Annotated in this window: 228 protein-coding genes, 6 pseudogenes and 1 riboswitch (2 of these 235 cut by a window edge); of the genes and pseudogenes, 102 read left to right on the forward strand and 132 right to left on the reverse strand. The window is 57.2% G+C overall.

Going from position 1 to position 224,302, the window contains the following annotated elements; all coding sequences use genetic code 11:
* The 7 genes from NKJ21_RS03220 to NKJ21_RS03250 all read right to left on the reverse strand — a co-directional run.
* Nucleotides 1-421, reverse strand: partial view of an AEC family transporter gene (locus tag NKJ21_RS03220; protein WP_008805036.1) — the 5' portion only. Its footprint begins 539 nt before the window's first position; only the first 421 of its 960 coding nucleotides appear in the window; the start codon lies at nt 419-421; the stop codon falls past the left edge of the window.
* Between the two features lie 136 nt (nt 422-557).
* The gene (gene mdcE, locus NKJ21_RS03225) at nt 558-1,358 is read right to left on the reverse strand and encodes a biotin-independent malonate decarboxylase subunit gamma (RefSeq protein ID WP_012968318.1); all 801 of its coding nucleotides are present in this window, start codon (nt 1,356-1,358) and stop codon (nt 558-560) included.
* Nucleotides 1,358-2,191, reverse strand: coding sequence for a biotin-independent malonate decarboxylase subunit beta (locus NKJ21_RS03230; protein WP_115656273.1), 834 nt, complete (start codon nt 2,189-2,191; stop codon nt 1,358-1,360). The genes mdcE and NKJ21_RS03230 overlap by 1 nt, the downstream gene beginning before the upstream one ends.
* Nucleotides 2,184-2,483, reverse strand: coding sequence for a malonate decarboxylase acyl carrier protein (mdcC, locus tag NKJ21_RS03235; RefSeq protein WP_012541865.1), 300 nt, complete (start codon nt 2,481-2,483; stop codon nt 2,184-2,186). Before mdcC ends, NKJ21_RS03230 begins: the two co-directional genes overlap by 8 nt.
* Before the next feature lie 17 nt (nt 2,484-2,500).
* Nucleotides 2,501-3,343, reverse strand: a complete 843-nt coding sequence (locus NKJ21_RS03240; RefSeq protein ID WP_032730275.1) for a triphosphoribosyl-dephospho-CoA synthase — start codon at nt 3,341-3,343, stop codon at nt 2,501-2,503.
* Nucleotides 3,343-4,998, reverse strand: coding sequence for a malonate decarboxylase subunit alpha (gene mdcA / locus NKJ21_RS03245; protein WP_117112239.1), 1,656 nt, complete (start codon nt 4,996-4,998; stop codon nt 3,343-3,345). The genes NKJ21_RS03240 and mdcA overlap by 1 nt, the downstream gene beginning before the upstream one ends.
* Before the next feature lie 225 nt (nt 4,999-5,223).
* Nucleotides 5,224-6,258 carry an AI-2E family transporter gene (locus NKJ21_RS03250; protein WP_008805030.1) on the reverse strand — a complete coding sequence of 345 codons (1,035 nt, stop codon included), beginning with the start codon at nt 6,256-6,258 and terminating at the stop codon, nt 5,224-5,226.
* Between the two features lie 441 nt (nt 6,259-6,699).
* Between NKJ21_RS03250 and kpnE the strand changes: the two genes are divergently transcribed.
* The 3 genes from kpnE to NKJ21_RS03270 all read left to right on the forward strand — a co-directional run bounded on the left by kpnE (nt 6,700) and on the right by NKJ21_RS03270 (nt 9,642).
* Nucleotides 6,700-7,062: a multidrug efflux SMR transporter subunit KpnE gene (gene kpnE / locus NKJ21_RS03255; RefSeq protein WP_008805029.1), complete on the forward strand. Its 363-nt coding sequence runs from the start codon at nt 6,700-6,702 to the stop codon at nt 7,060-7,062.
* Nucleotides 7,049-7,378: a multidrug efflux SMR transporter subunit KpnF gene (kpnF, locus tag NKJ21_RS03260; RefSeq protein ID WP_008805028.1), complete on the forward strand. Its 330-nt coding sequence runs from the start codon at nt 7,049-7,051 to the stop codon at nt 7,376-7,378. The genes kpnE and kpnF overlap by 14 nt, the downstream gene beginning before the upstream one ends.
* 107 nt (nt 7,379-7,485) lie before the next feature.
* Nucleotides 7,486-9,642 carry a bifunctional diguanylate cyclase/phosphodiesterase gene (locus tag NKJ21_RS03270; RefSeq protein WP_131002017.1) on the forward strand — a complete coding sequence of 719 codons (2,157 nt, stop codon included), beginning with the start codon at nt 7,486-7,488 and terminating at the stop codon, nt 9,640-9,642.
* Here the strand turns inward: NKJ21_RS03270 and NKJ21_RS03275 are convergent, their stop codons facing one another.
* A complete protein-coding gene (locus NKJ21_RS03275; protein WP_012968314.1) occupies nt 9,643-10,455 on the reverse strand; it encodes a serine protease in 813 nt (270 codons plus the stop codon).
* A gap of 626 nt (nt 10,456-11,081) precedes the next feature.
* On the opposite strand from NKJ21_RS03275, the gene NKJ21_RS03280 reads away from it, so the two are divergent.
* Nucleotides 11,082-11,219 (forward strand): hypothetical protein, encoded by a 138-nt coding sequence (locus NKJ21_RS03280; RefSeq protein WP_167807048.1) that lies wholly within the window; start codon nt 11,082-11,084, stop codon nt 11,217-11,219.
* 173 nt (nt 11,220-11,392) lie between these two features.
* Here NKJ21_RS03280 and asr read toward each other — a convergent pair whose 3' ends face one another.
* Both asr and NKJ21_RS03290 read right to left on the reverse strand, forming a co-directional pair.
* Entirely contained in the window at nt 11,393-11,812 is a 420-nt protein-coding gene (gene asr, locus NKJ21_RS03285) for an acid resistance repetitive basic protein Asr (RefSeq protein WP_043875352.1), read from the reverse strand.
* A 175-nt stretch (nt 11,813-11,987) separates the two neighbouring features.
* Nucleotides 11,988-13,475, reverse strand: coding sequence for a carboxypeptidase M32 (locus NKJ21_RS03290; RefSeq protein ID WP_239270381.1), 1,488 nt, complete (start codon nt 13,473-13,475; stop codon nt 11,988-11,990).
* A gap of 216 nt (nt 13,476-13,691) precedes the next feature.
* On the opposite strand from NKJ21_RS03290, the gene NKJ21_RS03295 reads away from it, so the two are divergent.
* Nucleotides 13,692-13,784 carry a hypothetical protein gene (locus tag NKJ21_RS03295; protein WP_004206050.1) on the forward strand — a complete coding sequence of 31 codons (93 nt, stop codon included), beginning with the start codon at nt 13,692-13,694 and terminating at the stop codon, nt 13,782-13,784.
* Between the two features lie 30 nt (nt 13,785-13,814).
* Here the strand turns inward: NKJ21_RS03295 and NKJ21_RS03300 are convergent, their stop codons facing one another.
* Nucleotides 13,815-15,065: an MFS transporter gene (locus NKJ21_RS03300; protein ID WP_008805023.1), complete on the reverse strand. Its 1,251-nt coding sequence runs from the start codon at nt 15,063-15,065 to the stop codon at nt 13,815-13,817.
* Nucleotides 15,066-15,195: 130 nt separating this feature from the next.
* Here NKJ21_RS03300 and NKJ21_RS03305 point away from each other — a divergent pair, with 130 nt between their 5' ends.
* The 3 genes from NKJ21_RS03305 (at nt 15,196) to bioD (ending at nt 18,266) form a co-directional block, all read left to right on the forward strand.
* Entirely contained in the window at nt 15,196-16,098 is a 903-nt protein-coding gene (locus NKJ21_RS03305; protein WP_016160960.1) for a LysR family transcriptional regulator, read from the forward strand.
* A gap of 124 nt (nt 16,099-16,222) precedes the next feature.
* The gene (gene mlc / locus NKJ21_RS03310) at nt 16,223-17,443 is read left to right on the forward strand and encodes a sugar metabolism global transcriptional regulator Mlc (RefSeq protein ID WP_032691385.1); all 1,221 of its coding nucleotides are present in this window, start codon (nt 16,223-16,225) and stop codon (nt 17,441-17,443) included.
* Between the two features lie 127 nt (nt 17,444-17,570).
* The gene (gene bioD / locus NKJ21_RS03315; RefSeq protein ID WP_012541855.1) at nt 17,571-18,266 is read left to right on the forward strand and encodes a dethiobiotin synthase; all 696 of its coding nucleotides are present in this window, start codon (nt 17,571-17,573) and stop codon (nt 18,264-18,266) included.
* Here the strand turns inward: bioD and clcB are convergent.
* The 6 genes from clcB to NKJ21_RS03345 all read right to left on the reverse strand — a co-directional run bounded on the left by clcB (nt 18,219) and on the right by NKJ21_RS03345 (nt 24,640).
* Nucleotides 18,219-19,514 carry a voltage-gated ClC-type chloride channel ClcB gene (gene clcB, locus NKJ21_RS03320; protein WP_012968309.1) on the reverse strand — a complete coding sequence of 432 codons (1,296 nt, stop codon included), beginning with the start codon at nt 19,512-19,514 and terminating at the stop codon, nt 18,219-18,221. The genes bioD and clcB overlap by 48 nt on opposite strands.
* A 133-nt stretch (nt 19,515-19,647) precedes the next feature.
* Nucleotides 19,648-20,256: a Tat proofreading chaperone DmsD gene (gene dmsD, locus NKJ21_RS03325; RefSeq protein WP_008805018.1), complete on the reverse strand. Its 609-nt coding sequence runs from the start codon at nt 20,254-20,256 to the stop codon at nt 19,648-19,650.
* Nucleotides 20,257-20,297: 41 nt separating this feature from the next.
* Nucleotides 20,298-21,155: a DmsC/YnfH family molybdoenzyme membrane anchor subunit gene (locus tag NKJ21_RS03330; RefSeq protein ID WP_044613037.1), complete on the reverse strand. Its 858-nt coding sequence runs from the start codon at nt 21,153-21,155 to the stop codon at nt 20,298-20,300.
* A gap of 1 nt (nt 21,156) precedes the next feature.
* A complete protein-coding gene (locus NKJ21_RS03335; protein ID WP_008805016.1) occupies nt 21,157-21,774 on the reverse strand; it encodes a DMSO/selenate family reductase complex B subunit in 618 nt (205 codons plus the stop codon).
* Nucleotides 21,775-21,784: 10 nt separating this feature from the next.
* Nucleotides 21,785-24,220: a selenate/tellurate reductase subunit YnfE gene (gene ynfE / locus NKJ21_RS03340; protein ID WP_254732701.1), complete on the reverse strand. Its 2,436-nt coding sequence runs from the start codon at nt 24,218-24,220 to the stop codon at nt 21,785-21,787.
* 150 nt (nt 24,221-24,370) lie between these two features.
* A complete protein-coding gene (locus NKJ21_RS03345; RefSeq protein ID WP_008805014.1) occupies nt 24,371-24,640 on the reverse strand; it encodes a DUF1161 domain-containing protein in 270 nt (89 codons plus the stop codon).
* Nucleotides 24,641-24,741: 101 nt separating this feature from the next.
* On the opposite strand from NKJ21_RS03345, the gene NKJ21_RS03350 reads away from it, so the two are divergent.
* Complete coding sequence (locus NKJ21_RS03350; protein ID WP_008805013.1) at nt 24,742-25,452, forward strand: YnfC family lipoprotein; 711 nt, start codon at nt 24,742-24,744, stop codon at nt 25,450-25,452.
* Here the strand turns inward: NKJ21_RS03350 and speG are convergent.
* The gene (gene speG / locus NKJ21_RS03355; protein WP_008805012.1) at nt 25,446-26,006 is read right to left on the reverse strand and encodes a spermidine N1-acetyltransferase; all 561 of its coding nucleotides are present in this window, start codon (nt 26,004-26,006) and stop codon (nt 25,446-25,448) included. The two genes, NKJ21_RS03350 and speG, sit on opposite strands and share 7 nt — an antisense overlap.
* Nucleotides 26,007-26,084: 78 nt before the next feature.
* A complete protein-coding gene (locus NKJ21_RS03360; protein WP_004206035.1) occupies nt 26,085-26,426 on the reverse strand; it encodes a DUF1283 family protein in 342 nt (113 codons plus the stop codon).
* 108 nt (nt 26,427-26,534) lie between these two features.
* Between NKJ21_RS03360 and NKJ21_RS03365 the strand changes: the two genes are divergently transcribed.
* The 4 genes from NKJ21_RS03365 to NKJ21_RS03380 all read left to right on the forward strand — a co-directional run bounded on the left by NKJ21_RS03365 (nt 26,535) and on the right by NKJ21_RS03380 (nt 30,746).
* On the forward strand, nt 26,535-26,897 hold the full coding sequence (locus NKJ21_RS03365; protein ID WP_239270383.1) for a YnfA family protein: 363 nt from the start codon (nt 26,535-26,537) through the stop codon (nt 26,895-26,897).
* 114 nt (nt 26,898-27,011) lie between these two features.
* A complete protein-coding gene (locus NKJ21_RS03370; protein WP_023322553.1) occupies nt 27,012-28,295 on the forward strand; it encodes an MFS transporter in 1,284 nt (427 codons plus the stop codon).
* A 290-nt stretch (nt 28,296-28,585) separates the two neighbouring features.
* On the forward strand, nt 28,586-30,049 hold the full coding sequence (locus tag NKJ21_RS03375; RefSeq protein WP_239270384.1) for a mannitol dehydrogenase family protein: 1,464 nt from the start codon (nt 28,586-28,588) through the stop codon (nt 30,047-30,049).
* Between the two features lie 265 nt (nt 30,050-30,314).
* Nucleotides 30,315-30,746, forward strand: coding sequence for a universal stress protein (locus NKJ21_RS03380; RefSeq protein ID WP_008805007.1), 432 nt, complete (start codon nt 30,315-30,317; stop codon nt 30,744-30,746).
* A 50-nt stretch (nt 30,747-30,796) separates the two neighbouring features.
* Here NKJ21_RS03380 and NKJ21_RS03385 read toward each other — a convergent pair whose 3' ends face one another.
* Entirely contained in the window at nt 30,797-31,483 is a 687-nt protein-coding gene (locus tag NKJ21_RS03385) for a GntR family transcriptional regulator (RefSeq protein ID WP_008805006.1), read from the reverse strand.
* A 91-nt stretch (nt 31,484-31,574) separates the two neighbouring features.
* Nucleotides 31,575-32,324, reverse strand: a complete 750-nt coding sequence (ydfG, locus tag NKJ21_RS03390; protein ID WP_008805005.1) for a bifunctional NADP-dependent 3-hydroxy acid dehydrogenase/3-hydroxypropionate dehydrogenase YdfG — start codon at nt 32,322-32,324, stop codon at nt 31,575-31,577.
* Nucleotides 32,325-32,454: 130 nt separating this feature from the next.
* Between ydfG and dcp the strand changes: the two genes are divergently transcribed.
* The 6 genes from dcp to NKJ21_RS03420 all read left to right on the forward strand — a co-directional run bounded on the left by dcp (nt 32,455) and on the right by NKJ21_RS03420 (nt 38,408).
* Nucleotides 32,455-34,500 carry a peptidyl-dipeptidase Dcp gene (dcp, locus tag NKJ21_RS03395; protein ID WP_168239685.1) on the forward strand — a complete coding sequence of 682 codons (2,046 nt, stop codon included), beginning with the start codon at nt 32,455-32,457 and terminating at the stop codon, nt 34,498-34,500.
* 160 nt (nt 34,501-34,660) lie between these two features.
* Nucleotides 34,661-36,223, forward strand: coding sequence for a DUF637 domain-containing protein (locus NKJ21_RS03400; RefSeq protein WP_373876602.1), 1,563 nt, complete (start codon nt 34,661-34,663; stop codon nt 36,221-36,223).
* Nucleotides 36,224-36,232: 9 nt separating this feature from the next.
* A complete protein-coding gene (locus tag NKJ21_RS03405) occupies nt 36,233-36,598 on the forward strand; it encodes a DUF596 domain-containing protein (RefSeq protein WP_022065614.1) in 366 nt (121 codons plus the stop codon).
* 357 nt (nt 36,599-36,955) lie between these two features.
* Nucleotides 36,956-37,594 (forward strand): DUF637 domain-containing protein, encoded by a 639-nt coding sequence (locus NKJ21_RS27740; protein WP_308788797.1) that lies wholly within the window; start codon nt 36,956-36,958, stop codon nt 37,592-37,594.
* A gap of 35 nt (nt 37,595-37,629) precedes the next feature.
* The gene (locus NKJ21_RS03415; RefSeq protein WP_181400809.1) at nt 37,630-38,022 is read left to right on the forward strand and encodes a hypothetical protein; all 393 of its coding nucleotides are present in this window, start codon (nt 37,630-37,632) and stop codon (nt 38,020-38,022) included.
* 50 nt (nt 38,023-38,072) lie between these two features.
* Nucleotides 38,073-38,408: a hypothetical protein gene (locus NKJ21_RS03420; protein ID WP_038422717.1), complete on the forward strand. Its 336-nt coding sequence runs from the start codon at nt 38,073-38,075 to the stop codon at nt 38,406-38,408.
* 842 nt (nt 38,409-39,250) lie between these two features.
* On the opposite strand, the gene NKJ21_RS03425 is transcribed toward NKJ21_RS03420, so the two are convergent.
* Entirely contained in the window at nt 39,251-39,922 is a 672-nt protein-coding gene (locus NKJ21_RS03425) for an SOS response-associated peptidase (RefSeq protein WP_022065611.1), read from the reverse strand.
* A 373-nt stretch (nt 39,923-40,295) separates the two neighbouring features.
* On the opposite strand from NKJ21_RS03425, the gene NKJ21_RS03430 reads away from it, so the two are divergent.
* The 3 genes and pseudogenes from NKJ21_RS03430 (at nt 40,296) to NKJ21_RS03440 (ending at nt 43,706) form a co-directional block, all read left to right on the forward strand.
* Nucleotides 40,296-40,796 (forward strand): Imm70 family immunity protein, encoded by a 501-nt coding sequence (locus NKJ21_RS03430; RefSeq protein ID WP_022065610.1) that lies wholly within the window; start codon nt 40,296-40,298, stop codon nt 40,794-40,796.
* A gap of 638 nt (nt 40,797-41,434) precedes the next feature.
* A pseudogene (locus NKJ21_RS03435) lies at nt 41,435-41,593 on the forward strand (M3 family metallopeptidase); the annotation flags it as partial.
* 418 nt (nt 41,594-42,011) lie between these two features.
* The gene (locus NKJ21_RS03440; RefSeq protein ID WP_046881510.1) at nt 42,012-43,706 is read left to right on the forward strand and encodes a thiamine pyrophosphate-binding protein; all 1,695 of its coding nucleotides are present in this window, start codon (nt 42,012-42,014) and stop codon (nt 43,704-43,706) included.
* Here the strand turns inward: NKJ21_RS03440 and NKJ21_RS03445 are convergent.
* The 4 genes and pseudogenes from NKJ21_RS03445 to NKJ21_RS03455 all read right to left on the reverse strand — a co-directional run bounded on the left by NKJ21_RS03445 (nt 43,703) and on the right by NKJ21_RS03455 (nt 46,020).
* Nucleotides 43,703-44,407 carry a LysR family substrate-binding domain-containing protein gene (locus NKJ21_RS03445; protein WP_254732703.1) on the reverse strand — a complete coding sequence of 235 codons (705 nt, stop codon included), beginning with the start codon at nt 44,405-44,407 and terminating at the stop codon, nt 43,703-43,705. The genes NKJ21_RS03440 and NKJ21_RS03445 overlap by 4 nt on opposite strands.
* A gap of 36 nt (nt 44,408-44,443) precedes the next feature.
* Nucleotides 44,444-44,518 (reverse strand): annotated as a pseudogene (locus tag NKJ21_RS27690) (LysR family transcriptional regulator); the annotation flags it as partial.
* Between the two features lie 172 nt (nt 44,519-44,690).
* The gene (locus NKJ21_RS03450) at nt 44,691-45,323 is read right to left on the reverse strand and encodes a histidine phosphatase family protein (protein WP_100781037.1); all 633 of its coding nucleotides are present in this window, start codon (nt 45,321-45,323) and stop codon (nt 44,691-44,693) included.
* Nucleotides 45,324-45,615: 292 nt separating this feature from the next.
* Nucleotides 45,616-46,020, reverse strand: a complete 405-nt coding sequence (locus NKJ21_RS03455; protein ID WP_023297568.1) for a carboxymuconolactone decarboxylase family protein — start codon at nt 46,018-46,020, stop codon at nt 45,616-45,618.
* Nucleotides 46,021-46,121: 101 nt separating this feature from the next.
* Between NKJ21_RS03455 and NKJ21_RS03460 the strand changes: the two genes are divergently transcribed.
* On the forward strand, nt 46,122-47,033 hold the full coding sequence (locus tag NKJ21_RS03460) for a LysR family transcriptional regulator (protein WP_016160975.1): 912 nt from the start codon (nt 46,122-46,124) through the stop codon (nt 47,031-47,033).
* A gap of 691 nt (nt 47,034-47,724) precedes the next feature.
* Here NKJ21_RS03460 and NKJ21_RS03465 read toward each other — a convergent pair.
* Nucleotides 47,725-47,934, reverse strand: coding sequence for a hypothetical protein (locus NKJ21_RS03465; protein ID WP_124038053.1), 210 nt, complete (start codon nt 47,932-47,934; stop codon nt 47,725-47,727).
* A gap of 158 nt (nt 47,935-48,092) precedes the next feature.
* On the opposite strand from NKJ21_RS03465, the gene NKJ21_RS03470 reads away from it, so the two are divergent.
* From NKJ21_RS03470 to NKJ21_RS03480, 3 genes are all read left to right on the forward strand, one after another.
* Complete coding sequence (locus NKJ21_RS03470; protein WP_239270420.1) at nt 48,093-48,674, forward strand: cytochrome b/b6 domain-containing protein; 582 nt, start codon at nt 48,093-48,095, stop codon at nt 48,672-48,674.
* 53 nt (nt 48,675-48,727) lie between these two features.
* Nucleotides 48,728-49,417: a VIT family protein gene (locus NKJ21_RS03475; protein ID WP_012541806.1), complete on the forward strand. Its 690-nt coding sequence runs from the start codon at nt 48,728-48,730 to the stop codon at nt 49,415-49,417.
* 144 nt (nt 49,418-49,561) lie between these two features.
* Nucleotides 49,562-50,149, forward strand: a complete 588-nt coding sequence (locus tag NKJ21_RS03480; RefSeq protein ID WP_023340097.1) for a LysE family translocator — start codon at nt 49,562-49,564, stop codon at nt 50,147-50,149.
* Between the two features lie 10 nt (nt 50,150-50,159).
* On the opposite strand, the gene NKJ21_RS03485 is transcribed toward NKJ21_RS03480, so the two are convergent.
* Nucleotides 50,160-51,053 carry a LysR family transcriptional regulator gene (locus tag NKJ21_RS03485; RefSeq protein ID WP_023340098.1) on the reverse strand — a complete coding sequence of 298 codons (894 nt, stop codon included), beginning with the start codon at nt 51,051-51,053 and terminating at the stop codon, nt 50,160-50,162.
* Nucleotides 51,054-51,272: 219 nt separating this feature from the next.
* On the opposite strand from NKJ21_RS03485, the gene NKJ21_RS03490 reads away from it, so the two are divergent.
* Both NKJ21_RS03490 and NKJ21_RS27815 read left to right on the forward strand, forming a co-directional pair.
* Nucleotides 51,273-51,818, forward strand: a complete 546-nt coding sequence (locus tag NKJ21_RS03490; RefSeq protein ID WP_012968290.1) for a GNAT family N-acetyltransferase — start codon at nt 51,273-51,275, stop codon at nt 51,816-51,818.
* A 349-nt stretch (nt 51,819-52,167) separates the two neighbouring features.
* The gene (locus NKJ21_RS27815; RefSeq protein WP_012541799.1) at nt 52,168-52,290 is read left to right on the forward strand and encodes a small membrane protein; all 123 of its coding nucleotides are present in this window, start codon (nt 52,168-52,170) and stop codon (nt 52,288-52,290) included.
* Here NKJ21_RS27815 and NKJ21_RS03495 read toward each other — a convergent pair.
* Nucleotides 52,287-52,916, reverse strand: coding sequence for a helix-turn-helix transcriptional regulator (locus NKJ21_RS03495; RefSeq protein WP_012541798.1), 630 nt, complete (start codon nt 52,914-52,916; stop codon nt 52,287-52,289). The two genes, NKJ21_RS27815 and NKJ21_RS03495, sit on opposite strands and share 4 nt — an antisense overlap.
* A gap of 428 nt (nt 52,917-53,344) precedes the next feature.
* Nucleotides 53,345-53,440: a YnaM/YnfT family protein gene (locus tag NKJ21_RS27695; protein WP_272481883.1), complete on the reverse strand. Its 96-nt coding sequence runs from the start codon at nt 53,438-53,440 to the stop codon at nt 53,345-53,347.
* Here NKJ21_RS27695 and NKJ21_RS27745 point away from each other — a divergent pair.
* The 3 genes and pseudogenes from NKJ21_RS27745 to NKJ21_RS03510 form a co-directional block, all read left to right on the forward strand.
* Nucleotides 53,400-53,492: pseudogene (locus NKJ21_RS27745) on the forward strand (hypothetical protein); the annotation flags it as partial. The gene NKJ21_RS27695 and the pseudogene NKJ21_RS27745 overlap by 41 nt on opposite strands.
* A gap of 453 nt (nt 53,493-53,945) precedes the next feature.
* The gene (locus NKJ21_RS03505) at nt 53,946-54,419 is read left to right on the forward strand and encodes an Hsp20 family protein (RefSeq protein WP_012968287.1); all 474 of its coding nucleotides are present in this window, start codon (nt 53,946-53,948) and stop codon (nt 54,417-54,419) included.
* Between the two features lie 167 nt (nt 54,420-54,586).
* Nucleotides 54,587-55,099 carry a 2-oxo-tetronate isomerase gene (locus NKJ21_RS03510; RefSeq protein ID WP_012968286.1) on the forward strand — a complete coding sequence of 171 codons (513 nt, stop codon included), beginning with the start codon at nt 54,587-54,589 and terminating at the stop codon, nt 55,097-55,099.
* 20 nt (nt 55,100-55,119) lie between these two features.
* On the opposite strand, the gene NKJ21_RS03515 is transcribed toward NKJ21_RS03510, so the two are convergent.
* The gene (locus tag NKJ21_RS03515) at nt 55,120-56,337 is read right to left on the reverse strand and encodes a diguanylate phosphodiesterase (RefSeq protein ID WP_110222754.1); all 1,218 of its coding nucleotides are present in this window, start codon (nt 56,335-56,337) and stop codon (nt 55,120-55,122) included.
* Nucleotides 56,338-56,739: 402 nt separating this feature from the next.
* On the opposite strand from NKJ21_RS03515, the gene NKJ21_RS03520 reads away from it, so the two are divergent.
* Nucleotides 56,740-56,859, forward strand: coding sequence for a small membrane protein (locus NKJ21_RS03520; protein ID WP_239270421.1), 120 nt, complete (start codon nt 56,740-56,742; stop codon nt 56,857-56,859).
* A 28-nt stretch (nt 56,860-56,887) separates the two neighbouring features.
* On the opposite strand, the gene kbvR is transcribed toward NKJ21_RS03520, so the two are convergent.
* Entirely contained in the window at nt 56,888-57,478 is a 591-nt protein-coding gene (gene kbvR / locus NKJ21_RS03525) for a LuxR family transcriptional regulator KbvR (RefSeq protein WP_254732800.1), read from the reverse strand.
* Nucleotides 57,479-57,807: 329 nt separating this feature from the next.
* Here kbvR and NKJ21_RS03530 point away from each other — a divergent pair, with 329 nt between their 5' ends.
* Nucleotides 57,808-58,707: a helix-turn-helix domain-containing protein gene (locus NKJ21_RS03530; RefSeq protein WP_239270387.1), complete on the forward strand. Its 900-nt coding sequence runs from the start codon at nt 57,808-57,810 to the stop codon at nt 58,705-58,707.
* 48 nt (nt 58,708-58,755) lie between these two features.
* Here NKJ21_RS03530 and NKJ21_RS03535 read toward each other — a convergent pair whose 3' ends face one another.
* The 5 genes from NKJ21_RS03535 to ltnD are packed head-to-tail and all read right to left on the reverse strand — an operon-like array spanning nt 58,756 to nt 63,757.
* Entirely contained in the window at nt 58,756-60,120 is a 1,365-nt protein-coding gene (locus NKJ21_RS03535) for a GntP family transporter (RefSeq protein ID WP_008804987.1), read from the reverse strand.
* 57 nt (nt 60,121-60,177) lie between these two features.
* A complete protein-coding gene (locus NKJ21_RS03540; RefSeq protein ID WP_022065599.1) occupies nt 60,178-60,960 on the reverse strand; it encodes an HPr family phosphocarrier protein in 783 nt (260 codons plus the stop codon).
* 4 nt (nt 60,961-60,964) lie between these two features.
* Nucleotides 60,965-61,585 carry an aldolase gene (locus NKJ21_RS03545; RefSeq protein ID WP_012541792.1) on the reverse strand — a complete coding sequence of 207 codons (621 nt, stop codon included), beginning with the start codon at nt 61,583-61,585 and terminating at the stop codon, nt 60,965-60,967.
* Complete coding sequence (otnK, locus tag NKJ21_RS03550; protein WP_239270388.1) at nt 61,578-62,843, reverse strand: 3-oxo-tetronate kinase; 1,266 nt, start codon at nt 62,841-62,843, stop codon at nt 61,578-61,580. The genes NKJ21_RS03545 and otnK overlap by 8 nt, the downstream gene beginning before the upstream one ends.
* Nucleotides 62,844-62,854: 11 nt before the next feature.
* Nucleotides 62,855-63,757, reverse strand: coding sequence for an L-threonate dehydrogenase (gene ltnD / locus NKJ21_RS03555; RefSeq protein WP_008804983.1), 903 nt, complete (start codon nt 63,755-63,757; stop codon nt 62,855-62,857).
* Nucleotides 63,758-64,017: 260 nt separating this feature from the next.
* On the opposite strand from ltnD, the gene NKJ21_RS03560 reads away from it, so the two are divergent.
* Nucleotides 64,018-64,779 (forward strand): DeoR/GlpR family DNA-binding transcription regulator, encoded by a 762-nt coding sequence (locus NKJ21_RS03560; RefSeq protein WP_008804982.1) that lies wholly within the window; start codon nt 64,018-64,020, stop codon nt 64,777-64,779.
* A 17-nt stretch (nt 64,780-64,796) separates the two neighbouring features.
* On the opposite strand, the gene NKJ21_RS03565 is transcribed toward NKJ21_RS03560, so the two are convergent.
* The gene (locus tag NKJ21_RS03565; RefSeq protein ID WP_039103359.1) at nt 64,797-65,657 is read right to left on the reverse strand and encodes a class A beta-lactamase LEN-17; all 861 of its coding nucleotides are present in this window, start codon (nt 65,655-65,657) and stop codon (nt 64,797-64,799) included.
* 294 nt (nt 65,658-65,951) lie between these two features.
* Here NKJ21_RS03565 and NKJ21_RS03570 point away from each other — a divergent pair, with 294 nt between their 5' ends.
* Both NKJ21_RS03570 and NKJ21_RS03575 read left to right on the forward strand, forming a co-directional pair.
* Nucleotides 65,952-66,212, forward strand: coding sequence for a hypothetical protein (locus tag NKJ21_RS03570; protein WP_012968279.1), 261 nt, complete (start codon nt 65,952-65,954; stop codon nt 66,210-66,212).
* 86 nt (nt 66,213-66,298) lie between these two features.
* Nucleotides 66,299-67,387 (forward strand): AAA family ATPase, encoded by a 1,089-nt coding sequence (locus tag NKJ21_RS03575; RefSeq protein ID WP_023297578.1) that lies wholly within the window; start codon nt 66,299-66,301, stop codon nt 67,385-67,387.
* Nucleotides 67,388-67,417: 30 nt separating this feature from the next.
* On the opposite strand, the gene NKJ21_RS03580 is transcribed toward NKJ21_RS03575, so the two are convergent.
* Nucleotides 67,418-68,683, reverse strand: a complete 1,266-nt coding sequence (locus NKJ21_RS03580; RefSeq protein WP_008804978.1) for an MFS transporter — start codon at nt 68,681-68,683, stop codon at nt 67,418-67,420.
* A 54-nt stretch (nt 68,684-68,737) separates the two neighbouring features.
* Nucleotides 68,738-71,845 (reverse strand): beta-galactosidase, encoded by a 3,108-nt coding sequence (locus tag NKJ21_RS03585; protein ID WP_254732705.1) that lies wholly within the window; start codon nt 71,843-71,845, stop codon nt 68,738-68,740.
* Nucleotides 71,846-72,042: 197 nt separating this feature from the next.
* On the opposite strand from NKJ21_RS03585, the gene NKJ21_RS03590 reads away from it, so the two are divergent.
* Entirely contained in the window at nt 72,043-73,107 is a 1,065-nt protein-coding gene (locus tag NKJ21_RS03590; RefSeq protein WP_012541786.1) for a LacI family DNA-binding transcriptional regulator, read from the forward strand.
* Between the two features lie 10 nt (nt 73,108-73,117).
* On the opposite strand, the pseudogene NKJ21_RS27750 reads toward NKJ21_RS03590, so the two are convergent.
* A pseudogene (locus tag NKJ21_RS27750) lies at nt 73,118-73,308 on the reverse strand (hypothetical protein).
* Nucleotides 73,309-73,372: 64 nt separating this feature from the next.
* Between NKJ21_RS27750 and NKJ21_RS03595 the strand changes: the two are divergent.
* The gene (locus NKJ21_RS03595) at nt 73,373-73,813 is read left to right on the forward strand and encodes a GNAT family N-acetyltransferase (protein ID WP_012968274.1); all 441 of its coding nucleotides are present in this window, start codon (nt 73,373-73,375) and stop codon (nt 73,811-73,813) included.
* 52 nt (nt 73,814-73,865) lie between these two features.
* On the opposite strand, the gene NKJ21_RS03600 is transcribed toward NKJ21_RS03595, so the two are convergent.
* The gene (locus NKJ21_RS03600) at nt 73,866-74,081 is read right to left on the reverse strand and encodes a DUF4177 domain-containing protein (RefSeq protein WP_032733468.1); all 216 of its coding nucleotides are present in this window, start codon (nt 74,079-74,081) and stop codon (nt 73,866-73,868) included.
* Nucleotides 74,050-75,147 carry a transcriptional regulator FtrA gene (gene ftrA, locus NKJ21_RS03605; protein WP_043875310.1) on the reverse strand — a complete coding sequence of 366 codons (1,098 nt, stop codon included), beginning with the start codon at nt 75,145-75,147 and terminating at the stop codon, nt 74,050-74,052. Before ftrA ends, NKJ21_RS03600 begins: the two co-directional genes overlap by 32 nt.
* A 67-nt stretch (nt 75,148-75,214) precedes the next feature.
* On the opposite strand from ftrA, the gene NKJ21_RS03610 reads away from it, so the two are divergent.
* From NKJ21_RS03610 to urtE, 7 genes are all read left to right on the forward strand, one after another.
* Nucleotides 75,215-75,613, forward strand: coding sequence for a rhodanese-like domain-containing protein (locus NKJ21_RS03610; RefSeq protein ID WP_023297584.1), 399 nt, complete (start codon nt 75,215-75,217; stop codon nt 75,611-75,613).
* Nucleotides 75,614-75,761: 148 nt separating this feature from the next.
* Complete coding sequence (locus NKJ21_RS03615; protein ID WP_012541782.1) at nt 75,762-76,865, forward strand: cobalamin-independent methionine synthase II family protein; 1,104 nt, start codon at nt 75,762-75,764, stop codon at nt 76,863-76,865.
* Between the two features lie 170 nt (nt 76,866-77,035).
* Nucleotides 77,036-78,307 carry an urea ABC transporter substrate-binding protein gene (gene urtA / locus NKJ21_RS03620; RefSeq protein WP_012968272.1) on the forward strand — a complete coding sequence of 424 codons (1,272 nt, stop codon included), beginning with the start codon at nt 77,036-77,038 and terminating at the stop codon, nt 78,305-78,307.
* Nucleotides 78,308-78,368: 61 nt separating this feature from the next.
* Nucleotides 78,369-79,943, forward strand: a complete 1,575-nt coding sequence (gene urtB / locus NKJ21_RS03625) for an urea ABC transporter permease subunit UrtB (RefSeq protein ID WP_023297586.1) — start codon at nt 78,369-78,371, stop codon at nt 79,941-79,943.
* On the forward strand, nt 79,943-81,016 hold the full coding sequence (gene urtC, locus NKJ21_RS03630; protein ID WP_008804969.1) for an urea ABC transporter permease subunit UrtC: 1,074 nt from the start codon (nt 79,943-79,945) through the stop codon (nt 81,014-81,016). The genes urtB and urtC overlap by 1 nt, the downstream gene beginning before the upstream one ends.
* Nucleotides 81,016-81,813, forward strand: coding sequence for an urea ABC transporter ATP-binding protein UrtD (urtD, locus tag NKJ21_RS03635; protein ID WP_002904321.1), 798 nt, complete (start codon nt 81,016-81,018; stop codon nt 81,811-81,813). Before urtC ends, urtD begins: the two co-directional genes overlap by 1 nt.
* 9 nt (nt 81,814-81,822) lie before the next feature.
* Nucleotides 81,823-82,521, forward strand: coding sequence for an urea ABC transporter ATP-binding subunit UrtE (urtE, locus tag NKJ21_RS03640; protein WP_008804968.1), 699 nt, complete (start codon nt 81,823-81,825; stop codon nt 82,519-82,521).
* 35 nt (nt 82,522-82,556) lie between these two features.
* Here urtE and NKJ21_RS03645 read toward each other — a convergent pair whose 3' ends face one another.
* Both NKJ21_RS03645 and ydeE read right to left on the reverse strand, forming a co-directional pair.
* Nucleotides 82,557-83,039: a helix-turn-helix domain-containing protein gene (locus NKJ21_RS03645; protein ID WP_012541779.1), complete on the reverse strand. Its 483-nt coding sequence runs from the start codon at nt 83,037-83,039 to the stop codon at nt 82,557-82,559.
* A gap of 129 nt (nt 83,040-83,168) precedes the next feature.
* Entirely contained in the window at nt 83,169-84,362 is a 1,194-nt protein-coding gene (ydeE, locus tag NKJ21_RS03650) for an efflux MFS transporter YdeE (RefSeq protein ID WP_254732707.1), read from the reverse strand.
* Between the two features lie 194 nt (nt 84,363-84,556).
* On the opposite strand from ydeE, the gene eamA reads away from it, so the two are divergent.
* Complete coding sequence (eamA, locus tag NKJ21_RS03655) at nt 84,557-85,456, forward strand: O-acetylserine/cysteine exporter (RefSeq protein ID WP_008804965.1); 900 nt, start codon at nt 84,557-84,559, stop codon at nt 85,454-85,456.
* Between the two features lie 58 nt (nt 85,457-85,514).
* On the opposite strand, the gene marB is transcribed toward eamA, so the two are convergent.
* Genes marB through marR form a run of 3 tightly spaced genes read right to left on the reverse strand, consistent with a single transcriptional unit; the run spans nt 85,515 to nt 86,590 of the window.
* Nucleotides 85,515-85,721 (reverse strand): multiple antibiotic resistance protein MarB, encoded by a 207-nt coding sequence (gene marB / locus NKJ21_RS03660; protein ID WP_239270389.1) that lies wholly within the window; start codon nt 85,719-85,721, stop codon nt 85,515-85,517.
* Between the two features lie 40 nt (nt 85,722-85,761).
* The gene (gene marA / locus NKJ21_RS03665) at nt 85,762-86,136 is read right to left on the reverse strand and encodes an MDR efflux pump AcrAB transcriptional activator MarA (protein ID WP_002904397.1); all 375 of its coding nucleotides are present in this window, start codon (nt 86,134-86,136) and stop codon (nt 85,762-85,764) included.
* Nucleotides 86,137-86,155: 19 nt separating this feature from the next.
* Complete coding sequence (marR, locus tag NKJ21_RS03670) at nt 86,156-86,590, reverse strand: multiple antibiotic resistance transcriptional regulator MarR (RefSeq protein WP_008804963.1); 435 nt, start codon at nt 86,588-86,590, stop codon at nt 86,156-86,158.
* A 261-nt stretch (nt 86,591-86,851) separates the two neighbouring features.
* Between marR and NKJ21_RS03675 the strand changes: the two genes are divergently transcribed.
* Nucleotides 86,852-87,520: a MarC family NAAT transporter gene (locus NKJ21_RS03675; RefSeq protein WP_002904403.1), complete on the forward strand. Its 669-nt coding sequence runs from the start codon at nt 86,852-86,854 to the stop codon at nt 87,518-87,520.
* A 70-nt stretch (nt 87,521-87,590) separates the two neighbouring features.
* On the opposite strand, the gene NKJ21_RS03680 is transcribed toward NKJ21_RS03675, so the two are convergent.
* Nucleotides 87,591-88,790, reverse strand: a complete 1,200-nt coding sequence (locus NKJ21_RS03680) for a sugar transporter (protein WP_008804962.1) — start codon at nt 88,788-88,790, stop codon at nt 87,591-87,593.
* Nucleotides 88,791-88,991: 201 nt separating this feature from the next.
* Between NKJ21_RS03680 and NKJ21_RS03685 the strand changes: the two genes are divergently transcribed.
* Entirely contained in the window at nt 88,992-89,786 is a 795-nt protein-coding gene (locus NKJ21_RS03685) for a PhzF family phenazine biosynthesis protein (RefSeq protein ID WP_032739884.1), read from the forward strand.
* A gap of 45 nt (nt 89,787-89,831) precedes the next feature.
* On the opposite strand, the gene NKJ21_RS03690 is transcribed toward NKJ21_RS03685, so the two are convergent.
* The 4 genes from NKJ21_RS03690 to NKJ21_RS03705 form a co-directional block, all read right to left on the reverse strand.
* Nucleotides 89,832-91,151, reverse strand: a complete 1,320-nt coding sequence (locus NKJ21_RS03690; RefSeq protein WP_032733014.1) for an MFS transporter — start codon at nt 91,149-91,151, stop codon at nt 89,832-89,834.
* 63 nt (nt 91,152-91,214) lie between these two features.
* On the reverse strand, nt 91,215-92,165 hold the full coding sequence (locus tag NKJ21_RS03695) for a phosphoglycerate dehydrogenase (RefSeq protein WP_023322585.1): 951 nt from the start codon (nt 92,163-92,165) through the stop codon (nt 91,215-91,217).
* A gap of 85 nt (nt 92,166-92,250) precedes the next feature.
* The gene (locus NKJ21_RS03700) at nt 92,251-93,135 is read right to left on the reverse strand and encodes a dihydrodipicolinate synthase family protein (RefSeq protein WP_023313144.1); all 885 of its coding nucleotides are present in this window, start codon (nt 93,133-93,135) and stop codon (nt 92,251-92,253) included.
* Nucleotides 93,136-93,148: 13 nt separating this feature from the next.
* Nucleotides 93,149-94,297, reverse strand: a complete 1,149-nt coding sequence (locus NKJ21_RS03705; protein WP_048268408.1) for an iron-containing alcohol dehydrogenase — start codon at nt 94,295-94,297, stop codon at nt 93,149-93,151.
* A 175-nt stretch (nt 94,298-94,472) separates the two neighbouring features.
* On the opposite strand from NKJ21_RS03705, the gene NKJ21_RS03710 reads away from it, so the two are divergent.
* The 3 genes from NKJ21_RS03710 to NKJ21_RS03720 are packed head-to-tail and all read left to right on the forward strand — an operon-like array spanning nt 94,473 to nt 97,450.
* Nucleotides 94,473-95,708 (forward strand): four-carbon acid sugar kinase family protein, encoded by a 1,236-nt coding sequence (locus NKJ21_RS03710; protein WP_032739888.1) that lies wholly within the window; start codon nt 94,473-94,475, stop codon nt 95,706-95,708.
* A complete protein-coding gene (locus NKJ21_RS03715; protein ID WP_012541770.1) occupies nt 95,701-96,687 on the forward strand; it encodes a D-threonate 4-phosphate dehydrogenase in 987 nt (328 codons plus the stop codon). Before NKJ21_RS03710 ends, NKJ21_RS03715 begins: the two co-directional genes overlap by 8 nt.
* Nucleotide 96,688: 1 nt before the next feature.
* On the forward strand, nt 96,689-97,450 hold the full coding sequence (locus NKJ21_RS03720) for a DeoR/GlpR family DNA-binding transcription regulator (RefSeq protein ID WP_012968265.1): 762 nt from the start codon (nt 96,689-96,691) through the stop codon (nt 97,448-97,450).
* Nucleotides 97,451-97,464: 14 nt separating this feature from the next.
* Here the strand turns inward: NKJ21_RS03720 and NKJ21_RS03725 are convergent, their stop codons facing one another.
* Complete coding sequence (locus NKJ21_RS03725) at nt 97,465-98,409, reverse strand: L-lactate dehydrogenase (protein WP_039103378.1); 945 nt, start codon at nt 98,407-98,409, stop codon at nt 97,465-97,467.
* A gap of 145 nt (nt 98,410-98,554) precedes the next feature.
* Between NKJ21_RS03725 and NKJ21_RS03730 the strand changes: the two genes are divergently transcribed.
* Complete coding sequence (locus tag NKJ21_RS03730; protein WP_008804952.1) at nt 98,555-99,037, forward strand: GNAT family N-acetyltransferase; 483 nt, start codon at nt 98,555-98,557, stop codon at nt 99,035-99,037.
* On the opposite strand, the gene NKJ21_RS03735 is transcribed toward NKJ21_RS03730, so the two are convergent.
* A complete protein-coding gene (locus NKJ21_RS03735) occupies nt 98,991-99,869 on the reverse strand; it encodes a LysR family transcriptional regulator (protein ID WP_012968263.1) in 879 nt (292 codons plus the stop codon). The two genes, NKJ21_RS03730 and NKJ21_RS03735, sit on opposite strands and share 47 nt — an antisense overlap.
* Nucleotides 99,870-99,975: 106 nt before the next feature.
* Here NKJ21_RS03735 and sad point away from each other — a divergent pair, with 106 nt between their 5' ends.
* The 7 genes from sad to NKJ21_RS03770 all read left to right on the forward strand — a co-directional run bounded on the left by sad (nt 99,976) and on the right by NKJ21_RS03770 (nt 107,150).
* Entirely contained in the window at nt 99,976-101,361 is a 1,386-nt protein-coding gene (gene sad, locus NKJ21_RS03740) for a succinate-semialdehyde dehydrogenase (protein WP_023340115.1), read from the forward strand.
* 60 nt (nt 101,362-101,421) lie between these two features.
* The gene (glsB, locus tag NKJ21_RS03745; protein WP_022065782.1) at nt 101,422-102,369 is read left to right on the forward strand and encodes a glutaminase B; all 948 of its coding nucleotides are present in this window, start codon (nt 101,422-101,424) and stop codon (nt 102,367-102,369) included.
* Nucleotides 102,369-102,737 (forward strand): DUF4186 domain-containing protein, encoded by a 369-nt coding sequence (locus NKJ21_RS03750; protein WP_016160995.1) that lies wholly within the window; start codon nt 102,369-102,371, stop codon nt 102,735-102,737. Before glsB ends, NKJ21_RS03750 begins: the two co-directional genes overlap by 1 nt.
* A gap of 114 nt (nt 102,738-102,851) precedes the next feature.
* Nucleotides 102,852-104,276 carry a GGDEF domain-containing protein gene (locus tag NKJ21_RS03755; RefSeq protein ID WP_008804947.1) on the forward strand — a complete coding sequence of 475 codons (1,425 nt, stop codon included), beginning with the start codon at nt 102,852-102,854 and terminating at the stop codon, nt 104,274-104,276.
* A gap of 77 nt (nt 104,277-104,353) precedes the next feature.
* On the forward strand, nt 104,354-104,884 hold the full coding sequence (locus tag NKJ21_RS03760; RefSeq protein WP_023322591.1) for a GNAT family N-acetyltransferase: 531 nt from the start codon (nt 104,354-104,356) through the stop codon (nt 104,882-104,884).
* A 113-nt stretch (nt 104,885-104,997) separates the two neighbouring features.
* Nucleotides 104,998-106,449 carry a tagaturonate reductase gene (locus NKJ21_RS03765; protein WP_239270391.1) on the forward strand — a complete coding sequence of 484 codons (1,452 nt, stop codon included), beginning with the start codon at nt 104,998-105,000 and terminating at the stop codon, nt 106,447-106,449.
* A gap of 254 nt (nt 106,450-106,703) precedes the next feature.
* Nucleotides 106,704-107,150, forward strand: coding sequence for a GNAT family N-acetyltransferase (locus NKJ21_RS03770; protein WP_239270392.1), 447 nt, complete (start codon nt 106,704-106,706; stop codon nt 107,148-107,150).
* Between the two features lie 210 nt (nt 107,151-107,360).
* On the opposite strand, the gene NKJ21_RS03775 is transcribed toward NKJ21_RS03770, so the two are convergent.
* The 5 genes from NKJ21_RS03775 to NKJ21_RS03795 all read right to left on the reverse strand — a co-directional run bounded on the left by NKJ21_RS03775 (nt 107,361) and on the right by NKJ21_RS03795 (nt 110,867).
* Nucleotides 107,361-107,741 (reverse strand): tautomerase family protein, encoded by a 381-nt coding sequence (locus NKJ21_RS03775; RefSeq protein WP_087653154.1) that lies wholly within the window; start codon nt 107,739-107,741, stop codon nt 107,361-107,363.
* Nucleotides 107,732-108,052: a carboxymuconolactone decarboxylase family protein gene (locus NKJ21_RS03780; RefSeq protein WP_008804942.1), complete on the reverse strand. Its 321-nt coding sequence runs from the start codon at nt 108,050-108,052 to the stop codon at nt 107,732-107,734. Before NKJ21_RS03780 ends, NKJ21_RS03775 begins: the two co-directional genes overlap by 10 nt.
* A gap of 156 nt (nt 108,053-108,208) precedes the next feature.
* A complete protein-coding gene (gene tam / locus NKJ21_RS03785; RefSeq protein WP_039103390.1) occupies nt 108,209-108,970 on the reverse strand; it encodes a trans-aconitate 2-methyltransferase in 762 nt (253 codons plus the stop codon).
* A gap of 202 nt (nt 108,971-109,172) precedes the next feature.
* Nucleotides 109,173-109,463, reverse strand: a complete 291-nt coding sequence (locus tag NKJ21_RS03790) for a hypothetical protein (protein WP_008804940.1) — start codon at nt 109,461-109,463, stop codon at nt 109,173-109,175.
* Nucleotides 109,464-109,679: 216 nt separating this feature from the next.
* Complete coding sequence (locus tag NKJ21_RS03795) at nt 109,680-110,867, reverse strand: MFS transporter (RefSeq protein WP_008804939.1); 1,188 nt, start codon at nt 110,865-110,867, stop codon at nt 109,680-109,682.
* A 229-nt stretch (nt 110,868-111,096) separates the two neighbouring features.
* Between NKJ21_RS03795 and NKJ21_RS03800 the strand changes: the two genes are divergently transcribed.
* Complete coding sequence (locus tag NKJ21_RS03800; RefSeq protein WP_110203701.1) at nt 111,097-111,543, forward strand: VOC family protein; 447 nt, start codon at nt 111,097-111,099, stop codon at nt 111,541-111,543.
* A gap of 38 nt (nt 111,544-111,581) precedes the next feature.
* Here NKJ21_RS03800 and NKJ21_RS03805 read toward each other — a convergent pair whose 3' ends face one another.
* A complete protein-coding gene (locus NKJ21_RS03805) occupies nt 111,582-112,007 on the reverse strand; it encodes a VOC family protein (RefSeq protein ID WP_016161001.1) in 426 nt (141 codons plus the stop codon).
* A gap of 208 nt (nt 112,008-112,215) precedes the next feature.
* Here NKJ21_RS03805 and NKJ21_RS03810 point away from each other — a divergent pair, with 208 nt between their 5' ends.
* Nucleotides 112,216-113,373 (forward strand): YbfB/YjiJ family MFS transporter, encoded by a 1,158-nt coding sequence (locus NKJ21_RS03810; protein WP_008804936.1) that lies wholly within the window; start codon nt 112,216-112,218, stop codon nt 113,371-113,373.
* Here the strand turns inward: NKJ21_RS03810 and NKJ21_RS03815 are convergent.
* The gene (locus NKJ21_RS03815) at nt 113,370-114,215 is read right to left on the reverse strand and encodes a LysR substrate-binding domain-containing protein (protein ID WP_239270393.1); all 846 of its coding nucleotides are present in this window, start codon (nt 114,213-114,215) and stop codon (nt 113,370-113,372) included. The two genes, NKJ21_RS03810 and NKJ21_RS03815, sit on opposite strands and share 4 nt — an antisense overlap.
* Before the next feature lie 89 nt (nt 114,216-114,304).
* On the opposite strand from NKJ21_RS03815, the gene NKJ21_RS03820 reads away from it, so the two are divergent.
* On the forward strand, nt 114,305-115,363 hold the full coding sequence (locus NKJ21_RS03820) for a nitronate monooxygenase family protein (RefSeq protein WP_222846519.1): 1,059 nt from the start codon (nt 114,305-114,307) through the stop codon (nt 115,361-115,363).
* A gap of 10 nt (nt 115,364-115,373) precedes the next feature.
* On the opposite strand, the gene NKJ21_RS03825 is transcribed toward NKJ21_RS03820, so the two are convergent.
* From NKJ21_RS03825 to NKJ21_RS03840, 4 genes are read right to left on the reverse strand one after another with little or no spacing between them, the layout of a single operon-like run.
* The gene (locus tag NKJ21_RS03825) at nt 115,374-116,033 is read right to left on the reverse strand and encodes a methionine ABC transporter permease (protein WP_004217626.1); all 660 of its coding nucleotides are present in this window, start codon (nt 116,031-116,033) and stop codon (nt 115,374-115,376) included.
* Nucleotides 116,030-116,821, reverse strand: coding sequence for a methionine ABC transporter ATP-binding protein (locus NKJ21_RS03830; protein WP_008804932.1), 792 nt, complete (start codon nt 116,819-116,821; stop codon nt 116,030-116,032). Before NKJ21_RS03830 ends, NKJ21_RS03825 begins: the two co-directional genes overlap by 4 nt.
* On the reverse strand, nt 116,818-117,624 hold the full coding sequence (locus NKJ21_RS03835; RefSeq protein WP_002904638.1) for a MetQ/NlpA family ABC transporter substrate-binding protein: 807 nt from the start codon (nt 117,622-117,624) through the stop codon (nt 116,818-116,820). Before NKJ21_RS03835 ends, NKJ21_RS03830 begins: the two co-directional genes overlap by 4 nt.
* A 23-nt stretch (nt 117,625-117,647) precedes the next feature.
* On the reverse strand, nt 117,648-118,676 hold the full coding sequence (locus NKJ21_RS03840; RefSeq protein WP_008804931.1) for an isopenicillin N synthase family oxygenase: 1,029 nt from the start codon (nt 118,674-118,676) through the stop codon (nt 117,648-117,650).
* Nucleotides 118,677-118,959: 283 nt separating this feature from the next.
* On the opposite strand from NKJ21_RS03840, the gene NKJ21_RS03845 reads away from it, so the two are divergent.
* The 3 genes from NKJ21_RS03845 to NKJ21_RS03855 all read left to right on the forward strand — a co-directional run bounded on the left by NKJ21_RS03845 (nt 118,960) and on the right by NKJ21_RS03855 (nt 120,489).
* Nucleotides 118,960-119,223 carry a VF530 family DNA-binding protein gene (locus NKJ21_RS03845; RefSeq protein WP_002904643.1) on the forward strand — a complete coding sequence of 88 codons (264 nt, stop codon included), beginning with the start codon at nt 118,960-118,962 and terminating at the stop codon, nt 119,221-119,223.
* 21 nt (nt 119,224-119,244) lie between these two features.
* Nucleotides 119,245-119,556 (forward strand): cupin, encoded by a 312-nt coding sequence (locus tag NKJ21_RS03850; protein ID WP_087498796.1) that lies wholly within the window; start codon nt 119,245-119,247, stop codon nt 119,554-119,556.
* A gap of 177 nt (nt 119,557-119,733) precedes the next feature.
* Nucleotides 119,734-120,489, forward strand: a complete 756-nt coding sequence (locus tag NKJ21_RS03855) for a VOC family protein (protein WP_023297599.1) — start codon at nt 119,734-119,736, stop codon at nt 120,487-120,489.
* A 9-nt stretch (nt 120,490-120,498) separates the two neighbouring features.
* Here the strand turns inward: NKJ21_RS03855 and NKJ21_RS03860 are convergent, their stop codons facing one another.
* Nucleotides 120,499-121,443, reverse strand: a complete 945-nt coding sequence (locus NKJ21_RS03860) for an AraC family transcriptional regulator (protein WP_022066160.1) — start codon at nt 121,441-121,443, stop codon at nt 120,499-120,501.
* A gap of 105 nt (nt 121,444-121,548) precedes the next feature.
* Here NKJ21_RS03860 and NKJ21_RS03865 point away from each other — a divergent pair, with 105 nt between their 5' ends.
* A complete protein-coding gene (locus NKJ21_RS03865; RefSeq protein ID WP_032413413.1) occupies nt 121,549-122,787 on the forward strand; it encodes an MFS transporter in 1,239 nt (412 codons plus the stop codon).
* On the opposite strand, the gene hpxE is transcribed toward NKJ21_RS03865, so the two are convergent.
* Both hpxE and hpxD read right to left on the reverse strand, forming a co-directional pair.
* Nucleotides 122,764-123,738, reverse strand: coding sequence for a molybdenum cofactor-independent xanthine hydroxylase subunit HpxE (hpxE, locus tag NKJ21_RS03870; protein WP_032700970.1), 975 nt, complete (start codon nt 123,736-123,738; stop codon nt 122,764-122,766). The genes NKJ21_RS03865 and hpxE overlap by 24 nt on opposite strands.
* Nucleotides 123,739-123,749: 11 nt before the next feature.
* Nucleotides 123,750-124,787, reverse strand: a complete 1,038-nt coding sequence (hpxD, locus tag NKJ21_RS03875) for a molybdenum cofactor-independent xanthine hydroxylase subunit HpxD (RefSeq protein WP_004148366.1) — start codon at nt 124,785-124,787, stop codon at nt 123,750-123,752.
* A gap of 125 nt (nt 124,788-124,912) precedes the next feature.
* On the opposite strand from hpxD, the gene hpxR reads away from it, so the two are divergent.
* On the forward strand, nt 124,913-125,836 hold the full coding sequence (gene hpxR / locus NKJ21_RS03880; protein ID WP_008804925.1) for a LysR family hpxDE operon transcriptional regulator HpxR: 924 nt from the start codon (nt 124,913-124,915) through the stop codon (nt 125,834-125,836).
* On the opposite strand, the gene hpxO is transcribed toward hpxR, so the two are convergent.
* Nucleotides 125,817-126,971, reverse strand: a complete 1,155-nt coding sequence (hpxO, locus tag NKJ21_RS03885) for an FAD-dependent urate hydroxylase HpxO (RefSeq protein ID WP_008804924.1) — start codon at nt 126,969-126,971, stop codon at nt 125,817-125,819. The two genes, hpxR and hpxO, sit on opposite strands and share 20 nt — an antisense overlap.
* Before the next feature lie 345 nt (nt 126,972-127,316).
* Between hpxO and NKJ21_RS03890 the strand changes: the two genes are divergently transcribed.
* From NKJ21_RS03890 to NKJ21_RS03910, 5 genes are all read left to right on the forward strand, one after another.
* Nucleotides 127,317-128,696: a nucleobase:cation symporter-2 family protein gene (locus tag NKJ21_RS03890; RefSeq protein ID WP_012968246.1), complete on the forward strand. Its 1,380-nt coding sequence runs from the start codon at nt 127,317-127,319 to the stop codon at nt 128,694-128,696.
* A complete protein-coding gene (uraD, locus tag NKJ21_RS03895; RefSeq protein WP_008804922.1) occupies nt 128,674-129,174 on the forward strand; it encodes a 2-oxo-4-hydroxy-4-carboxy-5-ureidoimidazoline decarboxylase in 501 nt (166 codons plus the stop codon). Before NKJ21_RS03890 ends, uraD begins: the two co-directional genes overlap by 23 nt.
* Nucleotides 129,171-129,497 carry a hydroxyisourate hydrolase gene (gene uraH, locus NKJ21_RS03900; RefSeq protein WP_008804921.1) on the forward strand — a complete coding sequence of 109 codons (327 nt, stop codon included), beginning with the start codon at nt 129,171-129,173 and terminating at the stop codon, nt 129,495-129,497. The genes uraD and uraH overlap by 4 nt, the downstream gene beginning before the upstream one ends.
* 265 nt (nt 129,498-129,762) lie before the next feature.
* Nucleotides 129,763-130,029, forward strand: a complete 267-nt coding sequence (gene hipB, locus NKJ21_RS03905; protein WP_008804920.1) for a type II toxin-antitoxin system antitoxin HipB — start codon at nt 129,763-129,765, stop codon at nt 130,027-130,029.
* Nucleotides 130,029-131,351 (forward strand): type II toxin-antitoxin system HipA family toxin, encoded by a 1,323-nt coding sequence (locus NKJ21_RS03910; RefSeq protein ID WP_135714288.1) that lies wholly within the window; start codon nt 130,029-130,031, stop codon nt 131,349-131,351. Before hipB ends, NKJ21_RS03910 begins: the two co-directional genes overlap by 1 nt.
* Before the next feature lie 16 nt (nt 131,352-131,367).
* On the opposite strand, the gene NKJ21_RS03915 is transcribed toward NKJ21_RS03910, so the two are convergent.
* From NKJ21_RS03915 to NKJ21_RS03935, 5 genes are all read right to left on the reverse strand, one after another.
* Nucleotides 131,368-132,660, reverse strand: coding sequence for a glycoside hydrolase family 10 protein (locus tag NKJ21_RS03915; protein WP_016161010.1), 1,293 nt, complete (start codon nt 132,658-132,660; stop codon nt 131,368-131,370).
* Nucleotides 132,661-132,792: 132 nt separating this feature from the next.
* Entirely contained in the window at nt 132,793-133,797 is a 1,005-nt protein-coding gene (locus NKJ21_RS03920) for a fimbrial protein (protein WP_254732709.1), read from the reverse strand.
* Nucleotides 133,785-136,301: a fimbria/pilus outer membrane usher protein gene (locus NKJ21_RS03925; RefSeq protein ID WP_254732711.1), complete on the reverse strand. Its 2,517-nt coding sequence runs from the start codon at nt 136,299-136,301 to the stop codon at nt 133,785-133,787. Before NKJ21_RS03925 ends, NKJ21_RS03920 begins: the two co-directional genes overlap by 13 nt.
* Nucleotides 136,302-136,316: 15 nt before the next feature.
* Complete coding sequence (locus NKJ21_RS03930) at nt 136,317-137,012, reverse strand: molecular chaperone (RefSeq protein ID WP_023297607.1); 696 nt, start codon at nt 137,010-137,012, stop codon at nt 136,317-136,319.
* Nucleotides 137,013-137,089: 77 nt separating this feature from the next.
* Nucleotides 137,090-137,653: a fimbrial protein gene (locus tag NKJ21_RS03935; RefSeq protein ID WP_012968240.1), complete on the reverse strand. Its 564-nt coding sequence runs from the start codon at nt 137,651-137,653 to the stop codon at nt 137,090-137,092.
* A 445-nt stretch (nt 137,654-138,098) separates the two neighbouring features.
* On the opposite strand from NKJ21_RS03935, the gene NKJ21_RS03940 reads away from it, so the two are divergent.
* A complete protein-coding gene (locus tag NKJ21_RS03940) occupies nt 138,099-138,386 on the forward strand; it encodes a type 1 fimbrial protein (RefSeq protein ID WP_008804913.1) in 288 nt (95 codons plus the stop codon).
* 159 nt (nt 138,387-138,545) lie between these two features.
* On the opposite strand, the gene NKJ21_RS03945 is transcribed toward NKJ21_RS03940, so the two are convergent.
* The 7 genes from NKJ21_RS03945 to NKJ21_RS03975 all read right to left on the reverse strand — a co-directional run bounded on the left by NKJ21_RS03945 (nt 138,546) and on the right by NKJ21_RS03975 (nt 142,564).
* Complete coding sequence (locus NKJ21_RS03945) at nt 138,546-138,752, reverse strand: helix-turn-helix transcriptional regulator (protein WP_004205917.1); 207 nt, start codon at nt 138,750-138,752, stop codon at nt 138,546-138,548.
* A gap of 2 nt (nt 138,753-138,754) precedes the next feature.
* Complete coding sequence (locus tag NKJ21_RS03950; protein WP_046619755.1) at nt 138,755-139,288, reverse strand: DUF2975 domain-containing protein; 534 nt, start codon at nt 139,286-139,288, stop codon at nt 138,755-138,757.
* A gap of 28 nt (nt 139,289-139,316) precedes the next feature.
* Nucleotides 139,317-139,661: a hypothetical protein gene (locus tag NKJ21_RS03955; protein ID WP_012968238.1), complete on the reverse strand. Its 345-nt coding sequence runs from the start codon at nt 139,659-139,661 to the stop codon at nt 139,317-139,319.
* Nucleotides 139,648-140,763 carry a serine hydrolase gene (locus NKJ21_RS03960; RefSeq protein ID WP_072125996.1) on the reverse strand — a complete coding sequence of 372 codons (1,116 nt, stop codon included), beginning with the start codon at nt 140,761-140,763 and terminating at the stop codon, nt 139,648-139,650. Before NKJ21_RS03960 ends, NKJ21_RS03955 begins: the two co-directional genes overlap by 14 nt.
* 260 nt (nt 140,764-141,023) lie before the next feature.
* Complete coding sequence (gene map / locus NKJ21_RS03965) at nt 141,024-141,806, reverse strand: type I methionyl aminopeptidase (RefSeq protein ID WP_008804909.1); 783 nt, start codon at nt 141,804-141,806, stop codon at nt 141,024-141,026.
* The gene (locus NKJ21_RS03970; protein ID WP_002904808.1) at nt 141,787-142,005 is read right to left on the reverse strand and encodes a ParD-like family protein; all 219 of its coding nucleotides are present in this window, start codon (nt 142,003-142,005) and stop codon (nt 141,787-141,789) included. The genes map and NKJ21_RS03970 overlap by 20 nt, the downstream gene beginning before the upstream one ends.
* 310 nt (nt 142,006-142,315) lie before the next feature.
* On the reverse strand, nt 142,316-142,564 hold the full coding sequence (locus NKJ21_RS03975) for a hypothetical protein (RefSeq protein ID WP_008804908.1): 249 nt from the start codon (nt 142,562-142,564) through the stop codon (nt 142,316-142,318).
* A gap of 296 nt (nt 142,565-142,860) precedes the next feature.
* Here NKJ21_RS03975 and NKJ21_RS03980 point away from each other — a divergent pair, with 296 nt between their 5' ends.
* Nucleotides 142,861-144,516 carry a bifunctional diguanylate cyclase/phosphodiesterase gene (locus NKJ21_RS03980; RefSeq protein ID WP_254732713.1) on the forward strand — a complete coding sequence of 552 codons (1,656 nt, stop codon included), beginning with the start codon at nt 142,861-142,863 and terminating at the stop codon, nt 144,514-144,516.
* 33 nt (nt 144,517-144,549) lie between these two features.
* Here NKJ21_RS03980 and NKJ21_RS03985 read toward each other — a convergent pair whose 3' ends face one another.
* The 7 genes from NKJ21_RS03985 to NKJ21_RS04015 form a co-directional block, all read right to left on the reverse strand.
* Nucleotides 144,550-145,476, reverse strand: a complete 927-nt coding sequence (locus NKJ21_RS03985; RefSeq protein ID WP_016161015.1) for an alpha/beta hydrolase — start codon at nt 145,474-145,476, stop codon at nt 144,550-144,552.
* Between the two features lie 191 nt (nt 145,477-145,667).
* On the reverse strand, nt 145,668-145,808 hold the full coding sequence (locus tag NKJ21_RS03990) for a hypothetical protein (protein WP_012541739.1): 141 nt from the start codon (nt 145,806-145,808) through the stop codon (nt 145,668-145,670).
* Nucleotides 145,809-145,832: 24 nt separating this feature from the next.
* Nucleotides 145,833-146,072, reverse strand: a complete 240-nt coding sequence (locus NKJ21_RS03995; RefSeq protein ID WP_008804905.1) for a hypothetical protein — start codon at nt 146,070-146,072, stop codon at nt 145,833-145,835.
* Between the two features lie 429 nt (nt 146,073-146,501).
* Nucleotides 146,502-146,945: a PTS sugar transporter subunit IIA gene (locus tag NKJ21_RS04000; RefSeq protein WP_008804904.1), complete on the reverse strand. Its 444-nt coding sequence runs from the start codon at nt 146,943-146,945 to the stop codon at nt 146,502-146,504.
* Nucleotides 146,935-148,380 carry a sugar porter family MFS transporter gene (locus tag NKJ21_RS04005; RefSeq protein WP_023322608.1) on the reverse strand — a complete coding sequence of 482 codons (1,446 nt, stop codon included), beginning with the start codon at nt 148,378-148,380 and terminating at the stop codon, nt 146,935-146,937. Before NKJ21_RS04005 ends, NKJ21_RS04000 begins: the two co-directional genes overlap by 11 nt.
* Before the next feature lie 731 nt (nt 148,381-149,111).
* On the reverse strand, nt 149,112-150,440 hold the full coding sequence (locus NKJ21_RS04010; RefSeq protein WP_008804902.1) for a 6-phospho-alpha-glucosidase: 1,329 nt from the start codon (nt 150,438-150,440) through the stop codon (nt 149,112-149,114).
* Between the two features lie 11 nt (nt 150,441-150,451).
* Nucleotides 150,452-151,990 (reverse strand): PTS transporter subunit EIIC, encoded by a 1,539-nt coding sequence (locus tag NKJ21_RS04015; protein ID WP_008804901.1) that lies wholly within the window; start codon nt 151,988-151,990, stop codon nt 150,452-150,454.
* A 255-nt stretch (nt 151,991-152,245) separates the two neighbouring features.
* Here NKJ21_RS04015 and NKJ21_RS04020 point away from each other — a divergent pair, with 255 nt between their 5' ends.
* On the forward strand, nt 152,246-152,944 hold the full coding sequence (locus NKJ21_RS04020; RefSeq protein WP_012541735.1) for a GntR family transcriptional regulator: 699 nt from the start codon (nt 152,246-152,248) through the stop codon (nt 152,942-152,944).
* Nucleotides 152,945-152,949: 5 nt separating this feature from the next.
* Here the strand turns inward: NKJ21_RS04020 and NKJ21_RS04025 are convergent, their stop codons facing one another.
* Complete coding sequence (locus tag NKJ21_RS04025; protein ID WP_208777900.1) at nt 152,950-153,693, reverse strand: sulfite exporter TauE/SafE family protein; 744 nt, start codon at nt 153,691-153,693, stop codon at nt 152,950-152,952.
* A 111-nt stretch (nt 153,694-153,804) separates the two neighbouring features.
* On the opposite strand from NKJ21_RS04025, the gene NKJ21_RS04030 reads away from it, so the two are divergent.
* Nucleotides 153,805-154,689, forward strand: coding sequence for a LysR family transcriptional regulator (locus NKJ21_RS04030; RefSeq protein WP_012541733.1), 885 nt, complete (start codon nt 153,805-153,807; stop codon nt 154,687-154,689).
* Between the two features lie 112 nt (nt 154,690-154,801).
* Nucleotides 154,802-155,677, forward strand: coding sequence for an NAD(P)-dependent oxidoreductase (locus tag NKJ21_RS04035; protein ID WP_008804897.1), 876 nt, complete (start codon nt 154,802-154,804; stop codon nt 155,675-155,677).
* 52 nt (nt 155,678-155,729) lie between these two features.
* On the opposite strand, the gene NKJ21_RS04040 is transcribed toward NKJ21_RS04035, so the two are convergent.
* The 10 genes from NKJ21_RS04040 to NKJ21_RS04085 form a co-directional block, all read right to left on the reverse strand.
* Complete coding sequence (locus NKJ21_RS04040) at nt 155,730-157,199, reverse strand: carboxylesterase (protein WP_049153459.1); 1,470 nt, start codon at nt 157,197-157,199, stop codon at nt 155,730-155,732.
* 180 nt (nt 157,200-157,379) lie between these two features.
* A complete protein-coding gene (locus tag NKJ21_RS04045; RefSeq protein WP_012968231.1) occupies nt 157,380-157,967 on the reverse strand; it encodes a histidine phosphatase family protein in 588 nt (195 codons plus the stop codon).
* 4 nt (nt 157,968-157,971) lie between these two features.
* The gene (locus tag NKJ21_RS04050) at nt 157,972-158,727 is read right to left on the reverse strand and encodes a CbtA family protein (RefSeq protein ID WP_008804894.1); all 756 of its coding nucleotides are present in this window, start codon (nt 158,725-158,727) and stop codon (nt 157,972-157,974) included.
* Nucleotides 158,728-158,737: 10 nt separating this feature from the next.
* Nucleotides 158,738-158,947 (reverse strand): CbtB-domain containing protein, encoded by a 210-nt coding sequence (locus NKJ21_RS04055; protein WP_008804893.1) that lies wholly within the window; start codon nt 158,945-158,947, stop codon nt 158,738-158,740.
* Nucleotides 158,944-159,411 carry a nitrile hydratase accessory protein gene (locus tag NKJ21_RS04060; RefSeq protein WP_012541729.1) on the reverse strand — a complete coding sequence of 156 codons (468 nt, stop codon included), beginning with the start codon at nt 159,409-159,411 and terminating at the stop codon, nt 158,944-158,946. The genes NKJ21_RS04055 and NKJ21_RS04060 overlap by 4 nt, the downstream gene beginning before the upstream one ends.
* Entirely contained in the window at nt 159,408-160,061 is a 654-nt protein-coding gene (gene nthB / locus NKJ21_RS04065) for a nitrile hydratase subunit beta (protein WP_012541728.1), read from the reverse strand. The genes NKJ21_RS04060 and nthB overlap by 4 nt, the downstream gene beginning before the upstream one ends.
* A gap of 15 nt (nt 160,062-160,076) precedes the next feature.
* On the reverse strand, nt 160,077-160,685 hold the full coding sequence (gene nthA / locus NKJ21_RS04070; protein ID WP_008804890.1) for a nitrile hydratase subunit alpha: 609 nt from the start codon (nt 160,683-160,685) through the stop codon (nt 160,077-160,079).
* A gap of 24 nt (nt 160,686-160,709) precedes the next feature.
* The gene (locus tag NKJ21_RS04075; protein WP_048268422.1) at nt 160,710-162,224 is read right to left on the reverse strand and encodes an amidase; all 1,515 of its coding nucleotides are present in this window, start codon (nt 162,222-162,224) and stop codon (nt 160,710-160,712) included.
* 136 nt (nt 162,225-162,360) lie between these two features.
* On the reverse strand, nt 162,361-162,843 hold the full coding sequence (locus NKJ21_RS04080) for a group 1 truncated hemoglobin (protein WP_008804888.1): 483 nt from the start codon (nt 162,841-162,843) through the stop codon (nt 162,361-162,363).
* A gap of 60 nt (nt 162,844-162,903) precedes the next feature.
* On the reverse strand, nt 162,904-163,797 hold the full coding sequence (locus NKJ21_RS04085; protein ID WP_012541726.1) for a transporter: 894 nt from the start codon (nt 163,795-163,797) through the stop codon (nt 162,904-162,906).
* 408 nt (nt 163,798-164,205) lie between these two features.
* Between NKJ21_RS04085 and NKJ21_RS04090 the strand changes: the two genes are divergently transcribed.
* Nucleotides 164,206-165,159, forward strand: a complete 954-nt coding sequence (locus NKJ21_RS04090; RefSeq protein ID WP_254732802.1) for a helix-turn-helix domain-containing protein — start codon at nt 164,206-164,208, stop codon at nt 165,157-165,159.
* On the opposite strand, the gene NKJ21_RS04095 is transcribed toward NKJ21_RS04090, so the two are convergent.
* From NKJ21_RS04095 to NKJ21_RS04110, 4 genes are all read right to left on the reverse strand, one after another.
* Nucleotides 165,095-168,220, reverse strand: a complete 3,126-nt coding sequence (locus tag NKJ21_RS04095) for an efflux RND transporter permease subunit (RefSeq protein ID WP_032730362.1) — start codon at nt 168,218-168,220, stop codon at nt 165,095-165,097. The genes NKJ21_RS04090 and NKJ21_RS04095 overlap by 65 nt on opposite strands.
* The gene (locus tag NKJ21_RS04100) at nt 168,217-169,365 is read right to left on the reverse strand and encodes an efflux RND transporter periplasmic adaptor subunit (RefSeq protein WP_012968228.1); all 1,149 of its coding nucleotides are present in this window, start codon (nt 169,363-169,365) and stop codon (nt 168,217-168,219) included. Before NKJ21_RS04100 ends, NKJ21_RS04095 begins: the two co-directional genes overlap by 4 nt.
* 78 nt (nt 169,366-169,443) lie before the next feature.
* Nucleotides 169,444-170,640, reverse strand: coding sequence for a cell wall metabolism sensor histidine kinase WalK (locus NKJ21_RS04105; RefSeq protein ID WP_117116091.1), 1,197 nt, complete (start codon nt 170,638-170,640; stop codon nt 169,444-169,446).
* Nucleotides 170,637-171,332, reverse strand: a complete 696-nt coding sequence (locus tag NKJ21_RS04110) for a response regulator (RefSeq protein ID WP_012968226.1) — start codon at nt 171,330-171,332, stop codon at nt 170,637-170,639. The genes NKJ21_RS04105 and NKJ21_RS04110 overlap by 4 nt, the downstream gene beginning before the upstream one ends.
* 124 nt (nt 171,333-171,456) lie before the next feature.
* Between NKJ21_RS04110 and NKJ21_RS04115 the strand changes: the two genes are divergently transcribed.
* The 8 genes and pseudogenes from NKJ21_RS04115 to NKJ21_RS04140 all read left to right on the forward strand — a co-directional run bounded on the left by NKJ21_RS04115 (nt 171,457) and on the right by NKJ21_RS04140 (nt 178,978).
* Nucleotides 171,457-172,242, forward strand: coding sequence for a MipA/OmpV family protein (locus NKJ21_RS04115; protein ID WP_131002059.1), 786 nt, complete (start codon nt 171,457-171,459; stop codon nt 172,240-172,242).
* 192 nt (nt 172,243-172,434) lie between these two features.
* Nucleotides 172,435-173,415: a GlxA family transcriptional regulator gene (locus tag NKJ21_RS04120; protein WP_012541721.1), complete on the forward strand. Its 981-nt coding sequence runs from the start codon at nt 172,435-172,437 to the stop codon at nt 173,413-173,415.
* 77 nt (nt 173,416-173,492) lie between these two features.
* Entirely contained in the window at nt 173,493-174,503 is a 1,011-nt protein-coding gene (gene gap / locus NKJ21_RS04125) for a type I glyceraldehyde-3-phosphate dehydrogenase (protein ID WP_012541720.1), read from the forward strand.
* A gap of 607 nt (nt 174,504-175,110) precedes the next feature.
* Nucleotides 175,111-175,375 (forward strand): annotated as a pseudogene (locus NKJ21_RS27820) (ISNCY family transposase); the annotation flags it as partial.
* Between the two features lie 143 nt (nt 175,376-175,518).
* Nucleotides 175,519-175,659 (forward strand): annotated as a pseudogene (locus NKJ21_RS27825) (ISNCY family transposase); the annotation flags it as partial.
* Nucleotides 175,660-175,779: 120 nt separating this feature from the next.
* Nucleotides 175,780-176,235, forward strand: coding sequence for a MarR family winged helix-turn-helix transcriptional regulator (locus NKJ21_RS04130; RefSeq protein ID WP_012541719.1), 456 nt, complete (start codon nt 175,780-175,782; stop codon nt 176,233-176,235).
* Between the two features lie 15 nt (nt 176,236-176,250).
* Nucleotides 176,251-177,429: an efflux RND transporter periplasmic adaptor subunit gene (locus NKJ21_RS04135; protein WP_012968224.1), complete on the forward strand. Its 1,179-nt coding sequence runs from the start codon at nt 176,251-176,253 to the stop codon at nt 177,427-177,429.
* Nucleotides 177,430-177,439: 10 nt separating this feature from the next.
* Entirely contained in the window at nt 177,440-178,978 is a 1,539-nt protein-coding gene (locus tag NKJ21_RS04140; RefSeq protein WP_012968223.1) for a DHA2 family efflux MFS transporter permease subunit, read from the forward strand.
* A 185-nt stretch (nt 178,979-179,163) separates the two neighbouring features.
* On the opposite strand, the gene NKJ21_RS04145 is transcribed toward NKJ21_RS04140, so the two are convergent.
* From NKJ21_RS04145 to NKJ21_RS04170, 6 genes are all read right to left on the reverse strand, one after another.
* Entirely contained in the window at nt 179,164-180,837 is a 1,674-nt protein-coding gene (locus NKJ21_RS04145; RefSeq protein ID WP_049155199.1) for an ABC transporter ATP-binding protein, read from the reverse strand.
* Complete coding sequence (locus NKJ21_RS04150) at nt 180,834-181,697, reverse strand: ABC transporter permease (protein ID WP_012968221.1); 864 nt, start codon at nt 181,695-181,697, stop codon at nt 180,834-180,836. Before NKJ21_RS04150 ends, NKJ21_RS04145 begins: the two co-directional genes overlap by 4 nt.
* Nucleotides 181,690-182,652, reverse strand: a complete 963-nt coding sequence (locus NKJ21_RS04155) for an ABC transporter permease (protein ID WP_064179702.1) — start codon at nt 182,650-182,652, stop codon at nt 181,690-181,692. Before NKJ21_RS04155 ends, NKJ21_RS04150 begins: the two co-directional genes overlap by 8 nt.
* A complete protein-coding gene (locus NKJ21_RS04160; protein WP_208777895.1) occupies nt 182,630-184,240 on the reverse strand; it encodes an ABC transporter substrate-binding protein in 1,611 nt (536 codons plus the stop codon). The genes NKJ21_RS04155 and NKJ21_RS04160 overlap by 23 nt, the downstream gene beginning before the upstream one ends.
* Before the next feature lie 377 nt (nt 184,241-184,617).
* Nucleotides 184,618-185,262 (reverse strand): TenA family protein, encoded by a 645-nt coding sequence (locus NKJ21_RS04165; RefSeq protein ID WP_208777894.1) that lies wholly within the window; start codon nt 185,260-185,262, stop codon nt 184,618-184,620.
* Complete coding sequence (locus NKJ21_RS04170; RefSeq protein ID WP_072124776.1) at nt 185,262-186,107, reverse strand: BtpA/SgcQ family protein; 846 nt, start codon at nt 186,105-186,107, stop codon at nt 185,262-185,264. The genes NKJ21_RS04165 and NKJ21_RS04170 overlap by 1 nt, the downstream gene beginning before the upstream one ends.
* Before the next feature lie 26 nt (nt 186,108-186,133).
* Between NKJ21_RS04170 and NKJ21_RS04175 the strand changes: the two genes are divergently transcribed.
* Nucleotides 186,134-187,006 (forward strand): PfkB family carbohydrate kinase, encoded by an 873-nt coding sequence (locus NKJ21_RS04175; protein ID WP_254732715.1) that lies wholly within the window; start codon nt 186,134-186,136, stop codon nt 187,004-187,006.
* Nucleotide 187,007: 1 nt separating this feature from the next.
* On the opposite strand, the gene NKJ21_RS04180 is transcribed toward NKJ21_RS04175, so the two are convergent.
* Nucleotides 187,008-187,961 (reverse strand): substrate-binding domain-containing protein, encoded by a 954-nt coding sequence (locus NKJ21_RS04180; RefSeq protein WP_049138059.1) that lies wholly within the window; start codon nt 187,959-187,961, stop codon nt 187,008-187,010.
* A gap of 344 nt (nt 187,962-188,305) precedes the next feature.
* On the opposite strand from NKJ21_RS04180, the gene NKJ21_RS04185 reads away from it, so the two are divergent.
* The 7 genes from NKJ21_RS04185 (at nt 188,306) to tolA (ending at nt 195,010) form a co-directional block, all read left to right on the forward strand.
* Nucleotides 188,306-189,328 (forward strand): LacI family DNA-binding transcriptional regulator, encoded by a 1,023-nt coding sequence (locus NKJ21_RS04185; protein WP_254732717.1) that lies wholly within the window; start codon nt 188,306-188,308, stop codon nt 189,326-189,328.
* 380 nt (nt 189,329-189,708) lie between these two features.
* A complete protein-coding gene (locus NKJ21_RS04190; protein ID WP_074186512.1) occupies nt 189,709-190,455 on the forward strand; it encodes an ATP-binding cassette domain-containing protein in 747 nt (248 codons plus the stop codon).
* Nucleotides 190,456-190,473: 18 nt separating this feature from the next.
* Entirely contained in the window at nt 190,474-191,475 is a 1,002-nt protein-coding gene (locus NKJ21_RS04195; RefSeq protein ID WP_008804867.1) for an ABC transporter permease, read from the forward strand.
* Nucleotides 191,476-191,478: 3 nt separating this feature from the next.
* Complete coding sequence (locus NKJ21_RS04200) at nt 191,479-192,558, forward strand: phosphotriesterase (protein WP_208777892.1); 1,080 nt, start codon at nt 191,479-191,481, stop codon at nt 192,556-192,558.
* 14 nt (nt 192,559-192,572) lie between these two features.
* Nucleotides 192,573-193,328, forward strand: a complete 756-nt coding sequence (locus NKJ21_RS04205; protein ID WP_008804865.1) for a glutamine amidotransferase — start codon at nt 192,573-192,575, stop codon at nt 193,326-193,328.
* Nucleotides 193,328-194,470, forward strand: a complete 1,143-nt coding sequence (locus NKJ21_RS04210) for a M20 family metallopeptidase (RefSeq protein ID WP_012968216.1) — start codon at nt 193,328-193,330, stop codon at nt 194,468-194,470. Before NKJ21_RS04205 ends, NKJ21_RS04210 begins: the two co-directional genes overlap by 1 nt.
* Before the next feature lie 111 nt (nt 194,471-194,581).
* Complete coding sequence (gene tolA, locus NKJ21_RS04215; RefSeq protein WP_008804864.1) at nt 194,582-195,010, forward strand: cell envelope integrity protein TolA; 429 nt, start codon at nt 194,582-194,584, stop codon at nt 195,008-195,010.
* 104 nt (nt 195,011-195,114) lie between these two features.
* Here the strand turns inward: tolA and attM are convergent, their stop codons facing one another.
* Entirely contained in the window at nt 195,115-195,909 is a 795-nt protein-coding gene (gene attM, locus NKJ21_RS04220) for an N-acyl homoserine lactonase AttM (protein WP_165454234.1), read from the reverse strand.
* A gap of 160 nt (nt 195,910-196,069) precedes the next feature.
* On the opposite strand from attM, the gene NKJ21_RS04225 reads away from it, so the two are divergent.
* A complete protein-coding gene (locus NKJ21_RS04225) occupies nt 196,070-196,957 on the forward strand; it encodes a LysR family transcriptional regulator (RefSeq protein ID WP_131025027.1) in 888 nt (295 codons plus the stop codon).
* Nucleotides 196,958-196,998: 41 nt separating this feature from the next.
* Here NKJ21_RS04225 and NKJ21_RS04230 read toward each other — a convergent pair whose 3' ends face one another.
* Nucleotides 196,999-197,901 (reverse strand): LysR family transcriptional regulator, encoded by a 903-nt coding sequence (locus NKJ21_RS04230; protein ID WP_004190055.1) that lies wholly within the window; start codon nt 197,899-197,901, stop codon nt 196,999-197,001.
* Nucleotides 197,902-198,004: 103 nt separating this feature from the next.
* Between NKJ21_RS04230 and NKJ21_RS04235 the strand changes: the two genes are divergently transcribed.
* Nucleotides 198,005-199,213 carry an MFS transporter gene (locus NKJ21_RS04235; RefSeq protein WP_131025025.1) on the forward strand — a complete coding sequence of 403 codons (1,209 nt, stop codon included), beginning with the start codon at nt 198,005-198,007 and terminating at the stop codon, nt 199,211-199,213.
* A 57-nt stretch (nt 199,214-199,270) separates the two neighbouring features.
* Here the strand turns inward: NKJ21_RS04235 and NKJ21_RS04240 are convergent, their stop codons facing one another.
* From NKJ21_RS04240 to NKJ21_RS04275, 8 genes are all read right to left on the reverse strand, one after another.
* The gene (locus NKJ21_RS04240; RefSeq protein WP_023322627.1) at nt 199,271-199,891 is read right to left on the reverse strand and encodes a LysE family translocator; all 621 of its coding nucleotides are present in this window, start codon (nt 199,889-199,891) and stop codon (nt 199,271-199,273) included.
* Between the two features lie 185 nt (nt 199,892-200,076).
* On the reverse strand, nt 200,077-201,183 hold the full coding sequence (locus tag NKJ21_RS04245) for a PTS fructose transporter subunit IIC (RefSeq protein ID WP_023322628.1): 1,107 nt from the start codon (nt 201,181-201,183) through the stop codon (nt 200,077-200,079).
* Nucleotides 201,184-201,225: 42 nt separating this feature from the next.
* Nucleotides 201,226-201,537, reverse strand: a complete 312-nt coding sequence (locus tag NKJ21_RS04250; protein WP_004179922.1) for a PTS fructose transporter subunit IIB — start codon at nt 201,535-201,537, stop codon at nt 201,226-201,228.
* A 56-nt stretch (nt 201,538-201,593) separates the two neighbouring features.
* The gene (locus NKJ21_RS04255; protein WP_012968206.1) at nt 201,594-202,064 is read right to left on the reverse strand and encodes a PTS sugar transporter subunit IIA; all 471 of its coding nucleotides are present in this window, start codon (nt 202,062-202,064) and stop codon (nt 201,594-201,596) included.
* A 113-nt stretch (nt 202,065-202,177) separates the two neighbouring features.
* Nucleotides 202,178-202,858, reverse strand: coding sequence for a D-allulose 6-phosphate 3-epimerase (gene alsE / locus NKJ21_RS04260; protein WP_080928609.1), 681 nt, complete (start codon nt 202,856-202,858; stop codon nt 202,178-202,180).
* 23 nt (nt 202,859-202,881) lie between these two features.
* Entirely contained in the window at nt 202,882-204,144 is a 1,263-nt protein-coding gene (locus tag NKJ21_RS04265; protein WP_012968204.1) for a PTS ascorbate transporter subunit IIC, read from the reverse strand.
* 30 nt (nt 204,145-204,174) lie between these two features.
* Entirely contained in the window at nt 204,175-204,441 is a 267-nt protein-coding gene (locus NKJ21_RS04270; protein WP_012968203.1) for a PTS sugar transporter subunit IIB, read from the reverse strand.
* A gap of 11 nt (nt 204,442-204,452) precedes the next feature.
* On the reverse strand, nt 204,453-204,890 hold the full coding sequence (locus NKJ21_RS04275) for a PTS sugar transporter subunit IIA (protein WP_049138073.1): 438 nt from the start codon (nt 204,888-204,890) through the stop codon (nt 204,453-204,455).
* A gap of 217 nt (nt 204,891-205,107) precedes the next feature.
* On the opposite strand from NKJ21_RS04275, the gene NKJ21_RS04280 reads away from it, so the two are divergent.
* Complete coding sequence (locus NKJ21_RS04280; protein ID WP_032730998.1) at nt 205,108-206,160, forward strand: LacI family DNA-binding transcriptional regulator; 1,053 nt, start codon at nt 205,108-205,110, stop codon at nt 206,158-206,160.
* A 36-nt stretch (nt 206,161-206,196) separates the two neighbouring features.
* Here NKJ21_RS04280 and NKJ21_RS04285 read toward each other — a convergent pair whose 3' ends face one another.
* A complete protein-coding gene (locus NKJ21_RS04285) occupies nt 206,197-207,117 on the reverse strand; it encodes a LysR family transcriptional regulator (protein ID WP_254732719.1) in 921 nt (306 codons plus the stop codon).
* Between the two features lie 104 nt (nt 207,118-207,221).
* On the opposite strand from NKJ21_RS04285, the gene NKJ21_RS04290 reads away from it, so the two are divergent.
* Together NKJ21_RS04290 and NKJ21_RS04295 are read left to right on the forward strand one after the other, a co-directional pair.
* Complete coding sequence (locus NKJ21_RS04290; protein ID WP_131025019.1) at nt 207,222-207,887, forward strand: SDR family oxidoreductase; 666 nt, start codon at nt 207,222-207,224, stop codon at nt 207,885-207,887.
* A 124-nt stretch (nt 207,888-208,011) separates the two neighbouring features.
* Nucleotides 208,012-208,650 carry a hypothetical protein gene (locus tag NKJ21_RS04295; RefSeq protein WP_048268442.1) on the forward strand — a complete coding sequence of 213 codons (639 nt, stop codon included), beginning with the start codon at nt 208,012-208,014 and terminating at the stop codon, nt 208,648-208,650.
* Between the two features lie 42 nt (nt 208,651-208,692).
* On the opposite strand, the gene atzF is transcribed toward NKJ21_RS04295, so the two are convergent.
* From atzF to NKJ21_RS04330, 7 genes are all read right to left on the reverse strand, one after another.
* Nucleotides 208,693-210,489, reverse strand: coding sequence for an allophanate hydrolase (gene atzF / locus NKJ21_RS04300; RefSeq protein WP_254732721.1), 1,797 nt, complete (start codon nt 210,487-210,489; stop codon nt 208,693-208,695).
* Nucleotides 210,486-214,091, reverse strand: coding sequence for an urea carboxylase (gene uca, locus NKJ21_RS04305; protein WP_131025015.1), 3,606 nt, complete (start codon nt 214,089-214,091; stop codon nt 210,486-210,488). The genes atzF and uca overlap by 4 nt, the downstream gene beginning before the upstream one ends.
* 166 nt (nt 214,092-214,257) lie before the next feature.
* The gene (locus NKJ21_RS04310; RefSeq protein ID WP_008804848.1) at nt 214,258-214,893 is read right to left on the reverse strand and encodes an urea amidolyase associated protein UAAP2; all 636 of its coding nucleotides are present in this window, start codon (nt 214,891-214,893) and stop codon (nt 214,258-214,260) included.
* Nucleotides 214,894-214,903: 10 nt separating this feature from the next.
* Nucleotides 214,904-215,632, reverse strand: coding sequence for an urea amidolyase associated protein UAAP1 (locus NKJ21_RS04315; protein WP_008804847.1), 729 nt, complete (start codon nt 215,630-215,632; stop codon nt 214,904-214,906).
* 4 nt (nt 215,633-215,636) lie between these two features.
* Nucleotides 215,637-216,413 (reverse strand): ABC transporter ATP-binding protein, encoded by a 777-nt coding sequence (locus NKJ21_RS04320; RefSeq protein WP_012541697.1) that lies wholly within the window; start codon nt 216,411-216,413, stop codon nt 215,637-215,639.
* Complete coding sequence (locus tag NKJ21_RS04325) at nt 216,410-217,225, reverse strand: ABC transporter permease (protein ID WP_008804845.1); 816 nt, start codon at nt 217,223-217,225, stop codon at nt 216,410-216,412. The genes NKJ21_RS04320 and NKJ21_RS04325 overlap by 4 nt, the downstream gene beginning before the upstream one ends.
* Before the next feature lie 24 nt (nt 217,226-217,249).
* Nucleotides 217,250-218,308 carry a putative urea ABC transporter substrate-binding protein gene (locus NKJ21_RS04330; RefSeq protein ID WP_008804844.1) on the reverse strand — a complete coding sequence of 353 codons (1,059 nt, stop codon included), beginning with the start codon at nt 218,306-218,308 and terminating at the stop codon, nt 217,250-217,252.
* Nucleotides 218,309-218,364: 56 nt separating this feature from the next.
* A riboswitch (guanidine-I (ykkC/yxkD leader) is annotated at nt 218,365-218,463 on the reverse strand.
* Nucleotides 218,464-218,909: 446 nt separating this feature from the next.
* Here NKJ21_RS04330 and oxlT point away from each other — a divergent pair.
* Nucleotides 218,910-220,208, forward strand: coding sequence for an oxalate/formate MFS antiporter (oxlT, locus tag NKJ21_RS04335; RefSeq protein WP_063105568.1), 1,299 nt, complete (start codon nt 218,910-218,912; stop codon nt 220,206-220,208).
* Between the two features lie 37 nt (nt 220,209-220,245).
* Here oxlT and NKJ21_RS04340 read toward each other — a convergent pair whose 3' ends face one another.
* The gene (locus NKJ21_RS04340; RefSeq protein WP_162494446.1) at nt 220,246-220,824 is read right to left on the reverse strand and encodes a GNAT family N-acetyltransferase; all 579 of its coding nucleotides are present in this window, start codon (nt 220,822-220,824) and stop codon (nt 220,246-220,248) included.
* A 30-nt stretch (nt 220,825-220,854) separates the two neighbouring features.
* On the reverse strand, nt 220,855-221,457 hold the full coding sequence (locus NKJ21_RS04345) for an HAD-IB family hydrolase (RefSeq protein WP_016161063.1): 603 nt from the start codon (nt 221,455-221,457) through the stop codon (nt 220,855-220,857).
* A 153-nt stretch (nt 221,458-221,610) separates the two neighbouring features.
* Between NKJ21_RS04345 and NKJ21_RS04350 the strand changes: the two genes are divergently transcribed.
* The gene (locus tag NKJ21_RS04350) at nt 221,611-222,189 is read left to right on the forward strand and encodes a TetR/AcrR family transcriptional regulator (RefSeq protein WP_032754419.1); all 579 of its coding nucleotides are present in this window, start codon (nt 221,611-221,613) and stop codon (nt 222,187-222,189) included.
* On the opposite strand, the gene NKJ21_RS04355 is transcribed toward NKJ21_RS04350, so the two are convergent.
* Entirely contained in the window at nt 222,165-223,265 is a 1,101-nt protein-coding gene (locus NKJ21_RS04355; protein WP_016161064.1) for an iron-containing redox enzyme family protein, read from the reverse strand. The two genes, NKJ21_RS04350 and NKJ21_RS04355, sit on opposite strands and share 25 nt — an antisense overlap.
* A gap of 203 nt (nt 223,266-223,468) precedes the next feature.
* On the opposite strand from NKJ21_RS04355, the gene NKJ21_RS04360 reads away from it, so the two are divergent.
* Nucleotides 223,469-224,302, forward strand: partial view of a DMT family transporter gene (locus tag NKJ21_RS04360; RefSeq protein WP_117116100.1) — the 5' portion only. The gene runs 81 nt beyond the window's last position; the window shows 834 of its 915 coding nt (coding positions 1-834); it begins with the start codon at nt 223,469-223,471; the stop codon falls past the right edge of the window.

The following is a 224,302-nucleotide window of genomic DNA, read 5'->3' on the forward strand; positions in this document are numbered from 1 at the left end:
GTACCGAGCCGCAGGCGATAGAGACCGCCACCGACAGCGAGGTTGACGCGCCTTCACCCAGCACGCTGCCGAGGATCGGCAGACCCAACGCGGCATAGTTTGGCAGGGCGACGGTGAGGGTCAGCACCGCGGCATCCTGCGGCGTGCGTTTGAACACGCTGGTGGCGAGGAAGTAGATCGCGGCATAGGTGATCCACATCGCGCCGGTCAGCACCAGCACCAGCGGCGACTGGGCGACGATACCGGCCCACGGCGTTTGTACCGTGGCGCTAAACAGCGTGGCGGGTAAGGCAAAATCCATTACAAAGATATTGAGCAGGGAGACATTTTTATTATCTACCATCCCGGCCTTACCGGCCCAGAAGCCCAGCAGCATAATGACGAAAATCGGGGCAAGAGCATGAATAATCACATAAGTCATAAATCACCTGTAAATAAAATAGAGTACTGGCGCGATTGTTATTTTTTCTAAAAGCCGCCCCTTCCCGGAGCGTGTATTCCGCGCTCCGGGGGACAGCTTCCGGCAGGTTTTCTTCTACTACTTACGTACGAACGTTTTACCAGCTGGCGCGCATGCGATCGCGAACCAGTTGTGAGCTGCGGCGGTTTTCCGCGCCCAGGCGGCACTTCAGTGAGGTATCTTTGCGCGCGTCAGCGATGGCGTCGCGCAGGGTACGGCTGACCAGCGACAGATCGCCTTCGTCTGGCGCATCCGGATTATTAATATCCAGAAGGGCGGAGAGCAGGCCGAGCGTCGCATAGTTGCTGACGTCGTAGGCCATTGGCGGGATTGTCGCCGCCAATTTCTCCAGCGCCTCCACGGTACGCAGCGTAATGCGCGCTGCCGATTCTTTACCCATCGCGTGGACCAGCACACCGCTATCGTTAAAGGCGATCAGGCGGTTGGCCTGATAGCCGTGGGCCAGAAACGCCCCGGACATCGCTTTTCCGACAATCAGGCCAATCACCGGGTGGCCGGCAAGACGGGCTTTGGCGTAGGCGCCCGCGGCTCCGGCCAGCGCCTGGTGGATGCCGAAAGCTTCTTCGCGGCGGCCATAGGCCTGGCTTGGGACATCAATTACCGCGACGATCGGCCGTTTGACAGGCTGGTCGGCGTCAGCGGCGATGGTTTCATTGACCACTTTCGCCAGCGTCCAGCCTTCCAGCAGGCCGACTTCGCCGCCGGCGGCGCGCGGGTAGTGGTTGTTGGCGTCAGGCACCACGGCGATAAAGCGGACGCTTTCACCATCAATCTGGCCATCTGCGACCTGTACCGACGGGCACAGACCACTCATCAGCGGCGCATCGGGCGCCAGTTTATTCAGCCACAGCGCGGCGCGGTTTGGGAACTGACTCATTATTTATCCTCCCGGGCAAAAAGCTGTTTAATCTGCGCGGTATCCGCCTGCTGGCGGGTATCGAACTGGCTCAAGCGACGCAGATAATTGTCATAGTTGTCGCTACGGTGCTGGGCCGGTACGCCTTTGGCGATCGCCTCATTCATTGCGGTTTTAACGGCATTAACGCCATCGTTAACCAGCGCGTCGACCAGCCCGCTGGCGGCGCGAATTTCACCCCCGGTCATGCTCCAGATAAACGGACGGTTGCGGGAGTCGTACTCTTCAATGCCGGCTTCCTGCTCGATAACCTGCGGGCCGTTGAGGCCGAGACGGGCTTCACGGGTGACGATAAGGTAGCTGCACAGCGCCGCGGCGATGGACATGCCGCCGAAGCAGCCGACGGTACCGGTGATAATGCCGACGACCGGGGTGTAGCGGCGCAGGTCGACAATCGCGGCATGAATATCGGCGATGGCGGCCAGACCGAGGTTGGCCTCCTGCAGACGTACGCCGCCGGTTTCGAGGCACAGCACCGCCTGGGTCGGGATACCGTTGCGGTTATCTTCCGCCGCCAGCTCCAGCGCGGCGGCCATTTTGGCGCCGGAGACTTCGCCCATACTGCCGCCCTGGAAGGTGCCTTCGATGGCAATCACCACCGCAGGTTGGCCGTTGATCGTGCCTTTGGCGACCACCATACCGTCGTCGGACTGCGGGACGATGCCCTGCGCGCCGAGCCACGGCGACATAATGCCTTCAAACGGATCCAGCAGTTCGCGGTAGCTGCCGTCGTCCAGCAGGGCGTGGGCGCGTTCGCGAGCGCGCAGTTCGATAAAGCTGCGATCGTTACGCATGAGCGGCCTCCTCAAAGACTTGTTCAATACGAATACGAGCGACGCCCGGCGTGGCGCCGAAGTCGTGGATAATCAACTGCCCGGCGGGCAGACCGTTGATCAGGTTCAGCCTGTCGAACAGCGCCTGCCAGCGCGCCTGGCTGTTATCCACGGAGGTAGTGATCTGTACGTTGAGCGTGGCGCTCTGTGCGGCGGTATAAAGCACTTCCATATCGCCTGAACCTACGACCCCTGCCAATGCTTTGCCGCTGAGGGCGCGGTTGGCAGGAAATGACAATGTAATCTGTTCCATAACATCCTCTGAATGCGTTAGCCGGCAACCCGGTCGAGAAACAGGGTGGCGGCAAGGAGATCGGCCGCGCCACCCGGCGAGGCGTTGTGCGCCAGCATCTGCCCATCAAGGCGCGCCAGCGCGGCGCGACCGGCGACGCTGGCGCAACCGCCCGCCGCCAGAACCTCGCGAGCGCCTTGCTGCATAGCGTGCAGGCCGTTCATGCCGGCGCGCGACAGCACACAGGTATCGCTCAGCGAGGTCATGATGGCCATCAGCGCATCAAGGCGCGCCTGCGGCTCGCTGGCGCCTCGCGCCCGGCTCTGCCGCAGTTGCGGCAGCGCCAGGGTGGTAACATGCGGAAATCCGCGCTGCGCTTCCTCGCGTGCGCCCGGCACCTGCCAGCGGCGGCTGGCGCGCAGACCCTTACTAAAGCTTTTCGGCGCGAAACCGTCCGGCAGGCGGGCAAGGGCGGCTGCGGCGGCGGCGATCGCCTGTGATTGACCCTCTCCACCCAACATCGCCACCGCGCTGACCAGCAGGCCCAGCGCCCAAATGGCGCCGCGGTGGGTGTTAACTCCACCTGTCGCCATCATCATCTGCGCTTCACCTTCGCGACCGAGGCGGCCGACGGTTTCGCGCAGGGCGATATCCGCCGGACGCTGCCAGCTTTGCTGCGCCAGCGCGTGAAAGGTCGGCTGCAGGCTGCGGGCGGAGCGTTCCATCAGGTCCAGATTGAGATCCTGATGCGCGCCGTTGCCGCGACTATCGACCAGGCCCGGTTTCGGACTCAGACGGGCTTCGTCAATCAGACACGCGCTGGCGGTATGCGCCAGCCAGCTGACGCGGCTTTCTGCGTGCAGGGGGGAGAGATTTTTCATTACCAGCTCCGGAATTTTGCCGGTGGGTTGTACAGTCCGTCGGACCACTCCACCAGGTCGGCGACGCTGCCGGCCGCCAGTAACGAGCGGGTGGCATCGCTACGGCGAATGCCGATATCTTCCGGGTACACCACTTTGCCGCTCTGGCGCAGGGCGGCGACGCGTTTGGCGTCCACCCCGAGGCCAATATCGGTGATCCCGGCCACCGCGGCGACCATCGCCCGGCGCTCTTCAAGGCTCTCCGCGCGGTACAGGTAAGCGATACCTTCTTCGGTCAGCACGTGAGTCACGTCATCGCCATAAATCATCACCGGCGCCAGCGGCATGCCGGAGGTTTTCGCCACCTCAACCGCGTCGAGGGTTTCAACGAAGGTCGGTTTCACGCCGGCCTGGAAGGTTTCGACCATCTGCACCACCAGTTTTTTCCCACGCTGCATCGGGTCTGGTTCAGTGATCATATTGAGCCAGGCCGGGGTGGCGTGGCGGCGACCGTGCGGGTCGTGGCCCATGTTCGGCGCGCCGCCGAAGCCGGATAGGCGGCCGCGGGTGACGGTGGAGGAGTTAGCCAGGCCATCAACCTGCAGGGTCGAACCGATAAACATATCTACCGCGTACTGACCTGCCAGCTGGCAGAAGGCGCGGTTAGAGCGCATTGAGCCATCCGGGCCGGTAAAGAAGATATCCGGGCGGGCGCGGATGTACTCTTCCATCCCCAGTTCGCCGCCGAAACAGTGCACGCTCTCCACCCAGCCGCTCTCGATGGCCGGGATTAAGGTCGGATGCGGATTCAGCGTCCAGTGTTTACAGATTTTGCCTTTCAGGCCGAGCTGTTCGCCGTAGGTGGGCAGCAGCAGTTCAATAGCAGCGGTATTAAAGCCGATACCGTGGTTAAGTGACTGCACCTGATGCTCCGCGTAGATGCCTTTGATCGCCATCATCGCCATCAGAATGTGTTCTTGCTTAATCAGGCGCGGGTCGCGGGTGAACAGCGGTTCAATGAAGAACGGTTTGTCGGCGACCACCACGTAATCAATCCACGAGCCGGGAATATCCACGCGCGGCAGATCGCATTCGTCGTCCACCAGTTCGTTGACCTGGGCTATCACAATGCCATCGTGGAAGGCGGCGGCTTCGACCAGCGCCGGGGTATCTTCAGTACTTGGCCCGGTGTACAGGTTGCCTTTGCGGTCGGCTTTATAGCCCGCGATCAGCGCGACGTTTGGCGACAGATCAACGTACAGGCGGGAGTAGAGTTCGATATAGGTGTGGATGGCGCCGATTTCGAGCAGGCCATCTTCCAGCAGCTGCGAAATGCGCAGGCTCTGGGTGCCGGAGAAAGAGAAATCCAGTTTACGGGCAATGCCTTTTTCAAACAGGTCCAGATGCTCGCTGCGCCCGACGCTGGGCATAATCATATGCAGGTCGTGAATTTTTTGCGGATTGACCTCGGCGAGCATGCGGGAGAGGAAATCAGCCTGTTTCTGGTTGTTGCCTTCCAGCACCACCCGATCGCCCGGGGCGAGCAGATTTTCCAGTACGCTGACCAGCTGGTCAGTGGGGATGACTTTGCCGGCGAGCTTCGCTTCGGCCAGCCGCCGCTGTTTTTCCGTCCGGCGACGGTTCCAGACCCGCGCCGTCGTTTGTTCAGCATTCATTGTTAACCTCCTGATTCGACAAATCGTTTTGTTTGTCCTGGTGGAAGTTAGTGTGCGATGCGCGGCGCTGCGCATCAATTAAGCACGGCGGCTAATTGTTAGCTTTAGAGTAACGATTGGGTCTTACCGTTTGTGATAGGGATCAATAATACGAAAGGCGTAGTGGTCTACGGGAAGAGCGCAGGTGAGGAAGCCGGCCGGCACTCGGCCGGCCGTGAGAAGGGGTTATTCTTTGCTGACATCACTTAATAAGAAAGCAATACTCTGACCGCCGCTGGTCTGCTCGAGGGCAATTTTGGCGATAATCGTCAGTGGCACCGACAGCAGCATGCCGACCGGGCCCAATAGCCAGCCCCAGAAGATCAAGGACAGAAACACTACCAGCGTGGAGAGCCCCAGGCCACGTCCCATCACCCGTGGCTCCAGAATGTTGCCGAACACCAGGTTGACGATCAAGTAGCCGGCCAGGACCACCAGCGCCTCGTACAGCCCGCCAAACACCAGTACCTGCAGGATCGGCGGGATGGCCGCCAGCACGGAGCCAATATTGGGAATATAGTTGAGCGCGAAGGCCAACAGTCCCCACATGAAGGCGAAGCGCACGTCCAGCAGCACCAGCATGCCCCAGACCACCAGGCCGGTCACCAGGCTAATCGCGGTTTTCAGCACCAGATAATGCGACACGCTGTCGATGGCCCGCTGAATGGCGCCCATCCCTTCAACCGGACGGGACATCAGCTGTTGCAGCTTGGCGGGAAGCTGGGGGACCTCCAGCAGCATAAATACCACCGTCAGCAGCAGCAGAAAAATCGAGGACATCGCGTTCGACAGCTGAGTGAGCAGGCTGGTGACCAGCGTCATCACCGCGTTAGGGTCGATGTATTTATTCAGCTCCACCACCGAGACGGTGAACCCCATGCGCTGCAGCCAGGGGGCGATGGTTTGCATCGGCTCGTAGAGATAGTTGCGATACTGCGGTAAGGTGCGCGCCAGCTCGTTAAGCGAGGTCCCCAGCGAGGCCAGCAGCACAATGGCCAGCATGACGATGAGGCCAATCAGCATCGAGATCGCCAGCACGCGCGGGACCCGGCAGCGGACCAGCAGTTGTACCAGCGGATTAATGATCACCGCCAGAAAGAGGGCGAGAATAAAGGGGACAATAATGTCCGCCGCAAAGCGAATGCCGGTAAGGATGATCACCAGCATGCCCAGCATGATGACCATCTTTAATCCGTTAAGTGTAATAATGGGTTTAGCCATAGGTCCCGACCTCAATCTTCCTTGCCTATTAACAGGTTGCGTTACATTAGCATAATGACGTTTTTTTGCAGAAAAAACGCATTGAAGCAAAACGGCGGCGTAAAGAATTGCAAATTCTTTGAATTAAATGTAGCACTATGCTACAAATTTATCTGTGTATAACTACTGAGGACAATTTTCATCCGCAACGGACGAGAAGCAACACCGCGGATAATTGTAATTTTATGGACAATCAGTTCAGGATGTATATTTTAAACCACCCCGCAGTCTCTCTCTCTTTTTCCCGTTTTGCCGGCGAGCAGCACTGGCATTCGGCGCTATAGTCACCTTCTCTCTGCCTGAGCTGGCGCCAAGCGCACAGCGAAATCTACGTCAGAAATTTTCCTGTTTACGCCTCGCGTAAACGGTAATGGATTATATTCTCAAGCAGGAGAAGGGATCATGTTTTATTGGATTTTATTAGCTTTAGCTATTGTTGCTGAAATTACCGGCACCTTGTCGATGAAATGGGCGAGCGTGAGCGGTGGTCATACCGGTTTTATTTTAATGCTGGCCATGATTGCTCTGTCATATATTTTTCTTGCCTTTGCGGTTAAAAAAATTGCCCTGGGTGTGGCCTACGCGCTATGGGAAGGGATCGGCATTTTGCTGATTACCGTGTTTAGCGTGCTGTTGTTTGATGAAAGCCTGTCGCCGCTGAAGATCGCCGGCCTGACCACCCTGGTGGTGGGGATCGTCTTAATTAAGTCCGGCACCCAGAAAAAAGCGTCGTCAAAGCAGGAGGTGGCCCATGCAGCAGTTTGAGTGGATCCACGCCGCGTGGCTGGCCGTCGCCATCGTGCTTGAAATCATTGCCAACGTCTTTTTGAAGTTTTCCGATGGCTTCCGCCGCAAAGTCTACGGCATCCTGTCCCTGGCGGCGGTGCTTGGCGCGTTCAGCGCCCTGTCGCAGGCGGTTAAAGGGATCGATCTCTCGGTCGCCTATGCGCTGTGGGGCGGCTTCGGTATCGCGGCGACCATCGCCGCCGGCTGGGTGCTGTTTGGTCAGCGCCTGAATAACAAAGGCTGGGCGGGGCTCATCCTGCTGGTGGCCGGCATGGTGTTAATTAAACTCGCCTGACGTCTCGCCGCCTGCAAAGCCAGGCGGCAAAACAGGTCCTCTGTAGTATGCTTAACTCAAGATCAGCCCCTCGCTGATAGTGTGCCTGGTGACGATGAGGACTGCGCATGTTCACTGCTTTCGGCTGGCGGAAAATTCCTTCCGCCAGGACGTTGTCAATAATGATATTCCTCGCCGGCCTTGGACTCACCGCGTCGGTCATTTCTCTGCTGTATCTCTCACAACACCTGATTGCCAGCAAATCTAATGAAATCGATCAGCAGCGTTCGGTGCTGTCGGTGGAAGGGGCGGTACAGACCTCGGTCAATCGGGTGCTGTCGCTGGTGCTGGACAATGCCATCTGGGATGACGCGGTAACGCAGACCTACGCCCCGTCACTCGATCAGAAATGGCTGTACGATTCCTGGGGATCAGGCTTCAAAATCAATAACCTGTACGATGGCACCTTTGTCCTCGATGAACATTATCGTATCCTGTGGGGCGCCTTTCAGAGCCAGGTGCTGCCCCGGACTGACCTCTCATTTCTTGGGGCTGGGCTGACCAGTCTGATCCGCTCTCATGCACAGGCATTGCGTGAGGGAAAAAACGCCTTTGCCGGTATCACGCGCACGGAGGCCGGGATCGCCTTTGTCGGCATCGGCCTGATACGCCCAACGACAGAGCGGCTTCAGGTATTTGATGCGACGCGGCGCTATCTGGTGATAACCCGGCATATCAACCCCCAACTGCTGGAGCGCCTGGGTGACACCTTTCAGATTCGTCATCTGCATCTCGCCGAGGGTCCCGGCGCCTATCGTATTCCGCTGCGAACGCAGGCGGGTGAAGTGCTGGGATACCTGGCCTGGCAGCCGCGCCTGCCTGGCGCTGAAGCGGCGCAGGCCTCGTCAGGCAGCATGGGACTGATCGCCGGGGTGGCGGCCAGCCTGATCCTGCTGTTTATCCTTTTTAGCAGTTTGGGCATGTATAAGCTGGCGCGCGGGGAGCGTCAGGCGCGGGAGATAGCCATGATTGACTGGCTGAGCCGTCTGCCTAACCGGCGAGCGCTTCTGCTGCGGTTAAGCCAGGTATGCGAGACGGGGAAACACGATATTCAGTGCGTGGTGTTTATCGATCTGGATGGTTTTAAGGACGTCAATGATAACTATGGTCATGATGTCGGCGACGCCCTGATCCGCCATATCGCCAGCGCCCTACAGACGCGGGTACCGACGGGGGCCATGCTGGCGCGGATGGGCGGGGATGAGTTCGCCATGGCGGTGAGCGGCGCAAAGGCGATTGACCGGGCGGCGGCGTTCGCCTGGGCAGCGCTGGAGCTGCTGAAAGCGCCAGTGACGCTCAGCAAACGCAAAATTTATATCGGCGCCAGCATTGGCATCGCCAGCGGCGCCCCGGCGGAATGTTCCAGTACCGAGCTGTTTCGCCGGGCGGATATCGCCATGTACCACGCCAAGAAGAGCGGGAAGGGGCGGACGGCCTGGTATGACGATGCGCTGGATGCCGTGCGGCGTCATCAACTGATGATTGAGAACGGCATCCGCCAGGGGCTGGAGCAGGATGAATTTGAGGTCTGGTATCAGCCGGTGGTCGATGCCGATACCCTGGCGATGACCGGCGTGGAGGCGCTACTGCGCTGGCCGCGACGCCCGCAGGGGGCGCTGGCGCCGGATGCGTTTATTGCCATCGCCGAGAGCAGCGGCCTGATTGATGCCCTCGGGCAGTTCGTTCTGCAACGCGCCTGCAGCGACCTGCAGCCGGTGGACGATCTCCTTTTGTCGGTGAACATCTCGCCGGCGCAATTTCGCGACCCGGCTTTTGAAAACCGGGTGATGAAGACCGTCGCGGCCTGCCGCTTTCCGCCGTCGCGCCTGCAGGTGGAGGTGACGGAGAGCTATGTGCTGGAAAATCCGGAACGTTCGCAGGCGGTGGTGGAGAATCTGAAGGCCCAGGGTATTGCCGTGGCGCTGGACGATTTTGGCACTGGCTACTCAAGTATTGGCTATTTACGCCGCTTTCGCTTTGATAGCCTGAAGATCGACAAATCTCTCGCCGGGCGGGTGGACAGCGATGAACAGGCGGCGGAGATGGTGCGCGGGACGGTGCGCATTGCCCGCGCGCTGGGGATGACGGTCGTGGCGGAGGGGGTTGAGGATCCGCAGCAGCTGACGCTGCTGCGGCGGGCCGGCTGCGACCGGCTTCAGGGGTACTATTTCAGTAAACCGATGCCGATCGCCGATCTGCTGCAGCGGCGTCAGCCGCAGGGGTGATTACTCTCCGGCCAGTGCTTCCAGCTTATCGCGAAAGCCGGTAACCGAAATGGCGCGGTTGTCAGCCCGCCAGCGATCCTGCGGACCGGGAGCGGAGCTTTGCACGGCGATCACTTGCCAGCCGTCCTCCGTTTTCAACAGCAGCGGCGACCCGCTGTCACCTGGCAGCGTATCGCACTGATGCGACAGCACGCTGTTTTGCGCCCAGCCGGTCACGATGCAATCCTGATGGCTGTACAGATTATCCAGATGATCCTCCGGATATCCCGATTGGGTCACTTTACGGTCCGCTGCCTTCAGCGCAGCGGTGAGATCGGCCTTGCTACCCGGGAAGAGTGGGATCGGCGTGATGCCCGAGGGAGCATAGCGCAGTACGATCAGGCCAAAATCTGACGGCGCCGCGGCGGAGGGCACGATCCAGCCATCGCCATCGGCCTTCAGGCGCTTACCTAAGGCCGGATCCACTCGCCCTTCAATGCCGTGAATTTCATATACCCAGCCGCCCTTGCGCGAAATAAAGCGCAGAGCAACCGCTTTGTCCGGTTTGCCGCGCGGAGGCGTCAACAGACAGTGGCCAGCGGTCAGCGCCAGGTGAGGGGAGATAAGCGTCGCTGTGCACAGATTGCCGCTGGCGGTTTCCAGTTGGCCGATCGCATCCCACGGGCTTTCCTCGGGGTGGCTCACCGCTTTTCGGTCATCATGGCCGAAAAACAGCGTCTTAATATCTTTGGCGCTCAGTCCGCTATCATCGGCATGTGCGCCCAGAGGTAACAGATAAAATGAACACAGCAATAACAGAACGTCTCTACGCATATCACTCTCTGGGGAGGCTATGATGTCTATTGACAGTAGCAGGAGATTTAAGTTTTTGAAAGTAAACAATAATTCTAATCAGACCAAACCGCTGCCATCAGGCGAGGCGGGCTGACGCTGCCGCTGGCAAAACCGTCTGATTTCAAGCGGTTAATACCAGCTGAACGCTGTTGCTATTTCCGCAGAAAGCGACGTCCGACGCAACAAAATTCGTGTATCAGAACGTACTGAATCCGGTGAATAATTCACCAATCGGACATTAAGATTATTCCTGGTTTGCCAGCGATTCGCTGAAAAATAATGCGCTTGCCCGCCATAACTTCACCAGAATTCGCACTTCTTTACGCCTCTCGTAATTATTTTCAATGCGAAACATTTTCTCACCGAAAACGTTGTTACCGTCACTCCGCCGTTGAGTAAATAGAGAGGTAATACCGGCGATGATAGCCTGAATTCTATTTCCCCGACGTTGGGAGGGTATATGTCTAAAAAAGGTATTCGCGCACTGGTTTATGTTTCCCTGGTCTCAGTTGCTATCTGGGGCGCGACCGGTTATCTGGTGATGGAAGCGGTGCGCGTACTGTGAAGCGTCTGGTCACCACGAGGTGGCCGGCGCGCGCTAGTTTATGACTACAGTGTCTGGCGTCTTCGGACGCCGGGCATTTTTTGTGCCGCAGGAATTTCAGGGTAATGAGACGGGGGAAGGTGTCGTCAGCGATCTCCGTACGGTATTTATTATTCTGCAAAGCCAGCAGAAGCAGTAAATGAGAGCGTGGCGGAAATGATTAATAGAGGAAAAAGCGGGTAGCAACCACTGCGCAAATGATTAACAGGATCAGGATGAGCTCGAAACGATAGCGCCGCAGCATAGTGCTCTCCAGAAAAAACGGCGCTGAAACAGCGCCGATTATTAAGAAGGTTAGTTCACCGGGAGGAATTATGCTGCCGGCTGTGCAGCAGGTTTAGCGGCCTGGTGTTTAGTGGTTTTGTGGTGTTTTTTTGCAGCCTGCGCTTTCTGTGCTACCGGTTTAGCCGCAGCTTTGTGGTGCTTTTTAGCCGCCTGAGCTTTCTGCGGAGCAGCGGGTTTAGCTTCTACTTTTTTGTGTTTTTTAGCGGCCTGGGCTTTCTGGGCAGCGGCTGGTTTAGCTTCTGCTTTTTTGTGTTTTTTGGCAGCCTGAGCTTTCTGCTCTGCAGCTGGTTTTGCCGCGGCTTTGTGGTGTTTTTTGTGATGGGTGGTCTTGGCAGCAGTGCTGTGGGTAGCAGCCGGTGCCTGAGTGGTGCTTACTGCGTCAGCAGCGAAAGCGGCAGAAGAGAGACCCATAGCAGCGGCAACGACCAGAGCTAATACTTTTTTCATTCTGATATCCTCGAAAAGTTTTCTTAATTTCAACCCCACTGCGGGGCCGGTGAAATCACTATATGCTTGTCTTTTCGAGCTTTCCGTGAGTGTTTGGTATCGGCGTGTAACCGAATGTACAACACGCCTGGCCGTGGGGAGTGGAAGGACGCGCCGGGCAACCCGGCGCGTACGATCACAGATAGCGGGCGGTAAGGTGTTCGCGGAAGTAGCGGCTGTTGAGATCCTCGCCGGTGGCCTGCTGGATCAGCTGCGAGGTGGAGAAGCGGCTGCCATGCTGCCAGATATTCTGCCGCAGCCAGTCGAACAGGGCGCTGAAATCGCCCTCCGCAATATCGCGGTTTAACGTCGGCAGCGCGCGCCGGGCGGCGGCCATCAGCTGGGCGGCATACATCGCACCCAGCGTATAGGAAGGGAAATAGCCGAATCCGCCGTCGGTCCAGTGAATATCCTGCATGCAGCCGTCCCGGTAGTTGCCGGTGGTCGACAGCCCCAGCCAGTGCTGCATCTTCTCGTCCCACAGCGATGGGATATCATCTACTTCAATCTCGCCGTCAATCAGCGCGCGTTCAATTTCATAACGCAGGATCACATGCGCCGGGTAGCTGACCTCATCGGCATCGACGCGAATAAAGCCCGGTTTCACCCGCTGATTCCAGGCGACAAAGTTGTCGCTGCTAAAGGCCGGTTGATCGCCAAAACGCTCGCGCACCGCCGGTAACAGGCGGTTGAGGAAAGGCTCGCTACGTCCCAGCTGCATTTCAAAAAACAGACTCTGCGACTCGTGGATAGCGGTGGAGCGAGCGAGTCCTACCGGCTGGTCGACCCACGGGCGAGGCAGATTCTGCTCATAGCGGGCGTGGCCGGTTTCGTGGATCACGCCGAACAGGGCGCTGAGCAGGTCGTTTTCGTTGTAGCGGGTGGTGATGCGCACATCCTGGGGGACGCCGCCGCAGAACGGGTGAGCGCTGATGTCGAGGCGCCCGCCGTCGAAGTCAAAGCCGAGGATGCGCATGGCCTGCAGGCCCAGCTCGCGCTGAGCGGCAATCGGGAAAGGCCCCTCCGGGGCGAGTAATGTCTGCGTCGCTTGCTTAGCGACCGCTTGCTGCAGCAGGGAAGGCAGCCAGGACTTGAGGTCGGCAAACAGGCTATCCAGCCGGGCGCTGGTCATATCTGGTTCGAAAATATCGAGCAGTGCGTCGTAGCGTGAGCCGCCTCTGGCATCGGCGCGGATCTGCGCTTCCTGACGGCTCAGCCTGACCACCTCGCGAAGATTGTCGGCAAAGCCAGCCCAGTCGTTAGCGGGACGCTGGCTGCGCCAGGCATGCTCACAGCGGCTGCCGGCAAGGGATTTTGCCTCCACCAGGCTCTCCGGCAGCAGCGCGGCCTGATCGTACTGACGCTGCATTTCACGCAGGTTGGCCTGCTCGACGTCGTTGAGGTCCTGCTGGCGGGCTTCCTGCAGCCATTGGCCCACTTTTTTATCGGTCAGGATCTGATGCTGCAGCACGCCGAGCTCCGCCAGCGCTTCGCCCCGGGCGGCGCTGCCACCCGGAGGCATCATCGCAAACATATCCCAGCCAGCGATGGCGGAGAGATGCGAAAAGCGCGACAGGCGCTGAAAGGTACGGGTAAGCTGCTGATAAGGCGTATTTTCAGTCATAGTGGCGTTCGGTCCGTGACAGGTGAATGAACAGGTTATCGGTATCCTTCTACACTATCCTGATACGCCCGGCGGGTCGAGCGTTGCGCACAGGGGAAGGGAAAGACACATGGCGGGAGAATAAGCTCACCTCTGTGATCGGTGTGACAGAAAACGGTAACATATCGGTACTAAACTGTGATCGATTACACAGGTCTGGAGGTTCGGGGGTGGTTTATGAATCCGTTCACCTGGCTGTTTATTGCACTGCTGTCCGTTGATGCCGTCAGAGAGTTGATGGGCTTGTCTTCCATTATGGGCATGTGGTGAACCGTGGCCCGCAGGCCACGTCACACGCGACTATTTCAGTCGTTGATGTAAGCAGGTGCCGGTCAACAGCGCGGCAAGGAGCAGCAGCGCGATAAACCCACCGACGCCGTTCCAGCCGTAGTGATGCCAGAATACCCCGCCTAACGTCCCGGCAAGACTTGAACCCAAATAATAGCTGAACAGATACAGCGATGACGCCTGACCGCGGGCGCGGCGGGCGCGTGGGCCAATCCAGCTGCTGGCGACGGAATGCGCGGCGAAGAAGCCAGCGGAAAACAGCAGCATGCCGATGAAAATAAGCCACAGGGAAGAAAAGAGCGTCAGCAGCAGGCCGCAGAGCATGACAGCGGTAAAGCCGAGCATCACCGGTCCGCGGCCAAAGCGTACGGTCATGGCCCCTGCCTTCGGTGAACTCCAGGTCCCGGTGAGATAAGCTACCGACAGCAGGCCTACCACCGCCTGGCTTAGCGACCATGGCGACATCATCAGCCGGTAGCCAATATAGTTAAACAGGGTGACAAAAGCGCCCATCAGCAGAAAACCTTCGACGAACAGCAGCGGCAGACCGCGGTCGCGCCAGTGCAGACGGAAGTTGATCAGCAAGTTTTTCGGTCGCAGCGAGGTCGAGCGGAAATGGCGCGACTCGGGCAGAATGCGCCAGAACATGATGGCCGCGGCCAGCGCGAAGCCACTGATCACCGCCAGCGCCACGCGCCAGCCGAAGAAATCGGTAAAGACCCCGGTCAGCAAGCGGCCGCTCATGCCGCCGATGGAGTTGCCGCTGATATATAACCCCATCGAAAAGGCGACGAAACTGGGGTGGATCTCCTCACTCAGGTAGGTCATGCCGACCGCCGCCACGCCGCTCAGCGACAGGCCGATCAGGGCACGCATAATGAGGATGCCGTGCCAGCTGGTCATCATGGTCGACAGCAGCGAGCAGCAGGCGGCCAGCAGCAGGGCGGTGACCATCACCGGCTTGCGCCCGATGGCGTCGGACAGCGGGCCGGTAAACAACAGGCCCACCGCAAGCATCGCCGTGGAAATGGAGAGTGAAATACTGCTGCTGGCCGGGGATACGCCGAACTCGTTCGACAGCACCGGCAGGATCGGTTGCACGCAGTAGAGCAGGGCAAAGGTGGCCAGACCGGCGGAGAACAGCGCGAGGGTGACGCGCATAAATTGCGGGGTGCCGCGCTTAATAAACTGATCCGGGCGGGATGCACCAGCGACGCTGACCTCGCCCGCCGGCACGGTGTCAACGGTTGTTGTACGACTCACAGAGAATTCCTTGCGTAGAAGTTGCTGCTTACCAACAGAATGTTGTGACCATTCAGCTCACATTTTTAGGGTATGAAAATGTAAATATTCTGTCTAATATATTAATAATCTCAAATAAGACGTTTTAAATATGAGTATCGAGTTGCGTCATCTGCGCTATTTTGTCGCCGTCGCGGAGGAATTACATTTTGGCCGGGCCGCAGCGCGACTGAATATTTCTCAACCGCCGTTAAGCCAGCAAATTCAGATCCTCGAGCAGCAGACCGGCGCCCGCCTGTTCGCGCGCACCAATCGCAGCGTCAGTCTGACGGCGGCCGGAAAGCAGTTTCTCGCCGATAGCCGACAAATTCTTGCCCAGGTGGATGACGCGGCCGCCCGCGCTGCGCGTCTGCATCACGGTGAAACCGGCGAACTGCGTATCGGCTTTACCTCCTCGGCCCCCTTTATCAAGGCGGTATCCGATACGTTGTCGATGTTTCGTCAGCGCTACCCGGATGTGCATATTTTGACCCGCGAGACCAACACTCGCGAACAGATTGTGCCACTGAGCGAGGGGGCTCTCGATCTGGGGCTCCTGCGCAATACCCAACTGCCGGACACCCTGGCGTGGGAGCGGGTGCTGCGCGAGCCGTTGCTGGCGATGGTCCCGGCCGACCATCCGCTGGCCCGCCAGCCCTCGGTCAGCCTGGCGGCGCTGGCGCGCGAACCCTTCGTCTTTTTCGACCCGCACGTGGGTACCGGCCTGTATGACGATATCCTCGGCTTGCTGCGTCGTTACGGTCATACGCCGGTGATTGCCCAGGAGGTGGGGGAGGCGATGACCATTATTGGTCTGGTGGCCGCCGGACTGGGGGTGTCTATCCTGCCGGCCTCCTTTCAGCGCGTACAGCTCAGTGAAATGCGCTGGCTGCCGATCGACGAACAGGATGCGGTGTCGGAGATGTGGCTGGTGTGGTCGAAACATCATGAACAGGGAGCGCTGGCAAAACGCTTTCGCGAGTCGCTGCTGGCCTGGAAAACCGAGCACAATTGAGGCGAAAAGAGGCTGGAAATGTGCGGTAAATCACAAGGCTAAGTAAAAATTTGACGTTCACCATCGAAGTGCTTCACCATAGCCGAAAGTTTATTTCGAAGCGCGAAAATAAAGGGAGTCAATGGTGGTAGCGGATAGTCAACCAGGCCATATCGATCAAATTAAGCAGACCAATGCGGGCGCCGTGTATCGCCTGATTGATCAGCTCGGCCCGGTATCGCGTATCGACCTCTCCCGATTTGCGCAACTGGCTCCCGCCAGCATCACCAAGATTGTCCGCGAGATGCTGGAAGCGCATCTGGTGCAGGAGACGGAGATCCAGGAGCCCGGCAGCCGTGGCCGCCCGGCGGTGGGGTTGATGGTAGAAACCGAGGCCTGGCACTATCTTGCGGTGCGCATCAGCCGCGGCGAAATCCACCTTTCGCTGCGTGATTTAAGCAGTCAGCTGGTGGTGGAGGATCAGCTGGAGCTGGCCCTCACCGACAGCACGCCGTTTCTGACCCGTATTATTGATCATATCGATCGGTTCTTTATTCGCCACCAGAAGAAGCTGGAACGGCTCACCTCCATCGCCATGACGATGCCGGGTATTATTGATACCGAAAATGGCATTATTCATCGCATGCCGTTTTATGAGGATGTCAAAGATGTGCCGCTGGGCGATGTGCTGGCCAACCATACCGGGGTGCCGGTCTACATTCAGCATGACATCAGCGCCTGGACTATGGCGGAATCGTTGTTCGGCGCCTCGCGCGGCGCCCGGGATGTCATTCAGGTGGTCATCGATCATAACGTCGGCGCCGGGGTTATCACCGACGGACGCCTGCTGCATGCTGGCAGCAGCAGCCTGGTGGAGATCGGCCATACTCAGGTCGATCCCTACGGCAAGCGCTGCTACTGCGGCAACCATGGCTGTCTGGAAACCATTGCCAGCGTAGAGAGCGTGCTGGAGCTGGCGCAGATGCGCATGGCCCAGTCGATGAGCTCGCTGCTGCACCAGCGTCCGCTGAGCGTGGAGTGGCTGTGCCAGGCCGCGCTGCAGGGCGATCTGCTGGCCAGAGACATTATCAGCGGCGTGGGTAACCACGTCGGGCGGATTCTGGCGATCATGGTCAATCTGTTTAACCCGCAGAAAATTCTGATTGGCTCGCCGTTTAATCTGGCGGCAGATATCCTTTTTCCGGCAATTTCCAGCTGCATTCGGCAACAATCGCTCCCGGCCTACAGCCAGCATATCGCGGTTGAAAGCACCCAGTTTTCCAATCGTGGCACGATGGCTGGCGCGGCGCTGGTCAAGGATGCGCTCTATAACGGATCCTTACTCATACGACTGTTACAGGGTTAACATTTTTTCATAGTCGCACCAAAAATTGCGCTATCTCAAGCCGACCTCTGGCGGCATCACGTAGACTTTGCCCACTGTTGATTATTTCTCTCCCGTATATTTCATCGACAAAACTGTGGGGTTAGTGATGTTTAAGCGTTTCTTTATTACAGGTACAGACACCTCTGTCGGGAAGACAGTGGTTTCCCGTGCGCTGTTGCAGGCACTTGCTGCCAGAGGCAAAAGCGTGGCCGGGTACAAGCCTGTGGCGAAGGGCAGCAAAGAGACGCCAGACGGTTTGCGTAACAAAGACGCGCTGGTGCTGCAGAGCGTCTCCACGCTGGCGTTGCCGTATGAGGCTGTCAATCCCATAGCGTTAAGTGAAGACGAAAGCAGCGTGGCGCACAGCTGCCCGATCAACTACGGTTTGCTGTCGGATGGTTTGCAGCGACTGGCCGGTCAGGTCGATCACGTGGTGGTTGAAGGCACCGGCGGCTGGCGCAGCCTGATGAACGACCTGCGACCGCTCTCCGAATGGGTGGTACAGGAGCAGCTCCCGGTGCTGATGGTGGTGGGGATCCAGGAGGGGTGTATCAACCATGCGCTGCTGACGGCCCAGGCGATCGCCAATGACGGGCTGCCGCTGATCGGCTGGGTGGCCAACCGCATCAACCCCGGTCTCGCGCACTACGCTGAAATCATCGATGTCCTCAGTAAGAAGCTGCCGGCGCCGCTGATTGGCGAGCTGCCGTACCTGCCGCGCGCCGAACAGCGTGAGCTGAGCCGCTACGTCGACTTAGACATGCTCGGCAACGTGATGGCGATAGATCGAATCCCGGCGTAACGTCCGCGACAGCACCGACGCCACCACGCAGGTGATCAGCAGGCCGGGCAGCAGCGCATACTGCCCGGTCATCTCACAAATCATCAGGGTCGACATGATTGGCGCATGGGTGGTGGCAGCCAGAAACGCCGCCATGCCGGTCAGACCGATCATCATAGCCATCTCTTCATTCCCCGGTAGCCATAGCCCGCTGACGCTGGCAAAGAGCATGCCCATCGCCAGGCCGACAAACAGCGTGGGGGTAAAGACCCCGCCCGGCGCGCCGGAGCCGCTGCTGGCCAGCACCGCCAGCAGTTTGCACAGGAAAACGCCGGCCAGCAGTACGCCGGACGGCGGCATCTGCAAATAGCTTTGCACCACGCTGTAGCCGTTGCCCCACACCGTCGGGGTGATGAGCGATAAGCCGCCGACAATCAGCCCCCCCAGCGCCAGCTGCCACGGCGGCGTCAGTTTCAGTTTGACGAACCCGCGGTGGCTGTAGTCCATCAGCCAGATAAACAGCGGGCCGCACAGCCCGGCCAGCAGGCCAGTCGCCAGCATTAAACCATAGTGCAGCGCGCTGAGGTTCTGCTGCAGGACGACGTGGTACAGCGGCGCGGCGCCGCCGTTGAGGAACTGCGTCAACAGCAGGGCGATCACCGCCGAGATAACGACCGGCCCGAGCGAGGCCAGCATCAGCGTGCCAAAGAGAATTTCAGCAATAAACAGGCTGCCGGCCAGCGGGGCATGATAGGCGCTGGCCATCCCGGCAGCGGCGCCGCAGGCGACCCACAGCTTCCATTCAGTCTGCGGCGTGAAGCGGCGGGCGAACAGCGACGCCGCCAGCGCGGCCAGCAGGATCATGGCGCCTTCCCGGCCAATCGCGCTGCCGGTGACCACGACCAGCAATGACGCCAGCGATTTCACCAGGCTTGCCGGCGTATCGAAGCAACCGTCGCCGGTCTCCAGGGCTTCCATATAATCGGTGGCGGCATGCGGGCGCGCGATGCTGCGTCGCTGCCACAGCCAGAGAAGTGCCCCTGCCGTCAGGCCGCCCAGCGCGGGGGTAATCAGTCGCCGCCACGCCGGCAGCGACTGCGCCGCGTTGACCAGGCTCCCGCTGTCATTGCCGAGAAACAGCGTTTCCAGCACCACCATCGCATGGCGAAACAGCGCCACCGCCAGGGCGGCGAGAAGGCCAATCAGGGTGGCGATCAGCAGGCGGCGAAACATCACCTGCACATCAGGATAGGGGTGAAGACGGTGCATCAGTCACGGCGAGGTTCGGAAAACATGGTCTTATTTTGATAGGGAATAACCTTAGATGCAAAAGCGATAAGTGCGGGTGAGGGGCTGGGAAGCGGCGAAATAAAACCGCGCCGGATACCGGCGCGGTGAAGGGTTAACGATAGAGCGCTTTTTCCGCCACGGCGATCGGCAGATTCTCCTGCCACTGCGCCAGCGTTGCCTGCGCCAGCTGACCCAGCGCCTGGTAGAAGGGGTGGGCGGCATGGTCGACAAAGACGCTCAGAAAGCGCCCGGACCACGGCAGCAGGTGCCAGGCCAGCAGCTGGGCAAACAACGCATCCTGCTCCGTCTCGCACAGCCATGCCGCCAGCAGCAGCAGGGTGCCGAAATGATCTTCCGGTTCGTTACGCTCGGCGTCCAGTGCGATGCCGTTCGTGCGCATCCACTCGCGCAGGGCCAGCGTGGAATCGCCAAACAGCACTGACTCTTTATCCAGCCAGACGGATCCCCATGGCGGCGCCGGCAGGGCCCACGGGCCGATAAACAGGCGTTGCCAGGCTTCTGGTAATGACTCTTCCGTCGACGCGGCAAAGGCTGACGCCAGTGGGGCGGTTACCGGGAAGGGCCACTGTTGCTGCCAGCTGCCGTCCTGGAAGGCGGCGACCAGCGGCGCAATGTGCGCGCTATTCGGCGCATAAGAGAACAGCGCGCCCAGGGTGCGGGCGCTTAACGCGACAGCGTCGCGGTTTGGGATCGGCATCATTACTTATTCCTTTCTGCGGCGCGCGCCAGCGCGCCGTCTCATTAACCGGCAACTGCCATACCGACGGTCATATGCAGACCATAAAACAGGCCGCGACCAATACATTCCGCGATCAAGACCAGCAGCAGGCCGATCAGCAGCCCCGTAGCGCGCGGCGGTTGGCGGCGGATCAGCGGACACAGCCAGCAGCCAAGACCGAGAGCCAGCAGTATCAGGCGTAACGCCTGGAGTTTGCCGTAATCTGGCAGCAGGGTGGCTGCCTGCTGGACTGAACTGTGAATGGTACTGAGTCCGGCGCTTTGCATGATGATAACGACGGCGCCGATTGCCAGCGCGGCCACGCTGAGTCCGGCAAAAAACCAGCCGTTAAAGTCGACTTTCGCCAGCCGCAGCAGCAGGGCGGCGAACAGCGGCCCGCTGAGGAGCACCGTCAGGAAGAACGCGCTGGTAGTGTAGCCATTGTACCATGTTGGCACAGTATCGATTTGGTAAACCCGGGTCATCGCCAGAACAAACAGCAGGCCTAACAGCATGGCGATCACCAGCCAGGCTTTACCCAGCGCCGCCGGCATTTTGCCCACTACCGCCAGCAGCCACCAGAATCCTCCCACGGCGAAGAACAAGGCGCCGCTGGCGATTTCATTGCTCAGCGCCGAGGCGCCGACGCGGTTCAGCGAGTTAAACGCGCGCAGCGGCGAACCGAGATGCATCACCGAAGCCAGAAAACCAATGCCCATCAGCAGCCAGATAAAAAACATGCTGCGCACCAGCCGTTGCTGCGCTTCGCGCTGGTTTGTCAGCGATAGCCAGCCCAGCCCGCTGACGAGGGTCGCGCCGACCACGCATTGCCCCAGTACCGTAAACAGCACCAGCGGCCATTCATGCCATCCGCTTCCCATCTCACACCTCCTTTGGATTTGCCAGATAACCGGTGGTATCGCCACACGGCCGGGCATTGGCGTTAGGTTTGATCACGATACTCGGCCTGGTAAAGTGCGCCGAGGGCAGCGGGGCCACTGCGGCCAGCTGGCCGTGCTTGGCGCGCAGCTCGGCAATCGGCCCGAAATCGAGCGCCCGCAGCGGGCAGGACTCGACACAGATCGGTTTTTTCCCCTCGGCGACGCGCTCGTGACAGCCGTCGCACTTGGTCATGTGGCCTTTGTCGGCGTTGTACTGCGGGGCGCCGTACGGGCAGGCCATATGGCAGTAGCGGCATCCAATGCACACCGCTTCGTTGACCACCACAAAACCATCGTCGCGCTTGTGCATCGCCCCACTTGGGCAGACCTTGGTGCAGGCCGGATCTTCGCAGTGGTTACAGGCGATGGAGAGGTAGTAGGCGAACACATTCTGCTGCCAGACGCCGTTGTCCTCCTGCCAGTCGCCGCCGGCATACTCATAGATGCGGCGGAAGCTGACCTCCGGGGTGAGATTCTTGTAGTCCTTACAGGCCAGTTCGCAGGTTTTACACCCGGTACAGCGAGCGGAATCGATAAAGAATCCATATTGCGTGCTCATGGTTTACTCCTTAAACCTTTTCGATGTCGACCAGGTTGGTATGCTGTGGATTCCCCTTCGCCAGCGGCGATGGGCGGTGGGTGGTCAGCGTATTCATGCAGGCGCCATGGTCGATCCGGTCTCCGGCCATATTCGCGTCGTGCCAGGCGCCCTGGCCCATCGCCGACACGCCCGGCATGATGCGTGGCGTCACTTTCGCCGGAAGACGGACTTCGCCGCGCTGATTAAAGACGCGCACCATATCGCCGTTTTTAATCCCGCGTTTTTCCGCGTCAAGCGGATTGAGCCACACTTCCTGGCGACAGGCCGCTTGTAATACATCGACGTTGCCGTAGCTGGAGTGGGTGCGCGCTTTATAGTGGAAACCAAACAGCTGCAGCGGATACTGGCTGCGCAGCGGATCGTCCCAGCCTTCAAATGTGGAGGCGTAGACCGGTAGCGGGCTGATAACTTCGTCTTTCTCCAGCTGCCAGTGGGCGGCAATCTCGGCGAGCCGGCTGGAGTAGATTTCAATTTTTCCGGACGGGGTTTTGAGCGGATGCGCTTCAGGATCGCGGCGGAAGTCGCGATAGGCGACGAAGTGGCCGTTCGGATCTTTACGCTTGTAGATGCCCATCTGTTTCAGGTCGTCGTAGCCAGGTAGCGCGGGGTCTTTCGCCATCATTTTGGCATACAGATGCTGCAGCCACTGCGCCTGCGTGCGCCCCTCGGTAAAACGTTGATGCACGTCGTCGCCGAGCCGTTTCGCCACTTCACTTAAGATCCAGTAAATCGGTTTGCGTTCGAACTTCGCCGAGGTAGCAGGCTGGATAAAAATGAGATAGCCCATATTGCCGGCGTAGTCGTTGGGAATAATATCTTCCTGCTCAACGGTCATCAGATCGGGCAGCAGCAGGTCGGCGTATTTCGCCGACGAGGTCATAAAGTTGTCGATAACCACAATGGTCTCGCACTTGCTTTCGTCCTGCAGGATCTCGTGGGTCTTATTGATGTCGGAGTGCTGGTTGATGATGGTGTTGCCCGCGTAGTTCCACAGGAACTTGATCGGCACATCCAGCTTCTCTTTGCCGCGCACGCCGTCGCGGGTGGCGGTCATCTCCGGGCCTCGAGCGATGGCGTCGGTCCAGGTGAAGCAGGAGATGGCGGTCTTCACCGGATTTTCCAGCACCGGCAGACGTTCGATAGTGATGGTGTAGGTTGATTCGCGGGCGCCGCTGTTGCCGCCGTTGATGCCCACGTTGCCGGTTAAGATCGGCAGCATGGCGATCGCGCGGGCGGAGAGTTCGCCGTTGGCCTGGCGCTGCGGTCCCCAGCCCTGGCAAATATAAGCCGGTTTACTCATGCCGATTTCGCGCGCCAGCTTAATGATGCGATCGGCGGGGATGCCGGTAATACGCGAGGCCCACTGCGGCGTTTTGGCGACGCCGTCGTCACCCTCGCCAAGAATATACGCTTTGTAGTGGCCGTTTGCCGGCGCCCCGACCGGCAGCGTTTTCTCATCGTAGCCAACGCAGTATTTGTCGAGGAATGGCTGGTCGACGAGATCCTCGTTTATCAGCACCCAGGCGATACCGGCGACCAGCGCGGCGTCCGTGCCGGGACGAATAGGGATCCACTCATCTTCCCGACCGGCGGCGGTATCGGTGTAGCGCGGGTCGATAACGATCATCCGCGCGTTAGAGCGCTCGCGAGCCTGCTCCAGATACCAGGTAATGCCGCCGCCGCTCATCCGGGTTTCCGCCGGGTTATTGCCGAACATCACCACCAGCTTGCTGTTTTCAATATCCGAAGTACTGTTGCCGTCGTTGCTGCCGTAGGTATAGGGCATCGCGCAGGCAATCTGTGCGGTGCTGTAGGTACCGTACTGGTTAAGCGAGCCGCCGTAGCAGTTCATCAGCCGCGCTACCGGCGACGCTGAAGGCGACGAACGGGTGATGTTGCCGCCGACGATCCCCGAAGAGTAGTTAATGTACACGGCTTCATTGCCATACTGGGCAACGGTGCTTTTCAGACGGTCAGCGAGGATATCCAGCGCCTCCTCCCAGCTGATGCGTTCAAATTTGCCTTCCCCGCGCTTGCCGATGCGCTTCATGGGATAGTTAAGGCGATCCGGATGATTGATGCGCCGACGAATAGAGCGCCCGCGCAGGCAGGCGCGGACCTGGTGGTCGCCGTAGCGGTCGTCGCCGGTATTATCCGTTTCGACGTAAACCACTTCATCATCCCGCACGTGCAGCCGCAGGGCGCAGCGGCTACCGCAGTTGACCGAACAGGCGCCCCAGACAATGCGGGTGTTGTCGCCGGTAGCCTGTTGTACTGCTGCCGCGGCGCTGCGCAGTGTAAAGGGCAGGGTAAGCCCGCCGGCGGCCAGCGCCAGAGAGCTGAGGGCTGTGGATTTGAGTAGCGCGCGTCGGGAGACGCCGCCGGGGGATTCCTGATTCGACATTGCTCACTCCATGATAGTTATGCTGTGCGGAGAAGGGCCGCCACGTCATTAACAGACGCAGGGGTGAGCGATAATACGTTATGGGTAGCCAGCAGATCTTATCCCTGGTCAATGCAGGGATAAGATCTTTCATTTGAAACCGAAGTGGGCTTACTGAGCGTCGTTTTCGGCGGGACTGTCGCTGTTACGCGTATAGGTGATTTTGAAGGTGTCATTGGCGCAATGACCGACCACCTGAACCCCGGGCTGGTCTGCCTGATCGTTTGGCACAATGGCCAGGCTGAAGGCGGTTTCCGGTACGCCATTGTTGATGATCTTCTGCTGGATGTCGCTTTTGACCCGTTCACATGAGTCGGGGGCTGCCAGCACGGTCGTGGAGCACAGCAGTAGTGCGGCGCCTGTCCAGAGGGATAGTTTCATCTTACACTCCTTATCGATGTTATCCAGAATTAAGCATAGCAGAACTGGTGTAAACAATTGTATTTGCTAATATGATCTGGTGTACACAAAAGGAATCGCCTGTGAAAAGATTGTATTGGCTGATCCCGGCAGCGCTGCTGCTGACGGCGTGCGACCGCCAAAGCGCCCCGGAAGCCTTCACCCCGGAGATGGCGAGTTTTTCCAATGAGTTTGAGTTCGATCCGCTGCGCGGGCCGGTGAAAGATTTTAGCCAGACGCTATTGGATGAACACGATGTGGTGGTCAAGAAGGTGAGCGCTCAGCTGTCAAAAGAGGGATGTTTCGATCTGCTGACCCTGGAAGATGTGGAGAACAATACCGGCGCCACGCTGCTGCTGGATGCCAACTATTACGTCGATGGGCGCACCCACGAGAAGCGACTGCGCCTGCAGGGCAAGTGTCAGCTGGCAGAGATGCCCGCCACGGGGGTGAGCTGGGAGACGGATGATAACGGTTTTATTATTCGCGCCCGCGGCAAAGAGACCACCGCCACCTACCGCTATGACAGCGATGGCTATCCGCTGGGAAAAACCACCACCGCCAAAGAAGAGCAATTTACCGTCGCCTCCACGCCGTCGAAAGATCCGCGCAAGAAAATGGACTATACCGCCATCAGCACCTTCAACGAACGCACGCTGGGCACGGTACGCCAGACCTGCGACTACGATCGCCACGACAATCCGCTGAGCTGTGAGCTGCAGGTGATTGATGAAAGCGTGCAGCCGCCGCTGACACGCCATTACACCATCAAGAACCGCATTGATTATTACTGAGCCGTCGGCTTCAGCAGGGCCGGTCCTGGGGTTTTGTGTTCGGCCAGATACTGGTGCTGGAACAGACACATGCGAATGGTGTTGCGGTACTCGCCGTTAATGAAAAACTCATGGATGAGTTCACCCTCGACGATAAAGCCAAGCTTGCGGTAAATATGGATCGCTTTTTCATTCTCTTTATCGACAATCAAATACAGCTTATACAGATTAAGAACCGTAAAACCGTAGTCCATGGCCAGCCGCGCCGCGCGAGTGGCAAGGCCTTTTCCCTGGAAGTCCGGTGAGATAATGATCTGGAACTCGGCCCGCCGATGAACATGGTTGATTTCAACCAGCTCTACCAGCCCGGCTTTATCGCCATTGCATTCGATGACAAAGCGACGCTCGCTTTGATCGTGGATATGTTTGTCGTACAGATCGGAGAGCTCAACGAAGGCCTCGTACGGCTCTTCAAACCAGTAGCGCATGACGCTGGCGTTGTTATCGAGCTGGTGGACAAAGCGCAAATCTTCCCGTTCTAGGGGGCGGAGTTTGACGTGTAGCGCGTCGGTCATGGGTAATCCTGTGGTTAAAGCTGAACAGCGCGTTATGAAAGGCGGCGCCCGCAGGCGCCAGCGTTGACAGGAAGCGGATCAGGGATTGATTGCCCGGCCGGTGCGGCGGTCAAGGCAGCGCAGGGTGTTCGGCTCCCAGTAGGCATTGACGTTGGCGCTCTTCTGGCAGTTATCCTGCGCGTCGAAGGCGACATCGGTTTTGTCCCACTCTTTTTCCGCCCGCTTATTGACCTTCTGGCGCAGGCTGCGGGTGTCGTTCCATTGCTCTTTTTCCATCGACGCCTGCTGACGGCTTTGCGCGCTGTCGCCAGATTCAATCACCAGCCGGTCGGTGGCGGCGAAGGAGCTGGAGGTATAGACCACGGCGCTCAACGCCAGAATGGCGGTCAGGCACCAGCGTTTGTTCAGTGTCATGTTCATCACGATTTCCTTTAAGTGATGGGTTAACCCTCAGGTTAAGTTTACTACAGCTCTTTTGCCGGGCATAGCCGACAAAACAGCGTGGGGCTGAAGCCATTATCGCGTAGAATGGTTCAACGCTTTGTCTCATTTACGAATCTTTTAATGCTCAAAACAACGCTCCTGTTCTTTGCCACCGCCCTGTGCGAAATCATCGGCTGCTATCTGCCGTGGCTATGGTTAAAGCGCGGGGCCACGCCGCTGCTGTTGATCCCCACCGGCCTGGCGCTGGCGCTGTTCGTCTGGCTCCTGACGCTCCATCCTGCCGCCAGCGGGCGGGTCTATGCCGCCTACGGTGGGGTGTACGTCTGTACCGCCTTGCTCTGGCTGCGGGTCGTGGATGGCGTCAAGCTCAGCCATTACGACTGGGGCGGGGCGATCATCGCCCTGTGCGGCATGCTGATCATCGTAGCGGGCTGGGGGCGGGCCTGAGCTCGCCTTGTGTGATCGCTGCCACTTTTTTAAACCTTAATTCTTGTATGGTAGTCGACCTGTTGCCTTACTTATCAGACATTCTCTTTTGTTATGACTCTGTAAGGAACAACGATGGCTATCGAGACACTTGCCGCCCGGACGGGGGCGACGCCGCTGCGTATCCGTCGGGTGCAGAAGATCACCCTGACGCTGCTGTTTATCGCCGGTATCGTCAACTTTCTTGACCGCTCTTCGCTGAGCGTCGCCGGGGAGGCGATACGCGCCGACCTGGGACTCAGCGCCACCGAGTTTGGGGTGCTGCTCTCCGCCTTTTCGCTCTCCTACGGCTTCGCACAATTGCCGTCGGGAATATTGCTGGATCGCGTTGGACCGCGCATTGTGCTCGGCGCCGGACTGATTTTCTGGTCCGCAATGCAGGCCCTGACCGGGATGGTCAATTCGTTCTCGCATTTTATTCTGCTGCGCATTGGCCTCGGGATTGGTGAAGCGCCATTTATGCCCGCCGGTGTGAAATCAATCAATGACTGGTATGCGCAAAGAGAGCGCGGTACGGCGGTGGGGATATTTAACTCCTCGACGGTGCTGGGGCAGGCCATTGCGCCACCGGCTCTGGTTATTATGCAACTGGCCTGGGGCTGGCGAACGATGTTTGTGGTGATTGGCTTAGCCGGTATCGTGGTCGGTCTGTGCTGGTATGTGGGCTACCGAAATCGCCGGCACTTCACCCTGCAGGAAGAGGAGCAGCAGTATCTGGCCAGCGAGGAGGTGGCCCGCCCGGCGCTGAAATTTAGCGAATGGCTGGCTCTGTTTAAACGGCGCACCACCTGGGGGATGATTCTGGGCTTTTCCGGTGTGAACTACACCGGCTGGCTGTATATCGCCTGGTTGCCCGGCTATTTGCAGGCACAGCAGGGGTTAAGCCTGGCCCGTACCGGCTGGGTGGCGGCGATCCCGTTCCTTGCGGCGGCGGTGGGGATGTGGGTCAATGGCCTGGTGGTCGATGCCCTGGCGCGCAGAGGTTACGATCTGGCGAAAACCCGCAAAACGGCGATCGTGATCGGTCTGGTGCTGTCGGCCCTGGGCACCCTGCTGGTGGTGCAATCCTCCACGCCGACCCAGGCGGTGGCTTTTATCTCCATGGCGTTGTTTTGCGTCCATTTTGCCGGGACGTCGGCCTGGGGGCTGGTGCAGGTATTGGTGGCAGAGCATAAAGTGGCTTCGGTGGCAGCGATCCAGAACTTTGGCAGCTTTGTATTTGCCTCCTTTGCGCCGATCGTCACCGGGTGGGTGGTGGATACCACTCATTCTTTTAATCTGGCGCTGGTGATCGCCGCCGGCGTGACCTTCACCGGGGCGTTGTGCTACTTCTTTATCGTTAAAACCCGTATCGACTAACCAACCGCCAGACCGGACTCCCGGTTAAGCGACAGGCCCGCAGGGACGCGTGGCCGGTGTGTCATTCGTCGACTTCTTTTATTTCCTCGCGGCGACTGTTTCCCATTCCATCAGCGATGATTTTGTGACGGTTCACTCCCGACAGCGAACCGGCCATATCTTCTTGTATGGTAGTTGACAGAAATCAAAGATGTTATACCAATTGCGTGCGATGGTTGAGACACAAAGGCATTCTCCTCGAGAGTTCTCCCCGAGAATGGTTGATGAGACACATAACAACGAGAGTCATCATGGAAAACACCCTTTTAACCGCCAACGCCATGCTGCCAGGCTACGATCGCAGCGCGCTGATCCCCCGTATCGTGCACCTTGGTTTTGGCGCATTCCACCGCGCCCATCAGGCGGTATATGCCGATATTCTTGCCAGTGAACATGGCAGCGACTGGGGCTATACCGAAGTCAATCTCATCGGCGGCGAGCAGCAGATCGCCGACCTCCGCCAGCAGGATCGGCTGTACACTGTGGCCGAAATGTCCGCCGACGCCTGGACCGCACGCGTGGTTGGGGTGGTGAAGCAGGCGCTGCACGCCCAGGTTGATGGCCTCGAAGCGGTGCTGGCGGCGATGTGTGAGCCTCAGGTAGCCATTGTCTCCCTGACCATTACCGAGAAAGGTTATTGTCATTCGCCGGCCAGCGGCGAGCTGCAGCTCGATCACCCGCTGATCGTCGCCGATCTGCACAACCCGCGCCAGCCAAAATCGGCGCCGGGCGTGGTGGTGGAGGCTCTGGCTCGCCGTCGGGCGGCAGGCTTGCCGGCTTTTACCGTGATGTCCTGCGACAACATGCCGGAAAACGGTCACGTGATGCGCAATGTCGTCTGCGCCTACGCCCGGGCGCTGGACGCGGAGCTGGCGGCCTGGATTGAACAGAACGTCACCTTCCCATCGACCATGGTGGACCGCATTGTCCCGGCCGTTACCGCGGAAACCCTCGATAAAATTGAACAACTGACCGGCGTGCGCGACCCGGCCGGGGTGGCCTGCGAACCTTTCCGGCAGTGGGTGATTGAGGATAACTTTGTTGCCGGACGTCCGCAGTGGGAAAAAGCGGGAGCGGAACTGGTCGCCGATGTGGTGCCTTTTGAAGAGATGAAGCTGAGGATGCTCAACGGTAGCCACTCGTTCCTGGCGTACCTGGGCTATCTGGCCGGTTATCAGCACATCAACGACTGTATGCAGGATGATAACTACCGCCGCGCGGCGCTGGCGCTGATGCTGGACGAACAGGCGCCGACGCTGAAAGTGCAGGGGGTGGATCTTCCGCGCTATGCCAGTCTGCTAATTGACCGCTACTGCAATCCAGCGCTGAAGCACCGTACCTGGCAGATAGCCATGGACGGCAGCCAGAAGTTGCCGCAGCGCATGCTGGACTCCGTACGCTGGCATCTGGCGCACCAGCAAGATTTCACGCTGCTGGCGCTCGGTGTGGCGGGCTGGATGCGCTATGTCGGTGGCGTTGACGATGCCGGCCAGCCGATTGAGATTTGCGATCCGCTGTTGCCGGTTATCCAACAGGCGGTGGCGGCCAGCGCCGAGGGTGAAGCGCGAGTGAAAGCGCTGCTGGGTATTGAGGCGATCTTCGGCCTGGCGTTGCCGCAGGAGCCCCGTTTCGTCTCGGCGGTTACCCGCGCCTATCTGGCGCTGCAGCGGCTGGGGGCCAAAGCCACTGTCGCCGCGTGGGCTACCGAGCAATAATCCGCTTCCGGTGTCGGCCTCGTCGTCGACACCGGCTATTTTGTTATCTCTGCCACCTTCCGCTGATATTTCTTTTTTTGCTGTCGATCGGTTTTAGCGCGCTGAAAAGATGATCGAACGCAATGTCTATACATAACTCTATATTTCCCTGATTTACTAAAGATAATTAGCTGTTATTTTTCCGAATAATGGCTGGTAATTTACTGCCATAATGGCATAGTTAAGTCATTGAAAAAGAACTTTCTCTGGAAAAGGAGTACGGGCCATGTATAAAAAAATTTTATTGCCTGTTGATGTCTTTGAAATGGATTTAAGCGATAAAGCTGTGCGTCACGCGGAATTCCTCGCCACTGCAGAAAACGGTGAAATCACATTGCTCAACGTTCTGCCGAACAGCAGTCGTTCACTATTACGCGGCTTTACGGCGGATATTCGTAAATTTGAAGCCTATATGAAAGAAGAGTCGGAGAAAAAGATGCGCGAGGTGGCGCGACTGTTCGACATTCCGATGTCGCGGATCCATACCCGGGTGGTCTTTGGTAACGTGCGCGACGAAATTCTGGCTATCAGTAATAACGAAGAGTTCGATGTGATAGTGGTTGGCTCCCGCAAACCGGGCATCTCCACCCATCTGCTGGGCTCCAACGCCGAGTCGATTCTGCGCTACGCCAAAACGCCGGTGCTGGTCGTCCGTTAATCCCCTCATGACGACGGCTGCGTCAGCCACGCTGGGCAGCCGTCTGACCATTAATCTTCGCTAAACCAGTCGCGGTTCTCCTGGCGGATCAGTAACACGGACTCGCTGATTTCATGCAGATGGACATTCATTGCCTGCTCTACTGCCTCCGCGTCGCGTTTTTCCAGCGCGGTGAAAATCTCATGGTGCTGACGCAGGAGCATCTCCGGTGAGGTGATATGGTCCAGGCTCATGTAGCGCACGCGGTCGATGGCGGCTTTAATATTTTCCACCGTATCCCACGCCAACTGACAATCGGCAATGATCGACAGCTTCTGGTGAAACTCATCATCAAGCAGGAAAAAGTCGTTTGATTGTTGTCTGTCGACGGCAATACGCTGCTGATGGAGATTCTGCTCCAGCTGATAAACCTGCTCATCGTTAATCATGCCGGCGGCGCGGCGGACCACCGCGCACTCAATCGCCTGGCGGACAAAGCAACCATTGCGCACCTGCGACAAGGAAATTTTATTGACGTAGCTGCCGCGCTGGGGACGTATCTGGATAAGCCCATTTTCCGCCAGCTTGATGAAGGCCTCGCGCACCGGCTGACGCGACACATCGAAACGCACGGAGACTTCTTTCTCGGACAGCGGTGTGCCCGGCGGGATCAGGCAGTGAACGATATCCCGGCGGAGGATGCGATAAATTTGCTGATTGACGGGTTGCGTCGGATTCAGTTGCGATTCTGCGGCCATTGATGGTTACTTTTTAAGGGATTATGCGCACTATTTTACGCGTTTTTTGCGGTTCCGCCCATACCCGGCCCGCAGGCCGGGTGGCAGACGGTTAGCCCTGGCGGTGAACGCTGAGTCCGGCAAAACTCTGGCTCACCGGCATCATCTCCAGGGTGTTGATGTTGACGTGCTTCGGCAGGGTGGCCACCCACCAGACCGCCTCGGTCACATCTTCCGGCGTCAGGGCTTCGGTGTTCTCATAAGTTTTCCCGGCCTTGGCGTCATCACCTTTAAAGCGGACGTTGGAGAACTCGGTGCCACCCACCAGACCCGGCTCGATGTCGGTGACGCGCACCGCGGTGCCATGCAGGTCGGTGCGTAGATTCAGACTGAACTGACGGACGAAGGCTTTGGTCGCCCCATAGACGTTGCCCCCGGCATAAGGCCAACTGCCTGCCGTGGAGCCGATGTTAATGATATGCCCGCGATTGCGCTCCACCATACCCGGCAGGACCGCGCGGGTCATGTACACCAGCCCTTTATTATTGGTGTCGATCATATCTTCCCAGTCTTCCACGCTGGCGCGGTGCGCCGGCTCCAGACCCAGCGCCAGACCGGCGTTATTCACCAGGACGTCAATCGCCTGCCACTCGGCGGGCAGATCGGCAATCAGCGTCTCAATGGCGGCGCGGTTGCGGACGTCAAGCTGGGCGATATAAAGGTTGTCACCGAGGTCGTCTTTCAGCGTCTTCAGGCGCTCTTCACGACGTCCGGTGGCAATCACTTTATGGCCGTTAGCGACGAAACGGCGAGTAATACTTTCACCAAAACCGGCGGTGGCACCGGTAACCATGATAATCATCTTACTGTTCCTCAACGCTTTTTGTGTTTTCATACCATAGCACGCACAGACGGCGACCGGTAACGGAAATCATTGCGACCCCTTAAGGAGAAGCCTAATCTTACAGGATTAGCCTGTGCAGGAGAGAAAGATGTCTGAACAAAATCCCTTTTTTAGCGTCAGTTTGCTGCCTTACCAGGCACCCCCGTTTGATCTCATCCAGGACTACCACTATCGCCCGGCGTTTGATGAGGGTGTCCGGCAGCAGCGCGCGGAGATCCGCGCGATAATCGACAACCCGGAGCCGGCGAATTTTGCCAACACTCTTGAGGCCCTTGAACAGAGCGGACAGCTGCTGGCGCGAGTGACGCGGGTCTTTTTCGCCATGGCTGGCGCCCACACCAACCCGTTCATCCAGTCTCTGGATGAAGAATTTTCCGCTGAGCTCGCCGAGCTGGGGAATGACATCTGGCTTAACGAGGCCTTATTTCAGCGAGTGAACAGCGTCTATGAGCAGCGTGACGCGCTGGCATTAGACAGCGAATCTCATCGTCTCCTGACCCTCACCTGGCAACGTTTTGTCCATGCCGGGGCGACGCTGGCGCCAGCGCAGAAGGCGGTGCTACGCACGCTGAACACCGAAGCGGCGACCCTGCAAAGTCAGTTCCAGCAGCGGCTGCTGGGGGCGGCCAAAAACGGTGGACTGGTGGTTGATTACCGACATCAACTGGATGGCCTGGCGGATGAGGAGATAGCGGCGGCCGCCGACGCGGCGCGGGAAAAAGGGCTCAGTGACCGCTGGCTGCTGACGCTGACCAATACCACCCAGCAGCCGCCGCTGCTCTCTTTGCGCGACCGACAGACGCGGGAGAATCTCTTTGCCGCCGGCTGGACGCGCAATCAGCAGGGCGATGAGCATGATACACGTCGCCTGGTGCTGCGACTGGCGGCGATCCGCGCGCAGCAGGCGGAACTGCTGGGCGCGGCCGATTACGCCAGCTGGGCGCTGACCGATCAAATGGCCGCCTCTCCGGCGGAGGCATTAACTTTTATGCGCCGGATCGCGCCGGCAGCGCGGGCGCGGGCGGAACGAGAGCTGGCTGACATCCAGCAGGTGATTGACAACGAGGGCGGGACGTTTCGCGCCGCAGCATGGGACTGGCTCTATTACAGCGAACAGGTGCGGCGAGCTGCCTTTGCCATTGATGATGCGCAGCTTAAACCCTATTTTGCTCTCGAGCGCGTGCTGCAGGATGGCGTCTTCTGGACGGCCACGCAGCTCTTTGGCCTCCGCTTTGTCGAGCGCTTCGATATCCCCGTCTATCACCCGGATGTTCGGGTCTGGGAGATCTTCGATCACAACGGAGAAGGGATGGCGCTGTTTTACGGTGACTACTACGCACGCGACTCAAAAAGCGGCGGCGCCTGGATGGATGTGTTTGTCGAACAGTCTACCCTGCGGGAGCAGCGACCGGTTATCTACAATGTCTGCAACTACGCCCGGCCGCAGGCAGGGCAGAGCGCGCTGTTGTCGTGGGATGAGGTGATCACTCTGTTCCATGAGTTTGGCCATACCCTGCATGGGCTGTTCGCCAGCCAGCGTTACGCCAGTCTCTCCGGAACCAATACCCCGCGCGATTTTGTCGAATTTCCTTCGCAGATCTTCGAACACTGGGCCAGCCAGCCGCAGGTGTTTGCCCACTACGCGAAGCACTACCAGTCCGGGGAGCCGATGCCGGAGGCGCTACGCGACAATATGTTGCGTGCGGCAACCTTCAATAAAGGGTACGACATGAGCGAGCTGTTGGCTGCTGCGTTACTCGATATGCGCTGGCATAGCCTGTCGACCTCGGCAATACCGGAGGACGTGGATGGGTTTGAGCAGAAGATATTGCAGGAAGAACACCTGGATCTGGCGGCCGTTCCGCCGCGCTATCGCAGCAGCTATTTCTCCCATATCTTTGGCGGCGGCTATGCGGCAGGCTATTACGCCTATCTGTGGACCCAGATGCTGGCCGACGACGGCTATCAGTGGTTCGTGGAGCAGGGCGGTTTGACCCGTGAGAACGGTCAGTGCTTCCGGGAAGCGATTCTGTCGCGCGGCAATAGCACTGATTTAGCTGAACTTTATCGCCAGTGGCGCGGGCACGATCCACAGATTGAGCCGATGCTGGAAAACCGTGGGCTAAGTGCGTAGGGTCATTTCGGGCTGACACGATAACCGGGCGCGATGCCCGGTTTTTTTACGATTTTTTCGGCAAAACCGCTGCAAAATCTTTCTAAAAATGAATCCTTAAACCAGGGAAAATTTGCAGGAAGATAGAGTCCCATTTTTTCACGTAGCTCAAATTTATAGTGTGATGGACACCCTGTCGGCACTGGGAAGCAGCAGTTCGGTCAAATCGCTGGCCACCTCCATGGCTTTAGGCGGGACGCTGGCCGGATTCGATGAGGTGATGAACGTCAGTGTGTCGCCGGACAAGGCGCGTCTGCCGGCTCTGACAAAGGATGAGGGGTGGAGTAAGGTTGTCCAGCGTGTGGCCGGGCAGTCGGTTATCAGCTCCAGCCTGAACACCGGCATCAATGGCGGCAGCTTTAAGGACAATCTGGTCAATGCGCTGTTATCAAATATTGGTAATCAGGTTCAGGCCGAAGGCGCAGGGCTGATTGGGGACAACGGTGAAGTGTTAGGCGTGGCCGGAAAATCGGTCAGCCATGCGGTCCTTGCTGGCATCAGCGCGGAAATCGGACGAGGTGATGGTAAAGGCGCGGCCGCCGGCGCACTGGCAGCGGAACTGGCCGGGGTCATCATGCAAAGCTCGTTGTTCGAACCCGCAAATCTAAATGAACAAGAGCGCCAGTTGCGGCGTCTGCAGGAAGCGCTAAACGGTAATGAGGCAAAAGAGCAGACGGCCCGTGTTATTGGCGCGCTGACCGGGGCGCTGACCACACATACTCCCGAAAGTGCGTATAGCGGAGCAGACAGCGCGCAAAATGTTGACCGTTACAATATGACGGAGCATATGCTACAACAATATGCTCTGGATAATCAGCGGGATATTCTTGCGGCAGATAAAGGGGACAAGGAAGCAGCCAAACGCGTTCAGGCCCGGCGGGAAGCGGCGATTATCGTGGCTGCTGCCAGCGGTGGAGGTATGGCGCTGACCGCAGGTGGCATGACTCTGGTTGGTGCGGCACCCGAGCTGGTTCTGGCAGCAAGACTGGTTATCGCCGGTTGTAAAACAAATCCTGCGCTCTGCCTGAATCAGGCGGGTATTTGTGCGGCAGATATTGTGGCACCAGAGGCCATCATTGGTACAGGCGCTGTAACGACCGGCAGCACATTGATTCTGGGTAAAACCGAAGACAACTTGAAGAAGCTTTCACAGCAGTTGGTGAAGGCCTACGATGAACTGAATATAACAAAAACACTAAATATTCAGCCTGTTGCTGGTTTTATTAAAGGCGAAACAGCAGCCGGAGCTAATCTGTCGACGAAAACGGCAGATTATGTCCGCGATATTCAGAAAACCAATACTGACCAGTTAGTTAAAGTGTTTGATCCAAAACAGAGTAGCGATAAGCTCAATGTGTTCGGGAAGGAGTTTGCGCAGGTGTTGGGTGACGGGGGAGGTAATAAGTACGGAACGACCAAGGTCTTTGCGACAGAGAAACTCTCCGACCGAGATATCATTGATTATGCGCAATCTTTGACGGGGGGAGAGCCATTTAAAGAAGTCACGACTCCTTTAGGTACAGTTTATTTTTCAAAAAAAGATGGTGTAACAATAAGCTTGCGTGACTATTCCGCCAGCGAAGAAAAAACGAATGCTCGCTGGACAATAGAAATTTTAGGTAATAAAGACTTACAAGCCTTACAGGGCAAGGTTCAGAAAAAAGTTGAGATCAAGTTTCGGTGAGGTGTTTATATGTTGTATAGCGATGATGAATATAAGATGTTTGCTGAGGAACTGGAAGGATCATCCATAGGTACCGTATGGTCTGCCATGAGGGCGGATAATTTTGGGAAAGAAGAGTTATCATATAAAGAAAAATGTGACTATTTTTTTGAACTTATGGAACGCCTTCTTCGGGAAGGAAAAATAAAATTAGCAAGTCGAGGAAAATATCTGGAAGGAAGTATCGACGAACAAATTTCTTTGTATCGTGAAAACTTTCCCCTAAACCAGGAGGAAATGGAAGAGGATGCTTTTGATAGTTTCTGGTTTCTGACGGAAAAATGCCCTGGCGGCATTGTCTGGATCCATGACAATGGCTATGAAGACTGGACTTGATGCACCGCTAGTCATAACGGCTCTTCGGAGCCGTTATCCTTGATGGTTAGGAATTTGGAAAAACGTTGTAAAAACTCACTGACCATGAACACAGGATCCCGAAACGCAGTGATGGTAAGGTATCGGGGAGTTATGGCGATAAGATGCTGTTTTTGCTGTGTTTTTAACCAGAGGCTCATTTTTCGGCCGCACTTATCCTGCAGCCTGTGTCAGAAGCCATCGTTGTCTGGCGATCCCGTGGGGCCTTTCCGCCACTAATTCCGTGGCATGCCTGCCGGCCTTTGCGCTGACAAAGCGCAGCCGGTTGCCACATAGGATAACCTCACTAACGCCCTGCTAGCAAATATCGGCAATCAGATAAACGCCGAGGGTGCAGGTCTGATTGGCGACAACGGTGAGATTCTGGGACTGCCTGGCACACCGCTGAGCCATGCAGTGGTCTCGGGTATCAGTGCAGAAATTAGTCGAGGGGATGGAAAAGAGGCTGCTGCCGGAGCTCTGGCGGCGGAGTTGGCAGCGATCACTCTCGGAGAAATATTCGTTGAACCAGCTACGCGGGATCATCAGATCCAGTCTGCAGGGAGGATTATTGGAGCGATCTCTGGGGCTGCAGTAACAAACTCATCCGATGGTGCAAATAGTGGCGCTAATGCTGCAGAAAACGTGCTTCGATATAATTTTCTGATGCATGATGAGCCCGCCAGGATGGCGAAAAAATTAGCTGACTGTAAAGGAAACGGCGGTTGTGAAGCTGACGTACGCAAGGAAATAACATTATTGTCAGCCAAAAATGAGAAACAGTTTGAAAGCTGCAGGATTACCGGTAATGATGACTGTATTAATGAAATGCTGGCTGGAATATCTGGTGCAAGTGGTTATAGAGAGCTAGGAATTCAGATTGGATTTGACATCGCCGGACAGTATCAACAAATGGGGGAAATGCCTTTGACAGATTTGATACCTGTGGATGGGCAGCTGGTACGGGGTGCGGATTAAAGTTATGGGGTAAGGAGGCGCTGACTGATGCTGCAATGTGGGTCGCAGGTTGGGGCGCTGGTAAAGTTGTTGCCCCTGCTATCGGGAAATATCTTACTGAAATAGGTATTCTTTCACAAAAAGGTGTTCCATCGTATATAAGAAGTGCGCAGGTTGGTTTAGGTAAACCGGGGGAAGTCGATGTTTATAAGAACCAGATGCGAAACAACACATTTCCGCTTGAACCAAAAAATGGGATTATTGCGGGTTATACTGATAAGAAAGGGGTATACTATGTATCTGATGGAAATCATCGCATGGTTGTAGCAGTTGAATACTATAATGAAACGGGTGACCCTAAGTTTATAAATTTATTGATTAAAAATGGGTCGTGGACATATGATGCGAATTACATGGATACTTCTAAACCACTCCCAATAAGAAAATAAAAAATCCCCCTTGAGGCATTCCTCAAGGGGGATTGCAAAAGGATTATTTTATGAAAAAGAAAGATATATACTTAGACATCCTGCAGGGGAGTTTATTACAAATAAGAAGTGTATCAACTCATGGTGCTTTCTTTAAAGCAAGAGATAGGTCTGTATATTATGAGTCTCAGCTTATACATCAGTTTTATTTACTATTGAAGTATGACGACTTTAATGATGCGGACATTCGTTTTTTAAATACACATGCTCGTTGGTACTATGAGGACTGTAGTAAAAAGAAAAGCTTCTTATACGAACATCAACTAAAGAGAATTTCAATGTTATTCTCTTTGGTTCCTGAAAGTATGAGGGGGAAGCTTGAATGGCTCGGGCCTATGATAATTTAAAATAAATTCCTCGCTGCTGTTTAATAGGGGAGGGGGTATACATATGTTTTGGTAACAACCTCTCCCCAAGCGACCGACAAAAAATTGACCACGCGGGAAATAAAATATTCCATGCTAATTCTTTTTATGTAAACTAGCGGTGCTATTTCGCTAACCGTAAATTCTTTTATTAGGTAAGTGTTCTCATTTCATGCGGTTATCAATAATGCGATTGAGGTATTAACTAACCGTGCACAGGTTATTATACCGGAGTAATAATCATCTCGGAATGACTAAATGTAAATTCATTTCTGACATTATAAACTCGGACTTCATCAACATCACGGACATGATGATAGTTTCTTATTATTCGCAGTAATTTAAATTCTGAGTGCTGTGAAATATTTCTATCAAACTGCTCATGGAATCTGTCCTGTAAAGAATGTAAATTATTTAGGAAACTGAATAATGTATTAATATCACTCTCCGGTTTTCCAGAATCTGTTAGTTCCAGACTGCTGTGGCAAAACCGATAAATAAAAAGGTGTGCTCTATCATCGTATACCCTAGTTGAGTTCTGTGATCCATTTTAAAGCATTACTAAAAAGTGTTCTTTCTAAGAAGCAATCCAATACTATCAGTGTACGCCCTGCGATTCGATCCTGCCACCCAAAAATGAAAGCGAGCATATCAGTCTGTTCTCAGTTATTAATACTGAGAACAGACTGCTAAGGCCGGACCTTCAAACTGATTCTAATTCGGGCTGGAAGGCGAGTTGTGCCTGAGTGATGAATAAAGCTATGTTTGTAATGTCAACTTTAGGCACAGGAAAACACTCATCGTGAACGATGTAACATATTTGTTTAGGTGAGGTTTTGTATCAATTCCGGCCCCTGATTCTTAACATTGCTCACCGCGCGGGAAACCGGGTGCCATTTGAAATGGTCTGCTGGTACCGTACCATCTGCAATTAACTCCTCTGCCTCTTTCCCTCCGATATCCTGCCTCATCCATTCACGAGCTGCTTCCGGCGTCAGAACCAGCGGCCGGCGGTCGTGAATATCGACCAGCCCCTGATCGGCCGCAGCGGTCACAATCAAAAATCCCTCTACATCATCCCCACGCTCGAAAGGAACGCTGCCGATCGCAGCCATGAATATTGGTTGGCCTTCAGCACGATGAATGAAATAGGGCTGCTTCTTGTCGCCCTCACGCTTCCATTCAAACCACCCATCTGAAAAGCAGATCGCCCGGCCATGTTGCCAGAGAGGTTTGAACATTCTGCTGGAGGCCGCCGTTTCGACGCGTGCGTTAATCAGAGGCGGTTTATCCCACCACCCGGGTGCGTAACCCCAGTGAACCGGATCGAGGTGCAGCTGTTCGTCTCGTTCGCTCAGAAGCAAAACTTTAGTCCCTGGCGCCACGTTGTAACGCCCAATCGGCTCAGGGTCGTATGCAATGTCGCGCTCGGCTTCATCCGCCAAGTATGCCAGGTATTCTTCACGGGTTTGGGCTTGTGCAAAACGTCCACACATAGAAACCTCCAGTCAGTAAGACTAAAAGTATAGACGTCGCGTGTGAGTGCTCAATGAATGGGTGATCTTAGTGAATGCCGTTATCATGAAAGTTAGCGGACCACCAGTACCGATCATTCGGCGTGGCGGACCACCGCGGCGACGTTGGAGCCCAGCGGATCGGTGGTAATATCCCGCTTAGTGGTTTGATTATCGAGGTTTTGGAACAAGCTGTAGCACGCCTAGTGCACTTGCCCCAGGGAATGGTACACGAGCTGGTCATTGATGTCAGAGGGCAGCTCTTAACTGATGAAATTCGACGAAAAATCCTTAAAGACATCAGCAGTAAAGCAAATGGAATAATTAAAGCTTCGAATATAAGGTTTATCGAAAAATGAATAAAATTGGTCTCTTAGGTGCTTCAACTATATATGAACTCGGGTCCCCTGATGATGTTGAACTGTTTTTTAACACAGTGTCTGAAACTCTCGAACAGGGGAGTTGGGGTGCAAACTATCCTGTGGTAATGTTAAAACTATATAAAAAAGCTTTGAGTTTTGATGAGATAAAAACAGCAAAGCTAGAAATGGACGAGATACAAGCGCGCCTTGCAAGGCTTCCCCTGCATAACGAGTTCTATTCAATGTTCGGAGTCGATAAGAATAAAACGTCATGGGACACGCAGGCTGCTGATTTGGGATCGTTTTTCAGTACAATTTTCAAAGCATTTAATATCGCCTATGATATGACTCTTTTCCTTCATGATGACTTTGGCGAATTTGTTCCCATGCTACTTGGGAGAACTGAGATACCCTATGCAATAGAAGACAGTAAAAGACCCGTTGAGGAGTTTGAGCGTCTGGCTGACGATGACCTTCCTTTCTGGAAGAGATGATTGATTAGTGTAACCTTTTCCCGCAGTTCGTTGCGGGGAAAGGTTATTTTGTATCATCCTAAAGAATATTTTGATTCTGCTCATGTATGAAATTACGCGAAGACTTCACGCCGGGGGAAACTCCGAAATACATCGTTAACCGAAGTGTCGGCGTTCGAGTGCTAGTTCAGTAATACGTACAGAACACAGCGCGTATGTAACCTGTCGCACTGTACACCACTGTCTCAGCTTCAGACGCGAGTGGAAGCTTCATTGTCAGAGCGTTCCTTCAATATCCAGCCTCATCCATATGCTCCGCTTCTTCTGCAAGATAAGCCAGGTATTCTTCACGGGTTTGAGATTGAGCAAAGCGCCCGCACATGGTTACCTCCAGTCAGATGCCAGACTTAAAATTATAAGTCAGAAGAATAGAGTCGTTACCTCATCCTTACAGGACACTATTTGATAGTTATCAGTATGAAAAATGAACTGATAAAGGTGCTAATTAGGCATTGTTGAGAGAATGTCTTCCCCAAAACGATATGCAACTGACTGAATTGTATGAGATTGTATTTAAGCTTAAATCAACGGAATTTTCATGGTAAATAGAAGTTAACTTTATGATTTTTATTGGTAAATGCACACATTGAAAAGGATGCTTCTCCCATATCTTCGGCGGCGGCTATGCGGCAGGTTATTACGCCTATCTGTGGACCCAGATGCTGGCCGACGACGGCTATCAGTGGTTCGTGGAGCAGGGCGGTTTGACCTGTGAGAACGGTCAGCGCTTCCGGGAAGCGATTCTGTCGCGCGGCAATATTTGCAAGAGGATAGAGCCTCATTTTTCACAGAGCGACTCCTTCACCCCGTCGAACCGCGATCGTTGTGATATTGCGCTGTCATCTTGTCTGATGCCCGCCAGAAGGGGTTCCAGCACCAGGTGAGCCAGAGTAGATGGCTAAAGAAAATCCGACATTATGCTCGCACTGCGGCGGCGAGATTCAGCGAATAGCAAACATCAGAGAGGGTTTCGATAATGTGGCTGGCTTTGATTGAGTGTCAGTGTCTCAGTCCGTCATAGCTTTCCATCTCCTGGCGGACAGCGCATGACTTCCCATACCTAAAAGGGTATGACTGGGCATCAATATAGTATTGGAAAGGGTGTTATACCTGTTATTAAGATTGAATCACCCGCCAGACAGGGCGAAGGAATACGCAGACAGAGGTGATCAGTCTATGAGTAATGCAATAACTAAAGTCCAGAATGCCAATGCACGCCGCGGCGGTGATGTATTGTTAGAAGTTCTGGAAAGTGAAGGGGTGGAATATGTGTTTGGTAATCCAGGTACCACCGAACTGCCGTTTATGGATGCGCTGTTAAGAAAACCGTCAATTCAGTACGTGTTAGCTCTGCAGGAAGCGAGTGCAGTCGCCATGGCGGACGGTTATGCGCAGGCAGCAAAAAAACCAGGCTTTCTGAATCTGCATACTGCCGGTGGTTTAGGCCACGGCATGGGAAACCTGTTGAATGCAAAATGCTCACAGACACCGCTGGTGGTGACGGCGGGGCAGCAGGATTCACGCCACACGACAACCGACCCATTATTGTTGGGTGATCTGGTCGGTATGGGTAAAACGTTCGCGAAATGGTCGCAGGAGGTTACCCACGTTGATCAGCTACCGGTATTAGTTCGTCGGGCCTTCCACGATTCTGACGCTGCACCGAAAGGCTCCGTTTTCCTGTCGCTTCCGATGGATGTGATGGAGGCGATGAGTGCTATTGGCATTGGCGCGCCTTCTACTATCGACCGCAATGCAGTCGCAGGTTCATTACCTTTGCTGGCGAGTAAGCTAGCGGCATTTACTCCGGGTAACGTCGCACTGATTGCCGGCGACGAAATCTATCAAAGTGAAGCGGCCAATGAGGTTGTTGCTCTTGCTGAGATGCTTGCCGCTGACGTGTACGGTTCAACATGGCCGAACCGGATCCCCTACCCAACAGCACACCCTCTCTGGCGGGGCAATCTGTCCACGAAAGCGACGGAAATTAACCGAGCATTAAGCCAGTACGATGCTATTTTTGCCCTTGGCGGTAAGTCGCTTATCACTATTCTTTATACCGAAGGTCAGGCAGTGCCGGAGCAGTGCAAAGTGTTCCAGTTATCAGCCGATGCGGGCGACCTGGGACGCACCTACAGTAGTGAACTCTCAGTGGTTGGCGATATTAAATCATCGTTAAAGGTGCTACTTCCTGAACTGGAGAAAGCCACGGCAAACCATCGCCGTGATTATCAACGCCGTTTTGAAAAGGCGGTTTATGAGTTTAAATTGAGCAAAGAAAGTCTGCTCGGGCAGGTTCAGGAACAACAATCTGCTACGGTAATTACGCCGCTGGTGGCGGCGTTTGAGGCAGCAAGGGCGATCGGACCAGATGTGGCCATTGTTGACGAGGCGATTGCCACCAGCGGTTCGCTTCGCAAATCTCTCAACAGTCACCGCGCGGATCAATATGCCTTTTTACGCGGCGGTGGCCTGGGATGGGGAATGCCCGCGGCTGTCGGCTATTCACTCGGTTTGGGAAAAGCGCCTGTGGTGTGCTTTGTGGGAGACGGCGCGGCGATGTACTCCCCTCAGGCTCTCTGGACGGCCGCACATGAAAAACTGCCAGTCACCTTTATTGTCATGAATAATACGGAATATAACGTATTGAAAAACTTCATGCGTTCTCAGGCGGATTATACGTCGGCCCAAACAGATCGCTTCATCGCAATGGATTTGGTTAATCCGGCAGTGGATTATCAGGCACTGGGTGCATCGATGGGGCTGGAGACCCGAAAAGTTATCCGTGCCGGCGATATCGCCCCGGCCGTTGAGGCCGCACTGGCGAGTGGCAAGCCTAACGTGATCGAAATCATCATCAGTAAAAGTTAATCGTTAATCCGTCCGGCCTGTGCCGCATCCAGTTTATCCCTGATACTGCGGCACAGGTTCACAAAACCCGGTAAAGCCGGATTAGTGTTCTTTGCCGACCACATCAGCATATTCTCCACCATATTCGGATTTTCCAGCTTCCGGTAAACCACACCGCGTAATTGAGCATTCTCCATACTGGCGGGAATAAGCGCGACACCAACACCATGGGCCACAAAATTCATCACAGTCTGCTGCACGGAGGCTTCCAGACCTATTTGCGGACTAAATCCAGCTTTGAGGCACTGATGAAGGATGGAATCATAGAGCATCGGCGCGCTCTCGCGCGGAACCGTGATGAACGGGTCATCACAGAGTGATTCAAGCCTGAAATGCTCGTGTTGAACCTGGGGGTGGTTGGCAGGAAGGGCGGCAATGAGCGGCTCACGCAAGAGCACCAGTGAATGAATCCCCGGCGTGGCCGTCTCGGAGAAGCTGATTGCCGCGTCCAATCTGCCATCTTGTAATGCGGCGTGTAAATCAGAGGGGACCCTCTCCTGAAAATGCAATTCCACGTCGGAACAGGTATTCCTGTGCTGCATCGCAACATGCGGCACAACGCTATAGCTGGCATACATTGTTGCGCCTAATTTCAGAACCCCTTTCTGCCCTGATTCTATTGCCCGTACGTTATTACAGGCCTGCTCCAGCATTGCCAGCATCGCGCGGCAGTCCAGCAGAAATTGCTCCCCGGCAAGGGTTAAACTGACCCCTTTTGCGGCCCGGTTAAATAGCTTTGCACCGAGGATAGTTTCCAGCTGGGCTATTTGCCGGCTTAAGGGAGGCTACGAAATATTAAGTTTACTGGCGGCTTTGCCAATGTTTCCGATTTCAGCAACAGTGCAAAAGTTAATCAACTGATTAAGGGTTGGTTTCATAAGCATTCCTGAAGCGGGTTCATATCTTCCAGGGTATCACTTGTTTGCCGCAGAGGGGCATATGAAATTAAGCGTTCTGGCGTTCGAGTTGAAGCAGGTGTGTGGCAATTCCCCATCTGATTGCCAGGCATTTCCCATCCCGGAAATCGAACACCGAGTAACTTGCATTAGGGTGAGCGTACCGCGAAAAATTATCAATAGTCCCTTCTTTAAGCACCGCCAGCACGCCCTGGCTGACTTGCCCGTGCGTGACAACACAGACGCGCTGATGTTCTGTGGTTTCTTGTAGGTTGTGTATGAAACCTGTTACTCGTCGGGTTGCTTGTGCTAATGACTCCCCCTCTGGTGGGCAATACTCAGCATCAAGTGTGAATAACGCATGCGCATCGTGGGGACGTTGTTGCATGAGCTGTGACGTTAACATACCTTCGAACTGGCCAAAGGCCTGTTCTTTGAGGGCCGGCTCAGCTATCAATGGGCAACGAAAACGGTCAGCCAGGTGCTGTCCCATTTGCCAGGCACGACCAAGCGGAGACGTGTAAACGCAGTCTACCCGGTAATCACTCGCTGCAAACGCGGCAAGTAAAGCTGATGTTTGGCGCTCCCCGCGGGGGGTTAACGCACTGTCACTCTGTCCCTGAATTATTCCTTTTATATTCCACTCTGTTTCCGCGTGTCGAACAAGTATCACTTGCATCATTAAATGGCCATGTATGTTGTTGATTTAAATTCTACCGTTTAGACAAATCCCTTTAATAGCGTGGGATTTTTAGCACTGGACGAAGACAGGTTCTGCCTCCCCGCTTTCCTTGTATCTGACAGCATGTAGTGATGAGATACCGTCTCTGAAATCGAGTTAGCCATCCCATTCCCTTAATCAGTGACGCCTGGTTAGGAATGTGCTGCAGACAATCCAAAAAACGCGCCAGGCAATGACCCGAGCCAGCACGCTTGTCAAATGGGATGGCTAGAATGGCAAACAGCGATTGTCTTCAGGACATTTTCGCTTCGACGTTTAACTCAGCATTTATAATATCGCGTATATTGACGAGTGCATTGCGCACCGCGGCGCCTCCTGCATAAAACAGTAATTGCAGGACAACCTCGATGATTTCTTCTCTGGTTGCCCCTGCATTTAGCGCTGCCTGAGCGTGTGCCCTCAATTGTGGAACCGTATGACCCAGAGTGACACAGGAAGCAATGACAACCAGCTCCCGCGTTTTAGCGTCCAGCCCCGGGCGTGCAAGGATGCCTCCCATAGCCCATTCGATCGAGATATCAGTAAAATCAGGGCACAAATCGGCCATGTCCTTTCGTAGTTCTTCTCCTGCGCCATTTCCATACAGCTCATTAAACAATCTCATTCCTCGCTCACGGAGCTCTGTATTGGTCATCATTTTTAACCCTCCTGCACTAAGTGAAAACAGATTAAAACCCGCTGGTGAAATTTGATAAACAGCGTTATGTTTTTATCTTTAACAAGCCAGGCTTGATAATAGTGAATAAACTGGAAAGTATGGCGGTGTTTGTCCGCGTCGTGGACAGGGGCAGCTTTAGCGCTGTTGCTGAAGAGATGCGAATCAGCGGAACCATGGTTGGGCTGCATATCAAAGCGTTAGAGGAACATCTCGGCGTTCGCTTACTTAATCGCACAACGCGTCGGCAAAGTCTGACCGATTTTGGTCAGGGTTATTATCAGAGTTGCCGCCGGATATTAGCTGATATTGAAGATAGCGAGTCACAGGCATTTGCTCTTCACCAGAAGCCACGTGGAAAACTGAGAGTAGGTTGCCCAGTCTCCTTTGGTGTCCATGCGCTTTCGCCTGTTACTGCTCAGTTTCTTATTGAATGGACTGATATGGCAGTAGACCTGGTGCTGAGCGATAAATCGATGGATATGGCAGATGAAGGTTTAGATGTCATGATTAAGATTGGTGAGCTCCTGCATGTTAATACACTTGTTGCCCGTCCGATAGCGCCATATCGCTCAGTCATGTGTGCATCTCCGGCCTATATAAAACGGGCAGGGGAACCCATAACACCTGAAGAGTTATGCCATCATCGATGTCTTGGGTTTGCCCATCCCATTGCAGCGAATGAATGGACACTTCAGAGGGAAGGCAAACCTGTCAGAGCTCCGGTAAACATCACGATGACCTGTAACAATGGGGAAGCATTGCGAAGGGCAGCATTGAATGGATTGGGAATTATTATGCAACCCGAGATCCTGTTGGCTGAAGATTTGCAACATGGCCGACTGCTGCCTCTGATGTCTGAATTTCAACCATTAGCTAAGCCAGTGCATATATTGACCTTTGCAAACCGTCAACAGTTACCAAAAATCCGTTTATACGTTGATTTTTTATTGAAAAATTTCAGTGCATCACTCTACGCATTGAACCTTGAATAAATAATGAATTGTACGCGGCTACGGTTGACCGAATGCCGCGTCGGTGGCAGAGAGGCACCATCTGACGTTGATAATACGTAATAATTCGCCTTTGTTCCTGAACACTCCCGAACGTGCGTCCCTTTTTAATCTTGACTTTGCATAAGATTGCTCGGTATGTTTCTCATCGTAGTGTATTATGCCAGATGAAATAAAGCCGTCTATAGCGTGGGTTATATCGTTAAAATGATATATTCGCGCTAATGATTTTTATCCAGGGAAGCAATGAATAAGGAAGTGCGCGAGTGTCTGATTGGAATATTATTGTGCTGTCTCTATTTTCAGCGACGTACCTGCCTTTGTTCTGGTTCGTAGGCATGCGGATAGCCTCTGAGGACATTCTCAGAAAGAGTAAATTTTACGAAGCGGATCCAAATGTGTTAGTCCCTGGATGGGCGAAGACATGCACGACGGTATTCTGTGTTTTGCACTACTGCCTATTCCTCATACCTTTGACTATGATTGACTGGTTACATGGCTTGGCTGCATTTGGCGCAGGGATTCTGTTGCTTGTGTTTCTCCCTTTATTCAGGAAAAGCTATATGCCTGTTTTTAAAGCACACGCTGTGCGCGTTCACAGGAGGGACCCTTCAACAGGACGATTATTAATTCGTGTGTTGAAGGCTAAGTCTTTTGGTTGAAAATGGTCTGTTTAGCCTTTATTCATATTACGTAAGTCTTCTGGCAAACCAGGTCCTTCTGGTAACCAACCCAGATGAGTCTGGGTAGCTTTGCCTGAAGCACCAGGATCAACATGAGCCAGTGCCAAACGAACCACGATAATGTTTACCCATTGAGGCAGCGTCTTCTTCTGTCGCTCCACGAGGAAATAAGGCGGAGGAGACAGGCGCATCAGTTTCACGAGTAAGTCCATGGATGCTATTAGCTGCTGAGATAGCCGGTATGGTTTGCCTTTTATTCATACATCATTCAGTGCACTTCAACATCAAGGCGTTAAGGTTGCGTTAACAAACAGACGCAATACTGATGTGGCCGATCCCCTTATAAAATGGCCAAATGATGAACGAACAACTTCGCAATGCGCTTCCGCACAAAGACACCCCTTTTTTCCGCATGCTGCATATTATTGTCGCCACCCTGATTCTGCTGCAGATCATTAGTTCTAATCTCACCGAAAGTGAGGCGCTTCGCGACGTAACTCTGACCGGAGTCGTGACATGGTTCCATGTTATCTCTGGATTCGCGCTGATGGTTCTTGGTGTAGTGATGCTGGTATGGATGCTTAAACAACGTGGGTTTCGTTACTATTTTGCCTGGTCGTCCCTTGATTTTCGCGGTGTAGTTGAAGACATTAAAATGCTAATGACATTTCGTCTTCCTGAAGCACATGCCGGTGGCATAGCGGCGATGATCCAGGGACTTGGCGTACTTGCTTTGTTGGCGGTCGCACTCTGTGGAGGGCTCTGGTTTGTACTGGACACCGCGCCAGGGACGTCAACGGCGCTGGCAGAAACGGTCCTGCATTTGCATAAATTTCTGACGGTGTTCATTGAAACCTATTTCTGGGCGCATGGTGCGATGGGGTTGCTGCATATCTTCCTCACCTTTCGCAGTCAAAAGAAACATCCCGTTGTTGGATAAGGTTGTGCTCTCTCGCTAATCCCGATGAGGATGCGTATTAAAAGGTAAAAGGCATGCATCTTGAACGACACAGCATTGAAAGCGTCGGTTGGTTAAGGGCGGCGGTCCTGGGGGCGAATGACGGGATTGTCTCTACCGCCAGCCTGGTGCTCGGCGTGGCGTCTGCAAATACCAGCCCTTCGGGCGTGTTGCTGGCCGGTGTCGCCGGGCTGGTTGCGGGAGCCATGTCGATGGCAACAGGGGAATATGTTTCGGTATCATCCCAGGCGGATACGGAAACCGCCGCGCTTGCCGAGGAAAAAAGTGAGCTGGACGCAGATTATCAGGGAGAGGTTCGGGAGCTGACGTCTCTTTATATCCAACGCGGAGTGGAGCCTGCGCTTGCCCGCCAGGTTGCAGAGCAACTGATGGCTAAAGATGCCCTCGAGGCCCATGCCCGCGAAGAGTTGGGATTAACGGATACTCATTCTGCGCGACCTTTGCAGGCGGCCATTTTTTCGGCCGTGAGTTTTTCAGCCGGGGCGGGGTTACCCTTGATCGTTGCAGTGCTATCGCCAGCAAAACTGACTGTTATCGCGATTTTCCTATCCACTCTCTGTTCACTGGCTGCTCTTGGCTATTTCTCTTCCGTGGTGAGTAACGCACCGCCTGTCAGAGCTATCAGCAGAATTACGTTCTGGAGCACGCTGGCCATGCTTTTTTCGATGGGGATTGGGCGCATAGCCGGGCAGGTACTGCTGTAAAATCGCTAAATTATCAAACACACCTTTAGAGAAAGAGCTATTTAATCTAACGTCCATATCGGGGTAGTCTTTAAATATAGCGAAATAACTTGTTATATAAATCTCGCTACAACGATATCTTTCATTGGCAACGTGGACGAAAAAATGGTTTTGATGGCTACTATGTTTCTGTATTCTCTGGCTCTGTCGTTTTCGCCCGGGCCAGTCAATATGGTCATTATCTCTTCAGGTGTTATGCATGGCTTTAGAAAAACATTCGCCTTCGTATCCGGTGCGACTCTGGGTTTCACCCTGTTGCTTATCTTTGTTAGTTTTGGGGTATACACAGTCATTGCCTCGCACCCATCATTTTTCAAATACCTGAATGTTCTCGGCTCGATTTTTATACTGTATCAGGGCTATAAAATTGCCACATCACAACCTGATTGGTCATTAAAAAAGGGAAATGCACCCGGATTTGTTCAGGGAGTGTTAATGCAATGGTTCAACCCAAAAGCCTGGGCTGCCTGTACCACTGGAACTACCTTGTTTTCTGAGCCATCAACCAGTCTGCCCCTAATACAGTTCATTATTATTTACTTTTTTATCTGTTATATCTCATTATCAATTTGGGCAATATTCGGTGATAAAATGTCAACATTTCTTCAGGGAAGGGCACAAATGCGTATCTTTAATTTATTGATGGGTGGGGTTTTATGCGTTATCGCATGTTATATGATTTACCCACAATGATTTTAACTGTTCAAAGCTTATGTTGTTCCATAGCGTTATAAATGTAATTAATTAGTTTATAGGCGGCGCTGCTGGTTGATATATTAGCGGGCCAAATGGCATAAACTTTTAGCGGCTCTAATGACCAGTCAGGAAGTACTTCATGCATCTCCCCGAGTTTAACATCATTTTCGCAGAGGAAACGGGGAGGTACGGCAAGCCCTATGTTCTGTTTGGCAAGGACATAGGCAGCTTCAATGTTATCAACGCATACCATAGGAGCATATTTAATGACCGCCAGTTCGCCATTTTTATGCCTGAACTCTCGAATGTTCTCTCTCATTGTTAACCCAATCCACGGCAGGGATCCCAGCTCAACGGGATGCTTAATGGGTAGGTGCTGCATGAGCAAATCCTTAGACGCCACCAGTTGTCGTGGTAGAACAAATAGATGTCTTGCTTTGAGTGAACTGTCCGGGAGTTCGCCAATACGGAAGGCGACATCAATGCTATCGGCGATGATGTCCTCGCGCAGATCACTATAAGAAATACTCAGGGAAATATCCGGGTTTTCTTTGATAAAATTCGCCAGATGGCGGGTGAATGGACCGTTTAAAAAAACAGCAGGGAGGGAAATGCGCAGCTTGCCGACGGTAGAGATAGAGCGTTGTTTAAATTCAATGACGCCCTTTTCATACAGCTCCAGCATCGATCTGGCGGTCTCCAGCAAACTGATGCCATCCTGGGTTAGAGAAATTTTCCGCGTATTTCTGTACAGCAAGGCGCTATTGAGGTTTTTCTCAAGTCTGGATAAATGTGTGCTTGCTGTTGCGGTCGTCAGGCCTAACGCTGCGGCGCCACCTGAGATAGAACCTCGTTCTACAATTTTGGCAAATACTATCAGGTAGCGGATGTCATCGATCATTTACAGTCCTGTGTTCACTCAGTAATGCTGGGCGTGGAGCCAGCAAAAGCGTTAATCCATCATAGAATTAACATATCCTATTTTCATCATCGGCAGCATAATTTTTCAAATGCTTCTCAACGCTGGCTAACCGGTTCCCCGGTATGGAGATTTGTGCTTCAATGGGCAGGCAGAAATCCTCGAAGCATCATCGGTAATATTCCCCGTCAGGAGGTAAGTTTGCACATTGATACCCATCGTTTGCATCTTCGCCCGGTCATGGCTTCCGATGTCGACGATCTGTACCGAATTTATGGCGATCCCGCGACCAATACCTTCAACCCCGCAGGACCGTACCCGAATATAGACTATGCGGAAGTTGTCCTGCGGCGCTGGCTCGCGCACTGGCAAACGCACGGATTCGGAAACTGGGCAATATCAATGCGCAATACCCCTGAACACATCATTGGCTTTGGTGGCGTCAGTCTACGCAGTTATAACGATGTCACCATTAACAATCTTGGATATCGGTTTTCTACTGAGGCATGGGGAAAAGGCCTGGCCACCGAGTTTGCGATTGGCGCGATGAGATATGGCTTCGAGGTGCTTAAACTTGCGGAGATGTCAGCGGTTGTCCGGGCTAACCATCTGGCTTCGCAGAAAGTTCTTGAGAAAGCCGGGATGAGGTACATTAACGATATTGCTGATGTAAAAGATGCGCCGCCGAGCCTGCTTTATTCATTGACGTTAAACGAGTGGTTAAGCCAGATCAGTGGCTGTACATAACGTTTAGGTTAACCCTGGTGACGGGTAATGACGCGGTCGCCTTGGGCGATCTTTCCGGCAAAACCTGCTGGCATGCCCACGAAGATACTCTTAGACATCCGCCCCCAATTTTATGCTGGTATTATGGGAGTAACCGCTGCGCGTCACGCCCGGTTCACCCCGTGCAGCGATGTGCTTTTTATTAGCTAAATGCGCGCGTAATAATAAAAATAATTTCTTCAGCTTTATTCATTTTCAGAATTATCGCACAAGGTCTTACCTTAATCTGAAATGGCTGAGGGATAGTTGTTTTTGAAAACTTATACCCCGTATTATTTGATAATCATCTTTATCTCTGAAAAGGTCGTGTATGAGTAATTTTCTGCTATTAGCCCTGGCGGTGGTGTTATTGTTAACATCATTATTTTGTGGTCTGTCATATGTTAAAGACAGAAGGAAGCTTAAGATGCGTTTTAACAAAACCCGGCGTTAATGGGTTGCTATTGAGGATAGCGCAAGAGCGATGGCCGAGAATCGCGCCAGCTCTTGCTTAGTATCAATCTGGAATTTTTTCATGATGTTTATTTTGTGTGAAAAAACCGTCTTATGGCTGATGCCCAGCTCTTGCGCTATCTGTTGATTGTTCATTCCCGTTTTTATCGCATCGATAATATAAAGCTGCGATTTGGTCAATGTTAGTCGCGGGCATTTAAGGCAGCGTCTGCTGTCTTTTTCCGCCCCCCCAGCGACGGGTTTACTTAATGCCGTCAGACGGTTTGCAATTTGCTTTTTAATGCTGCGGAGATCGGCGTTGATACTGATAAAACAGGCATCACGCAGACAAAGCGGCAAACGGTCAACCCGGGCACAGCTGTCGCTGGGGACAAAAACAAAGACAGGCGTCTGTTGCGGTATCTTCTTGAAGTACGGGTGACACAGGTAATGTTCACCGGTTTCCATTTCCGTAAAAAGCACATCAGTCTGGCTAATGATGTCAGATGAATATTCGTGAAGGGAAAAGGGCGTACAGATATTTTCTTCGATTGCGATCTCGATCAGTAGCTCGCAAATTCCCCGTTTCAGATAAATATTTTCAGTGTTAATTAAAAAATCAGGCATAGTGATGATGAACGCGAAATGGATTAAGGTTGATAAAATTCTTTGAAGCAAATTTGTTTTGCGAATATGGTCTTAGGATATTTCTAATAACAAACAAAAGCAATAAGTCCAAAATTGGACTTATTGCTGTGTGGATGATATAAGATTTTTAAAATCAGTGAGTTACGTATATGAGTCGCATAGAAGTTGTCGGCAATTTGGCACAAACTGCTTAAATTGCTTATATTGCATGCGTTAATTCTGGTCTCAAATATATTAATCAAAGTAATTTATTCACTGTGTGAATTGCTATTTCAAAAATACGTTGTGCAGGCGCGGATCCTCGATGAGATCGCGCCTGAGCGAAGCCAGGAGTTGTCTTTGACAAAAAGGGAGCGAGGTATTGTCCCGCCGCTGCGGAGGGTGAACAGCAACGGCGTACAAAAGAATCAGTTATCGGGGTTGTTGGAAATGCCTTTCCAGACCATCCCCAGGCCGAGCAACATCGACGCGAAGAGGGCGAACAGGGTGGTGGAGATAAAAATACCGGTCATGGTGGTGCCTCAGAAAGTGCGTATGCAGGTTATTAGGCACGGGACGGAGAGAAAGGTTCCTTGCAGGGCTGACTATTTTTCCGTCAGGGTTTGCCGGCTGATGCCAGCAAGGTAATGGCTTGTCAGCGCGCCTCGGGCGGCGGAGCGAGCCGCTGGTGAGGAACGCGCTTATCTCTGCAGTCGTAAAGGGCAAAACGGACGGTGGGGATGGTGGCGCGGTCCGGGCGTTGACATCCCTTTGAACAAGTTATATATACATGTCGCTTCTGTTTATTGAATGTTAAACAGCATCAGTTATGGGACTCAGAAGCGCCACTGCCCCCGCCGTCGGGCGGGGGCCACTCTGCCACCCGGCCTGGTTATTTTTTCCTGTGGCGAGTGATAAAAAATTTTATTTTCGCTCTTGAAAAATGCACTGCAGATATTATTTTATATAGCGGACAAGCAATGCTTGCCTTTATGTTGAGCTTTTGAATGGATATTCAGGAGGTTAATTATGGCACTCAAAACCTTGTCAGCACTCCCTGTTTTCGCTGATTCGCTTTTTGCCGATCGTTTCAACCGCATTGACCGTCTTTTCAGCCAGTTAACTGGCGATACGCCGGTGGGCGCCTTGCCGGCCTATGATTTGCAGAAAATAGATGACAGTAATTTCCTGCTCAGCGTCAGCGTGCCCGGCTGGAAAGATGAGGAACTGGAAATAGAGACCGTCGGCGGTAATCTGCATATTACCGGCAAACGTGCAGAAACTGATTCCGGGACCGACGGTAGCCAGCGCTGGATATATAAAGGCATCCGCCGCGCTGATTTCCAGCTGAGTTTCTCGCTTCCTGAACATGCACAGATTAATCAGGCACAGCTGGATAGTGGGATCTTAAAGGTGACTATCCATCAGGAGATCCCGGAAAGCGAAAAACCGCGCAAAATTGCCATTGAGAGTCACGGCCGGGTGATTGAACACAAGGTCTGATTCGGCGACAGTTCAGACGAGTATTCGCTAAGGCCCGCGCAGCGGGCCTTTATTTTTCCACCCGAACTGACGCGATCGGTCTACTGCCGACGAGAGAAATCGATATGCTATTCTTTTAACTGGCGCGATGCTGCTGTTATTCCTTTGATATTTTGCGAGGGGTCTGAATGACAGACGAGATGAGTTACGATGCAAAACCGACCTCAGCGCTGACGGCGGAAGTGGCTCAGATGCTGGTTGCGCGGGGCTGGCGGCTAACCACGGCAGAGTCCTGCACCGGGGGCAATCTGGCGGCGGCGCTCTGTGCTCAGGCGGATACCGCGGCGTTTTATGATACCGGCGTCGTCACTTTCAGCGATGAAGCCAAACGAAACGTGCTGCAGGTTCGTGCGGAAACCCTGGCGGTACACAGCGCCGTCAGCGAAGCGTGCGTCCAGGAGATGTCGACCGGTATTCTGGCAATGGCTGACGCCGATATCGCCATCGCCATCAGCGGCTACGCGGGACCGGAGGGCGGGGAAGATGGTACCCCCGCCGGCACGGTATGGTTTGCCTGGAATTTTCGCGGCCAGACTGAAACCAAACGGATGTGCTTTGCCGGCGACTGTGAGACCGTGGTGGCGAAAGCGGTACGATATGCCCTGGCGGCACTGAGCGAAAAGCTTGCCCACTGGCAATGACGATGCCCGGGTGCGCGTCCTTACAGGTCCGTTGCCTGGCGCGCTACCGGCCAGCAGATCTCCCCGATGCCGTTAAGGCAGGGGCGGGAAAAGAGAAATCCCTGAAACAGGCGAATGCCTACCGACTGCAGCCAGCACCACTCCTCAATGGTTTCGACGCCCTCGGCGACCACGGTGATGCCGAGATCTTCACAGCAGCGCACGACCGAGGCGACAATCGCCTGTTTGGTGCCGCTAATATGAATATCGCGCACCAGCTCCGCATCCACTTTGATTTTATCAGGCTGAAAGCGGGTCAGGAGCGACAGACCGGAGTAACCGGCGCCAAAATCGTCGATGGCCAGCTTCATGCCGGCCACGCGCAGCGCTTTGAGAACTTTGCGGAACTGGTCGAAACAGGAGATAACCTCCGTTTCAGTCACCTCGATCAAGACCTGTTCTGGCCTGAGACCTGCCGCCAGCAGGTTGTCCATCAGCCAGCCTACGGCGTCAGGATGGTTATACAGCGAGCCTGGCAGCAGGTTGACCGCCAGCTGCTGTTTGCCGAGCGGAAGGCGGGCGGCGAGAGAGAAGGCAAACGCTTTGCTCTCAAGGTCGAAACGGTAGCGATCTTCCGCCGCAATGGCGGCAAACATTTCCACGGGTGAGCCGCCGGTTGGGCTGCGGATCAGGGCTTCAAAGGAAGAGACCCGCCTTTTGGCCGGCTCGACGATGGCCTGCAGGGCGAACTGGCAGGGCTGATCCGTCAGGTTGCGCGGCGAGGCATTGCCCACTGCGGGAGTCATCGACCAGCGAGAAGGCTGCAGAGACTCGGGCAGGCAATAGCGCCCGCCGTCGGCGATAAAGGCGCTAATCAGTCTGAACATGCGGTCATTGATCGGCTCAGTTTCACCAAAGGTGCTGAAGCGCAGGATCTCTTCTACCGCAGCATCATTCTCATGATAGCGGAGATCCAACATCCGCATACCGACGTCCCGAAAACGGCGATAGGCCGAGTAGTCGCGCATCAGCTCCACCACATCGCGATGTCGTGGGTCGAATTGTATTTTGCTGAATAACGACTCGAGGATCTCCTCATTTCCTTCCAGTACCTGGAAAAACTGCTGGCCATTAAACAGCAGAATGCCGGTTATCCCGAGGGGCATATTTTTCCCGCTGGCGCGATGAATAAGGGCGTCAAGATCGATCAGTGGCCAGGCAGGATCAACCTGGCTGCGGTAAATCAAGGTGGTTAGCATAGTCATTCCGTTCGCTGTAGCAGAGCCCGATGGCCTGTACAGAGCGAAAATAGGGAGGTAGGGCCATACCCTCAAGGAGGAGGCCAGCATTTTCTGACATTCAACCAACCGTGATGTCCGCTACGCGGAACGGGAGATTCACATGGTGATTCCCTCCACTCTACAGGGAATCGGATGTTTAGCTATCTTTTTCTCACTATCGTTGCTAAAAGACAATAACAGGCCATACATTTCTTCTAAAACTCGGGGGCGGAGACTGAACTTAGCGATTAAATAATGGCTGTCAGGAATTATCCTACCACGCTATGACGTGTTCTGGAAAAAAAGAAATGAGCTTGCATGGATAATATGAGGTCAATATTATCTATGCCAATCAAATTCTTTTTATTTTTCGAGGTTGTCATGGGTGATTTGCTTATTGTTTTATGCTTGATTTTTTGCCCCATTATTTCTTTGTGGAGCGGTATTTCCTATATTAAAGAGAGGCGTAAAAGACGTTATTTCTTCCGTTCCAGAAGATAATGAGTTAGCATAATAATATTTTACGAGGTTAACGTCTGGCGAGTATCTGGACAAGATTGTTGAATTGCTGACGACTCTTTAAATGGAACTTATTCATAATGTTCTTTTTATGCGAATGGATCGTTTTGTGACTAATTTTTAGTACAGTGGCAACTTCATGCGGACTCAGGCCAATGCTGAACGCGTAGATGACTTTGGTTTGCGCGTCGCTCAATGACTTACAGGGACAATTTATGCAGCGACGCAGACGATTAAAGGGAGAGCCATGCTGTTCCGTTAAGGGGCGTTGAATTGCATGACCTATCACCTCCTTAAGAAGATGAACGGCGGTGTGCGGGTGTATAAATACCGCATGCTTAAAACAGTTGGGTAAGTGATCGATGACGGTAACCTCTTCATCATTCAGGAAAATAAAAAGTTGATAATTCTCTGTAGCGTGCTGTAAAAGTTCATGGCATAAGTACCATTCTCCCGCCACCATTTCCGTGAATATGACATCGGCTTGTGCAATCGACGCCGGCTTCCATTGCTGAGAAAACTGATAATGCGATCGCTCGCACGCCTGCATCGTTTCATTGACCAGTTCGGCAATCGCGACCCGCAGATAGTGATTTTTTATATTGAAAAAAAATTCGTCATATAACTTCCCTGTTGGGTATTAAAATGATATCAGGATAAATTAAAACATATAATGGTAATGCGCCGAATATTTTTAGACGAGATAATCTAAGGGATGTTTTACACTAATGCAATATTCGCTGGAGAAAGTGGGATAACGGCAGGTGAGCATACGAAAGCTCCTAATAAACAAAACGTTAAACATATGTCTGTTAGGTTTTTCACTGATAATTATTTTTTTATTTTTGCCGTGCATAAAAAGCTTAGTGCTGTCCGCCGCCTGTTGTTAAAATTAGAGGAGGATAAGACTACAGGAAGTATGCGGTATCTATGAAGCAGATGCTCTATTTAAAAATGCTGGCGTGGCTGGAAGATAATATCTACTGTAACCCGTCTATCGATGACCTGGCGCAGTATATGGGGTATTCGCGGCGGTTTGTCTATGAGGTGTTTTATCAGTATGGTCAGTTACCCATCGGGCAGTATATCCGGCTGCGGCGGTTGACCATCGCTGCGGTGAGTCTGCGATTAACACGGCAACCGATCGCCGCCATTGCCTGGCAGTTAAGCTATGACTCGCCGCAGACCTTTTCCCGGGAGTTTAAGAAGCGCTTCTCGCTCTCGCCACGGGAATACCGTTGCGCCGTGCACTGGGACACGGCTTTGCTGTTAAAGAAATTCGACCCGGAGGGTGAGAGCCTGCCTCAGGCCCGTTTCTGTTCACTGCCCGAGAGGGTCTATCGTGGCTCTCAAATGAAGTATGAGCTGCGCCTGTCGGATATGGTATTGCAAAGCACGTCGAAGACGGCTGTCAGACAAAAGGTTGACCGTTTTTTTACCGCCGGCGGTGGCCGTCTCTCTGTGTTATCCGATTATTATGCGGCGAGAAACAATGAGCTTAACGTCGAGGTTAACGCTTTTGTCGGTTGTCATCGGGAGCGAGGGGCGCTGCCCGCGCTGACGACGAACAGCACGTTGACGACAAGGCCTGGGCTGTATGTTGGCGTTGAATTCTATGGCAGTTGGGCGCGTTACGCCCGTTTATCCAGCGATCTGTATATGGAGTTGCTGCCAGCGCTGGGAGCAAGCCGCCGGGAGGGAGTCGACATTGAATGCTTTCTCGAGCGTCATACGGAAGGTGGGCCAGCGGCGGAAAGGCGCTATCGCGTACGCTATTTTATTCCGGTGACGCTGTCTGGTGAGGTGACAGCGCGGCCAGCGCCCGGCTAACTGACAAATGACAAATAAAGGTGGCCCGGTGGCCACCTTTCACGAATATCACAACACAAACCACAGCAGCCAGGTGATCAGAAAGCCCGTCACCCCCATGATGGTCGTCAATACGGTCCAGGTTTTTAACCCGTCCGGCACTGAGAGCCCGAGATAGCGCGTGACGACCCAGAACCCGGCATCGTTGACGTGCGATAACCCGAGCGAGCCGAAGCAAGTCGCCAGCGTTACCAGCACCAGCTGAATCGGATCCAGCCCGATGACCGCCTGAGACAGCAGACCGGAGGTGGTGAGGATCGCCACGGTGGCCGAGCCCTGCGAGGCCCGGAGTACCAGCGAGAGCAGGAAGGCGGCGGGCATCAGCGGCAGATGAATTGTCTCCAGCGCCTCGGCTAAGGCATTGCCGATGCCGGAGGCGACCAGTACGCCGCCAAAGGCGCCGCCGGCGCCGGCGACGAGGATCACATCCGCCGACGAGGGGATCGCGCTGCCGGTGACTTCGCCCAGCTTTTTCAGGCTCATCCGCCGACGGATGCCCAGCGTCCAGCTGGCCAGGCCCAGGGAGATCAACAGGGCGACCGGTGGGGTACCAATGACGGTCATCAGCTGGCGAACCGCGTTTTCCGGCAGCAGCAGTGCCTGACACAGCGTCCCGGAAACAATCAGCATAATGGGCACCACGATCAGTCCACCGATAACCAGCGCATTTGGCGGCGGCAGACGGGTCTGCTGCGCGTTAACGGAGAGGTCTGGCACTTCAGCTGTTTGCTGCTGTTCCAGCACGTTAATCGACAGATGATAATGGCGCCGATTGATAAACCGGGCGACAAAATAACCCACGATACCAACGACTATCGATACTCCAATCCCCGCCAGCATCAGCCAGCCCACATCGCTATGCAGAATGCCTGCCGCGGCCGCTGCGCCAGGATGGGTGGGCAGCGCGACGTGCACGGTTAACATCACTCCTGCCATCGGCAGGCCAAACTTCAGCGGCGACACGTGGGCGACTTTGCTGAAGCCGTAAATTAACGGAATGATGATGATAAAGCCGACTTCAAAAAAGACCGGCGTGCCGAGAATAAAAGCCACGATGGTTAAGGCGGCAATGGTCCGTTTTGCGCCCAGTACGCCGGTCAACGTTTTCGCCAGCGATTCGGCGCCGCCGGACATTTCAATCAGCACCCCCAGCATTGAGCCCAGAATAATAATGCTGGCGATGTGACCAAGCAGGCCGCCCATGCCTTTTTCAATGGTGGTAATAATTTTATCTGCCGGAATACCGGTGGCGAATGCCACCAGCAGGCTGACGATCAGGAGCGCCACAAAAGGATGCGCTTTCGCTTTGATCACCAACAGGAGCAACAGCACTACGCTGGCTAACGCAATAAGTAACAGCGCCGATGTCGACATAGGTTTGCCTCGGGTATTAACAGGTGTACAGAGAGTTATTTTTTTAGAAAACGGTGTTTATTTTTTCCGGTAGGGCGAGAACCACCCCAGCCCGGAAAGCGTGTCTGCTCGGGGGATATATTCGCAGCCGATCCAGCCGTCATAACCGGTTTTATCCAGTAGCGCATAGAGCCACGGATAGTTTATTTCGCCCTCATCCGGTTCATGACGGTCGGGCAGGGAGGCAATCTGAATATGGCGATACTGGCCGGCATATTCGGTAATGAGATGGCTTAAATTGCCGTCCACCTTCTGCGCGTGAAACAGATCTAACTGCACCGCGACGTTCGGCCTGTCGACCCGTTTCACCATCTCCAGCGTTTGATATTGGCTGTGGTAGAGATAGCCCGGTTTGGTCTGGGGATTCAGCGCTTCGATGAGTATCCGCTTGTCGTGGCGGGCAAAGCACTCCGCCGCGTAGCGCAGATTATCGATAAGCACGGCCTCGCAGGCTGCGCGATCCATCCCCGGCTGTACCACGCCGGCCATGATATGCACCTGCGGGCAATCCAGCTGGCAGGCGTACTCCAGCGCCAGCTGGATCTGCTGGCGGGCCTCGGCGCTTCTGCCTGGCACCGCGGCGAGCCCCCATTCTCCGGCGTTGACGTCGCCGGGTGGGGTATTGAACAGCACCAGCTGCAGCTGGTTCTCCTGCAGGCGCTGTTTAATTTCTCCGGCCTCATACTCATAGGGAAACAGAAACTCCACGGCTTCAAAACCCGCGCGGGCAGCGGCGGCGAACCGGTCCAGGAACGGCAGTTCGGTAAACAGCATGGTTAAATTAGCAGCAAATTTTGGCATGGTTTTATCTCAGTTCATCCACTTCGTCAGTGGTCAGGTAGCGGATCTCACGGTTGCCGAGGGTAAATATCAGCCGCGCGGTCTCTTCCAGCTCTTCGGTATTGTTGGTGGCTTCCCGCAGCGATGAGCCGGTGACCACCGGACCGTGGTTGGCCAGTAAAAAGGCGTTATAGCGGGGCGCCAGACCGGCCAGCGCCTGGGCAATACGGTCATCGCCCGGCCGGTAGTAGGGAACCACCGGGACGTCGCCGACACGCATCACCACATAGGGGGTAAAGGGACGAATACAGTTGTGCGGATCGAGCCCCTGCAGGCAGGAGAGCGCGGTCAGATAGTGGCTGTGCAAGTGGACGATCGCCTTGCAGGCCGGGTTGTGCAAATAGACCGCCCGGTGAAAAGTGACCTCTTTCGACGGTTTGTCGCCGGAGATCCATTCACCTTGCAGCGTCACCACCGACAACCGCTGCGCCTGCAGTTCGCCCAGGCAGGAGCCGGTCGGCGTCGCCAGCAGATTGCCGTCCGGCAGCAGCAGCGACAGATTGCCGGCGGAGCCGGTGGCATAGCCGCGGCTAAACAACGAGGCGCCAATCTGCACCATTTCATCTCGCAGCTGTTGCTCAGTCATGACGAAACTCCTGCTGGGCACGGGCAAAGAAGTGGATATCGCCGAAGTTACCTGACTTCAGCGCCAGGGAGAGCGGCTGGCGGGTGTCACGCACCCAGGGCACGCCGGGGGAGATGGTCGGCCCAATATGGAACGCCTCGACCCCCAGCGTCTGCGCCACAATGCTCGATGTTTCCCCTCCGGCCACAATAAACCGGGTAAATCCTTTCGCCTTCAGGGCGGCGGCAAGGGCGGCAAACAGCTGTTCCACCCGTTCGCTACTGGCCTTATCGCCATACTGCGCCTGGATCCGCTGCAGCGTTTGCGGCTCGGTGGTGGCATAGATCATCGGCGCCAGCGGCGCATCGCGCTGCGCGTCCACCCAGTCAGTCAGCGTCCTGACGTAGCTCTCCAGATCGGTAAAGCAGGCGCTTAAGTCGACGGCGCGGGCGGGGGCCTGTTCACGATAGGCCGCCACCTGGCTGTTGGTCATCACCGAGCAGGAGCCCGAGAGCACCACCGCCGGGCCGGTCAGCGGCATGCCTGCCTGAGCGCTTTCACCCCTGGCGCCATGACGCTGTGCCCAGTCGCGGGCGAGGCCGATGGCGAGACCTGAACCGCCGGAGACCAGCTTCATCTCTCGCAGCGCCACGCCCTGGGTGAGCAAATCCTGTTCACTGAGGGCGTCGAGCACCACATAGCGCACCGCCAGATCGCTGATTGTCGCCAGCGCGGTGGCGACCGCCTCCGGCCCCCGGGCGACAATCGGCCAGGCAATCAGCGCGGCTTTTCCGCGCCCCTGGCGCTCAATTAAGCGGCCCAGGTGCGCATCCTCCATCGGCGTCACCGGATGGTGGCGCATCCCGGACTCATTCAGCAGTTGCTCGCCGACAAACAGATACCCCTGATAGACCGTGCGGCCGTTCACCGGCAGCGCCGGGGAAATCACCGTCCGCGTCTCACCCAGCTCGGCCAGCAGGGCGTCCAGCACCGGGCCAATGTTGCCCTGCGCGGTGCTGTCGAACGTGGAACAGTACTTGAAGTAGAATTGCTGACAGCCCTGGGCCTGCAGCCAGCGCAGGGCGGCCAGCGACTGGCTGACGGCCATTTCCACCGCGCAGGAGCGGGTTTTCAGGCTGATGACCACCGCCTCGCTGGTCAGCGGAAGATCGCGGGTCGGCACGCCATTCAATTGCACCGTCGGCATGCCGTTGCGCACGAGGAAGCTGGCGATATCCGTGGCGCCGGTGAAGTCATCGGCAATGACACCAAGCTGCATGTTATCTCTCCTCACTGTTTGTGGCCCGGCAGAGTGATGCCGTTGAAAATCTTGATCACCGCGCTGTCATCTTCCCGGCCGAATCCGGCATTGCTGGCGGAGGTGAACATATTTAGCGCGGTGGTGGCGAGCGGCAGCGGGAAGGTCAGCGCCCGGGCGGTGTCATTCACCAGACCGAGATCTTTGACAAAAATATCGACGGCGGATTTTGGCGAGTAATCGCCATCCAGGACGTGCTGCATGCGATTCTCAAACATCCAGGAATTACCCGCCGCGTGCGTCACCACGTCATACATCGTCTCCAGCGGGATCCCTGCGCGGGCGGCAAGCGCCATCGCTTCGGCGGCAACAGCGATATGCACCCCGGCCAGCAGCTGATGAATAATCTTTACCGTCGAGCCAAGGCCGATGTCGCTGCCGATGCGGTAGACTTTGCCGGCCACGGCGTCCAGTACCGGCGCGAGGCGGGCAAAGGCGGCATCGCTTCCGGAGGCCATCACCGTCATGTCGCCAGCGGCCGCTTTCACTGCGCCGCCCGATACCGGCGCGTCAAGCATCAATAGCTGGTATTCCGCCAGCGCCACGGCTATCGCCTGGGCATCGGCGGAGGCGATGGTGGACGACACCATCACGACGGTGCCGGGCTTCAGATGGGCGGCGAGGCCGGTTTCGCCGAACAGGATCCCCCGCACCTGGGCGGCATTGACCACCAGCAAGACGACCGCATCCAGGTCAGCGGCGAAAGGCACCGCGCTGGGGCCCGCGCCTTTGGCGCCCGCCGCCAGCAGTGCGCGACAGTTGTCGGGGTTGATGTCAACGCCCCAGGTGTTCAGGCCCGCCTGCAGGCAGGCGCGGGCGGCGCCCATGCCCATTGAACCCAGTCCAATCACGCAGACGTTAGTGTGTGCAGCCATGATGGTCTCCTTGTGAATATTCGTTAATTAATGTGATTTAATGATAGAATAAAGCGTTATCATGTGAATTTATATGAGAGCTATCACGAATAATCTACATGAATATAAAAAATTCACAGGCGGAAAGAGGCTGCACAACGGCGATTCTTGCCCTAAAATAGCGTAAAAACAGCGGCAAAGCGCGATAACAACACAGGGTGTCGCCAGGTCCGCAGCCCGAGTGGTGACGCCTGGTGTGAAAAAATGGTAAGGGGAGAGCGGTGATTCCAATAGAACGACATCAGCGTATTTTAGCCCTGGTGGAGCAGCGTGGGGCGGTAAGCATCAATGAGCTGACGGAGATCCTCGGCGTGTCCCATATGACCATCCGTCGGGACGTCAGTAAACTGGAGGAACAGGGGCTGCTGGTCAGCGTCTCAGGCGGCGTGCGCGCCGTCAGCCGGCTGGCCACGGAACCCAGTCATCTGGTGAAAAGCACGCTGCAGAGCGAGGAGAAACAGGCGATTGGCGCGCTGGCGGCGAGTCACATCGCCAAAAACAGCTGTATCTATCTCGATGCCGGGACCACTACCCTGGCGCTGGCGCGGGCGATCCTCGACCGGGATGATCTGCAGGTGGTGACCAATGATTTTGAGATAACCCAACTGCTGATCGATGCCAGCCAGTGCGGCGTGATCCACACCGGCGGCACGCTGTGCCGGGAGAATCGCTCCTGCGTGGGCGAATCGGCGGCGCGAACGTTACGCCACCTGGCTATCGATACGGCCTTTATCTCCGCCAGCGGCTGGGACAGCCGCGGTATTTTCACCCCTGATGAGAACAAGGTTACCGTCAAGGAGACCGTCAGCCAGGTCAGCGCGAGAAGCATCCTGCTGTGCGACAGTTCGAAATACAATCAGGTGGCCACGTTTATGGCGTTACCCTTGACCCGGTTCACCACTATTATTACCGATCGGCATCTGTCCGATGCCGCCGCCAGTCATATCGCCCGGCACGCCTGCGAGGTGCTGCGGGCCGGCTAACGCACGGTACCGCCGGGTTAGCGTTGCCAGTGCTCGATCAGCGCTGCGCCGATCCCGGCGATATGTTGATTACGCTCGGCCATACTCGCCGGGGTATCCCGCAGATAGATCACCACAATGCGCTCCGGTTTGCCGTCCGGGCCGAGCAGGGCGACAATGCCGCGCGCACCCCGTTCGCCAGCCCCGGTTTTGTCGGCGATAAACCAGCCCGGCGGCAGCACGGCGCGGATCAGCGGGCCGGCAACCCGATCGTCCACCATCCACTGCAGGAGTTGCTGTTGCGAACGGGCGCTCAGATGCTGCGCGGTCAGTAGTTTGCGCAGCGTGGCGGCCATGCTGGCCGGGGTGGTGGTGTCGCGCGCGTCGCCGGGAAGCGCCTCATTCAGCGCCGTTTCCCAGCGGTCAAGACGGGTGACGTTGTCACCGATCTGGCGCAGAAAGGCAGTTAATCCCGCGGGGCCGCCGACGGTGGCCAGCAGCAGATTGCCAGCGCTGTTATCGCTCAGGGTGATGGCGGCGGCGCAGAGTTCGCCGACCGTCATCCCGTCGGTAAGGTGTTTTTCGCTGACCGGGGAGTAGTCCACCAGATCCTGCTGGCGGTAGTGGATCCGCCGATCCAGTTGTTCGACCCCTGCATCCACCCGCGCCAGCACCGCGCCGCACAGCAGCACTTTAAAGGTGCTCACCATGGGAAAGCGTTCATCGGCGCGCCAGGCCGCCAGCGTGCGGCCGCTGGCCAGATCCATTTCCACCATCCCCACGCGGCCCGACAGCTGGCTTTCGCTTTGTTTAATCTGCTCAAGCGGCTGTGGACCGGCGTCTACCGCCAGTGGCAGGGTGGCTAACAGGGAGATAACACACAGGCGAACATAACGCATAACCGCAATACTTCCTTGAGTGAGGGCCGATAAAGGCGAGCAAAGGAGCGACAAATAAGAATAACCCGGCGTTTTGCTGATTCACAATTCCTCTTTTTTCCTTCATCATTTGTCATCTTTTATTTCGAATAATCAATATTTAGCCCAGCCTCAGCACGCTATTTTTTGACTCAAGGCCGCGATGAACTATAAGAAAGTACGTAATGCTGCACTCAGGCTGGCGCCGTTTGTTGACGACAATGCCCGCCGGACTCCGCGGTTCGCCAATGATATACGCCATCCCGGGAGGAACTGGTGCACCCGATAATTAAGGTCATGCTGGTGGGAGGTAAGGCCGACGGGCTGTTGGTCAGCGTCGCCGATGACGCGACCGAGGTCTCGGTGACGCCTGCGCAGTACGGTGCGCTATCCGGGCAACCGCTGAGCTATCGTATTGTCAGTCAAACCATTGACGATGAACGCTATTATTTTGGCGTCTTCAGTGAAGCCCATCAGGATAGCGACAAGCTGACGCGGGTCGCCCTGACCCGTGGAATGAAAAAAATGTTCTGTTAAACCCTGCCCGAATGAGGGCGTGAGAGGGTATCCCTGGCGCCGCTCTGCTACTGTGGCAGCCTTCTATTTCCAGGGCAGGACCCATGATGATTCAGTACATCCGTATTCAAAACTTTCGCTCGGTCAGGGATATCGCGCTGGAGCTCGGGCCGCTGAACATTGTCTTCGGCCCCAACGGCTGCGGCAAATCCAATATTTATAACGCTATCCACCTGCTGACCGCCGCCGCTGACGGCAAGCTGTCGGGGTTTATCAGCGAAGAGGGCGGTCTGGAGAATATGATGTGGTCCGGGGAGCGTTCGCCCGTTGATCGTCATCCCCGGCGGTTGCAGATCGCCTGCCGGACCGACAGCTTCGATTATGAGCTGCAGATAGGTTTCCCGGAAAAATTGCCCTATCCGACGCAGTTCATGCTCGATCCCATCGTTAAAGAAGAGAATATCTGGCTGGCTGGCTACTCCCGCCGGCCTTCCTCCCGCATACTGCAGCGTAAGAATCAGGCGGCGTTTCTCGTCGATGTGACGGGGGAGAAAAGTACGTTCACTGAGAGCATCTATGAAAACGAGTCGGTGTTCGGTCAGCTCGGCGAACCGCATCGTTTTCCCGAGGTGTCGCGGGTGCGGGAGACCCTGCGCCGCTGGCGGTTTTACCATGAGTTCGCCATCGGCCGCCATTCGCCGCTGCGTCAGCCGGCCGTGGGATACCGTTCGCCAGTGCTCGACAGCGATGGCCATAATCTGGCGGCCGCCTTTCAGACCATTGTCGAAATTGGCGCGGAAGAGATTTTGCACGAGATCCTCGCCGACGCCTTTCCTGGCTGCCAGTTTTACTGTGAAAACGAGCAGTCACGTTTCGCCCTGAAAATGCGTCGCGAGGGGATCCGCCGCCCGCTGCTGGCGGCGGAGATGTCTGACGGTACGCTGCGCTTTCTGTGCCTCGCTGTTGCGCTGCTCAGCCCGCGCCCGCCGGCCTTTCTGGCGATCAATGAACCGGAGAACAGCCTGCATCGCGACATGTTGCCCGCGCTGGCCCGGCTGATTATCGAGGCCTCGCGCTACAGCCAGATCTGGCTGACCAGCCACTCGGCAGAGCTGGCGGAGCTGATTGCCGCCGGGGCGCCTTGTCAGCGCTATGCCCTGGAGAATCGCGGCGGGGAGACGCGGATTGTCGAGTGAATCCCGTCGTCCCTGACGGGGGCGCCGGAGTCAGGCGGGGGTCTGCGTCCCCGCTGCTGGCAGCAGATTTTTCCCGCCCCGTAAGGTAAAGAACGAGAGCAGGGTGAAGCTCAGGGTGATACACCCGAGGATCAAATAAGCCTGATGGAAGCCGACGGTGTCGTACATCCGGCCGACCCAGGCGGAAAGCACCACCCCGGAAAGCTGTTTCGACAGGTTAAAGCCGATCAGAAACAGGGTGGCCGAGAGCCGCGGGTTAAAGGCGGAGGAGATATATTTAAAGGTCCCGACCAGCAGGAAGGGGATCTCAAACATATGCAGCATCTTGAGGATCACCACCTCCACCGCCGATGAGGCAAAAGACGACCCGAGAATACGCACCGACATGATCATCCCCGCGGTCAGCAGGGCGTTTTTGGCGCCGATGCGGTTAACGATGGCCGGGGCGCAGAACATAATTAGCGCGTTGAGCAGCTCGCCGCCAGTGGTAACAAAGCCAAACACTTCGGTACCACGCTGCGGGCTGGCGAAAAAGCTTTTGAAAAAGTTGGCAAACTGCTGGTCAAACACGTCATAGACGCTGGCGACGCCGATCACATAGACGATAAAGCCCCAGAAGCGCGGCATACGCAGCAGCTCTGCCGCCGTGCGCAGCGAAAAGGCCTGGCGATTGGCGCCCAGCGCTTCGATAACCTCGGCGCTGTTGCTGCTTTCCGGTCGCGACAACCAGAGCAGCAGACCGAGCACCAGCGCAAAACCGGAGGCGATCCAGAAGGTGATGTTGGGATCGATGCCGAACAGCACGCCGGTTATCGAGGCGCACAGCGCCCAGCCGACGCAGCCTGCGACCCGCACTTTGCCATATTCAAAGCGGTTGGCCCGGCTGACGCGTTCGATATAGGCTTCCACCGCCCCGGAGCCGCTGGAGAAAACAATCCCCAGATAGATCCCGCCCGCCAGCGCCCCGGCGATAATATTCATTTGCAGCAGCGGTGAAAAAACGAAAATAAAGAACGGTGCGAACAGAATTAACAGCACCGTAATAGTCCACAGCAGATGTTTGCGCAGGCCGAGCTTATCCGACATCAGGCCAAACACCGGCTGAAAAATAATGGCGAATAACGAAATAGACGAGAAAACGATCCCGGTTTCCGTCTTGGTTAAATGGTTAACGTCCGCCAGCCACACCGGAAAAAACGGAAAGTAGGCCGACATAATGAAATAGTAAAAGAAAAAGAACAGCAGGAAATAGACAAAATTATGCCGTTCTCGTGGCGCCAGTTCAGAGAATTTCATCACCATGATCCCTTGTTATTCTGTTTGTAGGGTGGGGGCTGTCGCCCCCACGGATTAAAGGCAACGCAATGAGACCTCGTACTGCCAGCGCGTTTGACTCAGGAGCCACTGCGGTAGCACGCTGGGGGTCCAGGAGTCATCGCCGCCCACCCCCATATGCAGGCCGTCAAGGGTGATCCACACGCCGTCTTCGGCCTGCATCTTGTGCCAGTGGTCGGTCTCCATCAGCTGACGGGTACTCCACGGCTGAACGGAGAAGTGGAAATGCCCGCTGACGTGCCAGCGTCCCCAGTCCAGCGCCTGGGTATCGCAGCGCAGGCCGTTTTCCGTCGGGAAGATGTAGGGCGTCGTCATCGCCGCCAGCGGCTGCTCCCAGCGGGCGAAGCAGGCGCTGCTCCGCCGGTCGGGGTAGTTCTCATGCGGCCCCAGCCCCAGCCAGCTCACCGGCGCCTGCTGATCCGCCACCTGGAAGTGCAGCCCGACCCGCGGCAGCGGCGGCAGGGTTTCTGCCCGTTCGCCGTCCACCGCCAGCCGCAGCGTACCGTCCGCGGTGAAGTGCATGCGCCAGTGGCTGACAATCACTACCTCTTCGCCGCGCAGATAGTGCCAGCGACAGTCGACGAGGGTTTCATTTGCCAGGCGCTGCGCATCGCACTGGACGCAGTGCGCCTCAAGATCGTACAGGCCGGCGCTTTTCCAGCGCTCCACCCAGGCGTTGGGGTCGATACGCTCTACTTCGCTGACCCCGATGTCGTTGTCGAGCGGCGCGCGAATAAACTGGTCACGCAGGGGGGTCAACAGCTGCTCCTGACCGCCAACCGACCAGCGGCTCAGCAGACCCGTCCGGCGATCGATGGTCCAGCATTGCGAACCGGCGCGGATCTGCCAGACCTCGTCGCTGACGATAAGATCCGGAGCGCCGGCAGGCACGGTGGGCGCCGGCAGCGCCAGCGGGGCGGGCAGGGGAAACTGTTGCCAGGCGACGCGGTGTTGCGCTTCTGACCAGGCGGTCGCCCGGGGCTGGGTCACCTCCAGCGTCAGCCACACCGCGCGGGCGCCTTCAGGCAGGATCAGGCTGTCGAGCAGCGTTATCTCGTCGCTGCCCTCAGGGGGCAGCGCAAGGGGCAGGTTGCCGTGATACAGGGTTTCACCGGCCGACTGCACCTGCCAGCGCACCACTTCGTTATCGGTTGGACGGAACAGGTATTCGCTGGTGATGCGCACCCGCAGCGGCGAGGTCGACAGCAGCGTGAACTGAAAATACTGCTGGGCGTGCTTCGCCTCCACCAGCGACGGATGCGGCGTGCGATCGGGAAACACCAGACCGTTCATACAGAACTGGCGATCGTTAGGCTTATCGCCAAAGTCGCCGCCATAGGCCCAGCCGACGCTGCCGTCGTCAAAGATTTTGCGGATCGCCTGATCGGCCCAGTCCCAGATAAACCCGCCCTGCAACCGCGGATACTCGCGGAAGGCCTGCCAGTAATCGGCGAAGTTGCCGAGGCTGTTGCCCATCGCGTGGGCATATTCGCAAAGGATCAGCGGCCGCTGCTCGCCGGGCAGGCTGATCCATTTTTTGATCCCCCATTTGGGTACCGCCGGGATCGGCTGGTCGCGTTCGACGCGGGCGTACATCGGACAGATAATATCGGTGGCGGTGGTATCCGCGCCGCCGCCCTCGTACTGCACCGGACGGCTCGGGTCGTTGCGTTTCAGCCAGTGGTACAGCGCTTCGTGGTTGCCGCCGCCGCCGGACTCGTTGCCCAGCGACCAGATGATAATGCACGGATGGTTGCGGTTGCTCTGTACCATCCGGGTGACGCGGGCGCTGAAGGCTGGCAGCCACGCCGGATCGTCGGACAGCCGATTCATCGGCACCATCCCGTGGGTTTCAATATTAGCTTCATCGACCACGTACAGACCGTAGCGGTTGCAGAGTTCATACCAGCGCGGCGCGTTGGGGTAGTGCGAGCAGCGCACGGCGTTAAAGTTGTTCTGCTTCATCAACAGAATGTCCTGCACCATATCCGCCTCGGTGACCACCTGACCGCGCAAATGATGATGCTCATGGCGGTTAACGCCGCGGATCAGCAGCGGTTTGCCATTGAGACGCAGCAGGCCATCGGCAATCTCGATACGGCGAAAACCGATGTCCCATGCTTCGGCCTCCAGCAGTTCGTCGCCGCGCCACAGGGTGACCACGGCGCGATAACAGTTTGGAGTTTCCGCGCTCCAGTGCGCCGGCGCCGTCACCGCCAGAGCAAAATCGACCCGTTCCGCGTAGTGGCCGCGTTCATCCACCGCCGGGGTGCCTAATGGCTGCCGCCCGGCGGCGACCTGCTCCTCGCCACGCCACAGGCTAACCCCGACGCTGAGCCCGGCAAGGGCCGCCTCTGTCGCTTCGACGGTCGCCTGGACCTGCAGAGTGCCATCGCGGTAGAGGGCGTCGAGGGCTGGCGTCAACTGCACGTCGCATAGCCGTTGCTGCGGCTTATTCAGCAGCCACACCGAGCGGAAAATGCCGCTCATCCGCCACATATCCTGGTCTTCCAGCCAGCTGCCGGCGCTCCAGCGCATGACCATCACGCACAGGCGGTTGTCGCCCGGGCGCAGGAAGGGGCTGAGATCGAACGCTGCCGGCAGGCGACTGTCCTGCGAATAGCCGACCCAGACGCCATTGCACCACAGATGAAACGCCGAGTTGACGCCATCGAAAATAATCTGCGTTTGCCCGTTCTCGCGCCATGTGTCCTCAACCGTAAAGTGCAGGGAATAACAGCCGGTCGGGTTATCCTCCGGCACCCGCGGTGGCGTGGTATCGATGGGATAGCGGACGTTGGTGTAGATCGGCGCGTCATAGCCCTCCATCTGCCAGTTGGAAGGCACTGGCGTGCCGCGGCTGTCCGGCAGATCCTGCGTCAGCCACTGCGCATCAACGGCAAACGGGCTGCGGGCATAAACGAACTGCCACTCGCCGTCCAGCTGACGACGGCGTGTGGAGAGATGGTTATCCCGGGCGGCAAGCTCATCGCGCCAGCTGGCGAAAGCGGGATGCGCCGGCAGGCGGTTAAGGTGGGTAATGGTCTGGTTCTGCCAGTCTTCACGGGCGAGGACGGCGTCAAAGTTGGGCATGTTGCTGTGGCCGGTATCGCTAATTTGCATTTTAATCCCCGGTAAGTCAGAAAATGTCGTTCGCTAAACATGATGATTAACGTTATCGGGTAATTTGTTTTTTACAGCAATCACGCTGGAAATGAAATGAACAGACGATCACGAAAGCGAGGGCAAAACGCTGTTTTTTGTCGCGCGTTAAACATAAAATGTTAGCGCACGACATTGTTATCGCTGAGGAGAAAAATATGCCGCGTCGTACCGCAACCCTTGAGGATGTCGCCCGCGCGGCGGGGGTCTCCCAACAGACCGTCTCCCGGGTGCTGAACCGTCCTGAGGTGGTGTCAGCCCGCACCCGGGAGCAGGTGATCCGCGCGATGCAGACGCTGCACTACGTGCCTAACCGCTCGGCGCAACTGCTTGCCGGCAAGGCGGCGCCCTCCATCGGGTTAATTACCGCCTCGCTGACGCTGCATGCCCCCTCGCAGATCGCCGCCGCGATAAAAAGCCATGCCAGCCTGCATCAGCTGGAAGTGGCGATAGCGATGCCGGCGCAGGCCGATTTTGTCGCGCTGCAGGCGCGGCTGGATGAGCTGCGCGCCCAGCATATTCGCGGGGTGATCGTCAGTCTGCCCCTGGAGAGCGCCACCGCCGAGCGGCTGGTGCAAGAGAACCCGGATATGGCCTGCCTGTTTCTTGATGTCTCTCCGGAGGCCGATGTCTGCTGCGTGCGCTTCGACCACCGCGACGGCTGCGGAGCCTGCGTACGCCACCTGTGGGAGCTGGGGCATCGCGAATTCGGCCTGCTGGCGGGGCCGGAAAGTTCGGTTTCCGCCCGTCTGCGCCTCGCCAGCTGGCGCGAGGCGCTGCACAGTCTGAATATCGCTCGCTCAACAACGGTGTTCGGCGACTGGAGCGCCGCCAGCGGCTGGCAAAAAACGTTTGAGCTGCTGCATCTGCAGCCGCGGATCAGCGCGATTGTGGTGGCGAACGATCAAATGGCGCTCGGCGTGCTCAGCGCGCTCGCCCAGCTTAATCGCAGCGGTAGCCGGGCGGTATCGGTGACCGGCTATGACGACACCGCCGACAGTCTCTACTTCCAGCCGCCGCTCACCACGGTGGCGCAGGACTTCGATCTGCTGGGCAAGCGGGCGGTGGAGCGGCTGATCGCCCTGATGGCGGCCCCGCAGCTGCGGATCCGCGAGCTGCTGCCGACCCGGCTTATCGTGCGCCAGTCGGCCTGGCCTGCCGCCGTCGCGGAGGACCAGCAGCAGACCCTCGCGCAACTGAAAGCGCTGGTGGAAAAACTTTAGCGCAGGCCGTTTAGGCTTTATTGAGGTTGACTCTGTTAACCTCGTCATCAAACGTAGAGAGGTCAGGATTATCTGTCTGCGAAAAATGCAAAACACAATCTATCCATGCAAGCATTGATTTACCGCCAGTCATATGGCGGTTTTTTTTTGCCGTCGCCCGCCTCTACCGTTTTCTTCCGTTCGCCTTTCCGCCTGGCATATCCTGCCGCGGCATGCTAGATCTTGCTTCCGGGGCTCCATCCGGGAGACGACGGGAGGCAAGGGTATGATGGTGATAGAGGGTAAAGAGGCGATCGCGCGGGTGGACTGGCAGCGGGTGCGAACCATTATCGCCGAGGCCGGATTGAATGAGCGCGATGTTCAGCAACTGGAGCAGGCGTTCCGCCAGAGCACCTTCTGCTGGTTTGGCTATGAGAACGGCCAGCTGATTGCCGTGGCGCGAGCCATCAGCGACTGTACCTGGAGCAGCTATCTGGCGGATGTGGCGATCGTCCCCGAACGTCAGGGGCAGGGTTACGGACAACAGTTGATGCTGGCCATCCGGGAGCAGTTGCTTCCCTTTGGCAAAATTTTTATCTATGCGGTCGCCGATAAAATTACGTTTTATCAGCGCTTTGGTTTTGCCATGCTGACCACTGGCATGGTCTGCGCCAGCGAGGAGGGCATGCACAACATGCAGGAGCAGGGCTATATCCGTCGGCCCTGAAAGCAGGCGCTCAGGAACGCCTGGCTTAAACGTGTAAACCAGGCGCAGGCTGTCAGAGGGGGCGTTCGAGCACGAAAAGATACGCTTCCCGCGACCAGAACAGGGCGGCGCGGCGGCGCTCCACCGACATGGTTTTCACTTCCCATCCCTCACGGGTATAGCTGCTGAGAAACTGGCTCATTTTGTCAGGGTCAGCCTTGGCTTCGCCAAAAAACAGGCTGCCCAGCAGCCCCTCTTTATAGATCACTACCCGACACTCTTTCTTCATCATCGACCCTCCTGGCGACCCGTTTACTGTGGCCGTCTATTGTCCGTTGCCGCGACGATTTTGCAATCGGAGAAGTAGCAAACTGTTTCCGGTACTGCAGCGGACTGAGCGCGAAGTGCTGGCGAAAATGGTGACGCAGGGTGCCGGCGCTGGCAAACCCGCAGCGCTCAGCGATCTGATCGATGGACATCGTGCTCTCCGTCAGGTGCTGGCGGGCGCGCAGCAGCCGCTCGTCCAGCAGCCAGCGGGCGGGTGTTTTACCGGTGGCCTCCTCAAAGCGGCGCAAGAAAGTGCGTGGTCCCATGCCGGCGCGCTGGGCGAGGGAAGCGACGGTATGGCTGGCGGCAAGATGCTGGTGCAGATAGTCAAACAGCTGCCCAAGGCGCTGGCTCTCCCGGCTGCGGGCTACCGGGCGCAGGACCTGCTGCGCCTGACCGCCGTCGCGATGGGGAGAGACTACCAGGCGGCGGGCGACGACGTTGGCGGCTTCGCTGCCGAAATCCTCGCGCACCAGATGCAGACAAAGGTCGATCCCCGCCGCGCTGCCGGCGGAAGTCATCAGCGAAGCATCGCCCACGTAAAGGACGTCCTCCACCACCTGGATCTGCGGGAAACGCGACTGCAGCGCCGCGGTGTAGCGCCAGTGGGTCGTTGCCTGGCGGTCATTGAGCAGCCCGGCGGCGGCGAGAACGAACACCCCGGAACAGATGGAAATAATCCGGCATCCGCGGGCGTGGGCGGCAACGAGGGCGGCGCACAGCGCCTCGGGGACCGGGGCGTCGACACCGCGCCAGCCGGGGACCACAATCGTATCCGCCTGGGCGAGAAGTTCAGGCCCGCCGTCAGTCATCAGGCGGATGCCGCCGGTAGCGCACAGCGGCCCTTCATCGACGGCGGCGACGGCAAAGTGGTACCAGTTGTCGCCCATTTCCGGGCGCGGCAGGCCGAAGATCTCCACGGCTACGCCAAACTCAAAGGTGCACAGGCCATCGTAGGCGAGGGCGACCACCTGATGACGTGACGGTGTCACAGAAGGGGTTGTCAGGATGTTAGCGTTTTCTGTCATGGTTGTCGGCAGATCAGGGTGATGGGCGTCAGTAAAGTAGTGTTATCACAGACAAGGAGAAGACGCCATGAGTGTAGTAACCCAATTCCCCCCTGCCACCTCCGCTGAGGCTATCCGCTGGTTCCGCCATAAGCTGCATCTTGAGACCGACTGCGCCGATGTGCACAGCGCCCAGCGTGCCGGCGAGGTCGACTTTGTCCTGCTGCACGTGGTCGGCAGCGAGGAAGCCTTCGCCAGACGTCACTTGCCAGGCGCGCAGCATCTCCCGCACAGCCAGATCACCGCCGAGCGAATGGCCGCCTGGCCGGCGGAGACCCTCTTTGTGGTCTACTGCGCCGGGCCGCACTGCAACGGTGCTGACGTTGCCGCGCTGAAGCTGGCTGAGCTCGGGCGGCCGGTGAAAATGATGCTCGGCGGACTCACCGGCTGGGAAGATGAGGGCTATGCGTTTGTTTCCGGTAAATGAAAATATTTCATGCACCATGAAATATTCTCGTTTGCGACCCACCACTCTGCATGCCAGTATCTGGACATATAGCCATCCAGAAGTCTAAAAATTCAAATAATGAACTATCACGGTGGGCAACTAACGCGCCCACCGCTAAGGAGACAGCATGCAACGTCAACAGGCCCCGTTCCGCGCAGACATCGTCGGCAGTTTTTTGCGCCCGGACAGCATTAAACAGGCGCGTCAGCAGCTGGCTGAGGGGATTATCGACGCCGGTCAGCTACGCGAAATTGAGAATAACGCGATCCGTCATCTGGTTCAGCAGCAATGCGACTGCGGCCTGCATGTGGTCACCGACGGTGAGTTTCGGCGCGCATGGTGGCATTTCGATTTCTTCGATGGCCTGCAGGGCGTTGAACGTTACGATGCCGAGCAGGGGATCCAGTTTAACGGCGTGCAGACCAAAGCGCACGGCGTTCGCGTCACCGGCAAGCTGGCGTTTGGCGACCACCCGATGCTGGAGGACTTCCGCTATCTGAAAAGCATCAGCGGCGACGCGCAGCCGAAGATGACCATTCCCAGCCCGAGCGTGCTGCACTTCCGCGGCGGGCGGAAAGATATTGATGCCACCGTTTACCCGGATCTTAGCGACTACTTCGACGATCTGGCCACCACCTGGCGCGACGCGATCCGCGCGTTTTATGACGCCGGCTGCCGCTATCTGCAGCTGGACGATACCGTGTGGGCCTACCTGTGCTCCGATGCCCAGCGTCAGCAGGTACGCGAGCGCGGCGACGATCCGGATGCGCTGGCGCGCATTTATGCCCGGGTGCTGAACCAGGCGCTGGAAGGTAAGCCGGCCGATCTGACGGTGGGCCTGCACGTCTGTCGGGGTAACTTCCGTTCAACCTGGATCTCGGAAGGCGGTTACGAGCCGGTGGCCGAGGTGCTGTTTGGCGGCGTCAATGTCGATGCCTTCTTCCTTGAGTACGACAACGACCGCTCCGGGGATTTCGCGCCGCTGCGCTTTATTCGTCCTGGCCATCAGCAGGTGGTTCTCGGACTGATCACCACCAAAAATGGCGAGCTGGAGAATCCGCAGGGGGTGAAAGCGCGTCTCGCTGAGGCCGCGCAGTATGTGCCGCTCGAGCAGATTTGCCTGAGCCCGCAGTGCGGTTTCGCCTCTACGGAAGAGGGCAATGCCCTCAGCGAAGACCAGCAGTGGCAAAAAGTCCGACTGGTGACGTCGATCGCCGCCGACGTCTGGTAATAACTTTCTTAGCGCAGCGTTGCACCGTGATGAGGCAACGCTGCCGTCCCCACCGTCTCCGCCGCCCACCTGTCCCGCATCCTGCTGTTTTCACAACCTGGCACCGTTTTTGCCTTATCACCTCTGGTTAGCTGTTAATTCTTTATTTTTGCGCTACTCAGGAGTGAATCATGCAACGTAGAACGTTATTAAAAGCTTTTGCACTCTCCGCCTCTGTAATGGCTATGGGTCTTTCATTCCAGGCCTATGCCGCCGACACCATCAAAGTCGGGATCATGCATTCGCTCTCGGGAACGATGGCGATTTCCGAAACGCCGCTGAAGGACGTCGCGCTGATGGCCATCGACGACATCAACGCCAAAGGCGGGGTACTGGGCAAGAAGCTGGAGCCGGTGGTGGTCGACCCGGCCTCCAACTGGCCGCTGTTTGCCGAGAAGGCACGCCAGCTGCTGGCCCAGGATAAAGTGGCGGTGGTGTTTGGCTGCTGGACATCGGTCTCACGTAAATCGGTGCTGCCGGTGTTTGAGGAGCTGAACGGCCTGCTGTTCTACCCGGTGCAGTATGAAGGGGAAGAGATGTCCCCCAACGTCTTCTATACCGGCGCGGCGCCTAACCAGCAGGCTATCCCGGCGGTGGAATACCTGCTAAGTGAGGATGGCGGCGGCGCCAAACGTTTCTTCCTGCTGGGGACGGACTACGTCTATCCGCGCACCACCAACAAGATCCTCCGCGCCTTCCTGCATGCCAAAGGGATCCAGGACAAAGATATCGAGGAGGTCTACACCCCGTTCGGCTACAGCGATTACCAGACCATCGTCGCCAATATCAAAAAATTCTCCGCCGGTGGCAAAACGGCAGTGGTCTCCACCATCAATGGCGATTCCAACGTGCCGTTCTACAAAGAGCTGGCTAACCAGGGTCTGAAAGCGACCGATGTGCCGGTGGTGGCCTTCTCGGTGGGGGAAGAGGAGCTGCGCGGCATCGATACCAAACCGCTGGTCGGCAACCTCGCGGCATGGAACTACTTTGAGTCCGTCGATAATCCGACCAACAAAGCCTTCGTCGCCGACTATCGCGCGTACGCCAAAGCGCACAAGCTGCCGAATGCCGATACGGTGGTGACCAACGATCCGATGGAAGCGACCTGGGTGGGTCTGCATATGTGGGCGCAGGCGGTGACCAAAGCGGGCACCACCGATGTCGATAAAGTGCGCGAGGCGATGGCCGGGCAGACCTTCAACGCGCCATCCGGTTTTACCCTGACCATGGATGCCACTAACCATCATCTGCATAAGCCGGTGATGATCGGTGAAATTGAAGGCAACGGCCAGTTCAACGTGGTCTGGCAGACCGATAAACCCGTTCGCGCGCAGCCGTGGAGTCCGTGGATCCCCGGTAACGATAAGAAACCTGACCATCCGGTGAAAACCGTCAGCCAGTAAGCGCCAGGGCCGGCGGGGCTGGAGCATAGCGCCCGTCGGCCGCTGACCAGAGGAGAACGACATGAACGCATTGCGTCTCATGAATGTGTTGGCGCTACTGCTGATCCTGCTGCCATGGCGGGCGCAGGCCGCGGAGGCGGACGACTTCGTTGCCGCCAGTCGCAGCCAGCAGGCGCAGCTGTTGACCCAGTGGGCGGCAGCGCCGCAGGCGGATCGTCTGCCGCTGCTGCGGGCGTTGACCACCGAGAGCCTGGTGATGGACGACGGAAAACATGCTTTCCGCACCCGACAGGGCGGATTACAGCCATTGGGCGCTGCCGCCGCGCCGCAGGGCGAAACCCGACCGGTCCGTCTGACCAACCGGCTACGCAATCTGGCTGCTGGCGCGCTGGCCAGCCACCTTATTTTAAGTGACAACGTCACGGAGAGAGCTTCCGCCGCACGAACGCTACAGCGGGAAGCGACCCCGGCCATGGCCGCGCTGCTGCAACAGCGGCTGCAGGCAGAAACCGATGAAAATGTGCGGGGCCTGCTGGAGGTGGCGCTGGCGCGCCTGCAGCTCACTCAGCCTGAGGCCAGCGCGCGGCTGGCCGCCGTGACGCTGCTTGGCCATTCCGCGGACCCGGAAACCCAGGCGCTGCTGATCCCCTTTACCGATGCCCAGCATGAGCCGGATGCGGCGGTGCGCGAGGCGGCCAGCGACAGCCTGCAAAAGATCAAACATCGTCTGCTGCTCGGCGATCTGCTGGGCCAGGCCTTTATGGGGCTGTCGCTGGGATCGGTGCTGTTGCTGGCCGCGCTGGGGCTGGCGATCACCTATGGCCTGCTGGGGGTGATTAACATGGCCCACGGTGAGATGTTAATGATCGGCGCCTACAGCTGCTGGCTGGTACAGCAGGCGCTGGCGCAGCTCGCGCCGCAATGGCTGGCCTTTTATCCGCTGGTCGCGCTGCCGGTGGCGTTTCTGGTGACCGCCGGGATCGGCATGGCGCTGGAGCGCACCATTATTCGTCATCTGTATGGTCGGCCGCTGGAAACGCTGCTCGCCACCTGGGGGATCAGCCTGATGCTTATCCAGCTGGTGAGGATGCTGTTTGGCGCGCAGAACGTGGAGGTGGCAAACCCGGCCTGGCTCTCCGGCGGCGTGCAGGTCCTGCCGAACCTGATCCTGCCGTGGAACCGGCTGGCGGTGCTGGCGTTCGTCCTGCTGGTGCTGTGTTTTACCTGGCTCATCCTGAACCGTACCCGTCTGGGGATGAACGTCCGCGCCGTGACGCAGAACCGGGCGATGGCCGCCTGCTGCGGCGTGCCTACCGGGCGGGTGGATATGCTGGCCTTTGGCCTCGGCTCCGGTATTGCCGGGCTGGGCGGCGTGGCGCTGTCGCAGCTTGGCAACGTCGGGCCTGAACTGGGTCAGGGATACATCATCGACTCGTTTCTGGTGGTGGTGCTGGGCGGCGTCGGCCAGCTGGCCGGCAGCGTGGCGGCGGCCTTTGGGCTGGGCATTTTCAACAAAATTCTCGAACCCCAAATGGGCGCGGTGCTGGGCAAAATCCTGATCCTGGTGATGATTATTTTGTTTATTCAGAAACGCCCGCAGGGCCTGTTCGCGCTGAAAGGGAGGGTTATTGACTGATGAGCCAACCAATCACCTTAACGCTGGCGCAGCGCGCGCCGCGGCCTCTGCGCTGGCTGGGGATCCTGCTGGTGCTGGGGCTGCTGAGTATGCCATTCCTGGCGCTGCTGCCGGCCTCGCATCCGCTGGCGGTGCCGAGCTGGCTGCTGACGCTGAGCGGCAAAATCCTCTGCTACGCCATTGTGGCGGTGGCGCTGGATCTGGTCTGGGGCTATGCGGGCATGCTGTCGCTGGGGCACGGGATCTTCTTTGCCCTCGGCGGGTACGCCATGGGGATGTACCTGATGCGCCAGGCGGCGGGCGACGGTCTGCCGGCGTTTATGTCTTTTCTCTCCTGGAGCGAGCTGCCCTGGTTCTGGTGGGGCACGCAGCATTTCGCCTGGGCGATGGCGCTGGTGGTGCTGGTTCCCGGTCTGCTGGCCCTGGTTTTCGGCTGGTTTGCCTTTCGCTCGAAGATCAAAGGGGTCTATTTCTCGATCATGACCCAGGCCCTGACCTATGCCGGTATGCTGCTGTTCTTTCGCAACGAGACCGGGTTTGGCGGCAACAACGGTTTCACCGGTTTTACCACGCTGCTGGGTTTTCCGGTCACCGCCACCGGCACCCGCGCCACCCTGTTTATGGCCACGGTTTTGCTGCTGTTGCTGACCCTGTGGCTGGGCTCGGCGCTGGCGCAGAGTAAGTTTGGCCGGATCCTCACCGCGGTGCGTGATGCCGAAAACCGGCTGATGTTCTGCGGGTACGACCCGCGCGGCTTCAAGCTGCTGGTATGGACGCTGTCGGCGGTGCTCTGCGGTCTGGCGGGGGCGTTATATGTCCCGCAGGTCGGGATCATCAACCCCAGCGAAATGTCGCCGACCAACTCCATCGAGGCCGCCATCTGGGTCGCGCTCGGCGGGCGCGGCACCCTGATCGGCCCGGTGCTTGGCGCCGGGCTGGTCAACGGCGCGAAAAGCATTTTCACCGTGGCGATGCCAGAGTACTGGCAGCTGTTTCTGGGCCTCATCTTCATCATCGTGACCCTGTTTTTACCCCGCGGGGTGATGGGCCTGCTGCGTCGAGGAGACCGCTAATGCAACCGGATGAAGGACTGTTTACCCGTCAGCTGCCCGGCGATCGCTTTCGCGAACAAACCGATCCGGTGCTGCAGCTGGAGAATATCAACGTCAGCTTTGACGGTTTCCGGGCGCTGACGGATCTGTCGCTGGCGATAGGCGTCGGCGAACTGCGCTGTGTGATCGGCCCCAACGGGGCGGGCAAGACTACCCTGATGGATGTGATCACCGGCAAGACCCGACCGCAGAGCGGCAAAGCGCTCTATGACCAGTCGGTGGATCTGACCACTCTTGACCCGGTGGCCATCGCCCGCCAGGGCATCGGGCGCAAGTTTCAGAAGCCGACGGTCTTCGAAGCGCTGACGGTGGCGGAAAATCTCGCCCTGGCGATGAAGGGAGATAAATCGGTGTGGGCCAGCCTGCGCGCCCGGCTGAGCAGCGAACAGGACGATCGGCTGAATGAGGTGCTGCGCCTGCTGCGTCTCGACGGCGAGCGCTACCGCCAGGCCGGTCTGCTGTCCCATGGCCAGAAACAGTTCCTTGAGATCGGCATGCTGCTGGTGCAGGAGCCGCATCTGCTGCTGCTTGATGAGCCGGCGGCCGGCATGACCGATGCGGAAACGGAGTATACGGCGGAGCTGTTTCGTACCCTGGCTGGACAGCACTCCCTGATGGTGGTGGAGCACGACATGGGATTTGTCGAGACCATCGCCGACCGGGTGACGGTCCTGCATCAGGGCCAGGTGCTGGCGGAGGGATCGCTGCGGGAGGTGCAGGCCAATGAGCAGGTCATTGAAGTTTATCTGGGACGTTAAGGAGCGCCAATGTTACAGGTGAGTCAGCTACATCAATACTACGGCGGCAGCCATATTTTGCGTGGGGTGGATTTTTCCGCCCGTCAGGGCGAAGTCACCTGCCTGCTGGGGCGCAATGGCGTCGGTAAGACCACGCTGCTGAAATGCCTGATGGGGCTGATCCCGGCGCGCAGCGGTGAGGTACGCTGGCAGGATCAGAACATCACCCATCGCAAACCGCACCAGCGGGTGCAGGCCGGGGTCGCCTACGTCCCCCAAGGGCGCGAGATATTTCCGCGCCTGACGGTGGAAGAAAACCTGCTGATGGGGCTGTCGCGCTTTCCCGCCCGCGAAGCGCAGCAGGTGCCGGAGGAGATCTACCAGCTTTTCCCGGTGCTCAAGACCATGAAGCAGCGGCGGGGCGGTGACTTATCCGGCGGTCAACAGCAACAGCTGGCGATTGGCCGCGCGCTGGCCAGCCGTCCGCAGCTGCTGATCCTCGATGAACCCACCGAGGGGATCCAGCCTTCGGTTATCAAAGAGATTGGCGAGGTGATCCGCCAGCTGGCGAGCCGCGGGGATATGGCGATCCTGCTGGTGGAGCAGTTCTATGACTTTGCCGCCGGGCTGGCGGACCACTACCTGGTGATGTCGCGCGGCGCCATCGTCCAGCAGGGCAAGGGCGGTGATATGGAGAGCGACGGCGTGCGTGCCATGGTGACCATCTGACCAGGCCGGCGGCGTGCGCGCCGCCGGTTTGCGGGCTATTTGCGCAACAGCCGCTGCAGGCGCGCCTGGCGCCAGTTTTTGATCCATTCGCCGAACACGAACAGGCGTAATCCTCTCACCACCAGCAGGGCGCCCCAGATCAGGGCGACCCAGCCGGACCAGTAGTACTGCGGATTAGTGAAGCGGTTAAGCACCGCCAGCAGCACGCAAACCACCAGCGCCACCGACAGCGAACGGAAAAAGCGGCTCTCCTGATGCACCCGCGCTTTGGCTTCCTCTATGCGCAGATCCAGCGAGGCTTCCGGGCCCGGCGCACCCTCCCGCGAGGCTTCGCCGCCGATCTCGGCCACCGTGACCTCAAAGACCGCGGCGAGGGCGCTGAGGGTCTCCAGCCCCGGGCGTTCGCCATTCTCAATACGCTGGATCGTGCGGACGCTGAGACCCGCCATTTCGGCCAGCTGCTCCTGGGACCAGGCGCGCTGTAGCCGTAATTGTTTGACCTGATTGTTGCTGTTCATATTCGTATGCTCCATGACGTTCTGCGGATGTAAACCTGTGATGGAGTATGGTGAACCGGGCCGCCAGCCACCACGACAGCGACCCGACAGCGGCCCGACATCAACCCGACAGCCGCATGCCAGCTGGCGTCAGGCGTTGGCCAGCGGACAATCCGGCTGCCAGGGACGGGCATTCATCCCGCGGAAAATCATCAGCCAGGCGGCGACAATCGCCACGATAAGAATGACAAAAAGCGACCAGTGCGGCAGATGGGTGAGGATCATCCCGGTGAACATCGGGTTGAATGCCGCGCCCAGCCACCCCAGCGACTGGGCGGAGAAGTAGCTGGCCTTCATCCCCGGCGGGGCAATATGGTCAATCAGCATATACTCCCCGGGGGCATAAATCACTTCCCCGAGGGTGAAGATCGCCGCCGAGATCCCCCACGCCCACAGGCTGGCGCCAGAGAACATAAAGCCCACGAGGCCGATAACAAAGCAGACGGTGCCGAAGGTCATCAGCGGGCGAATATTTCTGGCGCTCAGCCGCCGGCCAACCGCGTACTGCAGAGCAACCACCACCGCGGCGTTAACCGGCAGCACCACGGCCACCACTTTCTCGGCGAAGTCACTGCTGGCGACCACCAGCACATACTGCGAGAGACAGGAGGCGAAAGCGCCGCTGACGAAGGAGGCCAGCAGCCCGGAACAGGTAAACCACAGCAGCGCCCGGTCATGCAGCAACACCGAGGGAGACCAGGCGACAGCGCCCGGCTGGGCCACGGCCTCCTCCCGCTGGAGAAACAGCTGAATAAACACCAATGGAAAGGCGGCGCAGGCGGCCGCCAGCCAGAACGGCAAATTGATACTGTGCATCACCAGCAGCGTGCCGATGGGCGGCCCGACGGTCCAGCCGATATTGAGGATGGTATAGTTCAGCGAGAAGATACGCGCTTTTTTCTCCGGCGTCAGTCGGTCGGCGAACCAGGCTTTTAGCACGGTGGAAAACACCGAGTAGGCGCAGTTGATCAACGCAAAGAAGATCACCACCAGGATAGCGTTATTGACCAGCGGTATCGCGCTAAATCCCAGAATAAACACCAGCACTGACCACACCATATAGCGCTTTTTGTCGAACTTATCCGCGAGGATGCCAAAGCCCATGCTGAACAGCACGCCGACCACCAGCGCCAGCGACAACGCGTAGCCAATCACATCGACATCCAGCTGATAACGTCGGGTGAGGTAGATAGTCATAAACGGCAGTGTGGCCCCGCGGCCAATAGTTAGCAGTAACGACGATGCCAGCAGCGCGATGGTGGAGCGCCTGAGAGTGGTGATCATGATTTCCTTGCCTGTCATGTTGTTATAATTTTACGTCTTCGATCACAAATAACACGCTCATTACGCCTTGTACAGGTCAGCCCGGTCGCCGGTCGCACTTCCTGGCCTGCCAAAAATAATGATCTATCCTGGCGGCCGCTTTTTGGTTACTTTGATTTTGTTCACAAAAATTCTAATAACGACAGAGGCAGGGTATGACGAGGAAAGATGGACTGCTGGCGCTGCTGGTAGTGGTGGTGTGGGGGCTTAACTTTGTGGTGATTAAGCTGGGATTACACAATATGCCGCCGCTGATGCTGGCGGGGCTGCGCTTTATGTTGGTCGCCTTCCCGGCGCTGCTGTTTGTATCCCGCCCGGCCATCCCGCTGCGCCTGCTGCTGGGTTATGGCCTGACCATTAGCTTTGGTCAGTTTGCCTTTCTGTTCTGCGCTATTGGCCTGGGTATGCCTGCCGGGCTGGCATCGCTGGTGCTGCAGGCGCAAGCCTTCTTCACCATCATTCTCGGCGCCTTCGTCTTTGGCGAACGTCTGCAGGGCAAGCAACTGGCGGGGATCGCCCTGGCGATCTTTGGCGTGCTGGTGCTGGTGGAGGGCAGCCTTGGCGGGGAGCATGTGCCGCTGGTGGGCTTTATGCTGACCCTGGCGGCGGCGCTCAGCTGGGCCTGCGGTAATATCTTCAACAAGAAAATCATGTCGCATGCCGCCCGGCCGCCCATTATGTCGCTGGTGGTGTGGAGCGCGTTGATCCCGGTGCTGCCGTTTATGCTGGCCTCATGGCTGATTGATGGCCCGCAGACCATGCTGGCGAGCCTGCAACACATCGATCTGCTGACGATACTGTCGCTGCTCTATCTGGCATTTATCGCCACTATCGTCGGCTATGGTATCTGGGGATCGCTGCTGGGGCGCTATGAGACCTGGCGGGTGGCGCCGCTGTCGCTGCTGGTGCCGGTGGTGGGGATGGCCAGCGCTGCGCTGTTGCTGGGGGAGACGCTGAGCGGACTGCAGCTCACCGGGGCGGTACTGATTATGGCCGGGCTCTATATTAACGTCTTCGGCTTACGTCTGGTGCGGCCGGGTATGGCGCGCGGATAAAAAAAAGCCCCGAAGAAGGGGCTACACAATTATGCGTGTAATGGCATCACAGGTCGTGCTACTGGTAGTACGGCACGCCCAGTTCGTCGGATTTATCACTGCCAGCCGCCATATGATTGAAATCAAATGGCGAATCGTTATGTTCCGAAGGGATAATCATTGTATCACGCTGGTTTTGACGCACCGGCGTGGTGTTTTGCTCCGCATAGCTGAGGCTGGAGACCAGCGACAGGAGTACGATAGCTGCGGTAGCGAATAATTTCATGATTTCCTCAATACGTCTTTGATAATACAGGCGATTAACATCAGTTATTTAGCGGATGCAGATAGCGGGATTCGCCAGGTACATTCGTTATGCGATACTTGTGGGGCGGAACATCGAAATAGTTCTTGAACGTTCGCGTCAGGGTCTGCTGCGACTCGAAACCGTAGCGTTCCGCCAGGTACAAAATGGGCTCATTGCTCTGCTTGAGCTTTTGCGCAATCTCCGTCAGCTTGCGGCTGCGGATGTACTGGCCGAGGGAATGGCCGGTCTCTTTCTTAAACATACGTTGCAGGTGCCACTTGGAGTAACCTGAACGCTCAGACACTTTTTCCAGCGACAGGGGCGATTCCAGGTTATCCTCGATCCACGACAAAATACTATGGATAGTGATGGCGTCATTATTACGTCTGGACATCATCTTACCTCTTCTTATTTTACGGCAGGACCTTCTTGAGTAGTTGCTCAAGCGCGACGACTTCGTCCGCCGACAGATTTTTTGTTAACTCCTGGTGTAACTTCTGACCCACAACCTGATGACACTGCTCGCAGAGGGCTGCGCCGTCCGGTGTCAACTGCACCAGCACGCCGCGCTTGTCAGCGGGGTTGGGTAACCGTTCAATCCAGCCTTTGCACGCCAGGCGGTCGAGCATACGCGTCATCGCGCCCGGGTCGACGGAAAGCACGGTTTTCAGCTCAACGGGGGTAATACATACCTCGCAACGAATGGAACAGAGCACGCGAAACTGGGTCGCGGTAATATCCATGGGTGAGAGGTAGTCGTTGAGCAGGCGATCTTTTTTCTGGTTAACCATCTGGATCAAGCGGCCCAACGGGATCATTTCATTAAACAGGTCGCTGGTACTTTTCATGATGGTTGCCCAGGCAAGTAATTAGTTGCGGGTGATACTATTGCCCAGGCAATCATAAGTCAACATTATGAATTGGCCGATGCCACGATTTGCTAAAATAAAAAAATCTGACGTGGGTCACTGTTTGTGGTTTTGCTAACGCTTGTTAATTTTTAGCGGAAGTGGTTTATCAGCAGGCTGGCGGCGAAAGTGTCGAAGCCGGTATACTCACGGAACGAAACAATACTTAAAAAATGAATATTAACGGGACTTTAATTAACTATGTTCGATTTGTTTAAAGCAATAGGGCTTGGCCTGGCGGTGCTTTTACCGCTGGCAAACCCACTCACAACCGTGGCGCTGTTCCTCGGCCTGGCGGGCAATATGAACAACGCCGAGCGGAACAAGCAGGCGTTGATGGCATCGGTGTATGTGTTCGCCATTCTGATGGTGTCGTGGTATGCCGGTCAGGTGGTGATGAATACATTCGGCATATCAATACCTGGGCTGCGTATCGCCGGGGGATTGATTGTGGCCTTTATCGGTTTCCGCATGCTGTTCCCCCAGCAAAAAGCCCACGATTCGATGGAAGCGAAGATAAAATCGGAAGAACTGCAGGATGAACCGACCGCCAATATCGCCTTTGTGCCGCTGGCGATGCCAAGCACCGCCGGTCCGGGAACCATCGCGATGATTATTAGCTCCGCCTCGACCGTTAAGCACGGCGTGGACTTCCCGGAGTGGGTGGTACTGGCGGCGCCGCCGATCATCTTTTTGCTGTTAGGGGTGATTCTGTGGGCTTGTCTGCGCAGTTCCGGCGCGATTATGCGTCTGGTAGGCAAAGGCGGCATCGAGGCCATTTCGCGGCTGATGGGCTTCCTGCTGGTCTGTATGGGCGTGCAGTTTATTATTAATGGCGTGCTGGAGATCATTTCGACCTGGCACCCCTGATCGCCCCGGATGGGATGAGAGACAACAGCCTGCCGGTAGCCATGCCGGCAGGCTTTTTTATCGCGGTAACTCAGGAGTGGTGCGGTTGATGGTCTTCCAGCGATACCGGCCAGCGGCGGAAGATCATCAGAGACCATACCAGCGCGGCCAGCGCCGGGATGGCACCGATGTAGCCGATGGAAGCCATCGACAAATGCAGACTCACCTGGCTGCCCACCAGCGCGCCAGCGCCAATACCAATATTAAAGATGCCCGAGAACAGGGACATGGCGACGTCGGTGGCATCCGGCGCGGAAGCCAGCACTTTTACCTGCATACCGAGGCCGATAATCATGATCGCCACGCCCCAGAAGATACTGAGCAGCATCAGATGATGTGCATTGTCCGAGGCAGGCAGGAGCAACAGCAGGCAGGCCAGCAGCAGGCCGATAGCGATGCTAATCAGCCCGGAAGCGTGCTGGTTGCCGAGCTTACCGAACAGAATGCTGCCGATAATACCGGCCCCGCCGAGGATCAACAGCAGCACGGTAGCAAAGTTGCCGCTCAGGCCCGCCACCGTCTGGACAAAGGGCTCGATATAGCTGTAGGCGGTATAGTGGGCGGTCACCACCACCACGGTCAGAATATAAACGCTGACCAGCGCCGGGCGGCGGAACAGCACCGGCAGGCTTTTCAGCGAGCCAGAATGTTCGCTCGGTAGCGTCGGCAGTAGTTTTACCAGACAGGCAAGGGTGGCTAACGCACCCAGACCAATCGCCAGGAAGGTCATTCGCCAGCCAAAATACTGGCCGATGATGCGGCCAATCGGAATACCGAACACCATCGCCAGGGCTGTACCGGTGGCGATCAGGCTCAGCGCCTGCGCCCGTTTGCCAGGCGGCGCCATACGGATGGCCAGCGCTGAGGTAATCGACCAGAAAACCGCATGCGCAAAAGCGATGCCAATGCGGCTAATCACCAGGACGTCAAAACTCCACGCAAAAAACGACAGAACGTGGCTGGCAATAAACAGAATAAACAGGCCGATGAGCAGCCGCCGGCGCTCCATTTTGCTGGTCAGCAGCATAAACGGCAGCGACATCAGCGCCACCACCCACGCATAAATGGTGAGCATCATGCCCACCTGGGCGGTTTCCATGCCGAAGCTGCCGGCAATATCGGACAGCAGACCGACAGGGGCGAATTCTGTGGTGTTAAAAATAAACGCGGCGATGGCCAACGTCACGACACGTAGCCACGCTACCTTGCGTGAGACCGTATTCGTAGTCATAAGCTCTGGACGGGTGATTCAAGGGAAGATGTGACGGTGATCTTAAAACGATTACTGGCGAAAAGACAATCATTTTGTGATCTGCATCTCATTTCGCTGCAAGTGGCTGGCCGCGGTTAAGCAATTAATTTTGCTATGGATAGTGTCAGGGGAGCGCTTTTATGTCATGTTGAAGGAAAGTAAAAAAAGTAAGGACAGTGTATGCAGGAAATTCAATTTTATCTGGTCGATGCCTTCAGCGATAAAAACTTTGGCGGTAATGCCGCGGCCGTTTGCCCGCTCAGCGAGTGGTTAGCGGACGATGTATTGCTGAAAATGGCCCAACAGCATAACCAGTCCGAAACGGCGTTTTTCGTCCACACCGACGAAGGCTATGAGCTGCGCTGGTTTACCACGCTGGGCGAGATCAACCTCTGCGGCCACGCCACCCTGGCGACGGCGCATGTTATTTTCGAGTATCTTGACCATCCCTCGGCGACGATTACCTTCAGCACCCGTTTTGTCGGTGAACTGCGGGTGACCCGCAGCGGCGACTGGCTGACGCTCGACTTCCCGGCGTGGTCGACCACCCCGGTGGACAACCCGCCGGCGGACCTGCTGGCCGGACTGGGGCTTGAGTCTGCCGTCGAGGTGCGGGAAGGGCGTGATTATCTGGTCGTGCTGGCGGATCGCCAGCAGGTTGAAGCGGTGCAGACCGATATGGCACGTCTGCAGAAGCTCGGCAAAATGATCTGCGTCAGCGCGCCGGATGAGGAGTATGACTTTGTCAGCCGCTTCTTCTGCCCGGGAGAAGGGGTGCCAGAGGATCCGGTGACCGGCTCCGCCCACAGCATGCTGATCCCCTGGTGGGGCGAAAAGCTGGGGAAAACCACCATGATGGCGCGCCAGGTCTCCGCCCGCGGCGGCGACCTGCGCTGCCAGTGGCAGGGCGACAGGGTGCTGATTAGCGGCCAGGCCACCACCTATCTGCGCGGAACGGTTTACCTGCGAGGGTAACATTGTGTTTACGCCCGGTGGCATCCTCTACCGGGCGGATGGTTTTTAATGTTGTTCTGCGGTACTCAGGACGGAGGCTTTTTCTCCTTTGTCATTGATAGGTTCGATTTTACCCATCAGGAACAGGTAGTTGATTATCCCGATAACCACCAGAATGGCCGAGAAAATCAGTGCCCAGTTGAATGATCCTGTCGCAGCAACGATCGCCCCGGTAATGATAGGTCCTACCGCTCCTCCCATATTCGAAACTGTATTTTGCAGCCCAGCGACAATTGAGACGCTGTTTTTAGGGGCGACATCACCCGGTAAGGCCCAAACCTGTGATGCGGCTACCGTAGTGCCTGATTTGGCAACACACAAGAGAAAAACGGTCATGAAAACCGAGTCGGTAAATGGTGCAAAACCGATGCAAAGTGCCATGAGTAAGCCGATGGTCAAAAACAGTTTACGGGTCGCTGTTAGAGACAGTATTTTCTTATGTACCAGGCGATCTGAGGCCCAGCCAGCAAAAACTTCAATCACCATTCCACATAATAAAGGCAGAGCGGCTACCATCCCCATTTTAATAAAATCCATACCTTTCTCTTTTACCAGGTAAGTGGGAAGCCAGGTAATGAAAAAATAGGACGTATAATTGATGGTGAAAAAGCCGATGCACATTGCCCAAATGTTACGATAACGCAAGAGCTTATACCATTTCATTGGCAATACGGTTTTGTCGCCGTGATGTTGTTTTTGGCCATCGCGAATAATCCGCACTTCCGAAGGACTGATGCGTTTATGTTCTTCTGGGTTTTCAGCATAGATAAAATACCAGGCGATAACCCATAAAATGCCCACACTGCCGATGATCAGAAAGGTCAGTCGCCAGTCAAAGGTGTAGATCATCCAGACGATAAGCGGCATGGCAACGGCACCGCCAAATTTAGACGCGCTGTCGAACAGGCCGGATACCGTCGCGCGCTCTTTGTCCGGAAACCAGCGTGCGGCGATCCCTGCGTTGCTGGGGTAGGCGGCGGCCTCGCCAACACCTAAAGCCAGACGCAAGGCGAGAAGTGATTTAAATCCCGTGGCAACCCCCATCATCGAGGTGGCGATTGACCACCAGGCAACGGCTAGACCAAGACCTTTTTTCTGTCCAAAACGATCGGCGAACCACCCCGCGGGGATCTGTAATAACGAATATGACCAAAAAAAAGCAGCCATGATAAACCCCATCATTTCGGGGTCGAGCTTCAGTTCATCAATTAAATGAGGGGCGGCGGCAGATAATACTGTCCGGTCGATATAGTTAATGGCAATAGCCAACCACATTAATCCGGCTATCCACCAGCGAATACGAGTAGTGTTAGCTGTCGTGTTCATATATTCGGCTCTGAGTAGATGTTCGATATATTGGTGGGAATGACGTGCTTCCCACCTCGTTATTTACAGCGAATTCATAATGTTTTCAGGTCGTTCACCGCGACAGACGCAGGTAATAATATTGTTGACGCAGCGCGCGCTGATATTGCTTATTGCACCATCCGTATATCCAGCAATGTGAGATGTTGGCGCAAAATTTGCCAGGGTAAACAAAGGGTGCTTAGCGCACGGCTCCTCGAGAAAAACGTCAGCTGCGGCTCCGGAGAGGTGTCCTGATTTCAGTGCTTCATACAACGCTTGTTCATCAACGATACCGCCTCTGGAAACATTAATGAGGATTGCCCCTGATTTCATCTGCTGTAGCCGGGCGGCATTAAACATATTTTCAGTTTCCGGGGTTAACGGCGTATGCAGACTAATAAAATCACTTTGCGCCGTCAGGGTATCCAGTGAAACATATTCAACCTGATGCTCCTGAGCAAATTCTCTGTCCGGCCAGGCGTCGGTGGCCAGCACTCGCATATTGAATCCGCGCGCACGTCGCGCCACTTCCTTGCCGATATGGCCTAAACCGACGATCCCCAGGGTTTTGCCATAAACATCAGTGGCAAAAATACGAGGCCAGTTGCCTGCTTTCGTTTCACTGATTGCCTGAGAAATCTGGCGGGCAGTATTGAGAATTAAACCAAAAGCAAAATCGGCCACCGCATGCTTATTGGCATCCGGAACGTTAGTGACAAAAATATTGCGCTGACGTGTCGCGTTAAGATCGATGTTATCCACACCAACGCCGTGTTTGCAGACAATTTTAAGCCTGGGAGCTTTTTCCAGCAGAGATTCATTGATGTCGGTAAAGGCGACAATCATCGCTATGGTATCAGGCAGATGCTGAGCCAGCATCTCTATAGAGGCATCGGCAGGCAGCATGACCAGTTCCAGATCGGCCTCTTTCAGTGCCGAAATGGGCGCGTCGTCGTATTTGGCGAATGAGGGCGAGGTGCAAATTACTTTCATAACCGTTTCCTGTTTACTGGCGACAATGAGCGTCGCAAATACAAGACCTTGCCCCAGCCAGTGATGGCCGGGGCGGATACGTAAATTAGTGAAGGTAGGTATTAATGATATTTTTAATCTGCTGCAGCTGTTGGTCACTGAACTGCACCGCGTAGCGGCTGTCGCCCACCTCATGACCCATCAGTTGCAGGGCTTTTTTCACTGCCGCGGGTGAGAACGCCACCTTATACAGATCGGTGCGCAGGCCCGTCACGCGCTCCTGCGCCTGGCGCGATCCGGCGATATCTCCGGCGTGAAACAGCGACCAGATCGCGTTGATTTCAGCGGGGGCGACGTTGGCAAGCCCTGAGATGCAGGCCGAACAGCCGTCGACATACCCCTGATGGATAAGGGAGTCCGGCCCGTTCAGAACGTCGAAACCGTCAATGTCGCGTACCGCGTCAAGAAAGCCTTTCAGGCTGTCGTAGCTGCCGGCGCTGTCCTTAATGCCGACGATATTCTCGTGTCGGGCCAGCTGGCGTGCCGTCTCCGGAGCAATGGTGTTCCCGGTGCGGGCGGGAATGTTATAAAGAAAAAGCGGGACGCTCAGCGCGTCGGCGATCGCCGTATAGTGGTTAATCAGCTCTTCCTGCTTCAAGGGTACGAACCACGGGGTAATGGCCGATACCGCGTCAACCCCGAGGCGGGCGATCTGCTGGCCCAGCCGGCGAGTCTCACGGGTGGAAATCTCCCCGATATGCGCTACCACCGGCGCGCGTCCGGCGGCTTCTTCCACGCAGGTTCTGGCGACGGCGATCTTCTCCTCCTCATTGAGGACAAAAAACTCGCCATTGGTGCCGCCGCAGAAAATCCCGTTGCCTGCGGCGAGCTGGCGCTGCACCTGCTGGCGTAGCGCTGGCAGGTTAAGGGCTCCCTCGGCGGTAAAGGGGGTGACGATGGCGGTGAGTACGCCGCTAATGGCTCTCCTCATTTTCTTTCTCCTGTTAGGCATGTTCTGGAAACAGCGTTTGATAGATAGCCGCAATCTCTTCGCGGCTGACGCTGCAGGGGGCGTTGTTCATCAGGCGCTTGACGTTTTGCGCCGCTGCGCTGAGAGCAGGGATGCTCTCCCTGGGCACGCCGAGCGCGGCCAGGTTGTCCGGCAGGGGCAGTCGTTTCACCAGCGCCGCCAGCCACGCGACCAGCGCATGGGATTTCTCTTCCTCACTGAGCGTGCGATCTGCGTCGGGGATCAGATCCCAGACCTGAGCGAATTTTGCCACCGCGTAGGGGCGGACCACCCGCATGCAGGGCGCCAGCAGAATGGCGTTAGCCACCCCGTGCGGCAGGTGCCAGGTACCGCCAAGCGGATAGGAGAGCGCATGTACCAGATGGGTGCCGGCATGGTTGATCGCCGCGCCGCCGTACCACGAGGCCCAGAGCATCTCCAGCTTCGCCGTCAGATCCTGCGGCTGATCCACCGAGCGTTCGATATGCCGCACCAGCTTGTGTAAACCGATTAACGCCGCGTTGTCGCTCACCGGATTGGCGACGGTGGAGGTAAAGCACTCCAGCAGATGACACAGGGCATCGATACCGGTCGACGCCGCGATGCTGGCTGGCATGCTGGTGGTCAGCTCCGGCAGCAGGGCGACATAGTCCGGCAGCAGCACCGGGGAGATGATCCCCACTTTGGTCTGCTGCTCGGGGATCGCCAGAATGGCGTTCGGCGTCGCTTCGGAGCCGGTGCCGGCGGTGGCCGGGATCAACAATGAGCTAATCCGTCGTTGCGGCAACTCGCCTGCCAGCAGGGCCGTCAGAGAAGGCGCCTCAGGATGCAGGAGCACCGAGAGCAGTTTCGCCACATCCAGCACGCTCCCCCCGCCGATGCCCACGATCATCTGGGGCTGACTGGCGCCCAGTTGGCTGACAATCTGCGCCACATCGTGATGGCTGGGCTCTGCCGGTACTGTGTCAATGACCTCAACCTGACGCCCTTCGGCCGCCAGCAGGCGATGGATCGCCCGGGTCGCTTCCAGCGCGCCAACGTTCTGGTCGGTCACCAGCAGGATGCGGGTTTTACCTGACAACAGCGGGAGCAGGGCCGTTGAGGCGCCCGCCCCGCTGATGATTGTGCTGTGTATCGTCGCCACGCGTTTCTCCTTGGTAGTAATTGATTGAATTCAATCATTCATGAATCGTGTCACTCGTCTGGTGGGGAAAAGTTATAATTTATACGGCAGTTTAATAACTTGAGCTTGCTCACATTTAATCAAATATGATTGAATATAATCAGTTTCAGATTTTCATCGACCACAAGGCAGAACAATGAACGATGGTAATAACCAGGTGCTGGTGCTGGCAGATGACTTTACGGGAGCCAATGACGCCGGTGTCAGCCTCGCTGAGGCGGGCATGTCGGTGGAAGTGGCCTTCAGCGCCGGGCAACCATCAACCGCCCGGGCGTTAATTCTCAACAGCGACAGCCGGGCAATGAGCGCCGCCGCCGCGGCGGACAAGGTCACCGGTCTGCTGCGCGGCGCGGCAAGATTTGTCCCGCACTGGCAGGTAAAGAAGATCGACTCCACGCTGCGCGGCAACCTTGGCGGCGAACTGGAGGCAATGATGGCGGCGCACGGCTGCCGGCTGGCGGTGGTGGCCCCGGCGTATCCGGCGGCCGGGCGGCATACCCGGGACGGGCGCTGCTATGTGCATGGGGTGGCCCTCGATCAGACCGAATTTGCCAGCGATCCGAAAACGCCCGTGAGCCGGGCGGAGATTAGCGAAATTATCGCCATGCAGAGCCGTCTTCCCTGTCTGACGTTGAACGCTGCCCGGCTTCCGGCGGCATTAGCGACCGCGGGCGAGGAGAAGCGAGTGTTGATTGTCGACGCCTGGGAAGACAGCCATCTGGACCAGGTGATCGACGCCGTTGCGCCCCATGCGCGGGAGACCCTGCTGGTCGGCTCGGCGGGACTTTGCGAGGCGCTGGCGCGCCGCCTGCGCCGCTGCGAGCAGGGGCCGCTGCTGGCGCTGGTTGGTTCGATGAGCGAGATGGCGCAGCGCCAGGTCGCTGCGCTGCAGGCTCATTCCCGAGTGAGAAAGATCGAAATAGATGTCGAACAGGCCTTTAGCAGATCGCCGAAGGAGGAAGCCTCGCGGATCGCCGAAGTGCTGCGTGAGGGTCATCACTGCGTGGTGACCACCCGCCCGAATAACGCCGCCCGGCACGGGATAGAAGCCCAGTGCCGCGAACATGGCCTCACCCGCGCGGCCTACGGGGAGCACATCTGCGCCTGGCTTGCCGACGTCACGGCGCAGGCGGTGGCGCTGTGCCCACCGGGCGCCCTGTACCTCTCTGGCGGCGATGTGGCCATCGCCGTCGCGCACGCGCTCGGCGCCACCGGATTTCAGATCCGTGGGCGGGTGGCGCAGTGTGTGCCTTACGGGCACTTTCTCGGCGGTCGCTGGTCGCGGCCAGTGATGACCAAAGCAGGGGGATTCGGCACCGACACTACGCTGTTAAATGTTGTGAATTTTATTGAGGAGAAACTGAGTGTCTAACATGATTGCAGTGACAATGGGCGACCCGGCAGGGATTGGTCCGGAGATTATTATCAAATCCCTCGCCGAAGGGGCGCTGAGCGGCGCGCCGGTGGTGGTGGTGGGCTGCGCGCAGACGCTGCGGCGGATCCTGGCGCTGAATATTACGCCGCGGGCGGAGCTGCGCATCATTGACCATCCCGCCGAGGCGAGTTTTTCCCCAGCGACCATCAACGTTATTGATGAACCGCTCAGCGACCCGCAGGGGCTGCGCCCTGGCGAAGTTCAGGCCCAGGCAGGGGACCTCGCGTTTCGCTGCATCAGGCGGGCGACCGCGCTGGCGCTGGACGGCGCGGTCGCGGCCATCGCTACCGCGCCGCTAAATAAAGAGGCGCTGCATCTCGCCGGGCACGCTTTCCCCGGCCATACCGAACTGCTGGCCCACCTGACGCAGACCACCGATTACGCCATGGTGCTCTATACCGAGAAGCTCAAGGTTATCCATATCACCACCCATATCGCCCTGCGCCAGTTCCTCGATACCCTCAACCAGCCGCGAATCGAGACGGTGATTGGCGTAGCGGATCGGTTTTTGCGCCGGGTCGGCTATCAGCGTCCGCGCATTGCGGTTGCCGGCGTTAACCCGCACGCCGGGGAGAACGGCCTGTTTGGCGATGAAGAGATCCGCATCGTCGCCCCGGCGGTCGCCGCCATGCAGGCGCAGGGGATAGAGGTCACCGGCCCCTGTCCACCGGACACGGTGTTTATGCAGTGTCACGAAGGTATGTACGACATGGTGGTGGCGATGTACCACGATCAGGGGCATATCCCGCTGAAGCTGCTCGGGTTCTATGATGGGGTGAATATCACCGCCGGGCTGCCGTTTATCCGTACCTCAGCGGATCATGGCACCGCGTTTGATATTGCCTGGACAGGTAAAGCGAAGTCTGAGAGCATGGCAACCTCCATTGAGCTCGCCATGCACATCGCGCAGGAATAACATGAAGGGATATAACCGGTTAGAGCAGATTATGGACTTCCTGAAAAGCCATAATCTGGTGACAGTCGACCAGCTGGTGGCGGCGACCAACGCTTCGCCGGCCACCATTCGTCGCGACCTGATCAAACTCGATCAGGAAGGGGTGATCAGCCGTACACATGGCGGGGTGACGCTGAACCGGTTTATTCCTTCCCAGCCGACGACGCTGGAGAAAGCCCAGCGCAGTCCGCTGGAAAAGCAGGCTATCGCCAGCGCGGCGGCCGCGCTGGTGAAGGCCGGCGACGCGATTGTGCTTGACGCCGGCACCACCATGATTGAGCTGGCGCGGCAGATCACCCATCTGCCGCTGCGGGTGATCACCAGCGATTTACATATCGCGCTGTTTTTGTCAGAATTTAAGCAGATAGAAGTGACGATTATCGGTGGGCGCATCGATGACAGCAGCCAGTCGTGCATCGGCGATCACGGCCGCCGCCTGCTGCAGACCATCTGGCCGGACCTTGCCTTCGTCAGTTGCAACGGCTGGGACCTCGAGAAGGGGATCACCGCCCCGACGGAGGAGAAGGCTGCCCTGAAACGTGATCTGATGGCTAATGCCCGGCGGCGCATCCTGCTGGCGGACAGCTCCAAATACGGCGCCTGGTCACTGTTCAATATTGCCCCGCTGGAGTCGTTGACCGATATCGTCACCGACGCCCATCTGCCGGAGGCGACCCGCGAGGCGCTGGTGACCCTTTCCCCACAGCTGATCATTGCTGACTGACTTGCAGGCTGCCGTCAGGGCAGACGGGCGATATTGGCCTTGATCACCGCTATCGACTGACTGAACTTCGCCTGCTCCTCGGCGGCCAGCTGCAGTTCAATAATCTGCTCCACGCCACCCTGGGCCAGCACCGCCGGCACCCCAGCCGCCGCGCCGCTGACCCCGTATTCACCGTCAAGAATGCAGGAGACCGCCAGCGCGCGGTGGCTGCCGGTGAAGATATTGCGGCAGATCTCGGCGATGGTGCCTGCCACGCCATATTCGGTGCAGCCTTTACCCGCGTAGATCTCAAACCCCAGTTTTCGTACTTTTTCGGCCATTGCCTCGCGGTCGAGCGGCCGGCCGGTACGTTGCTGATAGAGGTCGGCGATCGGCGAGCCATACACCGAGGAGTGTGACCATACCGGAAACTGGGTATCGCCATGCTCGCCGAGGATAAAGGCGTCGATGCTCTGGGCGCCAATATCCAGCTCCTGCGCCAGCAGGCGACGCAGGCGGGTGGTATCCAGCCAGACCCCGGTGCCCAGCACCTGACTGCGCGGCAGGCCAGAGAGCTGCCATACCTGCCAGGTGATGATGTCGCAGGGGTTGGTGGCCACCAGAAAGATGCCGTTAAACCCGTTGGCCATCATCGTCGGCACAATACTTTTCACAATCTTCGCCGTCGTGGTCAGTTCATCCAGCCGACTCTGACCGGGGCGCAGCGCACCGCCGGAAACGGTGATCACCGCGATATCGACATCAGCGCAGTCGCTGGCTTCCCGGGTGGAGATGGTCATCATCCCCGGCAGATAGGCCGCGGCATCGCTGAGATCCTGAGCATGGGCCTCGGCGCGCTGTTGGTTAAGGTCGACGAGGATCAGCTCCTCGCAAATGCTCTGGTTGAGCAGGGCGTAGGCCGCCGACGCGCCGACATTGCCGGCGCCAATAATCATCACTTTACGGGCTTTGGTGTGCATATTCAGATCTCAAGTACGAACGGCAGGGGATAAAATTACTGTGTTTCAGCGAGTTAGCGCAAGAGGTGGGCAGCAATATAAGTTAATGCTATGGCGGAAACGGGCCGAGGGCGCGCTACAGTGGCGTAAAAAAAGGAGTTCACCTATGTATACCGTTACCGACATCGCCCCCACCGACGCTGAATTTACCGCCCTGATTGCCGCTCTCGATGCCTGGCAGGAGACACTCTATCCGGCAGAGAGCAACCATTTGCTGGACCTCAGCCAGCTGCCGCCGCAGACGGTGATCGCCCTGGTCATCCGCAGCGCGCAGGGCGAGGCCGTTGGCTGCGGGGCTATCGTGCTCAGTGAGGAAGGTTTTGGCGAGATGAAGCGGGTCTATATCGATCCGCAGCACCGCGGACAGCAGCTGGGAGAAAAGCTGCTGGCGGCCCTGGAAGCGAAAGCGCGTCAGCGTGACTGTCATACGCTGCGGCTTGAAACCGGTATCCATCAGCATGCGGCCATCACCCTCTACACGCGCAACGGCTACCAGACCCGCTGCGCGTTTGCGCCGTATCAGCCCGATCCGCTCAGCGTGTTTATGGAGAAACCGCTGTTTGCCGATCTTCGTTCAGCAGCGCTATAAACGCCTCCAGCTGGCGGGTTTTGGCGCCCCGGCGCCACACCAGCCAGGTGGTTAACCAGCGCCACTCTTCGGCCAGCGGCCAAGCGGAAACCTGCTGATGACCGGGCATACTCTCCAGCATACTGCGCGGGATCAACGCCAAGCCCGCGCCGGCGATCACGCAGGCCAGCATCCCATGGTAAGACTCCATCTCGTGGATCCTGCCCGGGGTTGCTCTGTCGGCATGGAACCAGCTCTCAAAATGCCGGCGGTAGGAGCAGTTGGCGCGAAAGGCGTAAACGTTGGCCCCGTTCACTTCGCTGGCGCGGGCGATGGGCGCGTGGCCGTACGGGGCGACGATCATCATCTCTTCCGGGAACACCGGCAGCCCCTCCAGACCCGGATGCACCAGCGGGCCGTCAACGAACGCGGCGCTCAGGGCGCCCTCCAGCACGCCGTCGATCATCGTCCCGGAAGGGCCGGTGGAGAGCGCCAGGTGAATTTTCGGGTAGCGCTGATTAAAGTGGGCCAGGGTGGTGGGGATCCGTACCGCCGCGGTGCTCTCCAGCGAACCAAGAGAAAACAGCCCCTGGGGTTCGTCGCCCGCCACCACCATCCGCGCCTCGTCCACCAGGGCGAGGATCTGCTGGCTGTAGCGCAAAAAGCTGTGTCCCGCAGGCGAGAGGCGCAGGCGCTGGTTCTCGCGGATAAACAGCTCAACGCCGAGGTCTGCCTCCAGCTGGCGGATGCGGGTGGTGAGGTTGGACGGCACGCGATGCACTTTCTGGGCCGCCTGGGTAATACTGCCGGTGGTGGCGACAGCGTTAAACATCTCTAGCTGAGTCAGGTCCATACTATTCTTCTTTTGTGAATGCGTTGCTTAATATTATTCATTTTCAATGAATGGAAAGGTAAGCCAGAATACGGTTACTTCGCAAGCAACGAGAGAGAGAATAACGATGAATTTATCTGCAACGCACGCGGTTTCCGTCAACCCGACTACCGGTGAGGTGGTCTCCTCGCTGCCCTGGGCCAGCGAACGCGAGGTCGATGCGGCTATCGCTCTCGCCGCGGCAGGCTATCGCCAGTGGCGTCAGACGCCGCTCGCCGAGCGCGCTGATGCGCTGCGCCGCATCGGGGCCGCGCTGCGCGCCCGCGGGGAAGAGGTGGCCCAGATGATCACCCTCGAGATGGGCAAGCCGATCGCTCAGGCGCGCGGCGAGGTGGCGAAATCCGCCAACCTCTGCGACTGGTACGCCGAGCACGGCCCGGCGATGCTGGCGACGGAAGCCACCCAGGTGGAAAATAACCAGGCGGTGATTGAGTATCGTCCGCTGGGCGCCATTCTGGCGGTCATGCCGTGGAACTTCCCGGTCTGGCAGGTGCTGCGCGGCGCGGTGCCGATCCTGCTGGCCGGCAACAGCTACCTGCTGAAGCATGCCCCGAACGTGATGGGCAGCGCCCGCCTGCTGGGCGAGATTTTTGCCGCCGCCGGCCTGCCGGATGGCGTGTTCGGTTGGGTGAACGCCACCAATGACGGCGTTTCGCAGATCATCAATGATGACCGCATCGCGGCGGTGACCGTCACCGGCAGCGTCCGCGCCGGCAAGGCGATTGGCGCCCAGGCGGGGGCGGCGCTGAAGAAATGCGTGCTTGAGCTGGGTGGCTCCGATCCCTTTATCGTGCTCAACGATGCCGACCTGGATGAGGCGGTAAAGGCCGCCGTCACCGGCCGCTATCAGAACAGCGGCCAGGTGTGCGCCGCGTCGAAACGCTTCATCCTCGAAGCCGGTATTGCCGAGGCCTTCACCCGCAAATTCGTCGACGCCGTGGCGGCGCTGAAGATGGGCGACCCGCGCGATGAGCAAAACTACGTCGGACCGATGGCGCGTTTCGACCTGCGCGATGAACTGCACCAGCAGGTGACCGCGACCCTTGATGAAGGGGCAACTCTGCTGCTGGGCGCGGAAAAAATCGAAGGGGCGGGCAACTACTATGCGCCAACGGTGCTGGGCAATGTCACCGCCGGGATGACCGGTTTTCGTCAGGAGCTGTTTGGTCCGGTAGCAACCCTGACCACCGCTCGCGACGCTGACCATGCGCTGGCCCTCGCCAACGACAGCGAGTTTGGTTTGTCTGCAACGGTCTATACCACCGACGAGGCGCAGGCCCAGCGCTTCGCCCGCGAGCTGGAGTGCGGCGGCGTCTTCCTCAACGGCTACTGCGCCAGCGACGCCCGCGTGGCCTTCGGCGGCGTGAAGAAGAGTGGTTTTGGTCGCGAGCTGTCACATTTTGGTCTGCACGAGTTCTGTAATGCGCAGACCGTCTGGAAAGACCGTCGCTAATCAACGTTAGCCCCCTGACGACCGTCGTCCACGTCTGCTATACTCGCCCACCAAATTTCGATGGTGGGCAAGGAGCTGCATGTGGCGGCGGTGATCAATAACGCAATGCTGGAAGCCATTCTGGCAGAAATCAGGCCGCTGATTGGCCGCGGTAAAGTGGCGGATTACATTCCGGCGCTGGCCAGCGTCAGCGGCGATAAGCTTGGCATTGCGATCAGTACGGTAGACGGGCAGCACTTCGCCGCCGGCGATGCGCATGAACGTTTTTCCATCCAATCTATCTCCAAGGTATTGAGCCTGGTGGTGGCCATGAACCACTATCAGGAAGAGGAGATCTGGCAGCGGGTGGGCAAAGATCCCTCCGGCCAGCCCTTTAACTCCCTTTTGCAGCTGGAGATCGAGCAGGGCAAACCGCGAAACCCGTTTATCAACGCCGGGGCGCTGGTGGTCTGCGACATGCTGCAGAGCCGGCTCAGCGCCCCGCGTCAGCGGATGCTGGAGATTGTCCGCCGCCTGAGCGGCGTGGCCGATATCGCCTACGATCCGGTGGTGGCCCGCTCTGAGTTCGAGCATTCGGCGCGCAACGCCGCCATCGCCTGGCTGATGAAATCCTTCGGTAACTTCCATAACGACGTCGCCACCGTGCTGCAGAACTATTTCCACTACTGTTCGCTGGAGATGAGCTGCGTTGAGCTGGCGCGAACCTTCCTGTTCCTCGCCGATCGCGGTATCGCCCCGCACCTGGAGGCACCGGTTATCGCGCCCATTCAGTCCCGTCAGGTGAATGCCCTGATGATGACCAGCGGCATGTACCAGAACGCCGGCGAATTCGCCTGGCGCGTTGGCCTGCCGGCGAAATCGGGCGTCGGCGGCGGAATTGTGGCGATTGTGCCGCAGGAGATGGCGATCGCCGTGTGGAGCCCGGAGCTTGATGACGCCGGGAACTCGCTGGCCGGCGTGGCGCTGCTGGAAAAACTGACTCAGCGGATGGGGAGGTCGGTGTTCTGATGGTTGAGCAGGATCGGTTGTTTGCCCGTCTGGCGCGCTCGACGTTTCGTTCACGCTTTCGACTCGGGGTCAAAGAGCGGCAATACTGTCTTGATAAGGGGCCGGAGATCATCGACCAGCACGCTGGGGATTTTATCCGCCAGCGGCTGGCGCCCGCCGAACCGATGAACGACGGTAAGCAGACGCCGATGCGCGGCCATCCGGTATTTATCGCCCAGCATGCGACCGCCACCTGCTGCCGCGGCTGTCTGGAAAAATGGCACGCCATTCCCCACGGCCGCGCGCTGAGCGAGCAGGAGCAGCGCTATGTGGTGCAGGTGATCCATCACTGGCTGGTGCTGCAGATGAACGGCCCGTCTGTGCGGTAATCTGCATTTGATCGGCGCCGGAGTATGCCTGATAAATATTCTCATGTTATGATAATCCGCTAACTAATTATTAACATAATAATTGCCTGAAACAATTAGACGGATAATTACTGAATGTCTTCACTGTCGATTCGGTCATTTACGCTGTTTCGTGAAGAGCAGCCCGTGCGCGACGCACTGGTATTATTCACGTTAACGCTACTACTGCATTTTCTGGGGGCTATGCTGCGCCTGGTGCAGGAGCTCTCATTCTTCTGGCCGCTCAATGCCGTGATGGCCGGGATCTTTGCGCGCTATGTCTGGCTTAATCGCAGCTATTTTTATGCCGTCTGTTTTGCGGCAATGCTGGTTTATGACGGACTCACTTCGCGCTGGGGGATGGGCTTTGCCTCATTGCTGATTAATTTCTCCAATATTGTCTTTATTGTGGTGCTGGCGCAGCTGGTGCTGTGGGATAAGCGACGCGCCGACTCCATGCCCGGCCCGATTAATGCGCTTAATTTATTCTGTTTTTGCCTGTTTGCCGCCTTATTGTGCGCCGCCGTCGGCGCCCTGGGGTCGGTGGATGTTGAACGCGCCACCTTTATTCCCCAACTGGCAGACTGGTTTAGCGAACAGTTCTCGACAGCGGTGCTGATCCTGCCGTTTATTCTGACCCTGACGTTGCCTTCGGCATTAAGCGGTTTTCGTTTTCGCCAACTGCTGCCCGCGCTGGCGCTGGTGCTGTCGATAGCCCTCGGCGTGGCGGTGGGCGGCGCCGGCAGCATTACCTTCCCGTTGCCGGCCCTGATCTGGTGCGCCGTTCGTTATCCGCTGCCGCTGACCTGCCTGTTAACCTTTCTCACCGGCATCAGCGAGATATTGCTGGTCGCCAACTCGTTAATTCACTTTTCGCCGGATGCGCGAATGCAGCCGTGGCAGCTGTTCTCCACCCGCCTCGGCATTGCCGCTATGCTTATTAGCCCGGTCATTGTCGCTTCCAGTGTCGAAGCGATTAACACGCTGGTGAAACAGCTGGCCCTGCGCGCCGATTTTGATTTTCAGACCCGGGTGTATTCCCGTTCCGGACTGAGCGAGGCGCTGAAGCGTCAGGCGTTGCCCGCCGATAAGCTGCTGACGGTGATGGTGCTGGATATCGATGGCTTCAAACGGGTGAATGATGCTCTGGGCCATGAAGGCGGCGATTGCGTATTGACTCAGTTTGCCCAACAGGTTCGGCAGCTGGTGGACGAGCAGGGGATGGTTGCCCGCATTGGCGGTGAAGAGTTTGCGGTGGCGGCGGTCGTCGACAGTACCCAGCAGGGCTATTTACTGGCGGAAAAAATCCGCCATGGGGTGGAGTCGCAACCCTTCGGCCTGGGGCAGAATCCAATCCACCTGACCATCAGCATGGGGCTGGAGACGCGCGAGGTGGGGCACGCTCGCATCACGGAGCTGTTTAACCAATTGCTGATGGCGGCTGACGAGGAGATGGTCAAAGCCAAACAGACCGGTCGCAATCGCATCTGTATGCCAGCGCTAACCGAAAGCGCACCATAAGAAAATCCTATACGGAATCCGCTTGTGTTAATTTTTGGTTAAAAACATAGTGATGTGGTCAATTACAGGGAGCTTCCATGACCACATCCTTTTCACTGCGCACGCTGTCGCGTGACGATATTCTGCATCACCTCCCGGCATTAAGCGATATCCTGGCAAGCTGCGTCAACGGCGGCGCCTCGGTAAGTTTTATGCTGCCCTTTAGCGCGCACACGGCCACCACTTTCTGGCAACAGACCGCCGACAGCGTGGCGGCCGGCGAGCGCATCGTGCTGGCGGCCCTCGACGCGGATGAAAGGCCCGTCGGTACCGTGCAACTTATTACCCGCCAACCGGAAAACCAGCCCCATCGTGCGGATGTCGCCAAACTTTTGGTTCACCAAAATGCCCGTCGCCAGGGGATTGCCAACGCGCTGATGAGCGAGCTAGAGCATGTTGCCCGACAGGAAGGGAAGACGGTGTTGGTGCTGGACACGGCAGCCGGTAGCGGGGCGGAGCAGTTCTATGTCCGCTGTGGCTGGGAAAAAGTGGGGGAAATCCCGCGCTATGCGCTGATGCCTGACGGAGAGATGACCGCCACCTCACTGTTCTATAAGTTTTTGCCCTGACGGTCGCTATTGCAGAATGCTTTGATCAAAACGGGGTTTCACTGGTAGAAAAACCTGATAACTTATTGGACCAATTACTCAGGTTGTATGACTACTATTAGAGGGAACCCATTGTGAAAACATTAAACCGTCGTGATTTCCCCGGCGCGCAGTACCCTGACCGTATCATCCAGTTTGGTGAAGGCAATTTCCTGCGCGCATTCGTTGACTGGCAGATAGATCTCCTCAACGAGCATACCGACCTGAATGCGGGCATCGTGGTCGTCCGTCCTATTGCGACGGATTTCCCGCCTTCACTGAGCACCCAGGACGGCCTTTACACCACCATTATTCGCGGTCTGAACGAGCAGGGTGAGGCGGTGAGCGACGCGCGCCTGATCCGCTCGGTCAACCGGGAGATCAGCGCTTACGCTGACTTCGACGCTTTTTTACGTCTGGCGCATAACCCGGAGATGCGGTTTGTCTTCTCCAATACCACTGAGGCGGGCATCAGCTACCATGCCGGGGATCGTTTTGACGACGCGCCGCCGGTCAGCTATCCGGCGAAACTGACGCGTCTGCTGTTTGAACGCTACCAGCATTTCGCCGGTGCGGCCGACAAGGGATGGGTGATTATTCCCTGCGAACTGATCGATTATAACGGCGAGGCGCTGCAGGCGCTGGTGCTGCGCTATGCTGCTGAGTGGCAGCTGCCGCAGGCCTTTATCCGCTGGCTGACCTCAGCGAACACCTTCTGTTCAACGCTGGTGGATCGCATCGTAACCGGCTATCCGCGTGATGAAGTGGCGGCCCTTGAGGCACAGACTGGCTATAAAGATGCCTTCCTTGATACCGCCGAGCATTTCTACCTGTTTGTGATCCAGGGGCCTGCCTCGCTGGCGGCCGAGCTGCGTCTCGATAAACTGCCGCTGAATGTGCGCATTGTGGACGATATCAAGCCGTATAAAGAGCGCAAAGTGGCGATCCTCAACGGGGCGCATACCGCGCTGGTGCCGGTGGCCTTCCTGGCCGGGATCGACACCGTGGGTGAGGCGATGAACGATGCGGAGATTTGCGCGTTTGTCGAAAAAGCGATTTATGACGAGATTATTCCGGTGCTGGATCTGCCGCGCGATGAGCTTGAGTCATTTGCCAGCGCCGTGACCGGGCGCTTCCGTAACCCGTATATTAAACATCAGCTGCTCTCGATTGCGCTCAACGGCATGACCAAATACCGCACTCGCATTCTGCCGCAACTGCTGGCAGGGCAGCAAAAGAGTGGGCAACTGCCGCCGCGGCTGACTTTTGCCCTGGCAGCACTGATCGCCTTTTACCGGGGAGAGCGGGAGGGTGAACGCTATCCGGTACAGGATGACGCCGAATGGTTGACGCGATATCAGACGCTGTGGGTCCGGCATCGGGATCGCCAGATGAGCACCCGCGAGCTGGTGACTGCGGTACTCAGCGTAGAGGCTCATTGGGAACAGGACTTGAGCCAGATCCCGGGTCTGGTGGAGCAGGTGACTGCCGACCTCGATGCTATCCTGTCCCGCGGTATGCGCGATGCTGTACAGCCTTTGTGCTGATAGCGGACGTCATTCACCCGGCTGCGGCCGGGTTTTAAAGCTACCTCGTTAGTTACAACATACTTTTTATCATAGTTAACAAGCCGGTCTGTTACTCCGCTGCGAAAAAAACCTTTTAGTGCCAAATCGCCCCTTCAGGGAGAGAATTGCCGCTAAGCCGCTTGAACATATGCCTGTGCAGGAAAATAATGGTTCGAACCCATTTTCCCTGCCAATGTTCGCAGGCTAATTCATTCATCTGTAAGGAAACTCGCATGGTCATCGATATCCGGGAAATACGGCCGCACGACAAAGCCGAATGGCTTAATTTCTGGGAAGGCTATACCCGCTTCTACGGCAGCCCGCAGCCGGAAGAGGTGACCGAATGCACCTGGCAGCGAATGCTGGACATGAACTCCCCGGTGCTGGGCAGGGTGGCTGTGGTCGATGATACGGTGGTGGGGTTCGCCATCTGCATTCTTCACGAGGGAACCTGGGTCACCACGCCAATCTGCTATCTGGAGGATCTGTTTGTCGATCCTGCCTTCCGTGGACAAGGCATTGCCAGAACAATCATTAAGTCGCTGCAAACCGAAGGGGCAGACAAAGGCTGGTCACGGTTGTACTGGCATACGCGCCGTGATAATCCCGCCCGTCATCTGTATGATGAGTTTACCCCGGCTGACGATTATGTGCGCTACAGGATCACGCTTGGGTCCTGAAGCGGTAAGAGGTTGTTAAGCTTTTCCCGCTATAACAGGGGAAACCGGCTCAGGAGAAGCAACGATGGAAAAACGTCTCGACACAGTGGTCAATCTGATTATGTTTCTTTCACTATTGGCTACGGCCTGGGATCTCTCACTGGTGCATCATCTCGCCTGGTAGCAAAGATATCGTGCTGAAACGCGGCGCCTCATGCGGCGCCGCCGGCGTTATTCATCCACCATCTTCCCTGCGCTAAAACTCCAGTCCTCCCGCTGGTTAAACTGGATAACCACCATCACGTCCTGCGGGCTGACCGCCATCTCATCGTCTAACCGCGCGCAGAGCCGACGATAAAGCCCCTGTTTCTGCGCCCGGCTGCGCGGTTTACCGGCGAAAATATGAAACAGCACGAAGCGGGCGCTGCGTCCGTCGCTGAGGTAGTTCGGGTCGTAAATGCGCTGCTCGTCGGCGGCCTGCTCGATAAACTGAAATTTATCTGCTGACGGCACGTCGAACTCTGCCACCAGACACTCATGAAAGAGCGCCGACAATTGAGCAAACTCCGTGGGACGCCAGGCCGTGCCAAGCGATATGCGGGTCAGGGGCATGGTGTCTCCTGCTCATTCAGACAGGTCAGGGCGCTGGCCGCCGCTGGCCAGCCGGCATAGAACGCCAGGTGGGTGAACAGCTCGACGATTTCGGCCTGGCTCAGGCCATTTTGATAGCCGAGAGCGATATGCCACGGCAGCTGCTGGGTTTTACCCAGCGCCGTCAGGGCTGAAAGGGTGATCAGGCTCCGTTCGCGGGGCGACAGATCGCGGCGAGCCCAGATATCACCAAACAGTACCGTTTCGGTCAGTTCGGCCAGTTTTGGCGCAATGGCGGCCAGGGTGTTGCGATTAACAGCGCTATTTTCCACAGTGACTCCCGTTATTGGGTGTTGAGATGGCAATCACTGTCGCATGCCGGGAAAGAGGTTGAATATCGCAATGTTCAGGATGTTTCATCCTGATAAGCAGGACGATTTTTCGCCCTGTTTTCCATACCCATTACCACGCTTACGAGCTCATTCCGGTTAGACGTCGATTTTTCGCGCCACGATAAACAACCTGGGGAATCGCAGGAGCACCTTTCCGTTACACTGTAACGGATAGTGTTCGGCCAGTAGTTCGACATAGCGTGTCAGAAATGCGTTTCTGGACTGCTCGTCCAGGCCGGCCAGATAGGGACGCAATCCGGTCCCCTGCAACCAGTCGCTTATCGCCTGATGGGAAGCGAGGGGATGAAAATAGGTGGTGCGCCAGATATCAACTTCACAACCCTGACGGGTCAGCATGTCATACCAGGCGTCCGGCGGGAGTAAGGGCTGGCGCCCGCGGTCCGGTAATCCCTGCTCGTCGGCGACCTGGCGCATCAGAGTATGCGAAGGTTCCTGCCAGTTATCCGGCATTTGCGCGGCCAGCGTCCCGTTGACTGCCAGCTGCGCCACCAGATGTGGAAACAGCGTCTCATGATCCGCCAGCCACTGCAGAGAGGCGTTCGCATAGATCACGTCTACCGGTTGCGCAGGCCGCCAGCGGGCAATATCGGCGTCCATGAACTCACAGTCGGGTAAGGCCTGTGCCGCCTGAGCCAGCATGGCCGGGGAGTTATCGATACCGGTGATTGCCGCCAGCGGCCAGGCGGCGCGCAGCAGGCGGGTGCTGTTTCCCGGCCCGCAGCCAAGGTCGACAACGTGCTCAACCTGCAGATGGGCAATACGCGAGAGCAGGTCGGCCGCGGGGCGGGTACGTTCAGCGTCAAATTGCAGATACAAAGAAGGGTTCCAGTCAGCCATAGCGCGGTCCTGTGTGAGGGAAGACTGGGCAAAGCATAGAACGCTACTGGCAGCCTGTCAGCCGCCGAATGTTACCAGCGGTAACCCACTTCGTGACAGTGTCACAAAAAGAATAAACATCAGTGGGGTTTTCGCGTCTGGTCGGTACGCTCAGGGAGGCGGTGGGATGGACAGTCACTGCGCCCGTTGCGGGCGCAGTGACTTATTCGGCGTTCTTGAGCGCTTCAGCGCGGCTGGCGGTGGCGTAAACAAAATCCAGCATCGGTTCGAGATCGGTGTCGTAACCGGCCTGAATGATTTTACCTCGCAGCCATTCAATTTCGCTGGTGATATCGGGCGGGAAGATGTTGTTATCCTGCGCCCGGCGCAGCCATTTCAGCAGAAAGTTATTCTTTCCTCTGATACCGCCCGATTTTTTCGACTTTCCGTGCATCTTCAGCGCGACCAGGACGCAGTAATAGAAATGAACGCGCTGATTAAAACTTTGGTGCATGTCTGTGTTTCCCGCCAGAATCAGGAATTCACCGTGTGGGTCAGTGATTCGGATTGGACTACGGCGCCGGGCTGGATCGTTGTGCGATCTCTGTTGTTCTCCGCTACCGTCCTTGCATCTGTTGTCAGACGCTGAGGAGGATGTTGGCATGGAAGCCGAATCGTCGTCAATTGCCGATTCGTTTTTTGCCCGCGGCGATCCGCGGGCCAGGGCTGACTACGTTCCTGAGACGGCTCGCTGTTGTCGCTGGACGCGTAAAATGAGCAGGAAAGCGAACACCACGACAATCGCCGCCAACAGATATAGCGTGGCGAGGTCGTAGAAGCCGGCGACCCATCCGGCCAGCGGCCCGGTGAGTCCCAGCGCCAGGTCAAGAAACGCCGAGTAGGTGCCGAGGGCGGTCCCCTGGTTTTGCTCTTCCACCTGTTTGACTGCCTCGACCCCTAGCGCCGGGAAGACCAGGGAAAAACCCGAGCCGGTGAGAAAGGCGCCGACGCCAGCCACCCAGGCTGACGGCGCCAGCCAGATCAGCAGCAGGCCGAGACACTCGATCACAAAGCAGACCAGCGAGACCGGGACCCCGCCATAGCGGGTAATGGTATTTCCCAGCACCAGGCGGACGCAGATAAAGCCGACGCTGAACAGGGAGAGAGTAAACGCCGCGCCCTGCCAGCTGTGCGCCGCAAAATAGAGGGTGATGAAGGTGGCGATAACGCCGAAGCCAACGGTACCAAAGGCCAGCCCCAGGCCATAAGGCCAAATTTTTCGTACCACTGCGTGAAAGGGCGCTCTGACACCGGCAGTCACGCTGACATCCTGGCGGGTGCGGGCGAACAGCAGGCCGATGGCGGCCACCACCACCACCACCGTGGCAAATCCGCTAATGCCGAAATAGTGGTTAAGAGTGACCCCCAGCGGCGCCCCGATCGCCATGGCGACATAGGTCGCCACGCCATTCCAGGAGATCACCCGCGAGGTATGGATCGCGCCGACGGTTTTGATCCCCCAGAGCGTGGCGCCGGTCGCGGTAAAGCTCTCGCCGACACCAAGAAACACCCGGCCCGCCAGCAGCGCGGCGATGGCCAGCATCGGCGTCGCCTGCAAAAGCACCGCCAGCAGGGTGAATGCACCGCTCAGCAAACAGCAGATGATCCCGAGACTGACCACTTTTTTCGGGCCCCAGATATCGGTATAGCGCCCGGCGTGCGGTCGACTGATCAGCGTTGAGATGTATTGCAGGCTGATCACAATCCCGGCGACAAAGGTGCTGTAGCCCAGCTGATAGTGAATGTATCCCGGCAGTACGGCCAGCGGCAGGCCGATGGAGAGATAGCAGATACAGGTGAAGACAACGATCGAAATGATGCGCAAATTGAGTTGCGTGGTGCTGACGGAAGTGCTCATAGGGATAAGTGATTAATACAAGGGATGTTTAGCATAGCGCGCCGCGAGGACGCTGGCGAGTCGCGAGGGCGTTTTATCTGTCACCGATGAAGTCGCCGTCTGTACGAAGGGGCGCAACGGTCTGTACCGTCGATGATGTTGTGAATGCGCCCGCCATTAATCGGGTTTGCCGCTGGCGCCTGCGTACGGGCATGATGGCGTTAGCTTACCGCCGCGTTCAGGAGAGAACATGTCCCACGATTTCGCTGATATTGACGTTTTGTTCATTGCGGGCTTCGGTCCCATCACCCGCAGCACGTCGCAAAGCCGTGACTTCTATTGTCAGGCGTTGGGTTTGCCGCTAAAGCCGATGCCGGGTAACGAGGCGTATCTCCTCAGCGAGCAGGATGCCATCGGCGGGGTGAAACATTTCGCGCTGTGGCCGCTGGCGCAGGCGGCGCAGTCCTGCTTTGGTCAGGACCAGTGGCCGGAGACGGAGCCGGTGCCGCAGGCATGGATTGAGTTTGAGGTCCGCGACCTTACTGCGGCGACGGCGCGGCTGCAGCAGCGGGGATACCGCCTGCTCGTCGCGGCGTGCGACGAACCGTGGGGACAGACGGTCACCCGATTGCTCAGTCCGGAAGGGCTGCTGGCCGGGCTCACGGTGACGCCGTGGCTGCGGGCGGAAGAGCCATAGCGCCCGCGCCGGACGCGGTGCAGGACACACAGGAGAGGTTATTGATTCTCCTCGTGATCGGAAGCGCTTCGTACTTCTCCCCAGGCGCGGTTTTGCAACACGGTGCGATAGCCGTCGCGGTCGACGAAAGTGACGCCATTGACTTCCCAGTAAGGGTTAAACGCCGTGACCCGCAGAAAGCCGGCGGCGTCCATGGCGGCGCACTGTGCTTGCCATTCCGCCTGCTGTGGGTAATACAGCACCAGCAAATCTTCATCTCCTGGCGAGGGAGTGACGGGATGGTGGCGACAGTGGGTGAATTCCAGATGCCAGCCCGCGTCGGGCGCGCCGAGCATAATCCCGCTGAATCCTTCATGATCGGTAAAGCTGCCGAGTTGCTGAAGCCCCAGCCCGGCGCAATACATGCTGGCGGTGGCGTCCAGTTCACTGACCGGTCTGGCAATACGCATATGGCTGAACAACATAATGGCTCCCGTAAGCAAAAGCTCAAGTTGATACTGTACCGGTAAATCGGCCCGGCGTGTGTTAAGACGTGCCCGGGCGCCATTTTCTCTCTGTCAATACCATAGCGGATTAACGTCCGCCTTGCGCCGACATTCTCTCTTAATCATAATAAAAAAAGAATTATAAAATACTATTGTTCTTAATATGAGAATCATTGTGAGGTGGTGGATGAATAACAGATCGCGCCAGGCCATATGGCTGGCACTGGCTGGGTCGATAGTACTGATGATCGGCATGGGCTACGGGCGCTTTGCCTTCACCGGCGTGCTGCCGCTGATGCTTAATGAAGGTCTGTTGACCCTGCACCAGGGCAATCTCGCCGCGTCGGCCAATTACGCTGGTTATCTGGTCGGCGCGTTGCTGCTGGCGCGGGTGCAGCCTGGGGCCGCCAGCCGACTGAGCATTATCTCCGCCGGGTTGACCATCGCCAGCCTGGCGCTGCTGGCCTGGGTGAGCTCGCCGTGGACCATTATTGCGCTGCGCGCCGTCGCCGGCGCGCTGAGCGCGATAACGCTGATTGCCGGTTCGCTGTGGCTGCTGGAACATATGGGCCATCATCACGGGGCGCCGTTGCTGTATGCCGGGGTGGGGCTGGGGATATTTATCTCTGCGGAGGGGATCGCCCTTGGACATGCCCTGAGCCTCACCAGCCAGCAGATCTGGCTGCTCTGCGCATTATGCGCCGGTCTGCTGCTGGCGCTGGCGATCCGTTGGCTGCTGACTCCGCCGGCTGCACTGGTGAGGGTTTCCCATGTTGAGACCTCCTTGCCTGAGGCCGGGAGCGATACGCGTCGCGCGGCGTGGCGACTATTGATGGTTTACGGCCTGGCGGGCTTCGGCTATATCATCACCGCCACTTATCTGCCGTTGTTTCTGTCCGGTTCACTGCAGAGCGTTGACCCGGTCCATCTGTGGGCGCTGTTTGGTCTGGCGGCCGCGCCGTCCTGCCTTATCTGGCATAAGCTGGTGCTAAAGTGGGGGTACCGGCAGGCGCTGACCCGCAACCTGATCGTCCAGGCGCTTGGCGTGATCCTTCCAGCCTGCAGCGCTTCACTGCTGTTTTGCGTGCTAAGCGCGCTATTGGTGGGCTTTACCTTTATGGGCACCGTCACCATTGCGCTACCGAAGGCGAAAAGTCTCAGCCATCAGGTGAGCTTCAATATGATTGCCGCGATGACTGCACTGTACGGCGTGGGACAGATTGCCGGGCCGCTTATCGCCGGCGCGCTGTATCAGATCGCGGCTTCATTTAACCCGGCGCTCTATGCTGCGGCGCTGGCGCTGCTGATTGCCGCAGGGCTGGTCTTTACCGAACGCCGGGCTTAGCCAATCGCCACGCTTTGCAGCAGCTTGCGCCACTCGCTCAGAGCGGGGGCGTTCAAGCCGCTGCGCCAGATAAGCTGGGTGGTCGCCTCGCACAGCGGTTCGCTAAGGCAGTTTTCGGGAAGCGTCATCTGCGACAGCACGCTCTGCGGCAGCAGGCAGGTGTAGCGTCCGGAAGCCACGCAGGCGAGCATGCTGTGATAGGAGTTGACCTCATGCACCTCGACGGCCGCCTGCTGCTCCGCCAGCCAGCGTTCGCCCAGCGCGCGGTAGCTGCAGCCGCTGGCGAATGCCGCGAACCGCAGCGGGCCCGGGGTCTGCGGACGGACCAGCATCAGCGTTTCATAAAACACCGGGGTGCATGCCAGCTCGGCGGGACAGGCCGGTTGACCATCGGCCCCAGGCGGCAGGCAGACCAGCGCGGCATCGAGGGCGGCGGTTAACACTCCCTCGGTTAACTGGCGGGTCGGTTGGGTGATAAGGGTGATATCCACCTGCGGGCACCGTTGTTGAAAGCGGGTAAGCAGCGGCGGCAGCCGGCTGGCGGCGGTCGCCTCCATCGCGCCCAGACGCAGACTGCCGCCTGGGGTTGTCGGATGCAGAGCCTGCTTTGCCTCTTCCGCCAGGCTCAGGATCCGCCGGGCATAGCTGAGAAACTGCACGCCTGCCGGGGACAACACCATTTTTTTGTTGCCGCGAACGAAGAGCTCAACGGCAAGCTCCTCTTCCAGCTGCTGAATGCGGGTCGTGATATTGGACTGTGCGCGGCCCAGCCGTTTTGCTGCCTGGGTGACGCTCTGCGTTTCTGCCACCTGAATGAAGATCTCTAGTGTGCTGTGGTTCATATTTTTCTTCTCAATACGATAATGATGTTGATCTTACCATCTTTAAAGGAGATGGTAAGCCTCCGGCACCGCTAATGCATGAGGAAACCATGAGCAACCCGCTGCTTTCGCTTATTGATATTGATTATCCCCTGATTCAGGCCCCGATGGCGGGCGTCTCCACCCCCGCGCTGGCTGCCGCGGTAAGTCATGCCGGCGCGCTGGGCTCGCTGGGGCTGGGTGCTTCAACCGTTACCCAGGCGGAAGCGATGATAGTCGCCACCCGCCAGCTGACGGACCGTCCGTTCAATGTCAATCTGTTCTGCCATGCGCCGCCCCGGCGCGACGCCCGGCGGGAAGCCGACTGGGCAACAACTTTACGACCCCATTTTGCCCGCTATGGCAGTACGCCACCGGATTCGTTAAGCGAGATCTACCAGACATTTATCGGTCATGCGCCGATGCTGGAGCTGCTTCTCGACCTGTCGCCGGCGGTGGTGAGTTTTCATTTTGGTCTTCCTGAACGTGAGACGATCCAGCGTCTGCGACAGCAGCGGATTGTCACCCTGGCGACGGCAACCTCGCTCCAGGAGGCGCTGCTGATTGAACAGCAGGGGATCGACGTAGTGGTCGCTCAGGGCTATGAGGCGGGCGGACACCGGGGGATCTTTGCTCCGCAGGAGCCTGATGCCCAACTGAGCACGTTCACCCTGGTGCAACTTCTGCGGCGTCGGCTAACCATCCCGGTGGTAGCCGCCGGGGGCATCATGGACGGGGCGGGGATCACCAGCGTAATGCAGTTGGGGGCGCAAGGCGTTCAGCTCGGTACGGCGTTTTTACTGTGTCCGGAGTCCGCCGCCGACGCCGGTTATCGCGCGGCGATCAACAACAGCATTGACGGACGTACGGTGCTGACCTCCGCGATATCCGGGCGTCCGGCACGCTGTCTGGCGAATGCCTTCTGTGCGCTGGGGGAAGCCTGTCCGGCGAGCGCCGTGCCGGATTATCCGCTGGCGTATGATATCGGCAAAGCGCTGGCCGCCGCCGCGAAAGCCCAGGGCGTTCATGAGTATGGCGCCCACTGGGCCGGGCAGGGTGTGGGGTTGATCCGCGAGTGTGACGCCGCCAGTCTGGTTCGTCAGCTGGCGGCAGAGTGCGGCTGGAACTAGTGTCTGACGGTTAGCGACGGTGGGCCAGGCTGCGCACCAGCCGATCGCCGGCCATTTGCACACCCTGGACCATCGCCACCAGGATCAGCACCGTGCCAAACATGACTTCATTATTAAACCGCTGATAGCCGTAGCGGATGGCGAGGTCGCCGAGTCCACCGCCGCCGATCACACCGGCCATGGAGGAGAAACCAATCAGCATCACGATGGTCAGCGTGATCCCGGCCAGCAGCGTTGGCAGGGCTTCCGGCAGCAGGGATTTAAAAATCACGTGCCAGACGTTACCGCCCATCGACAGAATGGCTTCGATTCTCCCGTAGTCCACCTCGTCGAGCGCGTTTTCCGTCAGACGGGCAAAGAACGGAAAGGCGCCGATGGTCACCGGCACGATGGCGGCGGTGCTGCCCAGCGTGGTGCCGACGATCAGGCGGGTAAAGGGGATCAGGGCGATCAGCAGCACGATAAACGGCAGCGACCTGCCGATGTTGATCACCGCGCCTAACAGCGCGTTCAGTTTCGGCATCGGCGCCAGCCCGTTGGCGCGGGAAATAAATAACAGCACGCCGGTGGGCAGCCCGATCAGCACGGTAAACAGGGCCGCCAGGCCCACCATATAAAGCGTATCCAGCGTGCCGTCGAGTAATAACGGCCACAAATCTTCCCAGCTCATGCTACTCCGCATAATGGCCTCCCCTGAACGCCGTGACGGGTAAGAAAATCTTGTTCAGCCTGCGGGTCGTGCAGCAACGACTGGCGCAGCCGCGACCATGGGGTCACCAGCAGGTCGGCGAGTTTACCGCTCTCGACAATCTCGCCCTGTTCCAGCAGCGCCGCGTGGTCACAAATGGTTTTCACCACCTCCAGCTGGTGCGTAATCAACACGATGGTCAGATTGAGGCGCTGGTTAATATCCGCCAGCAGGGCCAGCACCGAGGCGGTGGTCTCGGGATCCAGCGCACTGGTCGCCTCATCGCACAGCAACACTTCCGGCCGGGCGGCCAGCGCCCGGGCGATGCCGACGCGCTGTTTTTGCCCACCGGAAAGCTGCGACGGGAAGGCGGCGGCCTTTTCGCTGAGATCCACCAGCTCCAGCAGTTCGCGCACCCTGGCCTCGCGAGCGGCCCTCGGCACTCCGGCAATCTCCAGCGGCACCGCGATGTTGTCAGCGACGGTGCGGGCATGCAGCAGATTGAAGTGCTGGAAAATCATCCCGGTGCGCAGGCGATAATCCCGCAGCGCCGCCTTGTTCAACTGGGTAATATCCTGTCCGTTCACCAGAATGCGGCCCGAGGTGGGCCGCTCCAGTAAATTGAGACAGCGGATGAGCGTACTTTTGCCGGCGCCACTGCGCCCGAGAATGCCGTATATTGCCCCTTTCGGTATCTGCAACGCGATATCGTTCAGCGCCGGTCGGCCGGTTCCGGCGTAGGTTTTGCTCAGCCCTTCGATGGTTATCATGACTGAGGGGCCACCGGGATCACCGAGCCGTTGTAGGTTTTACGGATAAACTCCGCCACCTGCGGTGACGTCAGATCTTTCGCCAGCGCCTTAATGCGCGGGTCATTCGCCAGGGCTGGGGTGGTCACCAGAATATTGGCGTACGGATTATGCTCGGCGCTTTCCAGCCCCAGGGCATCTTTCGCTGGCACCAGGCCGGCTTCCAGCGCGTAGTTACCGTTAATCACCGCCAGGTCGACATCGTCGAGGGAACGCGGGATCTGCGGTGATTCAATCTCCAGAATCTTCAGGTGTTTCGGGTTCTCGACAATATCCTTCGGCGTCGCCAGGGTGGTGGCCGGGTCGGTAAATTTGGGATCCAGCTTAATAAGCTTCTGCGCCTGCAGCAGGAACAGCGCCCGGCTCAGGTTGGTGGTGTTATTCGGCACCGCCACGGTGGCGTTTTCCGGCAGTGATGAGAAATCTTTATGCTTATGCGAGTAAATTCCCAGCGGCTCAATATGCACGGTGGCCGCGACGGCAAAGGTTTTACCCAGCGCTTTTTCCTGATCCTTCAGATAGGGAACATGCTGGAAGTAGTTGGCATCCACATCGCCACTGGCCAGCAGTTCATTGGCGTTGACCCCGCTGGTCAGCTCCACCACCTTCAGATCGAGGCTGGGATCGATTTTTTTGATGTAGTTGAGGATCTCCGCGTGGGGAACCGGGTCCGCGGCGACGCGCAGCGCGGCAGCCTGGGCAGACGTCCATGCCAGAGAAAGAGACAGTGCGACCCCTGCCAGTTTAAAAGCGGCATATTTCATGGTGTGTTCCTTTTTAGTTATGGTTAAACGATCAATTGCTCGGCGCGTTCGCGAAACACGTCCTGATAGTAGCGTTCCGCCACGTCCGGATGGGAACGCAGACGGCCCTTGAGATAATTCCAGCCGACATCGCGTAGCAGCGGATTGTGCGGGTCGCTGTCCGGACCTCGCGCTTCACGCGCCAGTTCGGGCGGCAGGGTGTAAACCGGCACCACCGCGTCAAGCTGGGCGCCGAGGAAGAAAGCGATGGAGAGGCGCTGCTGCTGCGCCGGCGGCGACACCACGCGATGGACGGTGGCGCGCAAATACCCGTTGGTCGCCAGCTCCAGCAGTTCGCCAATATTGACCACAAAGCTGCCGGCCAGCGGCACGGCGTCGATCCATTGTCCAGGCGCGACCTCTACCTGCAGTCCTTTCTGTTCGTCCTGCAGCAGGAAGCTGAGGAAACCGGAATCTTTATGGGCGCCGACGCCCTGGCTGCTTTGGGTCTCCTGCTGGCCGGGATAGCGGATCAGTTTGATATGCTCGTTGGGTTTCTCGCCGTAGAGCCGGTCAAAGGCATTCTCCGGGAGCTGCAGGGCTTCGGCAAAAGCGCGCAGCAGGCGGATGCCCACCTGGGTCATCTGCTGTTGCCAGTGAAGTAACACCGGTTTAAGCGACGGCAGGGCGGCAGGCCACAGATTCGGACCCTGCAGGCGCTGCCAGCGCGGGGCGTCGTCGCTGAGGGTCAGCGCCGGACGTTCGGCGCCGATATCAAACTGCTCTCGCCAGTCAGGCTGGCCGCGCGTCAGCTCTGAGGCCGCGCGGTTATAGCCGCGAAAATGAGGGGAGTGGATCATCGCCACCTGCTGTTTCTGCGCCTCATCGAGAGCAAAAAAGCGTTGAGACTGGCGCTGAACTTCATACTGAAGCGCGTCGTCCACACCGTGGTTGATCAAATAGAAGAAGCCGATGTCGCGGGCGGCGTGACGCAGGTCGGCCAGGAAGGCCGCTTTATCCGCGGGGTCCGCGTAGCGGGCCAGGTCGAGAATCGGCAGGGTGGTCGCGTTCATTGTGTTCTCCGAAAACGGGGTAATAAGTTATGGGTTGATTCAGGTTCAGGGTTCGGGCACAACAGCAGCGCATGGTGATTTCCTCTGTCCGGGGCTGAACACAGCTTGCCTCAAGGCCAAATAAGCAACCAATAACGTTATTTTCTAATTTATGACCGCGCGGGGTTCAGTGCTTTTGCGTTAAATAGATATAGGCGCAAAGCGCGTAATGAAGCCGGTTGCGCCCGTCGGTCAGAGCCAGTAAGGTAGGCGCACTTTTTTAATGCGGAACGGACGTATCGTAATGCACAGCTCGAAAGATCCCCTGCACGGCGTGACGCTGGAAGCGCTGCTCAATGCCCTGGTGGCGCGCTATGGCTGGGCGGAAATGGCCCGCCAGGTCAACATTAACTGCTTTAAAAGCGATCCCAGCATTAAGTCCAGCCTCAAATTTCTCCGCCGGACGCCGTGGGCGCGCAAAGAGGTAGAGGCCATGTATCTCGCCTCCCTTGATGATGACGCGCCGGTGGAGAAAGCGGATCCCTGGGCAAACTGGCAGAAAAAATAACCCTTACCACAGGACACCATCATGCAGAGCTGGAGCAGTAAAGATTTCACCGCCGACCGCGCGTGGGGCGCGCTGGATATCGCCAATTTTTCCGGGACCACCGTGCGTCTGCACTGGACCGACCAACCCTATATCTGGCACATCAACGATGGTCAGGAGGTGTTTGCCGTGATGGATGGTCAGGTGGCGATGCATGTGAAAGTCGACGGCGAGGTGCAGGTCATCATGCTGAACGCCGGCGATATCTTCTACGCCGAAGTGGGATGCGAGCATGTCGCCCATCCGCAGGGGGCGGCGCGTATTCTGGTGATCGAGAAAGAAGGGTCGGTCTGATCCCTCCGGCGGGCGGTTCTTAGCCCGCCGTTTCATCACCGGTTAGACTCAACATACCGCGTTGATATAAATCACTTATCCAGCTTTCGATATATTTAATTCTTGTTTGCCATTCCCTTCACCCCAGCACTATCTTTTGCCGCAGGCGCCTGAACAGGCACAATCGCGGGAGAGATCATGGCAACCTTGCAGTGGGACCACGCAGTACAGTTTGTGAATCAGCCGGAAGCGGCCATTCAGACCTTTGCCGACCAGCAGCTGCGGGCGGTGGCCGGAGGGCGACATCCGGGGTGGGGAACCCGCAATGCGCTGAGCTATTTTGGCCTGACCTATATCGAATTCCTCGCCATTTCCGACCCGGACGAACTGCGCGCCGCGACGGACAGGTTCCTGCTTTCGCGGGATGCCGAGCGGTTGCTGCCGGAGAACGAAGCGCTGTTTCGGGTGGCGCTGCGCAGCGACGACATCGAGGCCACTCATGACCAGTTGCGTCGCAAGGGGTTGGCGGTATCACCGATTGTCGATGGTCAGCGCAACGATCCGCAGGGCAATATCATCCGCTGGCGGATCTTCACCATCGATGGCGACACTGACGGGCTGGTCTATCCATTTGTGCTGCAGTGGGGAGAAGACGATACCACCCGGCTGGCGCGGCTGCGCGCTCAGGAACTGGACGTGCCGCACCCGCTGGGCGACATTGCGCTTGAGCAGGCGGTGTTCGAGGTGGTCAATCCGCAGGCGGTACGCGATCGCTGGCAGGCGCTGCTGGGCTTCCCGCCACAGGGGGAGCAGGGACTGGACGTGGGCGGCCAGTGGTTTACTTTCCGCGAAGGACCCGCTAACCAGCTGACCGAACTGGTGTTTCGCGTCGCCAACCCGGCGCTTAAGGGGCAGCGCTTTCGCGTCGGCAACGGCGTGTATCGCTTTACATAAAAGCTGAATCTAGCGTGCTGTGGCGCGCAGGGCCCCCGGCGGCTGGCCGGTGATGCGTTTGAAGGCCCGGCTGAAGGCCGCCAGCGATTGATACCCGAGGCTGAAGGCGACCGTTTCCAGCGACTGGCCTTCGTGGGTGATGTACTGCACCGCCAGCCGCATACGCAGCTCGGTCAGATAGCGAGCGGGGGTGGTGTCTGTCGCGGCGAGAAAACGTTCCGCGAACAGCGAGCGTGAAAGCCCCGCCTCCCGCGCCAGATCTTCCACTTTCCAGTTGACCCCCGGGCGCTGATGCATGGCATAGATCGCTTTTGCCAGCCGGGGATCGCGCAGGACCTGTACCCAACCGGTGGCGTTGCCACATCCGCACTCTACCCAGCCGCGGACAATCAGCGCGGCCACCACGTCCGCCAGCCGGGCGAGGATCCCGGCATAGCCTACCTGGCGGGTGAGGGATTCCCGCTCCATCGCTACCAACAGCGGCTGGATCTCCGGCCAGGTGTTTAGCAGGCTGCTGACCCGCATCACCTCGGGCATGGCCTTCACCAGCGGCTGCATGCCGCCGAGCTCAAAATCCATACAACCGCTGAAAATGACGGCGCGCTCCGGGCAGTCCGGGCGGCCGCCGGCGTTGATACAGCTTACCGTGCTGCACACCGTTTCGCTGGGCAGCTGGGCCACATTGACCACCGTGGCCTGCGGATCAGAAAGCAGGGCGTGCCCGTCGCCGTTGGGAATAAACAGTGCATCGCCGCTCTCGAGGGTGAACTGTTCTCCGCTGGCCATGCGCAGCAGCACCGGCCCGCGGCTGATGAAATGGAACTGGGCTTTACCCGCCACGGCGCTAAAGCCGACGCCGAACGGGCGTGCGGTTTCGATGCGCCGGTAGTTAACGCCGGAGAGGCGCATCCCGCGCAACAGTTCGCTGGTCAGGTCGATGCCAGGCTGGCTCATGGTAATTCCGGACGAATAATCAATAACTGAAGAGTATGCATCATATATCGTCCAAAGGTAAGTCCCTAAGATGACCAGGATGTTAATAAAACTGGAGAGATGTATATGAGTTCCTGCATAGCTGCTGACGCGAGCCTGTCACCCGCCAAACCTGCCTGGCGCGCCGTCTATGCCCTGGCCCTCGGGGTGTTCGGCCTGATCGTGGCCGAGTTTCTGCCCGCCAGCCTGTTAACGCCGATGGCCAGCAGCCTCGGGGTCAGTGAAGGGATGGCCGGACAGGCGGTCACCGCGACGGCGCTGGTGGCGTTAGTCACCGGCCTGCTGATCGCCACCGCCACCCGCAATATCGATCGCCGGTGGGTGCTGATGTTCTTTTCCGTGCTGCAGATAGTCTCCAGCCTGATGGTCGCTTTTGCCGATTCGCTGGCGTTTCTCCTGCTGGGCCGTCTGCTGCTGGGGGTCGCCATCGGCGGCTTCTGGGCGATGTCCACTGCCACGGCGATGCGTCTGGTGCCGGCGGCCCATGTGCCGAAGGCGCTGGCGATCATCTTTTCCGCGGTGTCTGTCGCTACGGTGGTGGCCGCGCCGCTCGGCAGCTATCTTGGCGAGCTGATCGGCTGGCGCAACGTATTTATTCTCTGTGCGATACCCAGCCTGCTGGCGCTGCTCTGGCAACTGTGGGTGCTGCCCTCCATGCGCCCGGAGAGCGTCGGGACCTTCTCCACGCTGTTCAGGGTGCTGCGCCGTCCCGGTATGCTGGGCGGCATGCTGGCGACAATCCTGATTTTTAGCGGCCATTTCGCCTTCTTTACCTACCTGCGGCCGTTCCTTGAGACCGTGGCGCAGGCCAGTGTCGAAGGGGTCTCGCTGATATTGCTCGGCTTCGGTATCGCTAACTTTATCGGCACCTCGGTGGCGAGCTATCTGCTGAGCCGTAGCCTGCGCCTGACCCTGGCGCTGGTGCCGTTGATGATGAGCGTTCTGGCGCTGCTGATGGTGACGTTTGGCCATTTGACCGTGCTGGACGGGCTGCTGGTCGCCCTGTGGGGATTTGCCTTCGGTCTGGTGCCGGTGGCCTGGTCCACCTGGCTTGCCACCACCGTGCCGGATGAAGCAGAAAGCGCGGGCGGTCTGCTGGTCGCCTCTATTCAGCTGGCCATCAGCGCCGGGGCCGCCGGCGGCGGGGCGGTGTTTGATTTGCACGGCGCCAGCGGCGTCTTCACCGGCAGCGGTCTGCTGCTGTTGAGCGCGATGGTGATTGTTTTCGCCGCCGTGCGGGTGAAACCGGTCGCCAGCGCTGACCAGCCGGAGACGGGCCGCTTATCCCGCGAGATCGATAACTAAATTGGCCGACAGGCTGCGGGAGCAGCACAGCGCAATATGCTGCTCTGCGGCCTGTTTTTCCGCCTCCGACTGCACGGTATCCCGGTGGTCGACGGTTCCCTCCCGCACCGGCGTCAGGCAGGCGCCGCAGATCCCCATCTCGCAGGAGAGCGGCACCGCGACGCCATGCTCCTGTAGCACCTGGGCGATGGTTTTGTTCCCCGGGACCGGCCAGCGTTCCCCGGTGGAGGCGAGGGTGATGGTGAAGGTTCCGTCCGCCGCCGACGCTGCCGTCGGGGCGGGCGGCTGGAACGCTTCGCTGTGCAATTGCGCCTCCTCCCATCCGGCCGCCCGCGCGGTATCGCGAACCCGGGCCATAAATCCGGGCGGACCGCAGAAGTAGACCCGGGTGTCGGCGTGCGGAGCCCCCAGATCCTGCGCCAGCCGCTGGCGCGGACTCTGCCCCTCGTCTGAGCAGTGGATCTGGCAGATTCCACCGGTTAGCTGGCGGGCGATCTCGGTGGCGAAGGCGGCCTCCTGCGCACGGCTAACGTAATAGTGCAGCGTAAAGCTGGCGCCGGACGCCGCCCGGGCGTGGGCCATCGCCAGCAGTGGCGTAATGCCGATCCCGGCGGCGAGAAGCACCACATGGCCGCCCTCGTGCAGCGGAAAGTGGTTGCGCGGGGCAGAGATCATCAGCGGTTGTCCCGGGCGCAGGGTGTCGTGGACATAGCCTGAGCCACCGCGGGACTGCGCCTCGCGGGCGATGCAGAGCAGATAGTGATCCCGTTCGGCCGGGCTGCCGGTCAGGGAGTACTGGCGGATCAGCCCGCAGGGAAGATGGAGATCGATATGGGCGCCGGGTGTCCACGCCGGCAGCGGTTGCCCCTCGGCGCTCACCAGACGAACGGCCAGATTTTTCGCGCCCTGACGCCACAGGCCATCGACCACCACGGGGAATATGTCGCGCATATGACCTCCACTCATACCAGAAAGAAATCGCCAAAACCCATCTTCTTCAGCCCGCGCCGGTAGGCGATGGAGCTACGGTCTGCCGGAATATGCGCCTCAAGGGTCAGATCCAGCGGCAGCCGCTCCGGACGCTGGGTTTCTACCATCAGGCGGTCCTCTTCGAACACTCGCAGGTTGAACGCATGTACGTCTTCCACCGGCACGTGCAGGTCGAAATTGCGGGCAATAGGGGCAAACATCCGCGTCACCCGTGACGACACCGGCGAGGCGGCGTTCATGATCACCAGCCTGGCGTCGGCGGGAAAATGGATGGTCAGCGTAGCGGTGAACGGCAGATGCATTTCAAAGTGACGCAGCCACTGGAACCCTTCCGGCGCGCGGAAATCGGAGCTGGCCGGGTAATTGCCCACCGAGCTCCAGTAGTCGGCAACAAAGCCGAACGGCGTCTCCTGCGGGGTGTAGTCCGGCACCTGCTGGTTGTCCGGATCGGCGAAGGTGTCGGTGTGGATCCACGCGAAGTGGGCGACATCGAGAAAGCCTTCGACCTGGCGGCCGGCAAATCCCTTCACCTCGAAGGCCGGGCAGTTGATTTGCTGAAATCCCGCGTCGTCCCAGTGCGGCATGGTCGGTAACGGCGGCGGATTGTCCGGATCGCAGGCCAGGCAGGTCCAGATCAGCCCGTAGCGCTCCTCCACGGCGAAGCTGGTGAGATGCAATTTGGCCGGAATGGGTTGCCCCGGACTGGAGGGGATACGGTTGCAGCGGCCATCCTCGCCAAAGCGCAGGCCATGATAGGGGCAGACGATACCTTCCTCTTCATGAAACCCCAGGGTCAGCGGCACCCCGCGGTGCGGGCAGACGTCGCGGGCGACCACCACCTGGCCTTTAATACGGTAGATAACCAGCTGTTCGTCCAGCAGGGTGGCTTTCACCGGGGCGCCGGTAATATCGCAGGCGCGGGCCACCGGGTGCCAGCAGCGGGCCAGCCGCAGCCAGTCCTCTGGATCAAAGGTGCAATGGGCGGGGGGCGTGGGGGTGATTGTCTTCATGATTTCTCTTCCTGCTCACATCGGTGATTGTTTTATTGTTGTGAGATTATTGTTGTCATATTAGGGTGTTCACATCCATCACCATTAATTCACTCTGCTGTTGCAAAAAAGAGTACAGGGGTGCCATGAGTCCTTTTTCCCGTTTCGCCCACTATTTTATCGCCGTGGCCCGCTGCGGCAGCTTGCGCCGGGCCGCCGAGCAGCTGCATATCTCCGCCTCGGCAATTAACCGCCAGATCCTGCAGGCCGAGGAGGCCTTCGGCACCCCGCTGTTCGAGCGCCTGCCGGAGGGACTGCGGATGACCACCGCCGGTGAACTGCTGTATGACAATCTGCTGCGCTGGCAAAAGGAGTTTCGCCAGACCCGGCAGAAATTTGATGAGCTGCAGGGGATGAAGCGCGGGAGCGTCAGCGTTGGGATGGTGCAGGCGCTGGCGGAAGGGGGCTTCGCCGCCGCGCTGGCGGAGATCATCGCCAGCTGGCCGTGGCTGGAGCTGGATCTGCAGGTGGCGGACAGCCACACCGTCAGCCAGAAAGTGCGTCAGGCGGACCTGGACGTCGGCCTGATCCTCGATCCGCAGGGGCAGGCCGGACTCAGCGTGCTGGCCTTTGCCGAACTGGAGGTGGGGATTGTGATGCGCCCGGACCACCCCCTGGCGGGGGCGAAAGCGCTGTCATTGGGCGAGCTCAGCCTGGAGCGGCATATCGTGCCCGGCGCGCCGCTGATCGTCCATGAGCGGGTGGCGCTCCTCTATCGCCACCATGACTTTGCGCCGGAGAATACCATCAGCTGCAATGATATCCGGCTCATCAAGTCGCTGGTGCTACGCGGCAGCGGCGTGACGCTCCTCAGCCTGCTCGACGTGCTGGACGAAGTCCAGCGCGGACAGCTGGCCTTTATCCCGCTGCGCAGTACGCTGCTGCGACCGCTGACCCTGGCGCTGTGTACCGCGCCCTCGCGTCAGCTTTCGCGGCCCGCGCAAATGGCCATTCAGACGCTGAGTGCGGTGATTGAATCCATGGCGACGGTCAGCCCAGCGGCCCGCTGAGGATGGTGTCGCACATGCCGTTGATAATGCGCTCCCCGGTCTCCTCGCGCAGCTCCTGGTACCAGGCTTCGGTGAGCTGCATATCCTTCCCGTGGGTAATATCGCAGCGCTTGCGCGCCTTCAGCACCAGGTCACGAACCCGGTCGCAGCGCTGGGCCTCGTACTCGCGCAGCGCGGCCGCAATATCGTGGGTCTGGCGGAAAACGGCGCCCAGCACCACCGCATCTTCCATCGCCGCGCAGCCTCCCTGGCCAATATCCGGGGTGGTGCTGTGTCCGGCGTCGCCGAGCAGCGCGACGCGGCCGCGCACCAGGCGGCTGAACGGCTCGATATCATGGATTTCAATACGGTTGGTGGTCTGCGGGTCGAGGGTGGCGATAAGCTGCTGCACCGGCGGCGCCCAGCCGGCAAAATAGCGGCTGAGGTCGGCGCGCAGAGTGTCGCGATCCTCCGCCAGACCCGCCGGCAGCGGCACATCAAAGAAAAAATAGAACCGGCCGGCGGAGACCGGCATCAGCGAGACGCGCTTGCCTTCGCCGACAAAGGTGGTCCACTGGTCGCCGGGCGCCAGCGCTTCATCTATTTCCACCAGACCGTTCCAGTTGACGTAGCCGGCGTAGCGGCGCTGCGGGGTAAAGCCCAGCACCCACGGACGCAGTGCGGAATGGCTGCCGTCGGCGGCAATCAGCAGATCGCCGCTGGCGCTGCTGCCATCGGTAAACCACACCGTCACGCCGTCGGCATCTTCCTCACAGCGGGTGACGCGTTTGCCGAACTGCACGCTTTCCCGTCCCCAGAAATCCAGCATTTCCCGCTGCAACTCTGCCCGGGAGACCGGGCAGGGGCGGCTGCCGGTGCGTTCGATCAGCGGGGCGAGACTGAACTGGGTCATGTTCTCGCCGCTGCGGAAATCACGATACGCCATCCGGCGCAGCGGCCCGCCGAAAGTCTCCATGATGTCACCCATGCCGAGGTGGGCCATGCACTTCACGCCGTTGGGCCACACGGAAATCGCCGCGCCGACCGGTTTGATCTCTTTCACCGCTTCATAGACGTCGCAGTCGATTCCCGACTGTTTGAGCGCCACTGCCGCACTTAAGCCGCCGATGCCGGCCCCAATCACGATTGCTTTCATTTTTTTCTCCTTCTCCCGATGTTGTGACTGACTACAGCAATTTGCGTACCAGTTCACCGGAGGGAGGAAAACCGCCTGCCAGAGGCACAGAGATAGGTCATGACGCACCGCATCGGTGCAATGTGAGGTATTGATTGCCTTTTTATGAATCAAAAGTTTCTCAATGTCGCATTGAGAATCTATCGTTTCATCACTCTGGTTCAGCATCGGTGGGGAGGTATAGGTAAATAGAGTAATTTAAGTTAATGATTTTGCAGCATTAATGAAATTTTCTGGTCGCTTTTGTCGTCTCTGGCCTGCTTTGTGCACTAGCCCATGCACTTCTCTTTGCTATGGGATTACACCATGTCTGACGAACATCACAGTGGCTTGCTTTACGGCCTTGAACAGCGGATCCCACCGCTTCCGGCCTTTTTCAGCGCTCTCCAGCATGTGCTGGCGGGCCTGGTGGGGATCATCACGCCGCCGCTGATTATCGGCGCTACCCTCGGGCTTGGCGACTGGCTGCCGTATCTCATCAGTATGTCGCTGCTGGCCTCGGGCATTGGCACCTTTCTGCAGTCCAATCGGGTATGGGGCGTTGGCGCCGGGATGATCTGCATGCAGGGCACCAGCTTCGCCTTCCTCGGCGTGACGGTGGCCGGAGGGATGTGGGTAAAAGCGCAGGGCGGCGGGCCGCAGGATATGATGGCGATGCTGTTTGGCGTTAACTTTGTCGCCGCTCTGGTGCCGGTGATTGTCAGCCGTTTTATTGAGCCGCTGAAAAAAATCTTTACCCCCATTATCACCGGCAGCGTGATTGCGCTGATCGGCATCAGTCTGATCAAAGTCAGCGTCATCAACTGGTGCGGTGGGGAAAAGGCCGAGGATTTCGCCAGCATGAGCAACATCGCGCTCGGGGCGGGCACCCTCGGGGTTATCGTCCTGCTGAGCTGCGCCAAAAACCGCTGGCTGCGTCTCTCCTCGGTGGTGGTGGGCATTGCCGTGGGCTGCGTCGCGGCAGGGCTGAGCGGTCAGTTCCATCTTCACAGCCTGGGCGACACTCTGTTTCGCCTGCCGACGCTGTTTCCGTTCGGCTTTCAGTTTAACAGCGCGATATTTCTGCCGGTCGCCCTGGTGTCGCTGGTTTGTATTCTGGAGGCGGTGGGCGATCTGACGGCCAACTCGCTGATTTCGCAACAGTCTATTGATGATCACGCTTTTCGTAACCGGCTGAAGGGCGGTATCCTGGCGGACGGTGTCAGCTGTATGGTGGCCGCCATGCTCTGTGCTTTTCCGAACACCACCTTCGCGCAGAACAACGGCGTGATCCAGATGACCGGGGTGGCCAGCCGCTATGTCGGACGCTACATTGGCGTGATTCTGATCCTGCTTGGACTGTTTCCCCCGGTGGGCGAACTGCTGCGGCAGATCCCGGCGCCGGTGCTGGGGGGCGCCACGATGGTGATGTTTGGCTGTGTAGTGGCGGCCGGGATCCGGATTATTACCCAGACCCCGCTGAGCCGTCGCGATGTGCTGATTGTGGGGCTGGCGTTTGGTGCTGGCCTTGGCGTGGAGTCAGTGCCGGCGTTTCTCAGCCATTTTCCGCCGATGGTCGGCGATCTGTTCGGTTCGGCGGCCACCAGCGGTGGGCTGGTAGCGATAGCGCTGAACCTTATTCTGCCGCAGGAGCAGGCGGCGACGAAAACGATAAGGAGTCAGGATGATCGCGCTGAGTCAGTTTAACGGCCTGAGTAAAGATGAGGCAGTGGGGCTGCTGGCCCCCTGCGTGGCGATCCCGGCCTGGGGCGAGACGCTGGTGAACTTGCGACCTTTTGCCAGCCGTCATGCGCTACTGCAGACCGCCCGTGAGGCGATGGATTACTGGGGAGAGGACGAGCTGAACGCGGCGCTCAGCGCCCATCCGCGGATCGGTGAAAAGCCGACCGGCGGCCAGGCGCACGCGGCGCTGTCGCGCCAGGAGCAGTCGGCGGTGGACAGCGAGAATGAGCGGCTCGCGCAGGCCCTGCAGGAGGGCAATGCCCGCTACGAGGCCCGTTTTGGCCGGGTGTTTTTAATCCGCGCCAAAGGGCGCAGCGGCGAAGCGATTTTACAGGCGCTGACGCGCCGACTGCAGCATACCGCCGACGAAGAAGTGACTGAGGCGCTTGCCCAGCTGCGAGAGATTACGATGTTAAGACTGGAAGGAGTGATTGGCGAATGAGTACCCTGAGCACCCATATTCTGGATATTTCCACCGGCAGGCCGGCGGAAGGCGTGACGGTCAGCCTGAGTCGGGAGGGCGAGACGCTGGTGACCCTGGTGACCAACGCCCAGGGGCGTATCGCCACCTTTAGCGCCGCACCGCTGCCGGCGGGGAGCTATTGCTTAACGGCGGAAACCGGGGCGTGGTTTGCCCGCGCCGGGCGGGAGAGCGTCTTTACCCGGGCGCAGATTGATTTTGTTATCGGCGAGGCGGCAGATGACCATTTCCATCTGCCGTTTCTCATCGCCCCGGGCGGGTGGTCGACCTACCGCGGCAGCTAAACCCGGCTGCCCGATGCCGGGCGGCGCTGCGTTTGCCCGGCCTGGATCGTTACGGCGCGGGCAGAGACAGCTCGTAGGCCCGGTAAGGCGCAGCCGCCACCGGGCATGTAAAGGTGTCTCCGGCCACCATCCTTCCTGTTTTATCCCCACTCAAGGATAATCACCCACCTATCCCCACCAGGGGATAATCTTGACATTATCCCCTGCGGGGTATAAAACCAAATTTATCCCGATAGGGGGATAAATGATGGTGAGGAACAAGGCGATGAATTCCCCGCAGATATACAGTCCCGTGCAGCTGGCCAATTATCTGAAGCTGCTGCGCCAGCAGAACCACTGGACCCAGGATGCGCTGGCCAGGCGGATCGGCATTAAGCAGGCCACACTGTCCAATTTTGAAAATCACCCCGACAAAACCACCTTAACCACGCTGTTTAAGATCCTCCAGTCGCTAGGGGTGGTGATGACGCTGAACGCCAAAGCCACAGAGACGGCGCCGGCTCCCGATAACAACACGGACCTTGACTGGTAATGGCGACGCTTACCACCTGGATGAACAATGTGCGCGTGGGCACCTTAACCCGCCAGGCTAACGGGGCGCACAGTTTTCGCTATGACGAAGAGTGGCTGCGCAGCCCGCGCGCCAGACCGCTCTCCCTCTCGCTGCCGCTGCAGTATGGCAATATCACCGCCGACGCGGTGTATCACTATTTTGATAACCTGCTACCCGACAGCCCGCAGGTCCGCGATCGGATCGTCAGGCGCTATCAGGCGCGCTCGAAGCAGCCGTTCGATCTGCTGGCCGAAGTGGGACGGGATAGCGTAGGGGCGGTGACTCTGCTACCGCCGGGGGAAGAGGCGCACCTCGAGGGGTTGCGCTGGCAGACGCTGGACGAGGCGCAGCTCACCGCTTTGCTGACCGCCTACCAGTCGGATATCCCTCTCGGGATGATTACCGGCCAGGATGATTTCCGTATCTCGGTGGCCGGCGCCCAGGAGAAAACGGCGCTGCTGCGGATGGGCGGGCACTGGTGTATTCCGCAGGGCACCACGCCGACCACGCATATCATTAAACTGCCCATCGGCGAGATAAAGCAGCCTAATGCGACGCTGGATCTGCGTGAAAGCGTGGATAACGAGTTTCTGTGCCTGGCGCTGGCCAGGGAACTGGGCCTGGCGGTGCCGGAGGCAGAGATTATCACCACGCCGCGGATCCGCGCGCTGGCGGTGACCCGCTTTGACCGGCGCTGGGCGCAGGAGGGACGGGTGCTGCTGCGTCTGCCGCAGGAGGATCTGTGTCAGGCCTTTGGCATCCCGTCGTCGATGAAATATGAATCTGACGGCGGGCCGGGTATTGCGGCAATCATGGCCTTTCTGCTGGGCTCCAGTGAAGCCCTGAAAGATCGCGCAGACTTTATGAAATTCATGGTTTTTCAGTGGCTGGTTGGGGCAACGGACGGGCATGCGAAGAACTTCTCGCTCTTTTTGCTGCCCGGTGGCAGCTACCGTCTAACGCCGTTCTACGACATCATTTCGGCGTTTCCGGTGCTGGGAGGCACGGGACTGCATCTGCGCGACCTGAAGCTGTCGATGGGGCTCAATGCCACAAAAGGGCGGAAAACAGAGATTAACGCCATCTATCCGCGTCATTTTCTGGCAACCGCCAAAGCGGTGAACTTTCCTGGGGAGCAGATGCTGGCGATCCTCCAGGAGTTTGCCGGGCATGTGCCGCAGGCAATCGAAAGCGCTCGCCGGACGCTGCCGGCGGACTTTTCCAACCACGTCTGGCGGGCCATTACGGAAAATATGCTGAAGCTGCACGCCCGCCTGCAGCAAGGGCTGCAGGCGTTATAGCGAAGCCGGCTGGCGGTTAGCTCTGCGGTTGCCCCCAGCGGCTGCGCAGATAGTTGACCGCCTGCCGGGTTTGCGGCTGATTGAGATTGTTTTCGCGGAACAGGATCGTGCCCTGGATCTGCGGCAGAGTTTCATTGAGGTCGAGCTGCTTTTTCAGCTCCGGCACGCCGCCATCCACCGTCCAGTCAGGCTCATTTTTGGACGGCTCACCCACTTTGTACAGCGCCACGCCGATATACAGCCGGGTATGCGTCGGCTTAACCACCTCGGCCCACCAGTTGGCCAGCACATCATAGCGCGCGGCATCGCGGGCAAACGGCCAGTAGATCTGCGGGGCGATGTAGTCGAGCAGTCCCTGCTGCACCCAGCTGCGGGTATCGGCATAGGACTCATCATACGCGGCCGCGCCACGGGTATCGGACCCCGCCGGATCGTGCGAGCGGTTGCGCCACACCCCGGCCGGGCTCACGCCAAACTCGACGTTCGGATTGAGCTTTTTGATAGTAGTGGAAACCTGGGCTATGAGCTGCTGGGTGTTATGCCGGCGCCAGTCGCCCTTCGAGGCGTAACCCTGTCCGTAACGGCGGAAGGTTTCATTGTCGTTAAGCGGGGAAGAGGCGGTTTCGGTGTAGAAATAGTCGTCGAACTGCACGCCGTCAATCGGGTAGTTCTGCACCACTTCAGCGACGATGCTGGTGATCCAGTCCCGTGCTTCGGGAATGCCCGGATCGAGGACAAAGCGATCGCTGGCGGTGCGGATCCAGTTACGGTGCAGGACGAACACGCTGGCCGGCACCTGCGTGAGGGTGTTATTCAGCTCGGCAACGGTCGACGGTTTGGTGTTGACCGAGACACGATAGGGGTTAAACCATGCGTGAACCTTCATACCGCGCTTGTGTGCTTCATCCAGCATAAACTGCAGCGGATCGTAGCCGGGGTATTCGCCGATTTTGCCGGTCAGCATATCGGACCACGGCAGAATGTCCGACCGCCAGAGCGCCGTGCCGTCGGGTTTCACCTGGAAAAAGACGGTGTTGATACCCAGACGCTGCAGGTTATCGAGTTTGGCGATCAGCGCCAGCTTCTGCTGCGTGATGCGGCTTTCCGGCGTGCTGGCGATAATCGACCCGACCGGCGGCCAGTCAAGGCGCGACACGGTGGTGAGCCACACGCCGCGTACCGGCTCCCGGTGCGTCTGGCTGGCTTTGACGGCGGTAGTGTTCGGTGCCGTGACAAGGGATTTAGGGGCCTTACTGGTGCAGCTGAACAGCATGCCCACGGCAATGACGGCCGCACCGGCCAGCGCCACTTTGCTGGCTAAGGGGAATCGACGAGAATGGCTGATGATGAACTCCCGTGTAATCAGATCGTCGCGTGTAGCGGCTATTCTCTTACGATTCGTGGGTCAGAGCAATTCCTTCATCCGTCGGTTCGCCATCGCTTAGTCATAATGTAAGGTATAGGTCGCAACGGCCGACACCTGACCGGCGGTGACCCGGGGGCGGGTCTGGTAGTAGCGGGCAGTGAGCGGCAGCGTAAACCGTCCCGGGCTGGCGCTGCCCAGCGTCATCTCATGATTCAGGGCGACCGGCTGACGATGGTAAAGCAGTTGCACCCCGATACCCTGCGCCCGATCGTCCGTGGCGTCATTGCGCAGAACGCCATGCCCCCGGGCGGTGAGGGGCTCTGCGCCGTCAACACGCAGGGAAACCGTGACCGCGCTGTTGCAATCCAGCTGCAGCGCGAAAGGGGTATCGCCGGTGGTTTTGCCGACGCCGCCGAAGTGGTCAAGCATCGCGGCGGGCAGCTTAATCAGCGCTGGCGTGGCGTCATTCACGGAACATCCCGCGGTGTTGACCCTGCCGGTTAAGTCTAACGCGGCCAGCGGGGTATGCTCTGCCATTAAAAAGTGCTCGCTGTGATACTCAAGCTCGCCCGGTGTCGCCGCGGGACCGGTTTTAATAAGCTCAATCGTCAGGCGGAAATAGCCCAGTTTCCACACCGCATCAGGCAATATGGCCGGATTGTTCACCCGTTCGCTAAACGGCGAGGGCGTCGGCCGGTCAGGAAAGCCGCCATAGCCGCCGATAGCGCGCAGCGATACGCGAACGCCAATGCCGGCGAGGTTGGTTTGATAAACCGTCGGTCGCGTCGCCCCGCCGGACAGCAGACTGTCCAGCAGCAGCGGCGACAGTCCGTGCGGGTCGTCCGCGCAGCGGATCCACTGTTCGCCGCCGTCGCTAAGGCGATTCCAGGCAAAACTTTTGTGATACAGCGGGGTGCCCGGTCTGGCGTCAGCCGGCACGGTGAGTTGCCCTACGTTCAGCCGAAGGGTGCTGGCCTGGCCGCGGACAAACACTGGCGTACAGGCCCATCCGCTGACGGCCGGTAACAGGGCAAGTAACAGCGTCAGAACGGCCCGACGCAGGAGAGTTAAAAAGGACATGTTAACGTCTGCTGTAAAATGAGTGGATGGGGTGTCTGCGCCAGCGTCGGGGTGAGATCGTAGCGGGCAGTACAGTGCTGCTGAGGGCCTGGCCCCCATTGTGCATACAGGGTGCCTTTCGGCGCCAGGCCGGCGAGGTACACCTGACCCTCGCTGGCAACGATGCTGCTGGTATCTTTGGCGCGCACTTCGCTGCCAAAGGGCAGCGGTTGTCCCTGCGACTGCAGCGTAAACAGCGCTTTATAACCAACGTGGGTGTGAAAACGCGCCAGCACCACCGCGTCTTTGGTGGGCACCAGCGTCACGGTGCTGTTGGCCAGATCCACATTCTCCGGCAGCGAGTGGCTGTCGAGGGAGACGTCGTTGCGGTGATAGGCGGTGGCAAAGGGCAACACCGCGTACCCGTCACGATTGGTGGCAATGGTTTTCTGGTTGGCGAGGGTCACACCGCTGGCGCCACCGGCGTCAATCAGTACAACAGAACCATTCATTTCCGGCGTAAAGACCACCCCGTGGCGGTGAATCAGGATACCTCCGCTGGCACCGTAGTTCAGGCGAGTGGCCTGCGAATCGCGGCTGTAGCCGATATTCAGATCGCCTCTTCCACTGCTGTAGCCGGCCGTCAGGCTGCCGCTGTGCCCGTTTTGCTGATCGAGGGTTTGGCTGACGGCGTAGCTGAGCGCGTGATTATCCAGCATGGTGCCATTGAGACTGACCATCTGACTGTCGGCGCTGTGGCGGGAGGAGGTCAGGGTATAGCCGACATAGCTCCCCGGTAGCAGGTGGCTCAGCGCTACTGAAAGTGACAATGTCACCACTTTATCGGAGTGCGGCTCGTCATTCTCCTCGTCACCGTCGCTACTGTGCGCATCGCTGTAGCTGAGCGACCACGCGATACCGTGAACCTGGCTGCTGATCCCCATATTGGCGGTACGCTGTGTGGCGCCCCCTGACCAGTAGCTGTCCTGGTCGAGACTCAGATAGAGGGTGATATCGTACGGCAGGCTCTGGCTGGCGGTGATTTGCAGGGTCGTTTTTTTGTTGTCGTTATCCCGCGAGTCGGCGTCGGGATCCGGGCTGGAATACGCCTCGCTCAGCGTGGCATAGCGCTGATGCGAATAACGCCAGCCGGTGAAGGTGAACTGCGTGCCAAGACGATCAAAACCTTTGCTGTACTGGAGCTGCCAGGCCCGGCCATCGATCGGATCCTGCTGGTGCCGGTCGCGGGCGTTTAACAGCTGCAGCGAGAGCGCCCCGGCATCACCCAGCCCCTGTCCCGCGCCGAGCGAGAGGTTGTGGTATTGCGCCGCGCTCTGCAGTCCGCCAAACAGTGTCAGGTTGTGGGCGAACCCGCGCATCAGCGACAACTGCATCATCAACGGCCGCTGGCTGGCATCGTCGCTATGATAGCGCCCGGCGACCAGGTTGTATTTCAGGCTGCCTTCGCGTTGCATGCTGGTGACCGATGCATACGGCTGGGTGAAGCGGCGGATTTCGCCATCCGACTCTTTGACGGCAACCTCAAGATTGCCGCTACTGGCGGTGGGATAAAGATCGTCAATCACGAACGCGCCAGGGGTGACGTAGGTTTGATACAGCACGTAGCCATTTTGCCGAACCGTGACCTGGGCGTTGGTTCTGGCTATCCCACGGATGGTCGGGGCAAAACCTTTCTGCGAGTCCGGGAGCATCGCATCACTGGAGGCGAGGGCAATTCCCTGAAACTGTACCGCGTCGAACACATCGCCCGACGTGAAGGTATCCCCGAGCGTCAGTTCACTCCGCCAGCGCGTCAGATCGCGCTCAAGCCAGGCGCCGCTGGTGGTCCAGTGGGGCTTATCGTCGCTGTTGGCGGTCAGGCTGTTGGCGGTCAGGCTGTTGCTGGCGCGCAGGCGCCAGGCGCCGGCGTTCACGCCACTTTTCAACATCAGATAATTATCGCGCTCAGTGTTGCCCTCGCGGGTACGCTGGCTGGCGCCTGAATAGCGGTAATTGCTCTGAAAGGCGCTGATACCTTCATCCCACAGCGCAGAAGGAACATTATCCCTCGCCTGGCGCGTCATCAGCGCCTGGGGAAGGGTCATTGCCAGCCGCTGATGGGCAAAATCGAAATTGACCGTACTGCCCGGCAACAGCGTGGCGAGTTCGGGACATGAGCGGGAGGTTGCGCCGGACGCCTGGGATAGCACGGCCGGATTAACACCGGCCTGCAGCAGATCTTCCGGCTTAAGGCAGGGCGTCAGCTGCCCGCGGTCATTCTGGCGAAACGTGATGATCTTACGGGCATCCAGGGTGACGCCGTTGACCTGCCAGCTGACCGGATAGTCGCCAGGCGGCTGGCTCGTTTGCTGATTGAAGCGCTGCAGATCCACCGCCGGCAAATGGTCGTTTTTTTCCAGCAGATCCATATTAAAGGTCGCCTGGGCGTGCAAGGGCGCGCTCTGTCCGCCCAGCAGGATGGAGAGGCTGACGACGGTAACGGTATGAGCCGGGCCGTGGCGCATCGCGACATCAGGCTTTTAGTGCGCCGAAACGGGAGCGCTAAACGTCTGCACAGCGCCAAAATCATCCAAAATGCGCCAGCTCACCTGGCGGGTGCAGGCCTCGCCGGGCAGGGCGTACTCTTCACGGCTGTGAGGGGCAATCACGCTGTGCTCAAGCGGTGTTTTCTGGTTCTGGCCCGCGCAGGTGAGCGTGGTGATAGTCACATAATAGGGGGAGGCATTCTCCGCCTGCAGGTGGTTGCCACTGACGTGCCAGCGCAGGTGCTGCGCCGCGTCGAGCGCCGAGCCGGGGAGTCCTGCCGGGCGATAAATGAGCTTAAGTTGATTCTTAATAGCAAATTGCAGAATGTTCTCGCCAGCCGGCGCGGTATTGGCAGGAATCACTTTGATATTCAGGGTGAACAAACTTTCCCGATCGTTTGGCAGTTGCGCCGAGGTTAATAATACGCGCAGATCGTTGCTGTCTCCGGCGTCCAGACGGAACAATGGCGGGGTGACGATAAACGGTGATTTATTATTACCAGCCAGATCGTCTACCCAGCTCTGAATAAGTACCGGATCGTGAGGATTGGTGTTTTTTACCGTGATGTCGGCCTCATGACTTTGTTCATTATAAATGACACGCGTGCCGGCAATGGCAACCCCGGCAGCAGACGCCAGGAGCGGACAAAAGAGAAGGCTCAGGAAAAAAGCCATTTTATAACACTGCATAATTGAGGATCCGGTCACGAGGAATGAAAATAAGGGCAGGGGATGCTGCCCTCGGTAAAAGCGGCAATCAGCACATTCTATTCATATACAATATCAATATTGGCCGTGGCATTAATATTGCCGGCGGTGACATCCAGGGAGGAATCGCTCTTCAGATCGGCAATAAAATTAAAGGCAATATCACCGTTTTCGTCGGCTTGCGAAACCGCCGTTTTGCTCTGTTTGTCAAAGGTCAACTGAGTGCCTTCCGTTGAGCCGTCAGGGGAAGAGAAGACTTCAATGCCCACCCCTTTGGCGGTATCCGCGGCATCGGAGAGCGCCAGCACGGCGGCGCTGGTGCCGTTAGCATTGGTGTCCGGGGTACCCTCCAGGCTAATGCTGATATTCTGCGCCAGCGGGCAGCCGGTCAGGTTGATGGTAAACGGTGTTTCTGCGGTTTTCGCTTCATGTGATTTCAGCGCCGACATATCGACGTTGCCAAAATCGACATTCACATCGCCACCGTTGTTGGCGATCTGGCACGACTCGTTAATAATTTTACCGGTGAAATTCAGTGTGCCCGCCGCGCGGGCGGGGGTCACAGTAGCCAGACTGAAGGCCAGCAGTGAACCCACAACCAGCAGGGTGCCTTTTTCTTTCATACTCAAACCTTATTAAATAATCACAAGTTAATTAAATCGTTTAACATTTTTAATGCATGTTTTTTATTTCTGTTCACAAAAAACGGTAAGCATCACTAATGTATACTGCCGTCGGGGGCGGGATTATACGGAGAACGTCGTAAAGGCCCATGGATAAGGTGTGTTAAGCTGTAACAATCTTTATTTTTTGGTGTAAGTATAATCTCATTTAATATTGTAATTGGGTTCTATATACAGAATGTATTATTTCCCGGGGACGCCTGTTTTGGCAAAGTTCTGGCAAAAAGTTGCTGTTATTCCCGGCAGTTGACCGGAGAGGGCAGAATAATCGTTTACGCTGCCGCTATTTTGCCGTAGCGTGAAGATCGCGGCAGGAAGCCGCAGGTTGGATGGCACAGAACGATTCTGTGCCGCGCAGTGTCACTCGCTATCAAGGAAGATTGCTATGTCTCCGCTCCGTCTCGCTCTAATATGTCTGTGTCTGGCACCGCTGGCGTCGTCTGCTGCGCTCTCCGGTCAGGTTCATTTTTCGGGCCGTGTCATCAATCCGGCCTGTCTTATCGCGCCGCAGCGCAATCGTATCGATGTTTCGTGCCAGCACCGTTCACCGGAACAGGTCGCCTTGACAGACAACCCCCCTCGCTATGCCATGCCGGATGATCGCGGTGAGGTCAGTCTCCACTGGCGAAATGCACAGCACAGTGAAGCGGATGTCATTATTCGCTATCGCTAAGGTAAGAAAAACGCGGTGAAGGGTAAGCGGATGCAGGACGTAAAGGGTAACGCGGTGGGCGGTTTCAGCGCGCGTCAGCAGTGACTACTGGGGTGACGCGCACGTAGAGTACATTTCATGAAAACAATCCTTGCCGTCGTCCGACAGCAGAGTATCGCCTCAGTCGGGTTCCCAGGCGAGGATATCACCGGGCTGACATTCCAGCGCCTCGCAGATGCGGGACAGGGTATCAAAACGGATGCCTTTGACTTTTCCCGACTTGAGCAGCGACAGGTTCTGTTCGGTAATGCCTACAAAGGCCGCCAGCGCCCTGGACGTCATCTTTTTTTCCACCAGCAGTTTGTCCAGATTCACCACCACAGCCATCGTTAAATAAACTCCTTATTCTCTTCTTCAGCACGGATCCCGTGGAGCATGGCGTGAAATGTCACAAACAGCAAGCTTCCTGTCAGAAGCAGCCCCCCGTCGCTGAGCAGAAACACCACCTGATAATAAGGCTGCGGCCACCAGGCGAGCAGCGGGATCAGAAAGCGGCACACCGGCAACAGGATCCCCATGCCCACCATGGCCAGAGCGATGTAACGAACGCTGTGCGCCAGGGAGAGGCTGAGCACGCTGCGCTGGCGGACGCTACGGGTTACCTTCATGCCCTGCCAGATAGCGAACGCGAACAGCCCGGCCGGGAGATACAGCAGGGCCAGCAGCAGCAAACGTCTCGCCATCCCCGGCGCCTGGGCCGGGTTGTCGGTTAACGGCACTTCAGCAAAGTGCAGCAGGGTGGAAAGAAAATATCGTTCGCCGGTAAAGAAAATCCACAGCGGCACGATCAGGGCGAGCATAAAAAAGAGGGGCAGTATGCCGCTAATAATAGCCAGACTCAGCCGGGTTCTGGATTGCTTCACAATTTACCTTCCTGATTGATGAGAATAATTAAAGCACCAGCCGCGCCAAGCATGACATAAGGGCCACGGCGAAGACAACGCTCATCGCCCGGACGCCGCGACGACGGCTGGCAAACCACGGACGGGTCCAGACGCGGTAGAGGCTGAGGGTGATGAACGACGCCTGGATGGTCCAGGTCAGCATCCGAAACAGGTAGCCCATTTTGCCGAGATTCTGCAGGGTCTGGAAAACCTCGGCGAGATAAATAACCCCGGTCGCCAGCAAAACATAATTGAGCAGGCGTATTTTTCGCTGCGCCAGCCAGTCGCCGGAAATAAACAGGATCACCGACAACAGCGTTAACAGCGCCCAGAGGATGTCAATTCCGTTCATTACGCGCCTCCTGTTCATCAGGGGTGGCAGCCAGTAAGAGCTTGATGGCAGGTCCGATCACCGGCCAGGCGGTATCGGAGAGGATCACTACCGCGGTCTGTCGCTGTCGGTCGAAGGCCATCATTGCCGCAAAGCCGCCACTCTGCCCGTCATGCCAGACGATCTCCCGTCCGCGGACGCGGGTAGTGAACCAGGCATAACCCACCCGGGAATCGGGATCATCGGTGGCGAACAGGGAGTGCATACCTTCACTGCCCGCCAGGTTTGCTGCCAGCAGCGCCTGGGCATATTTCGCCATATCGACAATCGTGGCGCGGACGCCGCCGGCGGGGGCGAAGGCGTCCATCACCCATGGCTGCTGAGGGAAACCAGGGGCTGACCAGCCCATGGTAAACGTCGGCGAGGCTGGAGTATTGTGCCGGGCCACTTCCGCGCCCTGCATTCCGGCGGGGGCAAAGACCCGTTGCGCCATCAGTGTGGCAAAATCGCGATGGGACGCCCGCTCCAGCGCCAGTCCGAGCAGGGCAAACCCGGCGTTGGAATAATCAAACCATTTCGTCGGCTGCAGGGTGGCCTGGTTCATCATCGCGATCAGCGCGGGTCGATCGTAGCGCCAGGGATTCTGCCGCCGGGCAATATCGCTCAGAATAGCCAGCCGCTGCCCAACCGACGCGGTGAGCGGTGGCAGTCCTGAACGGTGAGAAACCAGTTGCTCCAGGGTAACATCCCGCACCGGGCTGACAATCTCCGGGACCAGCGCCGACACCGGCGTCTGCGCGGTGACTTCGCCGCGGCGAATAGCCTCCAGCAGCAGGCTGGCGGTCATGGTTTTGCTCAGGCTGGCGATCTCATACTGTGTCGTATACTCGCTCCCCCACAGACCGTAGCGCACCCCCTGAGGCGTAATCAGCGCTGCGGCGACCTGTCCGCGGGCGCCATTAAGCAGGGGCGTTAATATCGAGACCAGCTGTTTATCCCCCGTCGTCCGGGAGCTGGGGGGATGAAAGCCGGGCTGCAGGGCGATCCCCGCCGCCACGATGACGGTAAAAACCAGCACGGCGGCAATGATCTGTCTGTCCCGGCGATAGCGGTTCCAGCGCATGTTTTCTCCTTAACGCGGTACGACATCCAGGTGAGGGAATACCGCTTCTCCCTGGTGTTAAAGTGAGCGCAGGTTAGCCTGGTGTTTATCGTTTTACAATAAATTTTTATCGTTTTATGATTAACTTTATGAGGAGTAAAGCAGACACTCCCGGCGCGGTGTGGAGAACGCGGGGGGCAATAGAGGCCAGGGAATAAAGTGCGCTGACGAAGAGAGGTACTCGCCAGCGAGAAATGTCGGCTATGCCGGGAGAAGAAAACTTAGCGGATCCGCGACTGCTCGTCGTCGCGTAGCGTCAGCACCTCAAATCCGTTGGCGGTGACGGCCACGGTGTGCTCCCATTGCGCGGAGAGTTTTTTATCGCGGGTGACGACAGTCCAGCCATCTTTTTTGGTTTTGATGCGGCTGTCGCCCTGGTTCACCATCGGCTCAATGGTGAACACCATTCCTTCGCGCAACACGGCGCCTTCCCCGGGGCGGCCGTAATGCAGCACCTGCGGTTCCTCATGCATTTCCTGGCCGACGCCGTGACCGCAATATTCTCTGACCACGCTGTAGCCATGGTCCTCGACCCAGCGCTGAATAGCGTGACCAATATCGCCCAGCGTCGCGCCAGGTTTCACCACCTCAATGCCTTTCCACATCGCTTCATAGGTGGTCTTTACCAGCCGGCGGGCCAGCGGGGAGACATCGCCTATCAGGTACATCTTGCTGGAGTCGGCAATCATGCCCGCTTTCTCCAGGGTGATATCGACGTTAACAATCATCCCGGCGCGCAGATGTTCGGTCGCTTTGGGGATCCCGTGGCACACCACATCGTTAATGGAGGTGTTCAACACATAGGGAAAATCGTATTGCCCCTTGCTGGCCGGGCGGGCATGCAGTTGGTTGACGATAAAATCTTCCACTCGATCGTTAATCGCCATCGTCGTTACGCCGGGAACGATAAAGGTATCCAGCATATCAAACACCGACGCCAGCAGCTGGCCGGCATGGCGCTGACGTGCGAGTTCATCGGCGGTTTTAATGATTATTGATGGCATTGATTACCTCCAGCAGACGGTCAGAGCCGGATTTCAGCATCAGCAGTTTGATCTGCTGGTGGTTAAGCTCGGGGTAGAGCTCGCTCATCATGCCCAGACGGATCCAGTATTCCGCCTGGGCATTGACGGAGCGGGACATAGCTTTGCTGGCATCACGAATATCATCGTGCAATAGATCGGAGATTTTGACGATTCCCATAGAGACAGTCCATATATGATTCGTATATGCATCGCATACAGACCGGCACGGGATGTCATGGGCATTTTGTGTCGTGACCGGGGGGGAGGCGAGAGGCCCACGCAAAAAAGCCCGACCAGCGGGCTTATTTTCAGCATTTTTTTCGGGTTAATCATTCGCGCCATTCACCATGGCGAAATTACCCATTAGATTATCGGTATGCAGAATGAAAATAACATGACGGCGGCGAAGCGCGGCGCATCAATATATTTAATGCAGGTGTTAATTTTGCGTATGAATATTCTCCCGTCAGGCCGGGAATCCGGGGGAGTTACAGCGCGTCAGTGAGTTTATCCACCACCACTTTACCCGCATTATCGAACTGCGTAATGCGAAAGCTGTCGCTCCAGGAGCGGCGGGTGGTGAAACGGTCGAACAGGGATACCCGACCTTTACGCTGACCATCTTTACTCAAAATAACCCATTCAGTCACCGCAGAATAATGCTGGCTATTGTCATGACGGCTCTGTTGTTCAACAAGCTGGTCTTCTTTTTCCACTTTTAAATAATCACGCAACATATTTAACCTCCATAGAAAGTATTATTAACATTACTCCTTTTATTTATTCTTTCAATCAAACTTTTTAATCAATAAAAGTAACTATTAGTGGGCGACCTAAGTGCAAAAATCGTCAGATTGTCATTACCCGGCGCAGTGGATTCCACTACGCTTAACAGAGCTGTCTGGCGCGCTATCTGCGGTTGCCAGGGCCAGAAAGGCGGCAACAAAACGTCTTAACCTTGTATTCATCATGGGCGTTGTTCTGCTATATCTAGTGCGTTTTGCCACGACCGAGCCACAGAGAGCGCTGTACCATGAGTAACGATCACCTGACGGATATCGCCTATCGTCACTTTATTGAAAGTGTTAAAGATTATGCCATATACATGCTGAGCACTGACGGTATGGTCATCAGCTGGAACGAAGGTGCCCGCCGGGCAAAAGGGTACCTGAGCGACGAGATCATCGGTTGCTACTTCGGTCTCTTCTATAGCGAAGCTGAGCAACTCTCCGGTGTACCCGCGAAAAACCTGGAAATCGCCCTGCGTAGCGGGCAGTTCGAAGGGGAAGGCTGGCGTTACCGCAAAGACGGCTCCCGATTCTGGGCGCATGTCATGATCGATACCATCCGCGATGAGCAGAACACCCTGCTGGGTTTTGCCAAAATCACCCGCGATATCAGTGAACAAAAAGCGATTAATGACCGCATCGCATGGATGGCGCGCTACGATGCGCTGACTGGTTTACCTAACCGGGTGGAGTTCTTTGAGCGGGTGGAAAAGCTGATCACCGGTAATGATGCCCGCCGCTTTGCCATTTTCACCATCGATTTAGACAAGTTTAAAGAGATTAATGACCTGCAGGGCCATCTGATTGGTGACCAGCTGCTGCAGCGTGTGGCAGGCGCCGTGCTGAAAACGCTGCAGAAGGAGGAGATGGTCGCGCGCTTTGGCGGCGATGAGTTTGTGGCCGTTAAACCTTTTGCCGATGAGGGTGAAGTGGATGCCTTTGCTGCGCGCCTCTGGCACTGCTTCAGCGGTAAGCAGACGTTTGCCGCGACGGAAGTGGTTCTCTCCGCCAGCATTGGCATCTCGGTCTACCCGGAGGACGGTACGGATATTAACACGGTACTGAGCAATTCCGATCTGGCCATGTATCGGGCAAAGAGCAGTCTCGACCACAAGATTTGCTGGTACGAACGTGAAATGGATGACAAGACGCGGCAGCGCAATATGATGGCCGCCGACATCCGGCGCGGTATTCACGCTGGAGAATTTTCGCTCCACTATCAGGCTATCCGCAACATCAAAGATCGCCGGATCACCGGTTACGAGGCGCTGCTGCGCTGGCAGCATCCGCAGCTGGGGCCGATCCCGCCTGACGTGTTTATTCCCATCGCCGAAGAGATTGGCGCCATCGTGCCCTTAGGTTACTGGGTGCTCGAGCAGGTGTGTAACGAATCGCTGGAAAAGGGTCTCAACAGAAAAGTTTCGGTCAATATCTCGCCGGTGCAGTTGCGTCACCGCAGCTTTATCGAAAAAGTCCGCGAGATCCTGATGCGTACCGCCTATCCGGTCAGCCTGCTTGAGTTTGAAGTGACGGAGACGGCGTTCATCATCAATAAGCAGCTGGCCTTTAGCGTCCTGCATCATCTGCAAAAAATGGGGATCAGCATCGCGCTCGATGACTTCGGTACCGGCTACTCCTCCCTGAGCATGCTGCGCGATTTCCATTTCGACGTGATTAAACTCGACCGCAGCTTTATGCTTGATGTGGAGAGTAATCCCCAGGTCCGCTCATTCGTGCGGGCCATCATTTCGCTGGGAAATTCAATTAATACGCCGCTTATCGCCGAGGGTGTGGAAACCGCCGGGCAACTGCAGATCCTCGAAGAGGAAGGGTGTGACGAGATGCAAGGCTTTCTGTTCGGCGAGCCGGTGGATATTAAACACCTGCCTCCGTCGTCCTGATACGCCCACCGGCTGCGGGTGGGCGTAGCGTCATTACTGATGCGCCAGCGGAGCCTGCCCGGAAAGATGCAGCAGAGCCGACTGCAGCGAGACGTCAAACATCTGACCGTGCGTCATACCAGGGTAGCGCCAGAAAGCCACCGTCAGGCCTTTGTCGGCCAGCTGCTGCTGGGTTTGTCGCAACACACTTAGGGAAGCCACGTGGCCGGTGGGTTCCCGGGCAGCTTTGCCATCACCTTCCAGCAGATACAGCGATTTCCCGGAGAAGGCGGTAGCGCTTAAGGCTTCGCTGCCCTTCAGCGGAGATTCCTGCGCCTGGCCCAGCGACGGGCTGGCCGAATAATAGAGATGAAACAGCGAGGTCTTCCGCCACGCGTCGAGCACAAACAGCCCGCCGTAGGAGTGGCCCCAGATCGCGCGCTGGTGGGGATCTATTTTCAGGTGAGCTTCCGTTTGCGGCACCATTGTTTCGGTCAGCAACTGACGAAACAGGTCATTACCTCCGGTTTTTCGCGGCGGCAGCGCGGGTTTCCCGACTTGCGGTTTGAAGGCCTTTAGCGGAGGAGTGTAATCCCAGGCCCGGGCGGCGGTATCGAAGGGCAGCGTTGTCTGGTAACCGATAGCGACGATCACCGGCGGGGAGCCGGCGGAGAGCTGCTGCAGAAGGGCGTCGTTAAGCTTATCCATCACCGCGTTACCATCCAGCATATACAGCACAGGATAGCCGGCGGCGGGCGGGGCTTTGTCCGGCACGGCAGTCCACACCCGGTAGTGGCGTTCGCCATCGGCGGAGTCATACTGACGTTGCGTAAAATGATAGTACGCTGACCCTTTATCGGCGATGTTTGGCCCCAGCGGCTGAAGATCCGGTCGGGCGGTGCTACCGCTACTGTAGAAGAGCACGCCAACCGCCAGCGTCAGCAGCCCGCGCGCCCGGATGCTCCCTGAATTCCGCTTCACCTTGTCTAACCCCCTGTATTCTTTGAGCTGTCATTTTGTTGGGCTGACACGGTAACACAGCTTGTTTGATAATGGTTCTCATTTCTTTTGTGCGCTTTGGATCTGCGTGGGATACCGGACGGGGCTGGTGGGGGGGGGCGAAGCGAAAACGCAGGATACATGGCCGCCTGTCGGCGGCCATCAGGACAGGGTCAGGGATCGCCGTTGATGCTACGCAACAGCCTTTTTACCAGCGGGATGAGCGCAATAAGCACCAGCGCAATGACCACGATCAGTAACAGCGTCAGCCCTTTATGATGACTGATAAGCACCCACAGCATCGCCAGCGTCATGAGATGATCCTTGCATTAACAGCGTTAACCACCGCCAAGGTGAATGAAATTTAACAGAATGGTGATGACCACCCAGGCCAGCAGCAGAAAGCGTCGTTTATCGCGTCGAGCTTCCAGCGCAGCGAAATAATTAGCGCTGTACCAGGTTGATATAATAATAGCCAGCGTGATGATGACCTGCCAGACCACTTCGCTAAAGCCCGTCACGATGCTTATCGCGCGAAAGCAAAGCACAATCGCGATGCCGTTAAGCGCGTTACACATCAACCATCCCCACAGGCTTGAGGGACGGCTAAAGAAATATCCAAGTCGTAAAACCAATGTCGTATACACCTTGCCAAAATAATCGCGCTGTAAAATGCAGTTTAATGCCCGACGAGGTATTGATATAAATCAAAATTAATGGAATAGCGCAGTAATCACTGGCATGCAGCGATCGCTGCATGGCAATGGAAAGGCGTAGAGAACGGTGGGTAAAAAACGAAATCACTTGTTTTTATTGGTTTTTTTAAAATTGATTGTGGCAGTGAAATATTCTCCATGGCCCATTTAACAATATGACGGTAATTTCCATTGTTATTATTTTATGTGGCTCTATCACCAGCTAAATTAAAACCTATTTACTATTCACCGCTGGCCGCTTGCGGGAGTGGTCTGAAACAGCCGGAGCCAAGGCTCCGGCTGGCGTCATACCTAATGAGGCAAGGCATTATGTTGCAGAATTTTCAGGAAGTCATTTTTGTCTGAAATTAATGACAGCGCGTTAGCGATCAGTTCATCGCTAAATATCGAGGCAATTTCTTTGAGCACATCAATATGCTCTTTTTCTTTCGCGATGACGCCGATGGCAATAAACATCACGTTGCTGCGATCCCAGATAACGCCATCAGGGAACTGAAAGATCTCAATGCCGGTTTTGAGAATGATATCCGTCGCGGATTTCGGCAAATGTGGCAAGGTGATGCCATTCCCCAAAAAAGTGGAAACCTGATGTTCACGCTCCAGCAGAAAGTGAACGCACTCCTGATTCACATATCCTTTGGCTTTACACTCCGCGCCAATCATAGCGATCACTTCCGCTTTATTACTGGCCTTGCAGCCGATATGCAGATTATCCAGCGTGATGTTATCGATCATAGCCAACCTCCCTGGTGAGACGCGTAGATTTTTTACCCTCGTGATTCGATGACAGCTCTTCTTCTAACTGCTCGAGCGATTTATTGGAGGTCTCCGGTAGGGCGAAGACCACGAACAGAATCGCTAAGTAGTTGATGGCTGCGAAGATGAAGAAGACCGGCCCAAGGCCCAGTTTCGCCTGCAGCAGCGGGAACAGGTAGCTGACCACCGCGTTCATGATCCACATGAAAAATACCGAGATCCCCATCGACAGCCCGCGGAATTTCAACGGGAACAGCTCAGCTAATACCACCCAGGTAATAAAGCCCATGGAACCCTGCATCACACCGACGAACAGCGCGCCCAGCAGCCAGATGGCGGTGGCTTTCAGATCGCCCACCAGGGTGTAATCGACAGCGGCGATAATCAGGTGCAGCGTGGCCATAATGGCAAAGCCGTAGATAATGATCGTCTTACGTTTGAAACGGTCGACAAGGAACAGCACGCCAATCAGCATACCGCCGACGGAGAAGACACCGTTCAGCACGTTACAGATCAGCGAGGTACGCTCTGAGAAGCCGGCAGCATTCAGAATTTCCGTGCCGTAGTACATAATGACGTTAACCCCAGTAGTTTGCTGCAACGCGGCCCAGGTAATACCGACCAGCAAAATTTTGAGGATCCATGGCGTTTTGAGGATAGTCGTGAAGGTGCCCTGAGCGCTGTACTTATTGCCGGCTTCAATTTTGATCAGGGTGGAGATGTCGTCATACTCCTTCTGCGCGCGTTCCGCCGGGCGGATCTGTTTGAGAATATGCAGCGCTTCCTCGTGGCGATTTTTGCTGATCAGCCAGCGCGGGCTTTCCGGCGCGCGCCACATGCCAACAAAGAGGCAGACAGCGGGAATGGCCTGTACCAGCAGCATATAGCGCCAGACGTCCGGCAGATGGCCCCAGATGATGCCAATGATCGCGTTGATGGCAAACGCCGCCAACTGGCCAATGACGATGGCGACTTCATTCAGGCCGGTCAGCTTACCGCGCATCTCGGTAGGCGCCACTTCCGAAATAAAAGTGGGGGCAGTGACCGACGCGCCGCCGACGGCGTAGCCCAGCAGGGCGCGGGCAATCAGCAGGGTGGTGATATCGGGAGCTGCGGCGGAAAGCAGGGCGCCGATAAGAAAAATAAAGGAGAGGAAGAGTAAATATTTGCGCCGGCCGAAGAAGTCGGCAAACTTGCCGCCAAACACGCTGCCCAGCGCGGCGCCGATCAGCAGGACGCTCATCACCAGCCCTTCGGTAGTCGGGGTCAGCGCCATGTACTGCTTCAGTGAGGAAAAGGCGCCGTTGATAACGCCGGTGTCGTAACCGAAAAGCAGGCCGCCGAAGGTGGCCACTAAGGTGATCTGATGAAGTCGTTTTCTCTGTTGCTGGTTCAGGTTTGTTATAAATGACATGGTAGTCCCTTTATTTTATTGAACGACACAAGATAAAAATACATCTCCCCAGTCAGGATTTATTACGCCTGTGTTGTCGTATCTAACTGAACTAAATGATTTTTCTTCTTTGTGTAATTGCTCAGCACATGGCAGGGTACGCTCAGCAATGGCGGTCAAAGAGGTTTACGGCTTGGTGTTGACATGGATGTAGTCGATATCCGTTCTCCTTTTCGGGTTAGCGGTCTTCAGTGCGTCGGCAGCGCCGACGTCTGCCGGTGGACAGCGCCCTGGTGTGGCACGTTGCTGTCGTTGCGGCGATTTATCGTGATAAGAATATGGCACAAAGAAATGGAATGAGAATGCTACAAGATCACATTATGAAAATTTAATTTCAAATTGGTGTTGCAGAATGGTAAATGCATGAAGCCAATCACAAAGGATGGAGGGAGCATATCCCCATGAAAACCAGGTTAAATTTACAGGCCGGTAATAATGATGTTGTTTTCAGTAGGTTAATGTAAATCAAAGAATACAACGCAGATCACATTTTTACGCCATAATATCCTGGAATAGAATTTATATTTCATTACTTTGATCAGGGTAAAACGAGGATGGCGGCCTTCTGGCAACGGTCTGGAGGGGAAGAAAGCCCGTGGGGGAGGTTATAGGATGAATGTGTGGCCGGCGGGAACGCTGGGTAAAAATGCAGAGAAGGGGGATCCTCTGCATTTTACCCATCACGAAAAAGATCAGTGCAGTGCGGGCCAGTAGCCTTCGTTGGCGACGATCAGTTCATCGAGGATGGCTTTCGCCACCGCGGCGCTGGGCACCGTTTTCGATAGCGTAATGGCCTGCCACAGTTTCTGGTAACTACCCTCAACCCAGGCGTCAACCACCAGCTTTTCGACCGCCACCTGCTGCTCCATCAACCCTTTCTGGAACGACGGGATTTTCCCCATCGCCAGCGGCTCCGGGCCATTGACGCCCACCAGGCAGGGGACTTCCACCATCGCCGTCTCATCAAAGTTGGCGATCGCCCCGTTGTTCTCAACGATCAACAGCATCCGCTCCTGGGTGTTAAAAGCGATGGCGCAGGCGAGGTCGACGATAAAGGTGGCATGGGCCCCGGCATGAAAATGCGCGCCTTCCGCCGTGCCCCGACGGGTAATCTCCCGGGCCATATCGAAGACCTCTTTTTCACGTCCGGCCATCACCTCGTTCGCCCGCGTAAAGTCTGGATCGGCGTGCGCCACCTCATAGTCAGGATAGAGGTAGTATTTCAGATAGGTGTTAGGCAGTGTCGACGGATCGAGGGCAAACACATCCTTCACCTTTTTAAAGGTTTCGATCCAGCTTGGCGCTTTATGCTGAAAATCTTCTTTTGGACTGCTGTATCCCTGTTCCGCCACGTGACGCTTCAGCGCCGGCATCAGATCGTTACCGGCTTTATCGGTGATACGGGTCCACCAGCCGAAATGGTTCAGGCCATAGTAGCGGACGTTCAGCGCCTTGCGCGACGGCAGGCCGAGGATGTCGGCAAACAGCCCCTCGATAGCCACCGGCATATCGCAGATGTTGATGATGCGCGCGTCGGGTCGCAGGCGACGGGTGGCTTCCGCGACGATGGCCGCCGGATTGGAATAGTTGAGCATCCAGGCGTTCGGAGCGTATTGCTGCATATAATCGACCAGCTCCAGCACCCCGGCAATGGAGCGCATGCCGTAGGCAATCCCACCCGGACCGCAGGTCTCCTGTCCCGGCACGCCATATTTTAACGGGATCTTTTCATCCTTTTCCCGCATTTCATACAGACCGACGCGAATATGCGCCATCACAAAATCGACGTCAGTGAAGGCCGCCTGCGGATCGGTGGTATAGCTGAACTTCACCTGCGGGAAGCGTTCTGCCACCAAAATAGCGCAGGCGTCGCCGATCGTTTTCTGACGCTGGTGATGGTTGTCGTACAGACGGATCTCCCGCAGGGGAAAGCGCGACATATTTTCCAGCAACATCATCACAATCCCAGGGGTATAAGTACTGCCGCCGCCGGCAATCGTGACCACAAAGTTATCTTTCATTTACCACCTCGTTATTCAGTAACACCCAGACTGGCGTTGACCGCCGTTCGAATTTTGTTAACCCCCAGGCCATAGATCACCTGGACATGGTTGCCTTTAATCAGCACGCTGCTCCCGCCGCTCTCTTTCAACAGCGACTGCTGGATGAGGGCGGGGTCGCGCACATCGACCCGCAGACGGGTAAAACAGTTTTCCACTACGCAGACATTCTCTTTTCCGCCCAGTCCCGCAATCACCAGCGTACCTTTATCGGCAATCTCGCTTGCCTGGCCCGTCTGCTCGGAAGGCTCCGCATCGGCAGCCGCTTCACGGCCCGGGGTGAGCATCCGCAGACGGGTAATACAGAAGGTGCCGACCAGGTACATGGTGGCGGTCTCCAGCAGGCCGAGGGCGACAAATACCGGCCAGCGCGTCACGCTGGCGCCGGCAGGGAGGTTATAGACGACAAAATCGATAAGACCGTTGGTGGCGCAGACCCGCACGTGAAGCAGCCAGGCCAGCATCTGGAAAAAACCGTCCAGCAGGGAGTAGATAAGCCACAGCAGCGGGGCGGTGAAGATAAAGAGAAACTCAAAAGGTTCGGTGATCCCCACCAGAACGGAGGTCACAATTAAGGGGATCAGCGTGACTTTAAGCCGCTGCTTATTCTCCGGTTTCGCCGTACGGTAGAAGGCGAGCGCCATGCCGGCGGTGCCGAAGATCTTCACCATCCCGTAGGTTAAAAACCGGGCGGAATCACTCAGCGCCCCGATGGGATGACGGGCGATTTCGGCAAGGAAAATAGGCTTGGCGCCAATAACCGTTTGACCATCAATCAGCAGCTGTCCGCCGATGGAGGTAAAGACAAACGGCGACCAGATAAGATGATGCAACCCGGTCGGGATCAGGAACCGGTTGAGAAAACCGTACAGGAAGACCCCGATGGCGCCAAAGGATTTCATAAAGCCGGTCAGCGCCGAAATGCCCAGCTCAACCACCGGCCAGAGATAGACGGTGGCGATAGCAAACAGGCCAACCAGCGGTAGCATCACGATCAGCACCAGCTTACTGTTGCCGTAGATCGACAGCGCGCCGCGAAACTCAATGCCGACCACGCGGTTGTGGACAAAGGCGACGGCGCAGCCAAGGATAATCCCAAGGAACACGCCCATATCAATGACCTGAAAGCCAAAGATAAAGGTTTGTCCACTGCCGTACAGTTGCGCGTTGGTGGCACCGGACGCCAGGCGATGGGTCAGGGTCAGCCAGCTATTGTTCGCCGCCAGATACACCAGCCAGGTCATCGCCGCCACGAAGGCCGCTTCGGCTTTGCGGGTTTTCGCCAGGCCGCTGGCCAGCCCAAGGCAGAACAGAAACCCGAGATGGTTCATCAGCGCCCAGAGCATACTGGAGACGAATTTCCCCAACAGGTAGAGCGCGCTGCTTTCATCCACCCACAGCCGGTTGGTGGTCATGCTGAACAGGGCGATCAACAGGCCGATAGCCGGCAGATATAGCACCGGCCCGATCATTGCTTTGGAAAAGTCCTGAAGCTTTTTCACGCCAATCATGGTTGTCCTCTCGTCTTCGCAGACCTGATGAATAGGCTTATCAGACTAGGAGCAGACCACCGGGATCCCGAGCAGGAAAAGGGCCATCTGTGATGAAAGTCATACATATTGTTGCTGGACAGATATATAAATATGGCGAGATTTATAGATGAGTTAGTGTTGAAATTTTCGCTGCAATGTAAAAATAATCTTTTATTTACATTAAATTATTCGCTTAGCTGTTTGACGAGCGCCACCTTAGCGAGACATCTAAAAGTGATTTATAAAAAGATTGCCACTGAACTGAAGGCCCGCATCAACAGCGACGACTATGCCGTCGGCGATATGCTGCCCAGCGAAAAAGCGCTCGCTGCGGAGCTGCAGGTCTCGGTGATGACGCTGCGCAAAGCGTTGGCGCTACTGGAGGAGGAAAAGCTGATCGCGCGGCGGCACGGCAGCGGAACCTGCATTGTGCGTAAAAGTAACTATCACGGGGGAGAACTGGAGGGCTTTAACTACCAGATGCAGGTGGTAGGCGTCACCAACTACCGTAACAAAGTCATTGAATTCACGCTGCTTGATGCTCCTCCGGCCATCGCCCAGCAGTTAAAGATCCAGCCGGGGGAAAAAGTTTACTACGTCAGGCGGCTGCGGCTAATTGATGAGGTCCCGATCCTCGTGGAAAACAGCTATATTCCATTCGCCACCTTTCCCTGGCTCAGCGTGGGTAACCTCGAGCAGTCTAAATTCAACTATTTCAAAAAAGAGTGTCATATCACCATCATCGAGAGCCACCGCAGCTATACGCCGGTGCTGGCGACCCGCGAGCAGGCCGAGCTGCTGCAGGTGGCGCCAAACAGCCTCCTGCTGCGGGTGCAGTCGGTGAGTTATGCGCAAAACCGGGCGATCGTCGATTTCTCAGAGATCTACCAGAACACCAGTAAGTACAACGTGAAGCACATTACTCGCCGCTAGCGGATTCAGATCAGCCATCCCCTGGCGATCAGCTCCATTCCCAGCGCCAGCAGGAACAGCAGAAAGCCCTGACGAAAGCGTCGCGGGCTGAGACGCGAGCGGATCCACTGTCCCAGCCACATGCCGAGTAGCGCGGGCAACAGCGCCAGCCCCGACAGCAGCAGCGAATCAGCATGCCAGCCATCGTGCAGGGAGAGGCCGGCCGCCATCGCCAGGGTGGAGAGGGTGAACGACAACCCCAGAGCCTGCACCAGTTCGTCTCGACGAAAGCCCAGCGTCTGCAGCCAGGGAACGGCCGGAATAACAAATACCCCGGTCGCCCCGGTGATAACGCCGGTCAGACCGCCCATGAGCGGCGACAGCCACTTCTCCACGCGGGCGGAAACCTGCAACGCCGGGCCACAGAGCGCATACCCGGCATAGGCTATCAACACGGTGCCAAGCGCCAGCGCTGAGCACCGAGGATTGAGGCTGATCAGCAGTGACGACCCCGCCAGCGTTCCCATAATAATCCCGGTCATCATAAGCCAGAGGCGGCGCACAATCTGCGCCAGCGCGGGGCCAGCCAGCAACTGGCAGAGATTGGTTAACAGCGAGGGAAGTACCAGCAGCGCCGCTGCGGCCTGCGGCGGCATCAGCAGACCAAGCAGGCCCATCGCCACGGTGGGTAATCCCATGCCGGTCACCCCTTTGACCAGTCCGGCGGCGATAAAGATCAGCAGTAAATAAAAGATGTGGAGATCGAACATCACGGCTCACTTTTCAGGATAGAAAGGGACATTGAAACCACTGGTCGCTAAAGCCACAATGCGGTATGTTGCCCTAAGACTACGGGAAAACCGAAGGGTGGGGAGGGTGTGATGCGGATGGATCTGGCCGATCTGCGACTGTTTATCGCCATCGTGGATAGCGGCAGTATTACCGGTGGGGCCGCCATGGCCCATCTCGCCCTGGCCTCCGCCAGCGAAAGAGTGCGCAAGCTGGAGGCAGAGGTCGGTGTTCCCCTGTTGCAGCGTCATGCTCGCGGCGTGACGCTGACTGAGGCCGGGGAGGTACTGGCGCGCCATGCACGCCCGCTTCTTGCGCAGCAGCAGCGTCTGCGCCAGGCGATGAGCGCCTTCGCCCGCGGTCAGCAGGGGACGCTGCGGCTGTTCGCCAACACCTCGGCGATGTCGGCTTTTCTGCCGGGCAAGCTCGCCGCCTGGATGGCAGCGCATCCGGCGGTGCAGATCGACACCGAAGAGCGCACCAGCGCGGATATCGTCAGCAGCATTCTGGCGGGTGTGGCGCAGGCTGGAGTGGTGTCCGATGCGGTCGACCCCGGGCCGCTGCATCTGGATCCTGTCGCCGATGATCCCCTGGTGCTGATTGTGCCGCCGACTCACCCTCTGGCCGGCGCGAATGAAGTGGCGTTTGCGGCGGTCATCAACGAGCCGCTGGTCGCCCTCTACCAGACCAGCGCACTGCAGCAGCATATTGAACAACATGCCGCCGGGCTCGGCCAGGCGCTAAACGTCCGGGTCCGGATGAGCCATTTTGAAGGGCTTTGCGAGATGGTGGCTCACGGCGCCGGCGGGGCGATCCTGCCCCGCGTCATTGCCGAACGCTACCAGCAGCGCTACCGGTTTGCCGTCATCGCGCTGCAGGATCGCTGGGCACAGCGCCGCCTGTGTCTGTGTTATCAGGATGATGCCCGGCTGACGCCAGCGATGCGCCGTTTGCTGGCGTGGCTCCGACAGCCGTGAGACCATGAGTGACAGCGTCACTTTTTATGGCGGTTATTGCTACTGACATCCGTGTCAGAGATGCGATAGTAGACGTCCGACATTTATTAACACGCGAATCAGGACAGACAAGATGAGTACATTACCAAAGGTCGCGGTGCTGGGACTCGGCGCCATGGGACATGCTTTTGCCAGCAATCTGCTGAAGAAAGGCTTTACCGTCGCAGGCTGGAACCGTTCGCCAGCACGCGGCGAAGATTTACAGGCGCAGGGATTATCCCTGCATACCACGCCGCAGCAGGCGGTCGCTGATGCCGAGGTGATCATCAGTATGCTCGCCGACGGTCAGGCTACCCTCGAGGTACTGGCGCAAATAGCGCCTGCCTGTCAGCCGCAGGCGATCTATTGTCAGATGGGCACCATTGGCCTGCCGGAGACGCAGGAGGCTATCGCCTTGCTGCGGGCGCTTCAGCCGGCGATGACCTTCGTCGATGCCCCGGTTTCAGGGACCAAAGCCCCGGCGGAGAAGGCGCAGATCCTGGTGCTCGCCAGCGGAGATCGTGAAAAGTGTGCCGCTGCCGAACAGGTGTTTGCGGCTATCTCCCGCGGGACGCAGTGGTTTGGCGAGGCCGGCAACAGCCAGAAAATGAAGCTGGTCCTCAATGCCTGGCTGATTTCGATGATGCAGGGCATCGCGGAAAGCGCCCAGCTGGCGAAGACGCTGGGCTTTACCCCCGACCAGCTCTGGAGCGCTCTGGAAGGCGGCCCGCTGGCCGCACCGTATGTCAAAGTGAAACTGGATGCCATCGCCAGCGAGCAATTCGCGCCGCAGATGCAACTGGCGCATGCGCTGAAAGATGCCCGGCTGGCGCTATCCCTGGCCGAGCCGCACACCATGCCGGGGCTGGATAACATTGCCGAACTGTGGCAGCAGGCGGCGGACGCGGGATATGCCGGACAGGATTTGTCAGCGGTATATCAGTGGCTGTCGACGTCGGCGAAAGCGTAGTACCGCATCCTCAGGAAAAAGTGGCCGTGGTGGCCACTTATCCAGAGAAGAGTTATTTCCCGGAGAGAGCCGGGCGAGTGTCGATCCCTTCGTCAATGCGCTTGATCATATAGGGAAAGAACGGATTGGAAGACTGACGCATCAGCGAGTCCAGACCCACAACCAGCACCGAACGCTCGCCGCGAGCAGCAAACGTGCCGAGGCTGATCCCATATTGATTCAGCGGATGGGGATAGCGCCCGTACAGCGAATCGCTTAACGGGAAGGGGAGCGCGACATGAGAAAGGGAGTATACGTCCGGCAGGTAGCGCATTCCCTGCAGCTTTTCCACTGTGGTGTCTGTTTTCCCGGCAGGTGTTGTGCGGATTTCCATATCGGTACTGGCTGAATTCGCGTTAGTGATGATCGTGGTCTGATAAGCGCGTGGCGGCGCGGTCAGCAATCGCGCCAGCGCGGTGTAAGACGTCCGGCGTAATAATGAATTAAACCTGACGGCATGATTCAAATCGAAGAGGACAATTTCACTGCCATTTTCCGGCAAACGGTTATACAGCGCCGTCACGATCGCCCGCGTACTGACCGTTGAATCCACAACGGACTGAAAGGTCAATACCGGCGGTAAGCTGTTAAGTCTGTGATTTCTCGAGTCAGTCACTATCTGCTTTTGCAGCGCTTTGGTCAGCAGGAAGGACTGCCGGGCGGCGTTCGTCGGGAAGGAGTTATATTTGAACGGATTAAACTCGGGCATGATGTTTAACCATGCGGCTTTCGAGAAGGCGGGAAGAAACGCGGGCCAGCCAGCGAGGCCGGAAAAACGCGCGAAGCTGGTAATACCGATCATCGGAGAAATCAGGATCACCCGCTGGGGTTTTGCCAGTTCGGCATTATCCAGCGCGTCCAGCGAATATTTCATTGCCAGCGCGCCGCCGTTGGAAAATCCGACGATATGCAGGGGCACATCATTACCCGTCAGTCGTTTCGCTTCTCTCACCGCAAGGCGCGTGGCGGCAAGCCAGTCCTGCCAGTCCACATCGGTCAGCCCGGCGGGAACCGTCCCATGGCCCGGTAATCTGATACCGATGGCGACATACCCCTGTTGCCGGTAATTTTCAGCGATATGCCGCAGGCTGTAGGGGGTATCTGTCAGACCATGCAGCAACACCACGGCGCCTTTCGGTTTGCCATCCGGCATCATGATATATGACCGATTCCAGTTGGTTGGAAACGAGTCCGGATAGATGGGGCTGTGACTATAGTAACGATTCAGTTCGGTTTGCTGCTCAGCGTCCAGCTTATCGGTAACCTGGCGTTTTACCTCACTGAAGAGCGCATTCTCTTTGTTGATGTAATCGTTCCAGTCAGCATTGTCGATTTCATCCGCGCCCATCTCATGCGGAACCCAGGTATGCCAGAGCTGCAGCTCGGGTCCGCGCTGAATGTCATAAAGGCGTAGTCCCAGAGCGCCAACGATCAACAGCAGCAGGGACAACACGATACGTTTTAACCAGGTTACCCATTTCAACGCGTAGCTTCCTTTCTTAATGACATGTTTTCTGAGTATAAATAAACATGGTCAGGGAGATTTACTTTTTTACGCAGGACGGGGCGTGAAGCGCGCTGAGCGGTTCTATGGCATTGGGTTTAGCGATGCAAGACCAGTGGACGGATCCATCAATGGCCAAGCGCTTACTGGCTGACGGCTTCAGCGGGACAGCGTCGAACATTCGCCCTTTATGTCATCTCTTAATAAACAAAAATTCCAGCGCCGTCCGTCACTGCGCAACTCGGTGATGCTGAGCGGGTGAACGTCGATACGTGCAAATGAGTGAAGTGGGGCGCCGAGAACGTTGAGGAGCATGGCACGGATAGTGGAGGCCGACGCAATTACACCGTGTCGGCCTGGAATATCGACGTGTTTTGCCAGCCAACGGCCACAGCGCGCCAGCAACTGAGCACGTGACTCTCCGCCCGGCGGCGGATCGCCCTCCAGCCAGGCCAGGAAAGCGTCGGCGTCTTGCGTCATCACCTCACGTACTGGCCGACCGGCCCAGATGCCGTAGTCGGGTTCCGCCAGCTCCATCACCGGGGTACCCTGTAAAGAGAGCGCTGCGGCAGTTTGTCGGGCGGCGGTCTCCGGGGAGATCCAGACGCGGTGACAACGGGCGACACGGCTTTGTAACTGACGCGCCCGCTGCCATTCCCGCGCCTCCAGAGGGTCATCACAGGGGAAATGTGAACCTCGGGACGCTGCCGTTTCTCCCTGACAAATCAACGTTAGCGACGCTCTCATGATGTTAACCGCGGCGGAAGGCTGGGCGCTGCACACCTGTCGCCGGCGTGCGTTCGGCTAAGGCACCGAACGCCACACCGATGACGCTCCAGAGCACCAGGTGCGTGCCGAAGGAGCTGATACGGAAACGCCATAGCAGGTCCGCCGGGAAGTGTTCGGGCACTTCGTTCACTGTCGGCATCAGGGCACAAACCACGAGCATCAGCGCCACCGCGAACAGCGTTGCCCACATCATCGCATTCCCTCTACCGAGGCGCGGTATTAGCTGATGTGATAACCACGCGGCCGCGATGACGATGCCGATGGAAAGCAACATCATGACGAAGTACAGTTCGGTACGATAGCCGATGGTCTCCGGGTTACCGACCGCGGGCGGATTGGGTGGGTATTTCAGACCAGGCATCAGGCTCATGACCAGAAAGCCGACCAGCGCCAGGCCTAACGCTAACAGACGCGGGTTCGATGGTCCGAAGCGCTGATAGCTAAAGGCCCAACTCAGCGCCAGACCGCCGCCCAGCGCTGCGCCGAACAGCACCATGCCGGCCATTAGCCCGATCCCGGACTGGGTTTGACGGCTAAACACCTCTTCTTCACCGCCGTCAGCCGACGCGCTGTGTTGGTGTGAATGAGTGGCCAGACTTTCTTCAATCCCGATAGCGCGATCGACCTGCGGCTCGCCGAAATGGTGTGCAAAAGCAAATGCCACCAGTCCAGCCAGAATGCCTGCTATCATCCCCTTGAATAATAGTTTCCCAATCATGTCCGCCTCCTTAGTGGCAGGGAAAACCCAGCAGATGTCGTGCGTCGTGGAAGAATTCATGCACCTGGGTGCCGGAAAACATCGACGTCGCACCTTGTTCCGCACCGACGAAATAGATCGCTAACAGTGCCAGCAGGGTGGTAAACAGTGCCCAGGGCAACAGCGCCGCGACCGGTATCGGAGTGGCCGGGGTGTTGGTGGTAAGGGTAATATCGCTCATGATGTAACTCCGTTGTTAATTTGGCTGATGGAAGATTGTGCCGGGCTCACCGTGACCGGAACGCCGAGTGGAAGCGAGTGGTGGTTATGCGCCGGCGGACAGCTGGCATTGGCCAGGACGATCGGCTGACCATGCGGCGTGTTGATATACGCCAGTCGCCATTCCTGGGTCCGTCGGCCAATGTCATCCGGTGCGGTCAGGTGGAGGGCGGTGATCATGTTCTCCATTGCTGTCGCCCACTGGCGATAGTAGGCATCGTTCACACTTTCGCCGGGTTGCGCCGGAGCCTCCTTGATCGCTTCGCTGAACGTCCGTACCCATTCTGCCCACGGGAACAGCCCCGCCCGGTGCAGATGGACGATCAGGGAGAATGCTTTCGCCTGCCAGGGCTTATCAAAAACCGGCCCCTCCTCGTCGCGGGGTAACCCGACGGCGGCGTAATCATGCTGTGTCGCAATGCTCATGCTTCCTCCAGATAGTCGTCCCACAGATCGATGTACACGTTGTCCGGGCGCGGCGTGCCCCACAGTTCCAGCGCGGTGAAGCTGACGCTGTAGACGTGCTGAGGATGTTCGCCCAGACCGTGCGCCGCGGTGTCCGGCGTGATGAACACGCCATGATCGGTCTCAATACGGCCGATTTTCCCGCGCACGTAACGCGGCAGGCGGGTGTGGGTGGTTGGGTTGATGTTTTTTGCCCGAACCCGGTCTCCGGCCTTAAAGCGGGGAGCAATATCGTGACTGACGCGCGCGGAGGCGCCGGTACTGACAACCATCGCCACGATGTCCTGCGTCAGCACCGGCGTGCCCGGAGCGCAGGGGGCAGGGGTCGAGCCACCCCAGAGTTCATCGGCGGTGATCACCCCTTTTTCCAGCAGCAGCGTTTCAAATGCGTGCAACCAGTGCTCGTAGTAGCTCGCCTCCAGGTAGTGGGCTGGATCCATGCGTTCAATGGCGTGGCGGAATTCATCCACATTGAAATGTCCGCCGACGAACAGCGAGGCGAACAGCGGAAATACCCGGCGCTCCCATTCATGATGGAAATACGGCTCATTTTCCTCGTTGAGGATCGGCCCGAGGCCGTGCATACCGCCCAGATCATGTATCCCGTTCATGGTTTTCTCCTCTTATTATGGCGCGGCGACCAGGCCGGTGCCGATCATGGAATCGCGGGTGACCAGTTCGATCAGCTGCGCTTCGCTCCAGCCGTCGGTACCCGCCGGACGTTCTGGCAGGACCAGATAGCGCAGTTCCGCACTGCTGTCCCAGACGCGCACCTCTTTACTTTCTGGAATGTTTACCCCGAATTCGGCCAGAACGCCGCGCGGGTCGATAACGATACGCGAACGATAGGGGGCCGATTTGTACCACACCGGTGGCAGACCCAGCACCGGCCAGGGGTAGCAGGAACATAATGTACAGACGGTCACGTTGTGCACGTCCGGCGTGTTCTCCACTACCTGCATGTCTTCACCCTGCACGCCGGAGAAACCCAGCTCGGCGATGGCGGCTGTGGCGTCCGCCAGCAGCCGACGTTTATACTCCGGATCACTCCACGCTTTAGCGACCACCTGCGCGCCGTTACGGGGGCCGACCTTGTGCTCATAAGTGTCAATCAGTTCATCCAGTGCCGCCGGGTCAATCAGTCCTTTCTCCTGTAGCAGGGATTCCAGCGCCCGGACGCGTAGCTCGATGTCCGCCGGCGGTTCAGTATGGTCGTGGTCGTGTTGATGGCTCATTTTATGGTTCCCGATGGTTAAGGGTTAAAACATCCGCCAGTCGCCGGAAGCTTCAAATGCGGCGGCGGCCTGATAAAGGGTGCTTTCGGCGAAGTGGCGTCCTACCAACATCATTCCTACCGGTAAGCCGTCGACCAGCCCACAAGGGAGAGTCATTGCCGGATGGCCGGTAATATCCTGCGGCGCGGTATTGCCGATCATTTCAAATGCGCGGGAGATGTATTCGGTAATGGAGCAGTCAGGTTCCGGTAATGGCTGAGCGACAAGCGGTACAGTGGGCATCACCAGCAGGTCGAAGTCCGCCAGCGCCCGGTCATAGCCCGCACGCGCGCGACGCGCGATATTCTGCGCCTTGGCATAGTAGCGGCCATGGTAGCGTTCCAGCCCGTACTGGCCGACGAACATGCATATCTTCAGCGATGGGGAAAGCGCATCGGCGTTGTCACGCCACTGGGCGTGCTTGTCCAGCAGCGCTACGTCATATTGTCCTTTCCAGTTAAAGCCCATGCCGTTGCCATGCATCATCTGCGCGGTCAGCCCCTCGCAGCCGATAGGGGACCAGAGCGCCCCCGCCAGGCTATGCTCCGGTACCGAAATCTCGCCGACCGTCGCGCCCAATTCCTGCAGACGGGCGACGGCAGCGCGAACTTTCTCCGCGACTCGCGCATCCAGGTTCGGCAACTGAAAACCTTCGGCCATAATGCCGATCTTTAAGCCACGGACTCCCTTACCGAGCGCCTCGGTATAGGCTTCCACTTTGGGAGCATACTGACGTGGGTCCAATCCGTCCGCGCCGGCAATGACCTCAAGGACTAAGGCATTGTCTTTTACGCTGCGGGTCATCGGCCCGGTATGGTCGAAAGTGGCTTCGATCGGCATGATGCCGGTATAAGGCACCAGACCGTGGGTCGGTTTCAGGCCATAGAGGCCACACCATGCGGCGGGAATACGCGCCGAGCCCCCTTGATCGCCCCCCATGGCCAAATCGACTTCCCCGGAAGCGACCAAAGCGGCGCTGCCAGAAGATGAGCCACCGGCCGAGTAGCCGCGGCGCAACGGGTTATGCACTGGCGCCGGATCGGAGGTATGGCTGCCTCCCGACAAGCAGAAGTGCTCGCAGGTGGCTTTGCCGAGAATAGTCGCGCCGGCATCCAGCAGTCGGGTGGCAACGGTGGCGTCGTAGAGGGGGACGAAGCCTTCCAGCGTCGAGGCGCCGTTCATCATTGGTACGCCAGCCAGCGCGATGTTGTCCTTGAGCACCACGGTGCGGCCGGCCAGTTTACCGGTTGCTGCACCTGTCACCTCGGTCTTGTAATACCAGGCATTAAGCTGGTTTTCGTCGCCTTCAGGACGATAGCCGGCGGCGCGTGGGTAGTGCACCGCGGGGATCTCGTCGGGCAGGGCGTCAATGAGATCATAGGCGTCGAAATTGGCCTGCATCAGCGCCAGATATTCTTCGGCTTGTGCAGGCGTCAATCGTATGTTTAGCCGACTGGCGAGCGCTTGCAGCTGTTCAATGGTAGGACGTTCAATAGCCATGGAGTTCCCTTTATATGGTGTTTGCCAATGCAACCTGCCTTCAACATAAGCCCGAAATGTCATCACTACATGGTTGTGCAGGTCAGTCATTTGGCTGAGACGGACACCCGCCTGTTGCGCGGATGTCCGTCCTCGGTTAAGACGGTTTATCTGTTTTCGGCCAGTGAATGCCGACGCTTTTCATCCCTTTGGTGACGTCCATGTCAGGATGCGCGAGTACCACATCCCGGTATGAAGGGCTGCCGATGACGGCGGGTTTGAACTGGGTCAGGAATGCGGTAACCTCTTCACGGATATCCTGCGGAACGTTGAAGTTCTCGTAGCATTCATCAATTGCCTCGAATACGGCTTTCCAGTGCACTTCGGTCAGACCCATTCCGCGGTGCGCGGTTACCATATCTCGTCCCCGGTAGACCGTGTTGCCGCCCCAGTGCTTGCACAGAAAATCGACAAAGTTGATATGCTCTTTCTGGAACGACGATTCGGATACGTGCGCCCAGATATGGCCGATATCGGGATGCTTCATACAGGTCTTCAACACTTCTCCTGCGAAAGCGTAAACGGCGTCATAACCACCGAGACGTTCATAAAGTGTGGGTTTTTGCTGCTGATCGGTCATGATGGATTTCTCCGTTGCGGGTGAGTAGTGAGTCTGGGGATGTCTCTGTGCCGATTCGCATCAGAACAGTTTCATCACGCGCAGGGTGGTATGTAGATCTTCCTTAAAACCGCCATCGACGTTGAGGTCGCGCTGGAGCAGACCCTGTACCTGCACCGTGGGGGTGACGAATTTCGATAATTCCAGCCTGACCTGATCGACGCGCGTCGCCTGTCCGTTCTCGATACCGTCAAGCTGCTGTTTGCCGCCCCAGTATTGGGAATAACCGGCGGCCAGGGTCCAGCTCTTATCGGCGGGCGGCGTCCAGGTCACCCAGCCCTGAAACTGATAGGTGTTGTCCTGCTTGAGTCGACCGGTGCCGATGCCCGAGGCGTCGTCGTTGACGCCATACCACATCACGTCCGTGGAAAGTTGGGTGGCGAAACCGTTACCCAGCTGCTGCACGCCGCCGAGCTGAAGGTCGAACTTCCAGCGATTTTCACCGACGTTTAGCGTGCGTCCGGCGTCGTAGGAGCCCGCGGGGAGGTACAGGTAAGGCACAATGGCAAAGGTTGTGCTGGGGTTGTTGACCAGCCAGACCGGCGCGGCAAGGATGGGATCGCCCAGGCCGCTGGCTGAATCAAGTCGAACGCCGTTTAGTGAGCCATTGTAAAGGCGTCCGTAAGGCAGCAGCACTTGCGGCGCAACCGTAAAGCCACCGACGTCCATGTAGTGAACGTAACGAAAGATGCTGACGAAGGAGTCGAGCCCGGTCTCTTGCTTAAGTTCACCGCCCCCGGTGGGGGTGAAGCTATCTCTCGTCGCGTAGGTGAAATATCCCAGAACGGCATCGGTGCCGGCGGGGGCGGGAATGAGGTCCTGCGAATTGAGATCGACCGCATGGGCCGGGCCGGTTGCCAGCCACAGTGTGCAGGCGGCCAGGCTGGTGCGAAACGTAGCGTTACTGAAAGTCATGACGTTCCCCCTCTTGTCTGATGTCGTGTTATGTCCGGAGCACGGTGTGGCCGGAAGACCTTACGCTTACTGATACTAGGGAGAAATTTGCGGCGTACTTGCTTCAGCAGGACAGTCGTTTGGCTGGAAGGGACATTCGGTTGCGGGCCTGCCCCTCGTCGTGTGATGGTCCGCCATAGTGCAGACGCCGCACGTTTAGGGTGCGGTTCCACGTTTTGTCGTTCCGCTATTCGACGCCCTATATGCCAGCAGAAAAGGGGGGGCGCGGATTTTCAGTGATAGTTCCCGGTAACTTAGCGCCGATCGGCGTAACTGAAAGAGGGTGTATTAGCTCGTTGGCATGATAGTTGCTGTCTGCGGAAACGTTTCTGTCGTTTTGGCGGAATTCCCGGCGCGAGGTGAATGATGATGAATAGCATGCAGTCTGCGGGCAGTCTCCACTATTCAACCGTTGGCGTTACCGAGTCGCGCCGCTTCGAGTACTGGAACGACGTAGTGTTACGCCACTGTATTCCAGCCGCCAGCGCCCCTCTGGCTGGGGTCGACTTTGATGCACAGCTGACGGTACGTGGAGTGGGTCTGGTGGATGTGTGTTCACTGTCCGCGCCGCTACACAGTTGGGATCGCACGGCCCGTTATTTGCGCCAGGGCCCCGACGACGATCTGTGGTTGGGGTATATGCAGGATGGATACGGTCAGCTTGAACAGGGGGGACGCAAGGCGACGCTGGCAGCGGACAGTCTGGTGCTCTACGATGCCGCCCAGACATTCCGCTTCAGTCTTGGCGGGCGCGATAATCATTTGGTGCGGATCCCCCGCCATTTGCTGAGCTGTCATTTACCGGGGGTCGAACACCTCACCGCGATGGTGCTCGACGACCGCCGCCCGGGCGTGATCCCATTGCGCGAAATGCTGCGTCAGGCGGCAGCGATGCCCGCCTGTCTGAACACAGCGGATATCTCCGGCCGCTTCTCCCAGACGTTGCTGGATCTACTGGTACTGAGCCTGGAGCTACAGGACCTGAACAACGTTGGTGTTGAGCGCGATCTGTATTCCCGGATGATGAACTACATCCGGCGGCAACTTGTCGATCCCGATTTGAACATCGAAAGCCTGGCACGGGCGCACCACGTTTCCGTTCGCACCGTCACGCGTGCTTTCGCCCGCCATAAAAAAACGCCGATGGCAGTGATTTGGCAGGAGAGGCTGCAGGCGAGCCGAGAGGCTATCGAATGCGGACGAGTCAGTAGCGTGTCCCAGGCGGCGCTGGATTTCGGCTTCTCTGATTTCTCTCATTTCAGCCATGCCTTCCGCAAAGCCTTCGGCATTTCTCCTCGCTCTCTGCTGCCGAAGAAGCAGTAAACTCGCCTGAGGACGTCATTCTCAGGTGTAACAACAGGCTAAACGATGCCGGTAATACGGTCAGTGTAACCAGCGTGGCAACCAGTAGTCCCCCGATAATCGCATAGGCCATCGGTCCCCAGAATACCTGATGAGAGATGGGGATCATTCCCAGAATGGCGGCACAGGCAGTCAGGCAGATGGGGCGCGCACGATGCTCTGCGGCCGCAATAATGGCGGCATCGCTTGCCATCCCCTGAGCAAGGTTGCTGTCAACCTCGCTAATCAGTATGACGGCGTTACGAATGATCATGCCAGCGAGCGCAATCACGCCAAGAAGAGCGACAAATCCCATTGGTGTTCCGCCAGGCAACATAGCCAGCACGATACCCGGTAAACCAAACGGGGCCATCAGTATAGCCAACGCCATACGGGAATAGTTGCGCAACTGGAGCATCAACAGCAAGAGCATGATGACCAGTGTCACCGGCAGAATCGCATAGACCGAACTATTACCTTTTTCAGACTCAGCAACCGCGCCCCCTTCTTCAATGCTGTAGCCTTCAGGCAGTTCCGCGCGCAACCTGTCTACCGCAGGTCGCAACGCTGCGGATACTGCTTCGGCGCGAAGTCCCGGGGCGAGGTCAGTTTGCACGGTGATGAAAGGCAAACGCTGTCGACGCCAGATAACCGGATCATCCACGCCCCAGACTGGCGTGGCAAAGGCGCTGAGGGGAATTTGTTTACCGTCATTCCCCTGAATAGTCAGCGAAGAGAAGGTGGCAAGGTTAAGACGCTCATTGTCCCTGGCCCGGAGCACCACATCGACAAGGCGGTCATTATCGCGAACCGACGTGACTATACTGCCGGACCAGACGGTATTGAGCATCCGGGCCAGACTTTCTGACGACACGCCCGCAGCCCGGGCTGCGGTCTGATTGACCTTGAGGGTAATGACTCTCTCCGGTTCGCCTGCCGTCTGATTAACCTCGCGAGAGGAGGGGGACCGGCCAATGACATCGCTCAGGCGGTTCGCGATCGACCTGACCTTCAGATAATCTGGCCCACTCACCCGGTATTTGACTGGCCAGCCGACGGGAGGCCCAAGTTCCAGGGGCGATACGCGCGTGATGATGTCGCTAAAGCGCGTAGCCAGTATCCTGTTTAACTGCCGATGAAGACGATCCCGCGCTTTAAGATCTTTAGCCACCACCACCATCTGGGCGATATTTTCATTTGCCAGAAGCACATCCATAGGCAGGTAAAAACGGATCGCTCCCGACCCAACGTATGTCGAAAAGCGCTCAACGTTGCGGTTGCCTGCCAGGGCCTTCTCCAGCTTTTCAGCCGTATTTTGCGTTTCCGACTGCGAGGCATTTGCCGGTAGCGTCAGGCTTACCAGCAATTCTGGCCTGTCGGAGGCGGGGAAAAACTCCCCCTGCATAAAGGTTGTTCCGTAAACGGACAGACCAAGCGCAATGAGAGCAAGACACACGGTGGCGAAGCGGTGACGCAACGCCTTGCGCAGTAGCCACTGGTATCCGCGGGCCATCCGTCCAGGACCTTTCGCCTTCTGTCTGATGTTGTCAGATAACAGCCACGTCCCGGTTAACGGTGAAAACAGGATCGCGACAACCCATGAGCACAGCAGGGCGATGAGCACCACGGCAAACAGGGAAAAGCAATATTCACCGGCGCTGGACGCAGCAAATCCCACGGGAATAAACCCGGCAATCATCACAAGGGTGCCCGTCAGCATCGGAAATGCGGTCGTTTTAAAAGCCCGGGTCGCCGCCTGCCGGCGGGAATCCCCGGCTTCCAGACCAGAGACCATGGTTTCCACGGTGATCATGGCGTCATCGACCAGCAGACCCAGCGCGATAATCAATGCGCCGAGAGAAATACGCTGCAGACCTATTCCTGCCAGCATCATTCCCGTAAAGGTCATGGCCAGAACCAGTGGGATGGCCGCAGCCACTACCAGTCCGGCTCGTAAACCCAGAGAGACAAACGAAACGGCCAGGACGATCGCCACGGCTTCGATAAGCACCCGGATAAACCCGCTTACGGCGTCGCTGACCACCGCTGATTGATCGGCAACCTTGACCATCTCAATACCGTGCGGCAGCGTGACGCTGATGGCCTGCATTTTTGCATTCAGCGCGGCGCCGAAACGCAGCATATTACCGGTCGGCGCCATCGAGATAGCCAGCCCGATGGCGGGTTTGCCGTTGACCCGGTAAACCGGCTGGGGAGGCTCGGCGTTTTCCCGACTAACGGTGGCAATATCCGTCAGAGGAAGGTAACGATCGTTAATATGCAGCGTGACGGCACGTAAGCTCGCTTCAGAAGTCAGTTCCCCGCTGACCTTTATCGCCATATTTTCCTGTCCGGTGCGGATCATACCTGCCGGGACAACCGCATTTTGTGCTCTGAGGGCATCCGCTACCTGCTGGATGTTCAACCCCATACCTGCCAGACGCGCTGGAGAAAAAGAGAGAACTATCTGTTCCTGCTGCTCACCCAGCAGGCTGGTTTTTCCGATATCCGGTAACGACATGAGTTCCCGGCGGATTGTCTCAACACGGTCCCGGACCTCCCGCAGGGTATAGCCCTCAGGTATAAAGCCATAGATCGTACCGTACGTGTCATCAAACTCGTCGTCGACGGCGGGGCCCTGAACGCCTTCTGGCAAAGAGGGGGCAATATCCTGCATTTTCTTACGTACCTGATACCAGATATCCGGCACCTTTTGCGGCGGGGTATCGTCACGAAGATTGACATGAATAACGGAGCTCCCGGCGCGGGTCTCACTTTCGAGATAATCAAGCCAGGGGGTTTCCTGCAGCTTTTTTTCCAGCGTATCGGTCAGCAGTCGGGTGGTATCCGTTACGGATGCCCCGGGCCATTGCGCAGAAACAACGGCCGTTTTAATCGTAAACGCCGGATCTTCGTTACGTGGCAGGTTCTCATAACAGAACGCGCCCATAGCAATGATCAGCAGCATGAAGAAACTGACCATCTGCTGATGATTTAGCGCCCAGGAGGACAGGTTAAATTTCTCATTCAATACGGGTTTCATGATTCGCACTCCCCGGCAATCACCGGCTCGCCGGAGCGTAATTTACTCACGCCGGCGGTAATCACCCGGTCGCCTGGTTCAAGGCCGCCGGAGATAATGACCGAGGTGGCGGTATAGTATGCTGGTACCACCACGCGAAGCTGCGCCTGCGACTGTGGGTTAATCACATAAACCGCCGGTTTGTCGTCGACGCGGCTCAGCGCTGAAGCGGGAAGGGCGTATCCATGCGGACCCGTTGCGGGTAACGTGACGGTGACGCTGGCGCCCAGCGCCATTGCCAGCGGTGGGTTTTGCAGGGTAGCCCTGACGCGCCATGTGCGGGTCTGAGGATCGGCCTGCGGGCTAATATCTCTTACCGCGGCGGACGCTTGCACCGACGGGTCGCTGAGGAGGGAAACTCGCAAGCCAGCCTGTTCCTGTGGCGGGATCGCCTCGGGTTTAGCGATATCAAACACCACATCGCGGGCTTCACCGGTCGCCAGCGTCAATACCGACTGACCACCATTGACCACCTGACCCGCAGAGGCGCTTACTTCGGTGATCACGCCGCTTCGCGGCGCAATCAGACGCGTCCAGCCAAGGCTTTCCCGGGCATTACGCAACGCGGACTCGCTGTTTTTTAAACGCGCGCGGGCGACAAGCCAGTCTGCGCGGGCGGTATCGAGCTGCGTGCGGGCAATCGCGCCTGTTGGCATAAGCTTTTGCATTCGGTTGACGTTAAGTGCAGCAACCTGAGCAGAGGCTTTGGCTCCTTCATAATCAGCCTGTGCGCCATCGAGCTGATTCTGACTGGTTGTATTTTCAAGCGTGGCCAGCAGTTGCCCTGCATTGACTCGATCGCCAATATCGACGCTACGCGTCACTATCCGGCCGCCGGTACGAAAGCTCAGAATCGTTTCATCGTGCGCATGGATCTCTCCGGTTCTTTCCAGCGCGGGAAGGGTTTGCGCTGAGCCAACAACAACGTAGCGCACCGTTCGCACAGGATCAGTCGTATTACCCTGGTTGTCCCCGCATCCGGGCAGCAGAAAAATCACTACCGAAAGAATGGTCAGGGGGAGAAAGTGCAGCCAGGAAAGGGTGCGCGCCACGTCGTACAAATGGTGCAGACTGTGGCGGAGGGAGAGTAAAAATTCATCTGACATAACGCCGCTCCATAAAGGTGATGGCGTTATTAAATGCGCGCTTAGTCGAGAAAGATTCGACGTTTCGTCAAGGTATTATCAAGAGCGGCTATTTTCCATCTCAGACGACGTCCAGGGTAACAAAAGGGTGACTGCGAGTCCGCCGGTTTCAGGTAACGACGCGCTGATACTGCCACCATGGGCCTGACAAATCGCGCGAGCAATCGACAAACCGAGACCGCTGCCGCCGGAGTGGCGGGCACGAGACTGCTCCTCCCGGCTAAAACGGTTGAACATTTCCGGCAGGAACTGGGAGGATACCCCCGGGCCGTCATCGCGAAATTCGAGGCAATATTGCCCGCTGGCGTAGTGCAGCGTGACATCAAGATGGCCGCCATCACGCCCGTAACGGAGGGCATTTTCCATAAGAATGGTGAAAACCTGGCCCATACGGAACGTATCGCCTTTGAAGGGACACGCCTGAGAATGATGAAGCCTGATTGTAAAACGATGTGCATCAGCCTGGGGCATGATCCATGTCGCCCGTTCTTTAAGCAGCTCATCCAGACGAAAGGGTTCGTTTTCCAGCACCAAATTCCCGGCATCAGACAGCGAGAGCAGATGAAGTTCATCGGTCAGGCGATTCAGGTGCTGAAGCTGTTTCATTACCATTGCCAGTTGTTCCGGGCTGGCATCAAACACGCCATCCAGCATGCCCTGCATACGTCCGATAGCGGCAGTCAGGGGGGAGCGAAGTTCATGCGCCATGGCCACATGAGAGGTACGTAACTCTTTTTCATAGCGGGCCAGTTTCCCCGTCATGGCATTAAAGTCACTGGCAAAGCTGACCATTTCAGCCGGCGCATTCCTGATGAGCTCAGCCTGGCGGCCAAATTGCCCTTCGGCGACGTCCTTTGCCGCATCACGCAGTCGGCTGAACTGCAGCGCCAGTGGCCTGGCGTATCTCAATCCCATCACCACAATAAAAGGGATCATGACCAGGACCAGTAACGCCACGGTGACCCAGTCCGCCGAGGCGATGGATGGGGTTGAATAACTCAACCCCCACCAGGTATCGACGATTTGATGGAAGCGCGCCGGGTTCGCCTGCGGGTTCTGGCTGAGCGCGAGAAACTCTTGTCGGACCGATGCCGGCATTCTGCCTATGTTCCAGTAATTCTGCACCGCATAACGTAGCCACATACAGGTCGCAATGACAATTACGCTTCCGATGGCCAGCGCTAATATACGTGCGCAAATCCAGCGCCACAGGGAGGAGTAGCGGGTTTTTGTCATGGTTGTCTGAACCTGTAGCCTACGCCGCGAACGTTAACCAGCACGCCGGAAATACCCGCCGCCTCGAGTTTTTTACGCAGGTTATAAATATGGGTATCCACCACGCGCTCCAGGGCTTCACTTTCCGGCAAACAGTGCTCAAGTAAATGCTGGCGGGAAAAAGGACGTGAAGGAGAGCGCATAAGCGTGGTCAGTAGTGAAAATTCGGTTGGGGTCAGATCCAACGTACGCGGTGTGGTGTCCCCGTCGACAATGCTCGCCACGATGGCCGTAACATTCACTTCAAGCGATTGCCAGCGAAGGATCTCTTCCTTTGTTTCTGTTTGATTGCTGCGGCGCAGTACCGCCTGCACCCGAGCCACAACTTCTCCCGGATGGTAAGGCTTAACAACATAATCATCAGCGCCATAGCGCAAGGCGCCAATACGATCGGGTGTATCTCCCATGGCGGTGACCATGATCACCGGAACATCATTTTTACGGCGCAGGCCAGCCAGGACTTCGGTGCCGTTAAGCCCCGGAAGCATCACATCCAGCAGGATCAGATCGGGTTTCCACCGGTGCGCCATATCCAGCCCGGAAAGACCGTCTCCGGTAATGACGACATCGTAATTTTCACGGCGTAAGTAGGCTTCGAGCACGCCAGCCGCATCGGCGTCATCTTCAATAATCAGCACTCTTCTGGACAACATCCATTCACCTTGACCGTTTCTTAACACTATCCCGACGATTCATTGATTTTGCCAAATCATACTGCGCCAACATTTTGTGGCGGCTCCTGCCTCAGGAGAAGCCGGCGTCTGTGAGGAGAACAGTATGATAGCGATAAAAAAAGCCCTGTATATGACCGTACCGCTTTTGACGGCCATGACATCCTGCGTACAAGCAAATGATGACACTTCCTCCGGCACCTTCACCATTGGGCTGGGAGGCCACTACACTCCGCGATATTCAGGTTCAGACAAGCAGGTATGGCAGGTGGTTCCTGTACTTCAGGGGCGTAACGGCGCATTTTTTATTGATACGCAGAAAGGGGTGGGATATGACCTGCAGAACGCCAGCGGCTGGTACTTCGAACATACGCTGGGATACGATCTGGGAAGGGCGGATAAAAACGCCAGCTGGCGGGCAGGGGCAAATAATCTGAAAGGGATGGGAGACATTGACGTCTCCCTGAACACGGCCCTTGCCGTCGGCTGGCAGGCGCTTTCGTGGCTCAGTGTTGAAGGTAAAGCGACGCTGCCTTTAACGGACAGCCAGGGGGTAAGCTACCAGGCATCCTTGACGTTGCTCCCTGTACAAACTGACCATGACACGGTCGCCTTTCAGACGGCGGCCCTGTTTGGCGACAACCGTTACCTGAATACCTGGTATGGGGTGGATCCGCAGCAGAGCCAGCGCTCAGGTTATAGCCGCTATTCAGCACCGGGGGGATTTTATGGCATAGACAACAGTCTGACCTGGAGTCACCAGTTTGATGCCCACTGGGGCACGCTCCTGAGCGCTGACTATACCTGGCTTGGGGAGCATGCAAATGAGAGCCCGATCGTGTTACGACGTAACGAGGCGGCACTGACAGCAGCTGTCATCTGGACATTTTAGGGCGGAGAAAGCGCGGCGTGCGGTTTGTCGGGTTAGCATTGAGTGGGTCGCCATTGTTTGGCAGAAACGGAACCCACTCTTTCCGAGCCTTCAGATTTTTACATCCATCGGAATCCAGTGCTCTCGACAGTAAAATTTATTCTTTGAGTTTGTCGTGTTGACTTATTCTGTAAAAAGATTACTTTTCATGACATGAAAAAGATACTTATTATTGTACCCGATGGCGGCATGCTGTTTGAATCCGCCGGTATTGCTGACATTTTGATGCAGGCCAACCGCCTGCACCCGGAAGGTGCCCGGGAAATCTGCTACCAGGTCAAGCTAGCGACAACTCAACCGCATCAGGTTATCCATGGTCAGTCCGGTTTAAATCTTCTGGCCGATCATCGCCTGCATGAGATTGACCCGCGTGAACCCCGCGATACCATCATGATTACCGGCAGAGGTCAAAACCCGCAGGAAGGGATGGCGGTGGTTGACTGGCTGCGCCTTGCCGCTCCCCATGCCCGCCGCATAGCCTCCATTTGCGGCGGTGCGATGCTGCTGGCGCAAACCGGACTGCTGGACGGCAGACGGGCCACTACCCACTGGAAACTGCTGGAAACCATGCAGGCGGAATTCCCGCAGGTCCGCGTCGAGGGCGGGCCGCTCTATATTCAGGACGAACATATCTGGACCTCTGGCGGGGTCAGTTCCGGCTTTGATCTTACGCTGGCGCTGGTTGAAGAAGATTACGGCTTCAGCCTGGCGCGCGATATTGCCCAGGACTTCGTCATGTATCTGCGTCGCCCCGGAGGCCAGCTACAGTTTAGCCGCTATAACCTGCAGCAGACCACCTCACAGGGCCCGATTAACGATCTGCTGGCGTGGTTGCTCGAAAACCTCACCGCCGACCTCAGCGTAGATAAGCTGGCGGAAAAAGTCGCCATGAGTCCGCGAAATTTCACCCGCGTCTTTACCCGGGAAACCGGCGCTTCCCCGGCGCGCTACGTCGCGGAAGCCCGCCTGGCCGCCGCACGGCAGCGTTTGGAGCAGACTAACGAGACGCTGGATCGTATCGCCGAGCAAACGGGATTTGGCAGCAGCATTAACCTGCGACGATTGTTTGAAAAACAGCTTAACCTCACTCCAGGTGAATATCGTCAACGATTTCACTGCCGTAAAATGGCGTAAAGTGATCCTTTTTTGTCATTTACGCCACAACCTATCCGTCCTAATTTGACTCCAGAGATATAGATAAGGAGTCAATTATGGTAAAGGTCGGTATTAACGGTTTTGGCCGTATCGGACGCAATGTACTGCGCGCAGCACTGGATAATCCGGATATTCAAATTGTGGCAATCAACGATTTGACGGACAGCAAAACGCTGGCGCATCTGCTGAAATATGACTCGCTGCTCGGTAAGCTGGATGCAGAGGTCACCGCTGGTGAAGGGGGGCTTGTTGTTGATGGTAAACCCATTACCGTATTCAGTGAACGCAACCCGGCGAGTATTCCGTGGCGTCAGCGTGAAGTCGACATTGTTATTGAGGCTACAGGATTATTCACTGACCGTGAAAAGGCGGCTGTACATATCCACAGCGGTGGTGCGAAGCGCGTGATTATCTCTGCCCCTGGTAAAAACGATGATTTAACCATTGTGATGGGCGTTAATGAGAGTCTCTACTCCCCGGATAAACACTACGTGATAAGCAACGGAAGCTGCACCACCAATGGTCTTGCACCTGCTGCGCAGGTCCTGCACCAGCATTTCGGTATTAAACATGGTCTGATGAACACCACCCATGCCTACACCAACAGCCAGGCGCTGCACGATCAGCCGGAAAAAGATCTGCGCGGGGCTCGCGCCGCAGCATTGTCGATTGTTCCTTACTCCAGCGGCGCAGCGAAGGCTCTGGGTAAAGTTATTCCTGAGCTGGATGGCCGTTTAACGGGCTACTCGCTACGCGTCCCTGTGCCGGTGGTGTCCATTGTTGACCTGACCGTCACGCTTGAGCGAGAAGTGACGGTCGAAGAGGTGAACAATGCTTTTCGCGAAGCCGCCGCAACGGGACCTTTGAAAGGGATCCTGGGTTATAGCGATGAACCGCTCGTCTCCAGCGATTACCAGGGAGACCCACGCTCGTCGATTATCGACGGCCTATCAACGCTGGTGATTGGCGGTAATATGGTCAAAATTCTGGCGTGGTACGACAATGAATGGGGATTCTCTAATCGTCTCGTTGACCTGGCATTGATGATGGCAAAGCGTGAAAGCTAACCCACTGTGCGTTTTATTCATCTGTAAAAGTATACGCAATTCAGCTGGATGAATAGTGGCCACAAAGGATAACGAGTATCATTCATAGATTAAACATAACAAATCTATTTGACCGCGATATAAAAGCATAAATGCCCGAGAGAGCATTTATGCTTTCGGTGAAGAACGGAGTTGCGATATGTTGTGGCCAGGTGCTCCCTGGTGGTAGCTAATCAACGCAAACTATTAGATACAAGGGAAAGGGCAGTTGCGATAGAACCTGTCAACATGGAAGCCGGCTGCGTTGGGCGAAGGTGCTATTTATCTTCAGTACACCATTCAACTTCAGCTGGCGCTTCTGTTTATGGACACGATTGGAACTCGCCATTCGAGTGCGTAAACGATGCTGGCGCCTTTTTGAGAATCACGTCTGTGGCTGATAAAGGCCTGGTTGATACACAGGAGAAGAGGCTGTAGTGGGCGAAGTGATTGTTAAAAGCCATACGACGTTATTGAGTAAGACAATGCATTTAACATAATATACATTATGCGCACTCATATTGTGGTGGCTAAGTTGTTAGGTTTTCTCCTGGATAAGTACTCGTAGATTCAGCATCGATAGATTCTGATGACGGCTCATGCGGCGGAGTTTTTTGCTTTGGATAAAGTTAACCGACTCAAAGTTATTAGGACGTTATCGTTCGACGTCTGACTACACTTGATGGCCACACAGCGCCTGAGCATATCTGACAGCCTGTGCCGATGCCTTCTGTCGCGTTACCGTGAATCTGGCCCGCTGGGTATGGCTAGCCGTCGTCGTTGAAAACCCAGCAATAACCAACGACCTGATGGTCTTGCCCGGTACGTACTCAATATTATCCGCTTGAGATATCTGACAGACACTGCCGACGGTTGTTGGAGCGCTATCGTGAACATGGGCCGCTTTCACTTGTTAACCGTCGTCGTAGCCAGCCTGGCAACCGGCAACTGAGAACGTGTACTGCGTACTATCCGCGAACATTACGCTGATTTTGGTCCGACAGTACGCCAGCTGATGACACAGACTGCTTTATGGAACCCTGGCAAGTTACGGCCGCGCGTACATCAATCACGCCTGCGTCGGGCCTGTACCACAGAGCGCATCCAGATTGATGTCTGCGGACATCACGGGTTCGAGTGATCGTAATACGCTCATCGCCCTCCTCCATTTGTCAATATGTGTGCTTTCTGTTGACCTAATTTGACAATTGGTGACCAGGCAGTAATTATCATGTTAATTACTGACCAGGCAGCTATCATGAATACCCCAATCGACTCTTCCCATAAAAACCTGCATCTGGGTTTGCTGTTCCATCTGGCAAACCAGTTTAAGGACCTGCTTATCGGCCATTACTTTGCCGACAGCGGCATTACCGCACCGCAATTTAAGGTATTGATTAATATATTTAAAGGTAACACCAGCCCGGCAGAAATCTGCAAGAGCCTGCAGATGGATACCGGGGCAATGAGCCGTATGGTTGCACGTATGGTGAAGAACGACCTGATCGAGCGCCGCCCGAATCCGCACGACAAGCGCCAGGTGATCCTGGCCCTGACGGCAAAAGGTCAGACGCTGTGCAATACGTTTCAGAATGAAGCACTGAATACCATCCTCGCGGACTTAACGGCGCGTCTGACGCCCGAAGAATCCCGGCAGCTCGCAGATATTCTTATCAAAATGCTGCCCGATGAATTCACGGCCCCCCATCGCTAATTAAGGTCACCGGTTATGTCTATGGAAAATAACGCGCCTCCCTCTGACAAGCGCCCAGGCAAGCGTACAAGAAACTTCGCCATTTTATTACTGATCCTGATCCTCGCGGCAGGAGGCTGTCTGGCCTGGTATCTGCTTTACGCCCGCTATTACGAGAGCACCGACGATGCTTACGTCAACGGAAATCAGGTCACCCTGACACCGCAAATCACCGGTACCGTGACTCAGGTGACCGTGGATGAAGGCGATTATGTCGAAAAAGGCCAGCCCCTGGTTCTGCTGGACCCAAGCGATACCGCCATCGCCCTGCAGCAGGCTGAAGCCAATCTCGCCAGCACAGTGCGTCAGGTGCGTGGCCTCTACAGCACCGCCGACAACTACCGTGCACAAGTTGCTGCCAAAAAAGTAGCCCTGCAAACAGCGAAAAGTGACTACTTGCGCCGGGAAAAAATTGTCAGTTCCGGCGCCATTGCGGTGGAAGATCTGGCGCACTACCGTGATGCCGTGACCAGCGCGCAAAGCGATTTACTGGCTGCAGAGCAAGCGCTCAAAACCAATCAGGCGATGGTTGATGACACCGTGGTGGATAACCATCCTGAAGTCAAAACCGCCGTTGCGACGCTGCGCCAACGCTATCTCGATAACTCCCGCAGCACCATTGTTGCGCCCGTCAGTGGTTACGTCGCTAAACGTGCTGTGCAGCTCGGGATGCGTGTCACCTCCGGCACCACGCTGCTTGCCATCGTGCCGCTGAATGAAGTGTGGGTGGATGCCAACTTTAAAGAGAGCCAAATGCAGAACATGCGCATTGGGCAAAAAGTAGAGCTTAATGCGGATCTCTATGGCGATAACGTGAAATATCACGGCACCATCGAAAGTCTCGGCATTGGTACCGGTAGCGCATTCTCACTGTTGCCAGCCCAGAACGCCAGCGGCAACTGGATCAAAATCGTCCAACGCCTGCCGGTACGCATCACGCTTGACCCACATGACATGCAGAAGCATCCGCTGCGTGTGGGTCTGTCGATGAACGCTGAGGTGGATATCCGCAATCAGGGTGGTCACCTTCTGCCACAAAAAACCGTCGAACAGCCGCGATTCCGTACCGATGTGTATGAAACGCCAATGGAAGCAGCCGATAAACTGGTGGCGAAAATCCTTCATGACAACACCAGCGCTGTAGCCCAGCGCTAAGAGAGAAGCTATGTCAGAGCCGAAGGCAGCCTTTACGCCCCCCAGCCTGTTCCTGGCGACGCTTGCCCTGTCGCTGGCGACCTTTATGCAGGTGCTGGACTCCACCATCGCCAACGTGGCGCTGCCGACTATCTCCGGCAACCTGGGCGTTAGCGCCGATCAGGGGACATGGGTTATCACCTCTTTTGCGGTGTGTAACGCTATTGCTCTACCGTTGACAGGCTGGTTTACCCGCCGATTCGGGCAGTTGCGGTTGTTTATCGCCTCGGTGATGTTCTTTACCCTGACGTCATTTCTGTGCGGCTTCGCCCACAGCATGACGGAGCTCATCATCTTCCGTGCGCTGCAGGGCTTTTTCGCCGGGCCGATGTTCCCGATGTGTCAGACGCTGTTGCTGGTTATCTTCCCGCCGATGAAACGCAGCATGGCGCTGGCGCTGCTGTCGATGGTGACCGTGGTGGCGCCTATCGTGGGGCCTATCACCGGCGGCTGGCTTACCGATAACTACTCCTGGCCGTGGATCTTCTACATCAACGTGCCGATTGGGATTTTCGCCTCCATCGTGGTCTGGTCGCAGCTGCGCATGCGTGAAGAAACAACGCAGTCATCGCCTGTCGACTATATTGGCATCGCGCTGTTGGTGCTTGGCGTGGGCCTGCTGCAGGTGGTGCTGGATAAGGGCAACGACGAAGACTGGTTCTCTTCTACGCCCATTATCGTGATGTCTATTGTCTCGGCGATCAGCCTGATTTGCTTTGTGATATGGGAGCTGGACGAACGTCACCCGATTGTGAACCTGCGGCTGTTCAAAGACCGCAACTTCGCCATCGGCACGTTGGCGCTGATGCTGGGCTATGCCGCGTTCTTTGCCATCAACATTATTCTGCCGCAGTGGTTGCAGACCCAGATGGGCTACACGGCTATCTGGGCCGGTCTCGCCGCTGCGCCGATGGGCTTCTTACCACTGGTGCTGACGCCAGTCATCGGACGTTACGCCACCAAAGTGGATTTGCGAATTTTATGCTCAGTGTCATTCCTGACAATGGGGGCATCCTGTCTGATGCGCGCGCAGTTCAATACTGACGTGGATTTCCGCACCATCGCCAGCGTGCAGATGTTTATGGGGATTGGCGTGGCCTTCTTCTTCATGCCGCTGACCACCATTGTGCTGTCGAATCTGCACGGTAACGAAGTGGCGGAAGGCTCAGGACTGGCCACGTTCTTTCGCGTACTCGGCGGCTCCTTTGCCTCATCGTTAACCACATGGATCTGGCAGCGACGTGAAGTTTTCCACCACGCGAATCTGACCGAGAGCGTGACACAGTACAACCCAGCGGCTATGGATTACGTAAATAAGATGGGTGGCCCGACGCAGCAGCATCTTGCGATGATTGACCAGGTGGTTACCCAGCAGGCCTACATGATGTCGACAATCGACTATTTCTGGGTGCTCGGCTGGGGTTTTATGGCGCTGATTATCATCATCTGGTTCACCCGCCCGCCGTTCGTGAAATCGGGTATGCCAGGCGCCCCCGCAGCAGGTCACTAAACTGAAATTCACACAGGCAAACTTCGCTGAACGAGCACTGTGTACGGATGGCTCTATCGAGCGCCGGGCCAGTGGCTCTTCCCTGCCCTATATCACGCAAGACCGCCTGGAATGGGCTCTGGAGATGATAAGAGCGTTGAATAACATTGACCCCATTTCTGATAACGGTGTTTAACGTTTACTGCTCAGTTATATCGCAACGGCGTCTGCCCAACAGCTGATAACAATTGTCGAGTCCACGGGTGGCGTGGCGCCAGAAAAATTTGATCCACACTGCCGCTTTCGACGACCTCGCCGTCTTTCATCACCGCAATACGATGACTCATATGCTGCACCACGCCCAGATCATGAGAGATAAACAGCATTGACAGATGCAAACGGCGTTGCAGCGCTACCAGCAAATCCAACACTTGCGCCTGGGTGGTGACATCCAGCGCCGACACCGGCTCGTCGCAAATCAGAATATCCGGCTCGCAGGCCAGGGCCTGGGCGATGGCGATACGTTGCCGCTGCCCACCGGAAAGCGTGGCCGGACGTCGCGTCAGCAGATCAGGACTTAAACCAACCAGCGCCAGCAACGCCTGCGCACGTGACAACCGGTCCGCGGCTGTGAGCGTCGTATGCAGGCGCAGAGGCTGTTGAAGCAATTGCGCCACGTTATATTGCGGATTAAATGAACCCAGCGGATCCTGCACAATCGTCTGGATACGCGACCGCAACGGCTGCCGCTGACGTTCTGTCAGCCTGCTCCATGGTTGCCCAGCGAGAAGGATCTCGCCCTGTTGCGGTGCCTGCAGCGCCAGCGCCAGTTTGCCTAGCGTGGTCTTCCCGCTACCGGATTCGCCCACAATGCCCAGCGTTTCGCCCTGCGCGACCTCTAACGTCACCTGATTGACGGCCTGCAAGCGACGGCCATCCGGCAGAACATACGCCAGTGATACGTTATCGGCAGCCAGCACGGGTGTGGTGCTGTCAGTACTGATGTTCTCCCGCACTACCGTTTGACCCAGCGGATCGTTTCCTGTTAACCACGTCCCACGCGTACCAGCAGAGGGAATGGCCGCCAGCAGACGGCGGGTATAAGGGTGTTGCGGCGCATGCAGCACCTGTCGCACCTTGCCGCTCTCCACTGCTTTGCCCTGCCGCATCACCACCACACGGTCGGCAATATCCGCCACCACCGATAAATCATGGGTGATCAGCAGCACGCCATGCCCGGCATCCGCCAGGGCCCTGAATACATTCAAAACTTGTTTTTGTACGGTGGCGTCCAGCGCGGTAGTAGGTTCATCGGCAATGAGTAATCGCGGCCCCGCCGCCAGCGCCGACGCGATGAGCGCTCGTTGGCGCAAGCCACCGGAGAGTTCATGTGCGTACTGCGCCATCCGGTTATGCGGATCGGGGATGCCGGTTTGCGTTAACAGCTCCGCCACGCGTTCGCGAACTGCCGCCCCCCGTTCCAGGCGGTGCGTCAACAACGGCTCCGCGACTTCCTGACCAATCCGGCGCAGCGGGTCAAGCGAGGTCAGTGCATCCTGCAAAACAAAACCAATTTCGCGCCCGCGTAGTTGCTGCCAACGGCGGGCATCGCACGCCAGTAAATTCTGCGACAGGCCATCGTGCCCATGCAATATCAGGGACTCGGCGCGAACAGCCGCCCCTGCCCCCGCCAGCCCGACTAGCGTCCGGGCCGTGACGGATTTACCCGAACCGGACTCGCCTACCAAAGCCAGGACTTCACCGGCATGCACGTCAAACGATAAGGCGTTAACCGCCTCAATCAGCCCCTGCGGCGAGGGGAAGCTGACGCTCAGTTGCGCCACCTGTAACAGCGGTTGCTGGAAGGTCTCTGAAGTCATGCGATCCCGCCTTTGGCAATAAGGGTTTGAACACGTCGGCCCAGCAGCGTAATGGCAATCACCGACAGCGCGACAACGCTGGCGGGCAGCAGGCTGACCCATGGGGCGCTATCGAGAAAATTACGTCCCTCAGAGAGCAATGCGCCCCACTCCGCCGTCGGCGGAGTCACCCCAAGTCCAAGGAAACTGAGGGCCGAGGCGGATAATATGGAATAGCCTATCCCCACCGTTGCCAGTACCAGCAGCGGGCGCAGCGTATTGGGCACAATATGGCGCAAAATAATCACCATTGGCGGCTCACCCAGCGCCACCGCATGCTGCACATACCCCGATAACCTGACCTGCAACACTTGCGCGCGCACCAGCCTGGCATAGCCAGCAATGCCGGCCAGTCCGACCGCCAGCAGGGTATTCTCTGGCCCACGCCCCAACACCGTGATAGCCAGCAACGCCAACAGCAAATCGGGGAACGCCAGCATAATGTCCAGTAGCCGTACGAGTAACTGCCGTACCGCCCTGGGCGCAAGACCTGCCAGTGTCCCCAGCACAATACCGCCCGCGCTGGCAATCAGGGTCGCGCCGACCCCAATGCTCAGCGACAGCGAGGTGCCATACACCACGCGGGTAAACACATCACGCCCCAACTGGTCAGTACCGAACCAGTGTCTGAGGTCCGGCGGCTGCAAAATCGCGCTGAAATCCATCTGTTCGGGGGTGTACGGCGTGAATAGCGATGGAAAAAACACCGCCACCACGAGCAGTAGCACCAGTAACAACGGAATGCTGGTACCCGGCGCCAGCCACGGGTTACGATAGCGCCCCCCGTCGCGGCGGGCCACCCGCAGTAAAAGATCACTCATCAGCATGCCCTCGCAGACGTAGACGGGGATCGATCAGTAAATAAAGGGTATCAATCAGCAGGTTAATCACCACAAACGACAGCGCAGAGAACATCACCACCCCCAGCACCAGGGGCATGTCGCGGTTCTCAATCGCACCGAGAGTGATTTGTCCCAGTCCCGCCCGGCCAAACACCGTTTCGGTCAGAATTGAGCCGCCTAATACGCTGGCCAGCAGCGTCCCCGTCAGCGTCGACACCGCCAGCGAGGCATGGCGCAACGCATGCCGTAAGCGCAGCGCAGTTTCACTCACCCCTCGCGTACGCACGGTCATGGCGAACGGCTGCGAAAGCGCCTCCTCCAGCCCATCACGCAGCACCTGGCTGAGTGTCGCAGCCAGCGGCAGGCTGAGCGTCACCACCGGCAGCACAAGGGCGATCCAGCCATCGTTACCGGTCACCGGAAACCATTGCAGTTTGAAACTGAAGATGCTCAACAACACGATGCCGATCCAGTACACCGGTGTGCTAAGCAGCATCAGCTCCAACCCGGCAAGCAGAGACCGCAGACGCGGATGACGTCCGGCTGTCAGTAATGCGTTAAATACCGCCAGTACCAGCGCCAGCGCCAGGGCGCTGACGGCCAGCGGCACCGTCTCTTTCAACGCTGCGCTAATCACCTGCACAACAGGCTGGCGATACTGATAACTCACGCCAAGGTTGCCCGTCAGCGCCTCGCCACAGTAGCGCAAATATTGCCACCACAGTGGCTTATCCAGGCCGAACTGGCGGGTCAGTGTCTCGCGAAAACTATCATCCACAACGCTGTTGGCGCTGCCTATCAGTATCGCCACAGGATCGCCGGGGATCAGTTTTACCGCAACAAAGGTCAGCGTTGCCGCGCCCCACAGCACGGCGAAAATGGTCAGCAGGCGCTTGCCTGCTGCCAGCAGCTTAGCGTTGGATCCAGACATCATAGAAATTCGGCTTCGCGTTCGTGGCCCAGCTAATGCCCTGCACCTGTTTGGCTTTCCCTAACTGATATGCCGGGATGTAAATTGGCACCGCCCAGGCCTGATCGATTATCTGGTGCTGGATGGCATAGTAGATGCGTTTACGCTCGGCTTCGCTGGCACCGACAGCGGTTTCCAGTTGGCTATCCAGCGCTTTAACGCGGCTGAAGTTGTTCCCCTTCGGCGGAATATAATTGGAGTGGAAAACGGTACGCAGGATGTCCGGCTCCGGGCGAACAAAATAGTTCGAGATAATGTCGTACTGGTTAGCCGCCGTGCGGCTGCTGAGAATGCCTGAATCCACCGGATCGAGTTTCAGTTCAAAACCGGCTTGTTTTACCTGGTATTGAATTGCCTGGAACAGCGTCACGTCAGCGGCTTCGACATCGTTTGAAGAATAGGTAAATTGCACAGTAAGGCGTTTACCCTCCTTGACCCGGTAGCCTTCGCTATCGGTTTGCTGCCAGCCGGCTTCATCCAGAAGACGGCGGGCTTTTTGCAGATCAAACCCCCACTGGCTGGCAATGGCCGGATCGTAATCCAGCGTAGCGGGTCCAAGAATATTGTCGGCAGGTTTCAGGATGCCAAAGAACGCGGCTTTAACGGCAGTAGTGCGATCGATGGCGCTCTGGAAGGCCTGCCGCACTTTCAGGTCGCTGAAGATCCCTGTGTCGCTATTCAAATAAAGGACGCGCGGAACGCCGGGGTTTTCCCTGGTGATCACATCCAGCTTCGGGTTATTTTTTACCTGCGCATAATTCACCGGCGGAATGGCATCGATCACCTGTACCTGCCCGCTATTCAGCGCGCCAAGCCGCACCGCTGACTCCGGCAGGTACTTAAATTCGATCTTATCCAGCCATGCCGGGCCTTTATGGGTGGCATAGCCCGGGCCCCAGTTGTAATCGGCGCGCTTGCTGAGTTTACTCCCGCTGCCTTTGACAAACGATTCGAGGATAAAGGGACCAGAACCGACCACGGTATTGCTGGTATTCGCCGTTTTCTGCAGATAAGCCGGTGACTGAATACCGAGATACGGCAAGCTCAGCCCCTGCAGCAGCGGTGCGAAAGGCGTTTTATAGCGGATCACCACGGTGTACTCATCTGGCGTAGTGATCGCGTCAATCGGCCCCAACAACGATTTGGAGTAACTGGAGGTGGTTTTCGGATCGAGTATGCGTTCAAAGTTATATTTTACCGCCGCAGCATCCAGTTTCGTGCCATCACTAAAAGTCACATCCTTGCGAAGATGGAAGGTGTATTCGCGGTTATTGTTTTTAATTTCCCAGCGTTCCGCCAGCCATGGTGTAAAGCTGTTATCTTCCGCCTGTCCGACCAAAGAATCCACCACGTTACGCGTAACCAGAGCGGTGACGGAATAAGCGGTAATAGAGGGGTCAATAATCGGGGTATCGCTGCCCAGAGCGACCGTCAGAACACCACCCGCGGCAGGTTTATCCTGTGCGTGAGTGGTGAAGCTGGCAGTAAGCGTTAGCGCGGAAAGCAGACTGATGCGCAATAAACTGTTCTGTGAATAAATGCTTCGTTTCATCCCTTTTCCTTGGCCTGGTTTTTGTTAAATATCTGGCAATTAAAGTCCATTGTAGGGGGAGAGCCGCCGTCGAGTAACGATGGATAATTTATATCTATTTCTGAAAATAGCTTTTTCTTCAGGTGGGAAGAAAAGAAAAAAGAGAGCCCCGAGCTACAGGCCCGAATAAAATAACATAAATGCTCGCCCTCTATAATTTCTCTCAAAAGAGTCAGAAGGCAGCTAAATTAACCCTCCGACTTTATTAAGATAAAAATGTGAAATAAGAATCGGCATTAACGGTAATGCTAAGTTTCGCCAACAAGACGCAGAACGTCGAGATATAACCCGTATTCAGGAGACGCCGCGTCCGGCGCCCCCTGTGATCCACCTCGCGGCTACTCCTCGTACGCCGCGTGATGGAAATCAATTTCCCACTGCAGCACCTCGCCGTAAAGCGCCGATAACGCCTGCTTTTCGTCTTCACTCAGCGCCATGGCGCAGCGGTCGAGTTCGTTTTTTAGCCAGAGAGCCTGCTGATAAAATTCGTCCTCCGCGTGCATTTCCACCCAGCGTCGTAAATCAGCATCGCTCTGATAATGTTCGCTCGCCCGTCGGCACCAGAAATAGTACATCCATTCCGCACCGAACATCAGGGTCACAATCTGCTCATAGCTGCCCTCGTGGGCGGTCTGCAGCATACCGTCGCGAAAGCGCCGTACCCCGGGCAAATCATCCGGGTACTCAGCGGGATCGATCTGCCGCGCTGACAACACCTGTTCAAACCACGCGATCTGTATATCAACCAGGGCATTCAGCACGCCAATCAGCCAGCGCTGCTGTTGAATACCCGGCGCTTTGCTGACCCCGAGGGCAAAAATCGCGATCGCCGTCGCGACAAAGTTGCCCTCAAACACCAGATAGCGGTTGAAGACGACTGTCGGCAGACGATCCTGTTCGATATCAGTCACAAACGGGTGCTGCTGCATCGCCTGCCACGCCGGTTGATGTTCGCGCAGCAGGCGTTCGCTAAACGCTTCCATTAAGCTTCCTCCAGCGCGGCCTGCGCGACCGACATAAAATGTTTCACCCGGGCCAGCTCAACATCGTTCCACCAGACGCCATCGACCTTCATTGTACTGGCCACAATGACCCCCTGAGTCCGCCCGAGGATCTGCATCACGTTAGCCGGTGTCACCCCGGAGCCCACCAGGAGCGGTAGTTCCGTCGCCGCGCGGATCTCGTCAATTTCCGCCATCGTGGCGCTATCGCCCGTACGCTGGCCGGTGGCGATCACCGCGTCAGCCTCGAAGAAATCGACATCGCGCGTCAGTTCCTGAATCGAACGATCGGCGACAATGGCATGGCTACCGTGCTTAACGTGGCTATCGGCAAAAACGCGAATATGTTCAGCGCGCAGCATACTGCGGTAGCGCAGCGCCTTAGCGGCCGCCCCTTCTATAAATCCTTCGTTGGCGATATAGGCGTTGGCCCACTGGTTTACGCGGACGAAATCGGCGCCTCCCGCCAGGGCGATCGCCATTGCCGGGATCGCCGCGTTAGCCAGAACGTTAATGCCCAGCGGCACAGCAAAACGTTCACGAACTTTCTCGGTAATGACCGCCATCAGCGCTGAGGTTTCATGGCCGATATCCTCAGGTTTAGAGAAAGGAATATCGCCATGGTTTTCAATAATCAGACCATGAACACCGCCTGAAATATAATTTTCAGCATCGCGAAGCGCACGTTCAACAATATCCGAGACTGATTTTCCTCGATATTTTGGCGAGCCAGGAAATGGGTCGCAATGAATAACACCAATAACAGCCTTGCTTCGTAAAAAAATAGCTTGTATTGCATTCGTTTTTTCTGCTGAGATAGCAACCATCTTATCCATCCTGTTAAGGGAACACTATGCGTGTTTACGTTACTGGTAATATTACCGTAGATGAAACCTGGTCCATTCCGGATATACCGAAAAAAGGGGCTTCCATTCACGGCGTTAAAGTGTCGCAGGATATCGGCGGTAAAGGCGCGAACCAGGCGATTATATTATCCCGCTGCGGAATAGAGACGCGTTTAATTGCCGCCACGGGAAATGACAGCAACGGCGCGTGGATCCGCCAGCAGATAAAAAATGAACCACTGACGCTACTACCCGACGGCCATTTCAATCAACATAGCGATACCTCGATTATTTTAAATAGCGCTGATGGCGACAACGCCATCATTACCACTACGGCGGCGGCCGATACATTCAGCCTGGATGAAATTATTCCGCATATGGCGGATGCCGTCGCTGGCGATATTCTGCTACAGCAGGGCAATTTCTCCCTCGATAAAACGCGGGCGCTGTTCCAGTACGCCAGAAGCCGCGGCATGACGACGGTATTCAACCCCTCACCTGTCAATCCTGACTTTTGCCATCTGTGGCCGCTCATCGACATCGCGGTGGTCAATGAATCCGAGGCCGAGCTGCTCCAGCCATACGGGGTGAAAACCTTAGTGATTACCCAGGGCGCCGCAGGCGCCTGGCTGGTCCAGGAGGGCCAGCGTCAGTTTTGTCCCGCCGTGCCCGCCGAGGCGCTTGATACTACCGGCGCGGGCGACACGTTCCTCGCCGTCATGTTGGCCTCCGCCCTGCTGCGCGGCGTCGTGCCGGATGCACTGGCGCTGGCGCACGCCAGTCGCGCTGCCGCCATTACCGTTAGCCGCCGGGGGACGCTCAGCGCGTTTCCCGGCAGCAGTGAGCTCGCCGCCCTGTTAACCACGGACAGCGCGCGCTGACCTACTTAAACAGCGGACGGTATGAATCGACGTTCGCTTTGGTCACCACCGTCGCCGGAACCAGAATGGTTTTCGGCACGGTTTTACCCGACGTGATGCTGTTCAGCGCATTCAGGGCTTCTGCGCCCATCTTTTCCGGGTCCTGCTGCAGTACGGCGGTGACGTAGCCGCCGTCAATACCGGAAATCGCCTTCGCCGTCAGATCCCAGCCAAAGACTTTAATATCCTTCTGCCGCCCCTGGTTTTCCACGGCGGCGATAGCGCCGAGCAGCGCGGGTTCGCCGGTGGCATAAATCGCTGTCAGATCCGGATTACCGGTGATCAGGTTTTCCGCCGCGGTCATCGCTTTATCCTGCACATTCTGCCCGTCGACCACGTTAGCGATAGTAATCTTCGGATTGCTTTTCAGCGTATCTTCGAACCCTTTCTGCCGCTGGTTCTGAATGGCCGAATTCAGCGCACCGACAATACCCAGTCGCGCCTGGCCGCCCATCTCTTTCTGCACGTAGTCTACGAAGTATTGACCAATAATTCTGCCGCCTTCAATATTATCAACGCCGACCTGAGCTGCCTGTGGCCCGGCCGGTAATACGGCATCAATCGCAATCACCGGAATGTTTGCGGCGGCGGCTTCTTTAACCGCTGGCATGATTCCGTTAACGTCGATAGCAGCAACCAGAATGCCTTTAACGCCTTGCTGAATATAGTTTTCTATCGCGTCGTTTTGCGCCACGGGATTATCGTTAGAGTTAAAAATAACTAAATCCTTGCCACTGGCTTTGGCCGCATCCTGTGCGCCTTTATTCATCAGATTAAAGAACAGCGCCTGTTGGTTGATTTGTACCAGCGCATAAGTCGGACCGGCAGCGCTGGCGGCAGAAATAAAACTCATTGATGCCAGCATGGTCGTGGCGACAGCAAGGAAACGCAGTTTTCCGGTGTGAAATAACATCATCAGTATCCTCGTCGGGAATAGTTGATAGCCAGCAGAGTTCCGCGCCGCATGCGAACGCAGAAGGATTATTTTTTGGCGGGCAAATATCGTCTATATCGCCAGAACAATCATTGAACGTTCGGCGGATACCTGCTTAATGTCATCCCGGCAACCGGTCCGTGTCGGTGCGCGACTGGAATAACTTAAACGGGGTTGGGAATGACTTCCCGGATGATGCGGTAAACTGCCTATACAATTCTCTGCTGATTAAAATTTGTCAAGCATTTATTTTTGGTGATTGTTCGCAGAGAAATTGCTGTATCCACCGCGCTTAACTATGTTACAGATAGCCGATTCTGGCAGAAATGGCGCAGGAAATGAGTATAAAACGCGTATTGTTATCCGATGTGGCAAAGCTGGCCGGGCTGTCGAAGGCGACCCTGTCGCGCTATATGAACAACAGTATTGTGCTGCCGCAGAACACCATCGACCGCATCGAAACCGCCATTCGCGAACTGGACTATCGCGGCAATAGCCTGGCACGCCGTCTTAGCAAAGGCGGCAGCGAAACGCTTGGCCTGGTGCTTCCCGATATTACCAACCCCTTCTTTGCCGAACTGGCCGACGCTGCCGAAGAGGCCGCTTCTGCAAGCGGCTACAGCCTGGTGCTGTGTATCACCCGCAACAACCCGGAAAAAGAGTGCCAGTTCATTCGCTGGCTGGATACCTGCCAGGTCGACGGTCTGCTGTTCACCACCAACCGCCCCGATAACGGCCTGCTGCGCAAGGAGGTCCAGCGTCACGAACGCATTGTCCTGCTGGATGAAGATATTCCCGGCAGTAAGGTACCGAAAGTGTTTGCCGATAACGTCCAGGGCGGGCGGATCGCCACCGAAAAACTGATCGCCGCCGGGCATCGCCATATCGCTTTCGTCGGTGGCCCGGACAAGCTGATGAGCGTCCGCGAGCGCTATCAGGGCTTTTGCACCGCGATGGAGCAAGCGGGCCTGAGCTGGCCGCCCGAATGGGTGATGTATGGCGACTACCAGCGCGAGTTTGGCCAGCAGGCGCTGCGGTACCTGTTCAGCCAACCGGTTCGCCCCACCGCCGTCTTCGCGGCCAGCGACTATCTGGTGCTCGGCCTGCTCGATGGCTTGCGCGCCAGCGGGCTCCAGGCGCCGGAGGCGCTTTCGTTAGTCGGCTTCGATGACGCCAACTACGCCGATTTTACCCAGCCGCGGATCTCCACTATCCGTCAGCCCGCCCGCGAACTGGGCCGTACCGCGGTGAACATCATGATGCGCCTGCTAAACGACGATCCGGACATCCCTGCGGAAACCCGCCTGCCGGTTGAATGGATTGGCCGCGACTCGATCAAGATCTGTTAAGCCCGTCCCAAAATGGCGCAAAAGCGCCCGCTTTTGGCGCAAAAAACGATCAATTAACAATTTATTCACTATAATCAGTAAACCGGTTTACTGGATTTTATTCAATTAAGTGTATTGAATACATAAGGTTAAGTTACAGGGCTGCTGTGTGGTTCCTGCCCTGGCACGGATGCTGCAACGTTCTTACTGGCGAACAAATATCTTACATAGCGTTTGTCCTGACTGCCCTGGCGAGTGCTCTATCCCGCAGGTAAACCGGTTTACTAGATTGTAAACCGTGTCGGATAGAGTCCCTCCCGCAGGATGGCGAACATTTTCCCGGCCACAGCGATGGGAGTTATCAGATGCAGCAGCCACAAACTACCCCGCCAAGGGTAGAGATGATCAATATCACCAAGACCTACGGGTCGATACGCTCATTGCGCGGAGTCAACCTTGAGCTGGCCCCGGGCGAAGTGCTGGGCTTAGTGGGCGATAACGGTGCGGGGAAATCCACCCTGACCAAAGTGCTCTCTGGCGCGGTGATCCCCTCCAGCGGCACGATTCGTATCGACGGTGAACAGCAACAGTTTACGAATCCGGCCGATTCGCGCCGTTGCCATATCGAGATGGTCTACCAGGATCTGTCGCTCTGCGACACGGTCGACGTCGCGGGCAATCTGTTTATGGGCCGTGAGCCGATGAAATCGGTCCTCGGCATCCCCTTTCTCGACGAGGCCAAAATGCACGCCGATGCCAGAGAGATGCTTAAAGGGCTCGGGATCTCCATTCCGGATACTCACCTGCTGGTGCGAAATCTCTCCGGCGGCCAGCGCCAGGCTATAGCCATCGCCCGCGCCGCGGCCTTTGACCCGAAAGTGCTGATTATGGATGAACCCACCGCCGCGCTGGCCGTCGCGGAAGTTGAAGCGGTTCTGGAGCTCATTCGCCGCGTTTCCGCTCGCGGGGTGAGCGTGATTCTGATTACCCACCGCCTGCAGGACCTGTTCCTGGTCTGCGACCGGATCATGGTGATGTATGAGGGTACTAACGTCGCCGACAGACGGGTGTCCGACACCAGCCTGAGCGATATCGTTAACCTGATTGTGGGCGAAAAATTCACCGCCCGCTCTGCGGCAGCACATTGAGGTAACAGGATGAGTATCATGAACTTAAGCAGCTCCCGCATGATCCAGCATTCGCTGCCGCGCCGCCTGCTGCATAACCACTCAGGCGTGGTCAGCATCGCGCTCTTTTTCGTCTTCTGCTGCGTGGTGTTTTCGCTGATCACCAGCAACTTTCTCACCGGCACCAACTGGCTCAACATTATCCGTCAGAGCGCCCCGCTGCTGATCGTCGCGACGGCAATGACTCTGGTCATTACCACCGGCGGTATCGATCTGTCGGTAGGCTCCACCCTGGCGCTGGTCGGCGCACTCTCCGCTATCGCCCTGAATAGCTGGGGTCTGCCGTGGCCGGTGGTACTCCTCGGCGGCCTGCTGCTCGGCGGATTCGTTGGCGCCATCAACGGCTTCTTTATTGCCTATGAAGGCATTCCGGCGTTCATCGTCACGCTCGCCACCCTGGCCGTAGTTCGCGGTATCGCGCTGCTGGTCACCCAGGGCTACTCGATTCCGGTGCCGGCTGACAGCCTGTTTACCTTTATCGGACGCGCGTGGGTAGTTGGTATCCCCATGCCCGCGCTGATCGGCATGATGATACTGGTGATCGGGCATATCGTTCTCAACCATATGCGCTTTGGCCGCTACGTGACCGCTATCGGCGCCAACGCCGAAGGCGCGCGGCGCAGCGGCATTAACACCAAAGCGGTCACCATGAAGGTCTATATCATCAGCGGAATGGCCGCCGCGCTGGCGGGGATGATCATTACCGCACGCCTCGGCAGCGGCTCTTCCAACCAGGGCGAAGGCTTTGAACTGCAGGTCATTGCTGCCGTTGTGCTAGGCAGCACCAGTCTGTTTGGCGGCTTCGGGACTATTATTGGCACGCTGCTGGGCGCGCTGTCGATTGCGGTCATTCAGAACGGGCTGATCCTGTCGCATATTTCGCCGTTTTACACCCAGATAGCCACCGGCACCATTATCCTGCTGGCTATCTGGCTGAACACCCGCATTCTCAACCCGACGCGCTCCGCGGCAAAAGGATAGCTGATGAAAGGATCAATTTTTCGCCATCCCTCCCCGCTGCCGGTCGGCGTCAGCAGCGGTTACGTGATGACTGTGCTTGGCCCACTGCCGATTAACGAAATGGGCGTTACTCTGATGCATGAGCATATTCTGCTGGATGCCTCCGGCAAATGGGTGCCGCCCTGCTGCTGCAGCGATCGCCATCTTGCCGAAATGCCGGTGAAAATGGAAAACCTTGGCGAACTGTCGCTCAACCCGCTGATGAGCCGCGATAACTGTCAGCTGTTTGATGTCGACCTTGCGATTGACGAGCTGACTAAATTTCGCGCCCTTGGCGGAGAAACGGTGGTCGACCCAACCAATATCGGCATTGGCCGCGATCCGAAAGCGCTGGCGCGCATCGCGCGTCTGACCGGTCTGAACATCATTATGGGTACCGGGCTCTATCTGGAACCTTCGCACCCTGAGTGGGTAAAAATCAGCAGCGTCGAACAGCTGACCGAACGGCTGATTTACGATCTTGGCGGCGCGGAGGAGAAACCGGAGGTGCTCGCCGGGCTCATCGGCGAAATCGGTATCTCCAGCCGCTTTACGCCGGATGAGGAGAAATCCCTGCGCGCTGCGGGTCGGGCCAGCGCCGCGACCGGCGTGCCGATCGAGGTCCATCTGCCCGGCTGGGAGCGGCTGGGCCATCGGGTGCTGGATATTCTCGAGCAGGAAGGCGCCGATTTACGCCATACCGTGCTGTGCCATATGAATCCCAGCTTTGCCGATAAGCGCTACCAGCGCGAACTGGCGCAGCGCGGGGCGTTTCTCGAATACGACATGATTGGCATGAGCTATTACTACGCCGACGAGTCGGCGCAGTCGCCCTCCGACGAGGAGAACGCCCGCGCGATCCGCGAGCTGATTGACGACGGCTACATCCAGCAAATTCTGCTGTCGCAGGACGTCTTCCTGAAAACCATGCTCACCCGCTACGGCGGCCACGGTTATGGCTACATACTCAAGCATTTTGTTCCCCGTCTGCGGCGCCACGGCGTCAGCGGCGAACAACTTGAAACCTTAATGATTGGAAACCCCCAGCGGGTCTTTGGCGGATAAAAGGAAACGTCATCATGCAGAAAAAAATCTTACTGGTCGGTGAGTCCTGGACCAGCACGTCAACGCACGTTAAAGGCTTCGACCAGTTTGCCACCGCCACCTGGCACACCGGCGCAACGGACTTTCTGGCCGCGCTCGCCGACAGTCCCTATGCCATTACCTATATGCCCGCCCACGCGGCGGCGACCGACTTTCCGCTGACGCTGGAAGCGCTGCAGGAGTGGGATGCGATTATTCTCTCGGACATTGGCGCCAATACGCTGCTGCTGCATCCGGACACCTGGCTGAAGAGCCGCCGAACCGCCAACCGTTTAACGCTCCTGCATGATTACGTGGCCGGCGGGGGGGCGCTGATGATGATCGGCGGCTATTACAGCTTCCAGGGAATCAACGGCGGCGCGCGCTACCGCCATACCGCGGTGGAGAAAGTGCTGCCGGTACGCTGCCTGGCCTGGGACGATCGCATTGAAACCCCGGAAGGCTGCTATGCCGAAGTGACGGAGTCTCACCCCCTGTTTAACGATATTCCGGGCGAATGGCCGTGGCTGCTGGGCTATAACGAAGTTGAAATGCACCCGGAAGGCAAACTGCTGGCGACCGTGGCCGGTACCGGTCATCCGCTACTGGCTGTTCGCGAATATCAGCAGGGTCGTTCGCTGGTGTGGACCAGCGACATGTCGGCGCACTGGCTGCCGGAAGAGTTTGCCAAATGGCCCGGCTATCGCCAGCTATGGATTAACTGCCTCGACTGGCTGACGGAACGCCGCTGATGACCACGACCCTTGAGCTCGCCCGGCAGCTGCTGGGCTTTAACACCATCAACCCGCCAGGCAGCGAAGCCGACTGCATGCGGTTCTTCGCCGACTGGCTTGACGAGAGCGGTTTTGAGGTTTCGCTGTCGTCGTTCGGCGAGGGACGCTGCAATCTTATTGCCAGCCTGCCCGGGGCGAAGAGCGGTAAACCGCTGGCCTTTACCGGACATCTGGATACCGTCCCGCTGGGAAATGCCCGCTGGCAGTACGATCCTTTTGGCTCGCAGATGGAAGACGGGCGTCTTTATGGCCGCGGATCCAGCGATATGAAAGCGGCGATAGCGGCGTTTGCCGTCGCCTGCGTTCATCAGCGGGAAGCGATCCTCGCCGGACGCGGCGCGGTATTGCTGATAACCGGCGGAGAAGAGACCGGCTGCGACGGCGCGCGGGCGCTGATCGCCTCCGCAACGTTGCCGGAGGTGGGCGCGCTGATCGTCGGTGAACCCACCGCCAACTATCCGGTTATCGGCCATAAAGGCGCGCTCTGGCTACGCTGCGAAACGCGGGGGAAAACCGCCCACGGCGCGATGCCGGAGCTGGGGATCAATGCTATCTATCTTGCGGCGGATGCGTTGGGTAAGATTCAGCATTTTTCGCCAGGCGCGCCGCATCCGCTAATGAAGCAACCCACCCTCAACGTCGGACGCATAGAAGGCGGACTCAATATTAATTCCGTACCGGACCGCACGCGTTTTGATGTCGATATCCGCAGCGCGCCCAATTTACAGCACGCCACTATCCGGGAGCGCTTGACGACGCTGCTTGGCGAAAGCGTCACCGTCTCCACGCTGGTCGACCTGCCCGCCGTCCTCAGCCGGGAGGATCACGCGTGGATTAAGCAGGTTTACCAACGCTGTCAGCCGCTGCACGCTGAGCCGATTGCGCCGCGCGTGGTGCCCTACTTTACCGACGCCTCGCTGCTGCTGCCTGCATTGGGCGATCCGCCCTGTATTATTCTCGGCCCCGGCGAGCCGTCGATGGCGCATCAAACCGACGAGTACTGCCTGCTCAGCCGACTGGCGGAGGCAGAACAGCTATACGGTGACATTATTCGCGACTGGATGGCATCACCGCCCGCGACGAAAGTAAAAAATGAGTGACACTGTCACTGAAAGCGCGTGCCATGCATTCAGCGTTTGAATAATTTCGCGGAATAACAGAGGATAACCGCCTCTTACACGACGGTATCCCCACCAGCAAGGAGGCTTAGCATGTCCGTGAAAACCAACGCTGTGCTCGTTTGCACCCTCTCTTTACTTCTTTCCGCCTGCTCGGGTGGTGCTTCTGCGCCGGACAGCGCCGAAGACGCTAAAATATCGGCTGAAGTGGATAAGATACTTCGCGATTATCAAACGGGTTCCGATACTTCACCCCAGGCCAATGCCTCACGCTATCTGGCGCGGATCCAGGCGGCTATCTTCGCTAACATAGACCAGCCGGCCTCCTGGCAAGGGCAAAAATGCTCGGTGCGCTTTACGCTACAGCGTGACGGGACAGTGCAGGATCCGACGGTCGAGAGCGGCGATCGGCCATTCTGCGCGCAGGTGATGTCCGCGCTGAAAAAAGCCAACATCCCGCCCGCGCCGGACGAAAAAACCTATCAAACATTCAGTCATGTCGTGCTGGACGTGAAGCCCTGAGCTTGCCCGCAGAAATGGCCCCGGCCATCACCAGCGCCATTTCGAACAAGATAAGCTGACAGCCCTGCTTAACAGACGCTTTTTGGCGATCAGCGAGGAATGATTCAATAGTAACAGGCTGGCGCAAGCCTGTTTTTTTTCCATTCTTCAGGATCGTGGCCGGGTATGAATACCGCATGATATCGCTCGGTAAGCTGACGCAGCTTTCGCACTGACTGAGCGACATCAGTAGCAGACGTCATTAGCCCCGGGAGCGCCTTCTCATGGTAATGATCTAAGGTATAAGCCGCATCAATCGCTAGCGTAAAATTTGTACCACCCGGTAAGCGGATAAGAAAAGATTGATGGCCCGGTGAATGCCCTGGGGTGAAAATACATTGTAACGTGCCATCATCGTAAAGGTCATAGTGATCATCGGACAACCCGTTCAGAAATAGCCAGTTAAGTTGGGGACGATCGAAATCGCGTCGGCAATAGGCTCCCGAAGTAAACCAGTCAGGGGCAAAGGCATATTCATACTCTTGCCTCTGGACAACATGCGTAGCATGGGGGAAGCGACCAATTGCTCCCGTATGATCAGAGTGCAAATGGGACAGGACCACATAGCGGATATCCTCAGGAGCAATGCCAATCCTCTTAAGTTGTTCCACACAGCCCTGTTCTTCTGACATCACCGGTTTAAACTGCTCTACAGCACTTCCCCAATAACCACTGGGATCTTTCAATCCTTCGACAGCCAGACCGCCGTCAATCAGCGTAAACCCATCCGGATGGGTCAGCAGAAACCAGGGAACAGGGATCTCATAATGCTCTCCCACGCCCTGATTCATCCGGATATGCTGATATCGACAATGCTGTGTTCCTGACTGGAACATGAAAAGCTTTATCTCTGGCATCATTATTTTGCACCAATAAATCAATTAAATAGATTGAAATTTAGCCTGACTCAGGCCTTGAGTCTGGATTTTTCATCATTTCGCAGGAAAGCAGTAGATGCCTGTCCCCACTTACATTTATCGGTAAAGCCAATATAATTGGTGAATGGATCTCTTCTCAGCAATGCGCATATTTATCAGGGTGGTTGAACGGGGCAGCATGTCGGCTGCAGCCCGCGATCTCGGCATTGGCCAGCCCGCCGTGAGTGAAAGAATAGAAAAACTGGAAGCACATCTTGGGACACGTTTGCTTAGGCGCAACACGCGTAATATGTCTCTAACGCACAGCGGTAACGTGTTTTATGAGCGAAGCAAAACGGCCATTCAGGCGGCAGAGCATGCTCTTTCTATGAATGAGGAAAATCAGGGGCTGCAAGGCAAAATCCGTATTGCCGCGCCCTATTCCGCCGGAGAAAGCCTGCTGATGCCTGCATTGTTGCAGCTTCAGAACGAGCATCCGGAGCTGCAGGTCGATGTCATTTTTAACGACCGCGTCATCGATCCCGTCACCGAGGGGGTCGATTTATCACTGAGGTTAGGTGATGTCTCCGAAGGCTTTTTTGTCGCACGTCCGCTTGGCGCCGTGCGCAGAGTGCTAGTGGCCTCTCCGGCTTTGCTGGCGAAAATGGGTCATCCTGACACGCCGGATGCGCTGACAGATTATCCATTTGCTGCTGTTTCCGGTGTATTCGCCAGTAATCGCATTCAATTGATCGCTTCCGAAGATCAACTCATTAATGTTCCCGTCAATATTCAATTTCAGTCCACGCACTGGCGGAGTGTCCTCTCCTGGTTATTAGCGGGACATGCCATTGGTGTTTTGCAAAGTCCGGTTTGCAGAAAAGAAATGGCAGACGGCGCGCTTATCCCCCTCTTAAGCCACTATCCGATCCCGCCATTTAGTACCTGGTTGCTCCATCCACCAGCTGGGATGATGTCGTATGAAACGCGAATTTGTGCCTCCCTGCTGGAGGGCTATCTCAGAGATTTGTTGCTTGAGCCGGCCGGCTGAATAAAACAGCGCCGCCCTGGCGCGCTGAAGATGGCCTCTTGTTAATGACTCAATCTCTGATGCATGAAATCAATAAGCGCTCTTGTTTTTGCCGGCAAGTAACGCCGATCTGAATACAGAGCGAACAATTGCAAGGGGGCTGCCGATTGTTCAAATTCAATCTCGATTAACCGCCCATCATCAATATAGGGTTGGCAGGCTTGTTTCGACAGGATGGCAAAACCGACACCTGAGATGGCCGCCCGCCCTGCCATCTCTCCGCTGTTGACCCGATAACGACCGTTAACCTTGATCGTCTCGAATCCGCCCTTTTTATTCACAAACTGCCAGGGAGCGCCTTTAAGCGCATTCACCGTTGTAATACAGGGTAACTCTTCAAATTGCTGTATTCGAGAAGGCGTGCCATAACGCTGGATGACGGAGGGGGCCGCAACGATGGTGCAAGGGATCGTCACCAGATGACGGGCGATGTAGTCACTGTCATCCATCTGACCACGGCTAACAATGACAGCTAAATCCAGATCATCTCGCAGGGATTCATAACCCGACAAATTTGTGACGCAACTTATCTCCAGATCCGGATGCTGACAGGCGAAATCAGCAACAACAGAGCCCAGCAATACAGGACCGATTTCATTGGGAATACAGATACGTAATGGCCCCTTGAATTGCATTTGTCGCAACGTTAATTCGGTTTCAGTTTGCTCAAGTGCTTCCAGTAATGGCTTCGCCCGGGTATAGAGTAGATGCCCCGCCTGTGTGAGTTTCATATGTCGGGTACTGCGCTCAATGAGCTGAAGGTTCAGTTTGTCTTCTAACTGAGAAATGCAACGGCTCACATTTGATGTCGGCATTTCCAGGGCTTTCGATGCCCCGACAAAACTGTCTCGTTCCACCACAGCAATGAAGATTTTCAGCGCATTAAAGTCAAGAACTGGCCGCATCAACTATCCCACATATGATAATAATGAGTGCCATTTTTACCACCTAATCGACAAGTTTGATAGCAGTTAAGCTAGGATATCTTTCATCCACAGGTCGCTTGCTATGCCACTGGTCACCACAACATTTAATCAAAAGACGCTCATTCGGATTGCTTTGGTAATCGCTTTTGTCCAGTTTACTAATGCGCTGGAATATATGATGTTCAGTCCTGTTTTTACATTTATGGCTGCAGATTTCGCTGTTCCCGTCACCTTCTCAGGCTATGTATCCGGTATGTACACATCTGGAGCCGTCCTGTCGGGAATTATCGCCTTTTACTGGGTTGACCGTTGCAATAAGAAACGTTTTTTAATTGCCAATATGGTACTGCTAGCCATGGCGACACTGTTGACGACATTGACCACCCGTTTTCCTCTTCTTCTTACATTGCGCTTTTTCGCAGGACTGGTTGGCGGTACGACAATGGGGGTGGGGATCACTATTTTGATAAACCACACGCCGGCTGATTTGCGCGGAAAAATGTTGGCGACGGTGATTGCGTCATTTTCGATGGTCAGCATCGTGGGGATGCCCGCTGTACTATTTTTGTGTACTCATTACGGTTGGCATGTCGCGTTGTGGTTAATCTGCACACTGTGTTGGTTGGCATTGCCGCTGATCGTCTCCATCATCCCTCAGGATCCCGTCACTTTCGACACGTCCCACGCGCTGCCCCTCGATGTAGATACTTTACTGTTTGCTTCCGGTAATGCGCTGGTACAGTTTAGTCCAATGCTGATCATTCCTGTTCTGGCGCCATTAATGACGCAGCTGTTGGGGGCTTCTCAAGGTCTGCTGCCCTGGTTGTTCTTCGGCGGGGGTCTGGCGGGGTATCTGTCTACCAGAATGACAGGCGCATTAACCTCTCGTTTTTCTGCTTTGAGTTTGGCGACCGGGTCGACCCTCGTTTTTATCCTGAGCTTGCTGATACCCCTCCTGGGCTATCCGCATCCGGCGCTATTTATTACGTTGTTTCTCGGCGCAGCTTACAGTCGTCTGGTGTCATCGTCGGCGGTGACGATTCAGTTTCCTGATAACAAGCAACGAGCGGGATTCTCTTCATTACAGACATCCATGATGTATCTGATGACAACTGCCGCATTTTTCCTGTCTGCTTTTTTGTTACCCAACCATCGCATGGCGCTACAAAATATGGACATGCTGTTGGCGGTATGTGCAATTACCGCATCAGGAACCCCAATTATTGTCATCGTTTTGCAAAAGAAACTGGCTAAACGTACGTTCGAGCCCGATCGTTACAGCACTGAGTAGTACTCCACGGGTTGCTCATTTTTTAAGACAAAAACAGGGGCATACGCCCCTGCGTGACTACCGCCGACTCATGGCCAGCTTCGCGGCAAACAACAGAAACAGGCAGCCGGTTGTCCGATCCATCCATTTCACCACGGCTGGTTTTTTCAGGATGCCGGCGGCATAGCGAGTGGCGGTAATCAGCGTTAACGACCACAGCGTCCCTATCAATACATGGATGGTGACCAGGAGAAAGGTCCAGTTGATCGGTGAATGCCCGGCAGGGATAAACTGGGGCAAAAACGAAACGTAGAAGACGCCCATTTTGGGGTTAAGCACATTCCCCAGCATCCCACGCAGGAACCAGTTACTCGTGGAATCTGATTCGGTCGGGTTGGGGTTAAATTGCTGGCGTGGGCGCAGGAGCAACTGGATGCCCAGCCAGCAAAGGTATCCTGCTCCGCACCATTTCAATAAGGTATAAGCCAACTCAGAAACCGCCAGTAGCGCACCTAAACCAAAGGCCACCAGCGCGCCCCAGATAAAGCATCCAAGATCAATGCCTAACGCGGCATGCAAGGCTTTGCGTCCCCCTTCAGCGGTCGCCGTGCGGAGAATAAGAGCAGTATCAAGACCTGGCGTCAGGGTAAGCAGTGTGGCTGCGAGGGTGTAAGCAAGAAGTGAATCAGTGACGAGCATTTCCTGTCTCCGAAAGAGACAAGGCTACTGAAGCATTCACATTTTTGCAACAACAATGTTCACCCTGCTCCACTTTTACCCAGCCGTCTACCTGACGCAACTCAGCCCATAACTAAGGACCCCTCGGTTATGGGCTGATTTGCAGGACTAGCTCAACGCCATTGATAAAATAATACAGGGGTAAGTTAGCTCACTTTAATATCATCAAGGTCGATATCCTCTTCTTCGTGATCATGAGTAACCAGCACATCACGCGGAATATCTTTTTTGATGACAGCATAAACCGTGGCGGTAACAACAATATTCACCAGCAGGGCCATAATGCCAGCCATCGGGTGTGACATGGTGGGGATCATCAGTACCCCACCAAAAGGCACCGTGGCATCCGCACCATACACCATGGTGACTGCGCCACCGCACGCGCCACCGATGGCCGCGGCGGCGATACCGCGGACGATATCGTTCATGACGATCGGGATAGAGCCTTCAACGATATTAACAATCCCCATTGGAACCGCCGATTTTAAGGTTTCCACTTCTTCACTGTTATAGATGTTCTTACGCAGAAGCTTAGCAATGAAGAAAGCCAGGCCGAAACCAATAGGCGTTGCGGTGTTAACTAACTGAAGCGCGGTAATCGGCTCATTTATTCCCTGCGCCTGCAGCGTGAGAACGAAGGCAAAGCATGTCTTATTAAGCGGGCCGCCAAAGTCAACAATACACAGAGCGCCTATCACTGCGCCCAACACAAGATTCGATGACGTGCCCATACTTCTCAGGAAAGATGTCAGCGCTTCCGTAAAGATACCTATAGGCGTACCAATGATATAGACCATAATCAGGCAGCTGATAATGGAGGCAAAAAAGGGCACGATCAACGTTGGCATCAAACCGCGAGCCCAGTCAGGCACCTTGACGTTTTTGATGATCGCCAGCGCGATATAGCCGGCAATGTAGCCACCGATCATCCCGCCGATAAAGCCTGCGCTGATGGTGTTCGCCGCCAGCCCGACAACAAATCCTGGTGCGATGCCCGGCTTGCCAGCAATCGAGCCGGAAATCCCCACCGCAATGACTACCGGCAACAGCCCAAGCGCCTTAGCGCCCAGAGTGGCCATCGCCTGCCATAAATCAAATTGCCCCGGCGTTAACGTGTCCTGCACCGTTCCACCAAGCCCCATACCGATGGCAATAATAAATCCAGCACCACAGACAATGGGGATCAGAAATGAGATAGCGGTCAGCAGATGTCCTTTAGGATTTGCTGCTTGCCATATTTGTTTTAGAGACATAAATTACGCCCTTAAGTATAGAGTCAGCAGGCCGAAATAAAATTATGAATTGACTATTTCACTGAGTTTTTCAATTAGCTTATTAGGGGATTTCACTGCCGTTTCCGTGGCGACTTTGACCACTTTCTTACCCGCAAACCGTTCTTCTCCCGTCACTTTAACATCCGCGGCAAGCAGAACAATATCTGCCATGGCAATCTCATCAGCGGTTAACTGATTCTCAATGCCGATGGTCCCTTGGGTCTCGATTTTAACGTTATGACCGGCTTTTTTGGCGGCTGTTTCAATTTTCTTTTGAGCAATATAGGTGTGTGCAATCCCCACCGTACAGGCGGTAACTCCGACAATATTCATCACGATTCTCCGTTAATTCATTTAATAAGATATAAAAGAATGTTAACAACTACATATTACGCTTCGGTGCTTTCAGTTTCTGAATTGAAAAGCGCAATGATTTTATATGGATCAGATTCAACCAGTAATTTAGCGATAATGTCTTCGTCGGCCAGTGACCCGGACACTTGCGCTAACAGGCGAATATGAGTGGCATTTTGATCCACCAGGCAAACCGCAAATAAAATAATACAGCGAACATCGCTGCCATCCATGGTCTCCCAGGGAATGGTATGTTGCGTGCGTCCGATGGCTAATGCGGTACGGGAAACACCGGAAGATTTGCCATGCGGGATCGCAATATGATTTTCAAAACCGGTAGAGCCTTGCTCCTCACGTAACCAGACATCACGAATAAAGTCCTCCTTATTAGTCACCGCACCATCCTGTACTAGTAAATCGGTGAGTTCTTCTATCACCTCTTCTTTCGTTCTGGCGGTCATATTTAACTTGATGTTTTTAACATTAAGCACTGTCGAAATATCCATAATTCACCCGCATTCATATAGAGTGGTCGTTGAATAACAGAGCAGGCATCGCTGGCGTGATGCAGGTCTTTTAATTTTTTTTAAATATATGCTGTGGTTCGTAAAAAAATTAATTAGGCAGCGACGGTTTCACGCTGGAAAATCTCGATCATTCTGTCCCATGCCTGGCTGACATCCTCATGGAGAGAAAACAGACCCGATGTCCCTACGATAAAGACATCCACACCGGATTCGGCAATCTGGCCAAACGTTTTTGCATTGCAGGAGCCATCAATTTCAGTCAGATAGTGATAGCCATTATTTTTGCGCATACTGATGAGCCTTCTTATCTTGTTCAGCGATTCAGGAATAAACTTTTGTCCGGCATAGCCCGGATCAACTGACATGACCGTCACTTTATCCAACAGGTGCGCATATTCAGTAATACTTTCAGCCGGTGTCGCCGGGTTCAACACCACCCCGCATTGCTTGCCTGCATCCTTGATCTGATTCAGCAGGCGGAAAATTTTGTTATTCGCCGTCTCGGGATGAAAGCTAATGATATCGGCGCCGGCCTCGAGACACATGGGAATAATATCTTCCGGATGGTTCACCATCAGATGGACATCGATGGGAACGGTAGTGATTTTTTTCAGGTTCTCAATAAAAAAGGGAGACAGTGTGATATTGCGGACGTAATTACCATCCATTATATCAACGTGATAAAAATCCGCTTTTTTATTCATTGCCGTGATCTGTTCTTTGAACTGCGTTAAATCCATGCACATCAGTGAGGGTGAAAATTTCGCGCTCATAAACCATCTCCGATAATAAACAGTTAGTTAAACATTGCGATAATATGCCCCAGAACGATGCCGACAACGCCAAAGTCTGCATCGCCAAAGGTTGTAGAACCCAGGCCCATGTCTCCCATCATTGGCAAAAGGATGGCCGGCAGGAACGAAATGAGCAGGCCGTGGGCAAATGCCCCCACCACTGCCCCGCGACGTCCGCCAGTGATATTGCCGTAAACGCCAGCCGTTGCCCCGCAGAAGAAATGAGGAACCAGCCCTGGAACGATGACGCTCAAACCGAACAGCGGGCAGAGAAACATGCTGACCAGGCCCGCGACAAAGCTTGCGAGAAACCCGACGATGACGGCATTGGGAGCAAAGGGAAACACCGTCGGGCAGTCGAGCGCCGGCTTCGCATCTTTCACTAATTTGTCTGCAATACCTTTAAACGCTGGCACAATTTCGGCAATCACCATACGCACACCGGCGAGGATGATATAAACCCCCGCAGCAAAAGTGAGGGACTGAATAATGGCGAAGATAATAAAATTCTGACCGGCACTCAGTGTCTCCTCGACAAAGGTTTTGCCCGCGACGACCACCAACACCAGGAACAGAATCATCATAGTGAGAGAGATGGCCACCGACGAGTCGCGAAGAAAATTGAGTGACTTAGGCACTTTAATTTCTTCAATCGAGGGGCTACCTTTCCCGACGACTTTGCCCACCAGCGCGGAAAGCAGATAACCAATAGAGCCAAAATGGCCGAGAGCCAGATCGTCGGTATTGGTAATTTTACGGGTAAACGGCTGCAAGATCGCCGGAGAGATCACCATCATCGCGCCGAGAATCACCGCCCCGATGGCCACCACCCACCCCCCCGACAATCCCCCGACTGACAAGATCACCGCCAGCATCGCTGCCATATAGAGCGTGTGGTGGCCCGTTAAAAAGATGTACTTTAATGGCGTCAGACGCGCCAGGGCGATATTGATCAACATGCCCAACACCATGATTGTGGCGGTTTCCGTGCCATAATTCTTCTGCGCCAGCGCGGCCATCGCGTCGGTGTTAGGGACCACCCCCTGAATATGAAATGAATGTTCAAACAGCTGGCTAAAAATGGTTAATGTATAGGCAATGATACCGGCGCCTGCCGTTAAAATAACAAAGCCCATGATGGTTTTCAGTGTTCCTGAAATAACATCTGAAATTCCTTTTTTTTGCAACAGCAGACCGATCAGAGAAAACAATCCAACCAGAATTGCCGGTGTCCCTAACACATCATAAATAAGGAAATGAAGCATATTAAACTCCACGGTTCAGAAAGCCGTTGCTTAAATGTGTTCTGCTAAAATCTCTTTGATTTTATTGTTGTCGAGTAAATTACTTAATCCAACAACCTTTGCGGAATGACCAACTAAATGTTCGGCAATATCGTTGGCGCTCAGAATAAGGTCCGCCGTTTCGCTTTTCGCTGACGTCAGGTCGGTATGCGCGACTTCAGCCTCTTTATTCATTTCGGCAAGAATTTTTTTGACATTCATTTCAACGATAAAGCTGCTGCCTAAACCATTGCCGCAGACGATGAGTACTTTTTTCATTCTCTTTTCCTTCAGTCAATAACAGCCTGAATTGCCTTAATATCATCGGCTTTTAACAATCGTTCTAGCTTTTGCTGATCGCTAAAGAGTTCTGCCAGTTCACCGATCATCGTGATATGTTCATTCCCGGAACGAGCGCATAGCATAATAATCACGTATACCGGGTCGTTCTCCGTTGAGCCAAATGATATGCCCTCTTTAATATGAAGGAGCGATAATCCATTCCTCAATGCACCTTGTTCAGGGCGGGCATGGGGCATCGCTAATCCCGGGGCTAATAGATAATAAGGCCCCAGTTCTTCATGGCTTTTCAAAATCGCCTCAATATAGTGCTCGGCCATATACCCCTGCTCCAGCAAAGGTTCTGCTGAGAGTCGAACGGCATTTTTCCAGTTATCTATTGAGTTAATGACATTAATTTTATCCGGGGTTAACCAGTCTCTAATCATATGCACTCCCGAGGGGTCCCATGTGCTGAACTATAAACAGCTAAATAAAATGCAACTGTGATACACCTCCCAAAGTTAGCGCTAACAAGCAAAAATGTTAAAAAATGAGTTACCGCTAACACTGGTTATAATGTGCTTTCCCCCTCGCTGTGGTAAGTTATAATGTGTATCAACGATTTACTTTTGTTACTTTTTATTTTTCAAACGGTTGGTGATCCTGGTGAAGAGTCTAGACGCAGACAATAGCCCGAAAGAAAAACGTCGTAAGGGAACTGGGAAGATAACCCTGACCGAAGTGGCTGAGTTTGTCGGCGTGAGCGCCATGACCGTCTCGCGTGCGCTGAGAATGCCTGAAAAAGTCAACCCTGACCTTCGCGACCGTATTGATGCGGCAGTAAGCCAACTCGGCTATGTCCCCAATCTCCAGGCGCGTAATCTGGCGTCGGTCCATTCCGATCTCATTCTGGCCGTCGTCCCCACCTTCTCTTCGCCAGGTTTTTTGCCGGTGTCGGAGGCGTTACAAAAGATCCTGACTGAACGCGGCTATACCATGATGTTTATGGAATCCGGTCATGACGGCCAAAGCGAACAAAAAACGTTTGAAAAAATGCTCGCCTATAACCCGGCAGCGATTATTCAGTTTAATATCGACACCATTGAGAGCTGTACCCAGCTGCTGGCCAACGTAGATGTGCCTATCCTGGAAATTGGCGCGTTAAATACGCAGTCTGTTGGCATGTGCATCGGTGTGGATTACGGTAAGGCTGTGAAACAGATCGTGACCCACCTGGCGGACGCCTCATTAAAAAATATCGCGTTACTGTGTACCCCGGCCAACAATACAATGTTTCGCCAGCTCCTGAGCGGCTGGAATACGGCGATGCTGGCCCTTAACCGTTCTCCGCATCGGGTAGTGACCACTCATTTGCCTTCCACCATTGCCACAGGGGTGAATATTTTCAAGGATATGATGATCACCTGGGGCGATCTGGATGCGCTAATTTGCACATCGGATGAAATGGCGTGTGGATGCATGATGGCCTGCCACAGCGCCGGGATCAAAGTGCCCAATACCGTAGCCATTGCGAGTTTAGGCGGCGGGGTATTATCGACAGTCTGTTCCCCTGCCCTGACAACCGTTGAATTTCCCTGGCATGACATTGGGGTGAAGGCCGGGAAAGCGCTTCTCGACCTGCTCAACGATAAACCTTGTGAAAAGTTTATTGAAATTCCGTCAGTACTCAAAGTCCGGGCCAGTACCGCGGTATAACCGCCATCCGTGGCTTGCTCTATCGGCACCCCCCGTTTATCGCTTCAACTCGTCCTGCCACAGCGGGGATGACGCCAGCTGCTGGCATACCGCGTCGATAAATACCCGGGTCTTGGCGGGAACCAGCGTGCCGGGCGGCATCAGGGCATAAACGCTAACCCGCGCCGCGCTGCGCCAGTCGGGCAGCACGCGGACCAGTTCCCCGCGCTGCACCGCCTGATTAACCATCCATCCCGGCAGCAGTGCGATCCCGGTTGCGCGAATGACCGCCGTCAGCAGCGCTTCACTGATATTGGTGGTGAGGGGGCCAGCTGGCGTCACCTGGATATGCTCCCGACCATTCTCGAGGATCCAGTAGGGCCAGTCCGGATGGTGGGTAAAGCCGAGGCACCGATGGGCTGCCAGTTGCTCAGGATGAGTCGGTTCACCGTAGCGTTGCAGATAGGCCGGCGAAGCAATCAACTGGCTGCGAAATGCCCCCAGCTCGCGCCCGGTTAAGGTACTGTCCCGCAGGTTTCCCAGGTGGATCACCGCATCAAACCCCTCCGCGACAATATCGACTCGTCGATCGAGAAAATGGGCATCAAGGCGAATATCCGGATACGCCTGCAGGAAATCAGGAAACATCGGGGCAATCAGCTCCCGGCCAAAGGTCACCGGCAGTGAGACCCGCAACGTTCCCTGTGGGGTGGCAGCAAAGTCGCCTACTTCCCGGCTGGCGGCGCTGAGCTCATCCAGCGCCGTGCGGGCGCGCTGCAAAAACCAGGTCCCGGCTTCAGTCAGCGTTACGCTACGGGTGGTACGCACCAGCAACCGGACACCCAGTTTTTTCTCAAGGTGGCTGACCCGGCGGGAAATTACCGATGCATCCCGCTCCAGCCTGAGGCTGGCCCCGATAAAACTCCCTGCCTCAGCCACACAGACAAACGCCATCAGTTCATCAAAATCATCGAACATGATTCCTGCACCCTGCACATTAATCATTTGCAAATAAGGCTAATTATCAGCGATCTGTTGGTCTATTAACATAGCGGCTCTTCAACCTACAGTGAGAGCAGACTATGAAAACGTTTTTGAGTATTGGGTCCGGTCCTGGGATGGGAATGGCGACGGCCTCACGGTTTGCCGGTGAGGGATTCCGGGTGGTGCTGTCCTCTCGCAATAAAAACAATGTGGCGGCACAGGCCGACCAGCTGAGAGCGTCAGGATTTGCCGCGGAAGGCCGCGTGGCGGACGCCAGCGATATCACCAGTATCGCGGAACTCATTCGTGAGGTAGAGGTGGAAACCGGCGGTGTGGATGTGCTGCATTTCAACGCCGCGGCCATGCATGACGGTAATCTTGAGACCCAGTCGGTGGCAGGCTTCATTCAGGATCTCAGCACCAATATTGGCGCGGTATATGCCGCCATCAAAGCGGTCTCTCCGCGGATGGCCGCGCGTGGAGAAGGCGCGATCCTGCTGACTGGCGGGATGTTTGCCACTCAGCCCCACCCGGAGTGTCTGACGTTGAGCGTCGGCAAAGCCGGGCTGCTTAACCTGACGCATGGCCTTTTTCCGGTCTTAAAAGCGCAAAATATTCATCTTTCCATCGTGACGGTGGGGGCCTACGTCACGCCGGGTTCCGCCGAAGCCCGGGAGATTGCCGATCTGTTCTGGCAGCAATACCGCCAGCCATCAGCGCAATGGACAGCGGAAGCGTTTTATCCCGCCCCACACCATCAGTAACCTTCCCCGGCCGTCGACTGGCGTCCGGGAGCCATCGCCCGGACGTGTGGAAAAGACATCATCCATCGCTTGCTTTCCCTGTCACCTCGGATCAGGATACGACGATATTCATGGAGGCTATGTGATGAAATATTTTATCGGTATGGCGGTGACGTTATTGTTGAGCACGCCGGTGCTGGCGGCGGGCGAGCTTGAGATTAACCAGTCTCCCCTGACGCTGGTGCTGAGCGATCAGAATCAGGCACGGGTCTCTTCCTGTGCCGATTTCATTGCGCTGCGTAAAGCGGGAGAGACCGTCGATGCGCTGCCCGGACTTTCCGACCCGGATGGCCGCGCGGCGGAAGCGGCGTTATTCTCCTGCTGGCTACAGGCCTACACCATCGATCACACGTTATTCCCCACTGCCGCGCCGAAACCAACCCTGGCTGACGTGGTTCAGCACTTTCCTGCCAGCGCGGCGTTTATCGTCAGCGATGACGAAAAGCAGGACGTCGCCAAAAACTTTGTGGGGAAAACCATCGCCGACTATACCCCGGACCTGAAAGCCAGGGACGATCGTCTGGAATCAGCGGCCAGCGCCAGCGGCTATGTGCTGGATGAATATTATGCGTTTACCGATAAGCAAGGGCATCAGCTCAACATTGTCGCTCTGGTGGGCTACGCCATCGGCGGTACGGCGAGCGTAAAAAGCTACTATCGCATCGATGACACGCACGCCCGCGTCTGGAGCGTCACCCTGCTCGATGAGAACAGCCCGCTATAAGCAAGGGTTCCCTCTGCGGCGATCCCGCAGAGGGTGTTCCGTTTACCTGGCCAGCCACTGACGCCAGCCGCCCCAGGCGGTGATCTCCGTGGCATCCCCCAGCCCGGCGGCTTCGCAGATAAAACCCGTCACCCAGCGGCCGTCGGCCAGCTCAACCTGTCCCAGCCCCAGCGGCGCGGGAATAGCGGCCAGCAGTGACCCCACCTCGGCGCTGGGTATCTCCCACACTTCCACCGCTATCGCGGCCCCGTCGCGCTCGTCACGCACCATCGCCGGACGTTTGCCATCCGCGAGGGCGTACAAACGATAGCGTGGCGCGCTGTGGGTCGCCTGCAGCAACCGACCGCCCCGCGCCAGCAATTGACCGTTTAAGGGCAGACCGGCCAGATGCGCACCGCATACCGCCAGTGCCATCCGGTCATGGCCTGCGGAATGCGCAGGCGGCGGGCTCTCCAGCCGCGCGCCGCCTGCCAGCGGCAGCCGCTCCGCGCGCTGGAAGGCGTCGGCCAGGCTCAGCAAATACTGATCGGTAAACGCCCGACCAAACAGCGTGACGCCGGAGGGCAATCCGTCAGGCATAAACCCGCACGGCACACTCACCGCCGCATAGTCCAGCAGGTTCATAAAGTTGGTGTAGTAGCCCAGATCGGCGTTGCGGGCGATCGGCTCCGCCGCCAGCTCGTCGAGCGTTACCGGGCGCGGAAAGGTTGGCGTCAGCACGCAGTCCAGCGTATCAAGGATGGCATCGCACTGCGCTTTATACCCCTGCAACTGATACATCGCCTTAAAGGTCGCCGTCGCGTCGATATCAGGCGCTTTCGCCAGCACGTCGCGAATCACCGACAGCACGGCATCCGGCTGCTGCTCAATCAGCGGCCCGGCCACCGCATAGCGTTCAGCAACCCACGGTCCGTCATACAGCAGGCGGGCGGCGGCCAGAAATGGCGCGAAATCGATCGCTACCGGCACGCCGCCGAGCGCCGTCAGCCGCTGCACGGCCTGGGCGAACAGCGCTTCGCTGGCGCGGCAACCGAGGAAGTTCAGCGCCTGCGGGACGCCAAAGCGAAACCCGGCGGACGGCCTGCCAAAGGCCTGCCGGCTGTTCCACTGAGGATTGCGGCGGCTGTAGCTATCCTGCGGATCGGTCCGGGCAACCAGCGCCAGCAGCTGGCTGGCCTCGTCGGCGGTCGCGCTGAAAAAGGTCACACAGTCCAGCGTGCGACAGGCAGGGACGACCCCGGCGGTGGAGATCACCCCTTTCGTTGCTTTCAGCCCCACCAGGTTATTCAGCCCGGCCGGAACGCGACCGCTGCCGGCGGTGTCGGTCCCCAGCGCGAAGCTGGCGACACCCAGGGCTACCGCCAGCGCGGAGCCGGCGCTGGAGCCACCGGAGGGGTAAGCCGGGTGGTACGCGTTGCGGCAACGTCCGTACGGCGAACGGGTTCCGTTCAGGCCGGTGGCAAACTGGTCGAGATTGGTTTTGCCCACCGGCACGGCTCCCAGCGCAATCAGCTGCGCGACAATGGTCGCGCTTTGCGTCGGCCGGTATGCAAACGCCGGGCAGGCAGCGGTCGTGACGATCTCCGCAAGGTCAATATTGTCTTTGATCGCGAACGGCACACCGTACAGCGGAAGCGTCTCTGGCGAATGGCCTTCCAGCGCCGCGAGAAACGGCGCCTGCTCCGCTTCGCTCAGGAGATGGATAAACAGATTAAATTCGGGATTCAGCGTTTCCGCCCGCTGGCGGAGCGCTGCCAACAGCGCCCGGGGGGTGGTGTTGCCGTTACGATAGTTCGCCGCCAGGGTCGCCAGGCGTAAATCAAACGTCTGCTGCATCATGCCTTCTCCTCAATAATCACTGCCACCCGTTGCCCGGCACGCACCGCGCTGCCTGGCTGCACATTGACCTGCTGAACCCTGCCATCGCACGGCGCCAGCAGCGGGATCTCCATTTTCATCGACTCAAGCACCACCAGCACATCGCCGGCGCGCACCAGACGACCGGCCGCGGTCTGTACCTGCCACAGATTACCGGATACCGGGCTTTCCACCCCCTGCTCGCCCGGCTGCAGCGGCGCATCGCCCGCTTCTTCTGCCGCGCCCTCCTGACTGTCGAAATGGGCCTGGCCGCTGGCGATCCAGCGATCGCGTTCGGCGTTAAACGCCCGCTGCTGATGGTCGCGAAATGCGTCAATGCTCTGCGCCTCGCGAGCGAGAAACTGCTGGTACTCCGCCAGCCGCAGCGTGCTGTGTTCGATGCGCAGCGGATAGCGACCGAGCGGGAAATCGCGGCGAATCTCCAGCAGTTCATCGGCCGAAACCGGATAGAAACGCAGCTGATCGAAAAAGCGCAGCAGCCACGGCTTGCCGGCAAAATCGGCCACCTCGTGATAGCGATTCCACATCTGCAGAGTGCGGCCGACAAACTGATAGCCGCCCGGGCCTTCCATGCCGTAGACGCACAGATACGCCCCGCCGATGCCCACCGAGTTTTCCGCCGTCCAGGTTCGCGCCGGGTTGTACTTGGTGGTGACCAGCCGATGGCGCGGATCAAGGGGCGTGGCCACCGGCGCGCCGAGATAGACATCGCCGAGGCCCATCACCAGATAGCTGGCGTCAAACACCGTGTTCCATACGGCCTGCTCATCCGGCAGATCGTTTATCCGGCGAATAAACTCGAGGTTGCTTGGGCACCACGGGGCGTCCGGGCGGACGGTGGTCATATATTTGTCGATCGCCTTGCGGCAGGCCGGATCGTCCCAGGAGAGCGGGAGATGCACGACCCGCGTTGGAACCTGCAGATCATCGCTCATGCAGACCGTGGCCCACTCCCCGCTGACCCACGCCAGCAGGGTCTCCAGCGCCAGCGTTTCCGGCTGGAAATGCAGCTGCAGCGAGCGGATCCCCGGCGTGATATCGATGATCCCTTCCCGGGCTTGCCCTTCAAGGGCCTGCATCAGGGCATGGATGCGAAAGCGCAGCACCAGATCCAGCTCCGCCTCACCGGCCTCCAGCAGCAGATGGGTATCACCGGAGAGGCGCGCCACCAGGCGTTTGTCGGCGTCACCGCAGGTCATCACCACCGGCGAGGTGAGCGGCACAGGCTGCCAGGCAACGTCCTGCGCCTGCAGGGTCGCCAGCTCCGCGCGACGACCTGCCGCCAGCCGCCGGGCGGTGGGGACGTCCACCGCCACAAAGCGCACTTTATCCCCCGCCTTAAGCTGGCCCAGTTGCCAGAGATCGGCTTCGATAACCGTGACCGGGCAGACGAAGCCTCCGAGGCTTGGGCCGTCCGGCCCGAGGATCACCGGCATATCGCCGGTAAAATCCACGGCCCCCACGGCATAGGGGTTGTCATGAATATTCGACGGATGCAGCCCGGCTTCGCCGCCGCTGTCACGGGTCCAGACCGGCTTAGGCCCGATCAGGCGCACGCCGGTGCGGCTGGAGTTAAAATGCACTTCCCAGTCGGTGGCAAAAAAGGTCGCCATATACGCCGGGGCAAAGAACTCCGGCGCGCCGTGGGGACCATAAATCACCCGCAGCGTACGGACGTCCGTCAGCGCGGTGCGCAGCCCTGCGGGAAGCGCCGCGCCTTCCCCTGTCTCAACCAAAGGCGCAAGATGCAGCACGTCGCCAGCGCGTAGAGCCCGTCCGCCGTGGCCGCCAAACTGGCCGAGGGTAAAGGTGCTTTTACTGCCCAAATAATCCGGTACCTGAATACCGCCGCGCAGGCAGAGATAGCTTCTGACGCCTGGTCCGTTTATTGCCCCCAGCCTGAGGGTCGCCCCCGCCGGAATAGTGAATACGCAGTTCATGTCCTGCCCGGCGCCATCGAGCGTGACGGTGAGCGGCGCGCCGCAGATCACCGCCTGTACGGCGGTATTGAATTTCAGGGTGGGTCCGCTAAGGGTGATCTCCAGCGCGGCGTCGCCCTCGGCATTGCCCAGCAGACGGTTGCCCAGGCGCAGCGCCCGGTCATCCATTGGGCCCGAGGGCGGGACGCCCACCGCCCAGTACCCCAGACGTCCCGGATAGTCCTGGACGCTGGTCTGGGTGCCGGCGCTCAGAACCTCCACGGTATCGGCCCGGTAGCGCAATTGCTCCAGGCAGCGGGTCCAGGGTTCTCCGGCGGTAAACGGTGCAAAGCCGAGGATCTGCTGCAGGTATAAGCAGTTGGTTTCGACGCCATACAGGCGGGTCTCCGCCAGGGCCTGCGCCAGGCCGGCGATTGCCTCATCGCGGCTGGGGCGCCAGATGATAGCTTTCGCCAGCAAGGGGTCGAAAAACGGCGGCACTTCACATCCGGCTTCCACCCAGCGGTCGATGCGCAGCGTGGCGCCGTCCGCCGGCGGAAACCAGACGTCGGTTAACAGTCCAGGCGAAGGCTGAAACTGGCGGCCAGGATCTTCGGCGTAAATTCGCGCCTGAATGGCATGGCCCCGGGGCTGTAGCCCGGCGGCCAGCTCGCTCAGCGGCGGTAAATCCCCTGCGGCCAGGGCGATCATCCAGCGTACCAGATCCACGCCCCACACCTGCTCCGTCACGCCGTGCTCCACCTGCAGGCGGGTATTGACCTCAAGGAAATAGAAGCGCTGCGCCGCGCTGTCGTAGACAAACTCCACCGTCCCGGCGCTTCGGTAGTTCACCGCTTTCCCGAGAGCAATGGCCGCGCTACACAGCGCCTGCGCCATCCCTTCCGGCAGATTCGGCGCCGGGGTCTCTTCAATCACTTTCTGGTTACGCCGCTGCAGCGAGCAGTCGCGCACGCCGAGGGCGATAACCTCCCCCTCACCGTCGCCGAAGATCTGCACCTCCAGGTGACGGGCGCGTTCGATATATTTTTCGAGAAACACCCCGGCGTCGCTGAAGTTGTTTTGCCCCAGTCGCTGCACCGTGGCAAACGCCTCGCTCAGTTCGCGGGCGTCGCGGCAGACGCGCATGCCAATTCCCCCGCCGCCCGCCGTACTCTTGAGCATCACCGGGTAGCCCACCGCCTCGGCCGCCCGGCAGGCTTCCTCGCTGTCGGCCAGCAGTTCACTGCCTTCCAGCAGCGGCACGCCCTCCGCTTTCGCCAGCGCGCGAGCGGTATGTTTCAGGCCAAAGGTACGCAGCTGTTGCGGGGTCGGGCCAACAAACGCCAGTCCCGCCGCCTCACAGGCTTCGGCGAAGGCGGCGTTTTCCGACAGAAAGCCGTAGCCGGGATGGATAGCGCGGGCGCCGCTCTGCAGCGCGGCGGCAATGATCTTCTCTACCACCAGATAAGTTTGCGCTGCCGGGCCCTCGCCAAGGCTGAGCGCTTCATCCGCTTCGCGGACGTGCAGACTGCTCAGGTCGGCTTCGGCGTAAACGGCAACCCCCTTCACCTGCATGGCGCGCAGGGTACGTAAAATGCGGCAGGCTATCGCCCCGCGGTTGGCAATCAGTAAGGTATCAAACATAAGCGGAACTCACAGCGTAGCGGGTCGTCCCGCAACAATTCGTCTTTCCCTGAGGTCGTCCCCGGGGGAACCGGCGCTTAAACGTGGCGCGTCGGCGTGTGATTCAGGCGGTCGGCGCGAACGGCGAACAGCCGAAAGGCCAGCAAACGCCAGCGCTGCCAGCGGGTCAGTTCCATACCAGCACCTCGGCGGGGGTCGGGTTCCAGCCATTGCAGGGATTGTTGAGCTGCGGACAGTTGGAGATCAGCACCATGGCGTTACACTCCGCGCGCAGTTCAACGTATTTTCCTGCCGCCGAGATGCCGTCCGCAAAGGTCAGACCGCCCTCCGGCGTCACCGGCACGTTCATAAAGAAGTTAATGTTGGCGCCGATATCGCGCTTATGCAGGCGGCCATCGTGCAGACAGGCGCAGAGAAAATTGTCCCGGCAGCTGTGCATATAGCGCTTGTCGAGGGCGTAGCGCACGGTGTTGCTCTCCTGGGCGCAAGCGCCGCCGAGGGTATCGTGCCGCCCGCAGGTATCGGCCACGATGGTCATCAGCGGATGGCCGAGGTTGGAATAGAGCACGCTGCCGGCGGTCAGGTAGGCGTTCCCCTGGCGACGCAGCGTGCGCTGCGCATCGTAGCGCTCGCGCGGGTTGTCGGCGTTGTAAAACAGGGTATCAATCGCCTGATTGCCTTCGAGATCAAGCAGGCGCAAGGTTTGCCCTTTTTTAACCTCAAACAGCCAGGGTTCCCCGGCCGGGATCACATGGCGATAGACGGCCTCTTCCGGGCGTCGGTTACTGGTGATAACGGTCATGAACGCCTCCTTACAGGGCAAAAAGTTGGGTATTACGGAACGCGCGCTGATTCTCATCGCGAGTCAGGAGCGCCTGGATGGCCGCGTCCTCATCGTCGGCCTGATACCAGCTCAACTGCACCGGACGGGGGGCATATTCTGTGGCCGGATCCTGGGGATGCGGCAGCGCGGTGAGCACCAGCAGGACGTCCATCGGGGCAAACAGCTCAACGTAATCCCCGGCGCGACTGTTGCCGGCAACAAACTGGAAACGGCCCTCGTCATCGACGGTGACTTTGCTGAAGAAGTTGACCACCATCAGCAGATCTTCCAGGCCGAGATCCCATTTACCCATCTCCACCAGCAGGTTATCGACGCCGTTGCGGTAGAAGCCATTACGTAATTCCTGGTAGCGTCCGGCGCCATATTTGTCGTGTGTCTCTTCGGCGTTAAGGACCCCGCCGAACGGATCGTGCCAGCCGCAGCTGTCGGCGACGATCCCGGCCAGCACCCGGCCCATATCGGAGTAGAAACAGTGTCCGGCGGTCAGGCGCGCGGTATGCTGGCCCTTGAGGGTATCCGGCAGGTTCAGGCGCTCACTTTTCTCATGGGGGTTGAGCATCATCATGCTGACGTTCGCCCCGCCGTCGATATCAGTCAGGCGCAGGATCTGCCCTTTGCGCAAAATCAGCGAGGTATGCGCCCCGCCGGGAAGCCGCTCTTCGCGCAGGCTGGGAGTGGCGTGAAAAAGTACGGTCATCAATTTATCTCCTTAATGCGTAAACGTTGGTGTCGCTACCGGTGGCCAGCTGCGCCATCCGCGCCTCATTGAGCGGGATATCGTAGGTAATGCGCGCTCCCCAGGCGTTAGGCGCCTGCGGATCGATGCGCACTTTGTCGAACACCAGCAGCCGGGTGCCCAGGTTGAAGCCTTCGGCCAGATCGTGGGTGACCATAAACACCGTCATGCGCGTTTCGCTCCACAGCTGGAGCAGCAGCGCATGCATATCTTTGCGAATGCCGGGATCCAGCGCGCCGAAGGGCTCATCGAGCAGCAGCACCCGCGGCTGCATCACGAACGCCTGGGCGATGGCCAGCCGCTGTTGCATCCCCCCGGACAACTGCGCCGGATATTTATCCAGAGCGTGCCCCAGCCCCACTTTCTCCAGCATGTGCTGGGCCTGTTGCCGGGCCTCGCGTTTTCTGCCGCCAAACAGGCGCCCCAGCAACGGGGACGCCGGCAGCTCCAGGCCGATGGCGACGTTATCCAGCACGTTGAGATGCGGAAACACCGAATAGCGCTGGAAGACCACGCCGCGGCTGCGATCCGGCTCCGCCGCCAGCGGCTGGCCATCTAGCAGGATGTCGCCACGGGTCGGTTTTTCCTGACCGAGCAGCAGGCGTAAAAAGGTCGATTTACCACAACCGGACGCGCCGACCATCGAGCAAAACTCGCCCTCTTTCACCTGCAGATTGATGCGCTCCAGCACCACGTGATCGCCGTACTCCTGCCAGATGTTTTTGATGTCGATAAAACTCATCCCCGGCCTCCTTCCGCCCACGGGAAACAGGCTTTGTGCAGCTGGCGCAGCGCCAGATCCATCAGCCATGCCAGCAAGGTGATCCAGATGACATAGGGAATAATCACGTCCATCGCCATATAGCGCCGCACCAGGAAAATGCGGTACCCCAGTCCGGCGGTAGCGGAGATGGCCTCGGCGGAGATCAAGAACAGCCATGCTGAGCCCAGCAGCAGGCGCAGAGAGGTGATCAGCCGCGACAGCAGCTGGGGAAGCACCACCCGCAGCACCAGGGTCCAGCTATTGGCGCCGAGGGTCTGCGCCTTAATAAATAGCTCCGCTGGGATCTCCTTCGCCCGCTGCTCCAGGTCGCGCGCCAGCATTGGCGTAATGCCGATGACGATCAGCATCACTTTCGACAGCTCATCGAGGCCGAAGACGATAAACAGCACCGGCAGGATCGCCAGCGGCGGGATCATTGACACCACCGTCATCAGCGGCGACAGCGCCGCGCGGTACATTGGGAAGACGCCGGCGGCGATGCCGATACCGAGGCCGATCAGCGACGAGACGGCCAGGCCCGTCAACAGACGGCTCAGGCTGATCAGCGTATCGGCCCACAGCAGATACTCACCGCTGCGTTTGTCCGGGGTGAACGCCATCCGGTCAATGGCTGCCACCATCTGCGACAGGCCTGGCAGCAACTTGTCCTGCGGATTGGCTTCCAGCCGCACCGCCGATCCAATAAACCAGGCGGCGATCAGCACGACAAAAGGCAGCAGCATCAGCGTCAGGCGCATCCCCTTTTGGGGATAACGGTTAATGTGGCGCATGGCGTGGTCTCCCGGCGATAATCATTACAGCTGGCCCGCGGCGGCCAGCTTCAGGTAGCTGTCGTCAAAGCGCAGTTTGCGGTTGGCGGCATCGCCGAGGGTGACATTTCCCGGGAAGGTCATACCGATAAAGTCCGCGCTCTGCGCCCCTTCACCCAGCAGGCCTTTATCGAACGAGAACTGCGCCACTCGCTGCATCGTTTTCGCCAGATCCGGCGAGGAGATAAACGCCAGGGTGTCGGCAGGCGTCCAGAACAGATGGGTTGTTTTCAGCTGTGCCTGGTAGCCGGCAAGATCGGTGCCGGAGTCGGCGGCCATGGCGCTCAACGCCTGGCTATCCCCGGCCTTCATTTTGGCCATCATTTCAAACCAGGCGCCGGTCAGGGCTTTGCCCAGCGCGGGGTTATCTTTCAGGGTCTGGGTATTCACCACCATCATGTCGATAAGCTCGCCCGGCACCTGCGAGGAGCTAAACACTTCGCTGGTTTGTGGGGTCTTTTTGATAACCGACAGCTGTGGATTCCAGGCCACCGCCGCCCGCACGCCGCTGGTGCCGAAGGCCGAGACGATATCGGCATCGGAGGTATTCACCACCTTGACGTCTTTTTCCTGCAGCCCGGCTTTTTCCAGGCCGCGCACCAGCAGATAGTGGGATACCGACAGCTCCGGGAGATACACCGACATCCCTTTCAGGTCGCTGAGCTTTTTATCCGCCCCTTTCAGGACCACCCCGTCGTTACCGTCGGAGTAGCTGCCGGTGATCAGCGCTGTGCTGTCGACACCGCCCGCCGCCGGGATCGTCAACGCGTCCATGTTGGTCATCGTGCAGCCGTCAAACTGCCCGGCGGTGTACTGGTTGATGGATTCGATGTAATCGTTGAGCTGGACGATATTGATCTTGATGCCGTATTTGCTGGCCCATTTATCAATGATCTTTTCGTTACTGATGGTTCCCCAGGGCATCCAGCCGGCGTAGATGGTCCAGCAGACGTTGAACTCTTTTTTGACGGCGGCAAACGACGGGACGCTGGTCAGCAGCGTCAGCGACAGGACAAGTGAGCGGAGGAGCGGCGATGTTTTCATGGTGGACCTCTGGTTAGCACGAGAAACGGAGCAGCGCGACACCCAACGGTGCTGCTGTCTCCCGGGCTTTTATCCCGCCGTGTAACCTCGCCGAGGTCGCCAGCTCTCGGACCAGACGTTCACCGCAGTGAACCGGAACCCTAGCCAGCTATTGTGTGATCTGAATTGTCTGTTGCGCTGCTTTCTGCCGATGTTCTTGCAAGCGCCATGCCAGGAGCCAGAGGCCGCTCACCGCCGCGTTTCGCCGCTAGCGGACGCATCGATTCCCAAAAATGGGGAGTGATGTTGGGGCATTGCATGGCTTTGGTGCAGGAAAACGCAGAGCGCATGCGCCGACATTCTGTGGATTTGCCACGAACGTTTCCCACGCACCGCGATGACCCATTTGCACCGCCTCAGTGCCGCTCCTTCACCATGTCGCATCCCGTTAGTCACCACCTGATTACATTAACCTGCTGAATATAAATGATTATTTTATATGGCACGTTTAATGCTGTGCGCTTGTATACCGCGATGTGGACAAGATCGTATGCCGTATGGCCACAACACGTCGTCACTCTGCGGTCGCCACCTTCCCCTTTCCGTGAGGCATCCAGGGTGGATGCGTTTCACGGAAGCCTGCTTACTGAAAACGGAGAACAACATGACGACACTCAGCGAACCGTTGGTTACCCCGAAATATGGCAAATGGCGCCAGCTGGTGCTGGGCTTGATCTGTATGGCCGCCATTTCCAGTCCGCAATATGTCTGGACGCTGCTGACAAAACCTCTGGCCGCCAAACTGGGCGTGGGTTTGCCAGAATTGCAGGTCACCTTCTCGCTGCTGATCATCCTGCAGACCTTCTTTTCCCCTTTTCAGGGGCGGTTAGTGGAAAAGTTTGGCCCACGGCGGCTGATCGCTATTGGCACGGTGATGGCGGGAATGAGCTGGGTGCTTTCCGCGCAGGTGAATGGCCTGGCAACGCTCTGGCTGGTTTATGGCTGCATGGGCGGCCTCGGGACCGGGATCGTCTACATCGGCGTTGTCGGCCTGATGGTCAAATGGTTCCCACAGCAGCGGGGATTTGCCGCCGGCTCGGTGGCGGCGGGCTACGGGATGGGGGCCATCATAACCACCTTCCCCATCTCCCTGTCGCTGACCACTAACGGCCTTGAACACACGATGACGACTTTCGGGATCCTTTTCGCCCTCGTCGGCTTCCTCGCCAGTCAGGGGCTGAAGCTGCCGCCGCCCGCTGTCTCCCAGCCCGTCAGTCAGACGGTGGCGCAGAGCAGCAGATCGTTTACTTCCCGGGAAATGCTGCGCCAGCCGCTGTTCTGGCTGATGTTCGCCATGATGGCGATGATGTCGACTTCCGGGCTGATGGTCACGTCGCAGATGGCGGTGTTCGCCGAGGATTTCGGCATTAGCCAGGCGGTGGTGTTTGGCATGGCGGCGCTGCCGCTGGCGTTAACGATAGACCGCTTCACCAACGGCTTAACCCGGCCGCTGTTTGGCTTTATTTCCGACCGCTTCGGCCGCGAGCAAACCATGTTTATCGCCTTTGCGCTGGAAGGCGTGGCGATGATGCTCTGGCTGGCGTGCCGGGAAGATCCGCTGCTGTTTGTCCTGCTCTCCGGGGTGGTCTTCTTTGGCTGGGGGGAGATCTTCTCCCTCTTCCCGTCGACACTCACCGATACGTTCGGCAGCGAGCATGCCGCCACCAACTATGGCTGGTTGTATATTTCTCAGGGCATCGGGTCAATTTTTGGCGGTCCGCTGGCGGCACTGCTCTATCAGTACACCCACGGCTGGCATGTGGTCTTCAGCTGCGCTATTAGTCTTGATTTTGTCACCGCCGCCCTCGCGCTGTGGGTGCTAAAACCGTGGCGCGCGCGCTTTATCCGCCAGCACAGCTAACTGCAGCGCTGACAGAAGTGACGGCTCGCCCGTCACTTCACGGATATTCGCTGCGCAGCAGTGCGTACAGGTACTCATCGCCCCACTCGCCTTTAAAAAAGATATTCTGCCGGTAATGCGCCTCGCGACGAAAGCCCAGCCCTTCAAGGAGTTTGATCGCGCCGGAATTGCGGGTATCAACCACCGCCATCAGCCGGTGATGGGCTAACTGTTCAAAGAGTAAGGCCATCACCGCCCGCATGGCTTCCCGGGCATACCCCTGATGCTGATACACCGGGGAAAAGGTCATCCCCAGCTCGGCCTGTCTGCCCTGATCGAAAAAGTGGATCCCCACATCTCCCGCCAGCGCACCGTTGGCCTGGATCTCTACGGCAAGCTGGAACCAGCTCTCATCCTCAGCAAAGGCCAGCGAACGCTGTTGTTCATAGAAGGCTGTCGCCTCTGTCATGCCGTAGTGGGTCCAGCTCTGAAAGCGGGCCACCTCCGGCAGATTGCGATAATGGCTGAAAGACGGCAGATCTTCCGTTCTGAACCGGCGCAGCAGCAGCCGGGGCGTGGTCAGGGGTAACATCATCTCTTCTCTTCTTCTCAATGAGACGGGCAATGGCGGGGCCATCTTAACCTGCGCAGCCTGACGCTGCTAGCCTCATGGCGGAGCCTCATCCCAGCGATAGATTTTAGTGGTGGCCAGCGCCAGCATGGCGAAATCTTCCGGCGTATCGCCGTAGGCGAAGATCTCCTCGTAATCGGCCAGGGGGTAGCTCGCCAGGATACGCGCCTTTTTCGCCAGGCCGCTGCAGTCTCCGCCTTGATACTTTCCGGTCGCTGCCCCGTTTTGAAATTCAACTTCGCTGCACAGCAGTTCGAGATGGTGCTGCTGGCACCATGGACGAAGATAGACATCCAGCGAGGCTGAGACCACCACCACGGTGTCTCCTCGCGCCTGATGCCAGGCTATACGCTGCATCGCGTTCTCCCGCAGCGTGCGGGGAATAAACACTTGGCTATGATCGTTGCCACGCTGCAGGATCTCAGGCTGAGATTTTCCAGCAAAAGCATAATGAAAGACTTTTTGCCGGATAGCAGAGGCTGAGAGCCAGCCCATTTTCCAGGCGAGAATATGCGGTAACAGACGCAGCCTGCCCCGACGAATGGCTTTCGCATCGAGGGACTGATAAATGAAAGGGGTAAAAGTATCTTCGTGGGTTATCGTGCCATCGAAGTCAAAAAAGGCAATGTTCTTCTTCATCCTTGTAACCTTATTCAAAAACACCGACGCCGCATAAACCGCGGCTGATTTACTTTTTGCCCGTCTGGCGGCAAGATCCGGCATAATGCACCGCTGTCGCAGGACGGCCGTGTCACCGGCAGTCGTGACAGCGAATATTCGACAGGAAAACGCATGAAGCCAAAACAAGCGGACATTCTCCGCCACGCCAGCGCGCTGTTTAATCGCGAAGGATATCAGTCGCCCAGCATCGAGCGGATTGCTGAACATGCCGGCATCTCCAAAATGACCTTCTACCGCTATTACGCCGATAAAGAGGCGCTCATTCTGGCTATCCTCAAGCAGAAAGAGAGCGAATTTATGCAGGATTTGGCGCAGATCACGGCGGATAAAGCCAGCGCGCGGGAAAAGCTGTTTGCCGTGTTCGACTACTACCATCGCTGGTTTATCTGCGACACATTCCACGGCTGCATGTTTACCCGCGCACTGTTTGAATATGGCGCGTCATCGCCGGCGATCCGGGAGCAGTGCTCCCGGTTCAAGTCGCTCCTCTGGCAGTTCTTCCGCGATATCCTCCTGCAGGTGTTAAAACCGGAACCTGCCGAGCGGGTCGCCATGATGATGGTGATGCTCATCGATGGCGCTATCGCCGCTCAGCAGGCCGAGTCCGTCGAATGCCGGGAGATCCCACCGGGGATCACCGCCTGGAGCGCAGCCAAAGCGCTTATTTACTCAGAAGGCGGAACGCTGTGAGATAATGCGCTGCCGTCCAGCGACTGCAGGGCCGCCAGCAGGCAATCATAGTAATCGTTGCAGGTTTGCAGGCGCAGCGCGGCGCCAAAGTAGACCTCCTCCATCGCCGCCGGATGTTTTTTGCCAATCGGCACAATCACATTGTTCAGCCAGCCATCCGCATGACCGATATCGACGGTGATATGTTCGGCATAGTAATGCACGTCGCGATCGGAAAGCCCAATCCGCCGACAGCCCGCCACCAGTTTTTCATACTGCGGTGGGTCGAGCAGCTCGGTCATCGCCATGACCCCCAGCGATTTGTAATAATGCTGACGGTTTACGCCGCCCAGCATAAAGGCGTTATACCCGGCCAGACCCTGCCACTCGTACAAATGGGCAAAATGATTGTCCGGCAACGCGATATTCCGCCGCTTCAGTAAATCCTTATACAGATTGACGTGGGTGATCTCAGTGCTGCCCTGACCTATCTCATCCCACAGATTTTGCGCAATCTCGGCGCGGGTTTCCGGCAGCGAACCGACCAGCCCCATCGCCACAAGATCGAAGAACAGCAGATTCAGCGCGCTGTCGCTTTTGAAGAAATAGTCGATCTGCGCCGCGGAGGCCTCGCTGGCAAGGAAATCGAACAGCGGATGATGAGACGCCGGGTGCTGCTGGCATAAGGCGCGCAGTTCGTCGACGATATTGCCGGCGTTAAGCACCGGTCTCTGGCGGTGGAAACGTTTGCTTTCCGCCCGCAGCCACTCAGACTCAATGTAGTTTCTGATCCCGGAGAGTAGCGGATGAAACTGATTGGCTGCCGCTGGCGAGAGCGGGTCGGCAAGCCAGGACTGATAGAGGATGAACAGCGCATGGTGAGCCCGCTTTTTGGCCTGTGGATCGTCAGCGGAGAAGGCGCGGATGCAGGTATTCTCAGTCAGATGCCAGGCTCTGTCGGCCACCAGCGGGTTGGCCGTCAGCTTCAGCGACAGCGCGTTGCTGTGCAGAAGCTGGTCAATTAACTCATCCAGTGCCAGCCTGGCCATCACCGCGGTCTGGTCACTACCAATGACCCCATTTTCTGTGTTACGCATGGATTTGTCCCTGTTAAATGCATGGCAAATATACGGTATAGTACCGTTCGCAACGCGGCAACGAAAATTTAGGAATAACAAATATCATATTGTAAAATAACTACTTTTAATAAATAAAACAAAAGACCACTATAAAAATATTGATATTATAAAATTATTAAAGTTACCATCTGGTACAGTGATAAGCGACGCAAGGAATCAGCATGCCCTATCTGTTACTGACGCTGGCCGCCCTGTTCTGGGGGGGAAATTACGTGGTCGGTCACGTGCTGGTTCAGGGCGTGGATCCGATCCTGATGACCGAAGCGCGATGGGCGTTGACGGCGCTGCTGCTGGGCCTGCTCTACCGCCGGCAGATCGCCGCCAGCCGCCACCTGCTGCGGGAAAACGCGCCGGCGGTGCTGGTGCTAACGCTCTGTGGCCAGGTCAGCTTCCCGCTCACGCTCTATATTGGCCTGCAAACCACCTCCGCCCTCAACGCCGCCATCTATATGTCCGCCACGCCAAGTATGGTGCTGCTGATTAACCGGCTGATTTTTCGTGACCCGGTTTCGGCCCGCAACTGGCTGGGGGTCATCTTCAGCACCCTTGGCGTGATGATCCTGTTATTCCAGGGAAACCCACTGCATGCCAACTCGCTGCATCGCTTTTCCGTCGGCGATCTGTGGGCCATGGGGTCGGCGCTGAGCTGGGCGCTCTACTGCTCGCTATTACGTCTGAAGGACCGCCGGATCCCGGCGAATGGCTTTGTCGCCGTCAGCTCGCTGCTCGGCGCGCTGATCCTGCTGCCCATCGTCATCTTCTGGCTGATGCGCCACCCGGCGCAGGACTGGGCCGCCTGGCGCGAGCCGTTTTTCCTCAGCGGCCTGGCGTATCTGGTGATTTTCCCGTCGTGGCTGGCCTATCTGTTCTGGAACAAAGGTATCGCCGCGATTGGCGCCACCCGGGGAGAAATTTACACCCATATCATCCCGCTCTCCGGCGGGGTGTTGAGCATCCTCTTCCTGCATACCCAGCCGCATGCCTGGCATCTGTTC

It is taken from the genome of Klebsiella sp. SWET4, assembly GCF_024296565.1.
Taxonomy (GTDB): Bacteria; Pseudomonadota; Gammaproteobacteria; order Enterobacterales; family Enterobacteriaceae; genus Klebsiella; species Klebsiella variicola.

Coding starts and splice junctions, on each gene's coding strand:
- mdcE (WP_012968318.1), bottom strand. CDS start 1,358: ATGAGTCAGTTCCCAAACCGCGCCGCGCTGTGGCTGAATAAACTGGCG.
- NKJ21_RS03230 (WP_115656273.1), bottom strand. CDS start 2,191: ATGCGTAACGATCGCAGCTTTATCGAACTGCGCGCTCGCGAACGCGCC.
- mdcC (WP_012541865.1), bottom strand. CDS start 2,483: ATGGAACAGATTACATTGTCATTTCCTGCCAACCGCGCCCTCAGCGGC.
- NKJ21_RS03240 (WP_032730275.1), bottom strand. CDS start 3,343: ATGAAAAATCTCTCCCCCCTGCACGCAGAAAGCCGCGTCAGCTGGCTG.
- mdcA (WP_117112239.1), bottom strand. CDS start 4,998: ATGAATGCTGAACAAACGACGGCGCGGGTCTGGAACCGTCGCCGGACG.
- NKJ21_RS03250 (WP_008805030.1), bottom strand. CDS start 6,258: ATGGCTAAACCCATTATTACACTTAACGGATTAAAGATGGTCATCATG.
- kpnE (WP_008805029.1), top strand. CDS start 6,700: ATGTTTTATTGGATTTTATTAGCTTTAGCTATTGTTGCTGAAATTACC.
- kpnF (WP_008805028.1), top strand. CDS start 7,049: ATGCAGCAGTTTGAGTGGATCCACGCCGCGTGGCTGGCCGTCGCCATC.
- NKJ21_RS03270 (WP_131002017.1), top strand. CDS start 7,486: ATGTTCACTGCTTTCGGCTGGCGGAAAATTCCTTCCGCCAGGACGTTG.
- NKJ21_RS03275 (WP_012968314.1), bottom strand. CDS start 10,455: ATGCGTAGAGACGTTCTGTTATTGCTGTGTTCATTTTATCTGTTACCT.
- NKJ21_RS03280 (WP_167807048.1), top strand. CDS start 11,082: ATGACTACAGTGTCTGGCGTCTTCGGACGCCGGGCATTTTTTGTGCCG.
- asr (WP_043875352.1), bottom strand. CDS start 11,812: ATGAAAAAAGTATTAGCTCTGGTCGTTGCCGCTGCTATGGGTCTCTCT.
- NKJ21_RS03290 (WP_239270381.1), bottom strand. CDS start 13,475: ATGACTGAAAATACGCCTTATCAGCAGCTTACCCGTACCTTTCAGCGC.
- NKJ21_RS03295 (WP_004206050.1), top strand. CDS start 13,692: ATGAATCCGTTCACCTGGCTGTTTATTGCACTGCTGTCCGTTGATGCC.
- NKJ21_RS03305 (WP_016160960.1), top strand. CDS start 15,196: ATGAGTATCGAGTTGCGTCATCTGCGCTATTTTGTCGCCGTCGCGGAG.
- bioD (WP_012541855.1), top strand. CDS start 17,571: ATGTTTAAGCGTTTCTTTATTACAGGTACAGACACCTCTGTCGGGAAG.
- clcB (WP_012968309.1), bottom strand. CDS start 19,514: ATGCACCGTCTTCACCCCTATCCTGATGTGCAGGTGATGTTTCGCCGC.
- dmsD (WP_008805018.1), bottom strand. CDS start 20,256: ATGATGCCGATCCCAAACCGCGACGCTGTCGCGTTAAGCGCCCGCACC.
- NKJ21_RS03330 (WP_044613037.1), bottom strand. CDS start 21,155: ATGGGAAGCGGATGGCATGAATGGCCGCTGGTGCTGTTTACGGTACTG.
- NKJ21_RS03335 (WP_008805016.1), bottom strand. CDS start 21,774: ATGAGCACGCAATATGGATTCTTTATCGATTCCGCTCGCTGTACCGGG.
- ynfE (WP_254732701.1), bottom strand. CDS start 24,220: ATGTCGAATCAGGAATCCCCCGGCGGCGTCTCCCGACGCGCGCTACTC.
- NKJ21_RS03345 (WP_008805014.1), bottom strand. CDS start 24,640: ATGAAACTATCCCTCTGGACAGGCGCCGCACTACTGCTGTGCTCCACG.
- speG (WP_008805012.1), bottom strand. CDS start 26,006: ATGACCGACGCGCTACACGTCAAACTCCGCCCCCTAGAACGGGAAGAT.
- NKJ21_RS03360 (WP_004206035.1), bottom strand. CDS start 26,426: ATGAACATGACACTGAACAAACGCTGGTGCCTGACCGCCATTCTGGCG.
- NKJ21_RS03365 (WP_239270383.1), top strand. CDS start 26,535: ATGGTTCAACGCTTTGTCTCATTTACGAATCTTTTAATGCTCAAAACA.
- NKJ21_RS03370 (WP_023322553.1), top strand. CDS start 27,012: ATGGCTATCGAGACACTTGCCGCCCGGACGGGGGCGACGCCGCTGCGT.
- NKJ21_RS03375 (WP_239270384.1), top strand. CDS start 28,586: ATGGAAAACACCCTTTTAACCGCCAACGCCATGCTGCCAGGCTACGAT.
- NKJ21_RS03380 (WP_008805007.1), top strand. CDS start 30,315: ATGTATAAAAAAATTTTATTGCCTGTTGATGTCTTTGAAATGGATTTA.
- NKJ21_RS03385 (WP_008805006.1), bottom strand. CDS start 31,483: ATGGCCGCAGAATCGCAACTGAATCCGACGCAACCCGTCAATCAGCAA.
- ydfG (WP_008805005.1), bottom strand. CDS start 32,324: ATGATTATCATGGTTACCGGTGCCACCGCCGGTTTTGGTGAAAGTATT.
- dcp (WP_168239685.1), top strand. CDS start 32,455: ATGTCTGAACAAAATCCCTTTTTTAGCGTCAGTTTGCTGCCTTACCAG.
- NKJ21_RS03405 (WP_022065614.1), top strand. CDS start 36,233: ATGTTGTATAGCGATGATGAATATAAGATGTTTGCTGAGGAACTGGAA.
- NKJ21_RS03415 (WP_181400809.1), top strand. CDS start 37,630: ATGTGGGTCGCAGGTTGGGGCGCTGGTAAAGTTGTTGCCCCTGCTATC.
- NKJ21_RS03420 (WP_038422717.1), top strand. CDS start 38,073: ATGAAAAAGAAAGATATATACTTAGACATCCTGCAGGGGAGTTTATTA.
- NKJ21_RS03425 (WP_022065611.1), bottom strand. CDS start 39,922: ATGTGTGGACGTTTTGCACAAGCCCAAACCCGTGAAGAATACCTGGCA.
- NKJ21_RS03430 (WP_022065610.1), top strand. CDS start 40,296: ATGAATAAAATTGGTCTCTTAGGTGCTTCAACTATATATGAACTCGGG.
- NKJ21_RS03440 (WP_046881510.1), top strand. CDS start 42,012: ATGAGTAATGCAATAACTAAAGTCCAGAATGCCAATGCACGCCGCGGC.
- NKJ21_RS03445 (WP_254732703.1), bottom strand. CDS start 44,407: ATGCTGGCAATGCTGGAGCAGGCCTGTAATAACGTACGGGCAATAGAA.
- NKJ21_RS03450 (WP_100781037.1), bottom strand. CDS start 45,323: ATGATGCAAGTGATACTTGTTCGACACGCGGAAACAGAGTGGAATATA.
- NKJ21_RS03455 (WP_023297568.1), bottom strand. CDS start 46,020: ATGATGACCAATACAGAGCTCCGTGAGCGAGGAATGAGATTGTTTAAT.
- NKJ21_RS03470 (WP_239270420.1), top strand. CDS start 48,093: ATGAACGAACAACTTCGCAATGCGCTTCCGCACAAAGACACCCCTTTT.
- NKJ21_RS03475 (WP_012541806.1), top strand. CDS start 48,728: ATGCATCTTGAACGACACAGCATTGAAAGCGTCGGTTGGTTAAGGGCG.
- NKJ21_RS03480 (WP_023340097.1), top strand. CDS start 49,562: ATGGTTTTGATGGCTACTATGTTTCTGTATTCTCTGGCTCTGTCGTTT.
- NKJ21_RS03485 (WP_023340098.1), bottom strand. CDS start 51,053: ATGATCGATGACATCCGCTACCTGATAGTATTTGCCAAAATTGTAGAA.
- NKJ21_RS27815 (WP_012541799.1), top strand. CDS start 52,168: ATGAGTAATTTTCTGCTATTAGCCCTGGCGGTGGTGTTATTGTTAACA.
- NKJ21_RS03495 (WP_012541798.1), bottom strand. CDS start 52,916: ATGCCTGATTTTTTAATTAACACTGAAAATATTTATCTGAAACGGGGA.
- NKJ21_RS03505 (WP_012968287.1), top strand. CDS start 53,946: ATGGCACTCAAAACCTTGTCAGCACTCCCTGTTTTCGCTGATTCGCTT.
- NKJ21_RS03510 (WP_012968286.1), top strand. CDS start 54,587: ATGACAGACGAGATGAGTTACGATGCAAAACCGACCTCAGCGCTGACG.
- NKJ21_RS03515 (WP_110222754.1), bottom strand. CDS start 56,337: ATGCTAACCACCTTGATTTACCGCAGCCAGGTTGATCCTGCCTGGCCA.
- NKJ21_RS03520 (WP_239270421.1), top strand. CDS start 56,740: ATGGGTGATTTGCTTATTGTTTTATGCTTGATTTTTTGCCCCATTATT.
- NKJ21_RS03530 (WP_239270387.1), top strand. CDS start 57,808: ATGAAGCAGATGCTCTATTTAAAAATGCTGGCGTGGCTGGAAGATAAT.
- NKJ21_RS03535 (WP_008804987.1), bottom strand. CDS start 60,120: ATGTCGACATCGGCGCTGTTACTTATTGCGTTAGCCAGCGTAGTGCTG.
- NKJ21_RS03540 (WP_022065599.1), bottom strand. CDS start 60,960: ATGCCAAAATTTGCTGCTAATTTAACCATGCTGTTTACCGAACTGCCG.
- NKJ21_RS03545 (WP_012541792.1), bottom strand. CDS start 61,585: ATGACTGAGCAACAGCTGCGAGATGAAATGGTGCAGATTGGCGCCTCG.
- otnK (WP_239270388.1), bottom strand. CDS start 62,843: ATGCAGCTTGGTGTCATTGCCGATGACTTCACCGGCGCCACGGATATC.
- ltnD (WP_008804983.1), bottom strand. CDS start 63,757: ATGGCTGCACACACTAACGTCTGCGTGATTGGACTGGGTTCAATGGGC.
- NKJ21_RS03565 (WP_039103359.1), bottom strand. CDS start 65,657: ATGCGTTATGTTCGCCTGTGTGTTATCTCCCTGTTAGCCACCCTGCCA.
- NKJ21_RS03575 (WP_023297578.1), top strand. CDS start 66,299: ATGATTCAGTACATCCGTATTCAAAACTTTCGCTCGGTCAGGGATATC.
- NKJ21_RS03580 (WP_008804978.1), bottom strand. CDS start 68,683: ATGAAATTCTCTGAACTGGCGCCACGAGAACGGCATAATTTTGTCTAT.
- NKJ21_RS03585 (WP_254732705.1), bottom strand. CDS start 71,845: ATGCAAATTAGCGATACCGGCCACAGCAACATGCCCAACTTTGACGCC.
- NKJ21_RS03590 (WP_012541786.1), top strand. CDS start 72,043: ATGCCGCGTCGTACCGCAACCCTTGAGGATGTCGCCCGCGCGGCGGGG.
- NKJ21_RS03595 (WP_012968274.1), top strand. CDS start 73,373: ATGATGGTGATAGAGGGTAAAGAGGCGATCGCGCGGGTGGACTGGCAG.
- NKJ21_RS03600 (WP_032733468.1), bottom strand. CDS start 74,081: ATGAAGAAAGAGTGTCGGGTAGTGATCTATAAAGAGGGGCTGCTGGGC.
- ftrA (WP_043875310.1), bottom strand. CDS start 75,147: ATGACAGAAAACGCTAACATCCTGACAACCCCTTCTGTGACACCGTCA.
- NKJ21_RS03610 (WP_023297584.1), top strand. CDS start 75,215: ATGAGTGTAGTAACCCAATTCCCCCCTGCCACCTCCGCTGAGGCTATC.
- NKJ21_RS03615 (WP_012541782.1), top strand. CDS start 75,762: ATGCAACGTCAACAGGCCCCGTTCCGCGCAGACATCGTCGGCAGTTTT.
- urtA (WP_012968272.1), top strand. CDS start 77,036: ATGCAACGTAGAACGTTATTAAAAGCTTTTGCACTCTCCGCCTCTGTA.
- urtB (WP_023297586.1), top strand. CDS start 78,369: ATGAACGCATTGCGTCTCATGAATGTGTTGGCGCTACTGCTGATCCTG.
- urtC (WP_008804969.1), top strand. CDS start 79,943: ATGAGCCAACCAATCACCTTAACGCTGGCGCAGCGCGCGCCGCGGCCT.
- urtD (WP_002904321.1), top strand. CDS start 81,016: ATGCAACCGGATGAAGGACTGTTTACCCGTCAGCTGCCCGGCGATCGC.
- urtE (WP_008804968.1), top strand. CDS start 81,823: ATGTTACAGGTGAGTCAGCTACATCAATACTACGGCGGCAGCCATATT.
- NKJ21_RS03645 (WP_012541779.1), bottom strand. CDS start 83,039: ATGAACAGCAACAATCAGGTCAAACAATTACGGCTACAGCGCGCCTGG.
- ydeE (WP_254732707.1), bottom strand. CDS start 84,362: ATGATCACCACTCTCAGGCGCTCCACCATCGCGCTGCTGGCATCGTCG.
- eamA (WP_008804965.1), top strand. CDS start 84,557: ATGACGAGGAAAGATGGACTGCTGGCGCTGCTGGTAGTGGTGGTGTGG.
- marB (WP_239270389.1), bottom strand. CDS start 85,721: ATGAAATTATTCGCTACCGCAGCTATCGTACTCCTGTCGCTGGTCTCC.
- marA (WP_002904397.1), bottom strand. CDS start 86,136: ATGTCCAGACGTAATAATGACGCCATCACTATCCATAGTATTTTGTCG.
- marR (WP_008804963.1), bottom strand. CDS start 86,590: ATGAAAAGTACCAGCGACCTGTTTAATGAAATGATCCCGTTGGGCCGC.
- NKJ21_RS03675 (WP_002904403.1), top strand. CDS start 86,852: ATGTTCGATTTGTTTAAAGCAATAGGGCTTGGCCTGGCGGTGCTTTTA.
- NKJ21_RS03680 (WP_008804962.1), bottom strand. CDS start 88,790: ATGACTACGAATACGGTCTCACGCAAGGTAGCGTGGCTACGTGTCGTG.
- NKJ21_RS03685 (WP_032739884.1), top strand. CDS start 88,992: ATGCAGGAAATTCAATTTTATCTGGTCGATGCCTTCAGCGATAAAAAC.
- NKJ21_RS03690 (WP_032733014.1), bottom strand. CDS start 91,151: ATGAACACGACAGCTAACACTACTCGTATTCGCTGGTGGATAGCCGGA.
- NKJ21_RS03695 (WP_023322585.1), bottom strand. CDS start 92,165: ATGAAAGTAATTTGCACCTCGCCCTCATTCGCCAAATACGACGACGCG.
- NKJ21_RS03700 (WP_023313144.1), bottom strand. CDS start 93,135: ATGAGGAGAGCCATTAGCGGCGTACTCACCGCCATCGTCACCCCCTTT.
- NKJ21_RS03710 (WP_032739888.1), top strand. CDS start 94,473: ATGAACGATGGTAATAACCAGGTGCTGGTGCTGGCAGATGACTTTACG.
- NKJ21_RS03720 (WP_012968265.1), top strand. CDS start 96,689: ATGAAGGGATATAACCGGTTAGAGCAGATTATGGACTTCCTGAAAAGC.
- NKJ21_RS03725 (WP_039103378.1), bottom strand. CDS start 98,409: ATGCACACCAAAGCCCGTAAAGTGATGATTATTGGCGCCGGCAATGTC.
- NKJ21_RS03730 (WP_008804952.1), top strand. CDS start 98,555: ATGTATACCGTTACCGACATCGCCCCCACCGACGCTGAATTTACCGCC.
- NKJ21_RS03735 (WP_012968263.1), bottom strand. CDS start 99,869: ATGGACCTGACTCAGCTAGAGATGTTTAACGCTGTCGCCACCACCGGC.
- sad (WP_023340115.1), top strand. CDS start 99,976: ATGAATTTATCTGCAACGCACGCGGTTTCCGTCAACCCGACTACCGGT.
- glsB (WP_022065782.1), top strand. CDS start 101,422: ATGGTGGGCAAGGAGCTGCATGTGGCGGCGGTGATCAATAACGCAATG.
- NKJ21_RS03750 (WP_016160995.1), top strand. CDS start 102,369: ATGGTTGAGCAGGATCGGTTGTTTGCCCGTCTGGCGCGCTCGACGTTT.
- NKJ21_RS03755 (WP_008804947.1), top strand. CDS start 102,852: ATGTCTTCACTGTCGATTCGGTCATTTACGCTGTTTCGTGAAGAGCAG.
- NKJ21_RS03760 (WP_023322591.1), top strand. CDS start 104,354: ATGACCACATCCTTTTCACTGCGCACGCTGTCGCGTGACGATATTCTG.
- NKJ21_RS03770 (WP_239270392.1), top strand. CDS start 106,704: ATGGTCATCGATATCCGGGAAATACGGCCGCACGACAAAGCCGAATGG.
- NKJ21_RS03775 (WP_087653154.1), bottom strand. CDS start 107,741: ATGCCCCTGACCCGCATATCGCTTGGCACGGCCTGGCGTCCCACGGAG.
- tam (WP_039103390.1), bottom strand. CDS start 108,970: ATGGCTGACTGGAACCCTTCTTTGTATCTGCAATTTGACGCTGAACGT.
- NKJ21_RS03790 (WP_008804940.1), bottom strand. CDS start 109,463: ATGCACCAAAGTTTTAATCAGCGCGTTCATTTCTATTACTGCGTCCTG.
- NKJ21_RS03795 (WP_008804939.1), bottom strand. CDS start 110,867: ATGAGCACTTCCGTCAGCACCACGCAACTCAATTTGCGCATCATTTCG.
- NKJ21_RS03800 (WP_110203701.1), top strand. CDS start 111,097: ATGTCCCACGATTTCGCTGATATTGACGTTTTGTTCATTGCGGGCTTC.
- NKJ21_RS03805 (WP_016161001.1), bottom strand. CDS start 112,007: ATGTTGTTCAGCCATATGCGTATTGCCAGACCGGTCAGTGAACTGGAC.
- NKJ21_RS03810 (WP_008804936.1), top strand. CDS start 112,216: ATGAATAACAGATCGCGCCAGGCCATATGGCTGGCACTGGCTGGGTCG.
- NKJ21_RS03815 (WP_239270393.1), bottom strand. CDS start 114,215: ATGAACCACAGCACACTAGAGATCTTCATTCAGGTGGCAGAAACGCAG.
- NKJ21_RS03820 (WP_222846519.1), top strand. CDS start 114,305: ATGAGCAACCCGCTGCTTTCGCTTATTGATATTGATTATCCCCTGATT.
- NKJ21_RS03825 (WP_004217626.1), bottom strand. CDS start 116,033: ATGAGCTGGGAAGATTTGTGGCCGTTATTACTCGACGGCACGCTGGAT.
- NKJ21_RS03830 (WP_008804932.1), bottom strand. CDS start 116,821: ATGATAACCATCGAAGGGCTGAGCAAAACCTACGCCGGAACCGGCCGA.
- NKJ21_RS03835 (WP_002904638.1), bottom strand. CDS start 117,624: ATGAAATATGCCGCTTTTAAACTGGCAGGGGTCGCACTGTCTCTTTCT.
- NKJ21_RS03840 (WP_008804931.1), bottom strand. CDS start 118,676: ATGAACGCGACCACCCTGCCGATTCTCGACCTGGCCCGCTACGCGGAC.
- NKJ21_RS03845 (WP_002904643.1), top strand. CDS start 118,960: ATGCACAGCTCGAAAGATCCCCTGCACGGCGTGACGCTGGAAGCGCTG.
- NKJ21_RS03850 (WP_087498796.1), top strand. CDS start 119,245: ATGCAGAGCTGGAGCAGTAAAGATTTCACCGCCGACCGCGCGTGGGGC.
- NKJ21_RS03855 (WP_023297599.1), top strand. CDS start 119,734: ATGGCAACCTTGCAGTGGGACCACGCAGTACAGTTTGTGAATCAGCCG.
- NKJ21_RS03860 (WP_022066160.1), bottom strand. CDS start 121,443: ATGAGCCAGCCTGGCATCGACCTGACCAGCGAACTGTTGCGCGGGATG.
- NKJ21_RS03865 (WP_032413413.1), top strand. CDS start 121,549: ATGAGTTCCTGCATAGCTGCTGACGCGAGCCTGTCACCCGCCAAACCT.
- hpxE (WP_032700970.1), bottom strand. CDS start 123,738: ATGCGCGACATATTCCCCGTGGTGGTCGATGGCCTGTGGCGTCAGGGC.
- hpxD (WP_004148366.1), bottom strand. CDS start 124,787: ATGAAGACAATCACCCCCACGCCCCCCGCCCATTGCACCTTTGATCCA.
- hpxR (WP_008804925.1), top strand. CDS start 124,913: ATGAGTCCTTTTTCCCGTTTCGCCCACTATTTTATCGCCGTGGCCCGC.
- hpxO (WP_008804924.1), bottom strand. CDS start 126,971: ATGAAAGCAATCGTGATTGGGGCCGGCATCGGCGGCTTAAGTGCGGCA.
- NKJ21_RS03890 (WP_012968246.1), top strand. CDS start 127,317: ATGTCTGACGAACATCACAGTGGCTTGCTTTACGGCCTTGAACAGCGG.
- uraD (WP_008804922.1), top strand. CDS start 128,674: ATGATCGCGCTGAGTCAGTTTAACGGCCTGAGTAAAGATGAGGCAGTG.
- uraH (WP_008804921.1), top strand. CDS start 129,171: ATGAGTACCCTGAGCACCCATATTCTGGATATTTCCACCGGCAGGCCG.
- hipB (WP_008804920.1), top strand. CDS start 129,763: ATGAATTCCCCGCAGATATACAGTCCCGTGCAGCTGGCCAATTATCTG.
- NKJ21_RS03910 (WP_135714288.1), top strand. CDS start 130,029: ATGGCGACGCTTACCACCTGGATGAACAATGTGCGCGTGGGCACCTTA.
- NKJ21_RS03920 (WP_254732709.1), bottom strand. CDS start 133,797: ATGTCCTTTTTAACTCTCCTGCGTCGGGCCGTTCTGACGCTGTTACTT.
- NKJ21_RS03925 (WP_254732711.1), bottom strand. CDS start 136,301: ATGCGCCACGGCCCGGCTCATACCGTTACCGTCGTCAGCCTCTCCATC.
- NKJ21_RS03930 (WP_023297607.1), bottom strand. CDS start 137,012: ATGCAGTGTTATAAAATGGCTTTTTTCCTGAGCCTTCTCTTTTGTCCG.
- NKJ21_RS03935 (WP_012968240.1), bottom strand. CDS start 137,653: ATGAAAGAAAAAGGCACCCTGCTGGTTGTGGGTTCACTGCTGGCCTTC.
- NKJ21_RS03940 (WP_008804913.1), top strand. CDS start 138,099: ATGTCTCCGCTCCGTCTCGCTCTAATATGTCTGTGTCTGGCACCGCTG.
- NKJ21_RS03945 (WP_004205917.1), bottom strand. CDS start 138,752: ATGGCTGTGGTGGTGAATCTGGACAAACTGCTGGTGGAAAAAAAGATG.
- NKJ21_RS03955 (WP_012968238.1), bottom strand. CDS start 139,661: ATGAACGGAATTGACATCCTCTGGGCGCTGTTAACGCTGTTGTCGGTG.
- NKJ21_RS03960 (WP_072125996.1), bottom strand. CDS start 140,763: ATGCGCTGGAACCGCTATCGCCGGGACAGACAGATCATTGCCGCCGTG.
- map (WP_008804909.1), bottom strand. CDS start 141,806: ATGCCATCAATAATCATTAAAACCGCCGATGAACTCGCACGTCAGCGC.
- NKJ21_RS03970 (WP_002904808.1), bottom strand. CDS start 142,005: ATGGGAATCGTCAAAATCTCCGATCTATTGCACGATGATATTCGTGAT.
- NKJ21_RS03975 (WP_008804908.1), bottom strand. CDS start 142,564: ATGTTGCGTGATTATTTAAAAGTGGAAAAAGAAGACCAGCTTGTTGAA.
- NKJ21_RS03980 (WP_254732713.1), top strand. CDS start 142,861: ATGAGTAACGATCACCTGACGGATATCGCCTATCGTCACTTTATTGAA.
- NKJ21_RS03990 (WP_012541739.1), bottom strand. CDS start 145,808: ATGACGCTGGCGATGCTGTGGGTGCTTATCAGTCATCATAAAGGGCTG.
- NKJ21_RS03995 (WP_008804905.1), bottom strand. CDS start 146,072: ATGTGTAACGCGCTTAACGGCATCGCGATTGTGCTTTGCTTTCGCGCG.
- NKJ21_RS04000 (WP_008804904.1), bottom strand. CDS start 146,945: ATGATCGATAACATCACGCTGGATAATCTGCATATCGGCTGCAAGGCC.
- NKJ21_RS04005 (WP_023322608.1), bottom strand. CDS start 148,380: ATGTCATTTATAACAAACCTGAACCAGCAACAGAGAAAACGACTTCAT.
- NKJ21_RS04010 (WP_008804902.1), bottom strand. CDS start 150,440: ATGAAAGATAACTTTGTGGTCACGATTGCCGGCGGCGGCAGTACTTAT.
- NKJ21_RS04015 (WP_008804901.1), bottom strand. CDS start 151,990: ATGATTGGCGTGAAAAAGCTTCAGGACTTTTCCAAAGCAATGATCGGG.
- NKJ21_RS04025 (WP_208777900.1), bottom strand. CDS start 153,693: ATGTTCGATCTCCACATCTTTTATTTACTGCTGATCTTTATCGCCGCC.
- NKJ21_RS04030 (WP_012541733.1), top strand. CDS start 153,805: ATGCGGATGGATCTGGCCGATCTGCGACTGTTTATCGCCATCGTGGAT.
- NKJ21_RS04035 (WP_008804897.1), top strand. CDS start 154,802: ATGAGTACATTACCAAAGGTCGCGGTGCTGGGACTCGGCGCCATGGGA.
- NKJ21_RS04045 (WP_012968231.1), bottom strand. CDS start 157,967: ATGAGAGCGTCGCTAACGTTGATTTGTCAGGGAGAAACGGCAGCGTCC.
- NKJ21_RS04050 (WP_008804894.1), bottom strand. CDS start 158,727: ATGATTGGGAAACTATTATTCAAGGGGATGATAGCAGGCATTCTGGCT.
- NKJ21_RS04055 (WP_008804893.1), bottom strand. CDS start 158,947: ATGAGCGATATTACCCTTACCACCAACACCCCGGCCACTCCGATACCG.
- NKJ21_RS04060 (WP_012541729.1), bottom strand. CDS start 159,411: ATGAGCATTGCGACACAGCATGATTACGCCGCCGTCGGGTTACCCCGC.
- nthB (WP_012541728.1), bottom strand. CDS start 160,061: ATGAACGGGATACATGATCTGGGCGGTATGCACGGCCTCGGGCCGATC.
- nthA (WP_008804890.1), bottom strand. CDS start 160,685: ATGAGCCATCAACACGACCACGACCATACTGAACCGCCGGCGGACATC.
- NKJ21_RS04075 (WP_048268422.1), bottom strand. CDS start 162,224: ATGGCTATTGAACGTCCTACCATTGAACAGCTGCAAGCGCTCGCCAGT.
- NKJ21_RS04080 (WP_008804888.1), bottom strand. CDS start 162,843: ATGACCGATCAGCAGCAAAAACCCACACTTTATGAACGTCTCGGTGGT.
- NKJ21_RS04085 (WP_012541726.1), bottom strand. CDS start 163,797: ATGACTTTCAGTAACGCTACGTTTCGCACCAGCCTGGCCGCCTGCACA.
- NKJ21_RS04090 (WP_254732802.1), top strand. CDS start 164,206: ATGAATAGCATGCAGTCTGCGGGCAGTCTCCACTATTCAACCGTTGGC.
- NKJ21_RS04095 (WP_032730362.1), bottom strand. CDS start 168,220: ATGAAACCCGTATTGAATGAGAAATTTAACCTGTCCTCCTGGGCGCTA.
- NKJ21_RS04100 (WP_012968228.1), bottom strand. CDS start 169,365: ATGTCAGATGAATTTTTACTCTCCCTCCGCCACAGTCTGCACCATTTG.
- NKJ21_RS04105 (WP_117116091.1), bottom strand. CDS start 170,640: ATGACAAAAACCCGCTACTCCTCCCTGTGGCGCTGGATTTGCGCACGT.
- NKJ21_RS04110 (WP_012968226.1), bottom strand. CDS start 171,332: ATGTTGTCCAGAAGAGTGCTGATTATTGAAGATGACGCCGATGCGGCT.
- NKJ21_RS04115 (WP_131002059.1), top strand. CDS start 171,457: ATGATAGCGATAAAAAAAGCCCTGTATATGACCGTACCGCTTTTGACG.
- NKJ21_RS04120 (WP_012541721.1), top strand. CDS start 172,435: ATGAAAAAGATACTTATTATTGTACCCGATGGCGGCATGCTGTTTGAA.
- gap (WP_012541720.1), top strand. CDS start 173,493: ATGGTAAAGGTCGGTATTAACGGTTTTGGCCGTATCGGACGCAATGTA.
- NKJ21_RS04130 (WP_012541719.1), top strand. CDS start 175,780: ATGAATACCCCAATCGACTCTTCCCATAAAAACCTGCATCTGGGTTTG.
- NKJ21_RS04135 (WP_012968224.1), top strand. CDS start 176,251: ATGTCTATGGAAAATAACGCGCCTCCCTCTGACAAGCGCCCAGGCAAG.
- NKJ21_RS04140 (WP_012968223.1), top strand. CDS start 177,440: ATGTCAGAGCCGAAGGCAGCCTTTACGCCCCCCAGCCTGTTCCTGGCG.
- NKJ21_RS04145 (WP_049155199.1), bottom strand. CDS start 180,837: ATGACTTCAGAGACCTTCCAGCAACCGCTGTTACAGGTGGCGCAACTG.
- NKJ21_RS04150 (WP_012968221.1), bottom strand. CDS start 181,697: ATGAGTGATCTTTTACTGCGGGTGGCCCGCCGCGACGGGGGGCGCTAT.
- NKJ21_RS04155 (WP_064179702.1), bottom strand. CDS start 182,652: ATGATGTCTGGATCCAACGCTAAGCTGCTGGCAGCAGGCAAGCGCCTG.
- NKJ21_RS04160 (WP_208777895.1), bottom strand. CDS start 184,240: ATGAAACGAAGCATTTATTCACAGAACAGTTTATTGCGCATCAGTCTG.
- NKJ21_RS04165 (WP_208777894.1), bottom strand. CDS start 185,262: ATGGAAGCGTTTAGCGAACGCCTGCTGCGCGAACATCAACCGGCGTGG.
- NKJ21_RS04170 (WP_072124776.1), bottom strand. CDS start 186,107: ATGGTTGCTATCTCAGCAGAAAAAACGAATGCAATACAAGCTATTTTT.
- NKJ21_RS04175 (WP_254732715.1), top strand. CDS start 186,134: ATGCGTGTTTACGTTACTGGTAATATTACCGTAGATGAAACCTGGTCC.
- NKJ21_RS04180 (WP_049138059.1), bottom strand. CDS start 187,961: ATGATGTTATTTCACACCGGAAAACTGCGTTTCCTTGCTGTCGCCACG.
- NKJ21_RS04185 (WP_254732717.1), top strand. CDS start 188,306: ATGGCGCAGGAAATGAGTATAAAACGCGTATTGTTATCCGATGTGGCA.
- NKJ21_RS04190 (WP_074186512.1), top strand. CDS start 189,709: ATGATCAATATCACCAAGACCTACGGGTCGATACGCTCATTGCGCGGA.
- NKJ21_RS04195 (WP_008804867.1), top strand. CDS start 190,474: ATGAACTTAAGCAGCTCCCGCATGATCCAGCATTCGCTGCCGCGCCGC.
- NKJ21_RS04200 (WP_208777892.1), top strand. CDS start 191,479: ATGAAAGGATCAATTTTTCGCCATCCCTCCCCGCTGCCGGTCGGCGTC.
- NKJ21_RS04205 (WP_008804865.1), top strand. CDS start 192,573: ATGCAGAAAAAAATCTTACTGGTCGGTGAGTCCTGGACCAGCACGTCA.
- NKJ21_RS04210 (WP_012968216.1), top strand. CDS start 193,328: ATGACCACGACCCTTGAGCTCGCCCGGCAGCTGCTGGGCTTTAACACC.
- tolA (WP_008804864.1), top strand. CDS start 194,582: ATGTCCGTGAAAACCAACGCTGTGCTCGTTTGCACCCTCTCTTTACTT.
- attM (WP_165454234.1), bottom strand. CDS start 195,909: ATGATGCCAGAGATAAAGCTTTTCATGTTCCAGTCAGGAACACAGCAT.
- NKJ21_RS04225 (WP_131025027.1), top strand. CDS start 196,070: ATGCGCATATTTATCAGGGTGGTTGAACGGGGCAGCATGTCGGCTGCA.
- NKJ21_RS04230 (WP_004190055.1), bottom strand. CDS start 197,901: ATGCGGCCAGTTCTTGACTTTAATGCGCTGAAAATCTTCATTGCTGTG.
- NKJ21_RS04235 (WP_131025025.1), top strand. CDS start 198,005: ATGCCACTGGTCACCACAACATTTAATCAAAAGACGCTCATTCGGATT.
- NKJ21_RS04240 (WP_023322627.1), bottom strand. CDS start 199,891: ATGCTCGTCACTGATTCACTTCTTGCTTACACCCTCGCAGCCACACTG.
- NKJ21_RS04245 (WP_023322628.1), bottom strand. CDS start 201,183: ATGTCTCTAAAACAAATATGGCAAGCAGCAAATCCTAAAGGACATCTG.
- NKJ21_RS04250 (WP_004179922.1), bottom strand. CDS start 201,537: ATGAATATTGTCGGAGTTACCGCCTGTACGGTGGGGATTGCACACACC.
- NKJ21_RS04255 (WP_012968206.1), bottom strand. CDS start 202,064: ATGGATATTTCGACAGTGCTTAATGTTAAAAACATCAAGTTAAATATG.
- alsE (WP_080928609.1), bottom strand. CDS start 202,858: ATGAGCGCGAAATTTTCACCCTCACTGATGTGCATGGATTTAACGCAG.
- NKJ21_RS04265 (WP_012968204.1), bottom strand. CDS start 204,144: ATGCTTCATTTCCTTATTTATGATGTGTTAGGGACACCGGCAATTCTG.
- NKJ21_RS04270 (WP_012968203.1), bottom strand. CDS start 204,441: ATGAAAAAAGTACTCATCGTCTGCGGCAATGGTTTAGGCAGCAGCTTT.
- NKJ21_RS04275 (WP_049138073.1), bottom strand. CDS start 204,890: ATGATTAGAGACTGGTTAACCCCGGATAAAATTAATGTCATTAACTCA.
- NKJ21_RS04285 (WP_254732719.1), bottom strand. CDS start 207,117: ATGTTCGATGATTTTGATGAACTGATGGCGTTTGTCTGTGTGGCTGAG.
- NKJ21_RS04290 (WP_131025019.1), top strand. CDS start 207,222: ATGAAAACGTTTTTGAGTATTGGGTCCGGTCCTGGGATGGGAATGGCG.
- NKJ21_RS04295 (WP_048268442.1), top strand. CDS start 208,012: ATGAAATATTTTATCGGTATGGCGGTGACGTTATTGTTGAGCACGCCG.
- atzF (WP_254732721.1), bottom strand. CDS start 210,489: ATGATGCAGCAGACGTTTGATTTACGCCTGGCGACCCTGGCGGCGAAC.
- uca (WP_131025015.1), bottom strand. CDS start 214,091: ATGTTTGATACCTTACTGATTGCCAACCGCGGGGCGATAGCCTGCCGC.
- NKJ21_RS04310 (WP_008804848.1), bottom strand. CDS start 214,893: ATGACCGTTATCACCAGTAACCGACGCCCGGAAGAGGCCGTCTATCGC.
- NKJ21_RS04315 (WP_008804847.1), bottom strand. CDS start 215,632: ATGACCGTACTTTTTCACGCCACTCCCAGCCTGCGCGAAGAGCGGCTT.
- NKJ21_RS04320 (WP_012541697.1), bottom strand. CDS start 216,413: ATGAGTTTTATCGACATCAAAAACATCTGGCAGGAGTACGGCGATCAC.
- NKJ21_RS04325 (WP_008804845.1), bottom strand. CDS start 217,225: ATGCGCCACATTAACCGTTATCCCCAAAAGGGGATGCGCCTGACGCTG.
- NKJ21_RS04330 (WP_008804844.1), bottom strand. CDS start 218,308: ATGAAAACATCGCCGCTCCTCCGCTCACTTGTCCTGTCGCTGACGCTG.
- oxlT (WP_063105568.1), top strand. CDS start 218,910: ATGCGTTTCACGGAAGCCTGCTTACTGAAAACGGAGAACAACATGACG.
- NKJ21_RS04340 (WP_162494446.1), bottom strand. CDS start 220,824: ATGGCCCCGCCATTGCCCGTCTCATTGAGAAGAAGAGAAGAGATGATG.
- NKJ21_RS04345 (WP_016161063.1), bottom strand. CDS start 221,457: ATGAAGAAGAACATTGCCTTTTTTGACTTCGATGGCACGATAACCCAC.
- NKJ21_RS04350 (WP_032754419.1), top strand. CDS start 221,611: ATGAAGCCAAAACAAGCGGACATTCTCCGCCACGCCAGCGCGCTGTTT.
- NKJ21_RS04355 (WP_016161064.1), bottom strand. CDS start 223,265: ATGCGTAACACAGAAAATGGGGTCATTGGTAGTGACCAGACCGCGGTG.